At 71.1% G+C, this 226031-nt stretch carries 214 protein-coding genes, 3 tRNA genes and 2 pseudogenes (2 of these 219 cut by a window edge); 76 read left to right on the forward strand and 143 right to left on the reverse strand.

Annotation, left to right across the window (positions count from 1 at the left end; genetic code table 11):
* On the reverse strand, positions 1 to 547 hold the 5' portion of the coding sequence (upp, locus tag IF22_RS0105170; RefSeq protein ID WP_030328980.1) for a uracil phosphoribosyltransferase. It extends 86 nt beyond the left edge of the window; the window shows 547 of its 633 coding nt (coding positions 1–547); the start codon lies at positions 545 to 547; the stop codon falls past the left edge of the window.
* 133 nt (positions 548 to 680) lie between these two features.
* Between upp and deoC the strand changes: the two genes are divergently transcribed.
* From deoC to IF22_RS0105225, 10 genes are all read left to right on the forward strand, one after another.
* Complete coding sequence (deoC, locus tag IF22_RS0105175) at positions 681 to 1640, forward strand: deoxyribose-phosphate aldolase (protein WP_030328982.1); 960 nt, start codon at positions 681 to 683, stop codon at positions 1638 to 1640.
* 6 nt (positions 1641 to 1646) lie between these two features.
* Entirely contained in the window at positions 1647 to 3077 is a 1431-nt protein-coding gene (locus tag IF22_RS0105180) for an aldehyde dehydrogenase family protein (protein WP_030328990.1), read from the forward strand.
* Positions 3070 to 3894, forward strand: coding sequence for an aldehyde dehydrogenase family protein (locus IF22_RS0105185; RefSeq protein ID WP_030328992.1), 825 nt, complete (start codon positions 3070 to 3072; stop codon positions 3892 to 3894). The genes IF22_RS0105180 and IF22_RS0105185 overlap by 8 nt, the downstream gene beginning before the upstream one ends.
* 369 nt (positions 3895 to 4263) lie before the next feature.
* Positions 4264 to 4737, forward strand: a complete 474-nt coding sequence (locus tag IF22_RS0105195; protein ID WP_245233531.1) for a BlaI/MecI/CopY family transcriptional regulator — start codon at positions 4264 to 4266, stop codon at positions 4735 to 4737.
* Between the two features lie 10 nt (positions 4738 to 4747).
* Entirely contained in the window at positions 4748 to 5653 is a 906-nt protein-coding gene (locus IF22_RS0105200; RefSeq protein WP_030328996.1) for a M56 family metallopeptidase, read from the forward strand.
* Positions 5654 to 5981: 328 nt separating this feature from the next.
* A complete protein-coding gene (locus IF22_RS0105205) occupies positions 5982 to 7235 on the forward strand; it encodes a cytochrome ubiquinol oxidase subunit I (protein ID WP_030328999.1) in 1254 nt (417 codons plus the stop codon).
* A gap of 17 nt (positions 7236 to 7252) precedes the next feature.
* A complete protein-coding gene (locus IF22_RS0105210) occupies positions 7253 to 8260 on the forward strand; it encodes a cytochrome d ubiquinol oxidase subunit II (RefSeq protein WP_030329001.1) in 1008 nt (335 codons plus the stop codon).
* Positions 8257 to 9933, forward strand: a complete 1677-nt coding sequence (gene cydD / locus IF22_RS0105215) for a thiol reductant ABC exporter subunit CydD (protein WP_030329003.1) — start codon at positions 8257 to 8259, stop codon at positions 9931 to 9933. The genes IF22_RS0105210 and cydD overlap by 4 nt, the downstream gene beginning before the upstream one ends.
* On the forward strand, positions 9930 to 11720 hold the full coding sequence (gene cydC / locus IF22_RS0105220; protein WP_030329006.1) for a thiol reductant ABC exporter subunit CydC: 1791 nt from the start codon (positions 9930 to 9932) through the stop codon (positions 11718 to 11720). The genes cydD and cydC overlap by 4 nt, the downstream gene beginning before the upstream one ends.
* A gap of 68 nt (positions 11721 to 11788) precedes the next feature.
* A complete protein-coding gene (locus IF22_RS0105225; RefSeq protein ID WP_030329008.1) occupies positions 11789 to 12460 on the forward strand; it encodes a permease prefix domain 1-containing protein in 672 nt (223 codons plus the stop codon).
* Between the two features lie 22 nt (positions 12461 to 12482).
* Here IF22_RS0105225 and IF22_RS0105230 read toward each other — a convergent pair whose 3' ends face one another.
* Positions 12483 to 12821, reverse strand: a complete 339-nt coding sequence (locus IF22_RS0105230; RefSeq protein ID WP_030329010.1) for a PadR family transcriptional regulator — start codon at positions 12819 to 12821, stop codon at positions 12483 to 12485.
* A gap of 160 nt (positions 12822 to 12981) precedes the next feature.
* Here IF22_RS0105230 and IF22_RS0105235 point away from each other — a divergent pair, with 160 nt between their 5' ends.
* Together IF22_RS0105235 and IF22_RS0105240 are read left to right on the forward strand one after the other, a co-directional pair.
* Positions 12982 to 13953: a hypothetical protein gene (locus IF22_RS0105235; RefSeq protein WP_030329013.1), complete on the forward strand. Its 972-nt coding sequence runs from the start codon at positions 12982 to 12984 to the stop codon at positions 13951 to 13953.
* Between the two features lie 39 nt (positions 13954 to 13992).
* Entirely contained in the window at positions 13993 to 16437 is a 2445-nt protein-coding gene (locus IF22_RS0105240; RefSeq protein ID WP_030329016.1) for a hypothetical protein, read from the forward strand.
* Positions 16438 to 16677: 240 nt separating this feature from the next.
* On the opposite strand, the gene IF22_RS0105245 is transcribed toward IF22_RS0105240, so the two are convergent.
* The 4 genes from IF22_RS0105245 to IF22_RS0105260 all read right to left on the reverse strand — a co-directional run bounded on the left by IF22_RS0105245 (position 16678) and on the right by IF22_RS0105260 (position 21821).
* Positions 16678 to 17271, reverse strand: a complete 594-nt coding sequence (locus tag IF22_RS0105245; RefSeq protein WP_007455465.1) for a GTP-binding protein — start codon at positions 17269 to 17271, stop codon at positions 16678 to 16680.
* Between the two features lies 1 nt (position 17272).
* Positions 17273 to 17650, reverse strand: a complete 378-nt coding sequence (locus IF22_RS0105250) for a DUF742 domain-containing protein (RefSeq protein WP_030329021.1) — start codon at positions 17648 to 17650, stop codon at positions 17273 to 17275.
* 98 nt (positions 17651 to 17748) lie between these two features.
* Positions 17749 to 18153, reverse strand: coding sequence for a roadblock/LC7 domain-containing protein (locus IF22_RS0105255; protein WP_030329023.1), 405 nt, complete (start codon positions 18151 to 18153; stop codon positions 17749 to 17751).
* Positions 18150 to 21821, reverse strand: coding sequence for a sensor histidine kinase (locus IF22_RS0105260; protein WP_030329026.1), 3672 nt, complete (start codon positions 21819 to 21821; stop codon positions 18150 to 18152). The genes IF22_RS0105255 and IF22_RS0105260 overlap by 4 nt, the downstream gene beginning before the upstream one ends.
* Positions 21822 to 22323: 502 nt before the next feature.
* Between IF22_RS0105260 and IF22_RS35785 the strand changes: the two genes are divergently transcribed.
* On the forward strand, positions 22324 to 22617 hold the full coding sequence (locus IF22_RS35785) for a hypothetical protein (RefSeq protein ID WP_245233532.1): 294 nt from the start codon (positions 22324 to 22326) through the stop codon (positions 22615 to 22617).
* A gap of 2 nt (positions 22618 to 22619) precedes the next feature.
* Here the strand turns inward: IF22_RS35785 and IF22_RS0105270 are convergent, their stop codons facing one another.
* A complete protein-coding gene (locus IF22_RS0105270) occupies positions 22620 to 23693 on the reverse strand; it encodes an adenosine deaminase (protein ID WP_030329032.1) in 1074 nt (357 codons plus the stop codon).
* A gap of 270 nt (positions 23694 to 23963) precedes the next feature.
* Here IF22_RS0105270 and IF22_RS0105275 point away from each other — a divergent pair, with 270 nt between their 5' ends.
* Both IF22_RS0105275 and IF22_RS0105280 read left to right on the forward strand, forming a co-directional pair.
* Positions 23964 to 24212 (forward strand): MarR family winged helix-turn-helix transcriptional regulator, encoded by a 249-nt coding sequence (locus tag IF22_RS0105275; RefSeq protein WP_245233533.1) that lies wholly within the window; start codon positions 23964 to 23966, stop codon positions 24210 to 24212.
* A 1-nt stretch (position 24213) separates the two neighbouring features.
* Entirely contained in the window at positions 24214 to 25218 is a 1005-nt protein-coding gene (locus IF22_RS0105280) for a putative RNA methyltransferase (RefSeq protein WP_030329038.1), read from the forward strand.
* A gap of 2 nt (positions 25219 to 25220) precedes the next feature.
* On the opposite strand, the gene IF22_RS0105285 is transcribed toward IF22_RS0105280, so the two are convergent.
* From IF22_RS0105285 to IF22_RS0105350, 14 genes are all read right to left on the reverse strand, one after another.
* The gene (locus tag IF22_RS0105285) at positions 25221 to 25901 is read right to left on the reverse strand and encodes a DUF4272 domain-containing protein (protein WP_030329040.1); all 681 of its coding nucleotides are present in this window, start codon (positions 25899 to 25901) and stop codon (positions 25221 to 25223) included.
* Positions 25902 to 26011: 110 nt separating this feature from the next.
* Entirely contained in the window at positions 26012 to 27292 is a 1281-nt protein-coding gene (locus IF22_RS0105290) for a thymidine phosphorylase (RefSeq protein ID WP_030329042.1), read from the reverse strand.
* Between the two features lie 73 nt (positions 27293 to 27365).
* The gene (locus tag IF22_RS0105295) at positions 27366 to 28070 is read right to left on the reverse strand and encodes a cytidine deaminase (RefSeq protein WP_030329045.1); all 705 of its coding nucleotides are present in this window, start codon (positions 28068 to 28070) and stop codon (positions 27366 to 27368) included.
* A gap of 86 nt (positions 28071 to 28156) precedes the next feature.
* Entirely contained in the window at positions 28157 to 29437 is a 1281-nt protein-coding gene (locus IF22_RS0105300) for an ABC transporter permease (RefSeq protein ID WP_030329048.1), read from the reverse strand.
* Between the two features lie 3 nt (positions 29438 to 29440).
* The gene (locus tag IF22_RS0105305; RefSeq protein ID WP_030329050.1) at positions 29441 to 30811 is read right to left on the reverse strand and encodes an ABC transporter permease; all 1371 of its coding nucleotides are present in this window, start codon (positions 30809 to 30811) and stop codon (positions 29441 to 29443) included.
* A gap of 156 nt (positions 30812 to 30967) precedes the next feature.
* Positions 30968 to 32575, reverse strand: coding sequence for an ABC transporter ATP-binding protein (locus IF22_RS0105310; RefSeq protein ID WP_051708191.1), 1608 nt, complete (start codon positions 32573 to 32575; stop codon positions 30968 to 30970).
* A gap of 189 nt (positions 32576 to 32764) precedes the next feature.
* Positions 32765 to 33832, reverse strand: coding sequence for a BMP family lipoprotein (locus tag IF22_RS0105315; protein WP_030329054.1), 1068 nt, complete (start codon positions 33830 to 33832; stop codon positions 32765 to 32767).
* A gap of 277 nt (positions 33833 to 34109) precedes the next feature.
* Complete coding sequence (locus IF22_RS0105320; protein ID WP_030329055.1) at positions 34110 to 34451, reverse strand: hypothetical protein; 342 nt, start codon at positions 34449 to 34451, stop codon at positions 34110 to 34112.
* Between the two features lie 69 nt (positions 34452 to 34520).
* Positions 34521 to 35891, reverse strand: coding sequence for a hypothetical protein (locus IF22_RS0105325; protein ID WP_030329058.1), 1371 nt, complete (start codon positions 35889 to 35891; stop codon positions 34521 to 34523).
* A 4-nt stretch (positions 35892 to 35895) separates the two neighbouring features.
* Positions 35896 to 36306 (reverse strand): hypothetical protein, encoded by a 411-nt coding sequence (locus tag IF22_RS0105330; RefSeq protein WP_030329060.1) that lies wholly within the window; start codon positions 36304 to 36306, stop codon positions 35896 to 35898.
* Positions 36303 to 37025, reverse strand: a complete 723-nt coding sequence (locus IF22_RS0105335) for a glycosyltransferase family 2 protein (protein WP_030329062.1) — start codon at positions 37023 to 37025, stop codon at positions 36303 to 36305. Before IF22_RS0105335 ends, IF22_RS0105330 begins: the two co-directional genes overlap by 4 nt.
* Before the next feature lie 167 nt (positions 37026 to 37192).
* The gene (locus tag IF22_RS0105340) at positions 37193 to 38080 is read right to left on the reverse strand and encodes a sugar ABC transporter permease (protein WP_030329064.1); all 888 of its coding nucleotides are present in this window, start codon (positions 38078 to 38080) and stop codon (positions 37193 to 37195) included.
* Entirely contained in the window at positions 38077 to 39714 is a 1638-nt protein-coding gene (locus IF22_RS0105345; protein WP_030329066.1) for an ABC transporter permease subunit, read from the reverse strand. The genes IF22_RS0105340 and IF22_RS0105345 overlap by 4 nt, the downstream gene beginning before the upstream one ends.
* Complete coding sequence (locus IF22_RS0105350; protein ID WP_030329069.1) at positions 39714 to 40961, reverse strand: sugar ABC transporter substrate-binding protein; 1248 nt, start codon at positions 40959 to 40961, stop codon at positions 39714 to 39716. Before IF22_RS0105350 ends, IF22_RS0105345 begins: the two co-directional genes overlap by 1 nt.
* A 196-nt stretch (positions 40962 to 41157) precedes the next feature.
* On the opposite strand from IF22_RS0105350, the gene IF22_RS0105355 reads away from it, so the two are divergent.
* From IF22_RS0105355 to IF22_RS0105365, 3 genes are all read left to right on the forward strand, one after another.
* Positions 41158 to 42204: a LacI family DNA-binding transcriptional regulator gene (locus IF22_RS0105355; protein WP_030329071.1), complete on the forward strand. Its 1047-nt coding sequence runs from the start codon at positions 41158 to 41160 to the stop codon at positions 42202 to 42204.
* 32 nt (positions 42205 to 42236) lie between these two features.
* The gene (locus IF22_RS0105360; protein ID WP_030329073.1) at positions 42237 to 43868 is read left to right on the forward strand and encodes a glycoside hydrolase family 13 protein; all 1632 of its coding nucleotides are present in this window, start codon (positions 42237 to 42239) and stop codon (positions 43866 to 43868) included.
* Positions 43869 to 44074: 206 nt separating this feature from the next.
* Complete coding sequence (locus IF22_RS0105365; protein ID WP_030329075.1) at positions 44075 to 44446, forward strand: VOC family protein; 372 nt, start codon at positions 44075 to 44077, stop codon at positions 44444 to 44446.
* Between the two features lie 4 nt (positions 44447 to 44450).
* Here IF22_RS0105365 and IF22_RS0105370 read toward each other — a convergent pair whose 3' ends face one another.
* The 6 genes and pseudogenes from IF22_RS0105370 to IF22_RS0105395 all read right to left on the reverse strand — a co-directional run.
* Positions 44451 to 44888, reverse strand: coding sequence for a hypothetical protein (locus tag IF22_RS0105370; protein WP_030329078.1), 438 nt, complete (start codon positions 44886 to 44888; stop codon positions 44451 to 44453).
* Between the two features lie 172 nt (positions 44889 to 45060).
* On the reverse strand, positions 45061 to 45447 hold the full coding sequence (locus tag IF22_RS0105375; RefSeq protein ID WP_036410852.1) for a GntR family transcriptional regulator: 387 nt from the start codon (positions 45445 to 45447) through the stop codon (positions 45061 to 45063).
* On the reverse strand, positions 45447 to 46373 hold the full coding sequence (locus IF22_RS0105380) for a YihY/virulence factor BrkB family protein (protein ID WP_030329082.1): 927 nt from the start codon (positions 46371 to 46373) through the stop codon (positions 45447 to 45449). The genes IF22_RS0105375 and IF22_RS0105380 overlap by 1 nt, the downstream gene beginning before the upstream one ends.
* Before the next feature lie 120 nt (positions 46374 to 46493).
* Positions 46494 to 47063, reverse strand: coding sequence for a 2'-5' RNA ligase family protein (locus tag IF22_RS0105385; protein ID WP_209444494.1), 570 nt, complete (start codon positions 47061 to 47063; stop codon positions 46494 to 46496).
* A gap of 25 nt (positions 47064 to 47088) precedes the next feature.
* Positions 47089 to 48114 carry a tryptophan--tRNA ligase gene (gene trpS / locus IF22_RS0105390; RefSeq protein ID WP_030329086.1) on the reverse strand — a complete coding sequence of 342 codons (1026 nt, stop codon included), beginning with the start codon at positions 48112 to 48114 and terminating at the stop codon, positions 47089 to 47091.
* A 159-nt stretch (positions 48115 to 48273) separates the two neighbouring features.
* Positions 48274 to 49293, reverse strand: a pseudogene (locus IF22_RS0105395) (hemolysin family protein); the annotation flags it as partial.
* A gap of 248 nt (positions 49294 to 49541) precedes the next feature.
* Here IF22_RS0105395 and galE point away from each other — a divergent pair.
* Both galE and galK read left to right on the forward strand, forming a co-directional pair.
* Complete coding sequence (gene galE, locus IF22_RS0105400) at positions 49542 to 50471, forward strand: UDP-glucose 4-epimerase GalE (RefSeq protein WP_245233550.1); 930 nt, start codon at positions 49542 to 49544, stop codon at positions 50469 to 50471.
* 115 nt (positions 50472 to 50586) lie between these two features.
* Positions 50587 to 51756 carry a galactokinase gene (gene galK / locus IF22_RS0105405; protein ID WP_030329091.1) on the forward strand — a complete coding sequence of 390 codons (1170 nt, stop codon included), beginning with the start codon at positions 50587 to 50589 and terminating at the stop codon, positions 51754 to 51756.
* A 260-nt stretch (positions 51757 to 52016) separates the two neighbouring features.
* On the opposite strand, the gene IF22_RS0105410 is transcribed toward galK, so the two are convergent.
* From IF22_RS0105410 to IF22_RS0105445, 8 genes are all read right to left on the reverse strand, one after another.
* Entirely contained in the window at positions 52017 to 53345 is a 1329-nt protein-coding gene (locus IF22_RS0105410) for a sulfate adenylyltransferase subunit 1 (protein WP_030329093.1), read from the reverse strand.
* Positions 53345 to 54256: a sulfate adenylyltransferase subunit CysD gene (cysD, locus tag IF22_RS0105415; protein ID WP_030329095.1), complete on the reverse strand. Its 912-nt coding sequence runs from the start codon at positions 54254 to 54256 to the stop codon at positions 53345 to 53347. Before cysD (IF22_RS0105415) ends, IF22_RS0105410 begins: the two co-directional genes overlap by 1 nt.
* Positions 54257 to 54331: 75 nt before the next feature.
* Positions 54332 to 55162: an inositol monophosphatase family protein gene (locus IF22_RS0105420; RefSeq protein WP_030329098.1), complete on the reverse strand. Its 831-nt coding sequence runs from the start codon at positions 55160 to 55162 to the stop codon at positions 54332 to 54334.
* A gap of 131 nt (positions 55163 to 55293) precedes the next feature.
* Positions 55294 to 55884 (reverse strand): aminoacyl-tRNA hydrolase, encoded by a 591-nt coding sequence (pth, locus tag IF22_RS0105425; protein WP_030329100.1) that lies wholly within the window; start codon positions 55882 to 55884, stop codon positions 55294 to 55296.
* Between the two features lie 94 nt (positions 55885 to 55978).
* Positions 55979 to 56677: a 50S ribosomal protein L25/general stress protein Ctc gene (locus tag IF22_RS0105430; protein WP_030329103.1), complete on the reverse strand. Its 699-nt coding sequence runs from the start codon at positions 56675 to 56677 to the stop codon at positions 55979 to 55981.
* 332 nt (positions 56678 to 57009) lie between these two features.
* Complete coding sequence (locus IF22_RS0105435) at positions 57010 to 57990, reverse strand: ribose-phosphate diphosphokinase (RefSeq protein ID WP_030329105.1); 981 nt, start codon at positions 57988 to 57990, stop codon at positions 57010 to 57012.
* A 58-nt stretch (positions 57991 to 58048) separates the two neighbouring features.
* The gene (glmU, locus tag IF22_RS0105440) at positions 58049 to 59584 is read right to left on the reverse strand and encodes a bifunctional UDP-N-acetylglucosamine diphosphorylase/glucosamine-1-phosphate N-acetyltransferase GlmU (RefSeq protein ID WP_030329111.1); all 1536 of its coding nucleotides are present in this window, start codon (positions 59582 to 59584) and stop codon (positions 58049 to 58051) included.
* A gap of 110 nt (positions 59585 to 59694) precedes the next feature.
* A tRNA-Gln gene (locus IF22_RS0105445) sits at positions 59695 to 59766 on the reverse strand.
* Positions 59767 to 60080: 314 nt separating this feature from the next.
* Here IF22_RS0105445 and IF22_RS0105450 point away from each other — a divergent pair.
* Positions 60081 to 61046, forward strand: coding sequence for an acyl-CoA desaturase (locus IF22_RS0105450; RefSeq protein ID WP_030329112.1), 966 nt, complete (start codon positions 60081 to 60083; stop codon positions 61044 to 61046).
* Positions 61047 to 61271: 225 nt separating this feature from the next.
* The gene (locus IF22_RS0105455; protein WP_030329113.1) at positions 61272 to 61958 is read left to right on the forward strand and encodes a TetR/AcrR family transcriptional regulator; all 687 of its coding nucleotides are present in this window, start codon (positions 61272 to 61274) and stop codon (positions 61956 to 61958) included.
* A gap of 6 nt (positions 61959 to 61964) precedes the next feature.
* On the opposite strand, the gene IF22_RS0105460 is transcribed toward IF22_RS0105455, so the two are convergent.
* The 7 genes from IF22_RS0105460 to IF22_RS0105490 all read right to left on the reverse strand — a co-directional run bounded on the left by IF22_RS0105460 (position 61965) and on the right by IF22_RS0105490 (position 68520).
* Positions 61965 to 62441: a DUF4383 domain-containing protein gene (locus IF22_RS0105460; RefSeq protein WP_030329115.1), complete on the reverse strand. Its 477-nt coding sequence runs from the start codon at positions 62439 to 62441 to the stop codon at positions 61965 to 61967.
* A 221-nt stretch (positions 62442 to 62662) separates the two neighbouring features.
* Positions 62663 to 63118 carry a DUF4383 domain-containing protein gene (locus IF22_RS0105465; protein WP_030329117.1) on the reverse strand — a complete coding sequence of 152 codons (456 nt, stop codon included), beginning with the start codon at positions 63116 to 63118 and terminating at the stop codon, positions 62663 to 62665.
* Positions 63119 to 63219: 101 nt separating this feature from the next.
* Complete coding sequence (locus IF22_RS0105470) at positions 63220 to 65025, reverse strand: ABC-F family ATP-binding cassette domain-containing protein (protein WP_030329119.1); 1806 nt, start codon at positions 65023 to 65025, stop codon at positions 63220 to 63222.
* Positions 65026 to 65143: 118 nt separating this feature from the next.
* On the reverse strand, positions 65144 to 66094 hold the full coding sequence (locus IF22_RS0105475; protein WP_030329121.1) for a 4-(cytidine 5'-diphospho)-2-C-methyl-D-erythritol kinase: 951 nt from the start codon (positions 66092 to 66094) through the stop codon (positions 65144 to 65146).
* Entirely contained in the window at positions 66091 to 66675 is a 585-nt protein-coding gene (locus IF22_RS0105480; RefSeq protein ID WP_030329123.1) for a Uma2 family endonuclease, read from the reverse strand. The genes IF22_RS0105475 and IF22_RS0105480 overlap by 4 nt, the downstream gene beginning before the upstream one ends.
* Positions 66676 to 66707: 32 nt before the next feature.
* Complete coding sequence (gene rsmA / locus IF22_RS0105485; RefSeq protein ID WP_030329126.1) at positions 66708 to 67577, reverse strand: 16S rRNA (adenine(1518)-N(6)/adenine(1519)-N(6))-dimethyltransferase RsmA; 870 nt, start codon at positions 67575 to 67577, stop codon at positions 66708 to 66710.
* 46 nt (positions 67578 to 67623) lie between these two features.
* A complete protein-coding gene (locus IF22_RS0105490) occupies positions 67624 to 68520 on the reverse strand; it encodes a TatD family hydrolase (RefSeq protein WP_030329128.1) in 897 nt (298 codons plus the stop codon).
* Between the two features lie 129 nt (positions 68521 to 68649).
* Here IF22_RS0105490 and IF22_RS0105495 point away from each other — a divergent pair, with 129 nt between their 5' ends.
* On the forward strand, positions 68650 to 69897 hold the full coding sequence (locus IF22_RS0105495; protein ID WP_030329130.1) for a hypothetical protein: 1248 nt from the start codon (positions 68650 to 68652) through the stop codon (positions 69895 to 69897).
* Positions 69898 to 69940: 43 nt separating this feature from the next.
* On the opposite strand, the gene metG is transcribed toward IF22_RS0105495, so the two are convergent.
* Complete coding sequence (metG, locus tag IF22_RS0105500) at positions 69941 to 71743, reverse strand: methionine--tRNA ligase (protein ID WP_030329132.1); 1803 nt, start codon at positions 71741 to 71743, stop codon at positions 69941 to 69943.
* 149 nt (positions 71744 to 71892) lie between these two features.
* Between metG and IF22_RS0105505 the strand changes: the two genes are divergently transcribed.
* A complete protein-coding gene (locus tag IF22_RS0105505) occupies positions 71893 to 72954 on the forward strand; it encodes a hypothetical protein (RefSeq protein WP_387217229.1) in 1062 nt (353 codons plus the stop codon).
* Positions 72955 to 72985: 31 nt separating this feature from the next.
* On the opposite strand, the gene rsmI is transcribed toward IF22_RS0105505, so the two are convergent.
* Entirely contained in the window at positions 72986 to 73825 is an 840-nt protein-coding gene (rsmI, locus tag IF22_RS0105510; protein ID WP_030329134.1) for a 16S rRNA (cytidine(1402)-2'-O)-methyltransferase, read from the reverse strand.
* 140 nt (positions 73826 to 73965) lie between these two features.
* Between rsmI and IF22_RS0105515 the strand changes: the two genes are divergently transcribed.
* From IF22_RS0105515 to IF22_RS0105525, 3 genes are all read left to right on the forward strand, one after another.
* Positions 73966 to 75627 (forward strand): dolichyl-phosphate-mannose--protein mannosyltransferase, encoded by a 1662-nt coding sequence (locus IF22_RS0105515; RefSeq protein ID WP_051708192.1) that lies wholly within the window; start codon positions 73966 to 73968, stop codon positions 75625 to 75627.
* Between the two features lie 367 nt (positions 75628 to 75994).
* A complete protein-coding gene (locus IF22_RS0105520) occupies positions 75995 to 77278 on the forward strand; it encodes a VWA domain-containing protein (RefSeq protein WP_030329138.1) in 1284 nt (427 codons plus the stop codon).
* Positions 77278 to 78060, forward strand: a complete 783-nt coding sequence (locus IF22_RS0105525; RefSeq protein WP_030329139.1) for a hypothetical protein — start codon at positions 77278 to 77280, stop codon at positions 78058 to 78060. Before IF22_RS0105520 ends, IF22_RS0105525 begins: the two co-directional genes overlap by 1 nt.
* A gap of 44 nt (positions 78061 to 78104) precedes the next feature.
* On the opposite strand, the gene IF22_RS0105530 is transcribed toward IF22_RS0105525, so the two are convergent.
* Positions 78105 to 78374 carry a hypothetical protein gene (locus tag IF22_RS0105530; RefSeq protein ID WP_036410856.1) on the reverse strand — a complete coding sequence of 90 codons (270 nt, stop codon included), beginning with the start codon at positions 78372 to 78374 and terminating at the stop codon, positions 78105 to 78107.
* A 192-nt stretch (positions 78375 to 78566) separates the two neighbouring features.
* Between IF22_RS0105530 and IF22_RS0105535 the strand changes: the two genes are divergently transcribed.
* Positions 78567 to 79223: a 4'-phosphopantetheinyl transferase family protein gene (locus IF22_RS0105535; RefSeq protein WP_030329141.1), complete on the forward strand. Its 657-nt coding sequence runs from the start codon at positions 78567 to 78569 to the stop codon at positions 79221 to 79223.
* A gap of 42 nt (positions 79224 to 79265) precedes the next feature.
* Here the strand turns inward: IF22_RS0105535 and IF22_RS35600 are convergent, their stop codons facing one another.
* Together IF22_RS35600 and IF22_RS0105545 are read right to left on the reverse strand one after the other, a co-directional pair.
* Complete coding sequence (locus IF22_RS35600; protein WP_209444495.1) at positions 79266 to 80546, reverse strand: ferritin-like domain-containing protein; 1281 nt, start codon at positions 80544 to 80546, stop codon at positions 79266 to 79268.
* Between the two features lie 32 nt (positions 80547 to 80578).
* Complete coding sequence (locus IF22_RS0105545) at positions 80579 to 81664, reverse strand: Gfo/Idh/MocA family protein (RefSeq protein WP_030329143.1); 1086 nt, start codon at positions 81662 to 81664, stop codon at positions 80579 to 80581.
* 69 nt (positions 81665 to 81733) lie between these two features.
* Here IF22_RS0105545 and IF22_RS0105550 point away from each other — a divergent pair, with 69 nt between their 5' ends.
* Both IF22_RS0105550 and IF22_RS0105555 read left to right on the forward strand, forming a co-directional pair.
* Entirely contained in the window at positions 81734 to 82483 is a 750-nt protein-coding gene (locus tag IF22_RS0105550; RefSeq protein ID WP_051708193.1) for a hypothetical protein, read from the forward strand.
* Positions 82484 to 82627: 144 nt separating this feature from the next.
* The gene (locus tag IF22_RS0105555; RefSeq protein ID WP_156057339.1) at positions 82628 to 83224 is read left to right on the forward strand and encodes a hypothetical protein; all 597 of its coding nucleotides are present in this window, start codon (positions 82628 to 82630) and stop codon (positions 83222 to 83224) included.
* A 72-nt stretch (positions 83225 to 83296) separates the two neighbouring features.
* Here IF22_RS0105555 and IF22_RS0105560 read toward each other — a convergent pair.
* From IF22_RS0105560 to IF22_RS0105585, 6 genes are all read right to left on the reverse strand, one after another.
* Positions 83297 to 83370, reverse strand: a tRNA-Ala gene (locus tag IF22_RS0105560).
* A 311-nt stretch (positions 83371 to 83681) separates the two neighbouring features.
* Positions 83682 to 84458, reverse strand: coding sequence for a divisome protein SepX/GlpR (gene sepX, locus IF22_RS0105565; protein ID WP_036410858.1), 777 nt, complete (start codon positions 84456 to 84458; stop codon positions 83682 to 83684).
* A 206-nt stretch (positions 84459 to 84664) separates the two neighbouring features.
* Positions 84665 to 85315 carry a GNAT family N-acetyltransferase gene (locus IF22_RS0105570; protein WP_030329148.1) on the reverse strand — a complete coding sequence of 217 codons (651 nt, stop codon included), beginning with the start codon at positions 85313 to 85315 and terminating at the stop codon, positions 84665 to 84667.
* Positions 85316 to 85441: 126 nt separating this feature from the next.
* Positions 85442 to 86755 (reverse strand): molybdopterin molybdotransferase MoeA, encoded by a 1314-nt coding sequence (locus IF22_RS0105575; protein WP_030329151.1) that lies wholly within the window; start codon positions 86753 to 86755, stop codon positions 85442 to 85444.
* The gene (locus tag IF22_RS0105580; protein ID WP_030329153.1) at positions 86752 to 87714 is read right to left on the reverse strand and encodes a UTP--glucose-1-phosphate uridylyltransferase; all 963 of its coding nucleotides are present in this window, start codon (positions 87712 to 87714) and stop codon (positions 86752 to 86754) included. Before IF22_RS0105580 ends, IF22_RS0105575 begins: the two co-directional genes overlap by 4 nt.
* Before the next feature lie 9 nt (positions 87715 to 87723).
* Positions 87724 to 90159: a diguanylate cyclase gene (locus tag IF22_RS0105585; protein WP_036410859.1), complete on the reverse strand. Its 2436-nt coding sequence runs from the start codon at positions 90157 to 90159 to the stop codon at positions 87724 to 87726.
* 85 nt (positions 90160 to 90244) lie between these two features.
* Here IF22_RS0105585 and IF22_RS0105590 point away from each other — a divergent pair, with 85 nt between their 5' ends.
* A complete protein-coding gene (locus IF22_RS0105590; RefSeq protein ID WP_030329157.1) occupies positions 90245 to 90922 on the forward strand; it encodes a 5-formyltetrahydrofolate cyclo-ligase in 678 nt (225 codons plus the stop codon).
* A pseudogene (locus IF22_RS35790) lies at positions 90919 to 91125 on the forward strand (FmdB family zinc ribbon protein); the annotation flags it as partial. The gene IF22_RS0105590 and the pseudogene IF22_RS35790, both read left to right, overlap by 4 nt.
* Before the next feature lie 14 nt (positions 91126 to 91139).
* On the opposite strand, the gene IF22_RS35795 reads toward IF22_RS35790, so the two are convergent.
* Positions 91140 to 91355 carry a hypothetical protein gene (locus IF22_RS35795; protein WP_245233555.1) on the reverse strand — a complete coding sequence of 72 codons (216 nt, stop codon included), beginning with the start codon at positions 91353 to 91355 and terminating at the stop codon, positions 91140 to 91142.
* Between the two features lie 634 nt (positions 91356 to 91989).
* Here IF22_RS35795 and IF22_RS35800 point away from each other — a divergent pair.
* Complete coding sequence (locus IF22_RS35800) at positions 91990 to 92355, forward strand: hypothetical protein (RefSeq protein ID WP_245233535.1); 366 nt, start codon at positions 91990 to 91992, stop codon at positions 92353 to 92355.
* A 22-nt stretch (positions 92356 to 92377) separates the two neighbouring features.
* On the opposite strand, the gene IF22_RS0105600 is transcribed toward IF22_RS35800, so the two are convergent.
* Complete coding sequence (locus tag IF22_RS0105600) at positions 92378 to 92560, reverse strand: hypothetical protein (RefSeq protein WP_030329161.1); 183 nt, start codon at positions 92558 to 92560, stop codon at positions 92378 to 92380.
* A gap of 209 nt (positions 92561 to 92769) precedes the next feature.
* Between IF22_RS0105600 and IF22_RS36285 the strand changes: the two genes are divergently transcribed.
* Positions 92770 to 93405: a hypothetical protein gene (locus IF22_RS36285; RefSeq protein WP_342446899.1), complete on the forward strand. Its 636-nt coding sequence runs from the start codon at positions 92770 to 92772 to the stop codon at positions 93403 to 93405.
* 325 nt (positions 93406 to 93730) lie between these two features.
* Here IF22_RS36285 and IF22_RS0105610 read toward each other — a convergent pair whose 3' ends face one another.
* Positions 93731 to 94213, reverse strand: coding sequence for a DUF2231 domain-containing protein (locus tag IF22_RS0105610; protein WP_030329165.1), 483 nt, complete (start codon positions 94211 to 94213; stop codon positions 93731 to 93733).
* Positions 94214 to 94414: 201 nt separating this feature from the next.
* Between IF22_RS0105610 and IF22_RS0105615 the strand changes: the two genes are divergently transcribed.
* Both IF22_RS0105615 and IF22_RS0105620 read left to right on the forward strand, forming a co-directional pair.
* Positions 94415 to 94843: a Fur family transcriptional regulator gene (locus tag IF22_RS0105615; RefSeq protein WP_030329167.1), complete on the forward strand. Its 429-nt coding sequence runs from the start codon at positions 94415 to 94417 to the stop codon at positions 94841 to 94843.
* 70 nt (positions 94844 to 94913) lie between these two features.
* Entirely contained in the window at positions 94914 to 95777 is an 864-nt protein-coding gene (locus tag IF22_RS0105620) for an oxygenase MpaB family protein (RefSeq protein WP_030329170.1), read from the forward strand.
* Positions 95778 to 95792: 15 nt separating this feature from the next.
* Here IF22_RS0105620 and IF22_RS0105625 read toward each other — a convergent pair whose 3' ends face one another.
* From IF22_RS0105625 to IF22_RS0105675, 11 genes are all read right to left on the reverse strand, one after another.
* Positions 95793 to 96743, reverse strand: coding sequence for a RecB family exonuclease (locus IF22_RS0105625; RefSeq protein ID WP_247676313.1), 951 nt, complete (start codon positions 96741 to 96743; stop codon positions 95793 to 95795).
* 13 nt (positions 96744 to 96756) lie between these two features.
* Positions 96757 to 97371, reverse strand: a complete 615-nt coding sequence (locus tag IF22_RS0105630; RefSeq protein ID WP_030329175.1) for a MarC family protein — start codon at positions 97369 to 97371, stop codon at positions 96757 to 96759.
* A gap of 41 nt (positions 97372 to 97412) precedes the next feature.
* Positions 97413 to 98285, reverse strand: a complete 873-nt coding sequence (locus IF22_RS0105635; RefSeq protein ID WP_030329177.1) for a PHP domain-containing protein — start codon at positions 98283 to 98285, stop codon at positions 97413 to 97415.
* Between the two features lie 53 nt (positions 98286 to 98338).
* The gene (locus IF22_RS0105640; RefSeq protein ID WP_030329178.1) at positions 98339 to 99601 is read right to left on the reverse strand and encodes a hypothetical protein; all 1263 of its coding nucleotides are present in this window, start codon (positions 99599 to 99601) and stop codon (positions 98339 to 98341) included.
* Positions 99598 to 100395, reverse strand: a complete 798-nt coding sequence (locus IF22_RS0105645) for a SigE family RNA polymerase sigma factor (protein ID WP_030329179.1) — start codon at positions 100393 to 100395, stop codon at positions 99598 to 99600. The genes IF22_RS0105640 and IF22_RS0105645 overlap by 4 nt, the downstream gene beginning before the upstream one ends.
* Positions 100396 to 100498: 103 nt before the next feature.
* A complete protein-coding gene (locus IF22_RS0105650; RefSeq protein WP_030329180.1) occupies positions 100499 to 101374 on the reverse strand; it encodes a PH domain-containing protein in 876 nt (291 codons plus the stop codon).
* A 6-nt stretch (positions 101375 to 101380) separates the two neighbouring features.
* Positions 101381 to 101539 carry a hypothetical protein gene (locus tag IF22_RS35320; RefSeq protein WP_007455302.1) on the reverse strand — a complete coding sequence of 53 codons (159 nt, stop codon included), beginning with the start codon at positions 101537 to 101539 and terminating at the stop codon, positions 101381 to 101383.
* 116 nt (positions 101540 to 101655) lie between these two features.
* Positions 101656 to 102402 carry a DUF6758 family protein gene (locus IF22_RS0105660; RefSeq protein ID WP_342446900.1) on the reverse strand — a complete coding sequence of 249 codons (747 nt, stop codon included), beginning with the start codon at positions 102400 to 102402 and terminating at the stop codon, positions 101656 to 101658.
* Between the two features lie 10 nt (positions 102403 to 102412).
* The gene (locus IF22_RS0105665; RefSeq protein ID WP_030329184.1) at positions 102413 to 103036 is read right to left on the reverse strand and encodes a TrmH family RNA methyltransferase; all 624 of its coding nucleotides are present in this window, start codon (positions 103034 to 103036) and stop codon (positions 102413 to 102415) included.
* 51 nt (positions 103037 to 103087) lie between these two features.
* Complete coding sequence (locus IF22_RS0105670) at positions 103088 to 103624, reverse strand: hypothetical protein (RefSeq protein WP_209444496.1); 537 nt, start codon at positions 103622 to 103624, stop codon at positions 103088 to 103090.
* Positions 103625 to 103717: 93 nt separating this feature from the next.
* Complete coding sequence (locus tag IF22_RS0105675; protein WP_030329188.1) at positions 103718 to 104233, reverse strand: MaoC family dehydratase; 516 nt, start codon at positions 104231 to 104233, stop codon at positions 103718 to 103720.
* Positions 104234 to 104781: 548 nt separating this feature from the next.
* On the opposite strand from IF22_RS0105675, the gene trxA reads away from it, so the two are divergent.
* From trxA to IF22_RS32870, 3 genes are all read left to right on the forward strand, one after another.
* Positions 104782 to 105144: a thioredoxin gene (trxA, locus tag IF22_RS0105680; RefSeq protein WP_030329190.1), complete on the forward strand. Its 363-nt coding sequence runs from the start codon at positions 104782 to 104784 to the stop codon at positions 105142 to 105144.
* Positions 105145 to 105296: 152 nt separating this feature from the next.
* Positions 105297 to 105737, forward strand: a complete 441-nt coding sequence (locus IF22_RS0105685; protein WP_030329192.1) for a hypothetical protein — start codon at positions 105297 to 105299, stop codon at positions 105735 to 105737.
* Entirely contained in the window at positions 105734 to 106711 is a 978-nt protein-coding gene (locus tag IF22_RS32870) for an HTTM domain-containing protein (protein WP_036410861.1), read from the forward strand. The genes IF22_RS0105685 and IF22_RS32870 overlap by 4 nt, the downstream gene beginning before the upstream one ends.
* Here the strand turns inward: IF22_RS32870 and IF22_RS0105695 are convergent.
* A complete protein-coding gene (locus tag IF22_RS0105695; RefSeq protein ID WP_030329196.1) occupies positions 106675 to 107094 on the reverse strand; it encodes a thiol-disulfide oxidoreductase DCC family protein in 420 nt (139 codons plus the stop codon). The two genes, IF22_RS32870 and IF22_RS0105695, sit on opposite strands and share 37 nt — an antisense overlap.
* Positions 107095 to 107187: 93 nt before the next feature.
* Here IF22_RS0105695 and IF22_RS0105700 point away from each other — a divergent pair, with 93 nt between their 5' ends.
* Both IF22_RS0105700 and IF22_RS0105705 read left to right on the forward strand, forming a co-directional pair.
* On the forward strand, positions 107188 to 108234 hold the full coding sequence (locus IF22_RS0105700) for an Rv2578c family radical SAM protein (RefSeq protein ID WP_030329199.1): 1047 nt from the start codon (positions 107188 to 107190) through the stop codon (positions 108232 to 108234).
* 19 nt (positions 108235 to 108253) lie between these two features.
* Positions 108254 to 108661 carry a CoA-binding protein gene (locus tag IF22_RS0105705; protein ID WP_030329201.1) on the forward strand — a complete coding sequence of 136 codons (408 nt, stop codon included), beginning with the start codon at positions 108254 to 108256 and terminating at the stop codon, positions 108659 to 108661.
* Positions 108662 to 108759: 98 nt separating this feature from the next.
* On the opposite strand, the gene IF22_RS0105710 is transcribed toward IF22_RS0105705, so the two are convergent.
* Complete coding sequence (locus tag IF22_RS0105710) at positions 108760 to 109956, reverse strand: acyl-CoA dehydrogenase family protein (protein ID WP_030329203.1); 1197 nt, start codon at positions 109954 to 109956, stop codon at positions 108760 to 108762.
* 177 nt (positions 109957 to 110133) lie between these two features.
* On the opposite strand from IF22_RS0105710, the gene IF22_RS0105715 reads away from it, so the two are divergent.
* Entirely contained in the window at positions 110134 to 110670 is a 537-nt protein-coding gene (locus tag IF22_RS0105715; protein WP_030329206.1) for a DUF4190 domain-containing protein, read from the forward strand.
* Between the two features lie 27 nt (positions 110671 to 110697).
* On the opposite strand, the gene IF22_RS0105720 is transcribed toward IF22_RS0105715, so the two are convergent.
* On the reverse strand, positions 110698 to 111603 hold the full coding sequence (locus IF22_RS0105720) for an SDR family NAD(P)-dependent oxidoreductase (protein ID WP_030329208.1): 906 nt from the start codon (positions 111601 to 111603) through the stop codon (positions 110698 to 110700).
* A 118-nt stretch (positions 111604 to 111721) separates the two neighbouring features.
* Here IF22_RS0105720 and IF22_RS0105725 point away from each other — a divergent pair, with 118 nt between their 5' ends.
* Positions 111722 to 112291, forward strand: a complete 570-nt coding sequence (locus IF22_RS0105725; RefSeq protein WP_030329211.1) for a DUF4190 domain-containing protein — start codon at positions 111722 to 111724, stop codon at positions 112289 to 112291.
* 20 nt (positions 112292 to 112311) lie between these two features.
* Here IF22_RS0105725 and IF22_RS0105730 read toward each other — a convergent pair whose 3' ends face one another.
* Positions 112312 to 113268, reverse strand: coding sequence for an HpcH/HpaI aldolase/citrate lyase family protein (locus IF22_RS0105730; RefSeq protein WP_030329214.1), 957 nt, complete (start codon positions 113266 to 113268; stop codon positions 112312 to 112314).
* 128 nt (positions 113269 to 113396) lie between these two features.
* Here IF22_RS0105730 and IF22_RS0105735 point away from each other — a divergent pair, with 128 nt between their 5' ends.
* Entirely contained in the window at positions 113397 to 114221 is an 825-nt protein-coding gene (locus IF22_RS0105735; protein WP_030329216.1) for an SDR family NAD(P)-dependent oxidoreductase, read from the forward strand.
* A gap of 1 nt (position 114222) precedes the next feature.
* The gene (locus tag IF22_RS0105740; RefSeq protein WP_030329219.1) at positions 114223 to 114507 is read left to right on the forward strand and encodes a hypothetical protein; all 285 of its coding nucleotides are present in this window, start codon (positions 114223 to 114225) and stop codon (positions 114505 to 114507) included.
* Here the strand turns inward: IF22_RS0105740 and IF22_RS0105745 are convergent.
* Entirely contained in the window at positions 114485 to 115438 is a 954-nt protein-coding gene (locus IF22_RS0105745; protein WP_030329221.1) for a DMT family transporter, read from the reverse strand. The genes IF22_RS0105740 and IF22_RS0105745 overlap by 23 nt on opposite strands.
* Positions 115439 to 115544: 106 nt before the next feature.
* Between IF22_RS0105745 and IF22_RS0105750 the strand changes: the two genes are divergently transcribed.
* Positions 115545 to 116264, forward strand: coding sequence for an HAD family hydrolase (locus IF22_RS0105750; RefSeq protein WP_030329223.1), 720 nt, complete (start codon positions 115545 to 115547; stop codon positions 116262 to 116264).
* An 8-nt stretch (positions 116265 to 116272) separates the two neighbouring features.
* Here IF22_RS0105750 and IF22_RS0105755 read toward each other — a convergent pair whose 3' ends face one another.
* On the reverse strand, positions 116273 to 116803 hold the full coding sequence (locus tag IF22_RS0105755; protein ID WP_051708197.1) for a hypothetical protein: 531 nt from the start codon (positions 116801 to 116803) through the stop codon (positions 116273 to 116275).
* Between the two features lie 12 nt (positions 116804 to 116815).
* Positions 116816 to 117685 (reverse strand): PhzF family phenazine biosynthesis protein, encoded by an 870-nt coding sequence (locus tag IF22_RS0105760; protein ID WP_030329227.1) that lies wholly within the window; start codon positions 117683 to 117685, stop codon positions 116816 to 116818.
* Between the two features lie 33 nt (positions 117686 to 117718).
* On the opposite strand from IF22_RS0105760, the gene IF22_RS0105765 reads away from it, so the two are divergent.
* The 3 genes from IF22_RS0105765 (at position 117719) to IF22_RS0105775 (ending at position 120873) form a co-directional block, all read left to right on the forward strand.
* Complete coding sequence (locus IF22_RS0105765) at positions 117719 to 119005, forward strand: magnesium transporter MgtE N-terminal domain-containing protein (RefSeq protein ID WP_030329229.1); 1287 nt, start codon at positions 117719 to 117721, stop codon at positions 119003 to 119005.
* A complete protein-coding gene (locus IF22_RS0105770; protein WP_030329231.1) occupies positions 118998 to 119648 on the forward strand; it encodes a DUF1003 domain-containing protein in 651 nt (216 codons plus the stop codon). Before IF22_RS0105765 ends, IF22_RS0105770 begins: the two co-directional genes overlap by 8 nt.
* Before the next feature lie 76 nt (positions 119649 to 119724).
* Complete coding sequence (locus IF22_RS0105775; RefSeq protein ID WP_030329233.1) at positions 119725 to 120873, forward strand: Mrp/NBP35 family ATP-binding protein; 1149 nt, start codon at positions 119725 to 119727, stop codon at positions 120871 to 120873.
* A 257-nt stretch (positions 120874 to 121130) separates the two neighbouring features.
* Here the strand turns inward: IF22_RS0105775 and IF22_RS0105780 are convergent, their stop codons facing one another.
* Together IF22_RS0105780 and IF22_RS0105785 are read right to left on the reverse strand one after the other, a co-directional pair.
* Entirely contained in the window at positions 121131 to 121553 is a 423-nt protein-coding gene (locus tag IF22_RS0105780; protein ID WP_030329235.1) for a twin-arginine translocase TatA/TatE family subunit, read from the reverse strand.
* A 76-nt stretch (positions 121554 to 121629) separates the two neighbouring features.
* Entirely contained in the window at positions 121630 to 122901 is a 1272-nt protein-coding gene (locus IF22_RS0105785) for a S1C family serine protease (RefSeq protein ID WP_051708198.1), read from the reverse strand.
* 596 nt (positions 122902 to 123497) lie between these two features.
* Here IF22_RS0105785 and IF22_RS0105790 point away from each other — a divergent pair.
* Positions 123498 to 124067 (forward strand): O-methyltransferase, encoded by a 570-nt coding sequence (locus tag IF22_RS0105790; protein WP_030329239.1) that lies wholly within the window; start codon positions 123498 to 123500, stop codon positions 124065 to 124067.
* Between the two features lie 43 nt (positions 124068 to 124110).
* Here the strand turns inward: IF22_RS0105790 and IF22_RS0105795 are convergent, their stop codons facing one another.
* Both IF22_RS0105795 and IF22_RS34215 read right to left on the reverse strand, forming a co-directional pair.
* A complete protein-coding gene (locus tag IF22_RS0105795) occupies positions 124111 to 125586 on the reverse strand; it encodes a leucyl aminopeptidase family protein (RefSeq protein WP_030329241.1) in 1476 nt (491 codons plus the stop codon).
* A gap of 147 nt (positions 125587 to 125733) precedes the next feature.
* Positions 125734 to 125901: a DUF3117 domain-containing protein gene (locus tag IF22_RS34215; protein WP_007455245.1), complete on the reverse strand. Its 168-nt coding sequence runs from the start codon at positions 125899 to 125901 to the stop codon at positions 125734 to 125736.
* Positions 125902 to 126091: 190 nt separating this feature from the next.
* On the opposite strand from IF22_RS34215, the gene IF22_RS0105805 reads away from it, so the two are divergent.
* Both IF22_RS0105805 and IF22_RS0105810 read left to right on the forward strand, forming a co-directional pair.
* Positions 126092 to 126910: a PaaX family transcriptional regulator gene (locus IF22_RS0105805; RefSeq protein ID WP_030329243.1), complete on the forward strand. Its 819-nt coding sequence runs from the start codon at positions 126092 to 126094 to the stop codon at positions 126908 to 126910.
* A gap of 4 nt (positions 126911 to 126914) precedes the next feature.
* Entirely contained in the window at positions 126915 to 127706 is a 792-nt protein-coding gene (locus IF22_RS0105810) for an enoyl-CoA hydratase-related protein (protein ID WP_030329244.1), read from the forward strand.
* A gap of 9 nt (positions 127707 to 127715) precedes the next feature.
* Here the strand turns inward: IF22_RS0105810 and IF22_RS0105815 are convergent, their stop codons facing one another.
* Positions 127716 to 128339 carry a hypothetical protein gene (locus IF22_RS0105815; RefSeq protein ID WP_030329246.1) on the reverse strand — a complete coding sequence of 208 codons (624 nt, stop codon included), beginning with the start codon at positions 128337 to 128339 and terminating at the stop codon, positions 127716 to 127718.
* A 13-nt stretch (positions 128340 to 128352) separates the two neighbouring features.
* Positions 128353 to 128934 (reverse strand): DNA-3-methyladenine glycosylase I, encoded by a 582-nt coding sequence (locus IF22_RS0105820; RefSeq protein ID WP_030329248.1) that lies wholly within the window; start codon positions 128932 to 128934, stop codon positions 128353 to 128355.
* Between the two features lie 136 nt (positions 128935 to 129070).
* On the opposite strand from IF22_RS0105820, the gene IF22_RS0105825 reads away from it, so the two are divergent.
* Entirely contained in the window at positions 129071 to 129967 is an 897-nt protein-coding gene (locus IF22_RS0105825) for a sterol desaturase family protein (protein ID WP_036410865.1), read from the forward strand.
* Here the strand turns inward: IF22_RS0105825 and IF22_RS0105830 are convergent.
* The gene (locus IF22_RS0105830) at positions 129912 to 130409 is read right to left on the reverse strand and encodes an SRPBCC family protein (RefSeq protein ID WP_030329252.1); all 498 of its coding nucleotides are present in this window, start codon (positions 130407 to 130409) and stop codon (positions 129912 to 129914) included. The genes IF22_RS0105825 and IF22_RS0105830 overlap by 56 nt on opposite strands.
* Positions 130406 to 131041 (reverse strand): DivIVA domain-containing protein, encoded by a 636-nt coding sequence (locus IF22_RS0105835; protein ID WP_030329254.1) that lies wholly within the window; start codon positions 131039 to 131041, stop codon positions 130406 to 130408. The genes IF22_RS0105830 and IF22_RS0105835 overlap by 4 nt, the downstream gene beginning before the upstream one ends.
* 156 nt (positions 131042 to 131197) lie before the next feature.
* Between IF22_RS0105835 and folP the strand changes: the two genes are divergently transcribed.
* Positions 131198 to 132067 carry a dihydropteroate synthase gene (folP, locus tag IF22_RS0105840; protein WP_030329255.1) on the forward strand — a complete coding sequence of 290 codons (870 nt, stop codon included), beginning with the start codon at positions 131198 to 131200 and terminating at the stop codon, positions 132065 to 132067.
* Between the two features lie 67 nt (positions 132068 to 132134).
* Here folP and ndhC read toward each other — a convergent pair whose 3' ends face one another.
* Entirely contained in the window at positions 132135 to 132512 is a 378-nt protein-coding gene (gene ndhC / locus IF22_RS0105845) for an NADH-quinone oxidoreductase subunit A (protein WP_030329256.1), read from the reverse strand.
* A 131-nt stretch (positions 132513 to 132643) separates the two neighbouring features.
* Here ndhC and IF22_RS0105850 point away from each other — a divergent pair, with 131 nt between their 5' ends.
* The 3 genes from IF22_RS0105850 (at position 132644) to IF22_RS0105860 (ending at position 137282) form a co-directional block, all read left to right on the forward strand.
* On the forward strand, positions 132644 to 134128 hold the full coding sequence (locus tag IF22_RS0105850; protein WP_030329257.1) for a hypothetical protein: 1485 nt from the start codon (positions 132644 to 132646) through the stop codon (positions 134126 to 134128).
* 279 nt (positions 134129 to 134407) lie between these two features.
* The gene (locus IF22_RS0105855) at positions 134408 to 136255 is read left to right on the forward strand and encodes a 2-oxoacid:acceptor oxidoreductase subunit alpha (protein ID WP_030329258.1); all 1848 of its coding nucleotides are present in this window, start codon (positions 134408 to 134410) and stop codon (positions 136253 to 136255) included.
* Positions 136248 to 137282, forward strand: a complete 1035-nt coding sequence (locus tag IF22_RS0105860; RefSeq protein ID WP_030329260.1) for a 2-oxoacid:ferredoxin oxidoreductase subunit beta — start codon at positions 136248 to 136250, stop codon at positions 137280 to 137282. The genes IF22_RS0105855 and IF22_RS0105860 overlap by 8 nt, the downstream gene beginning before the upstream one ends.
* Before the next feature lie 75 nt (positions 137283 to 137357).
* On the opposite strand, the gene IF22_RS0105865 is transcribed toward IF22_RS0105860, so the two are convergent.
* Both IF22_RS0105865 and IF22_RS0105870 read right to left on the reverse strand, forming a co-directional pair.
* Positions 137358 to 139115 (reverse strand): trypsin-like serine protease, encoded by a 1758-nt coding sequence (locus IF22_RS0105865; RefSeq protein ID WP_051708199.1) that lies wholly within the window; start codon positions 139113 to 139115, stop codon positions 137358 to 137360.
* Positions 139116 to 139582: 467 nt separating this feature from the next.
* Complete coding sequence (locus IF22_RS0105870) at positions 139583 to 140227, reverse strand: FMN-dependent NADH-azoreductase (RefSeq protein WP_245233536.1); 645 nt, start codon at positions 140225 to 140227, stop codon at positions 139583 to 139585.
* Between the two features lie 82 nt (positions 140228 to 140309).
* On the opposite strand from IF22_RS0105870, the gene IF22_RS0105875 reads away from it, so the two are divergent.
* Entirely contained in the window at positions 140310 to 140786 is a 477-nt protein-coding gene (locus IF22_RS0105875) for a MarR family winged helix-turn-helix transcriptional regulator (protein WP_156057341.1), read from the forward strand.
* Between the two features lie 102 nt (positions 140787 to 140888).
* On the opposite strand, the gene IF22_RS0105880 is transcribed toward IF22_RS0105875, so the two are convergent.
* The gene (locus IF22_RS0105880; RefSeq protein ID WP_030329269.1) at positions 140889 to 141902 is read right to left on the reverse strand and encodes a potassium channel family protein; all 1014 of its coding nucleotides are present in this window, start codon (positions 141900 to 141902) and stop codon (positions 140889 to 140891) included.
* A gap of 166 nt (positions 141903 to 142068) precedes the next feature.
* On the opposite strand from IF22_RS0105880, the gene IF22_RS0105885 reads away from it, so the two are divergent.
* The 5 genes from IF22_RS0105885 to IF22_RS0105905 all read left to right on the forward strand — a co-directional run bounded on the left by IF22_RS0105885 (position 142069) and on the right by IF22_RS0105905 (position 145629).
* A complete protein-coding gene (locus IF22_RS0105885; protein ID WP_030329271.1) occupies positions 142069 to 142581 on the forward strand; it encodes a SigE family RNA polymerase sigma factor in 513 nt (170 codons plus the stop codon).
* 11 nt (positions 142582 to 142592) lie between these two features.
* Entirely contained in the window at positions 142593 to 143711 is a 1119-nt protein-coding gene (locus tag IF22_RS0105890; protein ID WP_030329273.1) for a hypothetical protein, read from the forward strand.
* Between the two features lie 111 nt (positions 143712 to 143822).
* Positions 143823 to 144320, forward strand: coding sequence for a helix-turn-helix domain-containing protein (locus tag IF22_RS36395; RefSeq protein WP_030329275.1), 498 nt, complete (start codon positions 143823 to 143825; stop codon positions 144318 to 144320).
* Positions 144321 to 144457: 137 nt separating this feature from the next.
* Positions 144458 to 145057 (forward strand): ClpP family protease, encoded by a 600-nt coding sequence (locus IF22_RS0105900; protein ID WP_030329277.1) that lies wholly within the window; start codon positions 144458 to 144460, stop codon positions 145055 to 145057.
* A 191-nt stretch (positions 145058 to 145248) separates the two neighbouring features.
* Entirely contained in the window at positions 145249 to 145629 is a 381-nt protein-coding gene (locus tag IF22_RS0105905) for a VOC family protein (RefSeq protein ID WP_030329280.1), read from the forward strand.
* A gap of 68 nt (positions 145630 to 145697) precedes the next feature.
* Here the strand turns inward: IF22_RS0105905 and IF22_RS0105910 are convergent.
* Positions 145698 to 145773: transfer RNA gene (locus tag IF22_RS0105910), tRNA-Arg, on the reverse strand.
* 337 nt (positions 145774 to 146110) lie between these two features.
* Between IF22_RS0105910 and IF22_RS0105915 the strand changes: the two genes are divergently transcribed.
* Positions 146111 to 146833: a YdcF family protein gene (locus tag IF22_RS0105915; RefSeq protein WP_051708200.1), complete on the forward strand. Its 723-nt coding sequence runs from the start codon at positions 146111 to 146113 to the stop codon at positions 146831 to 146833.
* A 36-nt stretch (positions 146834 to 146869) separates the two neighbouring features.
* Here the strand turns inward: IF22_RS0105915 and IF22_RS33635 are convergent, their stop codons facing one another.
* From IF22_RS33635 to IF22_RS0105970, 11 genes are all read right to left on the reverse strand, one after another.
* Positions 146870 to 147520 (reverse strand): CGNR zinc finger domain-containing protein, encoded by a 651-nt coding sequence (locus IF22_RS33635; protein WP_051708201.1) that lies wholly within the window; start codon positions 147518 to 147520, stop codon positions 146870 to 146872.
* Positions 147521 to 147688: 168 nt separating this feature from the next.
* Positions 147689 to 148729 (reverse strand): aldo/keto reductase, encoded by a 1041-nt coding sequence (locus IF22_RS0105925; RefSeq protein WP_245233537.1) that lies wholly within the window; start codon positions 148727 to 148729, stop codon positions 147689 to 147691.
* 255 nt (positions 148730 to 148984) lie between these two features.
* Positions 148985 to 150310, reverse strand: a complete 1326-nt coding sequence (locus IF22_RS0105930; protein ID WP_209444497.1) for a UDP-glucose dehydrogenase family protein — start codon at positions 150308 to 150310, stop codon at positions 148985 to 148987.
* Between the two features lie 8 nt (positions 150311 to 150318).
* Positions 150319 to 151278, reverse strand: a complete 960-nt coding sequence (locus IF22_RS0105935) for a GDP-mannose 4,6-dehydratase (protein WP_030329290.1) — start codon at positions 151276 to 151278, stop codon at positions 150319 to 150321.
* Between the two features lie 195 nt (positions 151279 to 151473).
* Entirely contained in the window at positions 151474 to 154416 is a 2943-nt protein-coding gene (locus tag IF22_RS0105940; RefSeq protein WP_051708202.1) for an AfsR/SARP family transcriptional regulator, read from the reverse strand.
* A 641-nt stretch (positions 154417 to 155057) separates the two neighbouring features.
* The gene (locus tag IF22_RS0105945) at positions 155058 to 155390 is read right to left on the reverse strand and encodes a hydroxyisourate hydrolase (RefSeq protein WP_167337272.1); all 333 of its coding nucleotides are present in this window, start codon (positions 155388 to 155390) and stop codon (positions 155058 to 155060) included.
* A 317-nt stretch (positions 155391 to 155707) separates the two neighbouring features.
* Positions 155708 to 156055: a type II toxin-antitoxin system RatA family toxin gene (locus IF22_RS33640; RefSeq protein WP_051708203.1), complete on the reverse strand. Its 348-nt coding sequence runs from the start codon at positions 156053 to 156055 to the stop codon at positions 155708 to 155710.
* Positions 156052 to 157605, reverse strand: a complete 1554-nt coding sequence (locus IF22_RS0105955; protein ID WP_030329299.1) for an aldehyde dehydrogenase family protein — start codon at positions 157603 to 157605, stop codon at positions 156052 to 156054. Before IF22_RS0105955 ends, IF22_RS33640 begins: the two co-directional genes overlap by 4 nt.
* Entirely contained in the window at positions 157602 to 158753 is a 1152-nt protein-coding gene (locus IF22_RS0105960) for an acyl-CoA dehydrogenase family protein (RefSeq protein WP_030329301.1), read from the reverse strand. The genes IF22_RS0105955 and IF22_RS0105960 overlap by 4 nt, the downstream gene beginning before the upstream one ends.
* Positions 158753 to 160393: an AMP-binding protein gene (locus tag IF22_RS0105965; protein WP_036410868.1), complete on the reverse strand. Its 1641-nt coding sequence runs from the start codon at positions 160391 to 160393 to the stop codon at positions 158753 to 158755. Before IF22_RS0105965 ends, IF22_RS0105960 begins: the two co-directional genes overlap by 1 nt.
* A gap of 15 nt (positions 160394 to 160408) precedes the next feature.
* A complete protein-coding gene (locus IF22_RS0105970) occupies positions 160409 to 161608 on the reverse strand; it encodes a glycosyltransferase (protein WP_030329305.1) in 1200 nt (399 codons plus the stop codon).
* Between the two features lie 255 nt (positions 161609 to 161863).
* Here IF22_RS0105970 and IF22_RS0105975 point away from each other — a divergent pair, with 255 nt between their 5' ends.
* Positions 161864 to 164482 (forward strand): LuxR family transcriptional regulator, encoded by a 2619-nt coding sequence (locus IF22_RS0105975; protein ID WP_156057343.1) that lies wholly within the window; start codon positions 161864 to 161866, stop codon positions 164480 to 164482.
* 111 nt (positions 164483 to 164593) lie between these two features.
* Here IF22_RS0105975 and IF22_RS0105980 read toward each other — a convergent pair whose 3' ends face one another.
* The 12 genes from IF22_RS0105980 to IF22_RS0106035 are packed head-to-tail and all read right to left on the reverse strand — an operon-like array spanning position 164594 to position 175606.
* Complete coding sequence (locus IF22_RS0105980) at positions 164594 to 165835, reverse strand: sulfate adenylyltransferase subunit 1 (protein WP_030329308.1); 1242 nt, start codon at positions 165833 to 165835, stop codon at positions 164594 to 164596.
* Positions 165836 to 165837: 2 nt separating this feature from the next.
* The gene (cysD, locus tag IF22_RS0105985) at positions 165838 to 166728 is read right to left on the reverse strand and encodes a sulfate adenylyltransferase subunit CysD (protein ID WP_030329310.1); all 891 of its coding nucleotides are present in this window, start codon (positions 166726 to 166728) and stop codon (positions 165838 to 165840) included.
* On the reverse strand, positions 166725 to 167507 hold the full coding sequence (locus IF22_RS0105990; protein WP_030329313.1) for an SDR family oxidoreductase: 783 nt from the start codon (positions 167505 to 167507) through the stop codon (positions 166725 to 166727). The genes cysD (IF22_RS0105985) and IF22_RS0105990 overlap by 4 nt, the downstream gene beginning before the upstream one ends.
* On the reverse strand, positions 167507 to 168409 hold the full coding sequence (locus IF22_RS0105995) for a sulfotransferase (RefSeq protein WP_036410870.1): 903 nt from the start codon (positions 168407 to 168409) through the stop codon (positions 167507 to 167509). Before IF22_RS0105995 ends, IF22_RS0105990 begins: the two co-directional genes overlap by 1 nt.
* Complete coding sequence (locus tag IF22_RS0106000) at positions 168406 to 169287, reverse strand: family 3 encapsulin nanocompartment shell protein (protein ID WP_030329317.1); 882 nt, start codon at positions 169285 to 169287, stop codon at positions 168406 to 168408. The genes IF22_RS0105995 and IF22_RS0106000 overlap by 4 nt, the downstream gene beginning before the upstream one ends.
* The gene (locus IF22_RS0106005) at positions 169287 to 170192 is read right to left on the reverse strand and encodes a transketolase family protein (protein WP_030329319.1); all 906 of its coding nucleotides are present in this window, start codon (positions 170190 to 170192) and stop codon (positions 169287 to 169289) included. Before IF22_RS0106005 ends, IF22_RS0106000 begins: the two co-directional genes overlap by 1 nt.
* Complete coding sequence (locus tag IF22_RS0106010) at positions 170192 to 170965, reverse strand: 1-deoxy-D-xylulose-5-phosphate synthase N-terminal domain-containing protein (protein ID WP_030329321.1); 774 nt, start codon at positions 170963 to 170965, stop codon at positions 170192 to 170194. Before IF22_RS0106010 ends, IF22_RS0106005 begins: the two co-directional genes overlap by 1 nt.
* Positions 170965 to 172812 carry a M20/M25/M40 family metallo-hydrolase gene (locus IF22_RS0106015; RefSeq protein ID WP_245233538.1) on the reverse strand — a complete coding sequence of 616 codons (1848 nt, stop codon included), beginning with the start codon at positions 172810 to 172812 and terminating at the stop codon, positions 170965 to 170967. Before IF22_RS0106015 ends, IF22_RS0106010 begins: the two co-directional genes overlap by 1 nt.
* Positions 172803 to 173831 carry an N-acetyl-gamma-glutamyl-phosphate reductase gene (gene argC / locus IF22_RS0106020; RefSeq protein WP_030329325.1) on the reverse strand — a complete coding sequence of 343 codons (1029 nt, stop codon included), beginning with the start codon at positions 173829 to 173831 and terminating at the stop codon, positions 172803 to 172805. Before argC ends, IF22_RS0106015 begins: the two co-directional genes overlap by 10 nt.
* Positions 173828 to 174706 carry an ATP-grasp domain-containing protein gene (locus IF22_RS0106025; protein ID WP_030329328.1) on the reverse strand — a complete coding sequence of 293 codons (879 nt, stop codon included), beginning with the start codon at positions 174704 to 174706 and terminating at the stop codon, positions 173828 to 173830. The genes argC and IF22_RS0106025 overlap by 4 nt, the downstream gene beginning before the upstream one ends.
* Positions 174699 to 174884 (reverse strand): hypothetical protein, encoded by a 186-nt coding sequence (locus IF22_RS0106030; RefSeq protein ID WP_030329330.1) that lies wholly within the window; start codon positions 174882 to 174884, stop codon positions 174699 to 174701. The genes IF22_RS0106025 and IF22_RS0106030 overlap by 8 nt, the downstream gene beginning before the upstream one ends.
* 17 nt (positions 174885 to 174901) lie before the next feature.
* Positions 174902 to 175606, reverse strand: a complete 705-nt coding sequence (locus IF22_RS0106035; protein WP_030329333.1) for a 2OG-Fe dioxygenase family protein — start codon at positions 175604 to 175606, stop codon at positions 174902 to 174904.
* A gap of 545 nt (positions 175607 to 176151) precedes the next feature.
* On the opposite strand from IF22_RS0106035, the gene IF22_RS0106040 reads away from it, so the two are divergent.
* From IF22_RS0106040 to IF22_RS0106060, 5 genes are all read left to right on the forward strand, one after another.
* Positions 176152 to 177372 carry an MFS transporter gene (locus IF22_RS0106040; protein ID WP_051708204.1) on the forward strand — a complete coding sequence of 407 codons (1221 nt, stop codon included), beginning with the start codon at positions 176152 to 176154 and terminating at the stop codon, positions 177370 to 177372.
* Positions 177311 to 178174, forward strand: coding sequence for a glycosyltransferase (locus IF22_RS0106045; protein WP_036410872.1), 864 nt, complete (start codon positions 177311 to 177313; stop codon positions 178172 to 178174). The genes IF22_RS0106040 and IF22_RS0106045 overlap by 62 nt, the downstream gene beginning before the upstream one ends.
* Before the next feature lie 678 nt (positions 178175 to 178852).
* Positions 178853 to 180112, forward strand: coding sequence for a nucleotide sugar dehydrogenase (locus IF22_RS0106050; protein ID WP_036410874.1), 1260 nt, complete (start codon positions 178853 to 178855; stop codon positions 180110 to 180112).
* 49 nt (positions 180113 to 180161) lie between these two features.
* A complete protein-coding gene (locus tag IF22_RS0106055; RefSeq protein WP_030329342.1) occupies positions 180162 to 180875 on the forward strand; it encodes a PIG-L deacetylase family protein in 714 nt (237 codons plus the stop codon).
* A 51-nt stretch (positions 180876 to 180926) separates the two neighbouring features.
* Entirely contained in the window at positions 180927 to 181919 is a 993-nt protein-coding gene (locus IF22_RS0106060) for an NAD-dependent epimerase/dehydratase family protein (protein ID WP_030329343.1), read from the forward strand.
* A gap of 86 nt (positions 181920 to 182005) precedes the next feature.
* Here IF22_RS0106060 and IF22_RS0106065 read toward each other — a convergent pair whose 3' ends face one another.
* Together IF22_RS0106065 and IF22_RS0106070 are read right to left on the reverse strand one after the other, a co-directional pair.
* Complete coding sequence (locus IF22_RS0106065) at positions 182006 to 183391, reverse strand: glycoside hydrolase family 6 protein (protein WP_030329344.1); 1386 nt, start codon at positions 183389 to 183391, stop codon at positions 182006 to 182008.
* A gap of 207 nt (positions 183392 to 183598) precedes the next feature.
* The gene (locus IF22_RS0106070; protein ID WP_030329345.1) at positions 183599 to 184993 is read right to left on the reverse strand and encodes an aminotransferase-like domain-containing protein; all 1395 of its coding nucleotides are present in this window, start codon (positions 184991 to 184993) and stop codon (positions 183599 to 183601) included.
* Here IF22_RS0106070 and IF22_RS0106075 point away from each other — a divergent pair.
* A complete protein-coding gene (locus IF22_RS0106075) occupies positions 184992 to 185945 on the forward strand; it encodes a DMT family transporter (RefSeq protein ID WP_051708205.1) in 954 nt (317 codons plus the stop codon). The two genes, IF22_RS0106070 and IF22_RS0106075, sit on opposite strands and share 2 nt — an antisense overlap.
* Before the next feature lie 58 nt (positions 185946 to 186003).
* Here the strand turns inward: IF22_RS0106075 and IF22_RS0106080 are convergent, their stop codons facing one another.
* The 17 genes from IF22_RS0106080 to IF22_RS0106160 form a co-directional block, all read right to left on the reverse strand.
* Positions 186004 to 186981 (reverse strand): carbohydrate kinase family protein, encoded by a 978-nt coding sequence (locus IF22_RS0106080; RefSeq protein WP_030329347.1) that lies wholly within the window; start codon positions 186979 to 186981, stop codon positions 186004 to 186006.
* A 14-nt stretch (positions 186982 to 186995) separates the two neighbouring features.
* On the reverse strand, positions 186996 to 188441 hold the full coding sequence (ahcY, locus tag IF22_RS0106085) for an adenosylhomocysteinase (RefSeq protein WP_051708206.1): 1446 nt from the start codon (positions 188439 to 188441) through the stop codon (positions 186996 to 186998).
* A gap of 105 nt (positions 188442 to 188546) precedes the next feature.
* Complete coding sequence (locus IF22_RS0106090) at positions 188547 to 190082, reverse strand: peroxidase family protein (protein WP_156057346.1); 1536 nt, start codon at positions 190080 to 190082, stop codon at positions 188547 to 188549.
* An 82-nt stretch (positions 190083 to 190164) separates the two neighbouring features.
* The gene (locus tag IF22_RS0106095) at positions 190165 to 191550 is read right to left on the reverse strand and encodes an acetyl-CoA carboxylase biotin carboxylase subunit (RefSeq protein WP_030329350.1); all 1386 of its coding nucleotides are present in this window, start codon (positions 191548 to 191550) and stop codon (positions 190165 to 190167) included.
* A gap of 2 nt (positions 191551 to 191552) precedes the next feature.
* A complete protein-coding gene (locus tag IF22_RS0106100) occupies positions 191553 to 191990 on the reverse strand; it encodes an acetyl-CoA carboxylase biotin carboxyl carrier protein (RefSeq protein WP_030329351.1) in 438 nt (145 codons plus the stop codon).
* Entirely contained in the window at positions 191977 to 193638 is a 1662-nt protein-coding gene (locus IF22_RS0106105) for an acetyl-CoA carboxylase carboxyl transferase subunit (RefSeq protein WP_030329352.1), read from the reverse strand. Before IF22_RS0106105 ends, IF22_RS0106100 begins: the two co-directional genes overlap by 14 nt.
* Complete coding sequence (locus IF22_RS0106110; protein WP_030329354.1) at positions 193635 to 194105, reverse strand: SRPBCC family protein; 471 nt, start codon at positions 194103 to 194105, stop codon at positions 193635 to 193637. Before IF22_RS0106110 ends, IF22_RS0106105 begins: the two co-directional genes overlap by 4 nt.
* Positions 194106 to 194109: 4 nt before the next feature.
* A complete protein-coding gene (locus IF22_RS0106115; protein WP_030329356.1) occupies positions 194110 to 194367 on the reverse strand; it encodes an acyl carrier protein in 258 nt (85 codons plus the stop codon).
* On the reverse strand, positions 194364 to 194825 hold the full coding sequence (locus tag IF22_RS0106120; RefSeq protein ID WP_081883721.1) for a cupin domain-containing protein: 462 nt from the start codon (positions 194823 to 194825) through the stop codon (positions 194364 to 194366). Before IF22_RS0106120 ends, IF22_RS0106115 begins: the two co-directional genes overlap by 4 nt.
* Before the next feature lie 2 nt (positions 194826 to 194827).
* Positions 194828 to 195835 carry a class I SAM-dependent methyltransferase gene (locus IF22_RS0106125; protein WP_030329359.1) on the reverse strand — a complete coding sequence of 336 codons (1008 nt, stop codon included), beginning with the start codon at positions 195833 to 195835 and terminating at the stop codon, positions 194828 to 194830.
* Positions 195832 to 196173: a TcmI family type II polyketide cyclase gene (locus IF22_RS0106130; protein ID WP_030329361.1), complete on the reverse strand. Its 342-nt coding sequence runs from the start codon at positions 196171 to 196173 to the stop codon at positions 195832 to 195834. The genes IF22_RS0106125 and IF22_RS0106130 overlap by 4 nt, the downstream gene beginning before the upstream one ends.
* 4 nt (positions 196174 to 196177) lie before the next feature.
* Complete coding sequence (locus IF22_RS0106135; protein ID WP_030329363.1) at positions 196178 to 197800, reverse strand: FAD-dependent oxidoreductase; 1623 nt, start codon at positions 197798 to 197800, stop codon at positions 196178 to 196180.
* Positions 197793 to 198119: an antibiotic biosynthesis monooxygenase family protein gene (locus IF22_RS0106140; RefSeq protein WP_030329365.1), complete on the reverse strand. Its 327-nt coding sequence runs from the start codon at positions 198117 to 198119 to the stop codon at positions 197793 to 197795. The genes IF22_RS0106135 and IF22_RS0106140 overlap by 8 nt, the downstream gene beginning before the upstream one ends.
* 15 nt (positions 198120 to 198134) lie before the next feature.
* Entirely contained in the window at positions 198135 to 199193 is a 1059-nt protein-coding gene (locus IF22_RS0106145; protein WP_081883722.1) for a methyltransferase, read from the reverse strand.
* The gene (locus IF22_RS0106150; RefSeq protein ID WP_030329368.1) at positions 199190 to 200410 is read right to left on the reverse strand and encodes a ketosynthase chain-length factor; all 1221 of its coding nucleotides are present in this window, start codon (positions 200408 to 200410) and stop codon (positions 199190 to 199192) included. Before IF22_RS0106150 ends, IF22_RS0106145 begins: the two co-directional genes overlap by 4 nt.
* A complete protein-coding gene (locus IF22_RS0106155; RefSeq protein ID WP_030329369.1) occupies positions 200407 to 201669 on the reverse strand; it encodes a beta-ketoacyl-[acyl-carrier-protein] synthase family protein in 1263 nt (420 codons plus the stop codon). Before IF22_RS0106155 ends, IF22_RS0106150 begins: the two co-directional genes overlap by 4 nt.
* 81 nt (positions 201670 to 201750) lie before the next feature.
* On the reverse strand, positions 201751 to 202539 hold the full coding sequence (locus IF22_RS0106160) for an AfsR/SARP family transcriptional regulator (protein WP_051708209.1): 789 nt from the start codon (positions 202537 to 202539) through the stop codon (positions 201751 to 201753).
* Between the two features lie 233 nt (positions 202540 to 202772).
* On the opposite strand from IF22_RS0106160, the gene metK reads away from it, so the two are divergent.
* Positions 202773 to 203960, forward strand: a complete 1188-nt coding sequence (gene metK / locus IF22_RS0106165) for a methionine adenosyltransferase (RefSeq protein WP_030329373.1) — start codon at positions 202773 to 202775, stop codon at positions 203958 to 203960.
* Positions 203961 to 203976: 16 nt separating this feature from the next.
* Here the strand turns inward: metK and IF22_RS0106170 are convergent, their stop codons facing one another.
* From IF22_RS0106170 to IF22_RS0106195, 6 genes are all read right to left on the reverse strand, one after another.
* A complete protein-coding gene (locus IF22_RS0106170) occupies positions 203977 to 204675 on the reverse strand; it encodes a response regulator (RefSeq protein WP_051708210.1) in 699 nt (232 codons plus the stop codon).
* Between the two features lie 130 nt (positions 204676 to 204805).
* The gene (locus tag IF22_RS0106175) at positions 204806 to 205927 is read right to left on the reverse strand and encodes a ScyD/ScyE family protein (protein WP_051708211.1); all 1122 of its coding nucleotides are present in this window, start codon (positions 205925 to 205927) and stop codon (positions 204806 to 204808) included.
* 88 nt (positions 205928 to 206015) lie between these two features.
* Positions 206016 to 208091, reverse strand: a complete 2076-nt coding sequence (locus tag IF22_RS0106180) for a multicopper oxidase family protein (RefSeq protein ID WP_051708212.1) — start codon at positions 208089 to 208091, stop codon at positions 206016 to 206018.
* Positions 208092 to 208200: 109 nt separating this feature from the next.
* On the reverse strand, positions 208201 to 208860 hold the full coding sequence (locus IF22_RS0106185) for a response regulator (RefSeq protein WP_030329380.1): 660 nt from the start codon (positions 208858 to 208860) through the stop codon (positions 208201 to 208203).
* Positions 208857 to 209975 carry a sensor histidine kinase gene (locus IF22_RS0106190; protein ID WP_030329382.1) on the reverse strand — a complete coding sequence of 373 codons (1119 nt, stop codon included), beginning with the start codon at positions 209973 to 209975 and terminating at the stop codon, positions 208857 to 208859. The genes IF22_RS0106185 and IF22_RS0106190 overlap by 4 nt, the downstream gene beginning before the upstream one ends.
* A gap of 84 nt (positions 209976 to 210059) precedes the next feature.
* Positions 210060 to 211085 (reverse strand): methyltransferase, encoded by a 1026-nt coding sequence (locus IF22_RS0106195; protein WP_030329384.1) that lies wholly within the window; start codon positions 211083 to 211085, stop codon positions 210060 to 210062.
* 127 nt (positions 211086 to 211212) lie between these two features.
* Between IF22_RS0106195 and IF22_RS0106200 the strand changes: the two genes are divergently transcribed.
* Together IF22_RS0106200 and IF22_RS32880 are read left to right on the forward strand one after the other, a co-directional pair.
* Positions 211213 to 212751, forward strand: coding sequence for an aminotransferase class III-fold pyridoxal phosphate-dependent enzyme (locus tag IF22_RS0106200; RefSeq protein ID WP_051708213.1), 1539 nt, complete (start codon positions 211213 to 211215; stop codon positions 212749 to 212751).
* Positions 212752 to 212914: 163 nt separating this feature from the next.
* Positions 212915 to 214612 (forward strand): MFS transporter, encoded by a 1698-nt coding sequence (locus tag IF22_RS32880; protein WP_051708214.1) that lies wholly within the window; start codon positions 212915 to 212917, stop codon positions 214610 to 214612.
* A gap of 52 nt (positions 214613 to 214664) precedes the next feature.
* On the opposite strand, the gene IF22_RS0106210 is transcribed toward IF22_RS32880, so the two are convergent.
* The 3 genes from IF22_RS0106210 to IF22_RS0106220 all read right to left on the reverse strand — a co-directional run bounded on the left by IF22_RS0106210 (position 214665) and on the right by IF22_RS0106220 (position 217050).
* Positions 214665 to 215231, reverse strand: coding sequence for a PadR family transcriptional regulator (locus tag IF22_RS0106210; RefSeq protein WP_030329391.1), 567 nt, complete (start codon positions 215229 to 215231; stop codon positions 214665 to 214667).
* Between the two features lie 65 nt (positions 215232 to 215296).
* The gene (locus tag IF22_RS0106215) at positions 215297 to 215977 is read right to left on the reverse strand and encodes a response regulator (protein WP_245233539.1); all 681 of its coding nucleotides are present in this window, start codon (positions 215975 to 215977) and stop codon (positions 215297 to 215299) included.
* The gene (locus tag IF22_RS0106220; RefSeq protein WP_030329395.1) at positions 215974 to 217050 is read right to left on the reverse strand and encodes a sensor histidine kinase; all 1077 of its coding nucleotides are present in this window, start codon (positions 217048 to 217050) and stop codon (positions 215974 to 215976) included. The genes IF22_RS0106215 and IF22_RS0106220 overlap by 4 nt, the downstream gene beginning before the upstream one ends.
* A gap of 336 nt (positions 217051 to 217386) precedes the next feature.
* On the opposite strand from IF22_RS0106220, the gene IF22_RS0106225 reads away from it, so the two are divergent.
* Together IF22_RS0106225 and IF22_RS0106230 are read left to right on the forward strand one after the other, a co-directional pair.
* Positions 217387 to 218850 (forward strand): multicopper oxidase family protein, encoded by a 1464-nt coding sequence (locus IF22_RS0106225; protein ID WP_030329397.1) that lies wholly within the window; start codon positions 217387 to 217389, stop codon positions 218848 to 218850.
* A gap of 18 nt (positions 218851 to 218868) precedes the next feature.
* Entirely contained in the window at positions 218869 to 219303 is a 435-nt protein-coding gene (locus IF22_RS0106230) for an SRPBCC family protein (protein WP_030329399.1), read from the forward strand.
* 78 nt (positions 219304 to 219381) lie between these two features.
* On the opposite strand, the gene IF22_RS0106235 is transcribed toward IF22_RS0106230, so the two are convergent.
* From IF22_RS0106235 to IF22_RS0106255, 5 genes are all read right to left on the reverse strand, one after another.
* Positions 219382 to 220671: a CE1 family esterase gene (locus tag IF22_RS0106235; RefSeq protein WP_030329401.1), complete on the reverse strand. Its 1290-nt coding sequence runs from the start codon at positions 220669 to 220671 to the stop codon at positions 219382 to 219384.
* Between the two features lie 325 nt (positions 220672 to 220996).
* Positions 220997 to 222142 (reverse strand): alanine racemase, encoded by a 1146-nt coding sequence (locus IF22_RS0106240; protein WP_030329403.1) that lies wholly within the window; start codon positions 222140 to 222142, stop codon positions 220997 to 220999.
* Positions 222139 to 223737 carry an IucA/IucC family protein gene (locus IF22_RS0106245; protein WP_030329405.1) on the reverse strand — a complete coding sequence of 533 codons (1599 nt, stop codon included), beginning with the start codon at positions 223735 to 223737 and terminating at the stop codon, positions 222139 to 222141. Before IF22_RS0106245 ends, IF22_RS0106240 begins: the two co-directional genes overlap by 4 nt.
* A complete protein-coding gene (locus tag IF22_RS0106250) occupies positions 223734 to 225362 on the reverse strand; it encodes an IucA/IucC family protein (RefSeq protein ID WP_030329407.1) in 1629 nt (542 codons plus the stop codon). The genes IF22_RS0106245 and IF22_RS0106250 overlap by 4 nt, the downstream gene beginning before the upstream one ends.
* On the reverse strand, positions 225359 to 226031 hold the 3' portion of the coding sequence (locus IF22_RS0106255; protein WP_030329408.1) for an ATP-grasp domain-containing protein. Its footprint extends 497 nt past the window's final position; the window shows 673 of its 1170 coding nt (coding positions 498–1170); the start codon falls outside the window, past its right edge; its stop codon occupies positions 225359 to 225361. The genes IF22_RS0106250 and IF22_RS0106255 overlap by 4 nt, the downstream gene beginning before the upstream one ends.

Consider the following 226031-nt stretch of genomic DNA (forward strand, 5'->3'; position numbering starts at 1 on the left):
CGATCGAGGCCGTGACCAGGCGCAACGGCAGGCCGGAGCGCTCCAGCCGCTCGATGCCGACCGGGGCGGCGAGCACGCAGAGCACTGTGATGTCGGTGCAGCCGCGCTCGGCCAACAGCCGACAGGAGTGCTCCAGCGAACCGCCGGTGGCCAGCATCGGGTCGAGCACCAGGACCGGCAGCCCGGTCAGGTCGCGCGGCAACGACTCCATGTACGCGCGCGGCTCGTAGGTCACCTCGTCGCGGGCCAGGCCCACGAAACCCATCGAGGACTCCGGGAGCAGGCCCAACGCGGCGTCCGCCATACCCAGGCCGGCGCGCAGCACCGGGACCAGCAGCGGCGGGTTGGCCAGCCGGGTGCCCTCGGTGCCGGTGACCGGCGTCTGCACCGGGTACCGCTCGACGGGGAAGGTGCGCGCCGCCTCGTACACCAGCATGGTGGTCAGTTCGTGCAGCGCGGCCCGGAACGTCGAGGAATCGGTGCGCGCGTCCCGCATGGCGGTCAACCTGGACTGGGCCAGCGGGTGGTCAATGACGTGTACGTCCACGATCGCTCAACCTACCGGTCCGTAGCGCGCGGCGGTGCCGGTGCGGTCGGACCAGGGACGCCGCTCACGTCGGGGCGTCACTCAGCGCTCGTGAGCAAGATCACTCGGCGCTTCGGTGCGTAGACTTCTCGGCATGACGGCGACAACGACGTCGGCCCGGTCGGAGCTCTCCGAGCTGGGACGATCCGAGACCGCTCTGCGGACCTTCCTGCACGGCCTGCCCGGCGTGGACCAGGTCGGCGCGGAGCAGCGGGCGGCACAGCTCGGCACCCGCTCCATCAAGACCACCGCCAAGGCCCAGGCGATCGACCTGGCGATCCGGATGGTCGACCTGACCACCCTGGAGGGGGCGGACACCCCGGGCAAGGTGCGTGCGCTCGCCGCGAAGGCGTTGCGCCCCGACCCGGCCGACCCGTCCTGCCCGCACGTCGGCGCCGTCTGCGTCTACCCGGCGATGGTCCCGTACGTCGCCGAGGTGCTGCGCGGATCAGGTGTGCACCTGGCCAGCGTGGCGACCGCCTTCCCGTCGGGCCAGGCGCCGTTGGAGATCAAGCTGGCCGACACCCGGGCCGCCGTCGCGGCCGGCGCCGACGAGATCGACATGGTGATCAACCGTGGCGCGTTCCTGGCCGGGCGGTACAAGGAGGTCTACGACGAGATCGTGGCCACCAAGGAAGCCTCCGGCGATGCCCACCTCAAGGTGATCCTGGAGACCGGCGAGCTGGCCACCTACGACAACGTGCGGCGGGCCTCCTGGCTGGCCATGCTGGCCGGCGGCGACTTCATCAAGACTTCCACCGGCAAGGTTCCGGTCGCGGCGACGATGCCGGTGACCCTGGTGATGCTGGAAGCGGTCCGCGACTTCCGCGCGGCGACCGGTCGGCAGGTGGGCGTGAAGCCGGCCGGTGGCATCAAGACCACCAAGGACGCGATCAAGTACCTGGTGATGGTCAACGAGACCGTCGGCCCGGACTGGCTCGACCCGGACTGGTTCCGCTTCGGCGCGTCCAGCCTGCTCAACGACCTGCTGATGCAGCGCACCAAGCTGACGACCGGCACCTACTCCGGTCCCGACTACTTCACCCTGGACTGATAGCCGATGTTCGAATACGCCCCCGCCCCCGAGTCCCGCTCGGTGGTGGACCTCAAGCCCTCGTACGGGCTGTTCATCGACGGTACGTTCGTCGACCCGACCGACGGTGGCAGCTTCAAGTCGATCAACCCCGCCTCCGAGGAGGTGCTGGCCGAGATCGCCGAGGCCGGCGCCCAGGACGTGGAGCGCGCGGTACGCGCCGCCCGCAAGGCGTACGACAAGGTCTGGGGCCCGATGCCGGGCCGGGACCGGGCGAAGTACCTGTACCGGATCGCCCGGCTCATCCAGGAGCGCTCCCGCGAGCTGGCCGTCCTGGAGTCACTGGACAACGGCAAGCCGATCCGGGAGAGCCGCGACGTCGACCTGCCGCTGGTCGCCGCGCACTTCTTCTACTACGCCGGCTGGGCCGACAAGCTGGGTCATGCCGGCTTCGGCGCGAACCCGCAGCCGATCGGGGTGGCCGCGCAGGTCATCCCGTGGAACTTCCCGCTGCTCATGCTGGCCTGGAAGATCGCCCCGGCGCTCGCCGCCGGCAACACGGTGGTGCTGAAGCCGGCCGAGACCACCCCGTTGACCGCGCTGCTCTTCGCCGAGATCTGCCAGCAGGCCGACCTGCCGGCCGGGGTGGTCAACATCCTCACCGGCGCCGGCGACACGGGTCGTGCGCTGGTGGAGCACGCCGACGTGGACAAGGTCGCCTTCACCGGCTCCACCGAGGTGGGTCGGGCCATCGCCCGGTCGGTCGCCGGCACCCGCAAGAAGCTCACCCTGGAACTGGGTGGCAAGGCCGCCAACATCGTCTTCGACGACGCCCCGATCGACCAGGCCGTCGAGGGCATCGTCAACGGCATCTTCTTCAACCAGGGGCACGTCTGCTGCGCCGGCTCCCGGCTGCTGGTGCAGGAGAACGTTGCCGACCGGGTGCTGGAGTCGCTGAAGCGGCGGATGGCCCAGCTCCGAGTCGGCGACCCGCTGGACAAGAACACCGACGTCGGCGCCATCAACTCGGCCGCCCAACTGGAGCGGATCCGCGAGCTGTCCGACGCCGGCTCCGCCGAGGGCGCCGAGCGCTGGTCGCCGCCGTGCGAGCTGCCCGACCGGGGCTTCTGGTTCGCGCCGACCATCTTCACCGGCGTCACCCAGGCACACCGGATCGCCCGCGAGGAGATCTTCGGCCCGGTGCTGTCGGTGCTCACCTTCCGCACCCCGGCCGAGGCCGTCGAAAAGGCCAACAACACGCCGTACGGGCTGTCGGCCGGGATCTGGACCGACAAGGGTTCCCGGATCCTGTGGATGGCCGACCGGCTGCGCGCCGGCGTGGTCTGGGCCAACACCTTCAACAAGTTCGACCCCACCTCGCCGTTCGGTGGGTACAAGGAGTCGGGCTACGGTCGCGAGGGCGGCCGGCACGGGCTGGAGGGTTACCTCAATGTCTGAGCGGGTCGCGGTACGCAAGACGTACAAGCTCTTCATCGGCGGGAAGTTCCCGCGCAGCGAGTCGGGACGGTCGTATCTCGTGCAGTCCTCGAATGTGTCACTGGCCTCCCGCAAGGACGCCCGGGACGCGGTGGTCGCCGCCCGCGCCGCCGTGAAGGGCTGGGCCGGCGCGACCGCGTACAACAGGGGTCAGATCCTCTACCGGGCCGCCGAGATGCTGGAGGGCCGCCGCGAGCAGTTCGTCGCCCTGGGCATTCCCGGCGACGAGGTGGACGCGGCAGTGGACCGCTGGGTCTGGTACGCCGGCTGGGCCGACAAGCTCGCCCAGGTGTACGGGGGCGCCAACCCGGTCGCCGGCCCGTACTTCAACATCTCCGCGCCCGAGCCGACCGGCGTGGTCGCCGTGGTCGCCCCGGAGCGGCCGGCGCTGCTCGGCCTGGTCAGTGTGATCGCCCCGGCGATCGTCACCGGCAACACGGTGGTGGTCGCGGCGTCGCCGTCCGAGCCCCTGGCGGCGGTGACGCTGGCCGAGGTGCTGGCCACCTCCGACCTGCCCGGCGGCGTGGTCAACATCCTCACCGGCGCGATCACCGAGACCGCGCCGACACTGGCGGCGCACATGGACGTCAACGCGATCGACCTGACCGGGGTCACCGACGCCTCGCTCGCCACCGACCTGGAGGTCAAGGCGGCGGAGAACCTCAAGCGGGTGCTCCGACCGGCGTCCGGTGCGGCGGACTGGTTCGCCGACCCGGGCCTGGCCCGGATGACCGCGCTGCTGGAGACGAAGACGGTCTGGCATCCCAAGGGGGTGTGAGCGCCGGGTTGACCTCTTGGTTTTCCGGGGAGCCCTGACGTGGGCCAGGTTCGTCGGGTGGGTCAGCTCAGGGGTTCTGCCTCGGGTTCGGTTGCCGCCCTCCGCCTCCCCTCCTCCCGCCTTGCCCTGCCCCGCCGCCGCCGGCAGCCCAAGATCTGCACAAGAACAGGGATGTTGCTGCCTCCGTCGCCCGGGAGGCAGCAACATCGCTGAAGTTGCGCGGATCTTCGGCCAGCCCGTCGGTCTTGGTTGGTGATCATGGGTTGGCGGGTGTTCGATCTCGCTCGGCCGGTCAACCTCATGATCACCCTCAGGTTGGGGGTGGGCGCGGGCGCGTGGGGGGTCTACTACCGGGGGTAGGATTGATTCGTGACTCGGTTGGGCGATCTTGAGCGTGCGGTGATGGATGTGCTGTGGGACGTGGTCCCGGGCACGTCGGACGGGGTGACCGTGCGCGAGGTGGCCGACGCGCTCGACGGCCGTGAGCTGGCGTACACCACTGTGATGACGGTGCTGGACCGGCTCGCCGGCAAGGGCATGGTGCAGCGGGAGCGGGAGGGACGGGCCTGGCGGTACCGGCCGGCCGCCAGCCGCGAGGCACACATCGCCCAGCTCATGCTCGACGCCCTCGACCTGGGTGGCAGCCGGGACGCCGCGCTGGTGCGGTTCGCCCGCTCGGTGACCGGCACCGAGGCCGAGGTGCTGCGGGCCGCCCTGGGCAGCGAGGCCGGCCTGACCGGGCCGGGTGCCACCGGTGGTGACAAGGGCGGCGCCGACGCGCTGACCGACCGCGTGGGCGGGCCGGCGGGCCGACGCCCCGCCGGCGAGGCAGCGGAGCGGTAGGGCGCACGCCATGGCGTACGCCGTGCACTTCGCCGCCACGATGCTGGCCTGCTATCTGACCGCCCAGGTGCTGTCCCGTTCGACCTGGACGTGGCGCAGCCCTCGGGTGGCGATCGTCTGCTGGCAGGCCGTCGGGCTGGCGCTGGGCCTCTCGGCGATGGGCCTGCCGATGGCGCTCGGGTTGAGCGCGTACGACCGACCGACCGGTTCCGCACTGCTCGCCCTGGCCGACGACCTCGCCCATGGCGCCCTACCGATCGGGATGGGCACCTTCGAGCTGGCCGGCGTCGGGGTGGGCTTCGGCATCGGGGCGGTGCTGGTCACGACGACGGTGCGCAGCATCCACGGCACCGTACGCGCCCAGCGCCGCCACCGGGACCTGCTCTCCCTTGTCGCCCGCAACGACCCGGCCGCGCCGGGCGCACTGGTGTTGGATCATCCGAGCGCTGCCGCGTACTGCCTGCCGGGGGTGAAGCCGCAGGTGGTGGTCAGCGCCGGCACGCTGAGCCTGTTGGACCGGGCCGAGTTGGCCGCGGTGCTCAGCCACGAGCGGGCGCACGCCAACGAGCGGCACGACCTGGTGCTGCTGCCGTTCACCGCGCTGTGCCGGGCGCTGCCGTGGTTCGGCTGGGTGCGCGACGCGCACGAGCGGGTCGCCCTGCTGGTCGAGATGCGCGCCGACGACAAGGCCCGCGAGCTGCACGCCGAGGCCCCGCTGGCGGGGGCGCTGCGCCAGTTCGCCGCCGCCGGGCACCGGATCACCCCGGCCGGCGCGCTGGGCGTCGGCGACCGGGATCTCGACGTACGGATGCAGCGTCTGCTGGTCAGTGACCGGCCGCCCCGGGTGCTCGGTGCCACCGCCCTCGCGGTCGCCACCATGCTGGTCGCCCTCCCGGTAACCCTCTTCCTGTCCTGAGCTGACCCCGGCGCCCTTCACCCGCCGTGCCCTCAGGCCCCCGCGCGCCGCGTCGGGCCCCCGCGCACCACGCACCGGAGCCGCCCGCGCCGCGCCCGTAGGCCCGCAGCCGCGCGCTGTCCGGTCAAGGTCGCGCTCGATCCAGGATCTGGTGGCATCCCACGGCTACGAGGCCACTACATCCAGGATCGAGCGCGACCTTCGCACCCCATCACTACTACGCCCTGTCGTAGACTTCTCTACGACAAGGCGTAGTAGGGCTTACATGTAGGCAGGCTACGTGTAGGGTGGCTATGACAAGGGAGCCAACAGCTATGGAGGGCTGGTCATGGACACCCTGCTCCTCGCCCGCCTGCAGTTCGCCACCACCACCTCGATCCACTTCCTGTTCGTCGTCGTCACGCTCGGGCTGGTCACCCTGCTGGTCGGCATGCAGACCGCCTGGGTGCTCACCGGCAACCCGAAGTGGGAGCGGCTGACGCGTTACTGGGGCCAGCTCTACGTGATCAACTACGTGCTCGGCATCGCCACCGGCCTCGTGATGGAGTTCCAGTTCGGGCTGAACTGGAGCGGTCTGTCGCGCTACGTCGGCAACGTCTTCGGCGCGCCCCTGGCCATCGAGACGCTGGTGGCGTTCTTCCTGGAGTCCACGTTCCTCGGGATGTGGATCTTCGGCTGGCACCGACTCGGCAAGGGCGTGCACCTCGCGTTGCTCTGGGGCGTGGCGATCACCGCGTACGCGTCCGCGTTTTGGATCATGGTGGCCAACTCCTGGCTGCAGAACCCGGTCGGGTACGAGGTCCGCGACGGGATCGCCCACCTCACCGACTTCGGTGCGCTGCTGACCAACCCCAGCCTCGGCATGGCCCTCGGGCACGTGGTCTCGGCGGCACTGCTGGTCGGCGGGATGCTGATGGCGGCGGTCAGCGCCGGGCACCTGATCCGGCGTACCCCCGACTTCGCGCTCTTCCGCACCTCGCTGCGGATCGGCCTGATCACCGCGGCGCTGGCCATCACGATGGTGCAGGGCTTCGGCTTCGCCCAGTTCGGCCCGGTCGGCTCGGTACAGCCGACCAAGTTCGGCGGCGACAACCCCGAGAGCCGGGCGCTGATCGCCGAGTGGACCACGCGGTTCGGCCCCGGTGACTACACGCCGCCCGCGCTCGCCAGCGTCGGGCTGGGCTTCATGATCTTGATCGGCTTCACACTGGGGTGCGTCTGGCTCCTGCTGCCCCTGCTCTACCGGGACTGGATCATCCGACTGCGCTTTCCGCTCTGGCTGATCCTGCTCGGCCTGCCACTGCCGTTCGTCGCGGTGATCCTCGGCTGGATCTCCCGCGAGGTCGGCCGGCAACCCTGGGTGGCGTACGGGCTGCTCCGAACCGAGCAGGCCGTCTCGCCGGTCAGCGCACCGCTGATGCTCACCTCGCTGATCGGGTTCAGCCTGCTGCTGGGCACTCTCGCCGTCACCAACTGGGTGCTGCTCGCCCGACACGCCAGACGCGGCGCGGCCGACCCGGCGCTCGGACGCCCACCGGCACCGCCCAGCGAGCCCGCCCACCCCGAACCCGCCCTCATCTGAGCACCGAGGAGTAGATCGTGGACCTCGCCTGGTACGCAGTGCTCGGCCTCTTTTTCGCCAGCTACCTGGTGCTCGCCGGCTACGACTACGGCGTCGGGCTGCTGCTCTCCCGCGGCGTCGGCCCGGCCGGGCGGCGCGAGACGCTCACCGCCCTCGGGCCGTTCTTCCTCGGCAACGAGGTCTGGCTGGTGGCCACCGCGGGCATCCTCTTCGGCGCGTTCCCCCTGCTGGAGGGCGAGTTGCTCGCCGGCTGCTATCCGGTCGTCGTCGGCGCCCTGGTCGGCGTCATCCTGGTCACCGTCGGGGTGCAGTTGCGCAGTCGGCCCAGCAGCGAGCGCAGTCGCGCCCGCTGGGACCGCGTCGTGATGATCGGCAGCGCCCTCGCCGCGCTGGGCTGGGGCGCGCTGCTCGCCGCGCTGTTGCAGGGCGTGCCACTGCGGACCGACGGGCACGTCGCCGGGGTGACCCACCTGGCCACCCCGTTCGCGGCCGCCGCCGGGATCGCCATGGTCACGGTGATCGCGGTGCACGGCGCGACCTTCCTCACACTGCGCCTGTCCGCCGGGGCCGCCGCCGAGGCCGGCCGCACGGCCCGCCGGCTGGTGCCGGTGGCGCTCACCGCGGTCGCCGTGGCCACCGTCGTGGGCCTGCTCTCCGCCCGGGTACGCGACGCCGTGCAGCGACCGGCGGTGGCCGTACTCCTGCCGGTGTTGCTCGTGGCGGCGCTGCTGGCGGCCCGCGCGGCGCTGGCCCGGCAGCGGCCCGGGTGGGCGGTGGTCGCCACCGGCGCGGCCCTGGCGCTGCCGGTGGTGCTGGTCGGAGCCGCTCTCTGGCCCTACGTGCTGGTCTCCACGACCGACCCGGACGCCTCGCTGCGGGTCGCCGACGCCGCCGCCAGCGCGCCGACCCTGCGGCTGCTGGGCTGGGTGGCGCTGCCGCTACTTCCGGCCCTACTAGGCTTCCAGGCGATGTGCTGGTGGGTTTTCCGAGGAAGAACCGACGGCAGGGCTCCGGTGTACTGGTGAGCCGCCGTCCGTTCGACCCGCGTCTGCTGCGCCGGGTCCCCGCGGCCCGGGGCGATCTCGCCGTGCTCGCGCTCCTGGGCGTGCTGGCCGCCGGGTTGATCGTGGCGCAGGCCACCGCGCTCGCGTCGGTGCTGGCCACCGCGATCGACGGCCGGCTGGATCGGCCGGCGCTGGCCGGCTTCGTGGTCACGGTCGCCGCCCGTTCCGCGCTGGTCTGGGCGCAGGGCACGATCTCCGCGCGGGTCGCCGCCACGGTCAAGGCCACGCTGCGGGCCGACCTGCTCGGCGCGGTGGGTCGGCACGGTCCCGGCTGGGTGGCCGGGCAGCGGGCCGGTGAGATCGCCACGCTGGCCGGGCGCGGGTTGGACGCCCTGGACGCGTACTTCACCGGCTACCTGCCGCAACTGGTGCTCAGCGTGACGGTGCCGCTGGCGGTGCTGGCCCGGGTCGTCTTCGCCGACTGGAGCTCGGCGGTGATCATCGCGCTGACGCTGCCGCTGATCCCGGTCTTCGGAGCGCTGCTCGGCTGGCAGGCGCAGGCCGCCACCGAACGGCAGTGGCGGCGGCTCGCGCTGCTCGGCGGGCACTTCCTGGACATGGTGGCCGGGCTGCCCACGCTGCGGGCGTTCGGACGGGCCAGGGCACAGACCGATGTGGTACGCCGGATGGCCGACGGTCACCGCGTCGCCACCATGAAGACGCTGCGGATCGCCTTCCTCTCCGCGCTGGTGCTGGAACTGGTCGCCACCCTCTCGGTGGCGCTGGTGGCGGTGCCGGTCGGCATCCGCCTGCTCGGCGGTGGGCTGGCCCTGCAGACCGCGCTGCTGGTGCTGCTGCTGACCCCGGAGGCGTACCTGCCGCTGCGGGCCGCCGGTAGCCGCTTCCACGCCAGCATGGAGGGGCTGACCGCGCTGGACGAGGCGTTGACGCTCTCCGCCGCACCCGCCACGCCTCGGGCCGCCGAAGGCGCCGCCACCCCGGACGCGCGGGCCGAGATCCGGTTCGAGGCGGTGACAGTGGCGTACGAGCGGACCACCGCGCTGCGCGACGTGACACTGACCATCCGGCCCGGCGAGCGGATCGCCATCATCGGGCCCAGCGGCGCCGGCAAGAGCACACTGCTCGGCCTGCTGCTCGGCTTCGTGGCACCGACCAGCGGCCGGATCACCGTGGACGGGGTCGATTTCGCCACCGTCGACACCGACGCCTGGCGCCGGCAACTCGCCTGGGTGCCGCAGCGGGCGCACCTCTTCGCCGCCTCGCTGGCCGACAACATCCGCCTCGGCGCGGCGGACACCCCGGCCGACGTACTCGCCGCCGCGGTGCACGACGCCGCCCTGGACGACGTGGTGGCCGGCCTGCCCGACGGCCTGGACACCGTGCTCGGTGAGCGCGGTCATGGGTTGTCCAGCGGGCAGCGGCAGCGGGTGGCACTGGCCCGGGCGTTCCTCCGGGCCGCCCCGGTGGTGCTGCTCGACGAACCCACCGCCCGGCTCGACACCGCGGCCGAGGCGGTGGTGCTCGACGCCACCCGTCGCCTGGTCGCCGGGCGGACCGCAGTGCTGGTCGCGCACCGACCGGCGTTGCTGGCCGACGCCGACCGGATCCTGCGCGTCGAGGACGGTCGGGTCACCGAGTTGACGCCCGAGCCGACCGGGAAGGTCACCCGATGAGCGGGCAACGCGAGCCGGCGGCAACAACCGGGCCGGCCTCGACCGGCCGGGTCGCCGCCGAGCGGGCCGTGCTGCGACTGGCCCGACCGTACTTGGGTCGGCTCGTCGGGGCCGGGCTGCTGGCAGCCGCCACCGAGTTCGTCGGGCTCGCCCTGATGGCCACCGCCACCTGGCTGCTGATGAGTGCCGCCGGTCAACCTCCGCTGGACCGGCTCACCGTGGCGATCGTCGCGGTCCGGGCGCTGGCCATCAGCCGGGGGGTGTTCCGCTACACCGAACGGCTCGCCGGCCACGACGCGGTGCTCCGCATGATCACCGACGTCCGGGCCCGGGTCTTCGCCACCCTGGCGGCCCGCCGAGGTGCCACGCATCGCTCGGGGGACGTGCTGAGCCGCCTGGTCTCCGACGTGGAGGCCGTCCAGGACCTGTTGCTGCGGGTGCTGGTCCCCGCCTCGGCGGCGGCGGTGGTCGGTGTGCTGGCGGTCGCCGTGGCGGCGCTGATCTCCGTACCGGCCGCCGGCGCGCTCACCGTCGGGCTGCTGGTCGCCGGGGTGGCGCTGCCCGCGCTGGCCACCGCTGTCACCCGCCGCAGCGCGGCCGAGGTGGCCCCGCTGCGGGGCGCACTGGCCACGGATGCGATCGACCTCACCCACGGTGCCGCCGACCTGGCCGCGTTCGGGGCGACCGAGGGCGCGCTGCGCGCGGCCGAACAACGCGCCCACCGGCTGGCCCGACTGGAACGTCGGCTGGCCGCCACCGGTTTCGCTGTGGACGCGGCCGGCGTGCTCACCGCCGGCGCGACCGCCGCGGCGGTGGTGCTTGCCGCGCTCGCCGCCGACGTGTCGGGGGTGCTGGTGGGTGTCCTGGCCGTCGGCGCGCTGGCCGCCGTCGAGGTGACGCTGGCGCTGGTCACGGCGGCCCGGCAGTGGACGCAGCTGCGGCCCGGCCTGACGCGGGTGGCCGACCTGCTCGACGCGGAGCCGCCGACCGCGCCGCCCGCGACCGGTCGTACCGACCTGGCCGGCCCGCACGAGTTGCGCTTCGTCGACGTGACGGTGCGGTACCGGGCCGGCGCGGCGCCCGCGTTGGACGGGGTCAGCCTGGACCTGCCGGCGGGACGCCGGATCGCGGTCGTCGGCCCGAGTGGCGCCGGCAAGAGCACACTGGCCGCAGTGCTGACCGGCACCGTCCGGCCCGCGTCCGGCCGGGTCACACTCGACGGTCACGACCTTTCGGCGTACGCCGAGGAGGCGCTTCCCCGCGCGGTCGGCGGGCTGCTGGCCGAGGCGTACGTCTTCCACGCCACGGTGCGGGAGAATCTGCTGCTCGGGCGGCCCGCAGCGGGCGAGGAGGAGCTGATCGCCGCCACCGCCGCCGCCGGTCTGCTGGACTGGGTCCAGGCCCAGCCGGCCGGCTGGGACACAGTGGTCGGCGAGGAGGGCGGGCAGCTCTCCGGTGGGCAGCGGCAGCGGCTGGCGCTCGCCCGGGCCCTGCTCGCCGCGCCGGCGGTGCTGGTGCTCGACGAGCCCACCGAGGGTCTGGACCCGACCGCCGCGGACGCGGTGCTCGCGTCCGCCCTCGCCTTCACCCCCGCCGGGCACTCGGTGCTGCTGATCACCCACCGGCTCAGCGGGCTGGCCGAGCTGGACGAGATCGTGGTTCTCGACGGCGGCCGGGTGATCCAGCGCGGTCGACACGCCGAACTGGTGGCCGCCCCGGGCTGGTACCGGGACCAGTGGCTGCTGCAGACCGCCGCCGAACGCGGATACCTGGCGCTCGCCCCCTGACCCGGCTCCGGGGCGGACCAGGGTTCTCCCGGACGTCGACGCGCCGGGCTCCGTGGCAGGGTGGTGCCATGGCGCGGGGTGAGGACGTGATGGTCGACGAGCACCTGCGGGAGCTTGCCGCCCGGTTGCAGGGGCCGGCGCGACTCAAGTCCGGCCTGCTGACCGAGGCCCGGCACGGGCTGCTGGACGCCGTCGAGGCGTACCGGGAGAGCGGGATGCCACCGACCGAGGCGCAGCGCCGGGCGGTGGTCGAGTTCGGCTCACCGGCGCAGCTGCTCCCCTCCTGGCAGGCCGAGCTGGCGGTGGGCGCCCTGCGCGGGCTCTCCCTGCGGATGCTGGCGATCGCCGGGGTGGGGGTCGTCGCCGGCGATCTGACCTGGCGCGGGTCGAGCTGGAGTGACGGGCCCCGCCCGCCGGCCGGGTATCTGCTGCTCGCCAGCTCGGTCGACTGGATCTGGATGAGCGCGTTGCTGCTCTCGGTGGCCGGTCTGCTGGCGGTCCGGGCGAGCGCGCGGCCGTCGCGGCCGGGCCTGGCCCTGGCGCAGCGTGCGGTGGGCACCGGCCTGACCGGCGTCCTGGTCCTCGGCATCGTGGCCGGCTCCGCGCTCTTCGCCTGGTCAATCGATCTCTTTGACGCGGCGCTGCACTGGCCCCCGATGATCATCGGGTTGGTGTTGGTGGGCGGCGGTTACTTCTCGCTGACCCGGGCGGCGCGCGGCTGGCTGCTGGCCACCCGCTGATCGGCGTCCGGACCGGAGCGGGTCAGGACGGGGTGGGCGGGCTTTCGGGGTCGAGGAACCGGCCGACTGTCAGTTGGAACTCGCGCCACCCGGCGCGCTCCCCGGCCAGCGCCCGCCGGCCCGAGTCGGTGAGCTGGTACGTCCGGCGTTCCCGGCCGCTGACCGTGCTCCAGGTGCTCGCCACGTGCCCGGCGCGTTCCAGCCGGCGCAGCGCCGGATAGATGGTGCCGGTGGGTAGGTCAAGGCTGCCGTCGCTGCGGGCCCGCAGCGCCTCGATGATCGCGTAGCCGTGCAGCGCGCCCTGTTCGAGCACGGCGAGCAGCAGAGCGTCGAGATGGCCGTGCAGCGCCTGGGCCTTCATGCGTAGCTACGCTACTTGTCGGACGGCCGCTTCGCCAGCGGTGACCACCAGCAGGTCGGACCCGTGCGCCGAGCGGCCACCGGGGTGCGGGCATCGGCCACCCAGGGCCGCCGACTAGGGTATGTGCCCAGAGTCACTCGCCGGTCGGAGACCCCGGTGGGTGGGCAACCCGAAGCACACGGAGGTCAGCGTGGCCCGCCAGTCGCCCCAACGGCCCGACGCCGACGAGCCCGAGCTCGACGACACCACCGGCGCGGCCCAGCCAGACGAGACCGAGGAGACCGACCGCCCGTCGGCGTCGATCGACCGTTCGCTCTGGGACGAGCTGCGCATCGACCCAGTGGAGATCGCGCTGCCCGCCGGCACCGGCTTCACGCTGCGGGCGTACCGGCCGGCCAGCTCGCTGACCCCGACCGACGTGACCGAGCGCGACCAGGACGACCCGTTCCTCGCCCGCCGCCAGGCGGTCGAAGAGGAGGAGGACGACGAGACCGTCGTCATCCTCGACGAGGAGCTGGCCCAGGAGTTCGCCGCCGAGGACGACGACGAGGACGCCACGCGCCGTCGGCGGGACGGCGCCGCCGCTGACACCGACACCGACACCGAAGAAGACTCGGACGAGGCCGTCGCGGACGAGGAGAACGACGAGGAGGTGCCGGTCTTCCTCAGCCACCAGGGCAAGCTGCTGCTGTTCAAGACCCCCGAGTCGCTGGTCAGTTTCATCCGATCCGGTGCGCCCAACGATCTGTCCCAACTGGACAGCTGGAATGAATTGTCCGAACGGGTGGAGCCGGCAGATATCGCGCCGCTCGACGAGGACACCTACGAACTCGACCTGGTCGTGGAGAACCTGCGCGGCGGGCACGACACGTGGGATTCGACCCTGCTGATCGAGGCCGGCGAGGTCGCGCGTGACCTCTCGTACGCATTGCGGCTGCCTGCGGTACTCGACATGCTCTCCGCCGGCTCCAGCCTCGACGACCTGGACGAGGCGCTGCGCGCCACGGCCAATGGTGGGATCGGCGCGTTCATGGGTCGCCGACGGCTGAAGAAGATCGGCGCGCAGACCGCGAGTTTGGGTTGGCGCACCATTGTCGGCAAGATCTCTGCGGTGGTGGACTGGCGCGACTGACCCGTACCGGGGAGCATCAGTTGCTGGCAGAGGAAAGACCTGTCCCGGGAGGAGGACGACGCCGTGGCGCTCGTGCGCGTTTACTGCGGTCTGGCCTCGGCGGATCCGGCTGACCGACCGGCCTCCGCCGGCTCGACGCTGACGTCCGCTGTGGTCGACGACGCAGGCCGTCTGCTGCATGTCTGCGAGATCAGCGATGACGCCGCTGGCTACGCCCAGCTCGTCGCGCTGCTCGTGGAGCGGTCGGGCGGGCCGAGCGGTGCGGCCATCGCCGCCGACAGCGACGACCACACGGTCACCTCGCTGCTGAGCGCGGCCGGGCGACCCCTGGCGATCGCCGACGACGACTCGGTGGACGACTTCGCCGAGCGGTTCGCCGATGACGACTCCCTGGAGGAGATGCAGTCGCCTCCGGCCGAACGACGGGCGGTCGGCCTGGCCCGCGCGTTGCAGGCGGGGGCGCTCTCCGCCGTCACCCTGCCGGCACCCCGGGACCTCGCCGGCTACAAGCAGGTGCTCTCGGCGCATGCCGCGCTGGCCAGTGGTCGGCACTCCGCCGCCGTGGCGCTGCGCGAGGTTCTGCGGGAGCTCTACCCGGCGGCCCTGCGCGCCTACCCGGACCCGGCCGAGCCGGTCTCGCTGGCCGTGCTGGACGCGCTGCCCGAGCCGGGCATGCTCGGCGGCACCGTCGCCCGGGGCCGCGAGGTGTCGGTCGCGGCGGATGCCATCGCGGCGCACCTGGCCGCCGACGGGGTCGCCGACGCCGATGAGATCAACGAAGCGGTCACCGCCCTACGGGTCGCCATCTCCGAGACCCCCCGACGCGCCGCGGTCAACCGGGCCCTCACGTCCGCGGTGGCCGAGACGGTCCGCCAGGCCGTCGCCTCCGTCCGGGCGTGCGACGCCGGGTGCGAGGCGTTGGTCAGCGCGCTCAGCTCACGGGTCAGCACTCCGGTTCAGGCACCCGGCCGCCGGGCCGCCGCCCGTCGTGGCGAGTCCGTCGGTGAGCTGACCGGCCTGGCGGGCACCAACGCCGCCTTGACCGGCCTCTCCGGCGCCAACGCCGGGCTGCGGTCGGTCCGACCCACCCCGGCAGCCGCCGATCCGGCACCCGCCGGGCGGCGCAGCCGCCCTGAGCCGATCCCCGGTAACGCGCCGCTGGCGTCGCCCCGCCCGCTCGGGCCACCACCAGTCGCCCCGGCACCGGTCACGCCCCCTCCGGTCGCCCCCGCGCCGATGGCTCCGGCGGCGATGGCTGGTTCGCCGTCACCCACGCTGCCCAGCCGCACCGAGTCGACCTCCAGCCGGATCGACGGCCCGACCAACCGACCGGTGTCCGCACCGCCGCCTCCGCCGCCCGGGATCACCCCGATCGCGCCGACACAGCGCGGCATGGTGCCTCCGGCCGAGGCCGGTGAGCCGTTCCGGCCGACGCTGACCACCGCCGCGATCAACAACGCGCGGGCCGAACGGCAGCGTACTGTCATTCCGCCCCGCCCCAAGACCAACGGCGAGCCCCGGCCGAGCCACCTGCAACGGCCGGTCGACGAGCCACCCACCGGCGGCTTCAGCGCCACCGACCTCAGCATTCCGGTGCCGACCCCCCGGCCTGGCCAGGAGCCCGCGGCACCGCCCGGCTCCCGCGCCAACTGGCCGCTGGTCAACAACCCGGAGGACCCGGCCGACAGCTCACCGAACAACCCGGTGGCCTACCCGTACGGCGGAAGCCGCGGGGTGGACGCCCCGACCGACCCGGGCCGGGCCGACGGTCGCGTCACCCCGCCCTGGCTGGCGGACGACCTGCCACCGGAGCCGCCGATGCTGCGGTTGGTGGAGCCGCCGCCGCTGGCCGACCGGGCCCTGCGCGAAGGGCTCAACCCTGCCTCGGATCAGCACCTGGAGACGCCGCCGCTGCGCCTGGTCGACCGCGAGCAGGCCGCCCGCAACGGCCGGGCGGGCGCCCGTACCGAGCGCGCCCCTGAGCACCGGCCGGCTCCCCCGGTCGAGCACCGGCCGCCTCCGATGGAGCACCGGCCGCCGCCGGTCGCCGACGAGGGCGACGGCGACCTGCTGATCTTCGCGCAGGCCAAGTCGGCCTGGTTCGTCGGGCACGCCGACGAGTCCGACCTGGACTGGTCGACCACCGCCGACACCGGCTGGCAGGCCGCGGAGCAGGCCGCCCGCCCGGCGGTGGGCGCCGAAACCAACGCCGGGCTACCGAAGCGTGTGCCTCAGGCCAACCTGGTGCCGGGTTCCCCGCTGCGCGAGGAGCGCCCATTGCGGATAGTGCGTGATGCGGCAAGCCTCGCCGAGAACACGACCGGCTACTTCCGGGGTTGGCGTCGTGGTCAGGAGATCGGCGGTTTCGCGGTGGGCGGTCGGCCCGGTCGTGAGGCGGCCGGCGGCTGGGACTTCAGCCGCGACCACGGGGACCGCGACGATGACCGCGAGTACGAGTACCGGTCGGCGGGCTACCAGTCCTGATCCTTGTCACCGTGCACAAGCGCCCTCAGTCAGCTGACTGAGGGCGCTTGTGTGTCTGCCGGAGAACCCCGGACACGACGACGCCGCCTCCTCGACCACCGAAGACCCACGCGCCCTCACAGGTGGGGGCGGAGAGCGTCCACGATCGTCAAGGAGGCGGCGGAGCGTACGGTGACGCGGCGGGCAGGGTGCTACGCCCGATGGCGGCCGGAGCCACCACCGGGGCGTGCAGCGCCGCGATCAGGCCGGGGCGACAGCGCGCGTACGGCGCATGGTCAGCACGTACTCGACCAGCGAGATCAGCACGTGCTTCGTCGACTCCCGGTTACGGGCGTCGCAGGCCACCACCGGCACGTCGCTCGAGATCGCCAAGGCGTCCCGGACGTCCTGCGGGTCGTGGTACTGCATCCCGTCGAAGCAGTTGATCGCCACCAGGTACGGCAGGCGTCGGTGCTCGAAGAAGTCGATCGCCGCGAAGCAGTCGGCCAGCCGGCGAGTGTCCACCAGCACGACCGCACCGATCGCACCCCGCACCAGTTCGTCCCACATGAACCAGAAACGGGTCTGACCCGGCGTACCGAACAGGTACAGGATCAGGTCACGGTCGATCGAGATCCGGCCGAAGTCCATGGCCACCGTGGTCGTCGTCTTGCCCGGCACCTGCCGGGTGTCGTCGACGCCCACGCCAGCGGAGGTCATGATGGCCTCGGTGGTCAGCGGCGTGATCTCCGAGACCGAGCCGACCAGCGTCGTCTTGCCGACGCCGAATCCACCGGCGATAACGATCTTCGCCGACGTCACGCGGCCGCTCGGGTTCGGCGGGCGGTGCGACATGTCAGAGCCTGCGAAGTCCACTCAGCACCCTCTCCAGCAGTTCAGTGCCCACCGCGTCGTCGGAGTCGTCCAAAATGGTCGGCTCGTGGACCGCGACCAGGCCGTCCGTCGCCATGTCGGCGATGAGCACCCGGGCCACACCGAGCGGGAGCTGCATCCGCGCCGCGATCTCCGCGAGCGACTGCACGCGTCCGTCACACAGCGCGGCGATGTACTGGTGTTCGCGGCCCTGGCCGCCGTTGCCATTGGCAGCGGCCCGGCCGCGCACCGTCGTCTCGACGAGCGCCTCCAGCGCGATGTCGAGCCGGGGACGGGTGCGACCACGGGTCACGGCGTATGGACGGACCAACGCTCCGGTCGGTTCGTCACGATCGGCCATCTCGCCGCTCACCTCCTTCGCACCCGTTACCGGCTCCCACCGGTGAAACCCGTCGTTGTCGTTGTTGCAGTCGTGCCGACCTCACGATCGGCGAAACGTCAGCCCAGCATGCCCGCAGCCGCACGCGGCTGCGGGGTCAACGCGTCGCCCACCCGGTCGACCAGCAGCGCCATCTCGTAGCCGACCTGGCCCACGTCGGAGCTGCGGGCTGCCAGCACGGCGAAGGACGAGCCGTCCGAGATGGACATCAGGAACAGGAAGCCATTGTCCATCTCCACGACGGTCTGCAACACCGCGCCTCCCTCGAAGCAGCGTGCTGCCCCCTGGGTCAGACTGACCAGACCCGACGAGATCGCGGCGAGCTGGTCTGCCCGGTCGCGCGGCAGATCCCGTGACGACGCGAGGAGTAGGCCGTCCGCCGACACGGCGACCGCATGCGCGACGCCGGGCACCCGGTCGGCGAAGTTGGCGAGCAGCCAACCAAGATCCTGCGTAGTTGTCATCCTTCTTGCTCCTTCTGCCCGCTCCCGGCCACCGGGCCTGAGCCAGACTGCGAGGATTGCCCTCCCGGAGTCGCCTCCGGGCTGGTCGGGTTGTCCGAGGTGCTACGCCCTCGCTGCACGCCCCGATGGTAGGCGGAGAGCAGGCCACGGACCGCCTCCGGGGAGCGCCGCTGGACCGAGGTGGTGGGCTTCTCCACCGCGCCGGGCACCAGCTGCGCCATCGGCTTGCGCTTCGGCAGACCGGTCGTGGTGGTCTCGCTCACCGGCGCCGCGCCGGCCGCCGCGGAGGCAGCACGCCAACCGTCGTCGGCAGCGGTCTGCCAGCCGTTGCTCTGCGGTTGGGGCCGGCGGTTCGGCAGGCTCTCGGCGAGGCTCGGGCGGGTGCCCTCGTTCGCTGTGGAGCCGTTGTCCCGCGGCGCTCCTCCGGCCGTCGGAGTGTCTGCCATCGGTGTGTTACCTGTCGTCCCGGGTGCTGTCTTGTGGCCTGCCCGACCGGTGGCCTCGACCGTGGCGAACTGCTGGGTCGCGGAGTCGCCGTTCGTCGCCGGCTGGGCGCCAGCCGCGGTCTCCTCGGAGCCCGGGCGACGGGTACGGAACCAGGCCGACTCGAGCTCCCGGAAGATCGGCAGCTCCATCGTCTCGTCCGCGTACCGCTGGCGGTTCTGTGCCGGTGGCTGCTGCGGCGCCGGCCGAGTCTGCGCAGCCGCGGCGGCCGGGGTCTGCGGAGCCTGGGCCTGCGGGGCCGAGGTCTGCGGAGCCGGCTGAGCCGGGGCCGGCTGCTCACCGGGCCGCGGCACCCGCGGCAGTTCCGTCGTCATGTCCAGCGCGGCGGCGAGCCGCTCGGGCACCGGCGGGGTGGCGGTGTCCCGGTCGCTACCCGGCACCGGCGGCCAGGCCGGCGGCGCCGGAGCACTGGCCGCCTGCGCGGGCGGCGCGGACCGGGGCTCGAACCCGCTGAACGACTGACCCGAGGCGGGCGGTGCCGAGTACGGCTGAGCCGAGGCGGGCGGCGCCGAGTACGGCTGACCCGAATACGGCTGGCCCGAGTACGGCTGACCGGACGCCGGCGAGGCCGAGACCGGCGACGCCGACACCGGCGGACCGGCGTACGGCTGACCGGAGGCCGGCGCGGCGGACACCGGGGCGCCACCGTACGGCGCACCCGAGTAGGGCTGCGCGGAGTAGGGCTGACCGGAGGCCGGCGAGGCGGAGACCGGCGCCCCCGAGTACGGCTGTGCGGAGACCGGCGGCGCCGAATACTGGTGCGTTTCGGGGCTGCTCGGCAGCTGACGCGGGATGGACGGCTGCTGGCCGGTCGAAGGCTCGTCCCCGGCCCGGCGCTGCGGCAGCGGGTCGGTCCCCTGGCCGTTGGCCGACCGGGGGGTGAACCCGTCGCCGCCGTTCGTCCCGGCCGCGCCGGTCAGATCGGACCAGGCGGGCATCGAGCGGTACGTACCACCGTTGGCGGGGGTGCCGGCGCCGTTGCGCGACGCGGGCTCGAACGGACGGCCGCCCAGGGTGACCTGGTTGCCGGACGACTCGCTGGGGCGAGGGCCGTTGCCCAGGGCGGGCAACGCGCCGAAGACCGGCGTGGGCCCACCTGACTGCGGACCACCGAACTGGGGTGCACCGCCAGCCGCCGGCAGCGCCGGAGGCTGCTGCACCCGGCCGGACAGCGCCCGGGGCACCAGGACTGAGGTGGGCAGGGTCACTTCGGCGACGGTGCCGCGGTCGTTGCCGGGGCGCAGCTCCACCCGGACCCCGTGCCGCGACGCCAGCCGGGCGACCACGACCAGGCCCATCATCCGGGACACCGCCACATCCACCTGGGGCGGCGTCGCGAGCCGCTCGTTCAGGTCGTGCAGCTGCTCGGCGCTGATGCCGATGCCGCGGTCCTCGACGTACAGCGAGGAACGGTCGCCGACCCGGCGGGCCTCGACCATGACCTGCGAGTCGGGCGGGGAGAACGCGGTGGCGTTGTCGAACAGCTCAGCGACGAGGTGCACCAGGTCGTTGACCGCGTGCGCGGCGACCTCGATGTCCCGGTCGATGACGCCGAACTCGATCCGGGTGTAGTGCTCGACCTCGGACTGCGCGGCGCGCAGCACGTCGATGAGAGCGGCCGGCTCACGCTGCACACGGGTGGAGTCGGCGCCGGCGAGCACCAGCAGGTTCTCGTCGTTGCGGCGCATCCGGGTGGCGAGGTGGTCCAGCTGGAACAGCTCGGCCAGCCGGTCCGGGTCTTCCTCGCCGCGCTCCAGCCGGTCGAGGTGCCCGATGAGGCGGTCGACCAGGATCTGTGAACGGCGGGCCAGGTTGACGAACATGGTCGCGACGGAGGCGCGCAGTGCGGCCTGCTCGGCGGCGGTACGGACGGCTTCCAGGTGGACGGCGTTGAACGCCTCGGTCACCTGGCCGAACTCGTCCTTGCTGCGCACCGGCAGCGGCTCGGCGATCTGGTTGGCCAGCTGCACCGGGGACAACTGCCCGACGACCTGCGGGTCGCGCAGGCGGGCCACCGCCTGTGGCAGGCCGTACTGGGCGACGGAGAGCGCGCCCTGCCGCAGCTCACGCAGTGAGCGGGCCATCGAGCGGGCCACCAGGTACGCGAAGAGGATGGCCAGCAGCAGCATGCTGAGCAGCAGGCCGGTCTCCAGGAAGACCTGGCGCTGGACGTCGGACCGGAGGTTGTCGGCCTGGTTGACCACTTCGCCGTCGAGTTTGCGCTCAACGGTGCGGATCAGCTTGGCGTTGGCCGTCATGGCGGCTTCCCACTGGTCCGGGCCGAACGGGGCGCCACGCATGTCGCCGGTGGTGTTGCCGTCGATCCAGCCGGTGTAGTTCTGCGCCTGCCGGCGGTCGCCGCCGGCGACCGTCTGGTCGTGGAACTTCGCGTCGTCCGGGGTGGCCACGGCCTTGAAGCTCTGCAGAGCCTGCTGCTGGCCGGTGTCACTGGCGACGTAGTCCCTGCGCAGTGCCGGGGTCAGGCGCTTTCCGCCCTTGACGCCCAGCGCGCGGTGCACCACGACCCGGCGGGCGGCGAGGAACTCCTTCTCCCGGGCGACCGCCGCGGCGGCGCGCATCCGGTCGCTCAGCTGGTTGTCACCGGCGAGCTGCGTGGACGAGTCACGGATGGCGAGCAGGTCACTGATCAGACCCTCGTACGCCTGCACGGTCTCGGTGAGCGCGAGCTTTCCGTTGAACACCTGGCTGCGGACGCCCGACAGGTCCTGCAGGTTCTGGTCGATGCTGTCGAGCAGACCCTCCAGGCTGCTCGGCAGGTCCTCGATCTCGGCCCGCTGCTGCCGGTAGGGGGCAGCTTCCTGGTCGACCCGGGAGTTCACCCGGTTGTAGGCCTCCTGGTACTGCGCCGTCGGCTGCGTCCCGTCTGCGCCCAGCAGCAGCACGGCGGCGGTCCGCTCGTCCTGCAGGGCGTCGACCAGGTCACCCGAGTAGCTCGACAGGTTGGCCAGGTCGCCAGCTCGGTTGGCATTGTTGAGCGTCTCCAGGTGGTCGACAAGACCACTGGTGCCCACCACGACCGTGGCGATGGTCGGCACGATCATGATGAGACCGAGCTTGGACCAGATCGGCATGTCCCGGAGCCGGCTGGCCGGCCGGCGCAGCCGCGACAGGAAGGAGCCCGCCGTCTTTGGCCGTTTGCTCACGTCACCGCCCTCGCGATTACAGCTTGAACGCGTTGCCCCGGGCAACGCCCAGCGACCGACCCGGCGGGTCGGACCCCCGAGATTCCATCACGCCGGTCGACAAGAAGAAAGCCCAGGTTGTCCCCAACCGAAGGTGTGATGAGATGTTGATGCGATTTGATAGCAGTCTGTCTGGCCGGAGTAACTGAAGGTAATGGAACATCCGCACCGCGTGGTCCTACTAGCCGGCCCTTCTGGGTCCGGAAAGTCGTACATAGCGCAGCAAACCGGCTTGCCGGTGCTCTGCTTGGACGACTTCTACAAAGACGGCGATGACCCTACGTTGCCGCTACGAAACGGCCAGGTGGATTGGGAATCGCCGCAGTCGTGGGACGCCCCCGGTGCGGTGGAAATCATTGCCCGACTTGCCCGTGAGGGTCGAGCCGATGTGCCGGTTTATGCGATCGGCGCCGATCGACGGGTGGCCACCCGGCCATTTGATGTCGCCGGTTCGCCAATTTTCGTGGCCGAAGGGATCTTCGCCGCCGAGATCGTCGAGGAGTGTCGTCGACTCGGCCTGCTCGCCGGGGCGTACGCGCTGCGCCGCCCACGTGGGGCGACCTTCCTGCGCCGACTCGCCCGCGACCTGTCCGAGCAGCGCAAGGCGCCCCGGGTGCTGATTCGGCGCGGGGTGGCGCTGCTGCGGGCCGAGCCCGCGGTGCTGCGTCGGCAGATGGGCCTGGGCGCGGAGGCGGCCCGTGCCCGGGAGGTGCTGAGCCGGGTGGCCAGCCTGCTCGCCGGCCACCCGCACGGCTGAGCTCAGGCCAGCAACTTCGCGTACGCCGGCTTGATCACCTCATCGATGATCCGCAGTCGCTCGTCGAACGGGATGAAGGCGCTCTTCATCGCGTTGATGGTGAACCACTGCAGTTCCTTCCACCCGTAGCCGAACGTCTCCACCAGCAGCGACATCTCCCGTGACATGGAGGTGCCGCTCATCAGCCGGTTGTCGGTGTTGACGGTCACCCGGAAGCGCAGGTCCCGCAGCAGGCCGATCGGGTGATCCGCGATCGAGTCCACCGCACCGGTCTGCACGTTCGACGAGGGGCACAACTCCAGCGGGATGCGCTTGTCCCGGACGTACGCGGCCAACCGGCCGAGCGAGCCGTCGGGCGCGATGTCGTCGACGATCCGCACCCCGTGGCCGAGCCGGTCCGCTCCGCACCACTGGATCGCCTGCCAGATCGACGGCAGACCGAACGCCTCGCCGGCGTGGATGGTGAAGTGGAAGTTCTCCCGTTGCAGGTATTCGAAGGCGTCCAGGTGTCGGGTGGGCGGGAAGCCCGCCTCGGCGCCGGCGATGTCGAAGCCGACCACCCCGGCGTCGCGGTGCCGCACGGCCAACTCGGCGATCTCCTGCGAGCGGGCGGCGTGCCGCATCGCGGTCAGCAGGGTGCCCACCCGGATGCTCAGGCCCGCCTCGACCGCCTGCGCGGTGCCCTCGGCGAACCCGGCCAGCACCGCCTCGACCACCTCGTCCAGGCTGAGGTCCCGCTCCAGGTGCTGCTCCGGGGCGAAGCGCACCTCGGCGTAGACCACCCCGTCGGCGGCCAGGTCGAGGGCACACTCACGAGCCACCCGACGCAGCGCGGGCGCGGTCTGCATGACCGCCACGGTGTGCGCGAACGTCTCCAGGTAACGCTCCAGGGAGCCGGAGTCCGCCGCGTCCGCGAACCAGCGTCCGAGCGCCTCCGGGTCGGTGGTGGGCAGTTCGTGGCCCACCTCGGCGGCCAGGTCGACGATCGTCGCCGGCCGCAGCCCACCGTCGAGGTGGTCGTGCAGCAACGCCTTGGGAACCTTGACGATGTCCTCGTACCGGATAGTTGCGACCATGCTCAGACCCTAGTCAGCGGCCCGGACGGACCGGGACGGGACCGGCCGGGCGTCACGGCCGCCAGCCGTAGACCCGGTCCACGGCGAGGCGGATCACCAGTCTCCCGTCGGCGACCATGACGGCCCGATGGCGGCGGGGCGCGACGCCGGGCGGCGAATCGATGACGTGTCAACCAACCGCTAGACTCGTCGGGTGGACGCAACCTGGTGGCTGGCTGCACGCGAGGATTGCTCTGGTCGCGCAGCCGGCTCTCCCACCACCTGACCCGCATGCAGCAGCGTGGCCTGGTCACCCGCGAGGAGTGCGCCGACGACGCCCGCGGCTCGGTCGTCGTCCTCACCCCCGCCGGTCGGCGGGCCATCGAGACCGCCGCACCCGGCCACGTGGCCGCCGTCCGCCGGCACCTGATCGACCTGCTCACGCCGACGGAGATCGACGCGCTCGGCGCGCTCACCCACCGGGTGGTCGACCACCTCGGCGGGCGGGCGCCGCAGCCACGGCACGCTTCGGAGGCCTGACGTGGACCCCCGCATCCTCCACCGACTGCGCTGCCCGGTCTGCGGCGAGCCGCTGGCCGAGACGACAGCCGGCACCGCCAGGGCACTGCGCTGCCCGCGCCGGCACAGCTTCGACATCGCTCGCCAGGGGTACGTCAACCTGCTCGCCGGACGCGCCCCGCACTCCGGCGACACCGCCGAGATGGTGGCCGCCCGCGCGGACTTCCTCGCCGCCGGGCACTACGACGTCATCTCAGCCGCCCTCGCCGCTGCCGCGACGGACGCCGTCGGCCGGCTGCTCGCCACGACCGCCACGCGTCCGCGACCCACCCCGCCCGCGCCTCACCCGCCAACCGACACGACGGTTTCCGGGCAGAGCCGGCGCACCGACGGCGGCGCAGCAGAGCAGACAACGGCAGCGGTACGCGCCGAACCCGCATCCGACGTCGACGCGTACCCCCTGGTGGTGGATGCCGGCGCCGGCACCGGCCGGTACCTCGGCGCGGTGCTGGCGGCGCTGCCCGACGCCGTGGGTCTGGCTCTGGACGTGTCCAAGCCGGCACTGCGCCGCGCGGCCCGTGCCCACCCTCGGGCCGCCGCCGCGCTCGCCGACACCTGGCAACGACTGCCGCTCGCGGACGCCTCGACCGCGGTGCTGCTGAACGTCTTCGCCCCGCGAAACGGTGCCGAGTTCCACCGGGTGCTCGACCCGGCCGGGACGCTGCTGGTGGTCACGCCCGACACCGACCATCTCGCCGAGTTGGTGGATGCCCTCGACCTGCTGCGGGTGGACCCGGACAAGGCCGACCGGGTGACCGGGAGCCTGGGCGGGCACTTCACGCCGGCCGGCTCGGCCGTGCACCGGGCGCAGCTGACACTGACCCGGCCGGAGGCCGCCAGCCTGGTCGGGATGGGCCCGAGCGCCTGGCACACCGACCCGGACGCGCTCGCCGCCCGGCTGGCCGCCCTGCCCGAACCGGTCCGGGTGACGGTGGCGGTGCGGGTGGACGCATACCGGCCCCACTGACCTCAGGTGGACAGGTCGACCTCTTCCCAACCGGGCGGCTCGTCGTGGTACGGCCCCCGCAGGATCACCGCCCACTCCAACGCCCAACGCCGCTGCCCGATCGCGTTCGCGTCGACCAGGCCCGGCGCGCGCCGGCCGCCGCGCTCGGTCTCCAGGTACGCCCAGTCCAGGCAGTAGTGCAGGTCGAGCAGGGCGGCCGCGTCGGCCGGGTGCTGTGGCGCCGTGAGGATCCGGGAGCGCCAGTGCGGGAAGGTCTCCCCCTCGGCGATGTGCGGCAGCCGCTCGATCAGCCGCTCGTCGACGGCCAGGGTGGGGTCGAGCTGCTTGCTCAGGCCGAGCACCCAGGCCAGCGCGAAGAGCGCGTCGTGGTGCAGCACGAACGACCGGTGGTCGCCCTTGCCGCCCATCACGAACTGCCACTCCGGCGGGGTGACCATGTCGACCAGGTGCGAGCCGAGCAGCCAGCTCATCGCCGCCTGCGGGGGCATCCCGAAGCAGCGGGCCAGGATCAGGTGCAGCACCGCGATCCTCGCCTCGATCTCCCCGGTCGGGCGCAGGTCGATCTGGTCACCCGGTTCCCAGACGAGGGGAAACTGGGCCGGCGGCAACGGCAGGCCCAGCCGGGACAGCTCGTCCAGGCTCGCCTCGCGCACCTCACGTGGGTCGGGGGCAGCAACGCTCACGGCGGATCTTCCTGTCTGCTCGCGCCGGCGCAAGGCCGGTTGTCCCCCCTTGGCCTGCGACAATAGCGCTCCCAGGTGACTGGCACCACGCCAGGGCGACAGCGAATCGATCAGCCGACGCGTTCGATGACCAACGACGTCGCGGCCGGGGCCGTCGACGCGATCCGCACCGCGTCGGCGGCCTCGGTCAGCGCGGCCGGAATCCGCGTCGCGTCCTCGGCACGCAGCTCGTAGAGCGGGTCACCGGCCCGCACCTCGTCACCCGGGCGCTTGTGCAGCACCACACCGGCCGGCACGCTCACCGGGTCCTCCTTGCGGGCCCGACCCGCGCCGAGCCGCCACGCGGCAACCCCCATGGCGTACGCGTCGACAGCCGCGACGTAGCCGTCCCGCTCGGCGCGGACGACCTCCACCTCGGCGGTCGTTGGCATCGGCGCGTCCGGGTCGCCGCCCTGGGCCCGGATCATCGCCCGCCAGGAGTCCATCGCCCGACCATCACGCAGCGCCGCCGCCGGGTCGGCGTCCGGCAGGCCGGCGGCGTCGAGCATCTCCCGGGCCAGGGCGAGGGTCAGCTCCACCACGTCGGCCGGTCCGCCGCCGGCCAGCACCTCGACCGACTCGGTCACCTCGACCGCGTTGCCGATCGCCAGGCCCAACGGGGTGGACATGTCGGTGAGCAGGGCGACGGTCCGCACACCGTGCGCCCCGCCCAGCTCGACCATGGTGCGCGCCAACTCACGGGCCTGGTCGACGGACTTCATGAAGGCGCCGGAGCCGACCTTGACGTCGAGGACCAGCGCGCCGGTCCCCTCGGCGATCTTCTTGCTCATGATCGAGCTGGCGATCAGCGGGATCGCCTCCACGGTGCCGGTCACGTCGCGCAGCGCGTACAGCTTGCGATCGGCGGGCGCGAGCCCGGCACCGGCCGCGCAGATCACCGCACCGACGTCGTCGAGCTGGGCGATGAACTCGTCGTTGCTCACCGTGGCCCGCCAGCCCGGGATGGACTCCAACTTGTCCAGCGTGCCGCCGGTGTGTCCGAGACCCCGGCCGCTGAGCTGCGGCACCGCCGCGCCACAGGCCGCCACCAGCGGGGTGAGCGGCAGAGTGATCTTGTCGCCGACGCCGCCGGTGGAGTGCTTGTCGACAGTCGGCCGGCGTACCGCCGACAGGTCCAGCCGCTCACCGCTGGCGATCATCGCGGCGGTCCACCGGGCGATCTCCGGCGCGGTCATGCCGTTGAGCAGGATCGCCATCGCCAGCGCGGACATCTGCTCGTCGGCGACAACCCCCCGGGTGTACGCGTCGACCACCCAGTCGATCTGCGCGTCCGACAGCACGCCCCCGTCCCGCTTGACCCGAATAACGTCCACAGCAGCAAAACCACTCATCAAATGATCTTTCCTAAGTCGTCGAATGGCGAGACCGACGTACGGCCGATGACCACGTCGGGGCGGGGGCCACTCAAGACCACCGCACCGGGATCTCCACAGGCGGCTCACCCTCACCAGCCCAGAAGATCGTGCCGGTCTCGTCGACCACCACCACCCGGGGCGTCCGGGCCAGACCCCAGGTGATCGCCTCGGCCGGCTGGTCCCAGCTCGGCGCTTCCTCCAGCACCCCGGTCTCGGCACCGGCGTCGTCTCCGGCCGACCGCTCCCAGTACGCCGTCCAGACCTGCTGACCAGCGGACATGTCCGGGTGCACGAAGACGGTGCCGCGCCCGCGCCAGGCAGCGAGCCGCTCCGGGACCACCGGCACCGGCGTCTCACCGGTGACGGCCTCCAGGTCCTCCACGCCGAAGGCGTGCGGCAGCAGCTCGGCCATCCGCAGTGGCCGGGTCTTGCTCTCGATCAGGCACTCCGGCCCGCCGTGCTCCCAGAGCAGCTGCCGGCACCGGCCGCACGGCATCAACGGCTCGCCGGTCGCGTCGACGCAGGAGAGCGCGACGAGCCGACCGCCACCGGTGGCGTGCAGGCTGGACACGACCCCGCACTCGGCGCAGAGCGTCACCCCGTACGCGGCGTTCTCCACGTTGCAGCCGACCACCACCCGGCCGTCGTCGACCAGCGCGGCGGCGCCGACCGGGAACGTCGAGTACGGCGCGTACGCGTGCCGCATCGCTTCGGTGGCGGCAGCGCGCAACTGCGCCCAGTCAATGTCGGTCATGTCATCATTCTGCCGAAGTAGCCCAGGTCAGAAGCGGGCAGGGCCGGGTCCCCGGCCCTGCCCGCAGCGGTCTGTGGTGATGGTGGTCAGCCCTTGATGTACGGCTTGCCGTCGGCGGCCGGTGCCCGGACCCGGCCAACCAGCCCGGCGACGGCCAGGATGGTCGCCAGGTAGGGCAGCATGGCCAGGAACTGGCTGGGGATCGAGCTGCTGATCGCGCCCAGGTAGGTGGCGAGCTGGTCGGCGAACCCGAAGAAGAGGGCGGCGAGCAGCGCGCCGGTCGGGTTCCACCGGCCGAAGATCAGCGCGGCCAGGGCGATGAAGCCCTTACCACCGATCATGTTCTTGGTGAACGAGTAGAGCGCCAGCGTGTAGGACGCGCCGCCGATGCCGGCGACCACACCGGCCAGCAGGACGTTGCGGTAGCGCACCCGCAGCACCTTGACGCCGAGCGTGTCGGCCGCGATCGGGTGCTCGCCGACGGACCGGGTACGCAGCCCCCACCGGGTGCGGAACAACGCGATGTGGATCACCAGGACCAGGAGCAGCCCGAGGTAGAGGAAGATGTTGCCGCGGAACAACGCTGGCCCGAGCACCGGGATGTCCTTCAGCAGCGGGATCTCCCAGTTGCTGAAGCGGGGCGCGCTGTTGTACCTCGCGGCGTCGGTCTGCATCAGCCGCTCGTAGAGGAAGCCGGTGACGCCGACCGCCAACAGGTTCAGCACGATGCCCATGACGACCTGGTCGACCAGGTAACGGATGGCGAAGACGGCGAGCAGCAGCGAGATGAACGCGCCGCCGATGGCGGCGGCGACCAGGCCCACCCAGACGCTGCCGGAGATGCTGCCGAAGAGGGCGCCGCTGAACGCGCCCATCAGCAGCTGACCCTCGATCGCCACGTTGACCACGCCGGAGCGTTCGCAGAGCACACCGGCGAGCGCGCCAAAGATCAACGGCAGGGCCAGGATGAAGGTGCCCCGGATGATGTTGACCAGCGGCATGAAGTTCTGCCCGGTCGGTGCGGCGGAGATCTGCCAGCAGAGGAACGACAGCACGAAACCGACCAGCCCGACGGCGAGCACGGGAAGGAACCACCGCTTCGGCACCCCGGCGAGGAGCGCCGCACCGGCGGCGATCGCGATGATCCCGAACAGGATCGCCCCGATCGTGCCGTTGATCTCCAACGCGGCGCCGGCCGCGTCGTCGCTGAGGGTGAACCGGGCCTGCTGGTCGGTGGCGAGCGCGCCGAAGAGCACCGCGGACAGCAGACCGAGCCCCAGCAGCGTGAGGCCGACCTTGCGGCTGCGGGTCCAGAAGCCCTCGTCTACCGGGGCGACGGCGATGTCGGGGACAGCCATGGTGGACATCAGTTACCAGCCCTTCGCCAGGCTCGTCTGCAACCGGGCGGCGCGGGCGGCCCGGAGCTGGAAGATCGCCTTCACCAGGGCCGGCGCGGCGATGAAGATGACGATCAGCGCCTGGAGCACCGTCACCAGCTCCAGCGAGATCCCGGAGTACGACTGCATCCGGTTACCACCGGCCTGCAGCGCCCCGAACAGCAGCGCGGCGAGCAACACCCCCCAGGGCTTCACCCGCCCGAGCAGCGCCACCAGGATGCCGTCGAAGCCGATCTGCGCGACCACCAGCGGGGTCAACGCGCTGGCGGTCGAGCCGAGCACCATGTTCGAGCCGCCGAGGCCGGCCAGGATGCCGGCAAAGACCATGATCAGGATGTACGTCCGGGTGACGCTGATGCCGGCGGTCCGGGCGGCGTCCGGGTTGGCACCGACCGCACGCAGCTCGAAGCCGAGCGTCGAGCGGTTGAGCAGCCAGGCGACCGCCCAGGTGGCCAGCACGGCGAGCAGGATGCCGGCGTGCACCCGCAGGTTGTCGCCGAGCAGTCGGGGCAGCTGGGCGGAGGTGTCCACCGCCTTGCTGATCGCGTCGGTACGGGTCGGGTCCTGCACGCCGTTCTGCACGATCAACCAGGTGAGGAAGTACGTGGCGACGTAGTTCAGCATGATCGTGTTGATCACCTCGTGCGCGCCGGCCCGGGCCTTGAGGATGCCGGGGATGAAACCCCAGATCGCTCCGCCCAGCGCGCCGGCCAGCACCGCCACCAGCAGGTGCAGGCCCGGCGGCAGCGGCAGCAAGAAGCCGGCCAGCGCCGCCATGATCACGCCGATGGTGGCCTGGCCCTGGGCGCCGATGTTGAACAGGCCGCCACGGAAGGCCAACGCCACCGACAGACCGGTGAAGACCAGCGGCGCCGCGTAGGTCAGCGTCTCCGAGATCGGCGCGAGCACCGCCTGCCAGCCGTTGGCGCCGTCCAGCCAGCCGGAGAACGCCTCGGGGTCGAAGATCGAGCCCTTGAACAGGTTCGCGTACGCCTCGCTGACGAGCGTCCAGCTGGAGTTGATCGCGTCGGACGGGCGGGAGGTGATGTACGAGTACGTGGAGAGCACGTCGGGATCAGAAATGATCATCAGCACCGCGCCGACCACGATCGCCAACACCAGCGACAGCAGGGTCACCGTGAAGGTGTTGGCCGCCCAGAGGTTGTCCAGGAACAGCCGACCCAGGCTCGGCTTCGACCCCGGCTCCGGCTTCGTCGCCGGGCGGTCCGGCTCGGTCGCCACCTCGGCCCGTTCGGTGTTGCCGAGCGCGTTCTGCGCCGCCTGCGCCTCGCTCGCCGGCTCCTTGTCCGGCGAGCCGGACTGCGGGTTGGGTGAGTCGCTCATGCCGTCACTCCGCTTCGCTGCGTGACGCCATGAGGCACCAACGCCCTGCAACACCGATTCACTCGCTGCCGCTCGCTCATGCCGTCACTCCGCTTCGCTGCGTGACGCCATGAGGCACCAACGCCCTGCAACACCGATTCACTCGCTGCCGCTCGCTCATGCCTCGTCCTCGCTCGCGGAGCCCGGGTCGCTCGCCGGGCTCCCGTCGGTGGCCGGCCCGTCGCCGGGCACGGCGTCCGTGTTGCGCTCGTTCGCCGCGTCCGGGGTGATGCCGGCCATCAGCAGGCCGATCTCCTCACGAGGGGTGTCCGGGCCGACGATGCCGATGATGCGACCGCGGTACATCACCGCGATCCGGTCGGCCAACCCGATCACCTCGTCGAGTTCGCTGGAGACCACCATGACGGCGGTGCCGACGTCCCGTTCGTGGATGATCTGGCTGTGGATGAACTCGATCGACCCGACGTCGACGCCACGGGTCGGCTGGGCGGCGATGAGGAGCTTCAGCGGCCGGGACAGCTCCCGGGCCACGATCACCTTCTGCTGGTTGCCGCCGGAGAGAGTGCCCACCGCCGCGTCGGCCGATGACGTGCGGACGTCGAACTGCTCGATCCGCTCCTTCGCCGAGGCGGCGATCGCGTCCGGCTTGAGCGCGAGCCCGGCACCGAACGGCGGCCGGTCGTAGATGTCCAGCACCAGGTTCTCCGCGACGCTGAACTCCTTGACCAGGCCGTCCACGCTGCGGTCCTCGGGCACGTAGCCGACGCCCGCCCGGAGCACCCGCTTGGGCTTCCAGCCGTTGATCCGGTCGCCGACCAGGCTGACCGTGCCGCCGAGCACCGGGCGTAGGCCCATGATCGCCTCGATCAGCTCGGTCTGACCGTTGCCCTGGACGCCCGCCACGCCGAGCACCTCACCCGCCCGCACGGTCAGGTCGATGCCGTCGACGGCGCGGATCTGCCGGTCGTCGTCGACGACGAGCCCGGACACCTCCAGCACCGGCTCGCCCGGAGTGGCCGGGGTCTTGTCGACGGTGAGCCGGACGTTGCGCCCGACCATCAGCGCGGCCAACTCGTCCCGGCTGGCCTCCGGCGAGGCGGTGCCCACCGTCTTTCCGCGTCGGATCACGGTGATCCGGTCGGCGATGGCCTTGACCTCGCCAAGTTTGTGGGTGATGAAGACGATCGACTTGCCGGCCGCCTTGAGCGACCGCATCACCGTCAGCAGTTCCTCGGTCTCCTGGGGGGTGAGCACCGCGGTCGGCTCGTCCAGGATGAGCAGGTCGACGTCGCGGGTGAGCGCCTTGACGATCTCGACGCGTTGCTGGATGCCGACCGGCAGGTCCTCGATCACCGCGTCCGGGTCGACCCGCAGGTTGTAGCGCTCGGACACCTCGGTGACCTCGCGCCGGGCCCGCCGCCGGTCCAGGAAACCGGCGATGCCGCCTCGGACCTGCTCGGCGCCGAGCATGATGTTCTCGGTGACGGTGAAGACCGGCACCAGCATGAAGTGCTGGTGCACCATGCCGATCCCGGCACCGATCGCGTCGGATGGGCCCTTCAGCTTCAACGGCTTGCCGTCGACCAGGATCTCGCCCTCGTCAGGCTGGTAGAGCCCGTAGAGCACGTTCATCAGGGTCGACTTGCCCGCGCCGTTCTCGCCGAGCAGGGCATGAATCTCTCCAGGCTCCACCGTCAGGTCGATGTGGTCGTTGGCGACCAGATCACCGAACCGCTTGGTGATGCCGCGCAGTTCGAGTCTCAGCGCAACCTCCTGGAGTGCGAGCGATGGTGCAGCCTAGCTGCCGTCAACCCGGCCGGAGCGGCCCGGCTGACGTGGTGCGCGATCGGCCGCTCCGACCCCACGGTCACCCGCAGGGCCGAAGCGGCCGATCGGTCGTACCTGTCCCCCGCCGACCTCCCCGATGATCTCACCGGGGGAGCCGTGCGGTTGTCACTTGGTCGGCTGAGCCTTCGAGGTGACGGTGATGGTGCCAGCGGCGATGTCCGCCTTGATCTTGTCGACCTCGGCCTTCAGCTCGGCCGGAACCTTGCTGTCGAAGTCGTGGTACGGGGCGATCGAGACACCGTTGTTGGCCAGGGTGCCGACGAAGCCCGGGTTGGCCGGAAGCTTGTCACCGGCGGCGGCCTTCACCACGGCCTCCTTGACGGCGTCCGGGATGTTCTTGACCACCGTGGTGATGATCGCCGAGCAGTCCGGGGTGCTCTCGCAGCCGTCGACGTCCACCCAGATGGTGCTGTACTTGCCACCCGAGGCCTTGGCGGCGGCGGTGGTGCCGAGGCCGGAGCCGCCGGCGACCGGCATGATGATGTCCGCACCCTGGGCGACCAGCGCGTCGGAGACCTTCTTGCCCTCGTCCTGCTTGTCGAAGGCGTTGGAGAAGGAGCCCTTCTGGGTCTCCTTGTTCCAGCCCAGCGCCTGGACGTTCTTGCCCTTGGTCTTGTTGTAGTGCGCGACGCCGTCGACGAAGCCGTCCATGAAGATCGTCACCGGCGGGATCGGCACCGCACCGTAGGTGGCCACCTTGCCGGACTTGGTCATTCCGGCGGCCAGGTAACCGGCCTGGAACGCGGCCTGCGCGGTGTCGAACTGCATCGGGTAGACGTTGGCGTCACCCGGGTTCGCGTCGACAATGCCGAACTCCTGGTTCGGGTTCGCCTTGGCGATCTTCGAGGTGGCGTTGGACATCAGGCCACCGACCGCCAGGATGAAGTCGCACTTCTGGTTGACGAACTGCGTCAGGTTCGGCTCGTAGTCGGCCTCCGCCTTCGACGCCACGTACTTGATGTCGATGTTGTCGTTGGCGGCCTTGGCCTCCTGCAGGCCCTTCCAGGCCGAAGCGTTGAACGACTTGTCGTCGATGCCGCCGACGTCGGTCACCATGCAGGCGCTGAACTTCTTGGCGCCACTGCCGGCGTTGTTGTCATCCTTGGGCGCCTCGCCACAAGCGGCGGCGGTGAGCGCGAGCCCACCCACCGCGAAGATCGAGGCGATCCGCATCCCACGCACCGAGCGCAAGACGTCTCCTTCCCATTGCTCACCGCGCCTTGTGCGGTGGCAGCCCATCAGCCGGCCTGCGGGTGTGCCGCCGGCTGTCCCACGTTACGGACGGGAGCGTACGCCCGCGTCCACCCACCGGCCGACAATCGTGCACGACTGTTGAGCGCCTGTTACCCGGGTGTAACCCTTGCGTGGGGCAAGTCACTCTTCGTGCTGGTAACCGAGCGCCAAGGTGTCCGCAACGTCCGTTTCCGGAGGCGCTCACCCTCCCCGGACGTTACCGCCAAAAGACCGCTACCGCCGCGTTGACCAGGGTCAGGCCGACGATTGCGAGGAAGTGACCACGGTTGACCGCGTCCCGCTTCCGGGAGAAGAAGACCATGACGAAGATCAGCAGCGCGATCACCAACTTCGTCACAAGTTTCGCCGGTGCCGGCTCGTCGCCGTCACGTAGCGGCGCGGACAGGCCCAGCCCGGTCAGCAACTGGATCACCGCGCCCCAGAGCATGGCCTGGTTGATCCGCAGCCGACCGCTGGCGTACTGGGCGATCGAGCCGCCGAGCAGCAGGGCGAACCCGATCAGATGGACGTAGAGGAGGATGAGTCTGAGAGCTTCCACGCTCGCCATACTCCCCTATGAACGACGGATCGTAGTAGCGGGATCCGCCGACAGGCGCGAATCAGTCGATCAACCGGTCGTTCCCGGGGTGGAACCGGACATGGCCGGCTCGCGCGGCTGGTCGAGCACCGTCTGCGACCCGGCTCGGCTGTCACCGCCGAACGCGACGGCGACCCATCCGGCAAGGCTCACCGCAGCCAGGAGCACCACCGGCAGCGTCACCCGGTTCACCGAGGTCGCCAGCCACCACTGGATCTCGTTCGGGCCGGACAGGTAGGTCCCGATCAGAACCGCCAGGTAGTAGCCGTTGGCCGCCCACACCCAGCCGTCCGCCGCCAGCCCGGCGGCATGACGCCGCCCCCGCAGGAAGAGGGTGCCGATCAACGCCACCACCGCGGCGCCCACCAGCAGCGGACCAACCACGTCCCACAACGCCGCGACGGTGAACTGGAAGCGTTCCACCACCCCCGCGTCCCGAGCATCCGAGGTGCCGCTGGTGATGTCCGACTGGGCGTCCAACAGGCGGGCCAGCACCGCCCAGGCACCCCCGGCCAGCACCGGCAGCCACACCAGCGCCGCCCGCCGCAGGTCGGCGCGGCCCCGCACGGTGACCAGCACGGCCAGGCCCGCGACGGCGATCAGCCCCTCGTTCTTACTGAGCGCCGCGACGGTCAACAGCACCAGCGGCACCGCGGGTCGGCGCAGCGGATCCGCACCGAGCAGCAGCGCCACCGCCGCACCGGCGAAGGCGGTGGACCAGAGCGCGTCGGCGAGACCACCGGTCACTGCGTACGGGACGTTCGCCCAGGTTGCCAGGCCCACCGCGATGGCCAGCGCCCAGGCCACCCGCGCGGACACCCGGTTCAGCGCGCGTCGGACCAGGTAGACCAGCATCGCGACCGCCGAGACGGTGACCAACGTGCCGACGAGCTGAGCGGTACGGAAGTCCGGCTCGACGACGCTCCACACGGCGGCGACGGGCGCGGAGGCGAACGGCGGGTAGTCGGTGTGCGAGAAGACGAAGGCGGGGCTGCCGATCGTCGCCCGCGCGTACTCGCTGCCGTTGGCGAAGTAGCCGGCGTGCAGCCACCAGATGGAGTGGGCGTCCCACTGGAAGGCCGGCTCGAAGATCATGAAGCACGGTGGGAGCAGTGGCAGCGCGATCAGCAGGGCGTGCGACCACCCCCCGTACGGTGCCGACTCGCCGGGGCGGCGCGACAGCCACCAGGCGCCGGCCGCCCCGGCGACCAGCACCAGCGCGAGCCAGAGCAACAGCGGACCGCCGACGACCAGCATCAGGACCACCGCGACAGTGCTCAGGAGCGCCGCCGTCACCGGCGCGAAGAGCACTGCGAGGAAGGGACTGCGCAGCACCGCGAAGGCCAGCGGAAAACCGGCGGCGAGGAGGGCGAGCACGGCGAGCATCGAGGTGAGAGCCATGTCGTCAGCCGACCTTCCGGACGACCAGCCGCACGCCCGGGCTGGTCGGCCGCTTCCGCTGCACCGTGGTCACGCCCACCGAGTAGTCCCGCGGACCCACCTGGACGACCACACATCCGCGCAGCACGGCAAGCTCACTCAACCGCTGTTGCCAGAGGTCCTTGTTCGCCCGGGCCGGGGTGAGCGAGATCCGGCTGCCGGCGGGCACCTGCTCGACGAACTGCTGCCAGAGCGTCTCCAGATCCACCTGATGCTGGAGGGCCGGAAGGTCGTGTTCCCGGTCGGTCATGAAGGCGACGCCACGACCGGTGGCCTGCACGGCGCCCTGGGCGGTCAGCAGGAGGCAGCCCACACCGACGAGCGCCACGACGACCCGGGCGACCGTGGTCGGGTCCCGACGCTTCGTGCTGGTCATCGGTCAGCGAGGGTCTTGGCGGGGATGCCGCCGGGACGACGCCGGGCTCGTTCCCGGCCCAGGATCCACAACGCCTCGATGCCGTCCCGCCAGGTGATCTTCTTGCCCTCCGCGCGGCCCCGCGCCCGGTAGGTGATCGGCACGTCGTAGGGGCGGATCTGCCGGCGCAGCAGCTTGCCGGTCACCTCGGCCTCCATGCCGAACCCACGCGACCGGATGTTCAACGACCGGAACAGCTCCACCGGCATCAGTTTGAAGCACGTCTCCACATCGCCGATGTAGGAATTGAAAAGAATGTTCGCCGCCGTGGTGACGCCGCGGTTGCCGACCACGTACCAGAAGCTGTAGGCGCTGTGGCTGCCGAAGGTGCGGTTGCCGTAGACGACTGTCGCCTGCCCCTCCAACACCGGCGCCAACAGCTGAGGGATGTCCTGGGGGTCGTACTCCAGGTCGGCGTCCAGGATCACCATGTACTCGCCCCGGGCGTTGTCCACAGCGGTCCTGATCGCCGCGCCCTTGCCCGCGTTGCGCGGGTGGGTCACGACCCGCAGCCGCGCGTCATCCATTCGACCGAGGATCTCGGCGGTCTCGTCAGTGCTGCCGTCGTCGACCACCACGATCTCGATCTCGCACGGGTACTGCACGGCGAGGGCCTGCTTCAGGGCCTCCCCGACGCGTTCCGCTTCGTTGTAGACCGGCATCAAGATCGACAGTTGCACGAGAGTCTCCCCGGGAACAGCACCGGACGGCGGATGAAGGGCGGCGGGCCACCAGCGGCCAGTGAAACAAAAGCGCCACACGTTCGCTGGCCCGCTCTCGCTGAGCAACGTCAGCACGGCGCCGGAGCACCCTACCGCGCCCCACCGGAGATCGACCGCCCCCGGTCTCACCCCTTGACGGCTCCCGAGGTCAGCCCGGAGACGATGTACCGCTGGAGAAACTGGAAGACCAGCACCGTCGGGATCGCGGTGAGCAGGGTGCCGGCCGCGAAAATGCCGAAGTTGTTGTTGCGCTCGTTGCCCTCCAACAGGCCGTACATCCCCACCGCCAGGGTCTTGGAGTCGCTACTGGTGAGGAAGACGTTGGCCATCAGGAACTCGTTGATGGTGCCGATGAAGGCCAACAGCCCGGCCACCGCCAGGATCGGCGCCACCAGCGGCAGCATGATCCGGAAGAAGACCTGGGCGTGCGACGCGCCGTCCATGGTCGCCGACTCGTCCAACTCCCGGGGCAACGTGTCGAAGAAACCCTTCATCAGCCAGGTGTTCACCCCGAGCGCGCCACCCAGGTAGAGCAGCAGCAGACCCCACGGGGTGTTGAAACCGATCGACGGCCACAGGTCGGTGATCGTGCCGAAGATCAGATAGATCGCCACGATCGCCAGGAACTGCGGAAACATCTGCACCAGGAGCAGCGACAGCAGCCCCACCCGCCGGCCGCGGAACCGCATCCGGGAGAAGGCGTACGCGGCGAGCGCCGAGAGGAACACCGACGCGAACGCCGCCAACCCGGCGATCAGCAACGAGTTGAGGAACCACCGCCCGAAAGCGGTCCGCTCGAACAACCCACCGACATTGTCCAGCGACACCCCGCCGGTCGGCACCAACTCGGTGGTGGACAACGTACCGAGCGGGTTGAGTGCCGCGGACACCACGAACACGATCGGGAACAGGCTGAACAACACGGCGAGCACGGCGACCAGGTGCCGCCAGCCGACCTGGGCGAACCAGCGGCCACGCCGCCGGCCGGCCTGGTTGAGGTTGAGGCTTGTCACGCGTACACCTCTTCCTGTTTGCGGGTCCGCCGGAAGCCGACCGCGGAGACCACCGCGACGATGGCGAAGATGAACACCGAGATGCCGGCGGCGAAGCCGAGCTGCGCCCCCTGGCCGCCGAAGGCGAGCCGATAGGTGTACGTGATCAGCAGGTCGGTGGCGCCGTTCGTCGGGTTGTCGGCGGGGAAGGGCGCACCGTCGGTGGTCAGGTAGATCGCGTTGAAGTTGTTGAAGTTGAACGCGAACGACGAGATCAGCAGCGGCGAGAGCGCTACCAGCAACAGCGGCAGGGTGACCGCGCGGAAGGACTGCCAGGGTGACGCCCCGTCGACCGAGGTGGCCTCGGTCAGCTCGCGCGGGATGGCCTGCAACGCACCGGTGGCCACCAGGAACATGTACGGGTACCCGAGCCAGAGCTGCACCAGGATGACCGCGAAGCGGGCCGTCCACGCCTGACCGAACCAGTCAACGTCCAGCCCGAACAGGTTGTTGATCAGCCCGAAGTCGGCGTTGAACATGTCCCGCCAGGCCAGCAGCATCGCGAACGACGGCATGGCGTACGGCAGGACCAGCAGCACCCGGTAGAGATTGGTGCCGCGCATCCGGGCCGAGTGCAGCGCGACCGCGATCAGCATGCCGAGCAGGAACGTCCCACCGGTGGAGCCGATGGCGAAGGCGAAGTTCCAGATCAGGGTGCTGAGGAAGGGGCCGGAGACGTTCTTGTCGGTGAGCACACGGGTGAAGTTGGTCAGCCCGGCGTTGACCTTCCAGCCCTGGGCCAGCCGCTCACCGTCGGCGGCGACGAAGGCACCCGCCTCGTCGTCGGCGGTCCAGGTCCGCCCGGTCTCGGCGTCGCGGACGCAGTCGCAGGCGGCGTCGTACGCCCGCACCGCCTTGCCCTCGTACGCGCGGGACAGGCCGCTGGAGCGCAGCGCGCCACCGGGGGTGGGCACCACCAGGTCGGTGATCTCCTTGCTGCGGGAGCTGGCCTGGCCGATGTTCAGCACTGTGTACCCGGCGGCGGCGGTGACCCTCCCGCCGGTGGCGACCGTGACGTCGGCACTGTCGAGTCGGCGCAGCCCGTCGCTGTCACCGACGGAGACCGCGCCGGTGCCCGGGTCGGTGACCAGGAAGACCAGCGCACCGGTGGCCGGGTCGCCGGTGGTGGCGATCGTCAGGGCGTACTCGGCGGATCCGGGTACCTGGGTGACCGACGAGGACTCGATGGCGACGATCGCGTCGTCCTTGCTGCCCCGGTGCCCGTCCCCGAAGTTGGTGAAGGCGGTGCTGGCGGTGTAGAGCACCGGGATGACCTGGAAGGCGATCAGGAACAGGGTTCCCGGGACCAGGTACTTGGCGGGGACGTGCCGACGGGTGAGGTACAGGTAGAACAGCCCGGCGGTGGACGCCACCAGCAGCGCCAGGCCGACCCACATCTCGGCGGCGACGAGCGGGAACGCCGCCCAGACGGCGACACCGGCGGTCAGGCCGAGCAGGAGCACCTTGCCGGCGAGCCCGGTGAGGGTGATCGGCGCGTGGTCACGTGTGGCACGGGAGCGCGGGGGTGGGGAGCCGGCGGGCTCCCGGCCCGGGGCCTGCGTGGCAGACCCCGGGCCGGACAGCGGCGTACTCATTACTTGATCTGGCCGGAGATCGTCTTGCCGGCGGCGGTGATGGTGCTGGTCGGGTCCGCCCCACCGATGACGGCGGCCTCGGCCTTGCCGAACGGGTCCCAGATCGCGGCCATCGCCGGAATGGCCGGGAGCACCTGCCCGTTCCTGCCCGCCTCCTGGAACTTGGCCAGGTCCGCGTCGGCGCCCTTGACCTGGTCGAGGGCGGCGGTCAACGCCGGCGGCCGGGGCTCGGCGTTGTACAACGCGACAGCCAGCTCGGGCGTGGTGGTGTAGTTGGCCACGAACTCCTGGGCCAGCGCCTTGTTGGTGCCCTTGGCCGCGACGTAGAACGCCTGCACGCCCACGAACGGCTGGGCTTCCCTGCCGCCGGCGAAGCCGGGGATCGCCGAGATGTCGTACGAGATGCCGGCCTTCTTGACGTCGGCCACGGCCCACGGTCCGGAGACCAGGTACGCGCACTTCTTGCCGGTGAAGGTGGCGATCGAGTTGGTGTCCGCGATGGAGCGCTTGAGCACACCCGCGCCCTTCTCGCCGAGCGCGCCGATCTTCTTGAAGGCCTCGATGGACTCGGGCTTGCCCACGCCCAGGTCCTTCGGGTCGTAGTCGCCGTTGGCGCCGGTGCCGAAGAGGTATCCGCCGGCCGAGCTGTAGAGCGGGTAGATGTGGTAGGCGTCGCCGTTCTGGCCGACCTGGAGGCAGAGCGTCTCGGTGACCTTCTTCGACGCCGTGAGCTGCTTGCCCTTGGCGACCAGGTCCTCAATGGTCTTCGGCGCCTCGGGGGCCAGTTCGGTGTTGCGGATCAGCGCCAGGTTCTCCTGCGCGTACGGCACGCCGTAGAGCTGGCCGTTGAAGGTGACCGCCTTGACGGCTGTCGCGTTGAAGGCGCTCTTCTGGTCGGCGGCGAGCTGCACCGGGTCGATGGCGCCGTTCTGCACCAGGTTGCCGATCCAGTCGTGTGCGCCGACCACGACGTCCGGCCCGCTGCCCTGTTGGGACGCGGTGACGAAGTTGGTCTGCAGGTCCTTGCTGACGGCCTGGACCTCGACGGTGACGCCGTTCTCCTGGCCGAACTTCTCGGCGAACGGCTTGAGGGCGGCGGTCCGCTTGTCGTCCGCCCAGATGACCATCTTGCCGCCGGCTGCCTTGGGGGTGTCCTTCGCGGCCGGCTCGTCGCTGTCGCCACCGCAGCCCGAGGCGGCGAGCGCCAGGGCGAAGAGGGCGACCACACCCGCGGTACGGATGCGCATCGGTGCTCCTGTCGTCATGGCGGGTCCGCCGGGGGAGGGCGGCCGGCCAGTGGAAAGTCTGGAAGTTCTTGCCAACCGACGCATGATGTTGCGCCGCTGCTCGCGCATGTTGCGGGGACGTTAGCAAGACGTTGCAGATTATGGAAGGGCTTGCAAAGCACTCCGCAAGAACTTGCCGGTGGGCTAAAGTGCCGCCATGCGCGCTCGACTGTCCGACATCGCCCAGCAGGCCGAAGTCAGCGAGGCCACGGTGTCGCGGGTGCTCAACGACCGCCCCGGCGTGGCAGCGGAGACCCGCCAGGCCGTCCTCACCGCCCTCGACGTGCTCGGATACGAGCGCCCGGCCCGACTGCGTAAGCGCAGCGCCGGCCTGGTCGGCCTGGTGGTACCGGAGCTGGACAACCCGATCTTCCCCGCCTTCGCCCAGGTCATCGAGTCCACCCTGGCGCAGAGCGGGTTCACCCCGGTGCTCTGCACCCAGACCGCCGGCGGGGTGACCGAGGACGAGTACGTGGAGATGCTGCTGGACCGGCAGGTCTCCGGGATCGTCTTCGTCTCCGGCCTGCACGCCGACACCGCCGCCAACCACGACCGCTACCGGGCGCTGCTCGCCCGGCCGTTGCCGGTCGTGATGATCAACGGGTACGTGCCCGGCATCGGCGCACCCTTCGTGTCCTGCGACGACCGGGAGGCGGCCGAACTCGCCGTCGCCCACCTGGTCGCGCTCGGACATCGGAGGATCGGCCTGATCACCGGCCCGGACCGGTTCGTCCCGGTGCAGCGCAAGGTCGCCGGCTGGCGATCCGCGATGACCCGACTGGCCGGCGTCGCCGAAGCCGACCTGGGCCCACTCGCCGAGCTGTCACTGTTCGGAGTGGAGGGTGGCGAGGCGGCGGCCGGGCGACTGCTGGACCGCGGCGTCACCGGTGTGGTCTGCGGCTCCGACCTGATGGCGCTCGGCGCGGTCCGGGCCGCCCGCCAACGCGGCCTCAACGTGCCCGACGGCCTCTCCGTGGTGGGTTACGACGACTCACCGCTGATGGCCTTCACCGACCCGCCGCTGACCACCATGCGGCAACCGGTCACCGCGATGGCGGTGGCCGCCGTCCGGGCACTGGTGGACGAGATCAACGGGCACGGCGCCCCGCATTCGGAGTACCTGTTCCGCCCGGAGCTGGTGGTTCGCGGCTCCACGGCTGTCGCACCGAGTTCCGCACGCCTTTCTTACGCAAGATCTGCTTGACTCTTGCAGCGGCCGGCCGGCATATTGCTCGAATGATCAGCGCCGCCACCCCACCGCCCGCCGCCGACGACTGGTGGCGTTCCGCGGTCGTCTACCAGGTGTACGTCCGCAGCTTCGCCGACAGCGACGGCGACGGCATCGGCGACCTCCAGGGCATCCGGCAGCGCCTGCCGTACCTGCGCGACCTCGGGGTGGACGCGCTCTGGCTGACCCCCTTCTACACCTCGCCCATGATCGACGGCGGGTACGACGTGGCCGACTACCGCGACGTCGACCCGATGTTCGGCACCCTCGACGACTTCGACGCGATGATCACCGACGCGCACGCCCACGGCCTGCGGATCATCGTCGACCTGGTGCCCAACCACACCTCCAGCGCGCACCAGTGGTTCACCGCCGCGCTCGCCGCCGGCCCCGGCTCACCGGAGCGGGCCCGCTACCTCTTCGCCGACGGCCGGGGCGCGCACGGCGAGCTGCCCCCGAACGACTGGGAGAGCATCTTCGGCGGCCCGGCCTGGACGCGGATCCCTGACGGTCAGTGGTACCTGCACCTGTTCGACCCGTCGCAGCCCGACCTGAACTGGCGCCACCCGGAGGTCCGCGCCGAGTTCGAGGACGTGCTGCGGTTCTGGCTGGACCGGGGCGTGGACGGATTCCGCATCGACGTGGCGCACGGCATGATCAAGGCGGAAGGGCTGCCGGACGTCGGCTTCAGCTCGATGACCACCGGCCAGCGTCAGGTCGAACTGCTCGGCAAGGGCCGGTTGCCGTACTTCGACCAGGACGAGGTGCACGAGATCTACCGCGCCTGGCGGCCCATCCTGGACAGCTACCCGGGCGGCCGGATGGCGGTCGCGGAGGCATGGGCCGAGACGCCGCAGCGGCTGGCCCGCTACATCGGCCCGGACGAGTTGCACCAGGCGTTCAGCTTCGACTTCCTCGACGCCACCTGGTCGGCCGACTCGTTCCGCAAGGTGATCGACACCGCGCTGGCCGAGGCGACAGTGGTCGGGGCGCCCACCACCTGGGTGTTGTCCAACCACGACAAGCAGCGGCACGTCACCCGATACGGCGACGGCCCCGAAGGACTGCGCCGAGCCCGCGCCGCCAGCCTGCTGATGCTCGCCCTGCCCGGCTGCGCCTACCTCTACCAGGGCGAGGAGTTGGGCCTGCCCGAGGTTCTCGACCTCCCCGACGAGCTACGCCAGGATCCGGCGTTCCTGCGCACCGGCGAGAGCCGGGACGGCTGCCGGGTGCCCATCCCGTGGAGCGGCGAGTTGACCCCGTACGGCTTCGGGCCGGCCGGCAGCGAGCTGAGCTGGCTACCCGCCCCGGCCCTCTGGCAGACGCTCTCCGTCGCCGCGCAGACCGGCGTGCCCGGCTCCACCCTGGAGCTGTACCGGGCGGCACTGCGGATCCGGCACGACCATCCCGCGCTCGCCCTCGACGCCGACGGGGTCACCTGGCGGGAGAGCGAACCGGGCGTGCTGGCCTTCTCCCGTACCGCCGGCACAACCGTGCTGACCTGCGTGGTCAACCTCAGCGGCGCACCGGTCCTGATCCACGGGTACGGCCAGCCGCTCGTCGCCAGCGACGAGCTCACCGAGCAGGGCACCGGTCATCTGCTGCCCATTGACGCGGCAGTCTGGTTGGAACAGCGCTGAACGGGTAACTCGTTCTCGACCTGGTCGTTCGTCGTGCCCCGCGCCGGCGGGCGACTGGGCTACCGACCCCTTGTGGTGGGGGGTGAGGTGCCACCGGCGCCGCGCGGAGTCCGCTCCGCGTGGCGCCGGTGTCCGTAGCCGGCCGGTGGTGTGGCCCGCAGGGGCCGCGGGTACGGAATCGGGCACCGTCGTTACGGAGGTGCCCCATGGTGGTACGGATCGCCCAGTGCACGCTCGACGTCGAGGACCTGGACGTGATGGTCGCGTTCTGGTCGACGGCCCTCGGCTACGAGGTCGAACGGGGTGACGACGGCAGCGCCAGGCTCCGTCCGCCCGGGCCGCCGTCCGCCACGGCGCCCACCGTGTGGTTGCAGGGCTCGGGCACCGCCAAGCGGGGCAAGAACCGGCTGCACCTCGACCTGGTCGCGGACGCGGACCCCCAGGCCGAGGTACGGCGGCTGCTGAGCCTCGGCGCGCGGCACGTCGACGTCGGGCAGACCGGGGCCGAACAGTTCACGGTGCTCGCCGACCCGGAGGGCAACGAGTTCTGCGTGCTGGACCGCGCGCCAACCCGCTGAGCCCTCACTTCGCTGTCAGCAACGCCGCGATCCGGGTGAAGCCGGCACGCACCTCGGCCTCGTCCGGCGGTTCGGCGGGCTCACCGTGACCCGCCTCGTCGGCTGCCGCGTCCAACTCCTCGTCGATCACGTCCTCGAAGTCCCCGTACAGGTCGGCCCCCTCCACCTGACGGGCCTCGTCCTCGGCGGCGACCTGCGCGGCGGCGATCTCGCTGCGGATCTCGTCGGGGGACAGCGCCGGCAGCAACGGCTCCACCACGGCCACCAACTGCTCCTCGGCCACCACCGCCTCGGCCAGGGCCAACGCGTGGGGGCGCTCGTACGGCCCGCAGACCACCGGCTCCCACTCGTCGAGGTCACCGAGCGGACCGAAGGTGATGATCCACGGCAGGCCGAGCAGCGGTGAGTCCGCCGGCAGGTCGAGTGTCATGAGTGCGCCCACCGGCTCATCATGGTCCGCGAACGCGAGCGCCGATGCGGTTCTCCGCTGTTGTCGCCCGTCCGGCGGTCCTCCGGCGCTCGTTCGGCGGTCCTCCGGCGCTCGTCCGGTGGCCCTCCCGCGCTCGTTCGGTGGTCGTTCGGCGGCTGTCTCGACGGCCGTGTTGGCCGGCCGGTCAGCCGGGACGGACAGCGTCCAGAGCGGCGCGGACCAGGGCGAGCGCCGTGGCCGGGGGCACACCGAGCCGAGCCGCCTCCGCCGCGTAGCCGGCCGCCGCCCGCTGGAGACGGTCGACGGCGTCGTCCCGCCCCGGAGCGACGAAGGTGCCATTGCGTCCCCGGGTCTCCAACAGCCCGGCCGTCTCCAACTCGCGGTAGGCGCGAGCCACCGTGTTCGCTGCCAACCGCAGGTCAGCGGCGAGCTGCCGGACGGTCGGCAGCCGAGTGCCGACCGGCAACCGGCCGTCGCCGATCAGCTCGGCCAGCTGCACCCGCACCTGCTCGTACGGGGGCACCGGCAAGTCCGCATCGACCGAGATCAGCACCTGCCCGCCTTCCGTCATCAGCCCGCCCCGCCCGGCGTACCGGGGTCGATGCCCTCGTCGACATCCTTCGGCGGCGCCGGGGTCTCCGCGAGATCCACGACCCGACCGGTGGTGCTGGTCGCGAGGAGCGCCGCGCCGAACAGCACCAACTGGTTGAGCAGGTAGAGGTAGAGCAGCAGACCGACGGCACCGGCCACCACGGTGTACGCCGGATTCCGCTCGGTCCGCACCACGTAGTATCGCCCGACCGTGTTCAGCAGGGTGATACCGATCGCCACCAGCAACACCACCGGGCGCAGCCGGGAGCGGCTCATCCGCAGCCGGGGCACGGCGAGCAGCAACGCGGTGGCGAGCACGGTGTTGACCAGCACGCTGAGCACCGCGCTGATCGTGGTCAGACCGACCGAGCCGGTGCTGCGGAGCAGGAAACGCAGCAGCGACTCCAACGCGTCGACCGCCGCGACCGACACGCCGAGCAGCACGAAGACGCCGATCATCACGCCCAGGTCGACGAGCCGCCGCACCACCAGGTTGCCCGGCTGCTGGTTGAGCCGGTACATCAGTCGCTGCGAGGATCGGATGGCCTCCACCCAGCCGATCCCGGTGAAAACCAGGATGACCAGGCCGACCACACCGACGGTGCCGCTGGAGTTGGCGATCTGCTCGGCGTCCAGGAACGGCAGATTCTCCTTGAGGAAGTCGGCCGCCGCCGCGCTGACCTCGTCGTTGTCCTCCAGGATCGCGCCGAAGACGGAGAACGCGACCAGGGCGAGGGCGAACACCGCGAAGAAGCCGTAGTAGGCGATGGCGGCGGCCAACCGGCCGGCCAGCACCTCGCCGTACAGCACGCCGGCCCGCCACACGTGGTCGAAGAGGCTCGACCGGTGGCGCGCGCCGCTCACCCAGCGGTCGATGCCCGCCTCGATCCGGCCGATCACGTTCACGCGATCATCCTCGCCGATCTCCCACCGCTGTAGTGGCAACCAGCTTCCCCTGCTCGCCGGCCGGCGCGTCGCCGCGCTTCAGTCGCCGCGCTTCAGTCGCCGCGCTTCAGTCGCCGCGCTTCAGTCGCCGAGGCAGAAGTCCCGGCGTGGCTGCCACCTGGTCTGCCCGCTGTGCGAGAAGAGGGTGAACGCGCCGACCTCGAACACCGCGGAGAAGTCGGCGAGATCCTCGTACACCTTGTCCAGGGCCTCCGGTGCCACGTCCTGAGCCACTGTGACGTGCGGATGGTACGGGAATCGGAGCTCCCGGTGCAGGCCGGGCGTCGCGGCGATGGCCGCGGCCAGCAACTCGCACTCGCTGATCCCGGCGGCCACCGCGACGAACACCACCTGGGTGACCGGACGGAACGTGCCGGTGCCCCGCAGGTGCAGCGTGAACGGCAGGTGCGCGGCGGCGACGGCGGCCAGGTGCCGCTCGACCGCAGGCAGGTTGGCCGTGCGGATCTCGGTGGGACCGAGCAACGTCACGTGCGCGGGCACCGCCAGCGGATCGCCGGCCTCGATCCGTCGCCGGGTGAGCTGGGCACCCCACGGCTCGGGGATGTCCACCGCGATGCCGATCTGGATGGTGTCGCCGGTCGGCGGCACCCCGCCACTGCGATCCACGCTTCGCGCCGCCCCTCCGACCACCGACCCGTCCACCTGTACCGCGGACCTACTCGCCGCGCACAGGCGGGAAGAACCCGACCCGCTCGTACGCGGACCGCAGGGTCGCCGCAGCCACCGCGCGGGCCTTCTCCGCGCCGGCCGCGAGCAGCTTGTCCAACTGCGCCGGATCGTCCAGGTAGGTGCGGGTGCGCTCCTGGATCGGCCGGACGAAGTCCGTCACGACCTCGGCCAGCTCCTTCTTCAGGTCGCCGTAGCCTCGGCCCGCGAACGCGGCCACCAACTCGTCGATGCTGCGGCCGCTGAGCGCCGAGTGGATGGTCAACAGGTTGGACACGCCCGGCTTGGTCTCGGCGTCGAAGACGATCTCCCGGCCGGTGTCGGTCACCGCCGAACGGATCTTCTTCGCGGACCGGGCCGGATCTTCGAGCAGGTCGATGATGCCGGCCGGCGAGGACGACGACTTCGACATCTTCGCGGTCGGGTCCTGCAGATCGGTGATCTTGGCAGTGTCCTTGACGATGTGTGGCGCGGGCACCGTGAACGTGGCGCCGAACAGCGAGTTGAACCGCTGGGCCAGATCCCGGGAGAGCTCCAGGTGCTGGCGCTGGTCCTCGCCGACCGGAACCGCGTTGGCCTGGTAGAGCAGGATGTCGGCGGCCTGGAGGACCGGATAGGTGAACAGCCCGACGCTGGCCCGCTCGTTACCCTGCTTCTGCGACTTGTCCTTGAACTGGGTCATCCGGCTGGCCTCGCCGAAGCCGGTGATGCAGCCGAGCACCCAGGCCAGCTGCGGGTGCTCGGGCACCTGCGACTGGACGAACAGGGTGCTGCGTTCCGGGTCCAGCCCGACCGCGAAGAGCTGGGCCGCGGCCACCCGGGTCCGCTGGCGCAGCAGCGCCGGGTCGTGCCCCGCGGTGATGGCGTGCAGGTCCACGACGCAGTAGAACGCGTCGTGGGTGTCCTGCAGGGCTACCCAGTGCCGCACCGCGCCCAGATAGTTGCCGAGGTGGAACGAGTCGGCTGTCGGCTGGATGCCGGAGAAGACGCGGGGCCGGGCGGGAACGTCGGACATGGCGATAATTCTGTCAGCAAGCAACCCGGTCCGTCATGACGGGCCGGCGGGTCGGCTCCGGCCCGCCGATGCCGGGGTGCTGACCTCGCGTGCTTCGCCCGCGCCAACCCGGTGCGTCGACCCGACCGTGACCCGCCGGTGCTGCCCGGCGACCGCCTCCCCGGCCGACTCCGAGCCGCCCGCCGAGGCCGGCACAGCGTCGTACTCGCGGCGCGGCTCGGTGCCGCGCGCGGCGGAGACGGCGAGTTGGGCCACCCGGCGGCCGTCCAGCGTGAGCACCCGCAGCAGCCAGCCGGCCGGCAACTCGGCCGGATCGGGAGCGCCGACGTCGGCGGGCTCAGCGGGCACCGGCACCTCGTCGCCGGTCACCGGAAGCCGACCCAGCGCGGCCATCACGAACCCACCCACCGTCTCGTACGGGCCGGCGGGTAGCGCCACCCCGGTCCGCTCGGCGAAGTCAGCGAGGTTGAGGCGACCGTCCACCACGGCGGGCAGGCCAGCGTGCACCGGGTCCGGGGCGGCGTCGTACTCGTCGTGGATCTCACCGACCAGCTCCTCGATGAGGTCCTCCAGGGTGACGATCCCGGCCGTGCCGCCGTACTCGTCCACCACCACCGCGAGGTGCTGGCCCTCCCGCCGCATCTCGGTCAGCGCGGCGAGCACCCGTTTGCTGCCGGGGAGCCGCTTCACCTCCCGGGCCAGCTCACCGACGGTGAGGCACGGGTCGGCGTCCGGGCGCAGCAGCACGTCCCGGAGGTGTACGAAGCCGATCACGTCGTCGTGGGTGGCGTCGGTGACCGGGTAGCGGGTGTGTGTTTCGGCGCGGACCAGTCGGGCGGCTTCGCCGATGGTCAGCCGCGCCGGCAGGAAGACCACCTCGGTGCGCGGCATCATCACCTCGCGGATCAGACTGGCACCGGCCACCAGGACCTCGTCGATGATCCGTCGCTCGTCCGGGTCGAGCACCGTGTTCGCCGCGACCAGGTCCCGCAGATCGGCCTCCGAGATGCGCTCCCGGCCGGCCGTCGGACCGGTCCCGAGCAGGTCGGTGACGAGTCGGGTGGCACCGTCCGCCGCGCGGACGAGCACCCGGGCGACGGCCCGGGCGAGCGGACCGGGGTCGCGGCGGGGGTGTGCCCGCGCGCGTCGCCGGAGCCCGGTACGGGCCACTTCCCGCATGACAGAGATGGTAGACACCGTGGGCCCGCCGCACCGGCCATCCGGCGGAGCGGCCACAGATGTTCGGCTCTGTTTAATCGTGAAAGATTATGATGGAATGGGTTGCCGGTGGTGTCGGCGAGGATGCCGGCCACCGCCCTAGTGTGATCACCCAAAGGGCCACGTCCCGGGCGGGCCAGGCAGGAGGCAACGACGTGAAACTGCTCGTCACCGGGGGCGCCGGCTTCATCGGGAGCGTGGTGACCCGGATGCTGCTCGACGCGGGCCACCAGGTGGTCATCCTGGACGACCTCCGCACCGGCCACCGCGAAGCCCTCGCCCCGGACGCCACCCACGTCGAGGCGTCCATCCACGACGCCGCCCGCGTCATCACCGCCGACGCCGGCTTCGACGGGGTGCTGCACTTCGCCGCCCTCATCGCCGCCGGCGAGTCGATGATCAAGCCAGAGTTGTACTGGCGGAACAACACCGTCGGCACGCTCGCCCTGATCGACGCCGTCCGGGCGGCCGGGGTGCCCCGGATGGTCTTCTCCTCCACCGCCGCCGTCTACGGCAACCCCACCGAGCTGCCCATCACCGAAAACGCGGTGAAGGCGCCCACCAACACGTACGGCGCCACCAAACTCGCCGTCGACATGGCACTCACCTCCGAGGCGATCGCGCACGGGCTGGCCGCCGTGTCACTGCGCTACTTCAACGTGGCCGGCGCCCACCTTGCCGGCGACATCGCGCTCGGCGAGCGGCACGACCCGGAGACGCACCTGATCCCGATCGCGCTGGACGTCGCCGCCGGCCGGCGGGAGAAACTCCAACTCTTCGGGGACGACTACCCCACCGTCGACGGCACCTGCGTCCGCGACTACATCCACGTCGCCGATCTGGCCCGCGCGCACCTGCTGGCGCTGGACGCGGCCACCAGCGGCCAACACCGGATCTACAACCTGGGCAACGGCAACGGCTTCACCAACCGGCAGGTCGTCGACGTGGTCCGCGAGGTCACCGGGCACCAACTGCCCGTCGAGGTCGCCCCGCGCCGCGAGGGCGACCCGGCCGAGTTGGTCGCGTCGTCCACGCTGGCCCGCGAGGAGCTGGGCTGGGTGCCGCAGAAGCCGACCCTGCACGACATGGTCGGGGATGCCTGGGCGTTCTACCGCACGCACATCCTGGGCCAACAGTGAGTGCGAGGAGTGAGCCGGGTTTGCGAGCCCCGCAGCCGCGAACAAGGAGACAACCGTGAGTGCGAGGAGTGAGCCGGGTCTGCGAGCCCCGCAGCCGCGAACGAAGGGAGACACCGTGACCCATCCGGCCGATGATGTCGCCGAGCGGGCCGCGGCCGGCTTCTCCGCACAGTTCGGCGGGCAGGCATCCGGGCGCTGGGCGGCCCCGGGCCGGGTCAACCTGATCGGCGAGCACACCGACTACAACGAAGGCTTCGTGCTGCCGTTCGCCCTGCCGATGCGTACCGTCGTCGCCGCGGATCAGCAGGACGGGGAGCACTGGACGGTCTGGTCCGAGCTCTCCGGCGAGACGATCACCTTCGGCGCGGACGACGTCGCCGAGCCGGGCCGGGTCACCGGCTGGGGCGCGTACGTCGCGGGTGTGGTCTGGTCGCTGCGCGAGGCGGGTCATCCCGTGCCGGGTGCCCGGCTGGCGATCGCTTCCGACGTGCCGCTGGGTTCCGGGCTCTCCTCCTCGGCCGCGCTGGAGTCAGCCGTACTGGCTGCCCTGCTCGACCTCGGCGGGCTGGAGCTGGCCCCGGAACTGCAACCCCGGCTGGCACAGCGGGCAGAGAACGTCTACGTGGGTGCGCCGACCGGCATCATGGACCAGTCGGCGGCGATCCGTTGCCGGGCCGGACACGCCCTCTTCCTCGACTGCCGCGACGAGTCGGTCGAGCACATCCCGTTCGACCTGGACGCTGCCGGCTTGGCCGTGCTGGTCATCGACAGCCGGGCACCGCACCGCCACGCCGACGGGGAGTACGCGGCCCGCCGCCGTTCCTGCGAGGCCGGCGCCAGCGCGCTCGGGGTTGCCGCGCTGCGGGATGTGGGCATCGACCAGCTCGACGCCGCGTTGGCTCAGCTCGACGACGAGGAGACCCGGCGTCGCGTCCGACACGTGGTCACCGAGGACCAGCGCGTACTCGACACGGTGGCGCTGCTGCGTGCCGCCCGGGTCCGCGACATCGGCCCGCTGCTGACGGCCTCCCACGTCTCGATGCGCGACGACTTCGAGATCACCGTGCCGGAGATCGACACCGCTGTCGAGGCGGCGTTGGCGGCAGGCGCGCTGGGCGCCCGGATGACCGGTGGCGGCTTCGGCGGATGCGTGCTCGCCCTGATCGAGGCCGACCGCGCCGACGAGGTCGCCGCCGCCGTGACCGACGCGTACGCGGCGCAGGGTTTCACCGCCCCCACCACCGTGACGGTCCTCCCCTCCCCCGGCGCCACCCGCCTCCCCTAACCCCCACACCCCACACCCCCAGGTTGATCAAGAAGTTTGCGTCACTTTCAGCCCGCATCCTGACGCAAACTTCTTGATCACCGGGCTGGGCTGGGCTGGGCTGGGCTGGGGGATGGAGATCGTGCTTGTTCAAGGAAGTAGTGGCCTCGCCCGGCGGGCGAGGCCACTACTTCATGGATCGAGCGCGATCTTGGGGCGGGCGCGCGGGCGCGACAGCGCGGGCGTTCGTGGGCCGTTGGTGGGGTGGGGGCCGAGAGGGGCTAGCTGGCTTCGACGATCATGGCGGCGCCTACCGTACGGTTGGTTGCCTCGTCGATGATGACGAAGCCGCCGGTGGTGCGGTTGCGGCGGTACTCGTCGGCCAGCAGCGGCACCGTCGTGCGCAGCCGCACCCGGCCGATCTCGTTGAGCCGCAGTTCGTCGGCCGACTCGTCGCGGTGCAGCGAGTTGATGTCCAGCCGGTAGTGCAGCCCGCGCACGATCGCCCGAGCCGACCGGGTGGTGTGCTTGATCGCGTACCGACCGCCAACCCGCAGGGGGGCCGTCTCGTCCATCCAGCAGACCATCGCCTCGATGTCCTGGGCCACCGCCGGCGCGTTGTTCGGCCGGCAGATCAGGTCCCCTCTTGAGATGTCGATCTCGTCGGCCAGTCGTACCGTGACCGACATCGGCGGGAACGCCTCCGCGACCGGCCCGTCGGCGGTCTCCACGGCGGCGATCCGGCTGGTGAAGCCGGAGGGCAGCACCATCACCTCGTCACCCGGCTTCAGCACCCCGGAGGCGACCTGACCGGCGTAGCCGCGGTAGTCGGTGACGGTGGTGGACTGCGGACGGATCACGTACTGCACCGGGAACCTGACGTCGACCAGGTTGCGGTCGCTCGCGATGTGCACCCGCTCCAGGTGGTGCAGCAGCGAGGGGCCTTCGTACCACTGCATGTTCTCCGACCGGGACACGATGTTGTCGCCACGCAGCGCGGAGACCGGCACCACGGTCAGGTCCGGTACGTCGAGCTTCGCCGCGAACGCGGTGAACTCGTCGGCGATCCGCTCGTAGACCTCCTGCGACCAGTCGACCAGGTCCATCTTGTTGACACAGAGGACCAGGTGCGGCACCCGCAGCAGGGAGCAGAGGAACGCGTGCCGGCGGGACTGCTCGACCAGGCCCTTGCGCGCGTCCACCAGGATCAACGCCAGGTCCGCCGTCGATGCTCCGGTGACCATGTTGCGGGTGTACTGGATGTGGCCGGGGGTGTCGGCGATGATGAACTTGCGCCGGGGGGTGGCGAAGTAGCGGTACGCCACGTCGATGGTGATGCCCTGCTCCCGCTCGGCACGCAGGCCGTCGGTGAGCAACGCCAGGTTGGTGTATTCGTCGCCGCGGGCCGCGCTGACCGCCTCCACGGCCGCCAACTGGTCGGTGAAGAGCGACTTGGTGTCGTAGAGCAGTCGCCCGATCAGGGTCGACTTCCCGTCGTCGACGCTGCCGGCGGTGGCGAACCGCAGCAGGTCCATGGCCCGGGCCTCCGGCCCGGCCCCGGCAACAGCCCGGCCATCCGCGTCCGCGGAGGCCATGATCTCGGTGCTCATCAGAAGTAGCCCTCCCGCTTGCGGTCCTCCATGGCGGCCTCACTGACCCGGTCGTCACCACGGGTGGCACCGCGCTCGGTGATCCGGGTGGCCGCCACCTCCTCGATGACCTTCTCCACGGTGTCCGCATCGGAGCGGACCGCGGCGGTGCAGGAGGCGTCGCCGACGGTGCGGTAGCGCACCTGGGCCTTGAACCGCTCCTCACCCGCGCGGGGGCGGAAGAACTCGTTGACGGCGTAGAACATGCCGTCCCGTTCGACCACCTCGCGCTCGTGCGCGTAGTAGATCGACGGCAGCGGGATGCGTTCCCGGGCGATGTAGTGCCAGACGTCCAGCTCGGTCCAGTTGGACAGTGGGAAGACCCGGATCGACTCGCCCGGGTGGTGCCGGCCGTTGTACAGCGACCACAGCTCCGGCCGCTGGTTCTTCGGGTCCCACTGACCGAACTCGTCGCGGAAGCTGAACACCCGTTCCTTCGCCCGGGCCTTCTCCTCGTCCCGGCGGGCGCCACCGAACAGCGCGTCGAAGCGGTGCTTCTCCACCGCGTCCAGCAGCACCGGCGTCTGGATCCGGTTGCGCATGCCGTCGGCGGACTCCCGGACCATGCCGCTGGCCAGGGCCTCCGGCACGCTCGCCACGACGAGTTGCAACCCCAGCTCGGCGACCCGCTGGTCGCGGTATTCCAGGACCTCGGGGAAGTTGTGCCCGGTGTCGACGTGCATGACCGGGAAGGGGACGTTGGCCGGGGCGAACGCCTTCTGCGCCAGCCGCAGCATGACGATCGAGTCCTTGCCACCGGAGAAGAGCAGCACCGGCCGTTCCATCTCGGCGACCACCTCGCGCATCACGAAGATGCTCTCCGCTTCGAGGGCGTCCAGGTGGGAGACCTGGTACGCCGCGGGGGTGGTCATGACACCGGCTCGATTCGCTCGCTCATCCGATTTCCAGACCTTTCCGGTCGGGCATGTCAAGAAAGTGCGCTCAGGCTACCCGGAATGTTTCTGCAGCGCTGCAAGCAACCGGGTGGCGAGATCCTTGCGACAGACCAGGAGGTCGGGCAGTCGCGGATCCGCCTCGTTGTATTTCAGCGCAGAACCGTCGATCCGGGAAGCGTGCAGTCCGGTGGCCGTCGCCACAGCGACCGGGGCCGCCGAGTCCCACTCGTACTGCCCACCTGCATGGATGTACGCGTCCACCTCGCCGGTGACCACGGCGGCGATTTTCGCTCCGGCCGAACCCATCGGCACCAGGTGCGCGCCGACGTCCTCGGCCAGGTCGGTCAGGAAGACCGGCGGCCGGCTCCGGCTCGCCGCGAGGCGGATCTTCCGCTCGCCGGCGGTCGCCGCCTCCACTGTCATCGGCGGGTACGCCGGCGGGTAGTCGGTGCCCAGCACCCGGTGCTGCGCCGGCAACCCCACCGCCCCGGCGACCAGCCCGTGCGGACTCGGCGCGTTGCGTGCCCAGAGTGCCACGTGCACCGCCCAGTCCGAGCGGCCCTCCTCGGAGAACTCCCGGGTGCCGTCCAACGGGTCGACGATCCACACCCGGTCCGCGGTCAACCGCGACACCGCCCCGGTGTTCACCTCCGCGGCCCAGGCCAACCGCGACCCCTCGTCCTCCTCGGAGAGCACCGCGTCACCCGGACGCCACTTCGCCAACTCCGTGCGGATCAGGTCGTGCGACACCTTGTCCCCGGCCGACTTCAGCGCGCCGGTGTCGGCGAAACCCATCTCGGTGCGCAGGTCGAGCAGCGCCTGCCCGGCCCGGGACGCCAACCATCGGGCGAACGCGCCATCGATCATCGGAGGACTGCTCATCTGCCCGCTCCCGTCGCCTCGCCGCGCTGCCCGCACGGGCCGATCCGCCGCGACTCGCGTCGCCGGTCGCGGCACGCCGAAAGGCGCAGACTACCGGGCCGTCGTTTCCGAGTCGGTACGCCCCGCCCGGCTCAGCTGCCGTGGTAGAGGTTCTGCGTCGGCTCCACGCCCTTGGTGATCACCGACTCCACCACGTCGGCGGCCCGGTCCACCAGGAAATCCAGCTCCTTGCGTTCTGCCGTGCCGAAATCCGACAGCACATAATCCGCCGGGTCCTGCCGCCCCGGCGGTCGACCGACGCCGAACCGCACCCGGGCGTAGTCCTTCGTCCCCAGGGACTTCGACATCGAGCGCAGGCCGTTGTGCCCGCCCTCACCGCCGCCGAACTTGACCCGCACCTGACCGAACCCGATGTCCAGCTCGTCGTGCACCGCGATCACCTGCGTCGTCGGCACCTTGTAGAACTGGGCCAGCGCCGCGACCGGCCCACCGGAAAGGTTCATGTACGTCAGTGGCTTGACCAGCACCAGCTTCGGCCCACCGAACCCGAGTCGCGCCTCGGCCACCTCGGCCACCGCCCGCTTGTGCCGGCCGAAGCGGGCACCCACCCGACCGGCCAGCAGGTCGGCCACCATGAACCCGACGTTGTGCCGGTTCCCGGCGTACTCCCGACCGGGGTTGCCCAGGCCGACCACCAGCCACGGCCCCGCCTCGTCCGTCACGACCCGTCCCTTCCGACGCCCATCCCAGCGACTCCCGATATGCCGACAGGCGCCCCCGAACATCCGGGGACGCCTGTCGCAGAGCTTGAACCGATCAGGCCTCGGTGCGCGCCTCGGCGTTCTCGTCGCCCTCGGCGGCCGGGGCGGCGTCCGCGCCCTCGGAGCCCTCGGTGGTCTCGCCGACCTCGGCCTCGGCCTCGTCGGTGGCAACCTCGACCTCGGGCAGCGTCGCCTCGAGCTGCTCGGCGGTCGGGGCGGCGGTCACCGAGGCGACGGTCATCTCCGAGTCGGCAGCCAGCTCGACGCCGGCCGGCAGCTGGACGTCGCTGGCGGTCACCTGGCTGCCCGCCTCCAGGCCCTCGATCGAGGCCTCGAGGTGGTCGGGGACCTTGGTGGCGTCCGCGGTCACCGAGAGGGTGTCGTGGTCGTGCACGATCAGGGTGTCCCGGGCGGCCTCACCGGTCAGCTGGACCGGGACCTCGACGGTGACCTTCTCGCCCCGGCGGACCAGGATCAGGTCGACGTGCTCGAAGGTGTCGCGGATCGGGTCACGCTGGATCGCCTTCGGCAGCGCCAGCACCTGGGTGCCGTCGGTGATGTCGATCGCGAAGAGCTGGTTGGCACCGCCCTTGCGGATCGCCGCGGCGAACTCCCGCGACGGCAGCGCGATGTGCTTGGGCTTCTCGCCGTGGCCGTACAGCACGGCGGGCACCTTGCCGGCCCGGCGGGTACGGCGGGCACCACCCTTGCCGAACTCGGTACGGGGCTCGGCGCTGATCTTTACCTCGGACACGGGGAAACTCCTGATGCTTTTCGCTGCGGCGGCTTGTCGTCTAACGGTGCTGGGGCGAGGGGCTCGCTGGGGCTCATGCGTCATGAACGACTGCCCGGAGCACCGCGTCGATGACGGTGCCTCCGTGCGGCGCTTTTCAGCGGCCCGCCGGGCACCCTCGCCGTGGCAACCGCACCAGTCTACCCGAGCTGTTTCCAGGGTTTCCGGCAGTCCCCGATCACGGCTCAAGACCGGCCCGCCGGTGGTGCTTCCACCAGCGCGCCGGCCCCGTTTCCGCCAGTTTGCCAGCCCCGCCCCGCCAGCGTGTCAGGTGGCGGAAACGGGGCTCGGGGTCAGCTCAGGCCACCGAAGAGGGTGGTCACCGAGCCGTCGTCGAAGACCTCCCGGATCGCCCGCGCCAGCAGCGGCGCGATCGACAGCACGGTGAGCTTGTCCAACTGCTTCTCCGGCGGGAGCGGCAGCGTGTTCGTCACCACGATCTCGCTGATCGAGCTGTTCTTCAGCCGCTCGGTGGCCGGGTCGGACAGCAGCGCGTGGGTGGACGCGACAACGATCTCCGCGGCACCCGACTCCTTGAGGATGTCGGCGGCCTTGGCGATCGTGCCCCCGGTGTCGATCATGTCGTCGACGATCAGGCAGACCCGACCCTCGACCTCACCGACCACCCGGTTCGCCACGACCTGGTTCGGCTTCATCGGGTCACGGGTCTTGTGGATGAACGCCAGCGGGCAGCCGCCCAGCCGGTCGGTCCACCGCTCGGCCACCCGCACCCGGCCGGAGTCCGGTGCCACCACTGTCATCGGCCGGCCAGCGTACTTGTGCTCCACGTACTCGGCCAGGATGTCCATCGCGAAGAGGTGGTCCACCGGGCCGTCGAAGAAGCCCTGGATCTGCGCGGTGTGCAGGTCGACGGTGAGGATGCGGTTGGCGCCGGCGGTCTTCAGCAGGTCCGCCACCAGGCGGGCCGAGATCGGCTCCCGGCCGCGGTGCTTCTTGTCCTGGCGGGCGTACGGGTAGAACGGCAGCACCACGGTGATCCGCTTGGCCGACCCCCGCTTCAGCGCGTCGACCATGATCAGGGTCTCCATGACCCAGGTGTTCACCCCGTGCGTGACGGACTGCACCACGAAGGCGTCCGAACCACGTACCGAGTCCTTGAAGCGTACGAAGATCTCGCCGTTGGCGAACTCGTAGGCGTCGGCCGGAGTCGGCGCGACGCCGAGCACCTCGCCGATCTCCTTGGCCAACTCCGGAAAGCCACGTCCGGAAAAGAGCATCAGGCTTTTGCGGTTTTCGGCGACGATGCTGCCCATGGGCCCGTCTGCTCCCGTTTTGTCGGCGGTACCCGACCCGGTGGTGGTGGGTCAGGGACTATTCGGTTGCAGTATCTCCCGGGCCGGATGTGCCGCCCACTCTCTTGGCTCCCCCGTGCATTGCCTCACTGTCGCTTGCGGCACCGGCCACACCCGACGCACCCTCGGCGGCGCGTTGCGCCCGCTCGGCAGCCGCCGCGGAGACCGTTCCGGGGCGCTTGCGCTGCACCCAGCCCTCGATGTTGCGCTGCGGTGCCCGGGTGACCCCGAGCGCGCCCGGTGGGACGTCCTGCGCGATCGCGCTGCCCGCCGCCACGTAGGCGCCGGCACCGACCTCGACCGGCGCGATCAGGCTCGTGTCGCAGCCGACGAAGGCACCCTCACCGACGATCGTGCGGTTCTTGTTCACCCCGTCGTAGTTCACGAAGATGGTCGCCGCGCCGATGTTGGCCTTCGCGCCGATCGTGGCGTCACCGACGTAGCTGAGGTGCGGAACCTTCGCACCCGGACCGATCTCGGTGTTCTTCACCTCGACGAACGTGCCGACCTTCGACTTCTCGGCCAGTCGGGCGGCCGGCCGCAGGTACGCGTACGGCCCGACGGTGGCGCCCGCGCCCACCTCGGCGCCGTCGGCGTGACTGCGGATCACCGACGCGCCCGGGCCGACGACCGTGTCGATCAGGGTGACGTCCGGGCCGATCACCGCGCTCGCGCCGACCACCGTGCTGCCGCGCAACTGGGTGTTCTGGTCGACCACGGCGTCGCGGTCCAGCGCCACGGTCACGTCGATCCAGGTGGTGACGGGGTCGAGCAGGCTCACCCCGGTGCGCATCCACGCCTCGTTGATCCGGTCGCGCAGCAGCCGGCGCAGCGACGCCAGCTCCACCCGGTCGTTGCAGCCCAACGTCTCGACGTGGTCCACGGCGACGTGCACCGCCACCGGCTCACCGGCCGAGCGCAGCAGGCCGAAGACGTCCGTGAGGTATTCCTCGCCCTGGTCGTTGTCGGTGGAGAGCTTGCCCAGCGCCTCGCGCAGCCGCACCGCGTCGAACGCGTAGATGCCGGCGTTGATCTCCCGGATCGCGCGCTGCGTCGCGTCGGCGTCACGTTCCTCGACGATCTGCTCCAGGCGGCCGTCGGCGTCCCGGACGATCCGGCCGAGGCCGGTGGGGTCGGGCACCTCGGCGGCCAGCACGGTGGCCGCCGCGGCGGCTTCCTCGTGCGCGGTCACCAGCGCGCCGACGGTCTCGGGTCGCAGCAGCGGCACGTCCCCGTTGATCACGACGACCGTGCCGGCGCCCTCCGGCACCGCGTCCAGCGCGATGCGGACGGCGTGCCCGGTCCCGAGCTGCTCGGCCTGGAGCACCGGCGTGGCGTCCGGGGCGACCTCGGACAGGTGCGCCCGGACCTGGTCGGCGCCGTGTCCCACCACGACGACGGTGCGGTCCGCGCCCAGCGGGGCGGCGGCGCTCAGCACGTGACCGAGCAGCGTGCGACCGAGCAGGGGGTGCAGCACCTTGGGCAGTGTCGACTTCATCCGCTTGCCCTCACCGGCGGCGAGCACGACGACGGTACGGAGGTGGGGCTGGGGCACGATGTGGCTCCCGTCGGGACGGCGGACACTCTTGCGGCCATGCTAGCCGCGCGGCCCGGCACCTTCCCCGCTTACCCCCACTGGGCCCCAAAACGGACCTAGGTGTGCAGCTCGGCCGCCAGGGTTCGAACCTGAAATACGGGTACCAAAGACCCGGGTGTTGCCAATTACACCACGGCCGATCAGCGACGCGAGCACGTCGCTTGAGGGATGGACATCCCGCCGCTACACCTTAGCGCCCCGGCCGCCGGGCGCCATCGCTCATCCCGCCGCACGGCTGGCGACCGACCCGCTCGGCACGTCGGGGCGGCCGACCCGCACCCCGGCCGCCTGCCTGCCGGAGTACCCACGTACCCCGCCACAATCCTCGGCTGACCTGCGTCTTTGATCAGTTTCGCGAGGGTGATTCGAAACTTCCCCGTGCGATCTACGGAGCCGTAAGTTACGGTGACGTAGGCGTAAGTTAGTGATCGTCATCTTCCCCCTGCGAGGTCCCATGTCCACCGCTCTGCTCGATCCCCACACCGCTGGCCCCGGCCCCAAACCACTCACCGACGGCAGCCAGTCCCCCGGCATCCTGGCCGCCCTCTGGGCTTTCGTGGTCATCCCCTTCGTCGCCCTGCTGGTCGCCGTGCCGGTGGCCTGGGGCGGCTGGCTGGGCTGGACCGACGTGATCATCGGCCTGGTCTGGTACGTCGTCTCCGGGCTCGGCATCACCGTCGGTTTCCACCGCTACTTCACCCACGGCTCGTTCAAGGCCAAGCGGTGGCTGCGGGTGACTCTGGCCGTCGCGGGTTCACTGGCGGTGCAGGGTGAGATCATTCAGTGGGTCGCCGACCACCGACGGCACCACGCCTTCTCCGACCTGGAGGGTGACCCGCACTCGCCGTGGCGCTTCGGCACCAGCTTCTGGGCGTTGACCCGCGGCCTGTTCCACGCCCACGTGGGCTGGCTGTTCCGCCGGGAGCTGTCCAACCGGGCCCGTTTCGCACCGGACCTCATCGCCGACCGGGACATCAGCCGGGTCGACCGGCTCTTCCCGATGCTCGTGGCCATCTCGCTGCTCGGCCCGGCGCTGATCGGCGGCCTGGTGACCTGGTCCTGGCAGGGTGCGCTGACCGCGTTCTTCTGGGCCGGGCTGGTCCGGATCGGCCTCCTGCACCACGTCACCTGGGCGATCAACTCGGTGTGCCACGTCTACGGCGAGCGTCCGTTCGCGATGCGCCAGGGCGACCGCGCCTCGAACTTCTGGCCGCTGGCGATCCTGTCCTTCGGCGAGAGCTGGCACAACCTGCACCACGCCGACCCGACCAGCGCCCGACACGGCGTGCTGCGCGGTCAGGTGGACATCTCCGCCCGCGTGATCTGGTTGTTCGAGAAGATCGGCGCGGCGACGCAGGTGCGCTGGCCAAAGCCGGAACGCATCGCCGCCAAGCTCGTGAAGCCGGTCGCACCCCACTGAAACCGGGCGGTGCTCGTGGACACCGCCTGGCAGGATGTTCGGATGACCGAGCGACGCGGGGGGACCGGACGACTCGGCAACCGGGCAGCCGGGCCCTGACCCGGGTTCGGTCGGACGGCGCGGCAGGGCGGTCGGACCGCCGGCCAGTGAGGCGACGACGTGAACGGGCACAGCGGAGACACCATCCCACGGCAGGGCGTCATCGAGCGCCAGCGAGGCGGCGATATGCCCGAGAACAAGGATGGTGCCGAGGGCCGGCGGGCGACGCCGGCCCCGGCACCAAAACCGAAGACCACTTCTCGGGTACGCATGTCGGCGGCCCAACGGCGGGAGCAGTTGATAGCGACCGGCCGGCAACTCTTCGCCGAGCGGGGTTTCGACGCCACCTCCATCGAGGAGGTGGCGTCCCGCGCCAAGGTCTCCAAGCCGGTGGTCTACGAGCACTTCGGCGGCAAGGAAGGGCTCTACGCGGTGGTGGTGGACCGGGAGGTCCGGGCCCTGCTGGACCGGATCACCACGGCGTTGACCGCCGGGCATCCACGGGAGTTGCTGGAACAGGCGGCGCTGGCCCTGCTGGGCTACATCGAGGAGGAGACCAGCGGCTTCCGGGTGCTGGTCCGTGAGTCGCCGCTGATGTCCGCGACGGGCACCTTCAGCAGCGTGATGAACGACGTGGCGCACCAGGTCGAGCACATCCTGGGCGCCGAGTTCAAGAGCCGGGGGTACGACCCCAAGCTCGCCGAGCTGTACTCGCAGGCCCTGGTGGGCATGGTCGCGCTGACCGGCAGTTGGTGGCTGGAGGTGCGCAAGCCGCGCAAGGAGACGGTGGCGGCGCACCTCGTCAACCTCGCCTGGAACGGGTTGTCGCACCTGGAGGCGAAGCCGACGTTGATCACCGCCCGGCGCGGCTGACCCCGGTCAGGGGCGGTGCACGTCGGCCACCGGGTGCTTGCGGTGCTCCAACTCCGCCTCGGCGGACTCCGGCGGGCCGACCTTGTCGTACAGGCCGGTGCCGAGCAGGATCAGCCCGAACAGCATCGACACGACCACCGTCGACATCGAGAAGTTGAGGAAGTTCGCCTCGGTCTGCAGCACCGACATCATCAGGATGCTGGTCACCAGGAACACCACACCGGCGGTGAGGTTCATGTAGTGGCCGAGGTTGGTGCGCCGCGAGGCCCCGATGATCAGGAAGACCCCGAAGATCAGCGAGGCGAGCGAGAAGGCCAGGTTGGTCCGGAGTCCGAGGGCCCAGGTGCTGTTGCGGGCGAAGAGCGGGTCGCCGATCGTCTCGGCGACGCCCCAGACGCCGAATACCAGGATGTAGACGCCGATCAGCCCGGAGAGGACCCGGTAGAGCGGCCGAGCCGGATGATTGACCGGAAAATGCGGCATGCCCAGACCCCCTGATGTGACCGTTTCAGGGGAATTGTCGCCCAGAGCAGCGCCGACTGTCCGCAGAACCACAATGCCGGCAGGGTCCGCCGAAAGGCCGGACCAGGTCAGGTTTTCGCCGGAGCCCGAGCTGCGCAGGGATCAAGCCTGACCGCCCGGAGCAGCTCGGGCTCCGGCGAAAACCCACGGCCGCAACCAAAGAGCAGCAACCACAGACAGGATCAGAGAACGAGCCGAGCCTTCTGGAACGCCTCCGCCTCGTCCTCCGTGCCGACCTTGCCGTACATGCCGACCATCAGCAGCACCAGTGCGGCAGTCATCACCACGATCACGGTGGTGATGCTGAAGTTGAAGATGTTGGCGTCGGTCCGGATGAACGCGAGACCGGCCAGGCTGATCACCATGAGGCCGTACGCCAGCCACTGGTTGATCGCCACGTCGATGTTGCGGCCGAGCACGGTGCCGATCAGCACGACGATCCCGAGCAGCACGCTGAGCAGCGAGAAGCCGAGGTTGGTGCCCTGACCGAGGACCCGGGTGTCGTCCTGGGCGAGGATCTCGTTGCCGGTGCTCGCGATGATGCCGAGCACCCCGAAGACGACCAGGTACAGACCGGTCAGCCCGCCGATCGCCCGGTAGATCGGCCGCGCGGGGTGGTTGACGGGGGTGTGGGCCATGTCTGTGTCTCCAACGCCGTGAGGTGAGGTGTCGCGGACGATTGTCTCGCATGTGGCGGTGTGACGCCGCACACGGGGGCCGCGCCGGTGTGCCCCGCCCGTCAGCTCTCGGGCAGGTCCTCGGCGAGCGTCATCCAGCTCTCCTCGATCCGCTCCCGCTCGGCGCGCAGATCCTTGAGCTGGGTGTCCAACTCGGCGACCCGGGCGTAGTCGGTGGCGTCCGCCGCGAGCTGGTCGAGCAGCGTGGTCTCCCGCTGGTCGAGCTTGCCGAGTTGCCGCTCCAACCGGGTCAGCTCCTTGCGGGCCTGCCGGACCTCGGCGGCGGACATGCCACTCGCGGTCGCCCCGGTGGCCGCGGCGGTCGGGGTGCCACCGGCGCGGCTGGTCCCGGCCCGCTCGGCGGTCCGGGCGAGATACTCGTCGACACCGCCCGGCAGGTGCACCAGCCGACCGTCACCGAACATCCCGTACGCCGTGTCGGTGACCCGCTCGATGAGGTACCGGTCGTGGCTGGCCACGATGATCGTGCCGGGCCACGAGTCGAGCAGGTCCTCCAGCGCGGCGAGGGTGTCCGTGTCCAGGTCGTTGGTGGGCTCGTCGAAGAGCAGCACGTTGGGCTCGCCAGCCAGCAGCCGCAGCATCTGCAACCGGCGGCGCTCCCCACCGGAGAGGTCACTGACCGGGGTCCAGAGCCGCCGGTCGTCGAAGCCGAACACCTCGGCGAGCTGGGAGGCGGAGACCTCCCGGTCGCCGAGCTGCACCCGGCGGGCGACCTCCTCCACCGCTTCCAGCACCCGCAGCTGCCCGGGCAGCTCGGCAAGCTCCTGGGAGAGGAACGCCGGCCGCACCGTGGAGCCGGTGTTGAGGCGGCCACCGTCGGGGCGGGTGATGCCGGCGAGCATCCGCAGCAGAGTGGTCTTGCCGGCGCCGTTGGCCCCGAGGATGGCGATCCGGTCGCCGGGGCCGACCAGCCAGCTGACGTCGCGCAGGATCTCCTTCGGCCCGGCGTGCAGCTCGACGTTGTCCAGCTCGTACACCTGCTTGCCGAGGCGCGACACCGCCATCCGCTGCAACGACATGGTGTCGCGGGCCGGCGGCACGTCGGCGATCAACGCGTTCGCGGCGTCGATGCGGAACTGCGGCTTGGAGGTACGGGCCGGTGGGCCACGGCGCAGCCAGGCGATCTCCTTGCGGAGCAGGTTCTGCCGGCGGGCCTCGGTCGCGGCGGCGACGCGTTCCCGCTCGGCGCGGGCGAGGGTCCAGGCGGCGAAGCCACCCTCGTACGCGCGGACCGTCTGGTCGGCGACCTCCCAGGTGGTGGTGCAGACCGCGTCCAGGAACCACCGGTCGTGGGTGACCACGACCAGGGCGCCCTTGCGGCCGGTGAGGTGCCGGGCCAGCCAGTCGACACCGCCGACGTCCAGGTGGTTGGTGGGCTCGTCGAGGATGAGCAGGTCGGAGTCGCGGACGAGCAGCGCGGCGAGCGCCACCCGCCGTCGCTCGCCGCCGGACATCGGGCCGACCGGCTGGTCGAGGCCGAGGTGCGGCATGCCGAGGCCGTCGAGGATGGCGCGCACCCCGGCGTCGCCGGCCCACTCGTGCTCGGCGCCCATCCCCTCGTCGAGCCAGGCGGTGCCGAGCACCACGTCCCGGACGGTGGCGTCGGGGGCGAGGGTGAGCTGCTGCGGCAGCCACAGCACCCGCAGGTCGCGGCGGTGCGTCACCCGGCCGTCGTCCGGGTCCTCCTGCTTGGTGAGCAGCCGCAGCAGGGTGGACTTGCCGGCGCCGTTGAGGCCGACCACGCCGATCCGGTCGGCGTCGTCCAGGCCGAGCGAGACGTCCGTGAGCAGCCGCCCGGCGGCGCCGTACCCCTTGGACACCCGGTCCAGATTGACGATGTTCGCCACGTTCCACCCTTCAATGTCAAGGCGTCCCGGTGCCGGCGGGCACCTGGACGCCTCTCCCCAGGGTACGCGGACGCCCCGAAGGCCCGCGCCGCGTGCCAGCCGCTCGCGGGACGCGTGGTCAGCTGATCCGGGCGCCGGCGACCGGACCGTGCGCGACCCGTGCCTGCCGGCAGACGCCAGCGGTGGTCAGCTCGGCGGCGATCCGCTCCGCGCTGGCCGCGTCGGCGGCGAGGAACACGCAGGTCGGGCCGGAGCCGGAGACGATGCCGGTGAGCGCACCGGCCGCCTCGCCGGCCTTGAGGGTGTCGGCCAGCGTCGGGCGCATGGCCAGTGCGGCGTCCTGCAGGTCGTTGCCGAGCGTCCGGGCGAGCACCCGTGGGTCCCGCTGACGCAACGCGCCCAGCAGGGCGTCGGTGCTGCCCAGCGGGGCCCCGGCGGCACCGGAGTCGCGCAGCCGGTCCAGTTCCCGGTACGCGGCCGGGGTGGACAGACCGCCGTCGGCGATCGCCACCACCCAGTGCCACGTGGTGGGGCGGACCAGCACCGGGCTGACCGCCTCGCCCCGGCCGGTGCCCAGCGCGGTGCCGCCGTAGATCAGGAACGGCACGTCGGAGCCGAGGTCGGCGGCGATGCCGGCCAGCTCGTCGCGGGACAACCCGGTGCCCCAGAGCGCGTCGCAGGCCACCAGCGCGGCGGCCGCGTCGGCGCTGCCACCGGCCAGGCCACCGGCGAGCGGGATCTGCTTGCGCAGGTGCAGGCGGGCGTGCGGCAGCACACCCGCGTACCCGGCGAGGGCGTGCGCGGCACGGATGATCAGGTTGGTGTCGTCCAGGGCCAGCTCGCCGGTGCCCTCGCCCTCCATGGTCAACGCCAACGTGTCGCCGCGCCGGGCGGTCAGCTCGTCGTAGATGGAGATGGCGTGGTAGACCGTGTTCAGCTCGTGGTAGCCGTCCCGGCGCAGCGGGCCCACCCCGAGGTGCAGGTTGACCTTCGCGGGCACCCGCACCCGCACCGGGCCGGCGGCCCCACGTCGCTCGTCCTCGTCGTCCGGTCGCCAGGCCTCGGTCACGGGGTGATGTCCCGCAGGTGCAGGCGGATGTCGAACGGCTTGGCCACGATCAGCTCCTCGGCGGAGTCGGCGGCCAGCTCGTACCGGCCGCCGACCAGTTCGTACGCGTACACGTGCAGCGGGTCCTGCTCGATCCGCCAGTAGTGCGGGATGCCGGCGTCCGCGTAGTCGGCCGGCTTCTCCAGCCGGTCCCGACGACGGGTCCCGGGCGAGACGACTTCGACGGCGAGCACAACTTGATCAGCCTCGAAGTAGTGGTAGTCGGCCGCCACCGGACGCCGCAGCAGGACGACGTCGGGTTCGAGAGTGTTCCGATAGTTGATCGCCACCCCGACGGCGGTGGCCGGCGTCAACTCGGCCGGAGCGTGCTGCCGCAGCCACATCCACAACAGGTTGCCGATGTGCTGCTGGCCAAAGGTCGGGGAAGGGACCACGACGAGGACGCCGTCACGTAGCTCGACACGGGGGGCGTCGTCGGGCAGGGCCAGCACGTCCTCGATGGTGTGGTTGGCCAGCCGTTGCCGGACGGGATCCGGACTCCACATCCCGTGGGCGGTGGGCGCGATCGGCTGCGCGGTCACTCGTACACCTCCTCGGCGGGCACGGCGTCAGCCTACTTCGCGGCCGGCGTACCGACCGGAGCCGACGCGGCGATGGCAGCGAACTGCTCGACGGTCAGCGACTCCCCACGGGCGCCGGGGTCGACGCCGGCCGCGGTGAGCGCCGCGGCGGCCCGGTCCGGGCCACCGGCCCAGCCGGCCAACGCGGCCCGCAGCGTCTTGCGGCGCTGCGCGAACGCCGCGTCCACCACGGCGAAGACCCGCTCGCGGGGTACGTCGGCGCGGGGCGGCTGGTGACAGGTGAAGGCGACCAGGCCGGAGTCGACGTTGGGCACCGGCCAGAACACGTTCGGCGGCACCTTGCCGGCACCGCGGGCCTGGGCGTACCAGGCGAGCTTCACCGACGGAATGCCGTACACCTTGGAGCCGGGACCGGCGACGAGCCGGTCGGCGACCTCCTTCTGCACCATCACCAGGCCGTGCCGCAGGGTGGGCAGCACGGCGAGCAGGTGCAGCACCACGGGCACCGCGACGTTGTAGGGCAGGTTCGCCACCAACGCGGTCGGCGGCGGGTCGGCCAGCTCGGCGGCGGTGATGCGCAGCGCGTCCGCGCGGTGCACGGTGAGCCGGGCGGCATCGGCCCCCGCGTGCCGCGCGACGGTCTCCGGCAGCGCCCCGGCGAGCACCGGGTCGATCTCCACGGCGTGCACGTGCCCGGCGATCGGCAGCAGCCCCAGGGTCAGCGAGCCGAGCCCGGGCCCGACCTCCAGTGCCACGTCGTCGGGGGTCAGGCCGGCGGCGGTAACGATCCGACGCACCGTGTTCGGGTCGTGCACGAAGTTCTGGCCGAGCTTCTTGGTGGGCGCGACGCCCAGCCGGGCGGCGAGTTCCCGGATCTCCGCCGGGCCGAGGAGACCGGTCATGGCTGGCAGCGTAGCGACGGGGTCGGTGCCGACCGTCGGGCCGGGCTCACCACGGGCCGAAGACCCGGTCGCCGGTGGCGGAGATGGCCGCGCACAGCTCGTCCAGGTCGCTGCCGGTGGTCGCGGCGAGCGCCCGGACGGTGAGCGGAATCAGGTACGACGCGTTCGGCCGGCCGCGGTACGGCATCGGGGTGAGGTACGGCGCGTCGGTCTCCACGAGCATCTGGTCCACCGGGGTGAGCGCGGCGGCCTCGCGCAGCGCCGTCGCGCTGCCGAAGGTGACGGTGCCGGCGAAGCTCAGCAGATAGCCGCGGCGGACACACTCGCGGGCGAAGTCGGCGTCGCCGGAGAAGCAGTGCAGCACCACCCGGTCCGGGGCGCCCTCGTCGTCGAGGATCCGCAGCACGTCGGCGTGCGCGTCCCGGTCGTGGATGACCAACGTCTTGTCGTACCGCTTGGCGATGGCGATGTGCGCCCGGAAACTCTCCTCCTGCGCGGCCCGCCCCTCGTCGCCGGTGCGGAAGAAGTCCATTCCGGTCTCGCCGATCCCCCGGACCCGATCGCGGGCGGCGAGTGACTCGATCTCCCGCAACGCCTCGTCGAGGTCACTGAGCCGGGGCGCCTCGTTGGGGTGCAGCGCCACGGTGGCCAGCACGGCGGGATACCGGTCGGCGGTGTCCGCGCCCCACCGGGAGGAGGCGACGTCCACGCCCACCTGGACCAGCCGGTCCACGCCGACCTTCGTGGCCACCGCGATGGCCACGGCTACCGGGTCGTCGGCCGGCCCGCCGGGCACCCCGGCCTCGCTGACGGTGATGTCCAGGTGGGTGTGGCTGTCCAGCACCGCCCGGGGCAACGACTCGGGGGCTGGCGGGAACTCTCCGGCCCGCCGGGCGGCACGGTCACGGCGGGATTCTCTGGGCTCGCTCATCAGCGACAGCATCACACACCGGGGCTGTCCATCTGCCCGCCACCCGACGTTCACCTCGGCTACGCCGCGCGACTCTACGGTCGCCAACGAGCGGACGCGACAGCGTGCGGACCCCATCCCAGCGAGCAGGGAGGCGACGGCATGAGCGTCACCCCCCAGGCCGGCGGCACGGCCAGCGAACGGACCGGACTGCACGTGGCGTTCGGCGGCGCCGTGTACCCGGCCGAGGAGATCGCCCGAGGTGCCGCGTACGAGTTGTTCAGCGCCGACGAGGTGGCCGGCTTCGAGTGGGCGCCCCGCCCGGGCAGCGCCCTGCCGTGGCGGCGTTTCGTGCACGTCACCGAGGTGACAGCGGTGCACGGGGCGACGGAACCGGCCGACGAGCCGGAGACGCCGCTGCTGATGCCCGCCCATCGCGAGCGGGGTTGGGCGTACCTGCACCAGCTCAGCCAGCAGCCGGCGGCGGCGGGCGACCCGGTGCTGGCGATGGCGCGCGCGTCGGCGGTGGTCCGGCGGGGCACCCGGATGGTGAAGGTGCTCTCGGCCCAGCAGGTCGCCGGTCACCTGCGGGGTTGGCTGCCGCACGGCTTCTGCTACCGCGAGCACGATGTGGCGCACCTGCGTACGCCGGTGACGACGAAGGTGCTGCGTACCGATGGTGACGCTGGCCGGGACGGCCCGGACGTGGCGTACGTGTTGCGCTGGCGCGCGTCCGACAGTGGTGACTACGACGTGCCGGCCGGGCCCGCGCACCGGGGCCTGACCGCGCTGGCCTCGCGGGACCGGGTCGGCGCTCCCGTGCTGGGCACCGGCTTCACGCCCAGCAACGGTCAGCTCATCCCGGAGTTCATCACCAGGGACTTCGCCGACCTGCCGATGCCGGCGAACGCCGCCCTCATCGCCTACCCGGCGGAGGGGGTGGAGGTGGTGCTGTACACCTACCAGGCCGAGCAGCGCGGGTGGCTGCGGATGGTGGGTCCGCAGTGGCGGCACCTGTTGGCCGCGGTGCCGGGTCTCTCCCCCGATCAGGAGTACGTGCCGAACGCCGACGTGCCCCGCTCCACCCAACTGGTCGGCACGTACGGCGACAACGAGTACGAGGCGGTCGCCGACCTGCCCGGCGGGTTCCGCGTGCTGGCGATGACCCGGGCGGCCCGTTACCCGGTGGACGCGGTGGCCCGCCGGGTCCGGTTCGCCCAGTGGCGGGGGGTGCCGTGTCTGGTGCTGCGGGAGGAGGCGGGCTGGCTGCGGATGCGGCTGCGCTACCCGAACCCGGACGCGGTGCTCGGCACCGGCGCCCAGTGCCAGGAACGCGGCGTCTACGAGGCCTGGGCGCCGGGCGCCGAGGTGACCGACGACCAGGTGATGGACACCCGGTACGCGATGTGACGGCGCGCGGCGGCAGGGCGACCCGCCGCCGCGCGTCGTGCGGTCAGTCGGCCAGTCGGGCCAGTTCCTCGTCGACGATCGACGGGTCGAGCTTGCGGAACACCGGCTTCGGCGCGGCCAGCGGACGGCCCGCCTCGATCGGCACCGACTCCCAGCGCGCGCCGACGGTGTAGTCCCCGGTGAGCACCGGGTACGCCGGGCCGCCGTCCAGGTCGTCGACCTGCTCGATCACCGGCATCGGCGCGTGCACGCCGGTGCCGCCGAGCAGCTCGTGCACCTGCTGCGCGGAGTGCGGCAGGAACGGGGTGAGCAGCGTGTTGGCGTCGCTGATCACCTGGAGGGCGACGTGCAGGATGGTGCCCATGCGGGGCTTGTCGGCCTCACCCTTGAGCTTCCACGGCGCCTGCTCGGAGAGGTACTTGTTGGCCTCGGCGACCACCTTCATGGCCTCGCCGATGGCCTGCTTCTGCCGGTGCCGGCCGATCAGGTCGCCAACCGTGGTGAACCCGGCGCGGGCGACGGCGAGCAGGGCCTCGTCGGCCTCGGTGAGCCCGGCCGGGTCGACAGCGGGGATCGCCCCGAAGTTCTTGGCGGCCATCGAGACGCACCGGTTGACCAGGTTGCCCCAGCCGGCGACCAACTCGTCGTTGTTGCGGCGGAGGAACTCGGCCCAGGTGAAGTCGGTGTCGTTGCTCTCCGGGCCGGCGGCGGCGATGAAGTAGCGCAGCGCGTCGGCGTCGTAGCGCTCCAGGAAGTCGCGGACGTAGATGACCACCTTGCGGGACGACGAGAACTTCCGCCCCTCCATGGTCAGGTACTCGCTGGAGACCACCTCGGTGGGCAGGTTGAGCCGACCCAGCTCGCCCGGCTCACCGTCGCGGGAGCCCTCGCCGGAGTATCCGGAGAGCAGCGCCGGCCAGATCACCGAGTGGAAGACGATGTTGTCCTTGCCCATGAAGTAGTAGGACTGCGCGTCCTTACCCTGACCGTCGGTGGACCACCACCGGCGCCACGCCTCCGGGTCGCCGGAGCGGCGGGCCCACTCGATCGAGGCGGACAGGTAGCCGATCACCGCGTCGAACCACACGTAGATCCGCTTGTCCGGCCGGTCCCGCCAGCCGTCCAGCGGGATCGGTACGCCCCACTCCAGGTCCCGAGTGATCGCCCGGGGCTGGAGGTCGTCGAGCAGGTTGCGGGAGAACCGCAGCACGTTGGGCCGCCACCCCTCGCGGGTGTCCAGCCACTGCCGCAGCACCTCGGCCAGCGCCGGCAGGTCCAGGAAGAAGTGCTCGGTCTCGACGAACTTCGGAGTCTCCCCGTTGATCCGCGACTTCGGGTCGATCAGGTCGATCGGGTCGAGCTGGTTGCCGCAGTTGTCGCACTGGTCACCGCGGGCGCTGTCGTACCCGCAGATCGGGCAGGTGCCCTCGATGTACCGGTCGGGCAGGGTGCGCCCGGTGGACGGGGAGATCGCGCCCATGGTGGTCTTGGGCACGATGTAACCGTTGCGATACATCCCCTCGAACAGCTCCTGCACCACCGCGTAGTGGTTGCGGGTGGTGGTGCGGGTGAACAGGTCGTAGGAGAGGCCGAGGCCGTGCAGGTCCTCGACGATCACCCTGTTGTACCGGTCGGCCAGCTCGCGCGGGGTCACCCCGTCAGCGTCGGCCTGCACCTGGATCGGGGTGCCGTGCTCGTCGGTGCCGGAGACCATGAGCACGTCGTGGCCGGCCATCCGCATGTACCGGGCGAAGACGTCGGAGGGAACGCCGAAACCGGAGACGTGGCCGATGTGGCGGGGGCCGTTGGCGTACGGCCAGGCCACTGCCGCGAGAACGTGACTCATGAGCAGTGAGCCTAGTGACCCGGTTGGGGCATCCGCGAACCAATGGGGGGTCCCCGACCGGCGGACCGGGCCGACCACCTCGCCCGTTGGTCCGATTTGTCGTCGACACGCGGCTCAGCTGCCCGTTTCGCCTCCTGGGGAGGTGTGCAATGAACGTCGTGACGGGCAGACGAGCGGCGCGGGACCACGAGGACCGTCCCACCGGACCGGCGGTCGGCGACGAGCCTGGGCGCGAGCCGGCCGTGCCCCGGGTCACCGGGGTCGCGCCCCAGCCCCGGCTGGTGCCCGGCGCCGACCCGGGTGGGCAGCGGCCCACCCCGGCGGGGCGGTCCGCCACCCCGGCCCGCCCCACGCCGGCGGCCTCGTCGCCCACTCCGGCCCGGCCGACCCCGGCGGCACCCGCACCCGGTCCGGCCCGGCCCGCCCTGTCCGGCCCGCTCGCCGCCTCGGTCCCGGCCGGTGGGGAGTTCGTCGAGGTGGAGCCGACCACCGGGGCGCCCGTGGACGCCGTGCCGCGTCGGGTGCCGGTGCGGCAGCAGACCCGCCGCCAGCGGGCCCGCCGGCCGGACGACACGCTGGACGACGACGGTGACGCCTTCTGGGCACCGATCGAACAGGTGCACTGGGACGGCACCCCGGTCCGCAAGGACCCGGCACCGGAGCGGTTTCGCGGCTTTCGGCTGCTGCTGCGGCGGCGGGCACCGAGCCGTACGCCCCCACCGCCGGATCCGCTGCCCGGGCTCGCCGCGCTGGTGGTGCTGAGCCTGGTCGTGGCCTTCTTCGCCTGGGTCAGCGCGGGCCCGTTCTGGCTCGCGGTCGGGCACGCCCGGTCGGGCACCGTGGTGATCGACGACTGCTCCGGCGGCGGGCTCACCCAGCGGTGCCGGGGGATCTTCACAGCCGACGACGGGCGGTTCATCGCCCATGGTGTGCGCGTCGGCGGTGTGCCCGCCGACGGGAGCGCGGCCGGCACCCGGCTGCCGGCGCGGATGACCGGCCCGGACAGCGGCACCGCGTACGCGGACGTCGGCGTAGGCCGGCACCTGCGATGGCTGCCCGGTCTGCTGGTGGTGCTGGGCTGCACCGCGGGCATCGTCCGGTGGACCGGTTCGGCCCGGCTGCCCGGCCGCCGGCACCGCCGCTGGGCGGTGGCCGCCGCCGTCGCCGGCCCCACGCTGATCACCGTCGGCTTCCTGGTCGCCGCGTGGTGATCCCGCCGTCAGGGGAGCCCGGTCCCCTCGGTCAGCTGTGCACGATCGTGTAGACGTCCCGGCGGCGCAGCGCGTACTCGGTGGCGACGTCGGTGATGGCGTCCCGGCGGGACCGGCCGGCGGCCTCCCGTTCGGCGACGGCGGCGCGCAGGGTGTCGTCGTCGGGGCGTTCGGGGGCGGTCACCGGCGCCCCGGCCACCACCAGCGTGATCTCTCCGCGCGGATCCCCCTCGGTGGCCCATCGGGCCAGCTCGCCGAGGGGGCGGCGGAGCACCTCCTCGTAGGTCTTGGTGAGTTCGCGGCAGAGCGCGGCCGGCCGGTCCGCCCCGAACGCGTCGGCCAGGTCGGTGAGGGTCGCCCCGATGCGGTGCGGCGCCTCGAAGAAGACCAGAGTGCGCTCCTCGGCGGCGAGTGCGCGCAGCCGCGATCGACGCCCGCTGGGGGTGCGGGGCAGGAATCCCTCGAAGCAGAACCGGTCGCAGGGCAGCCCGGAGACGGCCAGCGCGGTGGTGACCGCGCTGGGACCGGGGGCGACGGTGACCGGCGCCCCGACCTCCAGCGTGGCGCGGACCAGCCGGTAGCCGGGGTCGGAGACGCTCGGCATCCCGCCGTCGGTGACCAGCGCCACCACGTATCCGCCGAGAATGGCCTCGACCAGCTCGGGGGTACGCCGCTCCTCGTTGCCCTCGAAGTAGGAGACGATCCGACCACCGACGGTGAGGTCGAGATCGCGGGCCAGCCGGGTGAGCCGACGGGTGTCCTCGGCGGCGACCACGTCGGCGCTGATCAGCACCTCCCGGAGTCGGGCCGAGGCGTCGGCGGGGTTGCCGAGCGGAGCACCGAGCAGAATCAGGCGCCCAACTTCGGACATTTCACCCACGGATTCGTCTCCTTCATTGCTGGGAATACCGGTATCAGGGACGACGGACGCCACCGGACACCTTGGCAGCCTACGATCGCCGGGTGACGAGTGCGTCGACAGCGCAGAGCCCGAGCGCGGACCCGGACAAGATGATCCAGGTGTCGGGCGAGCCCGGTGCCACCCAGGAGCCGACGGCACCGAGCGCCGAGGGCGGCGGGGTGGCCGCCGCGGTCCGGCGACGGTTCGCCACCGTCGACACCCAGGCGGACCGGTTCTCCTGGCTGGCCACGGCAGTGGTGGTGGCCATCGCGGCGATCCTGCGCTTCGTCGGGCTGTCCAGCCCCAAGGGCAAGATCTTCGACGAGACGTACTACGCCAAGGACGCCTACGGGCTGATCTCCCGTGGCGTGGAGTGGAACTACAAGGACAACGTCCCGTCGTACGTGGTGCACCCGCCGCTGGGCAAGTGGTTGATCGGGCTCGGCGAGTGGGCCTTCGGCTACCAGGACGCCGACTCCAAGGTCTCCGTTCCCGGGCACCTGATGACCACCGCGCCGGAGTTCGGCTGGCGCTTCTCGGCCGCGGTGATCGGCACCCTGTCGGTGCTGCTGCTGGTTCGCATCGGTCGGCGGATGTTCCGCTCGACGGTGCTCGGCTGCGCGGCCGGCCTGCTGCTCGCGCTGGACGGCTTCCACCTGGTGCTGTCCCGTGCGGCCCTGCTCGACATCTTCCTGCTCTTCTTCGTGCTGGCCGCGTTCGGCGCGCTGGTGCTCGACCGGGACGCCCGCCGTCGACGCTGGGCACGGGCCCTGGACGACGGGCTCGATCCGAGTCAGCCGGGCCGCGCCGGCCGCCCGCCGACCGGTTGGCGCACCTGGCCCTGGTGGCGGCTGGCGGCCGGGGTGCTGATCGGCTGCGCGTGTGCGGTGAAGTGGAGCGCCCTGTACTTCGTGCCGGCCTTCGCGCTGCTGGTGCTCCTCTGGGAGGTCGGCGTCCGCCGCTCGGCGGGGGTCCGCCGGCCCTGGCGGGACGCAGTCGTCGACGAGCTGCCCTGGCTGGTGCTCGCCGGCGTGGTCATGGTCGGCACCTACCTGGCCACCTGGTCGGGCTGGCTGCTCACCGACGACGGTTACTACCGGCTCGCGTCCGCCTACCCGAGCGCCCCGCTCAGCGACCGCCCGGTGATCGGCCCGCTGATCAACCTGTACGAGTACCACCGCGCGGCGTACGGCTTCCATGCCCAGCTCGACGACGCGCACAAGTACCAGTCGTGGCCGTGGCAGTGGTTGCTGCTGGGCCGACCGGTGGCGTTCCACTACGCCAACAACGGCGTCTGCGGGGCGCCGACCTGCGCCTCGGAGATTCTGCTGCTCGGCACCCCGCTGCTCTGGTGGTCGTTCCTGCCCGCCCTGGTGGCGCTGGTCTGGCTGGGTGTGGCCCGTCGGGACTGGCGGGCCGGCGCGATCCTGCTGACCGTGGCCGCCGGGCTGCTGCCGTGGTTCTGGTTCGCCCTCGACGGCCGGACGATGTTCTCGTTCTACGCCGCGCCCGTGGTGCCGTTCCTGGTGCTGGCGGTGGTGTACGTGCTGGGTGCGCTGATCGCGCCCGCCGGGGGCGATGTGGGTGCGGTGGCACCGCTGGTGCCCGGTGACCCGAGTTATGAACGCCGGCTGGTGGGCAGCATCGCGGCGGGGGCGTACGTGTTGCTGGTCGGAGTCTGCTTCGCGTACTTCTATCCGATCTTCGTCGGCCGGGTGATCCCGTACTCGGACTGGCTGTCCCGGATGTGGCTCGACGGTCGGTGGATATAAGCATCGACAGGCGACGCGCCGCTCAGCGCGACGGGAGAAGGGCCCGCACGCCGAAGCGTGCGGGCCCTTCTGACAAAGACGCGCGCCCCGATCGCCTGCCACGGGGGAAGCGGGCGATTGGGGCGCGCAAGAAGAGCTTAACCACCGGGCACCACCGGCACAACGGGTCGACTTGGGTCAGATTTCCGACGGATGGTGGCCGGACCGCCACCTTTCCTTGAACAGTTGACCGAGGGTGACCCGGCGTGGACCCAGAGCGCGGACGATGCCGGCCCGCGGCGACGGGTGACCAGGCCGACGGCGTCGGGGCTCGGACCGTCCGCAACCCAAGTGATCATCCAAAGTGGATCTCACTACACTGCGGGCCGTGATCAACTTCAGACGATCGACGGCCGTCCTTCTCGGACTGCTGGCGACCACCGCACTGGCCGGGGCCGCCCCGGCGCAGGCCGACGAGGAGCCGGCGCCCGAGCCGCCCCGGGTCGAGCTGGTGCTCGACGTCAGCGGGTCGATGCGCGCCGCCGACATCGACGGACGCACCCGGATCGCGGTAGCCCAGCAGGCCTTCAACGAGGTCGTGGACGCGCTACCCGAACAGACACAGCTCGGCATCCGGGTACTCGGCGCCACCTACCGCGGCAAGGACAAGAAGGTCGGCTGCCAGGACACCCAACAGATCGTGCCGGTCGGCCCGGTGGACCGGTCCGCCGCCAAGGCGGCGGTGGCGACACTTCGCCCGACCGGGTTCACCCCGGTCGGCTTGGCGCTGCGCTCCGCCGCACAGGACCTGGGCAGCGGGAACACCACCCGGCGGATCGTGCTGATCACCGACGGCGAGGACACCTGCGCGCCGCCGGACCCGTGCGAGGTGGCCCGGGAACTGGCCGCACAGGGCACCAGCCTGGTCGTCGACACCCTCGGTCTGGCCCCGGACGAGAAGGTCCGCCGGCAGCTGCTCTGCATCGCCAGCGCGACCGGCGGGACCTACACCGCCGCGCAGAGCGCCGAGGAGCTGACCGACCGGATCAAACAGCTCGTGGAGCGGGCCGGCGACACGCACACCCGGGCCCCGACAGTGGTCGGCGGCACGAACGCGTGCGACTCGGCGCCACTGCTCGCACCGGGCGTGTACGCCGACCGGGAGTCGTTCTCCGAGCACCGCTACTACCGGGTGCCGATCCGCCCCGGCCAGGAGCTGCGGGCTTCGGTGAGCATGGCGTTGGACCGTGCCGTCAACCGGGACTACGGGGTGCTGCTGCGGGCCACCGCGGCCGACGGCCGGGAACTCGTCCGGGGTGCGGACGCCGGCAGCGGACGGGCCGACGTGCTCTCCGCCGGGCTGCGCTGGTCGGCCACCGCCGACGATGAGGATGCCGCGGACACCGAGGAGAGTTCGGCCCCGGTCGTCGAGCCCACCACCGTTTGCCTGGTGGTGAGCAACTCGTTCGCCCCGCGTCCCGGCACCGCGGCGACCCCGGGCATGCCGGTGGAGTTGACCGTCGACGTGGTCGCCGCCGCACCCGCACCGGACGGACCGGACCTCGGCCGGGGCTGGGTGCTGCTGGCCCTGCTCACCATCGCCGGGCTGATCACCGGTCTGCTCGCCGGCCTGCTCACCCGCTGGTGGGTCGCCACCTGGAGGGAGAACTGATGCGTAGCGCACTGTTCCGGTCGATGGCGGCGCTCCTCGCCGCCGGTGGGGCCGCCCTGCTCCCCGCCGCGGCCGTCGCCGCACCCACCCCCTCCCCGGGTGCCACGCCGGTCAACCGTGCCGGCACGTCGTTCCTCACCGCCACCCCGATCACCGCGGGACAGCCGGTACGGGTGGACGCCTCGATCGGCGACCACCTCTACTGGTCGTTCCCGGCAACGGCCGGTCAGGTGCACGAGATCACCGCCACCGTCACCTTCCCGAAGGGACGCGACGGGGCCTCCACCTGGACCGTCGACGTCTTCGACGGGCTCCGCCGCCGCCAGGCGTGCACGGCGGGGGCCCAGACTCCGACGGTGGACGCGAAGGCGTCGACGGTGGTGCTGGGCTGCACGTTGCGCGAGGTGCGGCCGTGGGCGGAGCCCTGGTCGGCCGACCCACTGCCCGGCACGTACGTCATCCGGCTCTCCGTGATCGACCTGCCGGAGCCGGATCTGGGTGCGCCGATCGACGTCGACCTGCTGGTCGGCACCGTCGCCGACCGGGGCACCTCGGCCGACGACGGCGAACTGGCCGCCCCGCTGGTGCCGAACACCAAGGCCGGCACGGTACTCACCGCCGTACCCCCGGTGGACGCGGAGGCCGACGACGAGGGTGACCCGCTGACGGACTGGTTGCCGGACCTCGGCTCGCGCTGGGTCTGGACCGGCATCGGTGGTGCGCTCGCCGCGGTGGCTGGCGTGTGCGGCTTCGCGATGACCCGGCGGCCTCGACGTCGCTGAACGCCCCTCTGGTGGCCCCGCCCAGCGGTGGGGCCACCGGAGGTTCAGCTACGCCGGGAGCCGCGCGGCAACCAGCCGATGAACCGGTCCTGGAGCGACATCACCGGGGCGGCGCGCAGATCTTCGGTGGCGGCGGCGAGGCAGGACCCCAGATAAACGCTGAGCATGGCGCGATCACCGCCGTACTCCGCCAGCAGCCGGCTGCGCTTCGTCGCGCACGGCCACTCGTCACCGCAGGAGCCGCAGCTCCAGCAGGGGGTCTTCGGGGCGTGATCGTCAGCCGGCACCCCCGGCCGTTGCGCACCATCGGTCATCGCACGTCCTTCCAGATGTCCACGGGGCTGGCCGCGCCGGCCAGCGTTGATGGTGGTCCCCCCGGAGCCATCAGGGAGGGCGCTGCGCGTCCCTCCGGTGTTACATCTTTGCGGTACTTTCAGCGGTCGTGGGAGTCGGAAATTTGACGGTTGACCTGATCTGCCATTCCTACCGACCAGTAGGCAATCGGAATGCGTGACCTGCTGCCACCGACGGTCGCGGTTGCCATCGCCGGGCCCGACGACTGGACGGGCGAGTTGCTCCCCGCTGAGCTGGCATGTCTCAGCGAGCGGGCCGCGCAGACCCGTCGGCGGGACTTTGCCGCCGGGAGGATGTGCGCCCGCCGCGCGTTGCGCGACCTCGGCCTGGCGATGACCGCGGTGCCGGCCGCCGCCGACCGCGCGCCGGTCTGGCCGGCCGGGGTGGTCGGCAGCATCACCCACACCGCCGGCTACTGCGCCGCGGCGGCGGCGCACACCACCGACGTCCGGTCCGTCGGAATGGACGCCGAGCAGCACCGCGAGATCAATCCGGGAGTACGCAGACTCGTGCTGCTGCCCGAGGAGGAGGCCGCCTGCGCGCGGCTACCCGGCGGCACCTGCTGGCCGGTCGTGCTGTTCAGCGCGAAGGAGACCATCTACAAGGTGTGGTACCCGATCGTCCGCGACTGGCTGGACTTCCACGACGCGCGAGTCGAACTTGATCCGGATGCCGGCACGTTCACCGCCCGGATCGCACCGACCCGGGTGGACGCGGCACAAGTCGCCGACCCGCCCTCGTCGATCACCGGCCGCTTCGTGATCGCCGACGGGCTGGTCCGCACCGCCGCCGTGCTCGGCCGGGGCTGACCCTGCTGGCTACCGCTCCAACCGGGCAGCCCCGCTCGGGCGTCAGTGGGCGTAGCGGCCGAGCAGGTACACACTGAGCCGCTTGCCGTCGCGCACCGCCACCACGTGCCCGGTCACCACGTCCCCCTGGCGCTGGTAGACCTGGTACGACGGCGCGTCGAAGCGCCACCCGACGGTGTCCGGGATCGCTTCGGCGGGAAGCGGGAACCCCGCATCGGTGGGCGCCATCGTCGGTGGCTGCGCCGGTGCGGCGGCCCAGCCGTCGAGGATCCGGTCCAGGCACCCTGGCGACGTGGTGAAGTGCAGGTACAGCTCGCCCATCGGTCCGGTCATGTCCTCGGCGTTGCTGTATCGCAGGCCATCAACGTCACACGGCAGACTGACCTGGTAGTGCGGCAGGATGTCGTCCTCGAAGTCGCCCCGGGTCACCCCGAAGATCCCGTCCGGGTGCCGGTAGGGCCGTGGACCCCAGAAGTGCGCCGGCGGGTAGAGCGCCACCGCCGACCCCACGACGACCAGCACAATCGCTCCCCAGCGCCAGAGCCGTTGTCGGGAGCCGCGCACCGTCGACCCCGTCGCGGGCCGCGCGGCCGCACTCGTGGAACTGGCGGGGTGAGCCTCCCGGCCCGCACCGGAGAGCACCTCCCGCACGACCGACCGGAACAGCGTCGCGGTGTCGGCGATGAACCGGAGCCGGCCGACACCGAGCAGACGCAACGCGGCGCCGTGCCCGAACGCGACCACGACGGCGGCGCCGAACAGCAACGCCCACCAACCCGCGGCCACCACCGCCCGTACCGGTCCAGCACTCTCGGCCCATCCCTGGCGCAACCGCTCGGTGTGGAACGGCACGTGCCTCTGCTCGTCGACCAGGATGCGGGCACCCACGTCCGAGAGCAGCGGATCATCAGTGCCGTCGCGGACGGCTCGGTAGTAGCGCAGGGCGACCACCTCGGCGACCATCAGCGTCATCAGTTCCAGTCGCAGCCCCAGGGCACGCCGGATCGTCACGAACACCCGGTCGGTCCAGTGACCGTCGATGACGTCGCCGCCCGCGCTGAGCAGCAGGTGCTTGAGGAGCCGGGCGTGGTTCTGCTCCTCGGCGACGAACAGTCGGACCGCCGCCAGATAGGTCGGGTCACCGGCCCGCTCGCTCTTGCTGATGAGATTCACGCCGTCGCCGTCTTCACCGGCCTGGAATCGTTGCAGGCTCCGGATCAGCGCCGGCGGCAGCGGACCCCCTGTACTCCACTGTGGATCGGGTCCGTCCCGGCGTCGCTCGGCGTTCTCGGTGAACTCACGTACCCAGGCCTCGAAACCCATGTCTCTTCCCCCGTTGTCTTGCAACCATTCGGCTACCGCGCCCACGCCTCGGCGTCGGTGACGACCGGCTGCCCGGTGCGTACCGATTCTTCGATGGCGAGGCTGATCAGGTGGTCCTGGCAGGCTTCGGCGAGGGAGTACGGAGCGGGGCCTTCCTTCCGCGCCCACGCCCCGGCGCGGGCGACGATGTCGGCCACCGCGATGTCGTCGTCGGACATCCCGCTACCGACGAAGGGATTGCGGTAGACCACCTCGCCGTCGAAGCTGATGTGCTTCAGGTCGAGCCCCTCCAGGTTGAGGTCGAGACCCGTCTGGCGTCGCACCAGTGACGACTCCACCGGCGTGGTCGGGTCGACCAGCCGGACAACCCGGTCGTCCACCAGCTCACCGCGCGAGCCGCGCACCACCAACCGGCGGGTACGCAGCGGGTTCCACCACTGGTTGTCGGTGAAGTCGTACAACCCCATCCGCCCGCCGAAGTCGATTGTCGCGAGTGTGGTGGAGAGCTGCTGCGGTGTGTCGTCACCGCTCCAGCCGGTCGGCGAGAGCGGGTTGGCCAGCGGCGCGACGAAGGCGCGCGCGTTGATCTCGGCGCTCTCGTGACCGACGCCGAGCAGACCCCGGATCAGCGACACCGCGTGGTACAGGTGGGTCGACGAGATCTGGACCGAGGTCGGTTCGCCGAGCACCCCGGCGCGGACCAGCGCCAGCCGGGCCGCGTGCCCGGGCATCAGCAGGTACTGCTCGGCGACCTGCACCAGACCGCTGCCCCCGACGTCGGCCCAGAGCGAGCGCAGACCCGCAAGGTCGGCGGCGGGCGGCGTCTCGGCGAGCACCGGTACGCCGGCCGCGACCAATTCCCGGGTCGCTTCCGGTGTCACGGACCACGGCACCGACACGATGACGAAGTCCGGCCGCTCGTGGGCGAGCAACTCGGCGGTCGTCCGGAAGGTCCGCACACCCCAGTCGGCGGTCACGGCAGCTCCCCGCGACTCGGTACGCGTCACCACCCCGGTCACCCGGAACCGCTCGGGAAGCAGCCTGGCCAGGCGAAGGAAGAACTCACCTCGCCAACCACTGCCGACAATGCCGAACCGGGTCTGCGCCACCGACGTCATCTGGGCTCCTCACCTAGAGGTCCGGATGCTAACCGTTGCCGGGCCGTGTTTTTCGCTACGGTTGCCCTGATGACCATCGACTCGTTACCGGCCGGACCCGCGTCGGCGGCCGTCGAAGTGACCGGCGCAGGTCCGCAGCTCGACTACTACCTGGTTGGCGCCTGCGACTCGACCACCACTGTGGAGGGCATCCTCGTCGAGGAGTTCACCCGGGACCGCGACCTCGTCACGACAGGGCTGGCCAGCGCGGGTTGGACCCCGCAGGCAGGCTGGTGGAGTTCCGCGTCGCTGAGCCGCGACATCCGCACGAACCCCGAGATGCTGGCCCGGGTGGTCCCCACCTCCCGCCGGCAGGCCGAGGACGCCCACCGCGCGCTCGGCGGTGGGCAGCTGCCGGACGAGACACTGCTCCGTACGCACTTTCTCGACCATCAACCGATCGCGAGCGCCCCGCCGCTGCGGCTCGGCCCCGCCCAGCCGCCGGCCGGCTTCCACGAACGGCGGGTGTACCGCGTCCTCTTCGCCAAGGACCTCCGCCCCGACCAGGTGGCCGCCCTCCGCACGGCCTGGCGGACACCGGCCGGCGGCACGAGCGCATCCGGCACGAACGCGTCCGTCGCGAGTGGTCGTCTCGATGGGCACGGCGACCAGTTCAGCTGGGACCTGCGCCGCGTCGGCCACACCCTCGCCTGGGGCCTCGACGTGACCGCACTGCTGGCGACCGATGCCACGGCGGCGCTCGGTTCGACACTGTCCGCGTTGACGGACGTCCTGCGGCAGCACGGTCTGATACCCGTGACGACAGAACGCTTCTCCTAGGGCCTGTTTCATAAGGGCGGTCGAGCCGAGGCGGAGTCCGGGCGGCGATCCGGCAAGGCGCGGTTTCGTCCGGATACCGGTGTCGTATCCGGACGACAGGCCCTGGACCGGGCACCGACCTAGCCGGCCAGACTGGAGGCGCGCGTGTCAGTCGACCTTGAGGCAACAGTGGCCCGGCCCATCTCCCTCGCCGAGGTGGTGACCGCCGCGCGAGCCACCCTGGCCGAACTGCTCGGCATGACCACGACGCCCGAGCTGATCATCGTCACCGACCGACGGTACGAACAGGGACGCCGCGTCGATTCCGGACGCCGCCTCGGGGCGGCGGAACTGCGGGCCACCACCATCGGCGACCGCATCGATCGCACGCCCGACGGCATGCCCGGTGCGATCCACCTTGAGGTCGATGTCGCGGGCTTCGAGGACAGTGTCTGGCTCCTGGTGATCGACCACGAACCGGAGACCGACGGTGGTCCGGAAGCCGTCTTCAGCCCGTACCGCACGTGCGTGAGTGTCGTCGTAGCGCTGGCCATGGCCCTTGCCGTCGCCGACCTCACCGGCGGACAGTTCACCGACGACCAGATCCGGCTGCTGCGGCCGGGCCACTCCGACCCGCGTCAGGTGGTCACCGCGACTCGACTGCCGCCGGAGCCGGGGGACTTCGCCGAAAGATGCGAGCGCTACCTTCGCCAGTTCGCGCATCTCCGCGGGTGGCCGCGCGACGTGTCCATGCGCCCCTGACGGCGTCGCCCCGCCACCCGAAAGATCGGAAAAGGCCGTCTCCGACTCGCGGAAACGGCCTTTGACCTGGGGTGGAGCTGAGGGGATTTGAACCCCTGACCCCCTCGATGCGAACGAGGTGCGCTACCAGTCTGCGCCACAGCCCCCCACCGGCGAACCGGCTTCGGTCCCACCCGGCTTACACCGGGCGGGCCGGCAGCAAGGCTAACAGGTTGCCGGCCCCCACCGCGAATCCGCCCCCTGCGTGGCGCTCCCGCAGACCCGAAGATCGACTCGGCTTCCTGAAAACCGGGGCATCCCGGACGCCACGACACCGCGACTTTCAAGAACCCGAGTCGATCAAGCCAGCCGGCACCGGGCAGGCAAGGGCTGGGGACCGACCCAGGCCGGAGACCAACCCAGGCCGGAGACCAGCCCAGGCCGGAGACCGACTGGGCCGGGGAGGCCAGCCCGGGGGTCAGGCGCCTCGGCCGGCCTCGTAGGGGCGGCCGCGGAGACCGCCCGACCGCCGGTACGAGACCGACCCGCCGTTGACCGCCGCCGGCAGGTCGCCCTGCCGGTCCAGGCCCATAGCCGCTCGGCGTACGCCCTCGCGCTGGGCTGCCAGGCGGCGTTGCGCCTCCCGGCGGGCCGCTGCCCGGCGGGCCTGCTCCCGGCGCACCTCGGCCTGCCGGGCGGCCAGCCACGCGGCCTCCCGGGCGCGGGCCCGGCGGCGGCGACGCCCGGCGAGGGCCTGACCCCGCAGGTGGACGACGTACAGGGCCAGAAGCAGGAAGGTGACCCCGAAGCCGACCCAGAAGCCGGGGCTGACGAACAGCACGCCGATCAGCTCGACGACGTTGAGGAGCAACAGGGCGGCGAGCACCCGGCGACGCCGGTACACGGCGGGGGTGTGCTGTCGGCGCGGCGGTGGCCGGCGTCGGGATCGCTTCGGCGCGGGCGGTACGGACCGCAGCCGCCCGGAGCGACGGGCGGCCGGCGGCGCGGAGACCGGCGCACCCAACGTGCCGGTAGTCGCATCCTCGCTGAGGGTGACGACCAGTGAGCGCGGCGGGTGGACGGGTCGCCGTCCCGGCACAGTGCGGCGCCGTCGGCGGCGCTGGAGCACCCGCGCCGTCGACTGCGCCCGCTCCGCCACCAGCCGCTCGGTGGCGTCGTACCGGCGAACCAGCGCCGGGGCCAGGGCGAGCAGACCGGCGGCGGCGAGGACGGCGAGGAGCACCGAGGTCGGCACCCTCACCCCTCCCGTCACCGAATTCGAAGCAACCGTCATCCGACCGCAGGATCTTCCACCAATCACGCGTGGGCGCGTGGATCGTCCGGCCGGGGAGCGCTTGCCGCAGCTTGCAGTTACTTGAGGTTACGGCGCGCCGACCGGGATGCCACCGCGCCGCGCCGATCCCGTCCGTGGGACGAGTGGGAGGATGTGGCGAAATCCTCCTACCCCGCGTTGGCGCGTACCCGGTGCCAGCGGGCCAGCAGGCCACCTTCGGCGGCGATCTCCTCACTCGTCATCGCGTACCCGATGTGGTCCCGCCACGCGCCGTCGATGTGCATGTAGCGCACGTGGTACGACTCCTCGCGGAAGCCCAACTTCTCCACCACCCGCCGGGACGGTTTGTTCTCCGGACGGATGTTGACCTCCACCCGGTGCAGCCCACCCGGGCCGAACGCGTGGTCCACGGCGAGCGCGAGCGCCGTCGGGATCACCCCCCGTCCGGCCACCCGCGCGTCCACCCAGTAGCCGACGTAGCCGGAGCAGAGTGCCCGCCGCACGATGCTGCCCACGTTGATGTGCCCGACCAGCCGATCCCGGTCGCCCTCGCGCAGGCAGACCGCGAACGGCATGCCCTCACCCTCGCGGGCCGAACGCCGCTGGTCACGGTGCACCCAACGGAACGCGGCCGGCGAGTTCATCTCGTCCCAACTGCCGGGCAGCGAGGACTCCCAGGGCGCCAACCAGGCCCGGTTGGCGCGCCGTACCTCCGACCACGCGGCCGCGTCGGAGCGCCGGTAGGGCCGCAGCAGCACCGGGCCGTCGGCCAACTCCACCGGCCAGCCCGGCGACCGCGCGGGTCCGAAGAGACTCACCCGCACAGTCTCCCGCGCGGGACCGTGTCCCGCGCAAGTGGCCCCGCCGGGCCGCGCACACCCACCGCTACGGCCCGACGGTCGCGCGCCCGGTGACCACCGGGTCGACGGACCCGCCGGGAGACCTCACCGGCGGCGGTCCAGTAGCAGGACGTCCACCGTGGAGCCGGCCGCGGCCGTGGTGACCCGCTCGCCGAGCACCAGCAGCCCGTTCGCCTCGGCCAACCCGGAGAGGGTGAACGGGCCGCCGCTGAGCGGCTGGACCGTGTACCCGCCACCGCGTCGCTCGGCGACGTGCGCCGGCCGGAACTCGCGCAGCCCCGCCGGCGACGACACGGTCTCCAGCAGGTGCGCCCGCACGCTGGGCCGGAACACCGGCTCGGCCCCGGCGAGCAGTTGGATGGCGGGACGGGCCAGCACCTCGAAGCCGATCAGCGCGGCACCGGGGTCACCGGGCAGGCAGACCACCGGCACCTCCTCGGCGCCGACAGTGCCGAACCCGAGCGCGGTGCCGGGGTAGAGCGCCACGTCGGTGAAGGTGACCGGCCCGGCCCGGCCGCCCTCGCGGCGGGACAGGATCCGGCGCACCATGTCCCCGGGGCCGGTGCCGGTGCCCCCGGTGGTGATGATCAGGTCGGCGCGCAGCGTCTGGTCCTCCAGCAGCCCGCGCAGCCCCTCCGGGTCGTCGTCGCAGATCCCCACCCGGTACGCCAGTGCGCCCACCTCGGCCGCCGCGGCGGTCAGCGCGTGCGAGTTCGCGTCCACCACCTGACCGGGCTGGCTGCCCCGGCCCACGTCGACGAGTTCGTCACCGGTGGCCACGATGACCACCCGTGGGCTGGGCCGGACCACCACGTGTCCGATGCCGGTCGCCGCGAAGACCGCGACCAGGGCCGGGGACACGTAGGTGCCGGCCCGGGCGAGCAGGGTGCCGGCGGGCAGTTCCTCACCGGCGCGGCGTACCCCGTACCCCCGTTTGGGGGTGCGGAAGATCTCCACCGCGGCCATGCCCTGGTCGGTCCACTCCACCGGGACCACGACGTCCGCGGCGACCGGCAGTGGCGCCCCGGCGGCCACCGAGAAGCACGAGCCGGGGGTGAGACGGACCGGCCGCCAGCTCGCCGCGCCGAGATCGCCGACCACGTTGAGCCGGATGGTGCGACCACCGGGCGTGCCGGAGGGGGCCGGGACGTAGCTCGGCCCCCGACCCCCTCCGGAAATGTCCTCCCAGCGCGCGGCGTAGCCGTCCACCGCCGCCTGGTCGAAGGCAGGGAAGGCGTGCGGCGCGACGACGTCCTCGGCGAGGACGTTGCCGTGCGCCTGGGTGAGGTCGAGGTCGAGTGGTGGCAGCGCGCGCAACCTGCGCAGCACGCTGCCCAGGTAGTCGGCGAGCGGCGTCAACTCGTTCGCGGCCGCCTCGGCGTCGGCCGTCGCGGTCATGTACCAGATCCGCCTGCCGCGTCGGCCTTGACGAACTCGGCCAGCCAGGACCGGAACTCGGTGCCCAGGTCGTCGCGCTCGGCGGCGATCTGCACCACCGTCTGGAGGTAGCCCAGCGGCATGCCGGTGTCGTAGCGGGTGCCCCGGTAGACGATCGCGTGCACCGGGGTGCCCTCGCTGCGCAGCAGCTCCATCGCGTCGGTCAGCTGGATCTCGCCGCCGCTGCCCGGCTTGGTCCGCCGGATCGCGTCGAAGATCGTGCCCGGCAACACGTAGCGGCCGAGCACCGCGAGGTTGCTCGGGGCGTCCTCCGGCTGTGGCTTCTCCACCATCCCGGTCACCTTGACGACCTCACCGATGTCGGTGAGCTCCGACTCTGCCGGCTCGACGGAGGCGATCCCGTACCGCTTGGTCTCGGCCGGGTCGACCTCGAAGAAGGCGAGCACCACACCGCCGGTGCGGGCCTGCAACTCGATCATCGCCGGCAGCAGCGGCTCCGACGGCTTCACGAACTCGTCGCCGAGCAGCACCGCGAAGGGCTGGTCACCGACGTGCGACTCGGCGTACCCGACGGCGTGGCCGAGCCCGAGCTGCTCGGGCTGCCGCACCGTGTAGATCTCGGCCAGCTCGCTGGGCCGACGCACGGCCGCCAGCCGCTCGGAGTCGCCCTTCTCCTCCAGCCTGGCCTCCAGGTCCGGACGACGGTCGAAGTGGTCCACCATCGACGTCTTACCCCGGCCGGTGATCAGCAACACGTCGTTGATGCCGGCCTGCGTGGCCTCCTCGACGATGTACTGCAACACCGGCCGGTCCACCACCGGAAGCAGTTCCTTGGGCACCGCCTTGGTGGCCGGCAGGAACCGGGTGGCCAGTCCGGCGGCCGGGATGACGGCCTTGACCGCCAGGGGACGGCCGGTTGCGGCGACCGTCGACGAGGGATTCGCTGAGTGCTCCGACATGCCGCGAGACTATCGGCCACGGCTCTGCCGCGGCGGGTGTGGCCCAGAAGACGCGCCGCCACCCGACCCCGGCCGCGTCGCGTCCGGGCCGGCCCGCGCCCCACCCGGGGCGCTGTCCGGCGTGTCGTCGGCCGCATCAGGTCGGGCGTGCGCCGGGCCCACCACCGATTCCGGTACGCCCAACGTCGGGTCGGACCGGGCGGACCCGCCCGGCTCCCGGGTGGCCTGCACCGGCTGGCCGGCGCGCGGCAGTCCGTCGGGTGGGCTCACTGCACCCGCGAGAACCGGGATCTCCCGGGTCGGCAGATCCGAGCGCACCTCGGCGACCCGGTACGTGTCGCGGCCCGCCGCCTTGGCCGCGTAGAGCGCGTCGTCGGCGGCCTCCAGCACCTCCCGCCCGGTGCTGCCGTTGTCCGGGAAGACGGCGATGCCCACCGACACGGTCACCAGGACCGGCCCGGCGTACGCCTCGACGGCGATGGGCGTGTCCCGCACCGCCGCACCGAGCCGTTCGGCCACTATCGCCGCGCCCCGCGCGTCGGTCTCCGGCAGCAGCAGCACGAACTCCTCACCACCCTGGCGGAATGCCAGGTCGACCTCGCGAATCTCCCCGCGCACCCGTCGGGCGAACTCGGCCAGCACGGTGTCCCCCGCAGCGTGCCCGTACGTGTCGTTGACGTCCTTGAACCGGTCCAGGTCCAACGCGAGGACGCTGAGCATCCGCCCGAAGCGGCTGGCCCGTTCCACCTCCCGCCGGATCGACTCACGCAGGTAGCGGTAGTTCCACAGCCCGGTGAGCGGGTCGGTGAGGGAAAGCCGCTGCGCCTCCTCGTGCACCCGGACGTTGTCCACCGCCACCGCCGCGTGACCGGCGAAGGTGCGCAGGGTGGCCAGGTCGTCGTCGTCGAACTCGTCGGCGCCCAGCCGGTCGTAGAGGGCCAGCACCCCGAGCGCGGTCGCCGCGCCAGCCTCATCGGCCGCCGCCGAGGGGCCACCGGGGGTGGCCGGGGCACCGCCGCCCGGGGCAGCGAACGGAACCGCGACGTACGTGCGGCAGCGTGGCTCACCCGTCGGTGCCTCGGTCGGCTCCGCCCTCCCCCGCTGCGGTTCGCCGGTGGCGGCGACCGCACCGACGATGCCGGCACCGACCGGCACCCGCAGCGTCTGCGGCCCATCGGTCTCCTCGTCCGGCCAGCGCCCGTCCAACCCCTCGGTGCACTGCGCGACGAGTACCCCGCCGGTCTCCACCAGCAGCACGGCACCGGCCCGCGCGCCGGTGGCCCCGATGGCGCTCCGCAGGATCACCCGCAGGATGCGTTGCAGGTCGTGCGTGCTGGCCAGGGTGTCGCCGAGCACCGCGAGATGCCCGCGCAGCTGATCCCGGTTGCTGGTCAGCGCCGCGACGTAGGAGCCGGTCTCCCGGGTCATCCGGTTGAACGCGGCGGCCAACCGCCCCAGCTCGTCGCGGCTGCGGACCGGCACCCGGGCGGTCAGGTCGCCCTGGGCCACCCGGTCGACCGCACCGGCCAACTCGGCGAGCGGCCGGGTGGTCACCCGGGCCAGTCGCCAGGCGGTCAGCACGGCGAGCAGCCCGGCCAGCACGACCACCCCGAGCAGCGTGGCGTTCAGCCCTGGTGGCCGTTCACCGGGCACGGAGAGCACCAGTGGCAGCGGCTGCGCGTCGGAGGGTCCGAGCCGGCGCACGTAGCGGCCGTCGTTGGTCTCGGTGACCTGCTCGCCCCGGACGGTGACGGCGGCGGCCAGCACCGCGTCGCGTACGTCGCCGGATTCGGTCGTGTGGGTGACCCGAGCGGCGCGCGCCCCACTGTCGAGCAGGGTGACCGCCACCCCGGTCACCGCGGCCAGCCGCGCCACGAAGGCCGGGTCGACACGTTGCGCGGCGGTCACCGTGCCCAGCCGGGCGCCGGCGCGGTCGTGCAGGTCGACCTGGGCGGCCAGCGCACGGACCGGGCCGGCCGAACCGTCGGTCGAAACTGTGCCGGAGCCCCCGTTCGGGCCCTCGGTCGCGCCTCCGTTCGGGCCCTCGGTCGCGCCTCCGTTCGGGCCCTCGGTCGCGCCTCCGTTCGGGCCTTCGGTCGAGCCGGCGCAGTCCCGCCACGGGGTCGACGGCGCACCGGGCGAGACGTAGGTGACCCGGCCGGACACGTCGGTGATCAACACTGCGGCGGCCAGGCCCCGGCCGACCAGTTGCGCGGCGGCCACAGCCGGCTCGGCGGTGAGCGCCACCGCGTCGGCGGTGGCCCGGAGCTGCTGGCAGAGCGCGTCGACCGAGGTCCGCACCGTGGACGCCGCCACCGCCAGGCGCTCGGTGGAGCGGCTGCGGTCGACCGCCGCGACGGTGGAGGCGACGAAGAGCGCGCCGAGCAGGACCGGCCCGAGCACCACCACGAGGAAGGCTGCCGTCAACCGCCCGCGTAGCGTCACTCGGTCCCCCCGGAAGTTCCGCCTCCGTTGCTTGCGATGCTGACACAGTGCAACCGTGGGAGAGGCGTTGCGTCAGGAGTGTTGCGTGCCGGAATTTTCTGATGAAGCGGAAGTGACCCGGGTGGCGAAGCGGAACAGCCGCGTCGAGCTGCTCGCCCGCCGCCGGTCGCTGCCCGCCGCGACGAGGGCGGCCGCCGCCGGGCGCGTGCAGGCCGAGCTGGTCGCTCTGGTACGCCGGCTGCGCCCGCACCGGATGACGGCGTACGTGCCGGTCGGCGCCGAACCGGGCGGCGCCGACCTGCCCGAGGTGCTGCGGGAGGCGCTGCCGGCGGACGCGGAGTTGCTGCTGCCGGTGCTCCTCGCCGACCTGGATCTGGACTGGGCGGCCTATACGGGGCCGGCTGCCTTGATCGCGGCGGGTCGGGGTATCCGAGAACCGACAGGCGCCCGTCTCGGGGTGGCCGCCGTGGCGGAGGCGGAGCTGGTGGTCGTACCGGCTCTCGCCGTCGACCACCACGGTCGGCGGCTCGGGCGCGGCGGCGGCTCGTACGACCGGGCACTCGCCCGGGTGCCCGAGGCAGCCCTGACGGTGGTGCCCCTGCACGACGGTGAACTCGTCGAGGCGCTGCCGGTGGAGCCACATGACCGTCGGGTGCGCGCGGTCGTCACCCCCGCCGACGGGGTGCGTACGCTTGACGGCGGCCCGGGTGCGGCGCACGGTGTCGCGCCCCACACGTCCGCTGGACGAACCCGGGGCGAATGACGCACCATTGGCACTCGAATACGTCGAGTGCCAACTGGCTGAGCCCAGATCCGGAGGAGAACGTGCCCACGTACCAGTACGCCTGCACCACGTGCGGTCACCAGCTCGAGGCGGTGCAGTCCTTCTCTGACGAGCCGCTGACCGAGTGCCCGGCGTGTGAGGGGCGGCTGCGCAAGGTCTTCAACTCGGTAGGCATCGTCTTCAAGGGTTCGGGCTTCTACCGCACCGACTCGCGGGCGTCCGGCTCCGAGACGACGGCCGGCGGCACGGCCAGTAAGCCGGCCAAGTCCGAGTCGTCCTCCGGTGACAGCTCGTCCTCCTCGTCCTCGTCCGGGTCGTCCTCGTCGTCTTCGGGCTCGCCGTCGACGTCCGGGTCGTCCTCGGGCTCGTCGTCCTCTTCGGGGTCGTCCTCGGGTGGATCGGGCGGCGGCAAGACGGCGGCGGCAAGCTCCGCATCCTGATCGCCAGAGGCCCGATCCCACCCGGGTCGGGCCTCCGCCCCACGCGTCAGGCCCCCAATCCCACGGGTCGGGGCTTCCGACCCCACCGGTCAGGCCCCAATCCCACGGGTCGGGGCTTCCGAGCCCACCGGTCAGGCCTCCATGCCCGCAGGTCGGGCTCCCGAGCCCACCGGCCGGCCTCCAAGCCCTCGGGTCGGGCTCCCGAGCCCACCGGCCGGCCTCCAAGCCCCCGGGTCGGGCTCCCAACCCCACGGGTCGGCCTCCAAGCCCCCGGGTCGGGCTCCCAACCCCACGGGTCGGCCTCCAAGCCCCCGGGTCGGGCTCCCAACCCCACGGGTCGGCCTCCAAGTCCCCGGGGTCGGGCCTTGATCGACTCGGTTTTCAGGAAGTCGGCCCATCCCGGTCGTCTCGATAGGCCGATTTTCTTGAAGACGAGTCGATCAAGGGTGGTGCCATAGCAAATCGACCCGGCGGATGGGCGTTTTCCACAGGCCGGGCGGTTGTCCACAGGCGTCGGCCGTGGGTCGGCCGAGGTGGACGGTAACTGCCTAGCCTGCCGTCCATGGGTGCCGCTGCGGCGCTCGGGGACGGGAGGCGGCAGAGGCGATGGTCGATCCGAATTCCGCGCGGGCGTTGCGCCCGCTGCGCCAGCTCGCCCTGCCCCGCTGGCGCACCCTGCTCCGAGCCGGTCTGGTCGCGGCGCTGCTCGGCCTGGCCGCCGCAGTCCTACAGACCCCGGCCGGATGCCCGCCGACAGTCGTGCCCGCTGACGCACCATCCGTGGCCGACAACCCACCCCGGCAACTGCCCGCTGACGCACCATCCGTGGCCGACAACCCACCCCGGCAACTGCCCTCCACCGCACCATCCGCGGCAGACGAGCCACCCCGGCAGGTCGACGAGGGCCGCTCGGCCGCCTCCGGCGGGGCACCCCCTCCCGACAGCACCGGAACGGCCGGACCGACCTCATGAGGGTCCGGCCGAGCCGCCGGGGTCAGTCCCAGTGCGGGGGGCGTTCGGCGAGCAGCCAGTCGTCGTTGTCGCCCGACCGCTCGCCCCAACCACGGTCGGTGTCGTCTGAGGTCTGCTCGGGCAGCACCACGAAGTCTTCGCTCAGGTCGACGGCGCGGTCGTCGTCTCCGCGTGCGCCGTGCGTGCCGGGGTCCTCGGTGCTCACGAGCGGCAAGACTAGCGCAGCTCACGCCAGCGGACCGGGCCGCGGACCGAAGCCACGCCGACCACAAACAACCAGACTGCCGGGCCCTGCCGACCAGAAACAACCATGCCGCCGATCGAGGGACTCCCCCAGAACCCGCCAGACCGACAACCGTGGCACGCCGGCCAGAAACGACCGGGCCGCCGGCGGCGTTGGTAGCGTCGGACGGCGTGACGACCCCCAGCGGTGGCAGCACCCCGGACGACTACTGGCGACGGCCTGACACCGGTGACGACGCGCTGGCGGACCAACCGCCCACCGCATCCGGTGCCACACCACCGACCGGGTCCATGACCCAACCGCCGGCCGAGCCCACCAACCCACCTACGAGCGGGCCCACCAGCCCATCGCCGACGGGACGCACTCCTGCCGGGCCCACCGGCGCACCGCAGGTCGGGCAGACCGGCCCCACGTTGCCGGACGGCGGCACTCCCAGCGGCCACGCCGGACCACCACCAGTCGGCCAGGCCGGCCCACCACCGGCCGGACAAACCGGACCACCAGCCGGGCAGACCGGCCCCACCTTGCCGGACAGCAGCACTCCCAGCGGACACGCCGGACCACCACCGGCCGGGCACGCTCCAGGTGGGTACTCCGGCCCGCCGCCGAGTGTGCCGCCGCCGGCGGGTTGGCGTCCGCCCGTACATCTGCAGCCGGCGCCGCCGCGGCAACTGCCCCCGCAGGACATGGTCGACCTGGACGCGGCCGAGCAGCGTTCGCAGCGGGTCACCTACGGCTTTGGCGCGGCGGCCGGCGTGGTGCTGCTGGTTCTGCTCTGCCTGCTCTGCTCGCGAGTCATTTTCTGATGCCCGCCCTCCGGCAGCAGCCCGGCAGCCGCAGACCAGCAGCCGCAGACCAGGAGCCGCGGGCCAGAGGGACGCAGCTCAGCGGCGGCAGCCCCAGCGGGCCGCGAGTCAGCCGCCGCAGATCTGGAGGCGCACACCAGAGGGCCAGCAGCTCGTGTCCCGTTGGAGGTTCCCTGCAAGCTGGACCGCGGTGAAGTCGCCGGTCCTGGGTGTTGTACCGCCGCACAGCCACGGCCACCAACCCCGCAGAATCCATCTCGCAGCTATCCCTCACCAGATCCTGGACAGTTTCCGTCAGCACCGAACGGAAACTGTCCAAGATCTCTTAAAGGGTGGTGCCCCACACCGTCTCAGCGCCGGAGTGGCCGGTCAGGTAGACGTAGACCAGGGCGGCGATGGCAAGGGCCACGGCCGCTACCGCCAGTACCGGGGTGACCAGCGCGGGCAGTCGCGGCACCCGGGGATGCCCACTTGTCGCCACGAGCAGCAGGATGGCCACGATCCCGAGCGGCAGCACGATGCGGAACAGGATGTCTCCGTAGCGGGAGTGCTCGAAGATCTGGTCGAGGATCGGTCCCTGGAAGCCGCGGGCCACCAGCGCGTCGGTGAGCGCCTCACCCGACTTGACCGCCACGTAGGCGGTCACCGGAGCGGCCACGGCGAGGAGGCCCAGGGCCCAGTCCAGCCGGCTGCGCCACCGCGGCAGCCCCACGTACGCGACGGCGAGCACCGCCAGCAGCGGCACGAACACGACGACCGCGTGGACCACCAGGACGTGTACCGGTAGACCCAGGATCTCCTCGAACATCGAACCCTCCAGGTGGATCATGGTCAGGGGCGGTCAGCCTATGGTCCGCCGATCGTCCCCCGGCTCTCGATCGGACACACGCGCGCCGGGTCGATCGGGTTCATCCTTCGGGCCGTACTTCCGATCTTGCCTGGCTGTGTCGGTGGCCACCCGCAGCATGCGACGGTTGTCGATGCAGGCCGGGCGTGCTGTCATTGGCGAGTGTCCGGTACCGAGGAGCTGCTGCGGTCGAGGGGCCTGCGGGTGACGCGGCCACGGCTCGCGGTGCTCGACGTGCTGGCCGGCGGCGGCCACCTGGAGGTCGACGAGATCACCCGCCGGGTCCGTGAACGGCTCGACTCGGTCTCCACCCAGGCGGTCTACGACGTGCTGGGCGCGCTGTCCCGGGCCGGGCTGGCGCGCCGGATCGAGCCGGCCGGCAGTCCCGCCCGCTACGAGGCGCGCGTGGGCGACAACCACCACCACGTGGTCTGCCGGGGCTGCGGTGAGATCGCCGACATCGACTGCGCGGTGGGCAGCGCCCCGTGCCTGGAGCCCAACATCGCGCACGGCTTCGAGGTGGACGAGGCTGAAGTGACCTTCTGGGGCCTCTGCCCGGACTGCCGGGCCCGCCGCTCCGCCGACGTCTGATCGGTGCTCCGAGCGCGGCACCGACGGCACGTGCGCGGCGGGGTCGATCCGAGCGTGGCAGTCTTGAGCGGTGGACACCGATGACCTCGGCCTCTTCGGTCCGGGTTCGGTCACGTGGAAGGTGCACGAGGAGCCGATCCTGATCGTTGCCGGCCTGCGCTCGCTCTACCTGCAGGCGTTGCACCCACTGGCCATGGCCGGGGTCGCACAGAACAGCAACTACCGCACCGACGCGTGGGGTCGACTGGTCCGCACCGCCACCTACGTGGCGACCACCGTCTACGGCACCACCGCCGAGGCGCAGGCTGCCGGGGCCCGGCTGCGCCGCGTTCACGACCGGCTGCGGGCCACCGACCCGCGCACCGGTGAGGAGTTCCGGATCGACGACCCGGACCTGCTGCGCTGGGTGCACGTGACAGAGGTCGAGTCGTTCCTGAGCACGGCCCGGCGGGCCGGGCTGCCGCTGAGCGACGACGAGGTGGACGGCTACTACACCGAGCAGCGGCGCGCCGCCGCCCTGGTCGGTCTGGACCCGGCCACCGTCCCGGGCACCGCCGCCGAGGTCGCTGACTACTACGAGGCGGTACGGCCACAGTTGCGGATGACCCGGGAGGCCGCCGAGACGGCGGTGTTCCTCACCGCCCCGCCACTGCCGTGGAAGCTCAGCCTGCCGGTCCGGTTGGGGCTCACGCTGGGCCCGCCGCGCTGGGCGTACCTGGGTATCGCCGGCACGGCGTTCGCGCTGCTGCCGACGTGGGCACGCCGGATGTACGGGGGACTCGGCCTACCGACCACAGCAATGTCGGCGGACCTGACAGTGCGCGCGCTGCGGCTGGCGTTCGCCGCCGTCCCCCGCCGCTACCTGGAGGGGCCGTTGATGCAGGCGGCCAAGGAGCGGGCCACGCGGCACGCCGCCGCCTCGCTGGCCGGCTGACCCGACCGGCGGAGATCAACCGTCGGCCGGCCGGTCCATGGCCGCCCACGGCTCCTTGCCCGGGGCCTGCGCGCCCGCCGGGCAGTGCCGCCGGAAGTCGCACCAGCCACAGCGTGGGCTGGGCGCCACCGGGAACGCCTCGTCCGCGTCGGCGCCGTCGGCGACCGCCCGTTCGGCGGCCATGATGTCGCGGGCTGTGTCTTCCGCACGGGTCAGCTGTCGGGCCAGCGATTCGACGGTGTGGTCGTGGCCGGCGACCGTGCCGGTCGGTAGGTGGTGCAGCTCCACCCGGCGGCACGGTCGGCGGAACACCCGCTCGGCGGCGTACGCGTAGAGCGCCAGCGCCTGCGAGCCCCGGGCGTCGTCCGCGTCCAGCCCGCTGCGACCGGTCTTGTAGTCGACGATGACCAGCTCCGGCCCTTCCGGCCCGGGCCGCGAGTCGATCCGGTCGGCGCGACCGTTGAACGCCAACACGGCGGTCTTGACCGCCACCACCCGTTCCACACCGAGCGGGTCGGAATCCGGTTCCAGCGTCTCGACGTACGCCTCCAGCCACCCCAACGCCCGCCGGTAGGCGGCCCGCTCCTGCTCGTCGTCGCGGTAGCCCTCGCGGACCCAGGTGCCCTTGAGTAGCGTGGCCAACGCCTCGGGGCGCCGCCGGTCGGCGGGCAGCGCGTACCAGTTCTTCAGGGCGGTGTGCACGCTGGCGCCCAGTGAGTTGTGCGCCCACGGCGGGCCCTTGGGCGGGGCGGGCCGGTCGACGTAGGAGTAGCGGTAGCGACGCGGGCAGTCCGCGTACGCGCCGAGTTTGCTCGGGGTGCAGACGAACAGCCGCTCCGGCATGCCCTCGAAGCCGAGCTGTTCGGCGTCGCCGGCCCGCTGCCGAGGGGCCCGGCCGCCGGCCGCCGGCCGCCCTGCTGATGAGGATCGTCGCACGCCTGCGATCCTGCCATCCGCCCCCGACATCGCGCGCGTGCCGTCAGGTCATGTTTACGTACTGCGTCACGAAGGCGGCCACCGCGTCGGCGATGAGCTGCACGGCGATCGCGGCCAGCAGCAGGCCGGCGATCCGGGTCAGCACCTCGATCCCGCCCGGTCGGAGGATCTTCACGATGCCGCCGGAGAAGCGCAGGACGATCCAGACGGCGACCATCACGGCGAGGATCGCGACGGCGATGGCGCTGAACTCCCCCAGCCCGTCGGCCTGTTGGACGAAGAGCATGGTGGCCACGATGGCACCCGGACCGGCCAGCAGCGGCGTGCCCAGCGGCACCAGCGCGATGTTGGAGGTCACCTGCTGGCTCGGGTCGTCGGCCTTGCCGGTCAGCAGCTCCAGGGCGACGAGCACCAGCAGCAACCCACCGGCCGCCTGTAGGGCCGGCAGGTCCACGTGCAGGTAGTCGAGCAGGGTCTGCCCCGCCACCGCGAAGATCACGATGACGCCGAGCGCCAACGCGACGGCCTGCCAGGCGGCCCGGTTGCGGTCGCGGGCGGGCAGCGGGCCGGTCAACGCCAGGAAGATCGGCATCATGCCCGGCGGGTCGGTGATCACCAGCAGGGTCACGAAAACCTCGCCGAACAGCTTCAGATCCACGTGATCAAACTAGCCGCGCCGCGATGGGCGAAATACCCGGATCAGCCCGAAGCGACCTCGGTCACCCCGTCGGCGACGATCCGCTCGTACGCCTCGACGCCGGTGCTGAACGCGCCGAGCTGAACGGTCTTGTGGGTGCCGTGAAAATCCGAGGAACCGGTGACGAACAGCCCCAACTCGGCGGCGAGCGCCCGCACGTGTTCCCGCTCGGCCGGGCTGTGGTCCTCGTGGTCGGCCTCGAGCCCGGCGAGCCCGGCGGCAGCCAGTTCGGCGATCAGCTCGTCGGGCACCACCCGGCCACGTCGGGTGGCGCGCGGGTGGGCGAAGACCGGCACCCCGCCGGCCGCCCGGACCAGTCGGACGGCCCGGAACACGTCGATGTCCTCCTTGGGCAGCCGGTACCGCTCGCCCAGCCAGTTCGGGCCGAACGCCTCCCGGACACTGCCGACCAGGCCGGCGCGGATGAGCGCCTGCGCGAGGTGCGGACGCCCCACCGTGCCGCCACCCGCGCCGGCCAGGATGTCCGGCCAGCTCACGTCGATGCCGTCGGCCCGCAACAGGGCGACCATCCGTTCGCCGCGCTCTTCCCGGGCGGCCCGGACCCGGGCCAGCTCGGCCACCAGCTCCGGATGCTCCGGATCGAACAGGTACGCGAGCAGGTGCAGCGGCACCTCCGGCTGCGCGCCGGACCAGCGGCACGACAACTCCGCGCCGCGAACCAGACGCAGCCCCGGCGGCAGTGCGTCGACTGCCGGCGCCCAGCCGGCGGTGGTGTCGTGGTCGGTGATCGCCAGCACGTCCAGCCCGGCGTCGAAGGCCGCGCCGACCAGCTCGGCCGGGGTCAGCGTGCCGTCGCTGGCCGTCGAGTGGGCGTGCAGGTCGATCCGGGGGGCGGAGCCGGTACGCGAGGTCACCGCCCGACGCTACCGAGGAAACAGCGAGCCCGGCTCACATGGGGTCGCCCGGGTCAGAAGCCCTTCACCAGGATCGGCTGGTCACCGGTTGACACGCCGGGCACCGCGGCGGGGCCGGCGGGCTTTCCCGCCCGCACCTGGCCGACGTCGAGCTGGACCAGCTGACCGGTGCCGTCGAGGTAGGAGGCGTTGGTCCCGTCGGTCCAGATGACCACCCCGGTCATCGGCGGCCCGGCCGCCACTGCGGTCGCCGCCGGCCCGAGCCGGTGCAGGTCGACCAGCAGGGACCGGTCGGTGCCGCCGATCCGTCCGTTCACCAGCAGCCACCGCCCGTCCGGCGAGACGCCGCCGACGCCGTCCTGACTCAGGTCGGGACCGCAACCGGTGCGTACCTGCTCCAGGCGCCGTGTCGGGGCGAGCACGGCGAGGCAGGTCCGGCTGGGATCGGTGGTGGCGACCTGGCCGACGAGCCGCCCGTCGGGTAGCTCCCCGTAGACGTTGAGGCTCTTGCGGTCGAGGAAGTCGGGCAGCGGCCCCGCACCGGGCCGCCAGAGGGTGTGACCGGCGCCGGTCGGGTCGAGGCGGACCAGCACGCTGTCGGCGACGAATCGGACGGGCTCCGCCCCCGCTGGCACCGCGGTGCGCACCGCCCCGATGAGTTGGGTGCCGACCACGCCCGCCACCAGCAGGTCGCCGCCGTCGCGCCAGGCGACCTGGAGGCTGTCCGGGGCCAGCACGATCCCGCCCGCTCCGGCCAGCAGCACCTGCACCAGGCCGTCGTCCTGCACCACCCACAGGGAGCGCCCCGCGGTGGTCGGCGCGCCGACCACCAGCCAACCGTTGCCGCTGGGCAGTGGCTGGGCGCGTTCGGCCAGCCCGACGTCGGGCAGCACGAGTCGCCGCCCGGCGGCGCTGACCAGCGTCTCGCCGGCCGGCGGAGCGGCCGATGTCTCGGGCGAGGGGACGGAGCCGGGAATGCTGGCCTTCGGGAGCGGCCGGTTGGTCGGGCCCGGGTCACCGATCACCACGATGGGGGGCCCGTCCCGGCTGGTCTCGGCGCCGAGCTGGGCGATGCCGGCGCTGAGCAGCACGGTGGTGACCGCGGCGAGGGCGACGCCGGCTGCGGCGCGTCGACGCCGGATCCGGTTCGCGCGGCGGATGGCCTGACCCGCCGGATCGACGCTCAGTGGGCGGGTACGCGCGACCTGGTGCGAGAGGCTCTCCCGCACCGCACCTTCCAACTCGTCAGGCCGCACCTGGTATGAACGCGGCGGGACGTCCGTCAGGTTGTCGGGCCGGCCGGGGAGTTCAATCACTGCTGCTCCCCGGAGCCCGTGCCGACGGGCACGGCCGCCGGGGCGGTGGGCAGCACGACCTGCGGGGTGATCGCACGGGGCGCGGCGGGGCGCGGAGCGGCCGGGCGGGGTGCGGGTCGGCCAGTCGACCGCCCCGGCCTGGGTGCGGCGGTGGCATCGGTGACCGAGGGCTGCCCGGTCCGGGTGTCCGGGCCTGTCGTCCGGCCAGCGGCACGTGTGGCGCCCGATCGACTCCCGGCAGCAGGAGATGGGCCGGCGGCAGCAGACCGGCCGGCGAAGCCGGCGGCGGCGAGTTCTGGCGCGTCCGCGCCGAGTCGTCGCCGCAGCGTGGCCAGCGCCCGGGAGGTCTGGCTCTTCACCGTGCCCGGTGAGATGTCGAGCAGCGCGGCGGTCTGCGCCTCCGTCATGTCCTCGTAGTAGCGCAGCACCAGCACTGCCCGCTGCCGGTTGGGTAGCTGCCGGAGGTGCCGCCAGAGCAGGTCGCGGTCAAGTTGCTGCTCGATCTCGTCGACACCGGCCCGCTCGGGTAGCACCTCGGTCGGGCGTTCGCCGTGCCAGCGCCGCCGCCACCAACTGGTCGAGGTGTTGACCATCACACGCCGGGCGTACGGCTCGACGGCCTCGATCCCGCCGAGCCGCTTCCACGCCAGGTAGGTCTTGGTCAGCGCCGTCTGGAGCAGGTCTTCGGCGGTGGCCCAGTCCCCGGTGAGCAGGTAGGCGGTGCGTAGGAGCGCGGCGGAGCGGGCCGCGACGAACTCGCGGAACTGCTCCTCCAACGAGTCCTTGCTCGCCACCGCTCACCTCCGCACCCCTGCTGTCCTGGCAGAGTGCCACGTCAGAGGCGCTTCGGTCCATGACGAAAGGTGCGCACTTGCTCCGATGTTCGGTCAAAAACCTTCACGCACCGTCGTCGGCCTTGGCCTCGTCGGCTTCCTTGCCGAGCCGCGCCTCGACCGCCTGCGGCTCGTACATCTCCTCGACGACGCGCAGGTAGAGCTCGTTCGGGTTGGGTAGGTTCTTGATCTCGCGGAGCGCCTGCTCCTGACCGGCGGACTCCAGCACGAAGGTGCCGTAGTTGAGCGCCCGGCCGGTCGGGGTCTGCTCGTACTTCATGTCGGTGACCCGGACCAGCGGCATCATCGCCACCTTGCGCGTGACGATGCCGTTGACCACCATGACCCGCTTGTTGGTCAGGATGAAACGGTCATACCACCAGTCCGCGACCTTCCACGCCACCCACCCCATCACCGCGAACCAGAGCAGCACGGCGATGGTGGTCAGCGCACCGACGTCCTGGCCGGCGAGGAAGCCGGAGAGGTAGCCGAGCACGAAGGTCGCCGCGATGCCGATCAACAGCGGGTTGGTGAGGTGGATCCAGTGCCGCTTCCACTCGCCGCGGTAGCGCTCGGTGGGGAAGAGGTAGCGCGCCACCAACGAGCTGGGCTCGTCTTCCAGTGGCAGCACCCGCCGAGGGGTCGAGCCGGTCGCGTCGGCGCGCAACCCGGCCAGCTCGTCCTCGGAGATCTGCGGCGGCTGGTAACCGGCCTCCGGATCCCGGATCCATCCCCGACCGGAACGACCCTGACCGGCATAGCCGGGCCCGTCGCCGTAGCCGACGTCGTCCGAAAGGGACGGACCGTCGGACAGGCCGGGACCGGCCCCGTAATCCGGGCCGTCATCTGGCCCGATCCGCGGGATCGGCTCGGTGTCGCGCTCGCGGCGCTCCCGGTCGGGGTCGTCCGGGTCGAAGGGTGGACCGGAGGGGCTGCCCATCGGCGGCTAGGCGACGAGGCTGGTGAAGAAGTCGCCAAAGCCCTGGGCGATATCCATGATCCCGCCGCCGAGCGACTTGAACACGTCCGCCGCAGAGTTTGGCCGGTAGGCGACGAAGAAGATCAAGAATGCGATTCCGGCCCAGGTGAGGACCTTCTTGACCATGGCGGGCCATCCTCTCGCGCGGCGCCGGGTCCCATTACCGCAGCGGCACCCAGAGTATCAGTGTGGTGTCGTACAGTGAATATCTGCGTCCGTTCTCCGTCAATCCGGGAGAGTTGTCAAGCTCTCCCGGGTAGATACGGGGACGGTGCGCCGTACACGAGCTCGGGCGGAGTCCACTCGGTCAGGTCGTGTAGCACGACATCTTCCGCGAGCAGGTGACCCGCACTCGCCGGCCAGGCTATCGCATGGAGCCACATTCCCCGAGCCTCGCCGGCGTACGCGCTTCGATCCGTTGGCGAATTCACCAACCACAGTGGAGTGGGGTGCCCGCCGACCTTGATTTTCGCCTGTCCGACGTGGTCAGGATGGCCCGATCCGGGGTCGGTCAGCGCGTCGACCAACTCCGGTCCCGGATCCGGGCCGGTCAGACCGGCGAGCCGGGTGCCCAGACCCACACCGGGTTCCTCGGCCACAAAGACCAGATCGGCCGGACCACCGCCGAGTGGCGCCGGGCCCGCGCAGGCCAACGCTGTCGCCCGCACTCCCGTCCGGTCGTCCCCGGCGTACGCCACGCCGGTGAGTGTCCAACCGGGCGGCAGCGGCCACGGGCACCACAACGGCGTCATCGGCGGGTCGGCGGTCGCGGTGATCCGTTCCACCACGCTCGCCACGATCTCCGCTCCGATGTGCTCGGGCACGTGCAGCGGCGGCACCGGGCCGCAGTGCACACACCTTGAGTCGGTGTTCATCAGATCCGGCGCCCGTACCGGGCCCCCGCATCTCGGACAACTCACCGCGACACTCACATCCCCACCGTCTCCCCGGACCGCTGGCACGTCAAGCCGGAACGTCCGATTCGGCACCGTACGTGGGTCAGTCCGGTGGCGTGCCGGCGTGCGCGCGGATCCAGGCGTGCATCGCGATTCCGCTGGCCACGCCGGCGTTGATCGACCTCGTCGAGCCGTACTGGGCGATGGAGTAGAGCTGGTCGCACGCGGCGCGGGCCGGCGCGGAGAGGCCGGGGCCCTCCTGGCCGAACAGCAACACGCAGTCGCGTGGCAGGGTGCCGGTCTCCAGCGGACGCGACCCGGGCAGGTTGTCGATGCCGAACACCGGCAGGTGCCGCCCGGCCGCCCAGGCGACGAACTCCTCGATCGTCTCGTGGTGCCGTACGTGCTGGTACCGATCGGTCACCATCGCACCGCGCCGGTTCCACCGTCGTCGTCCGACAATGTGCACCTCGGCGGCGTTGAACGCGTTGGCGTTGCGCACCACAGTGCCGATGTTGAAGTCGTGCTGCCAGTTCTCGATCGCGACGTGGAAGCCGTGCCGGTGCCGGTCCAGGTCGGCGACGATCGCCTCATGCCGCCAGTAGCGGTAGCGGTCGACGACATTGCGCCGGTCCCCCTCAGCCAGTAGCTGCGGGTCGTAACGGGGGTCGTCCGGTGGGTCCCCCGGCCAGGGGCCCACGCCCACCTCAAGCTGGTCGTCGGTCACGGTCATCAGAGGGTACGGACCGCGTCGGCGCCGGCCGCGACGACCTGCCGGTCAGCCCAGGTCGAGCGCGGCACCGAGCCGGTCCAGGAAGCGCCGGTCCGCCGGGCTGGCCGGTGGGTCCACCCGACGCCCGCCGGTGCCGGGCACCGCGCGACAGACCCGGGCCGCGACCGACTGCACCCACTGGCGGTACGCGGCCGAGTCGGCCGGGTCGGCCCGCCGACGGAGGACCCGGCCCGCCGCCCGACAGGCGGCCAGCAGGTCCACCAGGTCGGTCAGCCGCTCGGCGGGTTGCGGGGTGCCGTCGTGACGGGCGTAGATCGCGGCGACCACCGCGCGGACCAGATCACTGTCGGAGGCCCGGCCGGCGGCCACGGCGTCCAGGCCGGCCAGGCCCGCCGCGACCCCACGCTCGATCCGGCCGGGACCGGGCGCCGCCGCGGCCACGAGAACCCGGCCGGGCAGGCCGGTGAGCAGATCCCACTCGGCGGCGGAGTAGACAGCGGTGGTCAAGGGCGTGGCTCGGCGGCCGGCAGAGGACGGCTCTCCCGCTACGGAGTGGCTCATCGGAACCTCCGGCGTCAGCATATGCCCCGAGACGGGCGCCGGGCCCCTTCCCCAGCAGACCCGTGGTCGGGGAAGGAGCCCGGTGTCCGGCGACGGTCGAGCCCGCCGCGACGCTCAGCGCGGCTCGGGGAAGCTGGGTCGCTCGGGGTCCACGCCGTCGGGCACCGCAGCTTCCGCGTACTCCCGCTTGGGGACCATGACCTTGCGCCGGAAGACGCAGACCATCGTGCCGTCCTGGTTGTAGCCGCGCGTCTCCACGGACACCACGCCACGGTCGGGTTTCGAGCCGGACTCACGCTTGTCCAGCACCGTGGTCTCGCCGTAGATGGTGTCGCCGTGGAAGGTCGGCGCGACATGCCGTAGCGACTCGACCTCCAGGTTGGCGATCGCCTTGCCACTCACGTCCGGCACCGACATGCCGAGCAGCAGCGAGTAGATGTAGTTGCCGACCACGACGTTGCGCTTGAACTGGCTGGCCGTCGCGGCGTAGTGCGCGTCCATGTGCAGCGGGTGGTGGTTCATGGTGAGCAGGCAGAAGAGGTGGTCGTCGTACTCGGTCACGGTCTTGCCCGGCCAGTGCCGGTAGACCGCGCCGACCTCGAACTCCTCGTAGTAGCGACCGAACTGCATGCTGGTCCCTTCGACGGGCGGCGATGGAGTTCGGCACAGCATGCCTTACCGATGGTTAAGGCGACCGGCGGGGCGCGGTGGCGGCGGAAATGTCACACCTGTCACACGCCCGGGGGGAGACGCAATGAGCGGCGGGGCCCTCCCCGGCACCCGCCGCCCACGCTCTGATGTGAGGAATTCTGCCCTACGCCTGCGTAGGTTCAACAGAGATCGCGGTCACATTTATCTTTTTGTAACATTACTCTCCGTCACCAATGGGAGGTTGATCAGCGATCTCTGCAGGCCGGATACCTCCTTGTCAATGCCCAAGTTACCGATTCGTAGTGCTCAATCGGGTGGATCTCCCTGGAAACGCTCCCATTACCGCAGGTCACGCAAGTGCGTCGTGCACTTGCGATCCGCAGCTCGGGTGTGAACAGACGTACGTCGATGACCCGCAGCGCCCCCCGGCAGCCCCGAGCACGTTTCGTGCCCCACTGCCCGGGAATTCGATACGGTCAGCCCTGGTTCTACGGGACGTAGATAAACCGCGGTGATCGGAGAGTGCAATGGCAACCGTTGAGCTGACCTCGGCGAACTTCGACGAGGTGACCGGCAACGACGGCATCGTCCTGGTCGACTTCTGGGCCGACTGGTGTGGTCCGTGCAAGCGGTTCGCCCCGGTCTACGAGCGCTCCTCGGAGAAGCACCAGAACATCGTCTTCGGGAAGGTCGACACCGAGGCTCAGCAGGAGCTGGGCGCCAAGTTCGACATCCGCTCGATCCCGACGATCATGGCGATCCGGGACGGCGTCATCGTCTTCGCCCAGCCGGGCGCCCTGCCCGAGTCCGCACTGGAGAACCTGATCGAGCAGGTCGAGGCGCTGGACATGGACGACGTCCGCAAGCAGCTGGCCGAGCACAACCACTGAGTCGTCCCGCTGACGACACGCGAGGCCGGGCCCGACACGGGCCCGGCCTTCGTCGTACCCCCACCCGCGCGCATGATCACCTGCCTGGTCAGGCCGAACTGGCCGTCGGAGGGACCCGAAGCAGTCGGTACATCCCGTATCGTCACGACCCGATGGAGAACCTGACCACCCGCGGGCGCGTGACCCGGCTGGGCGCGACCGCACTGGGTCTCGTCCTGCTCGTCCTCGGCACCTTCTGGGGCAGCGACGACGACTTCCCCTTCGGCCCGTTCCGGATGTACTCCACCTCGAACCCGCCGAACGCACCCGCGCCCGACACCCGCGTCGAGGGGGTGAACACCTCCGGGGCGGTGATCGACCTCGACCAGAACGCGACCGGCATCCGCCGCGCCGAGATCGAGGGTCAGCAGGCCCGATACGCGGCAGACCCGACGCTGCTCACCGAGGTCGCCGACGCGTACGCCGAACGCCACCCGGACGCCCCCGCGCTGGTCGAGGTCCGCATCGTCATCCGCTGGCACGGCATTCGCGCCGGCCGACCGACCGGTCAACACACCGATGAGACGGTCGTCCGCTGGCAGGCCGCCCGATGAGCCGCTGGTTGACCGAGGCGGTGCCCCGGGGCCGGGTGGCCGCGTTCCGCACCCTGATCTACCTGTTCGTCGCCGCCGACCTGGTGATCTTCACCCCCTGGGTACGCACCCGGGTCAGCGTGCCCGGCGACCTGTACCAACCGCTCCTGATCGGCCGTCTGCTCCCACTGCCGACGCCGACCGAGACGCTGGTGACGGTGATCTTCTGGGCGTTGCTGCTGCTCGCCCTCCTCGCCGCCACCGGACGGGCGCCCCGACTGCTCGGCTGGGCGGTGTGCGCGCTGTACCTGGAGTGGATGATCATCGCGATGAGCTACGGGAAGGTCGACCACGACCGGTTCGGGCTGCTCGTCGCGCTGGCCGTGCTGCCCACCGCCGGTCGCGCCCGCCACGGCGACACCACCCGCACCGAGGCCGGCGGCTGGGCCCTGCGCGTCACCCAGATCGCGGTGATCTGCACGTACTTCCTGGCCGCCTTCGCCAAGCTGCGCTTCGGCGGTCTGGACTGGCTGACCGGCTCGGTCCTGGCCCGCGCGATCATCCGGCGCGGCACCGACCTGGCGGACCTGATCGCCCAGGTGCCGTACCTGCTCATCGTCGCTCAGTTCGGCATCGTGGCGTTCGAGCTGCTGAGCCCGGTGGTCTTCCTGCTGCCACCCCGTTGGCGACTCGCCATGGTCGGCTTCTTCTACTCGTTCCACGCGGTCACCATCGCGACCATCACGATCTCGTTCGCACCGCACCTGGCCGCGATGACCAGCTTCCTACCGCTGGAACGGGTACGCCCGCTGGTCTGGGCCCGTCGGCTCGTCGGCCGCGACACGTCCGGTTCGGCACCGACGGACGCGCCGGAGACGAGCCCGGCGGACACCGACACCGGGCCGGTGCCACCCGACCGGGGTCCGGTGGGAGCCGGCGCGGAGCGGGCGTTCGACGATCAGGCTCCGGTGCTCGGGCGACCGGCCGGGCCGTAGAGCCGCTCCCGCGCCTCCTGCGGCAGGGAACAGGCCGCAGTGCCGCCCGGCAGGCGGTGCCGGTTACGCGCCACCCAGCGGTACACCGGCCAGGCCGCAGCCCGTACCGGAGGGATCCGCAGGCCGGCACCGGCGACCCGCCAGAGCGGACCACTCGCGGCGAGCAGCTTCGCGATGGCGTCCGGGCCGGCGGCACGCGCGCCGTCCGCGCCGACCCACTGCACGGCCTCCTCGCACTCGGCCACGGTGAGGCCGAGCGCGTCCAGGTCGGCGAACTGCCACGGCACCACCCGCGCGGTGGTGGGGATGCGGCGCTCGATGAACTGCGCGCAGCTCGTGCAGAACGCGCAGTCCCCGTCGTAGACGAAGGTCGACGTCTCCATGGCGTCCATCCTCCCCTCTCCGACCGCCCGGACGCCCACCGGTGTACGGCGGGTCACTTGCGCTCGCCTCGTACACGTGTTCGAATAGTGCCCATGCGCTGGGACAACCTCACCGCTCCCCCGGTCGAGGGAGACCCCGAGCGGGCAGCGCCAGCGACGCCACCCCTGCCGCTGGCGCTGCCCGGCGCCGTCGCCCGCACCTTCGACACCCCCGAGTTCGCCGGGATGACCTTCTACGAGGTGCAGGCCAAGTCCATCCTCAACCGGGTGCCCGGGCAGTCCCGCGTCCCGTTCGAGTGGACGATCAACCCGTACCGGGGCTGTTCTCATGCATGCCGTTACTGCTTCGCGAGAAACACTCACACTTACCTCGATCTCGACGCCGGCGCGGACTTCGACCGGAAGGTGATCGTCAAGGTCAACGCCGGCGAGCTGGTCCGGCGGGAGCTGGCCGCGCCGAAATGGCGGGGTGCGCACGTGGCGATGGGCACCAACGTGGACTGCTACCAGCGCGCCGAGGGCCGCTACCGGCTGATGCCGCAGATCATCGCCGCGTTGCGGGACTTCGCCAACCCGTTCTCGATCCTCACCAAGGGCACGCTGATCCTGCGCGACCTGCCGCTGCTGCGTCAGGCCGCCGAGGTGACAACGGTGGGCATCTCGTTCTCGGTGGGGTTCGTCGACGAGCACCTCTGGCGCACCGTCGAGCCGGGCACACCGCACCCCCGCCGCCGGTTGGACGCCGTCCGGGCGCTCACCGACGCGGGTCTCTCCGTCGGCGTGCTGATGGCCCCGATCCTGCCCGGCCTCAGCGACAGCGACGAGTCGATCGAGGCCACCGTGTCGGCGATCGCCGCCGCCGGTGCGACCAGCGTGACCGCCCTGCCCCTGCACCTGCGTCCGGGCGCCCGGGAGTGGTACGCGCACTGGCTCGCCCGCGAGCACCCGCACCTCGTGCCCCGCTACCGCGAGCTCTACCGGGCCGGCGCGTACGCCCCGCAGGCGTACCAGCGGGAGTTGACCGCGCGGGTGCGGATCGCCTCCCGCCGGCACGGGCTGCACCGCGGGGAGCGGGGCGACAACCGCACCCTGCCCGAGCCGCCGCCACCGTCGGCAGCCGAGCAGCTGACACTGCTGTAGTCGGAGCTACAGTCGGCGGGTGCGTACCGCTCAGCAGATCCTCGCCGACTCCGCCGTGATCGCCGTCGTGGGCGCGTCCCGCGACCCCAACAAGGCCGCACATGGCGTGCCATTGCAGATGCAGCGACACGGCTGGCGGATCATCCCGGTCAACCCGTCGGTCGATGAACTCTTCGGGGAGCGGGCGTACAAGACTCTCGCGGACATCCCGCACCCGGTCGACCTGGTGAACGTGTTCCGGCCGGCGGCCGACGCCGTGCAGGTCGTCCGCGACGCGGCGACGATCGGTGCCCCGGCGGTCTGGCTGCAGTTGGGCATCGTCTCGGCCGAGGCGCGGCGGATCGCCGAAGAGGCTGGCATGGACTACGTGGAAGACCGCTGCCTGGCCGTGGAACGCGCCGTGAACGCGCTAACCCGCCTGACCTGACCCCCCACCCCCGCGATCTTGCACTTTCGGTCGCCGTTTCGCCCCGTTAAGCGGGTTATGTGACGACAGGAAGTGCAAGATCGCGGAGGTAAAGGGGATCAGATCTTGTACTCCTTGAGGAGGCCTCGGCTGATGATGGTCTTCTGGATCTCCGAGGTGCCCTCGCCGATGAGCAGGAACGGGGCCTCGCGCATCAGCCGCTCGATCTCGTACTCCTTGGAGTAGCCGTAGCCGCCGTGGATGCGGAACGCCTCCTGGACGACCTCGGCGCAGTATTCCGAGGCGAGCAGCTTGGCCATGCCGGCCTCGACGTCGTTGCGCTGACCGGCGTCCTTGAGCCGGGCGGCGTTGACCATGAGGGCGTGCGCGGCCTCGATCTTCGTGCCCATCTCGGCGAGCTTGAACGCGATCGCCTGGTGCCTGGCGAGCGGCTGGCCGAAGGTCTTGCGCTGCTGGGCGTACTGCACTGCCAGCTCGAAGGCGCGGATGGAGATGCCGCAGGCGCGGGCGGCCACGTTGACCCGGCCCACCTCGATGCCGTCCATCATCTGGTAGAAGCCACGGCCCACCTGGTCAGCGCCGCCGAGGATCGCGGAGTCGGGCACCGTCACCCCGTCGAGCACCATCTCGGTGGTCTCGACGCCCTTGTAACCCATCTTCTCGATCTTGCCGGGGATGGTCAGGCCGGGAGCGGTCTCGCCGAAGCCCGGCTCCTTCTCGAGCAGGAAGGTGCTCATGTTGCCGTAGACGGACTCCGCGCCGGTGTCGGTCTTGACCAGGGTGGCCACCACCGAGGAGTACGCCCCGTTGGTGAGCCACATCTTCTGCCCGTTGAGCAGGTAGCTGTCGCCGTCACGGACGGCCCGGGACTTGATCGCCGAGACGTCGGAGCCGGTCTCGGGCTCGGACATGGAGAACGCTCCGCGCACCTCGCCGGTGGCCATCTTCGGCAGGAGGCGGGCCTTCTGCTCGGCGGAACCGTGCTGGGAGATCAGGTACGCCACGATGAAGTGGGTGTTGACGATGCCGGAGATCGACATCCAGCCTCGGGACAGCTGCTCCACCACGAGCGCGTAGGTGAGCAGCGATTCGCCGAGCCCGCCGTACTCCTCGTCGATGGTGAGGCCAAAGAGCCCCATCTCGCGCATGCCGTCGAGAATGTCGGTGGGGTACTCGTCGGCGTGCTCCAGCCGCTGCGCGTGCGGGATGATCTCCTTGTCGGCGAAGTCCCGAACGGTCTCCAGGATCGACTGTTGCACATCGGTCAGGCCGGGCGTCTGGGCGAGTCGAGCCATCACAGCCTCCGGGGATCCGCGCACTACTCGTGGGTAACTGAACGCTGGGTCAGTATCGGTCTCTCGGGTCGGCGAGGCCAAGGTGACCAGTCCACACAACCGCTGTGAAAAGGTTCACCGCTGCGGGTAGCGTCCGGCAAGAGGGACTTTTCCGGCACCGGCAGGAGGAGGACAGCTGTGAGCCACCCGCCGCCGTCGGGACCACCCGGCGACGAGCCGCCGCCGTCGCCCTACGAACCACCAGCTGACCAGTCGCCGTACGCGCCACCGCCGGCCGGCCAACAGCCGTACGCGCCGCAGCCGGACCAGCCGGCGTACGAGCTACCAGCGGAACGTTCACCGTACGGGCCACCCGGCGACCAGCCGTCGTACGGTGACCAGCGGCCGCAGCAGTCGGCGCACTGGAGCCAGCAGCCGCCGTACCCCCCGCAGGGCCCCTACGGTCAGTACGGCCCACCGCCGTCCGGGCCGGGGCAGCGCACCAACGTGCTGGCGATCCTGTCGCTGGTGTTCGCCTTCGTGTTCCCGCCGGCCGGCGCGGTCCTCGGCCACGTGGCCAAACGGCAGATCCGCACCAGCGGCGAGGACGGCGACCAGCTCGCCACCTGGGGGCTGATCCTGGGCTACGTCTTCACCGGGCTCACCGTGCTGGCCTGCTGTGGCTGGCTGGCGCTGGTGGCCTTCGCCAACAACGGCGACAGCGGCGGCTACTGACCGGCGCGCGGGTGCGGAGCGTTCCGGTCAGCGGAAGCGGGCCTCGCGGACGCTGTTGCCACCGTCCACCACCAGCATCTGCCCGGTGATGTACGAGGCGGCCGGCGAGCAGAGGAAGCTGATCGCCGCGGCGACCTCGTCCGGCGTGCCCGGTCGCCCCACCGGCGTGCCCAGCCCCTGCTTGATCTCGGCCATGGTGGACGCCGCTGTGTAGATGGTGCCGGGCGCCACCGCGTTCACCGTCACGCCGTCGGCGATCATCTCCATGGCCAGGGCCCGGGTCAGCCCGACCACCCCGGCCTTCGCCGCGGCGTACGCGGCTTCGGTGGGCAGGGCGTTGACCGGGCCGGCAGTGGCCGCCAGGTTGACGATCCGACCCCAGCCCCGCTCGGCCATTCCCCCGATGAACGCCCTGCTGCACAGGAACGCGGTGGAGAGGTTGCGGTCGATCTCGCCACGCCACTCGTCGTAGCTCAGCTGGGCCACCGGTCGCAGCACGCCCTGGCTGGCCCGACTGGCCAGGCCGGCGTTGTTGACCAGCACCTCGACGTCGCCCAACTGCTCGGCGACCGCGTCGGCCAGTGCGCCGACCTCGGACTCGTCGGTCAGGTCCGCGACGAAACCGGTCACCCCCAGCTCGGTCGCCCGCTCGTGAATGCGTCGGGTGGTCGACACGATGGCCACCCGGGCACCGAGGTCGGCGAGTCGCCGGGCGGTCGCGTACCCGATGCCGTCCGGGCTGCCCGCCCCGGTGACCAGGGCGACCCGCCCGTCGAGACGCATGGTCACCGGGTCGGCGAGCGCGACCGGTTCGTCGCTGCCGGAGCTGCCCGCCGGGGCGGCCGTCCGGGCCCGCCGGGCCGCGCCCGGACGGCTGACGTCCCGTCGGGGTCGACTGCCGGAGCGGTCCGCGGCGCGCGCGTCGAATGCCATGCCAGGGATCCTGCCCGTTACGACCGGCCCGGGCAACGCGGCACCCGGAAGCAGGGGCATCGGGTTTGGGTGGCTGTGGCTACCCTGTCTCCGCACCCCGACCTGACGGAGAGTTCGCATGACAAATCCCCCGCCGCCCGGCAACTGGAGCGATCCCACCTGGTCGGCCCCGCCATCGAGCCCCACACCCGACCCGACCCTGGTGGCCGGTCAGCCGGTGCCCCCGCAGCCTGGCCCGGTCGACCCGTACGGTCCGACAAACCCGTACGCCCCGGTGAACCCGTACGCCCCGGTCGACCCGTACGCCGGCGCGCAGCCGCCCGCCACCCAGCCGATGGCCGAGTACGCCCCGCCCGGGTACGCCCCGGCCGGCTACCCGCAGCAGTACCCCGGCTACGGCTACCCGCAGCCGCCGAAGACCAACGGACTGGCCATCGCCGCGTTCGTGCTGGCCATGATCGGTTTCACGTCCTGCATCACCGCGCCGATCGGCGCGATCCTCGGGCACGTCGCGCAGAAGCAGATCCGCATCAGCGGCGAGGGCGGCGCGGGGATGGCGAAGGCCGCCATCATCATCGGCTGGATCCTCACCGGGTTCCTGGTGCTGGTGCTCGCCATCTACGCCGCCGCGATCATCTACGCGATCGCGACGAGCAACGACAGCGGCAGCGGCAGCGGCAGCTACTGACCGGCGGGCGGGACGGCCCGTCACTGCGCCGGCGGGGTGAACGACGAGGTACGGCTCATCCCGGCGGCCCGGCCCTTCGCGGCGACCACCAGCGCCATCTTGCGGGACGCCTCGTCGATCATCTCGTCGCCGAGCATCACCGCGCCGAGCTTGCCGCCGGCCTCCGAGGTGTAGTGCTCGTACGCGTCGAGGATCAGCTCGGCGTGGTCGTAGTCGGCCTGCGCCGGCTGGTAGACCTCGTTGGCGGCGTCGATCTGGCCGGGGTGCAGCACCCACTTGCCGTCGAAGCCCAGCGCGGCCGAACGCTTGGCCACCTCACGGAACCCGTCCACGTCGCGGATCTGCAGGAACGGGCCGTCGATGGCCTGCTTGTCGTGCATCCGGGCGGCCATCAGGATCCGCATCAGGATGTAGTGGTACGGGTCGCCCGGGTAGTCCGGGATCAGCGCACCGACCACAAGCGACTTCATGTTGATCGACGCCATGAAGTCGGCCGGGCCGAAGATGATGGTCTCCACCCGGGGCGAGGCGCCCGCGATCGCGTCCACGTTGACCAGGCCGGCGGCGTTCTCGATCTGCGCCTCGATGCCGATCCGGCCGACCTCCAGGCCGAGGGTCTTCTCGATCTGGGTGAGCAGCAGGTCCAGCCAGTGCACCTGCTCGGCGGTCTGCACCTTCGGCAGCATGATGCAGTCCAGGTTGGCGCCGGCACCCTCGACGACCTCGATGACGTCCCGGTAGGTCCACGGGGTGGTCAGGTCGTTGACCCGGACCACCCGGGTCTTTCCGGCCCAGTCACCCTCGTTGAGCGCGGCCACGATGTTCTTGCGCGCGTCCGGCTTGGCCAGCGGGGCGACGGCGTCCTCCAGGTCGAGGAAGACCTGGTCGGCCGGGAGCCCCTGGGCCTTGCCGAGCATCTTCACGCTGGAACCCGGTACGGCGAGGCAGGACCTGCGGGGGCGACCGACTGCGGCCATGGATGCGCTCCTTCCAGCGTCCGGCGGGCACGCCGACGCCACCTGACGACAGATCCGAAACCTTAACGATCCCAAAGGTCGTTGTGACGCCACGGTAACCTCGCGCCATGACCGGGGTGAATGGACCTGTGGAAGATCTCACTGGGCGTCGACTGGTGGTGGTGACCGGGGCCAGCTCCGGCATCGGGTTGGCCGCCGCCGTGCACCTCGCCTGCCGTGGCGACCAGGTGGTGCTGGTCGGGCGGGACCCGGCCCGGCTGCAGGCGGCGGCCGAACGGGTCCGGGAGACCTCCGGCGAGCGGCCTGAGCTGTTCCGGGCCGACTTCGCGGTCCTCGACGACGTACGCCGACTGGCCGCCCAGCTCCGGGCCGCGTACGACCGGATCGACGTGCTCGCCAACAACGCCGGCGCGATCGCGCTGCAACCACTGAGCACCGTCGACGGCTTCGAGATGTCGATCCAGGCCAACCACCTGGCCCCGTTCCTGCTGACCAGTCTGCTCGCCGACCGGGTGGGCCGGGTGGTGGTGACCGCCTCCGGCGCGCACCGCTTCGGCGCACTGGACCCGGACGACCTCAACAGGCCGCTGCGTGACTACCGGCCGATGGGCGCGTACGGCACCAGCAAGCAGGCGAACATCCTGTTCACCGCCGAGGCCGCCCGGCGCTGGCCGGACATCTCCGCGTACTGCTTCCACCCCGGGGTGGTTCGCACCCGGTTCGCCAACGACAGCAGGCTGGTCGCGTTCGGCATGCGTTTCATGCCCTTCCGCAGCCCGGAGAAGGGCGCCGAGACGCTGGTGTGGCTGGCCAACCAGGACCGCTCCCGGCTCATCAACGGGGGTTACTACGTCGACCGCCGGCCGCGTCGGCCCCTGCGGAAGGCGGCCGATCCGCAGCTCGCCTCCCGGCTGTGGGCGGCGAGCGCCAAGGCCGTCGGTCTGGACACCTGAGGTGGGCGGCCGGCTGACACTCGTCGCGGTCGTCGAGTTCACCGTCGGGGCGGAGGCCGCCGGGCGGCGTTACGAGGATGCCGTGCTGGCCCTGCTGGGGCGGCACGGCGGTTGGTTGGAGCGGCGACTGCGCGGCATCGACGGCCAGACCGAGGTGCACGTGATCCGGTTCGACTCCCGGGCCGGGTACGAGTCGTTCCTCGTCGACCCGGACCGGGCGGCCCTGCGCGGCGAGCTGGGTGAGGCCGCCCCGACGACCCGGGTCATTGAGGTGCGGGAGGGCTAGCCAACCGCGCGGGAGACGCGCCCCGGCGCGCGGCCCGACCGCCGCCCAGCACCACCACCGCCACACCGGCCAGCAGCAACGCCATCCCGAGCAGCGCGTACGGGCGGGGCACCTGACCCAACCAGGCCCAGCCGAGCAGTGCGGCGCCGGGCGCTTCCAGCAGGATCAGCACGCTCACCGTGGTCGCCGGGATCTTCCGCAGGGCGTAGTTGAACATCGAGTGCCCGAGCAGTTGGGCACCGGCCACCAGAGCCAGGATGGCCAGCCAGGTACGCCCGTCGAACCCGGTCAGTCGTACGCCACCGACCAGGCACAGGGCCAGCAGGATCAGCGCGCAGATCCCGTAGCAGATGGTGGTGTAGGTGGTGGTGCTGATGCTGGTCCGGGCCCGTTCGCCGAAGGCGGTGTAGACGGCGGCGAACATGGCGCCGGTCAGCGCCAGCACGTCGCCGAGGACGGCCCGGCCGGAGACACCCACGTCCACACCGGTGGCGATCGCCGCGCCGCCGACCGCCACCGCGATGCCGACCCACACCACCCGGGGCAGCGGTCGCCCCTGAGCGCGGGCGATCAGCCCCTGCCAGACCGGCTGGGTGGCGACCAGCGCGGTGGACGTGGCGACCGTGGTGAGCTGGGCGCTCGGCACCCAGGTCGCGAAGTGCCCGGCCAACGCGACCCCGGACAGGACGCAGAACAGTCCCTCCCGTCGGCCCGCGCCCACCGTCAACCGACGGAACTCGGCACGACGCCGGGCCAGCGCGACAGGGCTCAGTACGGCCACCGCGAGCAGGTTGCGCCAGAACGCGATGGCCAGGGCGGGGGCAGCGGCGTACGCGATCAGCGGCGCTGACGACGACACGGCGACCACTGCCAGTCCGACCGCGCCGGTGGTCAACGGATCCACTGTCGGTCGAGGTGAAGGTGGGGGCACGGGACGTAATCCTCACACGTATGACGGTCGACACGGAGGGTCATCACTCCGTTACGATCACGCGGGTCCGCGCCGGCGACCCTCGACCGCCCGGAGGCGTTCCCCCATGTCCAGCTACCAGGCGGTGCTGTTCGACTTCTTCGGCACCCTGACCCGTTCGGTGCAACGCGGTGCCGCGCACGCCGGCACCGCCGAGCTGCTCGGGTGCCCCACCGACGCGTTGTCCGAGGTGCTGAACCGCACCTACTACGAGCGGGCCAGTGGCCGGTTCGGCAACGCGGAGGCGACCCTGCGCTGGGTGTGCGCCCAGGTCGGCGTACACCCCAGTGACCAGGCGGTGCGGGCGGCCGTGGCGTCCCGGCACCTGGCGGTCCGCGCGGACACCTGGCTGCGGGCCGACGCGGTGCCGGTGCTGGCGGCCCTGCGCCAGCGCGGCCTGCGCACCGGCGTGATCAGCGACTGTACGCACGAACTGCCGGCCTTCCTGCCGCAGCTGGCGGTCGCCCCGCTGCTCGACGTGCAGGTCTTCTCGGTGCAGGTCGGGCGGTGCAAGCCGGACCCGACGCTCTACCTGACCGCCTGCCAGCGGCTCGGGCTCACCCCGGGCGACTGTCTCTACGTCGGCGACGGTGGCAGCCAGGAGTTGACCGGCGCCGAGCGGGCCGGGATGACAGCCGTCCGGCTCGCCGCACCGGATCTGGCCACTCACATGGTGTTCAACGCCGACCGGGACTGGCGCGGCCCGACGCTCGGGACCCTGGGTGAGGTGCTCGCCCTGGTCGACCACGACGCGGCGGTGGCGGGCGTCGGCGGTCGGGCGGACTGATCCGTTGATCAGCGGCGGCGGACCCGGTGCAGCCGGAACGGCTTACGGGTGGCCCGCACCGCCGGAGTCGCCCGGGGCGGCTCGGCCTGCGCGTCGGCCGGCAACTCCGCGCCAGCCAGCGGTGTACCGGCCGGGACGAGGCGGTTCACCGCGCAACCGTCGGCGGCCCAGCGGGCCACCAGGTCGGCGGTCGGTCCGGGCGCGTTGAGACGCTTCGCCGCCACCAGCGGGGCGGTGGTGTCCCACGCCTCGGTGCCCGGCTGCAACCGGCTCACCCGGGCCGGCCAGGTGACGATCCGACCGCCGTGGTCGCCGCGCAGGGTGACCTGGGCCTCGGTCGCGTCGGCCAGACCCGGCGCGGCCTGCTCACCCGGCCCGCTGACCACCAGGAGCGCGCCCTCCAGCGGGGCGCACCAGAGCGCGAGCGCCGGCCCACCGGCAACGCTGACCCAGGCCACGGCGGCCTTCTTCATCGCCTCGTCGACCAGTGGGGTGCCCCCGGGGGCGTCCTTGTCCGTCACACCCGCATCCTCCCGCATCGGCGCCTTCGCTCAGCCCACGAACGGCGGCACGGCGATCTCGCCGCGGGCCACCGGCATCACCTGACCGGTGACCGTCGCACCGACCGCCGCGCCGTCCGCCGCGGTGACCGTGCAGGCCAACGCGGACGGGCGGTTCATCTCCACGCCCTGGCGGACCGCGTACTCCGACCGCCCCTCGCCGGGCAGCAGACCACTCGCCACCAGCCAGACACCCAGGCCGAGCGCCGCCGAACCGGTCGCCGGGTCCTCCGGAACGCCCATCCCCGGCACGAAGACCCGGGCGTGCGCGGTTTGCGCTGCCGCGTCCCAGGAGAAGACGCTGACGTGCGACACCCCGTACCGTTCCGCCGCCGCCGGGTTCACCCGGGCGCGGGCCACCGACTCCGGCCGCACCGGCAGGTACGGAAACTCCAGCCCGCAGCCGGCGACCCGGGGCGCGGGGCCGACGTGGTCGTCGGCGGCCAGCCCGGCGATCTCCAGCAACGGCTCCGGATCCAGCTCCGGCCCGAGGGTCGGGGTGCCACCGGTCAACGTCGCCCCGGACGCGGTCACCTCGATCGGCAGCACACCGGCCCCGCATTCCTGGGTGACCTGCCCCACACCGAACATCCCCCGCCGGCACGCGGTGACCGCCGCGCCGACGCTGGGGTGCCCGGCGAACGGCAACTCCTCCACCGGGGTGAAGATCCTGGCGCGGTAGGTGGCGCCGACCTGGGTCGGCGGCAGCACGAACACCGTCTCGGAAAGGTTGAACTCCAGCGCGAGCGCCTGCATCTGCTCGGTGGCCAGCGCCTCCGCGCCGAACACCACCGCCAGCGGGTTGCCGGCGAAGGGGCGATCGGTGAAGACGTCCACGATCTCGTAGGCCAAGGTCGACATGTTGATAAACAGTAGGCGCTTAGGCTGGTGCGCGTGAGCACGCCGACCCGGGTCTACATCGCCCGTCTCGCCGGAGTCGCCGTCTTCGACCCGAACGGTGACCAGGTGGGACGGGTCCGTGACGCCGTGGCACGGCTCCGGGCGACCAAGCGTCCCCCGGAGGTGGTGGGGCTGGTCGCCGAGATGCCGATGCGTCGTCGGATCTTCCTGTCCATCAACCGGATCACCTCCATCGACGCGGACGCCGTCGTGCTCGGCTCCGGCACCCTCAACCTGCGCCGGTTCGAGAAGCGACCGAACGAGCTGCTGGTGCTCCAGGAACTGCTCGACCGGCGGGTGCAACTGGACCCGGGCGGCCAGCCGGGCGCGGTCGTGGACGTCGCCATGGAGTGCACCAGGGGTGGCGAATGGTCACTGACCCGCGTCGCCGTCCGCGAGCAGACCGGGCGGCTCAGCCGCCGCGGCCACCTGCACCAGGTCGAGTGGGACCGGGTGCGCGGGCTCAGCGGCATCGCCGACAACCGGGGTACGGCGAACCTGCTCGCCGTACTGGAGGACATGCGCCCCGCCGACCTGGCCAACGCGTTGCAGGACCTGCCCGACGCGCGGCGCAACGAGGTCGCGGCCGCGTTGAACGACGAGCGACTGGCCGACGTGCTCAGCGAACTGCCCGAACACGACCAGGTGGAGATCCTCGCCGCCCTCGACCGGGAGCGGGCCGCCGACGTCCTGGAGGAGATGGACCCGGACGACGCCGCGGACCTGCTCAACGAACTGCCCCCACCCGAGCAGGACGTGCTGCTGGACCTGATGGAGCCGGACGAGGCCGACCCGGTACGTCAGCTGCTGAAGTACACCCCCGGCACGGCGGGCAGTGTGATGACCTCGGAGCCGGTCATCCTGCCGCCGGACGCCACCGTCGCCGAGGCACTGGCCCGGATCCGGGAGCCCCAGCTCTCCCCCGCCGTCGCCGCGCAGGTCTTCGTGACCCGGGCGCCGCAGAACACCCCGACCGGCCGCTACCTGGGCATGGTGCACTTCCAGGCGCTGCTGCGCGAACCGCCGGCCGACCTGCTGGGCAAGGTGGTGGTCAACGACATCGACCCACTTCGTCCCACCACCCCGCTGCCGGAGATCACCCGTCGGATGGCCACCTACGACCTGGTCGCCATGCCGGTGATCGACCGCAACAACCGGCTGGTCGGCGCCGTGACTGTCGACGACGTGCTGGACCACTCGCTACCCCGCGACTGGCGAGACCGTGACGCGCTGACCGCCTCGGGCAGCACCGACACCGCGCTGGACGGCACGGATGGCTGACCAGCGGCGGACGGAGCGTCTCGACCAGCCACGCGAGCCCCGGGGTGTCAAGCTGCCCCGGTTCGACGCGGAGGCGTTCGGCCGGTGGTCCGAGGGCATCGCCCGGGGCATGGGCACGGCGAACTTCATCGTCGTGATGACCGTGGTGATCACGATCTGGTTCGTCTGGAACACCCTCGCCCCGGCGGACCTGCGCTTCGACCCGTACACCTTCACCTTCCTGACCCTGGTGCTGTCGTTGCAGGCCAGTTACGCGGCCCCGCTGATCCTGCTGGCCCAGAACCGGCAGGCCGACCGGGACCGGGTGGCCCTGGAGGAGGACCGGCGGCGGGCCACCGCGCAGAAGGCGGACACCGAGTACCTGGCCCGGGAGATCGCGGCCCTGCGGATCGCCCTGGGTGAGGTCGCCACCCGCGACTTCCTCCGCTCCGAGCTGGCCCGGCTGGCCGAGGAGCTGGACGAGATGGGCCAACGCCGGCAGCGACTGGAGCGCCGCCAACAGGAGAAGGACAACCGGCAGGAGCGGCGTGCGCACCGCCCGAACGACGGTGTCGGCCTGGACGAACCCCGCGACGACCTGGACGGCGACCTCACCCGGGACGCCCGGCCGGACGGCACCGCCCCGCGCCGGTCGGAGGGTTGACCAACGGGTCATCGATTGGCTCACACCGCCCCGGGCAGCGGCGGCAACGGATGCCCCTCGACGTAGCATTGCGGGCATGTCAGCACCCGTGAGCACCGTCGAGGACGCGATCCAGGCCGCCCTGGCCACCGTCAACGACCCGGAGATCCGCCGGCCCATCACCGAGCTGGGCATGGTCCGCTCCGCCACGATCGGCGCCAGCGGTGTCGTACGCGTCGAACTGCTGCTCACCGTCGCCGGCTGCCCGCTGAAGGACAAGCTGCGGACCGACATCACCGCCGCCGTCGCCGCGGTGCCCGGCGTCACCGGCGTGGAGATCGACTTCGGTGTGATGACCCCGGAGCAGCGGCAGTCGTTGCAGTCGCAGCTGCGTGGCGGCGGCGCCACCGAGGAGCCCGTCATCCCGTTCGCCCAGCCCGGCTCGCGCACCCGCGTGTACGCGGTGGCCAGCGGCAAGGGTGGCGTCGGCAAGTCCAGCGTGACTGTCAACCTGGCGGCGGCGCTCGCCGCCCGGGGGCTCTCCGTCGGGGTGGTCGACGCGGACATCTACGGCCACTCGGTGCCCCGGATGCTCGGTGCGGACGGCCGACCCACCCGGGTCGAAGACATGATCATGCCGCCGCAGTCGCACGGCGTGAAGGTCATCTCCATCGGCATGTTCACCTCCGGCAACGCCGCCGTCGTGTGGCGCGGCCCGATGCTGCACCGGGCGCTGCAGCAGTTCCTGGCCGACGTCTACTGGGGCGACCTGGACGTGCTCCTGCTCGACCTGCCGCCGGGCACCGGTGACGTGGCCATCTCGTTGGCCCAGCTGCTGCCCAACTCGGAGATCCTGATCGTCACCACCCCGCAGACCGCCGCCGCCGAGGTGGCGGAACGAGCCGGGGCGATCGCCCTGCAGACCCACCAGCGGGTGGTCGGCGTCATCGAGAACATGTCCTGGCTGGAGCTGCCGGACGGTTCCCGGATGGAGATCTTCGGCGCCGGCGGTGGTGCGGCGGTGTCCGAGTCGCTGAGCCGGACCATCGGCGCGCAGGTGCCGCTGCTCGGTCAGATTCCGCTGGACACCCGGGTCCGCGAGGCCGGCGACGCCGGCAACCCGGTCGTGCTGGCCGAGCCGGAGTCCCCGGCCGCGCAGGCACTCGGCGCGATCGCCGACCGGCTCGCCGTGCGCCGCGAGTCGCTGCTCGGCAAGCCCCTCGGCCTCAAGCCCGCCGGTCGCTGACCAACAACGACCACCGCCAGCCCGTCGGCCGCTGTTGGCCGGCGGGCTGAGCCGTCTCCACGGACATGGCCAGCGGGGCAGCCGGCGGCGGGCGGCCGGCGGGCCGGGGGCGGGCATGATCGACTCGGGTTTCCGGAAGTCGCGGTATCCGGCGCCGGTTGACGGGCCGACTTCCGGAAAACCGAGTTGATCAGAGCAGCTGTCCGGCCCGGGCGGACATCAGCCGGCCGAGCCCTGGCAGCGCGGGTACCAGCCGGTCAGGTGGCGTCGTCGTAGCTGACGCGGGGGGCCGGCGCGGAGGGGCTGCTGGTGGCCGTGCCGGAGCGGGCCCCGTCGGACCGCAGGTCGGCGGCGTTGGCCACGTCCTTCAGGTCGTCGTGTACGCCGCTGACGTCCGCGCGCAGGTTGTCGTAAACGCCCTGCAGCGGCTTGCGGATGGCCGCCTCGTCCTCCTCGCTGAGGAGGTGCTTGCGGATGAACGCCTTCGGGTGCAGGTCTTCCAGCTGGATGTCGGTGCCCAGCTCACGGCTCAGGTCGCCGGTGGCGTTGCGGGCCATGTTGCGCAGGTTGCGCACCAACCGCAGGCCGTCGGTGATCACGGCGGGGAGCCGGTCGCCGAAGATCAACAGCGCCAGGAGCAGCAGCGCACCGATCTCCCACCAGTTCAGGTTGTCGAGCATCCCGCGGGCCTCCTCACGGCGTCAGCAGCAAGACTACGCACGCCAGACGGCTTTCGGGCAAGGGGTACACCGCTGTTCACTTCGCATCCGCGGCGAGAGTTACCGAGGTGTTCTGCCGGGCGGAGCCCCGCCGATACTCGACCGTCACGACCGATCCCGGCGCGTACTTGCGGACCAACGCGGTCAGGTCCGTCGGCTCGGTCATCGGCCGTCCGTTGATCTTGAGGATCACGTCGCCGACCTTCAAGCCGGCACCGTCCGCTGGCCCGGACGGCTCCACCTCGGCCAGCCGCAGGCCACCCCCGACGACCCCGGTCGGGCCGTCCGCCCGGGCGCCGATCACCGTACGGCGGGCCTTGCCGGTGCCGATGATGTCCTGGGTCACCCGCTTGGCCTGGTTGATCGGGATGGCGAAGGCGAGCCCGATGTTGCCCGCCTCCTGCCCCTCGGCGACGAGCGACTTGATGGTGGAGTTCACCCCGACCACTCGGCCCGCGCCGTCGACGAGTGGGCCGCCCGAGTTGCCGTGGTTGACGGCGGCGTCGGTCTGGATGGCGGCGTAGTAACGCACCGGCCCGCCCGGCTCGCCGGCCTGCATCGTCCGGTCCAGGGCGCTCACGATGCCGGCGGTCACCGTGTTGGCCAGCGACAACGGCGAACCGATGGCGAGCACGGGGTCGCCGACCGCCAGCGCGTCGGAGTCGCCGAACTCGACGGGCCGCAACCCGGGACGACTCACCTTGATCACGGCGATGTCCGACTCCGCGTCCTGCCCCACGATGGTCGCCGGCGCGGTGCTGCCGTCGTTGAAGACCACCGAGGCCTTGCCGGTGCCGCCGGCCACCACGTGGTCGTTCGTGATCACATGGCCGTCGGCGGTGGCGATGAATCCGGAGCCCTCACTGGTCCCGCCGAGGCTGCTCACCCGTACGGTCACGACGCTGGGCAGGACCCGTTCGGCGACCCCGGCCAGCGACTCCGGTTTGCGCTGCGCCAGTGCCGGCGCCTCGGCGGGCGCAGCACCGAGAACCGCGGCACCGGCGCCGCCGCGCACCGCGAACGCGTAGCCCAGCGCACCGCCGAGGGTGCCGGCCAGGAGCGCGGTGATCACGGGAATGAGCAGCAGCTGGCGCACCGTCGGCCGGCCCGGCGCATCGGGGTCGGTGACCGGCTCGGGCTCGGTGCCGGGGGCGACCATTCCGGGCACCACCACAGCTGTCGGTGCCGCCGGGTCGCGCCACGGGTCGGCGAGGGCGTCGGACCACCAGGGCGACGCGTCGGCCGGGTTGGGCCCGCCCGCAGCCGGTGCCGGCCAGCCCGGTGCCGGTCCGACCGAGGCCGCCGGCACCGCAGAAGACGCCGGCCAACCCGCAGCCGGTCCAGCCGAGGACGCCGGCCCCACGGGAGCGGGTGACCAGCCCGGTGCCGGCCCCACGGGAGCCGCCGGCCAGCCCGGTGCCGGCCCCACGGGAGCCCCCGGCCAGCCCGGTGCCGGCCCACCTCCGGGCGAGGCGAGGGGCGCGCGGTCAGCCCCCGGCATGGTCGGCCCCACCGGCGGGGCTCCTGCCCCGGGCGGTCGCGCCGGATCCGGAGTCTCACCGCCCCGGCGCCAGTCCCAGCCGTCGGTCACGTCGGTGCCTCCCAGTCCGTCCCCGGATCCCGCGCCGCGTCGCCCGGCCACGGGCCGGTCTGGTCGCGGCTGACGGGATACCGCCTCCAGGATTGCACGAATGGGCGCGGTGCAGTCAGCGGTTGCCCCGGTGATCGCTTCCGGCGGAGGCGCGGCTGCGCCCCACGACGGTCGCCTCTACGCTCACAGTGCCAACCCGCCCCCGCACCACGCACCGCCCCCGGAGGTGCCCCATCGCCACGGTCGCCGGTTCCGGCAGTTCGACGACGCACGCTCAGCAGTTCGCGGAGTCGTACGTCACCGAGGATCTCGTCCTGCGTACCGCCCGCAGCCTGGCCCGGGAAGTGGGCCTCGACGCGGTCACCCCCGGCGCGGGAGCGGCGTTGCGGCTGCTGGCTGCCGCCGGCAATGCCCGTGCGGTGGTGGAGATCGGCACCGGTACCGGGGTGAGCGGCGTCTGGTTGCTACGCGGCATGCGTGCCGACGGCGTGCTCACCACGATCGACGTCGAGGTGGAGCACCAGCGGATCGCCCGGCGCATCTTCGCCGAGGCGGGCTTCGCGGCCGGGCGTACGCGGATCATCACCGGTCGCGCGCTGGACGTGCTGCCCCGACTCGCCGACGGCGCGTACGACCTGGTCTTCGTGGACGCGGAGGCGACCGGCTTCCACGCCTGCGTGGAGGCGGCGCTGCGGCTGTTGCGGCCGGGGGGCGTGCTGGCGCTCAACGGCGTGCTGGCGAGCGACCGGATCGGCGACCCGGCCGCCCGGGACGCGGAGACGGTGACGGTTCGCGAGACGATCAAGGCGGTCCGGGAGTCGGAGCACTGGATCCCCGCGTTGCTTCCGGTCGGGCACGGGCTGCTCGCCGCGGTGAAGTGCTGACCCAGGCCCGTGCCGGATCGAGCCGGGTCTCCGACCTCACGCCCTAGTTGACGTCGGCGAGCCAGCGCAGCAGCGACCGGACGCCCCAGCCGGTGGCGCCGCGGCTGACCTCGGCCTGGTCCCCGTCGGCCCAGGACGGGGCCGACATGTCCAGGTGCAGCCAGCGGTCGCGGAGCTCGCCGGTGAACTCGCGCAGGTAGAGCGCGGCCAGCACCGAGCCGGCACCCTGTGCCGGTGCGCTGTACAGGTCGGCGATCTCGCTGCCGAGGTACTCGACGTAGTCGGTGTGCAGCGGCATCCGCCACGCCGATTCGCCGGCCGCCTCGGCCGCCGCCAGCACGCCGGCAGCCAGCTCGTCGTTCTCGCTGTACAGGGCGGCGGTGCGTTTGCCCAGCGCCACCGAGTTAGCGCCGGTGAGCGTGGCCAGGTCGAGCAGCAGGTCCGGTTTGAGCTGCTGCACCGCGTACGCCAGCGCGTCGGCGAGGACCAGTCGACCCTCGGCGTCGGAGTTGGTCGTCTCGCTGGTCGTGCCGCCGTAGTGCCGGATGACGTCCCCCGGGCGGAACGCCGAGCCGCTGACCATGTTCTCGGCGAGCGGGGCCAACGTGGTGACCCGAACCGGCAGTCGCAGCGCGGCGGCACCCAGGGTAGCGGCGACGACAGCGGCCGCGCCGGCCATGTCCTTGCGCATCAGCTTCATCGACGCGACCGGCTTGATCGAGATGCCGCCGGTGTCGAAGGTGATGCCCTTGCCGATCAGCACCACGTGCGTACGCGCGTTGGCGGGGTGCCAGTCCAGTTCGACGAGCCGGGGTCCGCTGGCGGAGCCACCGCCGACGGCGAGGATCCCGCCGAAGCCCTCGGTGGTCAGCTCGGCCGGGCCACGGACCCGCAACCGCAGATCCGGAAGATCGGCCGCGGCGGAGGCCACCTGGTCGGCGAACCACTGCGGGGTCTTCACCGAGGAGGGGGTGTTGGTCAGGTCCCGGGCGAGATGGGTCATCGCGGCGGTGGTCCGGGCCGTGGCGACGCTGTCCTCGTACCGGGTCGGATCGCTGAGCAGCAGGTCGACGCCGGTGAGCGCCGGTCGGTCGCCGGCCTCGGTGAGCCGGAACCGGTACGCGGCGAGCAGCAGACCCTCGGCCAGTCCGCGCACGGCGGCCTGGGTCACCTCGGCCGGCAGCGCGATGGTGAGATGCGTCTCAGCCGAGGCAGCGCGGGCCACTGTCGCGCCGGCCGTCCGCCAGGCCGCCTCGTCCCCGCCACCGATGCCGAGCAGCACCAGCCGGCCGGGGGTACGCCCGGGGCGCAGCTGGGTGTGAATCTCGCCGGCTCGGCCCGTCAGTCGGGCCGCTGGCGCCAGCGCGGCGGCCTCCTCGGCAGTGCCGTCCGGGGGTGCCACGGCGGTCGACAGAGGCGCGGCCGAGGTGTCACCGCCCGCCGTCGAGTCGGCGGGCCGGACAGGCAGGACGAGAGCGTCGAGCCGGTCCGGCTCGGCGATCAGACGGATGGCGAGCACGCGGAACCGAACCTCCAGGAAAATGTCGCGGACCGGAAGCGAACCCACCTGCCCGCAGCGTTGAAGACCCTGAGCCACCGGCGATTCCGGTGGCTCAGGGTCCGAAGAACGGTCCGGGCGGCTCACGCCGCCCGGAGCACTCCTTACTCAGCCGGCCGCTGCCTTCAGTGCGTCACCGAGCGCGTTGGCCTCGTCGGGAGTCATCTCGACGACGAGCCGGCCACCGCCCTCCAGCGGGACCCGCATGACGATGCCCCGCCCCTCCTTGGTGACTTCCAGCGGACCGTCGCCCGTCCGCGGCTTCATCGCCGCCATGTTGTCTCCCCTCAGACCTACACCAGGGTCGGTGGGTTGCCCCACAGCCACTTCGTCACGACCACCCGCAACGGTCACGGGGGTGTCGACAAACGATTTTCCCTGATGAACACCGCCGGACCCAAACCGGAGCAGCATTGATGTAACAGCATCTAGCTTATCTTGAGAAGGCCTGTCACAATGTGCGGTCATGCAGGCACGGTCGGCACTCTTCGACCTGTACGGCGACCACCTCCGTCCCAGGGGTGGCCGGGCACCGGTTGCTGCCCTGGTCAAGCTGCTGGCGCCGCTGGGAATCGCGCCGCCGGCAGTTCGCACCGCCGTGTCCCGGATGGTGCGCCAGGGTTGGCTCGAGCCACTCCGGTTGGTCTCCGGTCCGGGATATTCGATCACACCGAAAGCCGCCCGGCGACTCGACGAGGCAGCCGCCCGGATCTACCGGACCGGCCGGGTCACCTGGGACGGCCGGTTCGATCTGCTGGTGTTGGAGGCCCCGGGCTCCCGACGTGACCGCCAGCGGCTCGCCGCCAACCTGAGCTTCCTCGGCTACGGGACGCTCGACGAGCAGACCTGGGTCGCCACCCGCCCCGGCGAGGATGTCGACCTGCTCCTCGCCGAGACGGGCATCCGGTTCGAGCGGTTCACCGCCTCGCACTTCTCCGGCACCCCCGGCGCGATGGGCGTGGTCCGACGAGCGTGGAACCTGACCGAGATCGGCCACGCGTACGAACGGTTCGTCGCGGACCAGCGCCCGCTGCTCGCCCAGATCACCGTGCGCAGCACCGACGAGGAGGCGTACGCGGCGCGGTTCCGCCTCGTGCACGCGTGGCGTACGTTCCTCTTCCAGGATCCGCAGCTGCCCCCGGCGCTGCTGCCCGAGCGGTGGCCTGGCACCGCCGCGGCCAGTTTCTTCGACCGGCACGCGGCCCGCCTGCGGCCGGCCGCCGACCGGTACGTCGAGCAGTGCCTCGACGCCGGCAACCGCATCGTCCGACAGAAGGGTCGTTAGACACGTGACCGAGCCGCTGCTGGTCGACCGGACCGACTCCGTCGTCACCCTCACGCTGAACCGGCCGAACGCGATGAACGCGCTCGACGTGGCGCTCAAGGAGGCGCTGCGGGACACGCTGGCGCAGTTGGAGACCGACAGGTCCTGCCGGGCGGTCGTCCTGGCCGGGGCGGGCGGGTCGTTCAGCGCCGGCCAGGACCTGCGCGAGCACGTGTCGACGCTGGAGAACAGCTCCGCCGACCCGCTGGGCACCGTTCGGGCGCACTACAACCCGATCGCCGCCCGGCTCGCCAACCTGCCCAAGCCGGTGATCGCCGCGGTCCGTGGGATGGCCGCCGGAGCGGGCGCGTCGCTGGCGTTCCTGGCCGACATCCGCATCGGTGGTCCGACCACCAGTTTCCTGATGGCCTTCGCCAAGGTCGGTCTGGCCGCCGACACCGGCGCGTCCTGGACGTTGCCCCGGCTGGTCGGGCACGCCAAGGCGGTGGAGCTGCTGATGCTGGCCGAACCGGTCCGCGCCGAGGAGGCCTGCCGGTTGGGTCTGCTCAACCGGTTGACCGACGACGACGAGCAGGTGCTGCCCGTCGCCCAGGAACTCGCCGCCCGCCTCGCCGCCGGCCCGACCGTCGCGTACGGGGCGATCAAGCGGCAACTCTCCATCGCCGATGCCGGCACTCTCGCCGACGCCCTCGCCGCCGAGGCGCAGGCCCAGTCGATCTGCGGTGCCACGGCCGACCACCGAGCGGCCACGCTCGCGTTCGTCGCCAAGCAGAACCCGGTCTTCGAGGGACGCTGACCCGCCCCGCTAGTCGTCCTCCTCCGGGTCCTGGTTGGCCTGCTCGCCCAGCACGAACGCCTGCATGGCCAGCTCGTCACCGGCCGGCGAGACGAAGGCGGGCAGCTCACGCGGCCCCAGCTCCTGCACGTAGGACCAGAACAGTCGGACCGCCTCGGCGGGCGTGTCGGCCTCGATCGGCAGGTCGAGGCTGACCAGCCAGGTGCGCCGCGCCGGGGGCGGGCCGAGCTGGTCGGTCAGCGCCCGGAAGGCCGCCGGCTCCAGTGCGGTGACCGGCCCGTCGAGGGTCAGCAGGTCGGCCGGCACCGGCTCGTCGAAGGCCCGTCGGGTGTACGCGACGACGAGCGTCCCCGGCTCGCTCGGCGACTGCGGGTCGTCCGGGTCCTCGCGGTGGCGTTGACCCGGCGCGGTGACCCGACCGAGGGCCACCAGCCGGGGCGGCGCGTCGACAAGCACCGCCACCTGGTCTCCCGGCCCCGGCCGGACGGCGTCGGTCAGCCCGGTCAACTCCAGCGTGTCGTGGTGCACGAGCCGCTCGGCGTCGTACCGCTCGGCGGGCAGCAGCACGGCCCAGGTGCCCACCCCGTCGGCGTTGCCGGCCGCACCGGCCCGGTACGCGGTCTCGGTCGTCATGTCTGCCATCTCATCACGCCGTCGGTGCGACGGTGACGTGACAGCCGACGATGTGATCGTCGACCATTCCGGTGGCCTGCATCAGTGCGTACGCGGTGGTGGGGCCGACGAACCGGAAGCCGCGCTTCTTGAGCGCCTTGGCCATCGCCGTCGACTCCGGGGTGATCGGTGCGAGCTCGGCGAACGAGGCCGGGCGGGCCGGGCGGGGCTCCGGCGCGAAGGACCAGAGCAGCGCGGACAAGCCCTCGGGCAGCTCCAGGGCGGCGCGGGCGTTGGCGATCGCCGCCTCGATCTTGGCTCGGTTGCGGACGATGCCGGCGTCGGCGAGCAGCCGGGTCACGTCGGCGTCGCCGTAGCCGGCGACGCTCGGGAGGTGGAACTCGTCGAAGGCCAGCCGGAACGCCGGACGCTTGCGCAGGATGGTCAGCCAGGACAACCCGGACTGGAACGCCTCCAGCGTCATCCGCTCGTAGAGCGCGTCGTCGCCGTGCAGCGGTCGCCCCCACTCGGTGTCGTGGTAGACGGCGTAGTCGGGGGTGCTCGACCCCCAGGCGCAGCGGGCCAGCCCATCAGCGCCGATCACCAGGTCAGTCACCTCGTACACGCTAGGGCATCGGTCCGACACCCCATTGCCACCGGCCGTCCGGCTGCCTATCGTGCTTGTTACCGACCGGTAGGTCGAGGTCACCCGACGGTGCGCCCCCGACCGGTGACGGCGAGCGGAGGCCACGGTGAAGGAATTCCCGGACATCATCGCCTGGTCGATCCCGGCCTTCGTGCTGCTCATCGTGCTGGAACGGGTCTCCTACCTGCTGCACCGCGACGACGACGAGGTCGGCTACGGCGGCGCCGACACCGCCACCAGCCTGACCATGGGGCTGGGCAGCCTCGTCGCCGACCTGCTCTGGAAGGTGCCGATCGCCGCCGCGTACGCGCTGCTCTACGCCCTCACCCCGCTGCGGGTCGCCGAACTCTGGTGGACCTGGCCGCTGGTTCTGCTCGCGCAGGACTTCTGCTACTACTGGTCGCACCGCAGCCACCACGTGATCCGCATCCTCTGGGCCTCCCACGTGGTGCACCACTCGTCGCAGCGGTTCAACCTCTCCACCGCACTGCGCCAGCCGTGGACCGGCCTCACCAGCTGGGTGTTCTACCTGCCGCTGATCGTGGTCGGCGTCCACCCGGCCGTTGTCGCGTTCTGCGGCTCGGTCAACCTGCTCTACCAGTTCTGGATCCACACCGAACGGATCGACAAGATGCCGCGCTGGTACGAGGCGGTGTTCAACACCCCGTCGCACCACCGGGTGCACCACGCGTCACAGGGCAGCTACCTGGACCGCAACTTCGGCGGCATCCTCATCGTCTGGGACCGGCTCTTCGGGTCGTTCGCCCCGGAACGGGAGCGCTGCGTGTACGGCCTGACCAAGAACGTCGGCAGCTACAACCCGGTCCGGGTGGCCTTCCACGAGTACGCCTCGATCGCCCGCGACCTGCGCGCCGCGGCGAGCTGGCGGCAGCGCGCCGGGTATCTCTTCCGGGCACCGGGCTGGCAACCGGCACCGGGCCGCACAGTCAGGGCAGCCGGCCCTGCTCGACCAGACGGGCAAACCTCTTCAGTGCCTGGGTGAGGCCGAGCTTGGAGCCGGGCCAGAGCACCGGCCAGGCCAGTCGACCGGCCCGCCCGCCCGGCAGGTGGAACCACTCGTGCCAGACGACCTGGGTGCGGTCCCGGCCCAGCTGGGTGCAGCGCAGCACCCCCGGGCCACGCAGCAGCTGGCCGTGGTGCACCACGCCGATCTCGTACGGCTCGTCGACCCGGACCACCCGCATCTCGTCGCGCAACGTCGCCCGGCCGAGCGCGGTCACCGCCTCGATCCGGCTGCCCTCACGCCCGTCGCCCTCGACCACCCGGACCCGGGTGAACGGGATCCAGTCCGACTGCCGTTCCCAGGCGAGCAACGCGGCGAAGACCCGCTCCGCCGGGGCGTCCACGATCACCGTGGCGGTCACCTCGCCGGCACCCGGCTGGGCCGCCTCCCGAAGATCGTCAGCGCCCGCCGGGTCGGTCACGCCGACTCCGACCGAACCACCGCGTCGCGCTGCTCGGTGCCGTCGGCGGACGCGGCGGCGGTCTGCCCACGATCGGCCGACTCGTCGACGGCGGGCGCCACCCCGTCGGAGTCCGCCGCGGACGAGGTGGCGGCGGGCACCGGACCGGGGGCCGTCGAGCCGACCGGGGCCGAGCCGGCCTCGGCGGTCAGCGGCGCGTCCTTACCCGGCTCGGCGGTCTCACCGGGCTCGGCAGCCTCGGTCGGCTCTGCCGCGTCGGCGGTCGCCACCTTGCTGGTGGACTGTTCGCGGGCCTGGCGCAGCGCGTCCGCGTCGTCGGTGCGTCCCTCACGCAACGCGATGACCTCCGACTCCAGTACGCCGATCAGCTCGGACTTGTAACCGATGTCGTAGGCGGCACGGCGCATCGCCTGATCGACCTGGTCCATCCGGTACCCGCGCAGCCCGGTGTCGAAACGGACCGCCCCCACGTCGGATTCGCGTAACGGGCGAGTGCCGGGCAGCGCCACGGCCTGCGAATCCGGCTCGGCCGGCACCAGGCCGGGATCACGGCCGCTGACCAGCACCGTCACGCCGAAAATCACCGCCGCGACGGTCAACGCCACGACCAGGAGGAGCAGAAGCTGACCCATGTACTGATCGTGGCATGGCAGCCGGCCCGGAGCGACCCCGCCACCCGCCTCGATCACGATCGACGCCGCCGCCCGCCCGGAATCGCGCACGGGCGACCGACTAGCGTCGGGACCGGCCGACGCGGCGGCGACGGCGCGAACTTCCAGGAGGCGGACATGGCCGGGGCGCTTCGGCTCGGTGGGCACACGTTCGCCCCCGGCGAGCTGGTGGTGATGGCGATCATCAACCGCACGCCGGACTCGTTCTTCGATCGAGGGGCCACCTACGCCGCCGACAGCGCGCTCCGCGCCGTGGAGCGGGCGGTGGACGAGGGCGCGGCCATCATCGACATCGGCGGGGTCAAGGCCGGCCCCGGCGCGGAGGTGGGCGTCGCCGAGGAGATCCGGCGCACGGTGGACACCATCGCCGCCGTCCGGGCCGCGTTTCCGCAGGTGGTCATCTCCATCGACACCTGGCGTGCCGAGGTGGCGACGGAGGCCGTGGCGGCCGGCGCCGACCTGCTCAACGACACCTGGTCGGGCGCCGACCCGGCCCTGGTGCGGGTGGCCGCGCGGACCGGCGCCGGCCTGGTCTGTTCGCACGCCGGCGGCCTGACGCCGCGGACCAGGCCGCACCGGGCCGCCTTCACCGACGTGGTCGCCGACGTGGTCGCGACGGTGACCGGGCTCGCCGAGCGCGCGGTGGCGGCAGGGGTACGCCCCGACGGCATTCTCATCGACCCGGCGCACGACTTCGGCAAGAACACCCGGCACTCGTTGGAGATCACCCGTCGGCTGGACGAGCTGACCGGGACCGACTGGCCGGTGCTGGTGGCGCTCTCCAACAAGGACTTCATCGGCGAGACGTTGGGTCTGCCGGTGGCCGAACGGCTGGAGGGGACGCTCGCCGCGACGGCGGTCTCGGCCTGGCTGGGCGCCCGGGTCTTCCGGGCCCACCAGGTCGGCCCGACCCGCCGGGTGCTGGACATGGTGGCCTCGATCCGGGGCGACCGCCCGCCCACCGCGACCCGCCGAGGGCTCGCCTGACCGGTTGTCGCCGTAACCGACCTCGTTCGGGCGGACGGGCCGACACGATCGCCGGAGGCCGGTGCGCTCAGGTCCAGCGGAGGATGTTCCTACGCCAGGCGTAGAGGATGCCCAGCGCGAGCACCGCCACGAACACCGCCATCTCGACCACCGTCACCAGGCCGAAGCCCGGCCGGTCGAAGACCACCGCCCAGGGGAAGAGGAACACCGCCTCGACCGCGAACAGCACGTACAGGTAGGCGTACACGTAGTAGCGGATCTGCATCTGCGCCCAGTCGGCGCCGACCGGATCGAGCCCGCACTCGTAGCTGGCCCGCTTGCCCGGCGGGTCGGCCGGACGCGTCGGGCGTAACACCCGGTTGGCGGAGAACGCCGTAACGAAGAAGAGGACGCTGGCGAGCAACAGCAGCCCGAGCGTCGCGTACGAGCCCAGGTATCCGGTCACAGTCGGCAGCCTACCGCCCGCCCCGGACGCGCTGTCCCCAACACGTTACGGATTTGTTTCCGGATGGGACTAGTGCACTGTGGCAACTGTTACCGAATATTGGACACCCCACCCACGGCACCGGAGGACAGATGGCCCGCGTGAAGGCACCGCCCGGCAACCGGGCGGAGGGGCGGCGCCGCACGCCAGTGCTGGCGCTCGCGCTCGGCCTGTTCGCGGCGCTCGCCCTGGGACCTGCCGGCGCCAGTGCGGCCACACCGGATACGGAACCGGTCCTCAGCTCGGCCGGCCCGGTCAACGAGCCGGGAGACGGGCCCCCGACCACGCCGGCGCAGGAGCCCACCCCGACCGAGGATCCGGGCGGTGAACCGGGGCCGACCGAGCCGGCCCCGGAGACCACCGCGCCACCACCGGAGACGACGCCACCAGCACCGGTGACCACCGCACCGGAGGTCCCGCCGGTGCCGACCACCGTCGCGCCCGCGCCGGGCGGCACCACCCGACCGCCCAGCCCGGCTCCCCCGGTGCCGCCGACACCTGTGGCCCCGCCAACGCCGCCGGCTCCCGCGACACCCCCGGCTCCGCCGGTCCACCCGTCCGCGCCGGGTTCGGCGGCACCACCGCGGAGCCCGCTGGGCGTGCAGGTCACCACCGGTGACGTCACCCTCGGCGAGGCGTACTGGAACGCGGCGCGCACGGCGGCCACCCTGCAGGTCACCGTGCGGAACACGGGTACCACCACGCAACGGATCCGGCTCTCGTACACGCTGCCCGTCGGGCTGAGCGACGCCGGCACCAAGGGCTGCGTCGCCGCCGGTGGTGGCGCGTACCGCTGCGGGGCCTGGACGGCGGAGGCGGGCGTCCGGTTCAGCACGGTGCTGCGCCTGCGGGTCGCCGGCACGGCGTGGAAGCAGATGCCGCTCAGCGGCTCCGTCCGGGTCATCGCGGACGCACCGGGAGTCGCCGGCGAGGCGACCGACGACCAGGGCTTCGCGGTGCTCTTCCCACCCGGTCCGCCGGTGCCCGGGATCGCGCTCGCCGCCGACGAGGTGGCCTTCGACATCAGCGGCAGCCCCGGCACCCTCACGCTCCGGCTGGGCAACACCGGCACGGTGGACGCCGCCGGACGGGTCGAGGTCGTCCTGCCGGCCGGGGTGACGGTGCCGACCCCGCCGTCCGGTTGTGTGGCGGTCGACCCGTCGCGTACCCGCTGTGACGCCGGGATGGTGCTGGCCGGCACGACCGCCGAGGTGCGGCTGCCGGTGGAGGCGACACCGCAGGCCCAGCGGGAGGCTCCGCTGTCCGGTGCCGTGATCGGTCAACTCGATCCTCGCAGCGGCCCGACCCGTCGGGTGCAGATGAGCTTCCGGATCACCGCGGCGGCCGCCCTGGCCACGCCGGTGGTCTCCCCTCCCGCACCGACCGGCTCGCAGGGCGTCCTGCCGGCCGGCGCCGCGAGCGGAGACGGCGGGTTGACCTCGGTGCAGCGCACCGCTGTCATCCTGATCGTGGTCTCCACGCTGTTGGTGGTGCTGGCCCTCACGCTGGCCATGACCTCGCTGCGCCGCCGGTTCGGCGGCCCGCCGCCCGAGCCCGCCACCAACCCCGCCGACTGATCGACGGACGACCCCGGCCCCGCCCGGCCGGGGTCATCGACGCGTCCGGGGGTGATCTGAATTACGGCGGGCGGGACGTAATACCGCAAAGGCGGGCATTTTTCACCACCGTCTGGTCCCAGTCGGCGGACCTCCGGCGATAGTTAGGGCTCCCTTAGACGTAGGCTCTCAGGTGAGGAACGACAGCGGCCGGACCAGCCTGGGGCGGTGCGGTGAAGCGTTGCGTCAAGGAGGTTCCGTGGCCGGGCAAGCCCCGCAGTCGCGAACGAAGGTGGCACAGTGACCAAGCAGATCCGTCAACTCGACCGGGTCGTCATCCGGTTCGCCGGCGACTCCGGCGACGGCATGCAGCTGACCGGCGACCGGTTCACCTCGGAGACGGCGCAGCTCGGCAACGACATCTCCACGCTGCCAAACTTCCCCGCCGAGATCCGGGCTCCCGCCGGGACCCTGCCGGGTGTGTCGAGCTTCCAGGTGCACTTCGCCGACTACGACATCCTCACGCCGGGTGACGCGCCCAACGTGCTGGTGGCGATGAACCCGGCGGCGCTCAAGGCCAACCTGGCCGACCTGCCGCGCGGCGCGGACATCATCGTCAACACCGACGAGTTCACCAAGCGCAACCTCGCCAAGGTCGGCTACCAGACCAGCCCGCTGGACGACGACTCGCTGGCCGGCTACGTCGTGCACCCGGTGGCGCTGACCTCGATGACTGTCGGCGCGCTCGCCGCCCACCAGGTGTCCAAGAAGGACGCCGAGCGGTCGAAGAACATGTTCGCGCTCGGCCTGCTCTCGTGGATGTACTCCCGGCCCTTCGAGTCGACCCTGCGCTTCCTGGAGCGCAAGTTCGCGGCCCGTCCGGAGCTGGTCGCCGCGAACGTCGCCGCCTTCAAGGCCGGCTGGAACTTCGGCGAGACCACCGAGGACTTCGCGGTCCGCTACGAGGTCAAGCCGGCGAAGATGCAGCCGGGCACGTACCGCAACATCACCGGCAACGCGGCACTCTCGCTGGGGCTGGTCGCCGCCGGGGTCCGCTCCGGGCTGCCGGTCTTCCTGGGCGCGTACCCGATCACGCCCGCGTCGGACATCCTGCACGAGCTGAGCAAGCACAAGCGCTTCGGTGTCCTCACCATGCAGGCCGAGGACGAGATCGCCGCGGTCGGCGCCGCACTGGGCGCCTCCTACGGCGGGTCGCTCGGCGTGACCACCACCAGCGGCCCCGGTGTGGCGCTCAAGAGCGAGACGATCTCGCTCGCGGTGGCGCTGGAGCTGCCGCTGGTGATCGTCGACGTGCAGCGCGCCGGCCCGTCGACAGGCATGCCGACCAAGACCGAGCAGGCCGACCTCAACATGGCGCTCTACGGTCGGCACGGTGAGGCGCCGATCGCGGTGATCGCGCCCCGCTCACCGTCGGACTGCTTCTTCGCGGCGCTGGAAGCGGCCCGGATCGCGCTCACCTACCGCACCCCGGTGATCCTGCTGTCCGACAACTACGTCGCCAACGGCTCCGAGCCCTGGCTGCTGCCCGACGTGGAGTCGCTGCCCGACCTGCGGGTCGAGTTCGCCACCAAGCCCAACGGCGAGGACGGCACCACCTTCCTGCCCTACCTGCGTGACCCGGAGACCCTGGCCCGGCCGTGGGCGATCCCCGGCACGGCGGGCCTGGAGCACCGGATCGGCGGTCTGGAGAAGGCCGACAAGACCGGGGACATCTCCTACGACCCGGCCAACCACGACTTCATGGTGCGCACCCGGGCCGCCCGGATCGAGACGATCCCGGTGCCGGACATCGAGGTGGAGGACCCGGACGGCGACGCCCGGGTGCTGGTCCTCGGCTGGGGCTCGACGTACGGGCCGATCGGCGCGGCGTGCCGCGGCGTGCGCCAGCGCGGTCTCTCCATCGCCCAGGCGCACCTGCGGCACCTGGCACCGATGCCGGCCAACCTCGGCGAGGTGCTGCGCTCGTACGACAAGGTGGTCATCCCGGAGATGAACCTGGGCCAGCTCGCCCACGTCATCCGGGCCCGCTACCTGGTCGACGCGATCAGCTACAACCAGGTCCGCGGCCTTCCGTTCACGGCCGCCGAGCTGGAGACGACGCTGGAAGAGGTGCTGAAGAATGTCTGAGCCCGTCGCCGTCAAGCTCACCGCGAAGGACTTCAAGTCCGACCAGGAGGTGCGCTGGTGCCCCGGCTGCGGTGACTACGCGATCCTGGCGGCCATCCAGCAGTTCATGCCGGAGCTGAACATCCCCCGGGAACGCACCGTCTTCGTCTCCGGGATCGGCTGCTCGTCGCGCTTCCCGTACTACATGAACACGTACGGGATGCACTCGATCCACGGTCGGGCCCCGGCGATCGCGACCGGCCTGTCGGTGTCCCGGCCGGACCTGTCGGTCTGGGTGGTCACCGGCGACGGCGACGCGCTCTCCATCGGCGGCAACCACCTGATCCACGCGCTACGGCGCAACGTCAACCTCAAGATCCTGCTGTTCAACAACCGGATCTACGGTCTGACCAAGGGTCAGTATTCTCCGACGTCCGAGGTCGGCAAGATCACCAAGTCCACGCCGGCCGGCTCGGCGGACGCCCCGTTCAACCCGCTCTCGCTCGCCCTCGGCGCGGAGGCCAGCTTCGTCGGCCGGACCATCGACTCCGACCGCAAGCACCTGCAGTCGGTGCTGCGGGCCGCCGCGGAACACGAGGGCTCGGCCTTCGTGGAGATCTACCAGAACTGCAACATCTTCAACGATGGGGCGTTCGACCAGCTGAAGGACCCGTCCACCCGGGACGACTACCTGATCCGCCTGGAGCACGGGCAGCCGATCACCTTCGGTGCCGACGGGCGGTTCTGCGTGGTGCACCCGCCGGGCGGTTTCGGCCTCGAGGTTCGGGACACCAGCTCGGTGCGCCCGGAGGAGATCGTCGTGCACGACGCGACGGTGACCGACCCGGCGTACGCCTTCGCGCTGTCCCGGCTGCCCGGCCTGGACCTGCGCAACACCCCGATCGGGGTGTTCCGCTCGGTGGACCGGCCGTCCTACGACAGCGTGGTGCAGGGTCAGCTGGCGGCCGCCAAGGCGACTGTCACCGAGACCCCCGAGCAGCAGCTCGCCGGTCTGCTGGGCAGCGGTGACACCTGGACGATCGTCTGATCGTGCGACAACGGGAAGGGCCCGCAACCGGTTGGTTGCGGGCCCTTCCGTTTCGTTACCGCTGGAACAACCGGATCAGAAGACCAGGTTGAAGGCGCCCCAGCCGGTGCCGACGACCTTGCCGCTCGAGTCGATCCACTGGCCGTAGCCGTTGGTCGTGTAGAGCCGCATGTCGCCCTTGCTGTTGACGCCCAGCATGTCCATCATGTTGTCGCCGCTCCAGTCGCCCGGAACCATGATGTTCTTGAAGCCCTGCCAACCGCTGCCGATCTTGGTGCCGAGCGGGTTGGTCCAGCCGCCCTTGCTGTCGGACTGGTACATCTTCAGGTCACCGGTCGAGGTGCGACCGATCAGCACCTCACGCCCGTCGCCCTTCCAGGCCCCGGGGGTGAGGAACAGGTTGAAGCCGTTCCAACCGTTGCCGATCTTGGTGCCGAGCGGGTTCTCCCAACCGCCCGCACCATTGCTGGTGTAGCGGATCAGGTCACCGTTGGACTTGCGCACCAGCAGGCTCGGCCGGTTGTTGCCCAGCCAGTTGTTCGTCACCATGAGCGCGGTGAAGCCCTGCCAACCGGTGCCGACCTTCTTGGCGCCTCCGACGAAGTTGCCCTTGCCATCGGTGTTGTAGAGGAACAGCTCACCGTTGGGCTTCATCGCCATGATGGAGGGCTTCTTGTCGCCGTTCCAGTTGTAGACCCGGAAGACGCGGCTGTAGATGTTCCAGCCCGTGCCGATCTGGCGAGCCATGTAGAAGCCGCCGTACCCGTTGTTGGAGAAGCCACTGCCGTAGTACAACCCCAGGTTGCCGGCGGAGTCGCGGGCGAGCAGGTCGGTGTGACCGTCGCCGGACCAGTCCGCGTTGACCAGCGCCGGACGGGTCAGGTCCGCCTTGATCGAGTTGTTGTAGTAGCTCAACCGCTCGTAGTAGCCGGGCGAGGAACCACACGGCTCGAAGCCCCAGTCGGTGATGCCGACCTGGACCCCGTTGACGAGCAGCGGACCGCCCGAGTCGCCAGCGCAGGTGTCGCTGCTGGGGGCGGCCTTGGTGCCCGAGCCGGCGCAGATCATCCGGTTGGCAAAGTAGAGCCCGTCGGCGTTGCAGTCCGCATCGGACCGCATCGCAACGGTCGCCTTGCGCAGCCGACTGTCCGGCTGCTGCTCACCCGACGTGGTGATGCCGTAGCCCGCGATCTGGGCCGAGGTGCCGGCCGCGTACGGCTTCTGGTCGCCCTGGGCGCTCAGCGACACCGCGGTATACGCGCTGGGCAGGTTCTGCTTCAGCGTGAGGACCGAGACGTCGTCGACGATCGGCGCGTTGGGGTCGTTGTACTGCTGGGCGATGTTCCAGCCCGGGTGGGTCCAGGTTGAACTGACCTCGGCGACGTACCCGCTGCCACCGACGATCTGGCCATTGCTGTCGACCAGCCGGTCGTTGCCGGCGATGACCCGAGTGGTGCCGGGACCGTCGGCGGTGCAGTGCGCGGCGGTCAGCACCTTGTTACGGGCGATGATCGTGCCGGTGCACCAGTACCAGTAGAAGTCCGGGCCGTCCTGGAGGGTGGTGACGATACCCACGATGTACGGAAACTCGGAGGCACTGGCCAGGGTCCCCTGGAAGACCTTGGGAGAGGCACCCGTGCCGGACTGGAAGGCCCGGCCCTGGGCGCCCGGCTTGGGAAGCGTGAGCTTCCCCTTGTGCAGGTTCGGCAGCTTGCTCAACCGGTCCGGTCGCGAGCTGCTCGCCGCGTCGTAGACGCCGCCGCCGGTGGGGGCGGCCTGAGCACTGGTCGTGGGTGCCACGGCCGCCACGCCCGTGAGGGCGAGGCCCGCCACGACACCGGCGTACCACCGCCGTCGGGCTCCTGCGGATGTTGCCACTTCAGCCACTGATTGCTTCCCGTCGTTCGATTAACGAGGCACTCGGAGCTGCCCGGGATGACCTGCGGGGGACGCGACGGGTGAACGACGAAACACACATGGGCGAATCCGCCCGAACTGAAGATTTTCCCCGTCGTGCCTGCGCCAACGACGCTGCGCCGACACGTCCCGGCAGCGACACCCATTGACAGCTCTAAGCCGGGACACCGTAGCAAGGGTTCGGTCAGGAAGCTGCCCGGTAAGGGGTTTTCTCCATGATCCGAAACCGGACCGCGACGAAACCGATGGGGTCAGGGCAGCCACGACTCATCCGGACGGGTTGCGGCCCTCAGCCACCCGGTGCACAGAACTGGATGTCCCGGGCCGGAGGGTGGCCGTCCGGTGTGGACCGCCACCCTCCGCTGCGACGAGGCAACCGACAGTCAGCGGGCGGCACCGGCCGGTGGCCAGAGATTGTCGATCTCCTTCTCGGCCTGCGCGAGGCTCGCCTCGTGCAGCGGGATCAGCTCGGCCATCGCCGGCACCGACGGCGCCAGGGTCAGCTCGGCACTGATGAAGCGCGGCCGCAGGCCGGTCAGCGACAGGCCGTGCGGGAGCCACGGCTCCGCGTGGTCCCAGCCGTTGCGCGGGGCTCCCTCGCCGTATCCGCCACCTCGGCTGGCGAGCACCACGAACTCGCGGTCACCGAGCAGACCCTCCTGTGTCGTCGGGTCGTACGCCAGCCCAGGAACGATCAGGTGGTCGACCCAGGACTTGACGCTGCTGGGCGCGCCGTAGTTGTAGAGCGGCAGCCCGAGCAGCACCACGTCGGCCTGCTTCACCTCGTCGACCAACCGCTCGCTGAGCTCCCAGGACTCGCGCTGGGCCGGCGTGTGCTGATCCGGCGGCGTCATCCGGGCCAGCCCGCCGGCCGCGTCCAGGTGCGGGAGCGGGTCGGCGCCCAGATCCCGGTAGGCCACGGTGCCGCCCGGGTGGGCCGCACGCCATGCGTCGACCGCGCGGGCGGTGAGCCGCCGACTGACGGACCAGTCACCTCGGATGCTCGAATCAATATGCAGCAGGTGCATTATTCCTCCTCCAGGAATCGTCTGCGAAGCACCAACTATTTATAGCAAGCCGATGTTCCGTCAGCTCGGTAGACTGGGTCACATGTCCGCCCAGCCGCTCGACTCCTCGGAGCACCGCTCGGGCGCCCTCCTGGACCACCTGGCCCGGCGGATACGACTGCGGTCGGAGTCGGTGCTGGCGCCGCTGGGGCTACGCCCCCGGCACCTGGTCGCGCTCACCGTGCTGCGGGCCGGCGGCGGCACCGGTCAACAGGCGCTCGCCGCCACCCTCGAGATGGACAGCACCAACATCGTCGGGCTGCTCAACGACCTCGAAGCGAAGCAGCTGATCGAGCGCCGACGCTCCCCCGAGGACCGCCGCCGACACGTCGTCGAACTCACCGAAGATGGGGCAAAACGCCTCAGCGAGGCCGAATGCGCCCTGGCCGGCGCCGAGGACGAGGTGCTGGGCGCGCTGAATCCCGTCGAGCGGGAGACGCTCTACGAGTTGCTCAACCGGGCCGCCACCGGCACGGTCAACTGCGCCGAGGTGATCTGCGGCACCGACGACCCCCGCTGACGCTGCGCCCCTGCTGACGGTGCCGCACCTCAGCGGCGCGGCTGTCCAGCAGCGGTCACGCCGACGGCGGGGCGGTCACACCGGCCAACAGCGGTGCCAGGATCAGGCGGTAGTGGCCGACTGCGGGCGGTCGTCGCGTACGTGCACCAGCATGTCGCCGGTCTCGATCACCGCTCCGGCCCGGTCGGCCAGGGTGACCACCTTGCCCCGCCGCACCAGGGCGATCACCAGCGATTCCAGCTCACGCGGTGAACGGCCCACCTCGTCCCGCTCGGCGGAACGCATCGCCAGCGCCATGCCCTGGCCGGGGGTGAGCAGGTCCTCCACCACGTCGATCAGCGGCGGCGCCGAGGTGGACAGGCCGAGCAGCCGGCCCGCCGTGGCCGAGGAGACGATCACGTGGTGCGCACCGCTCTGCTTGAGCAGCGGGGCGTTCTCCGCCTCCCGGGCCGCCGCGATGATCCGGACCTGCCCGGCGGTGAGCTGCCGTACCGTCAGCGCGACCAGCACCGACGCGTCGTCGCTGTCGGTCGCGATGATCACGGCCTTGGCGCTCTTGACATGTGCCTCGTTCAGCACCGACGACCGGGTCGCCGAGCCCTCGATCGCCACCAGCCCGGCGGAGGTGGCCTGCCGCAGGGCGGCGGCGCTGCGCTCCACCACCACGATCCGCGAGCGGTCCAGACCGTTCTCCATCAGCGCGGAGACCGCGCTGCGCCCCTTGGTGCCGTAGCCGCAGATGATGACGTGGTCCTTCACGGCTCTCCTCCACCGCGACAGGCGACGGCCGGTCCGGTACTGCTCGGTCAGAACTTCCAGGGTGGTACCGACCAGGATGATAAGGAAGATCACTCGGGCCGGGGTGATGAAGAGGACGTTGACCAGCCGGGCCGACGGCGCAGCCGGGGTGATGTCCCCGTAGCCGGTGGTCGAGAGCGACACCACCGCGTAGTAGAAGCAGTCCAGGAGGGTGAGGCCGTCCTCATTGACATCGCGGTAGCCGTCCCGGCCGAGGTAGACCGCGGCGACCACGGCGAAGACCAGGCCCAGGGCGGCGGCGAGCCGGAGGCTCAGCGCGCTCAGCGGGCCCCGACGCTGCGCGGGAAAATGGATCACCGTCGAACCTGCTCCCCCGCCGTCGCCTGCACGCCCACAACATAGCGGGTACACCGGCGACCGCACGTCGGGGTCGCAGCGGACAACCTGCGGCCCGCCCGCACCCGACTACCGGACGACAACGACGACCCGGTGCAGGCCGGCAGACGGAGGGGGCGCGACCCTCGTGACGACGAGCGGCGGACGGCGAACCGAGGCCGACGACGAATACACCGAGTACGTCCGGTCCCGGATGGCGCAGTGGCGACGCACCGCCTACCTGATGTGCGGGGACTGGGACCGGGGCGACGACATCCTGCAACGGGTGCTCACCGAGCTGTACCGAAACTGGCCCAAGGCCCGCCAGGCCGACCACCTGGACGCGTTGGTGCGCACCATGCTGCTGCGGCGGCTGATCGACGAACGGCGGTTGCGGTGGGCGCGGGTCCGCCTCGGCGGCGCGCTGCCCGACGCGTCCACCGCTTTTCCCGACCCGAGCGACCGGATCACGGTGGTGGGCGCGCTGCGCCAGGTACCGCCACGGCAACGCGCGGTGCTGGTGCTGCGGTACTTCCAGGACCTCAGCGTCGAGGAGACCGCCCAAGCCATGGGCTGCTCGACGGGGACGGTGAAGAGCCAGACCGCCAAGGGCCTGGCCACCCTGCGCACTCTGCTCACCCCCACCCTGACCGGCAACTGAGAGGAGCGACGATGCTCGACGAACGCCACATTGGCGACCTGATGCTGACCGAGATCGAATCGGCCGAGCGGCCCTCGGAGGTGCTGGACGTGCGGCGGGCGATGCGCACCGCACGGCGGCAACGCCGCCTCGCCCACGGAGCCGGCGCCGCGCTGCTGGCGGTGGCGCTGACCGTCGGCGGGCTCACCGTCCCCGACCTGCTGACCCCGGACCGGTCGCCGGCCCCCGCACCGGTGGGCACCGCGGCCGGCAAGGGTCGGACCGGGCTACCGGCCGCGCTCACCACGGTCGACCCCCAGCGGGCGTACGTCCGGTTCGGCTGGCTGCCGGACGGGCTGCGGAATCTCCAGTACCAGGCCGGACTGCTGCTCTCCGGTCCGGGCGTGTACCTCAGCGCGTCCAACGCCCCCGGCAGTGGCCAGTGGAAGGGCGTCGCTGTCACTCTCTATCCGAAGGGGGTGCAACCCCCGGCCCCACAGCGGGACAGCGGCGAACCGGCACAGCCCGGTAAGACCACGCCCGGCCCGGAACTGAACGGTGGCACCAGCACCTTCGCCTCCTACAGCGGGGCCGAGCAGCCGGAGGCGATCCTGCGCTGGCGGTACGCCCCGGACGGCTGGGCACAGCTCAAGGTGGTGGGCGTGGGAGCCGACGTCCAGAGCACCGCGGCCCAGGTGGCCAGGGCGCTGCGGTTCGGCGACGAGCCGACCCCGATGCCGGCCTCGGTGGCGGGTGTACCGGCATCGCTACAGGTGATCACGGTCGACGTGCAGGAGTCGCTGGACGAGCCGAACGACTGGTACGCGTCGACCACCTGGGCACCGCGGTCGAGCACCGGCGATCCTGGCCAGCAGCGGGCTCGCACGATGACGGTGAGCGTCTCCCGCTACCGCAACATCACCGATCCCACCGACAACAGGTACGTCGAACCGAACACCACGGTCGCCGGACACCCGGCACGGTTCGGCGGACAGAACGGCAACGAGTCGCTGACCGTCTACGACGTGAACGGGGCGAACGTGACGATCGACGACAGTGCCCTGCTGCCCACCGGCGGCACCAGGGCACTGTTCCCGACGGTCACGCTGGTGCCCGAGCCGGCCAGCTGGCGCACCCACCTGGGTCGGTGACGTGTCGGGCCCGCGCCGTGCGGCGGCGCGGGCCCGCACGGGCAACCGTCGGGTCCGGCAGCGGGCATGATGGGGGTGTTCCCGGACGACGACCGCGAGAGTGAGGCCCGCATGTCGTTACTGCGACGAGTGATCGGTGGGGTGTTGCGCCGCCACCGCCAGCGTCAGGGCCGCACGCTGCGCGAGGTGGCCGCGTCGGCCGACGTCTCAGTGCCCTACCTCTCAGAGGTCGAGCGGGGCCGCAAAGAGGCCTCGTCGGAGGTGCTGGCGGCGATCTGCCGAGCGCTCGGCATCAGCCTCGCCGACCTGCTCGGCGAGGCCCGCGACGACATGCGCCGAGTCGAGCCCCGCCTCCCGGCCGCGCCGCGCGCCGCGCTCACCCACCTGGAACGGGTCGATGCGACCCGGCGGGAGATCGGCAACGCCACCCTGCTGGTGGGTCCCCGTGTCAGTGGGTTCGTCCTGCACCGCGAGCCGATGGCGAGCGATCCGACCCTCAGCGTTCCCGAAAAAGCGTCCGCTGGTGGCTTCCGCCCCGGTCCGCGTACCCCCGCCCTGGCCGACGACGCGCGGACCCGGCTGGGCCTGCGGCAGCTGACCGCCGCGTAGGCCGCGCGGGTTCTGCCGTCGGCGGATCTGCCGCCGGCAGAATGACTGGGTCAGCCACCGCCGTCGTGCGCACGCTGAAGGGGCCGGTCCACCGGGCGGTCACCACCGCCCGCCGGCACCGTGGGAGGCGACGGCACATGATGAGGTACGGCGTACAGATGCTGGATGGTGGGCAACCGACCTTTGGTGATCACGTGTTCGAGCGGCTGCTGCGGGAGCGGATCGTCTTCCTCGGCACCGAGGTGACGGAGGAGTCGGCCAACCAGATCTGCGCGCAGATCCTGCTGCTCGCCGCCGAGGACGCCGACCGGGACATCTACCTCTACATCAACTCGCCGGGCGGTTCGGTGAGCGCGGGAATGGCGGTCTACGACACGATGCGCTACGTCCGCAACGACGTGGCGACGCTGGCGCTCGGGTTCGCCGGGTCGATGGGGCAGTTCCTGCTCTGTGCGGGCGCGGCCGGCAAGCGGTACGCGCTGCCGCACTCGCGGATCATGATGCACCAGCCGTCCGGCGGGATGGGCGGAACCGCCTCGGACATCACCATCCAGGCGGAGAACATGCTGCACGTGAAGCGGACGATGCAGGAGCTGATCTCCCAGCACAGTGGACGCACGCTCGACGAGATCCAGCGCGACTGGGACCGGGACCGTTGGTTCACCGCCCAGCAGGCCCGGGAGTACGGCCTCATCGACCACGTGATCACCCGAGCCGAACAACTGCCGACGCTCTGATCGAGAGGACCTGCCCCGGCAGGATTCGACCTGGGCCCGCGCCTGGCCACCCGGCCAGGCGAAGCCCCGGAACCAGTTCGAGCCCGCCCACCTCAGCCGGTACGATCGCGATCTTGTTCGTACTGCAGGGAGCCCGTGAGATCCTCGTGCGGCCGCCCCGGCAACTCCCATGCTGAGAGTAGGTGTCGTCAATGGCATGCCGTATCGGTGAGATCGTGCTCAAGTGCCGCGACCTCGACGTGCTGGCGCGGTTCTGGTCCGAGGTCCTGGACTTCGTCGAACTCGATCGCGAAGAGGGCGTCTACATCGAGATAGGCCCGCGCGAAGGGTTCGGCGGCCCGCAGCCGACGATCTTCCTCATCCGCAACGACGATCCGAAGAGCGGGCACGCCCGGCTGCACATCGACGTCAACCCCACCGACCGGGACCAGGCCGCCGAGCTTGAGCGCCTCCTGGCCGTCGGGGCCGTACCCGTCGACATCGGTCAGCCGGCCGATGCGTCGTGGCACGTGCTCGCCGATCCGGAGGGCAACGAGTTCTGCCTGCTCCGTAGCCGCCTCGACCCACTCTGACGGCGCTCGCCCACGCTGCGCCACCCGGCGAGCGCCGACAAGCTCACCAAGAGGATCTACGTTTCGCCTGGTGCCCCCGGCAGGATTCGAACCTGCGACACACGGTTTAGGAAACCGATGCTCTATCCCCTGAGCTACGGGGGCGCGAGGGCCAAGTCTAGCGACCTGGGGGGTCACCTGGGGTGGCAGGGAGTGGCAGACGTTCACCCACCTCGCCCGGGCCCCTGTTTGCCCAGCCCAGCACCACATCCTGAGCACGCGAACCCTGACCTCGCCACCGGGGGCGGTCGGCTGCGGTGCCCGCCTGTGGCGGTGCCGACGATGACCGTTCCCCGCCCCGTGTCCGCTCACCCCGCTGGGTGCGGGTTCGACGCGGCCAGTGCGGATGTCGGCGGCCAGCACCACCTACGTGTTGAAATGGATCTACTCAATACCGAGTAGAGTCCATGGTTCGAACTACAGGATGAGGCCGAGGGATTTGATGAGCCCGAGCAGCACGACTCCTCGGATCGCAAGGGAAGACGACCTCGCGGGCTTCACGGCCGGCCAGTTCCTGGCCGTGACGAAAGCCCTCACGATGATTCTGGCTCTCCCGCCGTCAGCCGCCGATCACGTCGATGCGCTCGTCATCGCCAGTGGCCAGGGCGAGGAATGGCGCTTCACCCACGCGATCCGCAGCTGGGAGACGAACCTCGATCTCCGCTACCTCCTGGTGGCCAACGGCAACCCGACCGAGAAGACCTACGTCGACATCACACTCGGTTACCTGCGCAGCCTCGGCCTCCGTCGCGTCGGTGGAGTTCACGTCCAGGCCGAGCCGGCTCCCAACACCGCCCTCCAGGCCGCGTGGATCGTCAACCAGGTCAAGGCCCACGGCATCACGAGCCTGGCGCTCGCCGTCTCTCCCTACCACCTGCCCCGCGCCTACCTCACGCTCCTCAAAGCGTTCACCGAGTCAGGCGTTCGCCTTCCCATCATTCCGGTGCCGGTGGCGGTGCCCCCGGACCGGCTGGTCCCGGAAACCGGAGCCACCGCCTACGACCTCGTGCCCGGGGAGGTGAAGCGCATGCTGACGTACGCGGACCAGGGGTGGATCGCGACGCTTGAGGAGCTGCAGCAGTATCTGCAGTGGCTGTGGAGTCATCACGAGCCGCTTCTCCGTGGGGGCTCGCGACGGTCTGTCGAGGATGGCGTGTCGGCCTGACATCCACCGGGGCGCCCGGTGCAGCAGGCCGCCAGCCTACGAGCGTGGGGGTCGGGCGGCGCGGCGACGCTCGGTGAGCCGTCGCGCCTTCACCGCGTTGCCGCAGTCGGCCATCCGGCACCAGCGGCGGGAACCGTTGCGGCTCTGATCGAGGAACAGCCAGCCACAGCCACCTTCGAGCACCGGGCAGCGGCGCACCCGGGTCAGGTCGGCTGTCAGCATGACGTCGAAGGCGGCCTCGGCGATCCGGTCGGGCACCAACATGGCCGGCACCGTGCCGTACGCCAGCCGCACCCGTGACGGTTCGAGCACGAATCGCGCTCGGGCGGCCGCGCCGGACCAGCGCTGGTGCAGGGCGACGAGTGCGGCACCGGCCGCGATGGGGTCACCCGGCGTACCACCGTCCGGGTCGATGATCGCCGCAAGCAGCACGAGGTGCAGCCCTTCGCGGATGTCTCGCACGGCGGTCAACCCGGCGTGCGCCGCCGCGGGCTCGTCGCGCCACGCCTGAGCAACCTGGTCAGCCTCCGCGTCGCTGATCAGGCCCACCCGACCCGACCAGCGCAGCAAGGCGGAGCTGTCGGACAGGAAGTCGTGCGGCGACTCGCCCCCTCGCTCGAGTGTGTTGACCAGATCGAGCACAGGGTGCCCGCCGACCAACGGCAGCTGACACACGTCGAGTGGCATGCCGACAAGGCTACCACCTAAACCGTCGAAGGAGGTTATGCTGCGGCTCGGCCCGGGGCCGGTGACGGCGGCGAGACCCCCGCCGTCATCCGGTCGGACCGCAGCGGGCGGCGCAGGCGATCGGCACATGACCAGTGCGGTGAGCGGACGCCTACGCCACTGCCCCGATCACGCGGCATGGGCGCCGGCGGTGTCGAGCCGCTCGACGTGTGCCGCGTCGAGCTTGACGTCGATCGCCGACATGGCAGCCGCGTACTGGTCGAGGGTGCGCGGCCCGATCAGCGGCACGATGCTCGGCGACGTCTGGTGCATCAGCCACGCGAGCACCAACTGGTTGGGCTTGACCCCCAGCTCGGCGGCGAGCGCGGTGAGAGCCGTGAGGCGCGCCTCGGCATCCGGGCCCTGGTACGGATCCATGATGTCGTGGTTTCGCCGCTTCGCCGGATCGTCGTAGACCCCCTTGAGGATCGGCGAGTACGCGACCAACGTCAGGTCGTCGTGCGTCCGCAGGTAGTCGAGCTGCTCGTCGTCGACGATGGACTTGTGGTCGAGCCCGGCGCGGCGACGGAGGTAGCTGTGTTGTTGCTGCACCGCTACCGGCGCGGGCCAACCATGGCGGTCACAGAGCTGCCGGATGCGTTCCAGTCGCCAGGTGCGCACGTTGCTCCAGCCGATGTACCGCGCCTTGCCGGCGCTGACGATCTCCGCCAGGGCGGCCAGCGTCTCCTCCAGCGGCGTCGACCGGTCGTCGACGTGCACGTAGAACAGGTCGACGTGGTCGGTGCCGAGCCGCCGCAGGCTGTCGTCGATGCCCCGGCGTACGGTGTCGGCGCCGGCACCCTCGAAACGGGCCTGGACCTCTTCCCACGTCTTGCCACGCGCCTCTTCCGGATCGGCCAACCGCGCACCGCACTTGGTGGCGAGAAAGACCTTGTCGCGTCGACCGCCGCGGGCGAGCCAGCGGCCTATCAACTCCTCACTCTCGCCACCGGTGTTGCCCGGTGACGGCCACCACGCATAGCAGTTGGCGGTGTCGACGAAATTGCCCCCGGCATCGAGATAACGGTCCAGCATCTCCACCGACGACGCCTCGTCGGTGAGCGTTCCCATCAGCATGCACCCGAGAGCAATCTGACTGACCTGCTCACCCGTACGCCCCAATTCCACAGTCCTCATGGCGGGAAAGCTATATGTTCGGGCGTCCTCCACGTCAACCCGTTGCGCTACTCGAAAAGCGCGCCGGTCATACGCCTCCGCGGAACGGAAAAAGGGCGAGCTGCACCGCTGCCGGAGCCTGAGATTGGCCGATGCTCGCATACTGACGCATCGTGGTAGCCACCGGCGGCTACCACGATGACTCGGAACAACGGCGTCCGCGCCAATGGCGCGGTGGGACATGCCGACGGCGACGGGTTCCTGGTTCAGCAACTCGACGCCGTCAGGCACGTCCGTGACGCGGCACCGTCAGTTCTGCAGTGCGGGGCGGCCAGGCGCGACGTACTGCCACCCGGCCTGCTGCCACTCCTCGGCGTTGAGCAGGTGCCGCCCGTCCACGATGTTGCGGCTCTTGACCTCCTTGCCCAGCACCCGTGGGTCGAGGGTGGCGAACTCCTGCCAGTCGGTCAACAGGGCCACCGCGTCGGCGCCGCGGGCCGCGTCGAGCGGGCTGGTGGTGTAGGTCAGGTGGGGGAAGGCACGCCGCGCGTTCCCCATCGCCCGCGGGTCGTAGACAGCGGCGACACCGCCCTCACGGCTGATCAGCTCAGCCACGTACAGCGCGGGCGAGTCGCGGATGTCGTCGGTGTTGGGCTTGAAGGCGGCGCCGAGCACCGCCACCCGCCGTCCGCTGAACCCGCCGCCGCACTGCTTGCGGAGCAACTCCACCACCCGGTCGCGGCACCGCAGGTTCACCGCGTCGACCTCGGCCAGGAAGGCCAGGGCGTGGCCGACGCCGAGGTCGTGGGCGCGGGCCCGGAAGGCCCGGATGTCCTTCGAGATGCAGCCGCCGCCGAAGCCGAGGCCGGCCTTGAGGAACTGCTCGCCGATACGCGGGTCGCGTCCGAGCGCTTCGGCGACGACTGTGACGTCGGCGCCGCTCGCGTCGCAGAACTCGGCGATCGCGTTGATGAAGGAGATCTTCGTGGCCATGAAGGAGTTGGCGGCGGTCTTGATGACTTCGGCGGTGGGCAGATCGGCCACCACCACCGGGACGCCCGCCTCGATCAGCGGCGCGTAGACCTCGCGGAGCACCGCCTCGGCGGACGTGTCGGCCACGCCGAGCACGAGGCGGTCCGGGCGCAGGGTGTCGGCCACCGCCGTACCCTCGCGCAGGAACTCCGGGTTCCAGGCGACCGCCACCTTCTCGCGGTCGGGCGCCAGAACGCGGAGCATCTCGGCCAGGTGAGCCGCGGTGCCGACCGGCACTGTGGACTTGCCGACGACCAGGCACCCGTCCGCCAGCGACGGTGCCAGACCCTCGATGGCCGCGTGCAGGTGGCTGAGGTCGGCTGCGCTGGTGTCACTGCGCTGCGGCGTGCCCACGCAGATGAAGTGCACGTCGGCGCTCGCGGCGTCCTCGTACGCGGTGCTGAACCGCAGACGCCCCTCGGCGAGATTGCGGGTGATCAGCTCGTCCAGCCCAGGCTCGAAGAACGGCACTCGGCCGTCCGCCAGCGCGGCGATCTTTTCCGGGTCGATGTCAATCCCGATGACCTGGTGCCCCAACTCGGCCATACCGGCGGCGTGTGTGACACCGAGATACCCGCAGCCCAGCACGGAGATCGTAAGCACTGTGCCTCCTAATTCCAGTCCGCTGATGGTTTGCTGGCGGCCGCTGCCGTCCGCCGTAGGCCTTCTTTGAGGGCGACCTGTGGCCGCCAGCCCAGTTCCCGCTCGGCTCGAGTGATGTCGGGGCAGCGCTGCCGAGGGTCGTCCTCGTCGGCCTCGATGAACTTCAGCGGTGACCGGCTGCCCGTCACCTCGAGGATCATCTGAGCCAGGTCACGGATGGTGACCTCGTGGACGTTGCCGATGTTCACCGGTTGCCCGTAGTCGCTCTCCGCGATCGCCAACAGGCCTCGCGCGGTGTCCTCGGCGTAGCAGGGCGAACGCGTCTGGTTGCCGTCGCCGTGGATCGTCAGGGGGACGCCGTCGAGGGCCTGGGCGATGAAGCCGGAGATCACCCGACCGTCCGGGCGCATCCGCGGGCCGTAGCTGTTGAAGATGCGCGCGATACCCACGCTCACGTCGTGCTTCTTGCCGTAGGCAGTGGTGAATGCCTCGGCGAACCGCTTCGCCTCGTCGTAGACGGATCGCGCGCCGATCGGGTTGACGTTGCCCCAGTACTCTTCGTCCTGCGGATGCTTCAGCGGGTCGCCGTACACCTCCGAGGTGGAGGCCAGCACGAAGCGGGCTCCGCATCGGTGGGCGATGCGCAGCGCGTTGTGGGTGCCGTAGCTACCGACGAGCATGGTCTCGATCGGCAGCCGATAGAATTCGGGAATCGACGCCGGTGACGCCAGGTGCATCACCAGGTCGACCGATCCCGGCGTGTCGAATTCCTCGGAGACATCCGCCTCCACGAGCGTGAAACCCGGTCGGCTCATCAGGTGCTCGATATAGCTACGGTGCCCGGTGGAGAAATTGTCGACGCCAATCACCTCCACGCCGGCGGAGAGGAGCTGCTCGCAGACGTACGAGCCGAGAAATCCTCCACCGCCGGTCACCAAGGCTCGTCGGAATCTGCTGGATTGCGACACGGGAACCTCCAATCCCTGTCGAAAGTGGGTTGGACCTCGGCTACGCGGAGCCTTATCGCACCGCCGCGTCAATGCTGCGACGGCTGAGCCCACTCTCCGGTGGGATGAACGTACTGTCGGCCGGGTACTCTGCACGCGGCTCGACCAGCACTCAACGGGCCCGCACGCCTACCGTTGCGACGGACTGGCGCTACCTCAGACAGCGGGCGGAAGAACAGCTTGTTCGCGCACGTCGTGCCGGCCGGCCGCCTCGTCGCGAATCTGCCCGAGTAGCTCGTCGGCCTCCAGGCGACCCAGCAGTGCGTGGAACTGGTCGAAGATCCCGAGCGCCTGGGAGGCCCACTCCAGTGCGGAGGAGTAGTCCCGTCGAGCCCGGTGCACCCGCGCGAGCGCCAGGCAGAATCGCGCGGTGGCGAGCCGGTCGCCGTTTCGGCGGGCGATCGCGTACCCGTGGTTCAGTGTCACCGCCGCCTGGTGATGCTGGTGTTGCCGCAGTTTCACGAGACCGAGCCCGTGCAGCACGTGCGCCTCGCCTGCCCGGTCGTGGCCGCCGCGTACCAGCTTCAGGGCCTTGGTCAGCTCTTCCTCGGCCCGGGTCAGGTCGCCGTCCTCGAAGTGCAGTTCACCCAGCCGATGCAGCACCATCGCCTGGACACGGGTGCTGTTGACCTCGGTCACCTTCCGCAGCGCCTCAGCCAGCAGCTCGGCGGCGGAGCCGCGCTCGCTCCATTCCAGCTTGATGCGCGCCATGCCGCTGAGGATGTGCGCGGTGCCCGCCGCGTCCCCGAGCGGATGCAACGCGGCAAGTGCCTCGCTGTAGCGCGCCCACGCTTGATCGAGGTCACCGTGCACCCGGTCGAGGAAGGCCAGGTGCCGCAGGGCGAGGGCGCGGCCGCGCGCCTCGCCGATCTCGTCAAACACCTCAAGCGCCTGGGTCAGCCGGGCGCGCGCGTCGTCGAAGCGCTGCTCGACGATGTCCACCGCGCCCAGCGAGTACAGCATCGCGGCAGTGCCGAGTCGGTCGTCAGCCTGCCGCGCGGTGAGCAGGGCGATTTCGTGCGTCGCTCGCCAGTCGTCGAGGTAGCTGCCGGTCTCGAAGAGCGCCACCATGGTGATCGCCAGGTCCCAGCAGTAGTCGGGAGCACCGGCCTGGGATGCCTGACCCACCGCGGCCACCGCGGCGGCTCGTTCGTTCTCGAACCACATCAGCGGATCGCGCAGGAGGTCGTGGACGAGGTGTCGTGGCAGACTCCAACGCTCCGCCCTGCTGTGGATCACGGTGTAGTCGCCGCCGTAGAGGATGCGGTGCGCCTCGTCGGCGAGGAACAGCCACGCACCGAGGAGACGCCGAGCGGCCTCCAGCCGGACCGGTGCGGTCTCCTCGGCCGCGAGCCGCTCACGGGCGTAGACCCGAACCAGGTCGTGCAGCCGGTAGCGGGTGTCGACGCCGAATCCACCCACGACCTCCAGCAGCTGCGCGTCCACCAGCGCGTCGAGCGTGTCGGACGCGGTGGCCACGTCGATGTCGAGCAACGGCGCCGCGGTCCAGCTCGGGAAGTCGTGGGTCTCGAGCAGGCCGAGCCGCCGTAACAGCCGTTGCGCCTGCTCGTCGAGGCCCTCGTAGCTGATAGCGATGTTGGTTCGCACATCCAGGCCGCCGTGCGCCAGCTCGTCCAGACGCCGGCCCTCGTCCTCAAGCCGCTCGGTCAGCTGCGCCATCCGCCAGTGTGGACGGGCGATCAGCCTCGCGGCCGCGATCCGCAGCGCCAGCGGCAACCGACCGCACAGCTCGACCAGGCGCAGGGCCTCGCGCGGTTCGGCGGAGGCCCGTTCGGAGCCGACCATCCGGGTCAGCAGTTCGACGGCGTCGCGCTGTTCGAGTGCACTCACCTCGACGAGCCGGGAGCCGGGGATGCCAGCCAGGCGGCGCCGGCTGGTCACGATCACACCGCAGCTGGGGCTGCCCGGAAGGAGGGGGTAGACCTGTCGCTCGTCGACGACGTCGTCCAGGACGATCAGCACCCGGGACGCGGCGATCTGGCTTCGAAAGGTCGCCGCGCGCGCCTCCAGCCCCTCCGGTATCGAGGACCCGGGCATGCCGAGCGCGCGGAGAAAACCGTCGAGGATCTGGGAAACACCGCCGCTGTGTGACCGCTCCGGGCCCAACCGGGTGAACAGCAGCCCGTCCGAGAATTCGCCGGCCAACTCGTGGGCCAGGTGCACGGCGAGGGTCGTCTTTCCCGCGCCGCCGCGGCCGGTGATGGTCAGGACCGGCACGGAGTCGTGGTCGGAATGGCCGCTGCCATAGCGCAAGAAGTCGCCCAACTCGGTCACGAGCTCCCCGTACCCGGTGAAGTCAGGTATGTCGGCCGGAGCCATTCGGGGCACCGGGGGCGCCGGCTCGATCGGATTCGGCCATTCCTGCTCCACTGCCGGGCCGGGCTCGAGGTCTCCGTTGAGGATGGCCCGCTCCAACAGCCGGAGCGGCTCACTCGGCTCCAACCCGAGGTCGTCGATCGAGGCCTGCCGCGCCGACCGGTATGCCGCCAGCGCCTCCGCCTGCCGGCCGGCCCGGTAGAGCGCGGTGATCAGCTGTTGCCACAGCCGTTCCCGCAGCGGGTGCTCGGTGACGAGCGCCATCAGTTCGTCAATGGTCTCGCGATGCCGGCCGAGGTGCAGCTCCAGTTCGAGGCAGTCCTCGACGACGGCGAGCCGTCGCTCGGCGATCCGGGTGGCCGCCGCCTCGACCAGCCGGCTGTCCACGCCGCTGAGCGGAGCCCCGCGGTACAGCGCCAGGGCCTGCCGAAAACCCGACGCGGCATCTTCAAGCCGTTGCTCCCGCAGCGCCGTGCGGGCTTCGCTCAGAAGGTCGTTGAAGATGTGCAGGTCCAGCTCACCCTCGGCGATTCTGATCTGGTAGCCGGCCGGGTTGGTGACGATCCGATCGTCGAGACCGGTGCCTCGGAGCGCACGTCGTACCGCCGATATACAGATCTGGATCTGACTTTTGGCTGTCGATGGCGGCGATTCCTCCCATACCGCCTCGATAAGCCGGCCGAGCGGGACCACATTATTGGCCTCCAGTAGCAGCATGGCGAGCACTGTCTGCTGCCGGGAGGCGGTGATGCTGGCGTTCACAACGTGCAAAGGTCCAAGTATGCGGAAAACCTGCAAATTTCCTCCCCGTCGACAAGCTTCCTCCCCGTCGACAACGACACATCGCCAGCCCAACGGCACCCCCCGGAGCCGGCCGGATGATCGTTTGACGCCCCGCATAGGAGAACGTTTTACATGGTAGCGAAGCATGCAGGCGGGCACCAGGCGAGATTCGGGATCGCCGATGTTTCAGAGCGTCTATGAGATGACGTGTTGGCCAGGCGCAGGTGAACGTACGATACGGTGATTCGACGGGTCATGCGGGCCGTACCAGCCCGACGGGCGTGGCGTCAACGTGCACCCGATGGCGCGCGCAGTTCCGAGCGAGCAGACGACGGTGGGCGCGTCACGCCGGGGCTCGCTCGGCGATCGTGAGTGGGGCGGCGAAGTCCCGCGAGGCCGAGGGCTCGCGGCCGCCAAGCTTTTCTCGGGGTCGCCGCCGCCGCTCTCCCTCGCAACCGGGACGGCGGGTCAGCGCGCGGAAAACGCCCCGGTCGACGCTGATCCAGCACCGTCGGGCCCAGGGGCAACCATGCGGCGCAGACACCGCGCCATCCCGCCGGCGGCGCCAGACCACGCACACCATCCACTGATGACCCACTCAGCCCGCTCCCGCCGGCGCGTTATGCACGTTCTCCGTAGACGGCGAAACCCGCAGCGTTGAGGTATACGGCCATCCGCAGGTCGAGCTCGATCTCGCGTACCTGGATGGACACCGAGAAGTCGCGGTATTCCGCGACAGTCCCGAGGCCGGCGAAGTAACTGGAGGGATCGAACGTGAGCTGATGGGCGCCGCGCTTCACCTGAAGCTCCTCCAGCGCCGGCAGTCGGCCGTCATTTGCCGTGAACCCGGACATCAATGGTGCCCAGCCTCGATCATCGCGGCTGTGCAGCCGCACCAGCACGCCCGGGACAGGTCTGCCCGACGCGCCATCAATAATGCGAACACCAATCATTTGACATCCAAGTCCCTCCATTTATGGCAGCGGCTCGCGTGAGCTTACAGCTGACCGCTTTCATCCCGCTATCAAGTCGGCAAGCGCTTTCGCCATCTTGCGCTAAGCGCATCGAGGACGGATCGACAGCCATCAGATATCAGGTCGACAGCGGACGCTGGTGGACTCGGTCCGTAGCCGAGATCGAAGGGGGAGCGAGATTATGAGCCGTGATACCAACTGGGGCTGACGACTTGGGCCGGGCGCCCACAACGAGAGGTGGTCCCTCGAGTCGGAAACCGATTCGAGGGACCACCTTCATGCTGCGCGGGACACGCCTAGAGGTCAGAGACCGCCCTCCGGACAGCCCTCGACAGCACCCGTTCGATCAGCGGGTCGAGGATCCGGTCATATATCGGCACCCCGACGTCGTACGTCAGCTCGAAGAGCACCTCACAGCCCTCCGCCGCGGGGATTGTCCGCCACACGCCGGACAGGCTGCGGAAATCGCCATCGGTCTGGGTGAACGAGATACGGCGCTCGCTCGGTGCCGGCTCGGACCGCTGCCGCCAGTGAATCGCCCCACCGCGGAACGGCACCGTCCACTCATCGTCGAACTGCCTGATCCGATCGAACGCGGCATCCGCCGACACCGCGCTTCCGGCTGTCACCCGAATCGTCCTCATGAGCCGCTCCTCAGTGAGACCGCCTGCAGATGCGTCGTCCGGATCATCATGTAGCTGGCTTCGCCGAAGACGCCGCCGGTGAGGCCGGTTCCGCCGTGCGAGGGCAGGTACGGGAAGAAGCCGGAGTGCGATTCGTCGTTCACCTTGATGACGCCGCCGTTGGTCACGCCACCCACGAAGCGCTCCACCACCGCTTCGTCAGCCGACCAGAACGAGTTGCGCAGGCCGTACGCGTTGGTGTTGACGAAGTCGAGCACATCCTCGAGCAGCGCGTCGTCACTGCGGCCCGGCTCGGGAACCACCACCGGTAGCAGCGGGAAGAACGTCTCGGCGCGGACCACCGACAGCTCACGGCTGCGCGCCAGGCCGTCGACGCGCACCACAGTCGGTTCCAGGAAGTAGCCGGTGTCGGACGGCGACCCGTCCACCTCCAGCTGGCGTCCGCCGCACACCAGCTGGGCTCCACCGGCCAGTGCTTCCTCGAGCACCGCGAAGAAGCTCCGCTGGGCCAGAACCGGGGTGAGCTCCACGCCCTCGTCGTCGGGGTAGCCGGGTCGGATCTGCCCGGCGGCGACCCGGAGCCGGTCAAGCAGCTCGTCGGCGATCGCCGGATGCGCCACAACCTGGTTGGGCACGTTGCAGATCTGCCCCGAGGCGTTGAACGCCTCGGTCAGCGCGCGGACCGCCACGTCGAGATCAGCATCCCGCCAGACCACTGCGCAGTCGTTGCCGGCCAGCTCCAGGATGGGCTTCTTGCCGGCGGCGATGCAGTCGTTCTGGAAGGCCAGCCCCTTCTCGCTGCCGCCGAAGTAGATGATGTCGTTGACGTGCGGGCTGGCCAGCCAGTCGTCGAGCATCGGCGGTCCGCACACGACGTTGACGGTGCCCGGTGGCGCACCCACCTCGTCGAGGGCCGGGGCGATGATCTCCCGGATCGCGTACATCACGCCCAGCGGCAGACTGCGCGGCGCCCGGATCACCACGGTGTTGCCGGAGAGCAGGGCGGCAGCGCCGTAGATGGCGTTCGAGTGCGGCGCGTTCTGCGGCGGCGCCACGCAGACGACCCCGTCCGGACGGCGGCGCACCACGATCCGCCTGCCGTCGTGTGAGAACTCGCGGTGCAGCAGCTCGGCGCACCACGAGAGGGTCTGCTCGCTGAAGATGTGCAGCAACCCGTCGATCTCGGCGTACGACGGGGTGCGCGGCCGCCCCTCGGCGACCATCAGCTCCACGAACTCCTCGCGGGTCGCGACGAGCCGCCGGCGGATCGCCTCGCCCAGACGCAGCCGGGTACGCAGCGGCGTCCTGCCCCACTCCGGCTGGGCGGCGGCCGCCGCGGCCAACGCCTGCTGGACGGTCTGCGGGTCGGCCAACGCGCATCGTCCGACAACGCGCGGGTCGTCCTCGGCACCGGACTCACCGGCCTCCAGCCGCCGCTTCAGGCTCAACGCACCGAAGGTGTCCTCCAGCGCCGCGCGCGCCGAGATGCCGTAGACGTGCCGGTCCGACTCGACGTCCTTGCCGGCCACATAGGACGGGAAGGTTCTCATGGCGCGTACTCCCGCCCGAGCAGTTCCCGTGCGACCACCAGCTTGGTGGCGTTGGCGGTGCCGTCGGCGAGCTGCGTGCCGATCAGGTCCCGGAGCCGCTGGGCGATCGGCTGCTCCTCGCTGTAACCGAAGTGACCGAGCGTCAGCAACGCCTGGTGCGTCGCCTCGACGGCCACCTTCGGCGCCCACCACTTGGCCATGTTCGCCGCCAGACGGTGCTCCAGCCCGGCGTCGTTGCGCCACAGCGCCTCGTACGCGACGAGCCGGGCCGCGTGCAGATAGGTGGCGCACTCCGCGAGCGGGAAGGCGATGCCCTGGAACTGGCCGAGCGGCTTCTCGAACGCCCGCCGGTGCTGAGCGTGCGAGATGGCGTCGTCCAGCGCGGCCTGTGCCACGCTGACCGCCATGAGCGCGATGAGCGCCCGCGAGTAGTCGAAGCCGCGCATGCCCTGGGCGAAGCCGAGTCCGGTTTCGCCGACCACGTCCGACACCTGGACCGGCAGGCCGTCGAAGACCAGAGTTGATCGGCCGCCGGACCGGCTGCCCAGGTCACGCAGGGTTGACCGCACGACGTGCTGGTCGTCCAACCGGGCGTAGAAGGCGGTGACCCCACGGGCACGTGGCGCGTCGCTGGTACGCGCAAAGATCATCCCGTGGGTGGCGTACGCCCCCAGCATGATCGAGGTCTTCTCGCCGACGAGCCGCCAGTCGTGCGGACCGTTCGGCTCGGCTCGCAGCTTGACGGCGGCCGCGTCGGTCCCGTGGCTGGGCTCGGTCATGCAGAACGCCACCACGGCGTCCCCGCGAGCGATCGCCGGCAGCCAGCGCGCGCGTTGCTCCGGGGTCCCGTTGGCGGTGATGATGCCGGCCACCAGGGCGGCGTTCAGCACCGGGTAGCACGCGGTGAGGTCGCCGCGGGCCAGCTCCTCCAGGGCGACGCCGGTGCTGACCGCGTCCAACCCCAGCCCGCCGTACTCGACCGGGACGCGCAGGGCGAACAGGCCCTCGGCGGCCAACTCGGGCAGCAGATCGGGGCGGAACTGTCCCTGCCGGTCGCTGTCCTGATAGAACGGCGTTATTCGCTTCTCGGTGAAGGTGCGCACCCGTTCGGCCAGCGCGCGCTGATCAGCAGTAAGAGAGAAATCCATCACGTCGCCTTCAATCGTTCCCGCAGAACGAACTTCTGGACCTTTCCCGACGGCGTCTTCGGCAGTTCGTCAACCGCACTGATCCGCTCCGGCCAATACGGCTTGGCCATGCCCAGCTCGGTGAGATGGGCACGCAATTCGTCGAGGGAGGGCGCCTCGCCGTCCGGCACGATGACCGCGCACGCCCGTTCCCCGAGCCGTGGGTCCGGATAACCGACGACGGCCGCCTCCCGGATCGCCGGGTGGCGCAGCAGCGCTGCCTCCACCTCGACCACTGGCACCTTCTCGGCTCCCCGGACGATGACGTCCTTCAGGCGGCCGACCATGCGGATGCCGCCGTGTCCGTCGTCGCGCGCCAGGTCGCCGGTGTCGAACCACCCGTCGGGTGTCAGCGACTGGCGGTACAGGTTCGGACGGCGGTAGTAGCCCAGGCACTGGTTGTCGCCCCGTACCTGGAGCCGCCCGACCTCACCCTTCTCGACAGGTCTGCCGGTCTTCTCGTCGACGATGCGGATCTCCATGCCGGGCACCGGTGTGCCGTCGCTCTCCGCGGCCCGCATCGGTGGGTCCTCCGGGCGGGTGACAGTGACGCAGCCGTTCTCCGTCATGCCCCAGACGGCGTAGACGCGGCAGCCGAGGACCTCCCGCGCCTCCTCCACGAGGACCGGCGGCACCGGCGCGCTGCCGGTGCCGAACGCCTTGAGGGCGCCGACGTCCCGCCCACTGCGTCGCTGCTCGTGGATCAGGTCGCTGAGGAACGTCGGCGCGCCGTAGAAGAACGTCACCCGCTCCGCCTCGAAGATCCGCAGCATCAGCGCCGGATCCCAGGTGTCCAGTTGCACCGCGCTCGCGCCCAGCAGCAGCGGCATGACGAAGTTCCAGGTGTATCCACCCTGCAGGGTGGTGGGCGAGCCCATCGCCGTCACCTCGTCGCTGGTCAGCCCCAGCACCTCGATCTGCCGTTGGTTGATCGCGTAGAGCGTCCGGTGACTGTGCATGACGCCCTTCGGCTCACCGGTGGTGCCGGAGGTGAACATGACCTGGGCCAGGTCGTCGGGGCCGGCTTCGCGGCCGTCCAGCTCACCGGGCGGCACCTCGTCTTCCCAGGCCCGGTTGAGCAGGTCGGCGTCGAAGTCGAGGGCACCCGGAGTGCTCGGCTCACCGATGAGGACGCGATGGCGGAGGGAGGGCACCGCCGCCGCCACCTCCGCGCTCATCTCGTCGTACGAGAAGCCACGGTAGGAGGCCGCCCCCACGTACACCGGGCTCTCGGTGAGCCGGGTCATGAATTCCAGCTCACGCCGGCGCATGATCGGCGCCACCGGACCGGCGACGGCGCCGATCCGCGCGCAGGCGAGGGCGAGGGCGACGAGTTGCCACGAGTTGGGCAGTTGCAGCGTCACCACCTCGCCGCGGCGGACGCCGAGCCTCGCCAGCCCGGCCGCCAACCGCTCGACCGTCGCACCCAACTGTGCGTAGGTCAGCCGTTCGGTCGCCCGGCCATCGGCGTGCCAGCAGATCACCGCCGACCGCTGCGGATGCCGGGCCACGGCCTCCCGGAGATGGTCGAGCATGGTCCTGTCGTCGTGCGGTCCGGCGGGTTGGAGTAGCCGGACCGCCGTACTTGTCTCTGTGGTCACGCCGTCCTCCGAACGTTAGACGCTGGCCGGGGCGAACTGGTCGAGCTGACCGATCGGCCGGGTCGGCTGCCAGCTGCCCGGCACGAGGTGCGCGTTGATCAACTTGCCGTCACCGCGAAGCTCGGAGTAGGACGGGTGCCGCATGTGCAGCAGCGGCTCGTCGAAGGCGTCGTACGCCGCGTCGAAACCGAAGCGGTAGTTGAACTCGATGTCCTCGCCGCCCCAGCCCTGGAAGCGCTCGTCCATGCCGCCGGTCCGGTAGTACAGCTCGGCACGGGCGAAGAAGCACAGCCCCGGGCCACGGCGCAGCGTGAAGGCGCGCAGCCGCCGCGGGTCGGGCGCCGCCGCGCCGCCGTGCAGCCGCTCGCGGATCGCCCGCCAGGTGGCGGGGTAGTCCATCGCCACCATGTCCCGGTACGGCAGGTGCCCCATCGTGCCGGGTTCGCGCATGCGGTCGACGTTGCGCGCCAGGAAGTCACGGTCGGCCAGCACGTCGGCGTCCATGTGGCAGATGATCTCGGTGTCTCCGGGCGTGTTCGCGACGCCGACGTTCATCGCCCAGGACTTGTTGAACACCCCACTCTTGGGGGCGAAGATGTAGTTGTCGGCGAAGCGGCTGATCACGTCACGCCAGCGGGACTGCTCGTCACTCTCCACGACCGTCACCTGATACTGCTCGCGCGGCAACGACTGGTCACGCAGCGACCGCAGGCACGCCAGGAGGTTGCGCAGCCGCTCGCCGCCGCCCTCCAGCCGGCTGTGGAACGGGATCACCACGAGGACCTCCGGCGCGGCGCCGTCGGGCAGCCGCGGCCCCGGGTCGAACGCGGCCATCTCCTCCACCGTCACCGGGACGGCGTCGCTCGTGTAGTCCTCGTTCAGCACGTGGCCCAGGCGCGAGTTGCACTCCGCACGCCAGCCCAGGTGCATGATGTTGTCGATGGCGGAGTCGCGGCCGTGCCGCTCCGCCAGCGCCGCGTGCAGCGCCCAGTACCGTCGGTGGTCCGTCGGGTCGGCCAGCAGGCTCTCACCCAGCGTGCGGATCGCGTCGGCCCCACACGTCCGGACCGCGTCGACGACCTTGTCCCGCCAGGGCCGGGAGATCTCCCAGTAGTAGAGGCCCGAGGCGGGTGCGTCGGGGTCGGCCGCGACGACGAGGTTGTCAGCGACGGCCTTCGCCAGTACGGCAGGATCGGTCGGCTTCAGATACGACATTATCGCCCCAATTCACGAGAGCTGATTCTGGTCGGGCTTGCCGGCAGTGGCGACGATACTGGGAAACCTCTGCGGGAAAGGCTTCCTCATCGCTACCGGGTTATCGCGACGAAGTACTCAACCGGTCCGGCTGCTCGATACACAGGGGCCGCATTCGGTACTCAGGAGCGCGCTGGCCTCGCGGTTCGTCGATAGGCCGCCCGGGTGATGGTTTGACGAAAGCCGATCGATAGCGACCAATAAGACAGTGGCGTGGTGGATTCCACCGAGGTAACGATCAGGGACCGCCTCCGAGATGTTTTCGCTGGCCGGCACTCAGAGCTGCGGCGCATCTGCGCAGCGACCGACCGGCGCGGATCCGCCGGCATCGCGTTGATCGGCCCGGAAGGCGTGGGCAAGAGCCGGCTGCAGACCGAGGCCGCCCACCGGGCGGACCCGGCGCGACACCACGTCATCCGGGCCGTCACCACCGTGGCGACCGCCAACGTCCCGTTCGGCGCGCTCGCCGAACACCTACCGTCCGGGCTGCTCCGCTCACCGTTCACGGGCGACGCGCTCCGGGTCGCGGCCGAGGCGCTGCTCAAGCCGGCCGGCAAGCGCCGTCTGACGCTTCTCGTGGACGACGCTCCCCTGCTGGACGAGGCATCCGCCGCGCTGGCGGTGCAGCTCGCCCGGCGCGGCGAACTCTTCCTCCTCGCCGCGGTGCGTCCCGACCGGCGGCTGCCGCGCCCGATCGCGGACCTGTGGACCGACGGGCTGGCCGAGTGGATCGAGGTTGGCCCGCTCAGCCGCGACGACGTCCACCAGATCCTCGGTGAGGCGCTGTCCGGCCAGGTGGAAGGTGCTCTGGTTCAGCGGTTCTGGGAGGCCACCGCGGGCAACGCGTTGCTGGTACGCGAGCTGCTGACCGCTCAGTTGGAGGCGAACCGGCTGGTGACCGAGAACGGCATGTGGATGCTTCGTGGCCCGTTCGCCATCCCGTCCTGGCTCACCGGGCTGATCGACGAGCGGCTCGCGGCGGTGTCGCCGGAATGCCGTTCCGCCATGGAGCTGCTCGCCGTCACCGAGCCGATCGGCCCGAACGTGCTCGGCGAGCTGGTCTCCGCTGACGTGCTCGAAGCAGCGGAAGCGCACGGTCTCATCACTATCGAGCGAAGCGGTGGCCAGGACCTCGCCCGCCTGACGTACCCGATCTATGGAGATGTCCTGCGTGCCGTCACGCCGCGTCTGCGCGCGCGACGGTGGCTCGGTCAGTGCGCCAGCCTGATGGAGGCGAGCAGCCACGATCCGGTCGACCTCGCGCGGACCGTACGGTGGCAGCTGGCCTGTGGCCAGCGGCCGTCCCCGGAGAACACTGCGGTCGCCGCCAGGGCCGCACGGTCGGCACTGGATTTCGAGCTCGCCGGGCAGCTGGCCCAGCGCGAGCTGGCCGCCGGTCGGGGGACGGCGGTGATCGAACCGCTCGGCTACGGCCTGCTGTTCGCCGGCCGCCCGGCGGAAGCCGAGTCCGCGCTGTCCGGTCTCGGTCGGCTGGACTGCGACTTCGACCGGGCCCGGGTCGCCATGGTGCGCGCGTTCAACCTCTACTTCGGACTCGACCGGCAGGGGCCCGCCGAGGCGCTGCTGGCGGCGGCGGTCGACGAGGTCGTCGACCCGGTCGCCCGTCGGCGGCTGGTCGCCCGGCAGGCGCTGCTGCGTGCTCTCTCGGACGCCCCGAAGGATGCCCTGGAGTTCGCCGCCGGGGCGCCGGACGAGCCGGAAGCCCAGGTGGCCGCCGGCCTGGCCATGGTCTTCTCCGGCCGCCCGCACGAGGGACTCGACCTGCTGGCCGGCGAGTGGCCGGACGAGGCACCGTGGCTCTCCGTTCTCGCCGACCTGGGCACCGTCCACGGCATGCTGTGGACCGCGCAGTTCGCCGATGCGGAGGAGCGGGCCCGCATCAGCTACGAACGGGCGCTCGCCAACCGGTGGCAGTTCGCGACCCTGGTGTCGTGCCTGCTGCGCGGCCTGGTCGCCCGGATGCGGGGGCAGCTGCGGGACCAGGCGTCCTGGTGCCGTGAGGGCATCTCGATCGCCCGTGAGCAGAGGTCGAACAACATGCTGGCGGTGTTGCTGGGGCTGCTCGCGCACAGCTACGCGCTGACCGGCGAACCCGACGCCGCGGCCAGCACGTTGGCCGAGGCCGACCGCTTGGACGGGGTGTCCCTGCGGCTGCTGAGCCCCTGGACGGAACTCAACCGCGCCTGGGTCATCGGCGCCCGGCACGGCGACGCCGCCGCGCACGCGCAGTGGACCGCGCGACTGGCCCGGGACCGGGGTTCGGCAGGTTTCGAGACGCTGGCCCTGCACGACGCGGCGCGCCTGGGCGCTCCGCGACCAGCCGCCGACCGGCTGCGGACGCTCGCGGGCCAGTCCGGGCGACTCCTCGGGAAGTCCTACGCCCTGCACGCCCGGGCGATGGCGGAGGGCGACGCGGCGGCGCTCGCGAAGGCCTCCGCCGACTTCGCCGAAATGGGTAGCCCGCTGCTGGCCGCGGAGGCCGCCGCCGAGGAGTCCGAGCGGCACCGGTCCGATGGCCGTCTGGCCATGGCGTCCACCGCCGCCGCCCGCGCCCTCATGTTCATGCGCCACTGCGACGAGATCCCCCGCTCGCCCGCGTTGTCAGCGCTGGCGCCGCCACGCCTCACGCCCCGCGAGGGTGAGATCGCCGAGCTCGCCGCCGGAGGGCTGTCCAGCCGCGAGATCGCCCGAACCCTCGTGCTGTCGGTGCGGACGGTGGAGAACCACCTGCACCGGGTCTACCGCAAGCTCGGCATCACCAACCGGGGGGAGCTCGGCGCGCTGAGCGTGCTGCTCACCCGGCCGCAGACCTGAGACTGAGCCGCCGCTCAGGTGACCGGAGCCGGTCGCGGTCCGAGCCCGCGGCCGTCCCCACCAGAGCTTTCCTGGTGGGGACGGCCGCGGGCTCGGACGATGTGTCGGGCGTCAGTTGATGACGCCGGCGCCCACCGTGTGATTCGTCTCCTCGTCGATGAGGATGAAGGAGCCGGTGAGCCGATTGCGGGAGTACGGGTCACACAACAGCGGCTGGGTCACCCGCAGCTGGAGCCGGCTGATCTCGTTGCACCGCAACTCGGTGGGATCGGGATCGCGCCGCAGTGTGTTGACGTCGAGCCGGTACTGCAGATCCCGGATGACCGCGCGCACGGTCCGGGTGGTGTGCTTGAGCAGCAGCCGAGCCGGCGGCCGGAGCGCCCGTTCGTTCATCCAGACCACCATGGCGTCGATGTCCTGGACCACGGCCGGCGCGTTGTGCGGCCGGCAGATCATGTCCCCACGGGACACGTCCAGGTCGTCGGCGAGCCGCAGCACCACCGACATCGGCGGCGTGGCCTCATCGACCGGCCCGTCCGGACCGTCGATGGCGGCGACCCGGGTGGTCAGCCCGGAGGGCAGGTGCATGACCTCGTCACCGGGGCGCAGCACCCCGCCGGCGACCTGACCGGCGTAACCGCGGTAGTCGGGGCAGGCACTGGACTGCGGGCGGATCACGTACTGCACCGGGAAGCGGACGTCGACCAGGTTGCGGTCCGAGGCGATGTGCACGTTCTCCAGGTGATGCAGCAGCGAGGTGCCTTCGTACCAGGGCATCTCGGTCGAGCGACTCACCACGTTGTCCCCGTGCAGCGCGCTGATCGGCACGAAGGTGACGTCCCGCGTGGCCATCCTCGTGGTGAACGCCGAGAACTCCGCCCGAATACTGTCGAAAACGCCCTGGTCATACCCGACCAGATCCATCTTGTTGACGCAGACCACCAGGTGCGGCACGCCGAGCAGGCCGAGCAGGAACGTGTGCCGCCGGCTCTGCTCGACCATGCCCTTCGTGGCGTCCACCAGGACGATGGCCAGGTCCGCCGTGGAGGCGCCGGTCACCATGTTCCGGGTGTACTGGGCGTGGCCGGGGGTGTCGGCGAGGATGAACTTGCGCTTGGGCGTGGCGAAGTAGCCGTACGCCACGTCGATGGTGATGCCCTGCTCACGTTCCGCCCGCAGGCCGTCCATCAGCAGTGCGAGGTTGGTGTACTCGTCGCCACGCCGACGGCTGACGTCCTCGACCGCGGCGAGCCGGTCGGTGAAGGTGGACTTGGAGTCGTAGAGCAGCCGTCCGATGAGTGTGCTCTTGCCGTCGTCCACCGAGCCGGCGGTGGCGAACCGGAGGATGTCCATGATCAGAAGTACCCTTCCCGCTTGCGGTCCTCCATGGCGGCCTCGCTGGTCCGGTCGTCCGCCCGGGTCGCGCCGCGTTCGGTGATCCTGGTGGTCGCCACCTCCTGGATGATGTCGGCGACCGTCCGCGCGCCGGAGAGGACCGCCCCCGTGCAGGTCATGTCACCGACCGTCCGGTACCGCACGGTCTCCTCGGACACCACCTCAGTGGGGTCCGGCGCTTGGTACGGGTTCTCCGCCAGCAGCATGCCGTCCCGCTCGAACACCCGCCGCCGGTGCGCGAAATAGATCGGCGGCACGTCGAGCTCGTCGCGGGCGATGTAGCGCCAGACGTCGAGTTCCGTCCAGTTGGACAGCGGGAAGACCCGGATGTGCTCGCCCGGCCGGATGCGGGTGTTGAACAGGTTCCACAGCTCCGGGCGCTGGTTTCTCGGGTCCCACTGGCCGATCTCGTCGCGGAAGGAGAAGATGCGCTCCTTGGCCCGGGCCTTCTCCTCGTCGCGTCGGGCTCCGCCGAACGCCACGTCGAAGCGGTGCTCGGCGATGATGTCCAGCAGCGTGGTGGTCTGCAACCGGTTGCGGCTGGCCCGGCGTCCGGTCGGCTCGACCACCCGCCCGGAGTCGATCGAGTCCTGCACCGAGGCCACGATCAGCCGCACGCCCAGCTCGGCGACGCGCTTGTCGCGGTAGTCGAGGACCTCCGGGAAGTTGTGCCCGGTGTCGACGTGGACCAACGCGAACGGCATCGGCGCCGGCCGGAACGCCTTCTCCGCCAGGCGGAGCATGACGATCGAGTCCTTGCCGCCGGAGAAGAGCAGCGCCGGCCGCTCGAACTCGGAGGCCACCTCGCGGATGATGTGGATCGACTCTGCTTCCAGCATTTCCAGACTCATGTGACACCTCGCGTGTTTCCGCCATCGACCAGCAGCACCGTGCCGGTCACGAAGCCCGCCTGCTCGCTGGCGAGGAAGGCGGCGAGCGCACCGAAGTCCGCTGGCTGCCCGACCCGGCCGAGCGGCACCTCGGCGATGATCTCCTTGAGCGCGGCCTCGCCGTCGATGGCGGACCGCGCCGCCACGAACCCGTCGAAGGCCGGCGTCTGGTGCACGCCGGGGGCCAGCACGTTCACCGTGATGCCGCTGGCGCCGACCGCGTGGACCACACCCTTGGCGAAGCCGAGCACGCCCAACCGGGCGGTCGCGGACATCGCGGTGCCGGGCAGCGGTTGACGTACGGCCTCCGAGGTGATCAGCAGGATCCGTCCCCAACCGGCCCGGCGCAGGTGCGGCAGGGCCGCCAACGTGATCGAGATGTGGGGCAGCAACGACCCCTCGACGCCCTGCCGATAGTCGTCCACTGTGAACGTGTCGGCCTGGCCGTGCGGCACGCCGGGCGAGTTGGTGACCACGACGTGCAGCGCGCCGAACTCCTCGGCCGTCTGGTTCACCCAGCGCGTCACGTCCGCGTCGTCACGGACGTCCACCTCGACGGAGAGCACCCGCCCAGGACCGGCCTCGTCGACCAGCTTGTGCGCCGCCGCCAGTCGCTGTGGGTCGCGGGCCGCGATGGACACGTTCGCGCCCTCGGCCGCCAACGCGCGAGCGACCGCCAGCCCGAGGCCGCTGCTGGCGGCGGCCACCAACGCCGTCCGCCCGGACAGTCCGAGATCCATCACGCCACCTTTCGCGCCAGCGTCGGATACCCGTAGCGGCGTAGCAGGGGCAGGGCGAGCGCCGTGGTCGTGGCGGTGGGCAGCGCCGGCAGCTCCGTACGCCAACGGTCGTCCGGCCGGATCAACACGGTGCCCTGACCGAGCCGATCCGGGTTGCCGGTGACCGTGTGGTTGGTGCCGAGGGTCACCTTGCCCTCCTCGGTCACCGGTGGCTCGTCGTCGAGCCCCGCGAAACGCAGCACATCGGCCAGCACCTCACGGGGCTGCCGGGTCAGGTCCTCGTGTCGGATTCGGAGATAGCGGCCCGCCGCGGCCCGGCCGACGTACTCGGAGGCCACGTTGAAGCCCACCCAGTTCGCCGTGCTCTGGGCCGGGCTCATCGGCTCGATGTACCGCTTGCCGCGCTGGTACGAGTAGGTGGTTGCCCGCGGGTCACGGACGATGTGCAGCACCCGCACGTCCACATCGGAGCGTCGCAGCAGGGCGGCCGCCTCGGCCGGGTACTTGGAGCTGTCCACCACCGCCCGCTCCGCGCCCCGCCGCGCCAGCTCCCGGTAGACGGCGACGGTGCGGTCCAGGACCTGGGTGACGTGCGGGGGCGTGCTGGCCAGCCGGGCGCGGGTGTGCCGGGTCCGCAGGCCGGCCTGCTGCGACGACATCATCTGGCGGGCGAGCTTGGTGGGCTCGGCGTCGCCGAACGTGGCGATCACCGACGACCACAGCGTGCACTGCCGGATCTGCTCGCCGCACCCGCACAGCGAGTTCGTGCCGCTGTCCAGCAGGCCGTTCTTCCACAGGTAGTGCAGTTCGCCGGCGTGCAGCACGCCGGGCAGCTCGTTGAGGACGTTGCCGAGGATGGTGCTGCCGCTGCGCAGCCAGCCGGTGATGTAGATGACCTTCATCGCTGACCGTCCGTCAACAGGAGGAAGTGCTGGGGCAGGTGCACGGCCAGGCCCACGGAGGTGCGGGCCTCCACGACGTCGCCGTGCAGCGTCAGCGACGACCGGCTGGGGTCGAGCAGCGTCACGGCGGCCCGGAAATCCCCGAGCAGCGCCTGACCGCGCGGCATCATCCGGGTACGTGAGACCTTGATTCCGGCCTCGGCGAGTCGGCCGAGCAGCCCGTCGCGGACCAGGTCCCAGTAGTGGGCGGGGTGCACGACGATGCCGTCGCAGGAACCACCGGTCTCCTCGACCGCCCCCGCCGCGGCGGTCAACGCCGCACCGAGGTCGCCGCCAATGGTCGACCTGCGCATCTCGGGCAGCTTGAGCAGCCCCGCGATCCGACCGTCGGCGGTGCCGTGCAGCAGGGCCTGGTTCTCCACCACGCCCATCCGGACCAGCACCCGGTAGTCGATGAACGCGGCGAGCAACGCGGGCTCGTGCCGCAGGTCGGCGGGCAGGGGCACGGACACGCTCAGCTCGGTCAGCTCGGCGTACTCGACGGTGGGCTCGAAGGTCGCCTCCGGCGTGCTGGCGTACGCCGTGCCCGCGTTCGCGTACTCGCTCTTCGGAGCCTCGCGTACGTAGGCGAGCGTCTGATCGGAGACCGAGGCCACCTTCAACAGGTGCCGCACGGTGTAGCGCGGGCGGCTCTTGAACAGCGGGAACGAGGCGGTCAGGTGTGCCCGGATCGGCACCACCACGTCGTCGCCGTTCTGCACCCGGGCAACCGACATGGCGAATTCCTCACCCGGGCTGCGTCGGGCGAGCGTGGGGTCCGCAAGCGTCTGTCGGGTCACTTCCAGCGCGCTGGCGCTGGGTTGCATCGTGGTGGTCATCATTTCCCCTTCAGGACAGCGCTGAGAACCGCGGATGTCGTGAGCCCCAACGCGGCGAGTGTCTCGTCGTGGTTGCCGCCCTCGGCCGGCCAGTCGGCGCCGGCGTTCACACTCAGCACCTCGCGGTCGGGCAGCAGCAGCGCGAGGGTGGAGGCCACGCTGCCGGCAGCGCGGTGCTCCTCGACGACGACCAGCCGTCGCGCGTCGGCCAGCTGCGGCAGGGCGAGCGTCAGGCTTTCCTCGTCCACCCAGCACAGGTGCGCGTGGCCGAGGTCCGGCTGCTGCTCGGTGGCGGCCTGGCACAGTGCCGTCGGCTTCTCCCCGATGGATACGACGCAGGTGTCACCACCCATCGGGTTCAACCAGGTGACAGCGCCCCGACCGGCCGGGGCGAACGACGCGTCGAACACCTCGTTGCGGCCCAGCCGCACGTAGCACGGCCAGTCGCCGTCGGCGGCGGCCCGGATCGCCTCGCGGGTCTCGGCCTCACCGGCGGGTACGGCGATCCGCACACCCGGCAGGCTCTGCATCACCGCGAGGTCCTCCAGGCAGTGGTGGGTCGGCCCGAACCACGCGCCGGACACCCCGCCGTACGGGCTGACCAGGACCACGGGGGCACCGAGGTACCCGAGGCCGAGCTTGACACTCTCCCCCGCGCGGAACGCCGCGAACGTGGCGAACGTGCTGACGAACGGCCGCAGCCCGGCGGAGGCGAGGCCCACCGCGATGTCCACCGCGGACGCTTCGGCGATACCGAGGTTCAGGAACCGGTCGGGAAACCGGTCCTGGAAACAGTGCTTGGGGCCGCCGAGATCCGCCTCCAGGCACACAATGCGCGGGTCGTCCGCGGCCAGCTCGGTCAGCTCGAGCCGGTACGCCTCCCGCGCGGACACCGTGGCCGTCATCACCGGATCGCCGCCTTCCACTGCCGCGCCCGCGCGGGACTGATCTTCACGTAGTGCGAGCCGGCCTTGCCCTCGGTGGCCGGCACGCCCTTGCCCTTCACCGTGGTGGCCAGCACCGCGAGCGGCCGGTCGGTCGGCGCCATCGTCCGCACCAACTTCTCGATGTCGTGCCCGTCGACCTCGGCCACCTCGAACCCGAACGCGGCCAGCCGGGCCGGCAGGTCGGTCAGCGGCGAGATGTCGGAGACGTACCCGTCGTTCTGGCCACCGTTGAGGTCCACCACCACGGTGAGCCCGCCGACCCGCTTGGCCTGGGCCACCTGTAGCGCCTCCCAGACCAGGCCCTCCTGCAACTCGCCGTCACCGACCACCGCGATGGCCCCGCCCGGCCGGTTCAGCAACCGTCGGGAGAGGGCCCAGCCGACCGCGTACGCGAGCCCGTGGCCGAGACTGCCGGTGGGGAACCGGACGCCGGGCACCTTCGGGCCGGGATGTCCGGTGTAGGGCGACCCGGCGCGGCCGTACCGGGGTGCCGGGTTCTCCTCGATGACGCCGACCTCGTGCAGCACCGCGTAGAGGGCGGCCGCCGCGTGGCCCTTGCTGAGGACGACCTCCGTGCCCGGCTCGGACCGGGCGACGGCATACGCGGCGACCAGGATGTCCACCACCGAAAGGCTGCCGCCGAGGTGACACCCGACCCCGCTGGCCGCCATGTCGACCACCAGCCGGCGAGCCCGGCTGGCCTGCTCCCGAAGCAGATCGATCTCGTCCATCACCGCACACACCAATCCCGTACGGCGGCGGACAACACCGTCCGCGCCCGCCGGTACTCGTCGGCTGACAGCCGCTCGTCGGGCGTGTGGTCCAGGTGAGCATCTCCCGGCCCGTACGCCACCATCGGAACGCCGCGCCACCTGGTGGCGAGCGTGTTCATGTCGCTGCTCCCCTTCTTCGCGAGCAGCCGTGGAGCGTCACCGGTCGCCGCGCGCAGCGCCCGGGTGAACGCCCGTACCAGCGGATCGGTCCGGGGTGTGCTCACCGGCGGCGTGGCGAGCAGCAGCTCACCGTCCTCGAAGACGGACAGCATGCTGTCCAGTTCGGTTCCCGGCGGGACCCGGACATCCAGCACCGCCGAGGCGGTCTGCGTGCCACCGGAGCCGCCCGAGGCCAGATCGAGCACCGCGAACAACGCTTCCGGACTGCACTTGCCGACCTCGGCCTCGACCTCGCCGATGAGGTCGACGAGGGAACTGGCGGCGGTCCGCCGTTCCTTGCCCGCCGTGTGACCGGTGGTCCGGGCGACATCCATCCGCACCTTGCAGACGCCGTGGTAGCCGATGGTCACCGCACCGGCGCCGCTGGGCTCGCCGATGATGACCGCGTCCGCCGGGTAGTGGTCACGCGCGTAGAGCGAACCGGACGCCGTCCGCTCCTCCTCCACGGTGCCGACCACCCGCACCGTGACACCCTCGGGTGGTTCGAACTCCACGAGCGTCTGCAGGAACACGGCCAGGCTGGCCTTGGCGTCCACGCAGCCCCGGCCGGTCAGCGCGGCACCGTCCCAGGCCACCGGCCAGCGGTAGGGGACGGTGTCCAGGTGGCCGAGCATCAGCAGCCGGCGTGGCCCGCTGCCGCGCGTGGCGACCAGGTTGCCGGCTGGGTCGATGACCGCGTGCACGCCCTTCTCGGTCAGCCACTTCAGCAGGTACAGCGCCAGTTCCCGTTCGCCGCCGGAGACCGAGGAGATCTCCACCATGCGGGTCAGCAGGTCCAGGTCCGGCTCCGGTGCGGCGGCCCGCCAGAACCGGGTACCGCCGTGGGTGTTTGCGGTGTGCGGGCCGGTTATGGCGACGTCAGCGGTCCCCTTCAGGGCCAGCTCCGCCGCCCGGACCTTCTGCCGCATCCGTCCGCTCGCGTACGTCATTCCCTCACCACTGCACAGGTGCGGCAGGGTGCTGGTGCGGTCGGACGGGTCGGCGAGCAGGCCCGGGGTGCCGGTCACCAGGCGCAGGTGATCGGCGTCGAGCGCGTTCGCCACCTCGGCGGCGAGCACGTCGGCATCGACGTTGATCGGCGCGCCGCCGTCGCTCGCGGTCACCGGCGGTGACACGCAGACCACGTCGAAGGTGTCCAGGAGGGACAGCAGCCGCGCCACGTCCACCGCGGAGACCGCGCCGGCGCGGTGGTCGCGGACCAGCCGCTGCCGGTCGCCCTCGACCACCCGCAGCGGCCGGTTCGGGGTGCCCGTGACCAGCCCCTCCGGTGTGGCCGTCGCGGCGAACACCGTCAACTCACGCTGGCCCAGGTTCTCCCGGATCCGGGGGAGGGTCAGCTGTTCGTACGCGGCGACGATGTGCGGCATCTCGTCGGGCGGGCAGTACCGCACCTCGTCGCCGGAGGCCAGTCGCAGCATCCGCATCGGGCGCTCGATACCGGCGTAGTAGTCAGCGATGTCGGCCGCGCCGCCGGCGACCAGCAACAGTCGGGCACCGCCCGCGCTCAGCGCGGCCAGGTCGTCGTAGACGGAGGCGTGCCGCAGGCTCGAACTGCCCACCTTGACCACGTACAGCGGCCGGTAGGGGAAGATCCCCGCCAACGCCTCGTTATTCATCACGGCCATCCGCCGGCCTCCGGGAGTCCTAGCCGTTCGTCCATTCCGTGGATTCGGTTCATCGCCTGCACCGCCTGGCCGGCGCCGCCCTTGATGAGGTTGTCCAGGGCGGACACCACCACCCAGCGGTCACCGGACACCACCGCCGCGACCTCGGCGACGTTGGCGCCCACGACCGTCTTGAGCATCGGCATCCCCATCGGGGACCGCCCGGCCGCCACCCGCACGAAGGGCGCGTCGGCGTACGCCCGGGCGAACGCCCGGCGCACGTCGCTCTCCCCCGCACCGGGCTTCAGCCGCCCGTACGCCGAGACCATGACGCCGCGCGCGACCGGCAGGCTGAAGGTGGAGAACTGCAGGTCCGGAGCCCGACCGGTCAGGTCGGTGAGGGCCTGGCGTACCTCGGGGGAGTGCCGGTGACCGTGCAGCTTGTGCACCCGGACGTTCCCGTCGCGTACGGCCGGATGCTCCACACTGCCGGTGCCGCTGCCGCTCGACCCCGACTTGGCGTCCACCACCACGTCCTCCGCCGCCAGGTCCGCCTTGAACAGCGGGTAGAGCGCGTAGATGGTGGCCGCCGCCATGCAGCCCGGCAGGTTGAGCACCGGTTCTGTCGGGGTAGGCGCGAACTCCGGGATGTAGTAGGGGATGGGCTGGCGCCAGCCGCCAGCCGACGCGGGATAGTGGCGCTCGACCTGGTCCGTCTGGCGCAGCCGGTAATCGCCGGCCAGGTTGATCACGACCTTGGCGCGGTTGGCCACGTCGTCGAGCACTGACGGCAGTACGCCGTTGGGCAGGCAGGCGAACGCGACGTCCACGTCCGGCATCTCGTCGAGCTTGCGCATGTGGTGCCCGCCGATCGACATGTTGCGCAACCCCGGCACGACCTGCCCGACGCGCTGACCGGCGTGCCGGGCCGAGGACACGAACGTCGGCACCACCTGGGGGTGGGCGGCCAGCAGCCGGATCAGCTCGGCTCCGATGAACCCGCTGCCGCCGAGGACGGCGGCGCTGATGTGCTCGCTCACGCCGCCACCCCCGCCCGTGCGAACACCGCGTCCCGCACGTACGCGGCGACGTGGCCGGCGATGTCGACGCCGTGGACCTTCGAGGACTGGGCGAAGTCCGGGTTGGTGTTGACCTCCAGCACGTACATCTCGCCGGTCTCCCTGGACTCGGCCAGGTCGACGCCGTAGAACCCGGGGCCGAAGCACGCCACGACCCGGGCGCACAGTTCGCGGGCGCGGTCCGAGATCGGGATGGGCTCCACGGCGCCGCCCTGGTGGGTGTTGGTGCGCAGACCGGCGCCCACCTGGCGGTACGCCACGATCGGACGGTCCCCCACCACGTGCACCCGCTCGTTGAAGCCGGGCTTGGGCACGTACTGCTGCACCACGACGGGGAACTCCTTGCCGGCCGGGTCCAACGCCTCCCGGCCGCCGGCCCAGGCGTCGAACTGCGCCTCGTCGGTGATGCGGACGATCCCGCGTCCCCACGAGCCGCTGATCGGCTTGACGACAGCGTCCCCGCCGAGCTCGTCGACGTAGCCACGAACCTGCTCGACGGTGAACGCGACGTGCGTCGTCGGGTGCGGGACGTCGTGGTTGGCGAAGGCGATCGCCTGGAGATCCTTGGCGAGACACAGCCGCACCGCGTGCGGCGTGTTCAGCGTCTCGATGTCGGCGTGCTCGAACCGGGCCGCCATCGAGGCCAGTTCCCGGTGGGACACGTTGCGCAGCAGCACCATCCGGGGCCGCGGCGCGGCGTTGTTGAGTATGGCGGCGGTATGGCGGGGCAGCGCCGACTGCGCGGTCAGCCCGGTCGCCCGGAGCGCCCCCAGGAGCAGCCGCTCCTCCGGGCGCACCATGGTCACGGAGACCAGCACATCGGCCGTCTCACTCACCCCAGTCCTCCTCGATCTCCGGTGCGCGGTCGAGCCGGATCGCGGGCGTGACCTCGACTACCTCGTGTTCCTGGCCGCAGCCGCGGCACGACAGGATGTCGCCCAGCTCCGCCTCGGTCGACACGACGACCTCGGTGTCGCACTCCAGGCAGACCGGTGCGGTGGTCAGATTGGACATGGGATCCCTCCGGAAGACTAGGCTCGCTCGAAATCGATGATCATCATGTCGCGGGTCGCGACTGTCGCACCCTCGGGTCCGATCGGGGTTACTTCGTGTTCCATTGCGCGATCGTCGAGCAGAATGGTTTCCATAGGATTCACCATCGCGTGCTCGAACAACGGCTCGCTCTCACCCTTGCGGAAGACACGGCTGATGCCACCGGCGCAATTCTGCCGGCCGACCAGATGGATGGCCACATAGTCGTGGCCGTCGCTGTGCCGCCCCTCCGGGGCGGGCGCCGAAGTGCCTTCACTGCCGGCCGTCACACGGATCATGTGGACGGTTATCAACCAGTCGCTGTCAATTCCGCTGGCACGGCTGACAAAGCCCAGGTCGTGTGTGATGACGGCTTGGAAGTTTGCGTTCTCGTACGCCTCCGGCGTGATCGGCGCGAACTGCCTGGCCTGCCCACCGTAGACCCGGTTCACGTCCGTCGCCTGGTAGAACGGCTGGGCGGGCAGCGTTTCCAGGGCACCTCCGGCGCGTCCCAGCAGCCGCCCCAACCGGCGGTATCGGCGTGTCCGGTGGCTCGGTTGGACGTACGGGTCGATTGGAAGGTCCTCCCATAATTTCGCGAATTCATACCACCCGTCACTGACGGAAACGGGTAGTTGCTCGTGGGCCCACCCGTTCTTCACGATGTCCTGCGCGCGGAGCAGGGCGAAATTGTTGATAGGCATTGCGTGCCTCCCTTCTTATCCAGGAATGAACGTACTCGCGGGGCGGTACTCTGCACCCGACTGAGCTCCACTCAAGACCTCGGTAAATGGCACCCAGAACCCGTTTGAGCCGCCACCCACGCCGTTGTGCGTCGAGCTGCCGCTGGCGGAGTCGCGAGCCGGCGGGCGGCACAACGACAGTTGTGCTGGCCGACCTCGCCCGCACTGTTCACTGACGCCCGCCCGCGAGGCCCCCGTCGCCGCACCCTGCGCTCGGACCCGGTCAGACCCGCGAAGCTTCCTGTCAATCGCCTAGCGGTAGTAGCTCGGCCGGCTCGCCCGCATCGCCCGCGCCACTCCGACACGCGACTGACGTGCGCAAACATCTCTAGTGTGGACATGGCGAGGGATGACGGCCCGGATATGCTACCTTCAAAACCCGGTTAGCCGGTATCACGCAAGCGGACCTGCGGTTGAGTAGCGCCGTCGAGACGAACGAGTGTCTGTTGTGTACCGCTTGCGTGGCGACTTCTTGCTACACCTTGTCCAGGAATTGGGAGGTAGCCATGGTGCACCAACGACGCGCGGTCTATGCCCTCACCGCGTTGTCCGCCGCCACTTTCTGTTACGTCACCACCGAAGTGCTTCCGATCGGTCTGCTCACGCTGATCGCGCCGGACCTGGGACGCTCCAGGTCGGAGACCGGTCTGCTGGTGACCGGGTACGCGGTGGTGGTCATGATCGTGGCGCTTCCGCTGACCCGGGTCACTCGACGAGTACCCCGACGGCCGCTGCTCGCCGGCGCCCTCGGCGTGTTCGCCGCGGCGACGGCGGTGTCAGCCCTCGCCACCTCGTACGAGGTGCTGCTCGCCGCCCGGCTGGTGTCCGCCATCACCAACGGCGTCTTCTGGGCGGTGGTGTTCCCCGTGGCGATCTCGATGTTCCCCGAGAACATCCGAGGCCGCATCGTGGCGCGGCTGTCGATAGGCAACGCTCTCGGCCCGGTCCTCGGCGTACCGCTGGGCACCTGGTTGGGCGGACAGGCCGGCTGGCGGGCCGCCTTCGTCGCGATGGCCGCCCTCGGCTTCGTCACCTGCATCGCGGTCGCCCTGCTCCTGCCGAGCGTCGCACCGCAACAGAGCGCGAGCGACGTGGGGCCGATGCCGGATCGGCAGCGTTTCGTGGTGCTCCTCGTCGCCACCATCCTCGCGGTCACCGGGGCCATGGGCGCGTTCACCTACATGACCGTGTTCCTCCTCGACGTGAGCGGGTTCGCCGCGGCATCTCTCGGCCTGCTGCTCTTCGTCCAGGGCTCGTTCGGCGTCGCCGGCACGTGGGCGGTCGGTCGGGTCCTGGACCGGTTCCCACTCGGTGTCGTGCTGGGGCTGCTCGGGCTCATCACCGCGGCGATGCTCGGCCTCTACGGGGTTGGTTCGAGCAAGATATTGACGATCCCTCTGCTCGCCGTGGCGGGCATGTCGTTCAGTTCGCTGATCGCGGGAATCCAGCACCGAATCATGCAGGTGGCCCCGTCGACCACCGACATGGCGTCCGCCAGCCTCAGCGTCGCGTTCAACTTCGGCCTCGCGGCCGGCTCGTTCATCGGCGCGGGCCTGCTGGCGACGGCCGGGGTCCGCGTCATCCCGTTGTTCGGTGGCCTGCTGACGGCCGCCGCGTTCGCGCTGCTCGCCTTCCACGAAATGTCCCGCAAGAAGAGGAGAGGCCATGAAACTGTCCGTCGTAATCCCGACCTACAACCGGTCGGACATTCTGCAGCTCACCCTTGAGTCCCTGGTCCGCCAGGACCTGGATCACGACGACTACGAGGTGCTGGTGGTCGACGACGGATCGTCGGACGACACCGCGGACGTCGTGAAGAAGTACATGGACCAGATGAACCTGCGCTACTTCTTCCAGGAGGACGAGGGTTACCGGGCCGCCGGGGCCCGCAACCTCGGCATCAGCCACGCCGAGGGCGAGATCACCGTCTTCATGGACGCGGGTGTGATGGCGCACTCCAGCCTCCTGCGCGTGCACCTCGCCACCCACGAGGCCTACAGCGAACCGATCGCCCTGTGCGGGTACGTCTTCGGCTACAGCCTGAACAACGAGAACGCCGACGAGGTCCTGGCCGACCTCGACGTCAACGATGTGGACGGCACGATCGAGCAGTGGCGTGAGAAGGGCCTGCACCCCGACATCAGGGAGGACTTCTTCATCCGGGAGGGCGACGACTTCTCCGACGCGCCGGCACCCTGGCTCATGTACTGGACGTTCAACTCCTCGGTGCGCACGGAACAGCTACGGCGGGTCGGCATGTTCGACGACGCGTTCCGCGCCTGGGGCGGCGAGGACGTCGACCTCGGCTACCGACTGCACCGCGACGGGGCCCGCATGTTCCTCAACCGCGACGCGGTGTCGCTGCACTGGCCGCACGCGCGGGACGGCGAAGGCGCCGACGCGGTCGCCAACTACCAGTACATGGCCCGCAAGTACGACACCCCCATCACGCGACTGCTGGACATCGTCCCGACCATCAACTTCTTCGTCATCAACGACGTCATCCGGGGCAGGAAGCTGACCCACTGACCTGATCGCAGCTGGTATGCGGCCCGCACGGGCCACCTACCTTCGCGGCGCCCTCTGCGCGCCGGCCACCGTCAATGCGACACCGGCCGGCGCGCTGCGCTGTTCGGCGACTTCCGCGGCCCGGATCCGATGGCACTTCTGCCGCCTCTCGGGGAAATCTCCTCAGTAGTAAATCCCCGTTCTGATGAGCAGTTCCACAGAATCTATTGAGTAATCGGGAGAACGCTAGTGCGGTACCGCCGCCGGAGTACGTTGCTGCTACGAATATAAAGGAACTGCGGAAGGGCGGGATCGCGTTCAGCCTATCGGGAGAGCGGACACGAATTGTGCGCTCTCCCGTCACTGGTTCCAACGAGTCGAGCAGCAAGCGCGTACGAGATGGTCCGAGGTCCACCAGGGGCTGGCACCCGGCAATCGACCAGGAAGGTCGACCCTTTGGCCGCCGGACTCTCAATAGGCAGGTCCGGCGCACCGAAAGGAGCTCGGGCGCAGCCGGAACGCGGCCCGGTCGCGGGCACGCGGACCGGCGGACGGTAGAAGTCTGGTCGAAATGAGGCGGTCATGGGACAAGAGTCGGTTACCTCCATGATATTGGACGATGCCCGGTCGCATCGGTCGTTCGAGCAGGACTACTCACCAACCTCTATAGCCGAGGAACCAACAGGTGAGAGTTCTCGCGTGTCGTACGATCTGGCAGTTGTTGGTCTTGGCTATGTGGGTCTGCCTCTGCTGAAAGAGGCGGCCGCTGCCGGACTGCGCGTCATCGGAGTGGATATCGACGCCAATCGCGTCGATATGCTGAACAGCGGGAAATCCTACATCGACGACATCTCCAAGGACGATCTCGGCGAGATGCTCGACGCCGGCTTCCGGGCGACGACGGACCCGGCGTCGTTCGCCGAGAGCGCGGTCATCATCGTCTGCGTGCCGACGCCACTCAGCGACGATCACGGGCCGGACCTGTCGGCGGTGCGCAGCGCGGCACACATGGTCGCCGCCTGCCTGACGCCGGGCACCCTGGTCGTGCTCGAGTCCACCACGTACCCCGGCACGACCGAGGAGGTCGTCCGGCCGATCCTGGAGAAGTCAGGCCTCACGGCGGGACGCGACTTCAGCCTGGCGTACTCACCCGAGCGCATCGATCCGGGCAACGGGCAGTTCGGACTGCGGAACACGCCAAAGGTCGTCGGCGGCCTCACCGAGAGCTGCCGTGACCAGGCGGCCACCTTCTACGGCAAGCTCGTGTCCCGGGTGGTGCCCACCTCCGGCCTGCGCGAAGCCGAGATGGCGAAGCTGCTGGAGAACACCTATCGCAACGTGAACATCGCCCTGGTCAACGAGATGGCGATCTTCTGCGAGGAACTGGGCATCGACCTGTGGGAGACCATCGAGGCCGCTGCCACCAAGCCTTTCGGCTTCCACAAGTTCCTTCCCGGGCCGGGAGTCGGCGGCCACTGCATCCCGGTCGACCCCTCCTACCTGTCGCACACCGTCCGCAAGCTCGGCTACACCTTCCGGCTGGCCGAGACGGCTGACGAGATCAACGGGCGGATGCCGAAGTACGTCGCCAGCCGCCTGCAGCGGGCGCTCAACCGGGAGCGGAAGTCGGTCAACGGCGCGCGCGTGATGCTGCTGGGTGTGACGTACAAGCCGGACATCGCCGACGACCGCGAGACCCCGGCCCTGCCACTGGCCCGTGAGCTGCTCAGCCTCGGCGCCGAGTTGTGTTTCGCCGATCCCTACGTACGGAACTGGACCGTCGACGGCGTGAGCATCACTCCGGTCGAGGCACCCCTGTACGCGGTCCACGACTGCGACGCCGTCGTGCTGCTGCAGCCGCACTCGGCGTTCGACCTCGCGGCCATTGCCCGGCGCTCCCGGCTGGTGCTCGACACGAGCGGCCGCATGGGGCGCTACGACAACGTCGAACGACTCTGAGCCGCGCTCCAGAAGACCTTCGGATGACTCACGGAAACGGACACCCACGATGACGTTCAGCTGGTCGCAGCAGCGCATTCTCATCCTTTCGCCGCACCCCGACGACGAGGTTCTCGGCTGTGGCGGATTAATCCACAAGGCGAAGTCCGCAGGCGCCGAGGTCTTCGTCCAGTTCCTCACGGTCGGCAACACCACCGACCAGTCCTCGTCGGTCTCTACCAGCCCGGAGGACCGCAACGACGAGATCAAGCGGGTCGCCGACCACCAACAGTGGGACGGCTGGCACATGGCCTTTCCGGGCGACGAGTACCACCTCCGGCTCGACCAGCTTCCCCGACTCGAACTCGCCAACATGGTGGAGCAGGAGAGCCCGCTCGCCATCGCCAGGCTGCGGCCCACGATGTTGATCGCTCCGCACCGTTCGAGCTACAACCAGGACCACCAGGCCGTGGCTGAGGCGGCCCACACCGCGACGCGGCCGTCCAACAACCGGCTACGCCATCACCCCGACTTCGTGCTGGCCTACGAGGAGGCGGCGGATCAGTGGCGAACCGATTCGGTTCCCATGCCCAACCTCCTGGTCGAGCTCACCGAGGAAGACCTCGGCAGCAAGCTCGAAGCGATGCGGCAGTACGCCACCCAGATTCACGAGCATCCACATACACGGTCCGAAGAAACCCTCCGCAGCCTCGCGGTCCTGCGCGGCATGCAGGCCGGCGTACCGCTGGCCGAGGCGTACCACATCATGCGGTGCCTGGCCTGACCGTCCGCGCCCGACACCCGCACCCCACCTGCTGCCGAAAGGAAGCGAGCAATGCGAATTCTTGTCACCGGGGGCGCCGGATTCATCGGCTCCCACCTCTGTGAATTCCTGGTTGAGCAAGAACACGACGTCACAGTGCTCGACGAGCTGTCCACTGGTTCGGTGGCAAACCTCGCCAGTTGCCTGGACGCCGGCACCGTACGCCTGGTCGAGGGGTCGATCCTCGACCGGGACCTGGTGAACGAGTGCGTCCGCGGCAAGGATCTGGTCTTCCATCTCGCCGCCGCCGTCGGCGTGCGAACCATCGTCGACAGTCCCCTGCACTCACTGCGGGTCAACCTGTACGGCACGGAGAACGTCGTCGAGGCGGCGGTCACGCACGGCGTGCCGTTCGGCGTCACGTCGACCAGCGAGGTGTACGGCAAGAACGACGCCGACGGGCTCCGCGAGGACGCCGACCGGATCCTGGGGTCCCCGCTGCTCAGCCGGTGGTCGTACGCGGCGGCCAAGGGTCTCGACGAGTTGGTGGCGCACATCCGCGCGTCCGAGACGGGCACCCCCTGCGTGAGTTACCGACTGTTCAACGTCGTCGGGCCGCGGCAGACCGGTCGGTACGGCATGGTCCTGCCGCGGTTCGTCACGCAGGCGCTCAACCACGAACCGATCACCGTGTACGGCGACGGCACGCAGCGCCGGTGCTTCGGGTCGGTCTACGACGTGGTGCCCGCGATCGTCAAGCTGCTGCAGACCCCGGCAGCGCACGGTAGGGCGGTGAACCTCGGCGGGCGTGAGGAGGTCTCCATCCGCGGACTGGCCGAGAAGATCAAGGACTTCACCGGCTCGACCAGCGACATCCAGACGGTGCCGTACGAGGTCGCCTACGGTAGCGGCTTCGAGGACATGGCCCGCCGCATGCCGGATCTGTCACTGGCCCACGAACTCATCGGCTACACCGCCCGCTACGACCTCGACGACATCGTGCGGTCAGTCGTCACCGACATGCAGCGCGCAGGCGAACGCGAGTCGCTGCTGGCCGCCCCGTAACTCCGGACTCCCGGTCGCGTCGCCACGGCAGGGACCGGCCCGGCGCGGAGAGTGTCCTCCGCGCCGGGCCGTGACATCGGATCGGGTCAGGCGGTCACACACTCCGCCAGCACACCCGGGCCGGTGCCGGTGCCCTGGAAGCCGAAGTTGGTCGACTGCCGGCCGGCGACCCGGCCGTTGTAGCTCACGTTGGTGAACTCGACAGTGCCGCTGGAGCCGCTGGCCTGGGCGTTCCAGGTGCCGGTGACTCCGGCGCCGCCGGGCAGCACGATGGTCACGGTCCAGCCGTTGATGTCCGACTTGCCGGCGGTGACCGTCACGCTCGCGGTGAAGCCCTCGGCCCACTGGTTGATCGCCACCGACGCGTAGCAGCCGTCACCGGCCGGCGGCGTCGTGTTCGGCGGGGTGACCGGCGGCGTGGTCGGCGGGGTCGTGGTCGGCGGCGTGGTGGTCGGCGGCGTCGTGGTGGGCGGGGTGGTGGTCGGCGGGTTCGGCGCGCCGTTGGCCAGGCTGAAGGCCAGATCGGGCTGGAACGAACCGGCAGTGAAGCGGCAGCCGTCCGCCTCACCCGGCGGCTTCACCCAGAGGTACGCGTCGATGTTGTTGTCGCCGGTGTTGGTCGTCGGGTACTGACCGATGCGCCGGTCGGTGTTGTCGTCGCCGCACCAGTCCCCGCTGGCGCCCCCGTTACGGCTGGTGTCGATGACCTGGCGCTTGCCCGAGATCCCCATGCCGTTGAGGGAGGAGATGACCGCCCGGCCGAAGTTCGCCTCGTTGGAGGTGGAGTTGTAGTTCGACACGTTGGTGAAGAAGCCGTCGGCGTACTGCACGCCGGCCGCCCGGAGCCGGTTGGCCGTCTCACCGGCGCTGTTCCAGGTGGAGTGGCCGCCGTCGAGGTACACCTTGGCGTTGGGGTTGCCCGACTTGATGGTGCGGGTGGCCGTCGAGATCGCCTGGTTGCGCGCGTTGATCTCACTGGTGTTCAGGCAGGTCAGCAGGGCGAGCGAGTCGGTTTCCAGGATGATGATGACGGTCTGGTTGCCGAGTCCCCTGGCGAAGTTGGACACCCACGTCTGGTACTGGTTGAGGTCCGGCGCCCCACCGGCGCTGGCCCCGCCGCAGTCCCGGTTGGTGATCTCGTAGACCGCCAGCACCGGGATCTGCTGCGCCGCGTTGGCGGCGCCGATGAAACCGGAGACCTCGGACTGCACCGTCGAGGGGTTGAAGTTGGCGAACCAGCGCGCCTGCGGCTGACTCGCGATCTTGTCGCGGATGACGGCGGCACGCGAGTCACCGGGGTTGGCGGCGACCCAGCGGACGACGGCCGAGCTCGGGTCGCGGTAGAGCGACCCGGACAGTGTGCCAGCGGATGCGCTGCTGACGGCGAGGCAGACGCCGACAGCGGTGGCGCCCGCGACGGCCGCCACACCGATGGCCGCCGATCTGCGGCGGAGCGAGGAGAGGATGGCCACGTCGTGTTGCCTCCAGATCACATAGATGTGTCCAAGTTCATGGGAGCGTTCCCAGGACGGTAGCGGAGGCGCGCGCCGCTGCCAAGACGTGGACGCCCGTCGATGGGGCAATTGCCCGCGTTTGTAGGTCAAAGGCTCATGCGGCTCAACGCGACGCGGCTGTCGCCGGACATCCAGGCAGTGGTCAGTGCGAGGTCGGGGCGAGCGCTATGACCGGCCGAGTGCGACAGCGAGTCGGCGGACCGCTTCGTCCATCAACTCCGCCGGGGCAGCCGCGTACGTGAGGCGCAGGTGGGGCGCTGGAGCCTCGGCTGCGTACCAGGGCCGGCCGGGGAAGACGATGACGCCCGCGGCGGCAGCGGCGGCGGACAACGCCACGTCGTCAGTGCCGTCGGGAAGCCGGACCCACAGGTGCAGCCCACCGCGCGGAACGCCCTGCGGGGTCAGCGACGGCACGTGCCGCGCCAGCGCGGACAGCAGCGCCTCGCGCCGGGAGCGCAGCTCGTTTCGCAGGTTACGACGATGCCGGGCCCAGGCAGGTGCGGTGACGAACTCCAACGTGGCCTGTTGCAGCGGCCCGGCGACGAAGAAGTCGTCGAGCAGCCGGGCAGCCCGCAGTCGGGTGCCAGCCGGACCGCGCGCACCGATCGCGGCGACCCGGAGGCCGGGTGCGGCGGATTTGGTCAGCGAGCGTAGGTAGATGACGTGCCCGTCCGGGTCGTCGGCGGCCAGTGGCGGCGGCGGGTCGCCGTCGATGGCCAGGTCGCGGGCGTAGTCGTCCTCGATCAGGAACGCCCCGGCGGCGCGAACCTCGGCCGCGACCGCCGCTCGGCGCTGGACGGCGAGCGTCGCGCCGTGCGGGTTGGCGTAGAGCGGCTGGCAGTAGAACAGCCGGGCGCCGGTACGGGCGAACGCGACGGCGAGCTGGTCGGGCCGTACGCCATCGACGTCGGCGGGCACGGGCACCAGTCGCAGGCCCGCTGCGCGGGCGGCGGCCAGCGCGCCCAGGTAGGTCGGGGACTCCACGAGCAGGGTGTCGCCGGGCGTGGTCAGCGCGCGCAGCGTCGACGACAGTGCGGCCTGCCCGCCGGGGCAGATCACCATGTCGTCGGGGCGCAGCCCCGTGCCGGCCTCGCGGGTGAACCAGGCGCGCAGATCCCCGCGCCCCTCGGCCGGTCCGCGCTCCCAGGAGGACGGCTGCCGGGCCGCGCGGGCCAACGCCGCGCCGAGCGGGCCGGCGGGCTGAAGATTCGGCTCCAGATAACCACCGGACAGCGGAATCGCACCTGCGGGCGGTAACGCGAGTAACGCCTGCATCTCCTCCTCGCCCGGCCGGCGGGGGCCGAGCGCCACCGTCTGCCACGACAGGTCGGGCGCGCTCCGCTGGGCTGGCCGACCGGCCACAAAGGTGCCCCGGCCCGATCGGGTCTCGATCAGGCCCTCCGCAACAAGCTGCCGGATCGCCGCTGCCACCGTCACCGGGGAGGCGTGGTGGCGGGCGGTCAGCTCGCGTACCGAGGGCAGGCGCGTGCCTGCTGCCGCCGCGTCCACCAGGCTCCGCAGATCTTGAACAACAGAATCAACAGCGTTACCGTTGCCCATGACGGTACAGAGTAGCGCTACTGCCCCGGTGACGATAACAGCGGGACGCGGCGCCGGCCTCGCCCTCGGCGCACTGGGGGTGCTCGCCTTCAGCATGTCGCTGCCGGCCACCCGCCTCGCGGTGCAGGATCTCGACCCGTGGTTCGTCGCCTTCGGCCGGGCGGTCGGCGCGGCGCTGCTGGCGTACGCGTACCTGCGGTTCACCAGAGCGCCGCGACCCACCCGGGGCCAGTGGCAGCGGCTCTCGATCGTCGCGCTCGGTGTCGTCGTCGGCTTTCCACTGTTCACGTCGCTCGCGCTCACCACGCAGACCTCCGCGCACGGCGCGGTGGTCATCACGGTGCTGCCCGCCATGACGGCCGTCTTCGCGGTGCTGCGGTCGAACGAGCGCCCGCCCCCGTTGTTCTGGATCGCCACTGTCGCTGGACTGCTGTCGGTGCTCACGTTCCTCGCCGCCAGCGGCGCGGTGCACGGCGCCCTCTCCCTCGCCGACCTGTTCCTGCTGGCAGCGGTCGTGCTCTGCGGCCTCGGGTACGCCGAGGGCGGCGCGCTCGCCCGCGAGCTCGGCGGGGCCCGGACGATCTGCTGGGCGTTGCTGCTCTCCCTGCCTGCCACGGTGCCCATCACGGCCGTGGCGGCCGTCGCCCGTCCCCCACAGGCGGACGCCGTCGTCTGGTCGGCGTTCGGTTACCTCACCGTCGTCTCGATGTTCCTCGGCTTCTTCGCCTGGTACGCGGGTCTCGCCCGGGGTGGCATCGCCAAGGTCGGCCAGATTCAGCTGGCCCAGCCCGTACTGACCCTGATCTGGTCGGCGCTGCTGCTCGGCGAGACCGTCACACCCGCCTCGATCGGGGCGGCGGTGGTGGTGCTGGCCTGCGTCGTGCTGATCCAGCGAACCCGGGCCAGTGCCCAGGTGACCATGCCCGCGTCGGCGACACAACCCGGTCGCTGACCGTCACGACGGCGGATCCGTGCTCCTCGCCGCAGGTCAGCGCCGCCGGCCGGCCCGGTCAGACCGGCGCCAGGCCCAACGCGCGCACGTCGACCGCGACCTCACTGCCGTACGACTCGACGATGCGGCGCTCGAAAACGTCGGCGTCGACGGTGTATTCCTGCGGGCCCTCGACCTCCAGCACGTGCGCCGCCAGCACGCAGCCCACCTGTGCCGCCCGTTCGATGGGCAGGTCCGCGGCGAGCGCGGCGAAGAAGCCGGCCCGGAAGCCGTCGCCGACGCCGGTCGGGTCGACGATGGCGCCCACCCGCGCCGCCGGGACCAGGAACTCGCCGTCGCGCCCGGTGATCCGTACCCCGTTGGCGCCCAGGGTCACGACCCGCACGCCCACCCGGCGCAGGATGTCGTCCTCGCTCAGGCCGGTCTTCGACTCCAGCAGCGCCGCCTCGTACTCGTTCGTCAACAGATAGCGCGCACCGGTGATCATCGCCTCGATGTCGGCCGACGGCATCCGGGCCAGCTGCTGCGACGGGTCGGCGGCGAAGGGCAGGCCCAGTCGGCGGCAGGCGGCGGCACGGGCGAGCATGGTGTCCGGATTCTCCGCGGCGACGATGACGAGCCGGAGGCCGCCGGCCCGGGTGGCGACACCGTCGAGGCTGATCCGGTCGGGCTCGCCCATCGCACCCGGATAGAACGACGCGATCTGGCAGAGGTCGGTGTCGGTGGTGCAGATGAACCGCGCGGTGTGTGCGATGGAGCTGACCTGCACCTCCGAGCAGTCGACCCCGTTGCGCTCCAGCCAGCTGCGGTAGTCGCCGAAGTCGCCACCGACCGCGCCGAGCAGCACCGGCCGGTGCCCGAGTTGAGCCAGCCCGAAGGCGATGTTGGCAGCGACACCGCCGCGACGGACGACGAGGTCGTCGACGAGGAACGAGAGCGAGACGGTGTCGAGGCTGCCGGCGACGAGTTGCTCGGCGAACCGCCCCGGGAAGCGCATCAGATGGTCGGTCGCGATCGAACCGGATACGGCGATCATGCGGACGGGCCCTCTCAGTAGCGGTAGTGGTCGGGCTTGTAGGGCCCCTCGACCGGGACACCGAGGTAGTTGGCTTGTTCCTTGGTCAGCTCGGTGAGGCGCACACCCAACGCGGCGAGGTGGAGTCGGGCGACCTTCTCGTCCAGGTGCTTGGGGAGGGTGTGGACACCGACCGGGTACTGGTCGGTGCGGGTGAACAGCTCGATCTGCGCGATGGTCTGGTTGGCGAAGCTGTTCGACATCACGAAGCTCGGATGTCCGGTGGCGTTGCCGAGGTTCAACAGCCGCCCCTCGGACAACACAATGATCGAGTGGCCGTCCGCGAACCGCCACTCGTCCACCTGCGGCTTCACCGTGATCCGCTCGACGTCCCCGCGTTTCGCGAGACCGGCCATGTCGATCTCGTTGTCGAAGTGACCGATGTTCCCCACTATCGCCTGGTGCTTCATGCGGGCCATGTGCTCGTTGGTGATCACACTGAAGCAGCCCGTCGCGGTCACGAAGATGTCAGCGGTCTCGACAACGTCATCGATGGTCGCGACCTGGTAGCCGTCCATCGCCGCCTGCAGGGCGCAGATCGGGTCCACCTCGGTCACGATGACCCGCGCGCCCTGACCGCGCAGACTCTCGGCGCAGCCCTTGCCAACGTCGCCGTAACCGAACACGACGGCGACCTTCCCGCCGATCAGCACATCGGTGGCCCGGTTGATGCCGTCGATGAGCGAGTGCCGGCAGCCGTACTTGTTGTCGAACTTGCTCTTGGTCACCGAGTCGTTGACGTTGATCGCCGGGAACAGCAGGTTCCCCGCCTGCTGCATCTCGTACAGCCGGTGCACACCGGTGGTGGTCTCCTCGGTCACGCCCCTGATCCCGGCGGCGACCCGCGTCCAGCGACGGTTGTCCTCCCGCAGCGACCGGGTCAACACACCGAGGATGACCTCGTACTCCTCGGAGTCCGCGCTCTCCGGCGACGGCACCGCCCCGATCGCCTCGAACTCGGCACCCTTGTGCACCAGCAACGTGGCGTCACCACCGTCGTCGAGGATCATGTTCGGGCCCTGCCCGTCCGGCCAGAGCAGCACCTGCTGGGTGCACCACCAGTACTCGTCGAGGGTCTCGCCCTTCCACGCGTAGACCGGGACGCCCGCCGGGGCGTCCGGGGTGCCGGCCGGACCGACCACGATCGCTGCCGCCGCGTGGTCCTGGGTCGAGAAGATGTTGCAGGAAGCCCACCTGACCTGCGCGCCGAGCGCCACCAGCGTCTCGATCAGCACCGCCGTCTGAATCGTCATGTGCAGCGAGCCGGTGATCCGCGCACCCTTCAGCGGCCGCCGCGAGGCGAACTCCCTCCGGATCGACATCAACCCCGGCATCTCGTGCTCGGCCAGCTCGATCTCCTTACGCCCGAAGGCCGCCAACGACAGGTCCGCCACCTTGAAATCGCTGAAGTTGCCAGTCATGCCCGCACCCTCCCCCAGCGGCGTCGAGGACCGTTGGAGTCCGGTTCAACGGTGCTCATGCGCCGCACCCGGGCCGCCTGGAGCCTGGGTGCGGCGCAGGAGCTGTCAGGAGTTGCGGCTGGCCGGGTCGACCCGGGCGTACGTGAGCAGGTCCGCCATCGTGAACTGGCCGGAGAAGCGGGCGGGCAGGGTCGGGCGCCAGCTGGGCTGCACGGTCAGGTAGCTCGCCGGGTCGAGTTGGGCGACGCCGATGAGCACCTCCGCCACGATCCGCCCACCCACCGCGCCCAACGAACCGCCGCCGGCCTGGAGCTGCGCCTCCTTGAGGATGTAGTAGAAGAGCGGGGTGTTGGCGTCCAGGCCGAGGCCGTACCCACTGAGCTCGGGGAAGTTGAAGCTGCCGAGCGCGGGCGCCCCGATGTGCGCGGCGATCCGCTGGCCCGACGGGATGCCGAAGGTCAACTGCCGGAGCAGGTCGCGGCCGAGCAGGTTGGCAGACGGCGAGCCGGACGGCGGCGGTGGCAGCGGGAAACCGAACAGCGGTGTCGAGTTGCGCACGTCGATCCACTTGCTCCAGCGCACCTGGCCGTCGAAGAACTGGAACCAGAACTGGTAGTCGAGGTAGCGGCGGGCGGCCCGCTTCCCGCCGCGCAGGTCGGCCGGGTCGGCGCCGCCCAGCGCCGAGTCGAAGAGCATGGCGTAGAACTCGTCGCCGCCGTTGCCGGTGCGGTTGACCAGGTAGGCCGGTCGTGGCTGGCTGTGGCCGAAGCGGAACGCCGCCGCGGTGAACTCGACCGGGATGAATGTCGCGTTCGGCTCCGGCCGGTAGAAGCGCCGGCCTCCGCTGAGCACCGTGGAGACGGTGCCCGGGCCGGCGATCAGCGGGAGGAACTCGTTGAGCACGATCCACTGGTAGTGCCAGGTGACGAGCCTGCGGGCGGCGGCGAAGACCTGCGACTCCGCTGTGCCCTGGGCGCGCACCAGGTCGACCACCCGGTTGTGGAAGAGGATGAACGCGGCAGTGATCTGCGCGATCGGCAGGTTCTCGTCGTTGCGGGGGTCGAAGACGATCGCCTTACCGCTGGAGTTGCGCGGCAGGTCCTCGAAGCGCCCGCCCGACTCGATCCTGAGTTTGGCGGGGTCGGATGAGGTGTACAGCTCCGGGTTCCCGGTCGGTCCGGCACCGTAGAGCGAGTCGAGGTCGAGGGCCGGCGTCCGGGGATTGGGCACCGTGGTCGGGTCGACCGGCGTGCCCAGCGGCGCCGTCGTCTCGAAGGCCAGGTCGTGGTCGACGAACTGCCCGAAGTACGTCATGCCCTGCGGGACCGAGAAGTTGTCGGGGTTGTTGATGCTGTGTTGCTGCAGGTCGGAGAGGGCCTCGGCGCCGACACCGAGCGGGTCGCGGGCGTCCATCGGGCCACCGACGCGGGACAGGTCGATCAGCGCGTTCCGCATCTGGGTCGTCGCCGACCCGAACGCCGGTAACGACGGGAACATCCGACCGAACCGGTTGGAGAACGCGGCCGCCGCCGGCGCCGCGTCGAGCAGGACTCCCCCGGTGCCGGCGAGGAGCGCGCCCGCGCCGACTCCGGCCAATAGTCGCCGTCGGCTGACACCTGGAGAAGCGTTGCCAATTGCCATGTCGGCCACCTTCCGTCCGCGGGCGCCCGCGTGGACGCACGGGCGGTAAACCCGCGAACCGGCAGCAGTGTGAACCCTCCCCTTAGTGGCGCTCTGGAGCTTCGGTGGTGTCCGGCTGGAGACCGGTGAGCATGGTGTCGACAAGCGAGGTGTCGTGTTTGGCGGCGCGGAACAGCGGATGGTCGAGCGTCGATCGGAGGAAGTCGCGGGTGGTGGCCACACCTGGCCCTTCGACGGCGCACTCGTCGAGGGCGCGGGCCATCCGGGCCAGGGCCTGGGTGCGGTCGGGCGCCCAGACGACCACCTTCGCGAGGAGCGAGTCGTAGTCGGCCGGAACCCGGTAGCCGGCGTACCCGTGCGTGTCGACCCGGACGAACGGGCCGGCGGGCAGGTCGAAGCGGGTCAGCTCACCCGGTGTCGGTACGAAGCCGCGCGCCGGGTCCTCGACGTTGAGGCGACACTCGATCGCGGTACCGCGCGGCGTCACGTCAGCCTGGGTCAGTGCGAGCCGTTCGCCGCCCGCGACGAGGATCTGTTGCCGCACCAGGTCGACGCCGGTCACCAACTCGGAGACCGGGTGTTCGACCTGCAGGCGGCAGTTGACCTCCATGAGGTGGAAGTCGTCCCCGCCGCCGACCAGGAACTCGAAGGTGCCCGCGCCCACGTAGCCGACGCCGAGCGCGCCGGTGACCGCGGCGGCGGTCATCCGGTCGACAAGGTGTTGCGGCAACCCGGGCGCGGGTGACTCCTCGATCAGTTTCTGGTGACGCCGCTGCACCGAGCAGTCGCGCTCGCCGAGGTGGACGCCGTTGCCGTAACGGTCGGTGAGCACCTGCACCTCGACGTGGCGCGCCGATTCGAGGTAACGCTCGATGTAGACCCGGTTGTCGCCGAAGAGCAGCTGCGCCTCGGCCCGCGCGGTGGCGAACTCGCCCAGGAACGAGGCCGGGTCGCGGACCACCCGAACGCCCCGGCCGCCACCACCGGCGACCGCCTTGATGATCAGCGGAAAGCCGATCTCCTCCGCCACCGCGCGGGCGTGGGCCGCCGACTCGACGGCGTCGGTGGTGCCGGGAAGCACCGGCAGGCCGAGGCCCGCCATGATGCCCCGCGTCCGGGCCTTGTCGCCCAGCGCGGCCATCACGGCGGGCGGCGGCCCGATGAACGTGATCCCGTCGGCCGCACAGATCTCGGCGAAGTCCGGGTCCTCGGAGAGGAAGCCGTAACCCGGGTGGATCGCGTCGGCCCCCGTGCGACGGGCCGCCTCGATGATGGCCGGGGCGCTCAGGTAGCTGCGCCGGCTCGGGCCCGGCCCGATCTGGACGGCCTCGTCCGCCAACCGCACCACCGCCGAGTCGCGGTCGACTGTCGAGTAGACAGCAACTGTCCGCAGCCCCATCTCCCGGCAGGTCCGCGCGATGCGGACCGCGATCTCGCCCCGGTTGGCGATCAGCACCGACTCGAACACCGTCAGTCCTCCGACACAGCTAAGGCGATCAGCCGCTCGCCGTACTCGACCGGAGTCGCGTTGGGCACCAGTACCTTCACGACCTCGCCCGCACGGTCGGCCTCAACCGGGATCATCATCTTCATCGCTTCCAGGATCGCGACCTGCTGGCCGGCCACGACCTGGTCGCCCTCCCGAACGAACGGGTCGGCGCCGGGCGACGGCGCGAGGTAGAGCGTCGCGACCATCGGCGCGCACACGTAGTGCAGCCCGGCGTCGGCCTCCACCGGCGGGGCCGCCGGGGCTGCCGCCACCACAGCCGCGCCGTCTGGCCACTCCACCTCGACCACCAGGTCGCCGTGCTGGAGTCGGGCGCGACGGACCGGGCCTGGCGTCGATCCGATCAGCCGCGCGAGGCTGCGGACCGCGGCGTCCAGCGGGTCGGCGTTACCCTCCGGCATTCGTCACACCTCCGATCTGTCGGAAGCGGGCCCGGCGATGGACCCGCACCTCCTCGCGGTGCAGACCGGCCAGCTCCGCCAACGCGTCGACGACCGCCCGGTGTACGGCCAACGCGGTCGCACCGGGATCGGCCGGCGCCCCGCCGGGCGGTTCGGGAACCACCCCGTCGACGATGCCGAGCGAGAGCAGGTCGCCGGCCTGGAGTTTGAGCTGTGCGGCGGCCTCGTCGGCCCGGCCGGAGTCGTTCCAGAGGATCGCGGCGCAACCCTCCGGGCTGATCACCGAGTACGTCGCGTTCTCGAGCATCAGCACCCGGTTGCCGACGCCGAGGGCGAGCGCACCCCCGCTGCCGCCCTCGCCGGTCACCACCGCGACGACCGGCACCGTCAGCCCGGCCATCAGTCGGATGTTGTCGGCGATGGCGAGGGCCTGCCCGTTCTCCTCCGCCGAGATGCCGTGGTAGGCACCGGGTGTGTCGATCAGCGTCACGATCGGCGCGCCGAGCTTCTCGGCCAGACGCATCAGCCGGGCCGCCTTGCGGTAGCCGGCCGGTGTCGCCATGCCGAAGTTGCGGCTGGCCACCTCGGCGACCGTGTGGCCCTTCTGGTGGCCGATCACCACGACCGGCCGCCCGTCGATCAGGCCGACGCCGCCGACGATCGCCGGGCAGTCACTCGCGAGCCGGTCGCCGTGCAGCTCCACGAAGCCGTCCACGAAGTGGCCGATGTAGTCGAGCGTGGAGGGGCGACCGAGAGCACGGGACCGTGCCACGACCGTCCACGGGTCCGCCGGGTCGGCGGGCGCGGTCGCCCGTACCCGGGAGTGCTCCGGGGTGAACGGCCCGGCCGCCGCGAAGGCCAGCAGCCGGGCGATGGTCGGCCGCAGGTTCGACCGGGGTACCAGGTCGTCGAGCATGCCGCGGGCAAAGAGGTACTCGGCGGTCTGGAAGCCGGCCGGCAGTGGCTGGCGCAGCGTCTGCTGGATCACCCTCGGCCCGGCGAAGCCGAGGCGGGCCCCCGGCTCGGCGAGGATGACGTCGCAGAGGGTCGCGAACGATGCCGCGACGCCACCGTAGGTCGGGTCGCTGACCAGGGAGATCGTCAGGACCCCCGCCTCGTCGAGAGCACCGAGCGCCGCGCTGGTCTTGGCCATCTGCATGAGCGACAGGGCGCCCTCCTGCATCCGGGCACCGCCGGACGCGCTGACGATCAGCAGCGGCGTACGGGTCTCCAGTGCCAACTCGGCGGCCCGGGTGATCCGCTCACCGACACCCGCGCCGAGGCTGCCGCCGAGGAACCGGAAGTCCATCACCGCGGCGATCAGCGGCTGCCCCTCGACAGTGCCCCGGGCACAGACGACTGCCTCGTCCAGCCCGGTACGCCGACGGGCGGCTTCGAGCCGCTGCGGGTAGGGCTTGGTGTCGACGAACCCGAGCGGATCACCGAACGCGCCGACCGGGGGCAGCTCCTCGACCGAGTCGAGGTCGAAGAGCTGCTCGATCCGCTGGTGCGCGGTGACCTGGTCGTGGTGGTCGCACTCCGGGCAGACGCCCAGGTTGCGCTCGACACGGCGCTGGTAGAGCAGCGCCCGGCAACCCGGGCAGACCAGCCAGCTCTTACCGACGGGCGTGTTGACGGTGGCGGTCATGACTGCCCGCGTTCGGCCGCGGCCTTCTCCACGATCTCCCGGATGCGTGCCTGCTGCTCACGTGTGGTCCGGTTGAGGTGGGCGGTCATGCCCTCGTCGTCGGCGTGCCCGCCCGGGCGCATCTCGAAGTCCTGCACCCACCGCATCCGCACGCCGCCGTCCGGGATCTCGGTGTACTCCCAGAACAGGTTCATGTACTTGAACGCGCCGGTCTCCAGCCGTCGGGCCCGCACCACCCGGTCGACGCGGTCGGGCACCCGCTCGGAGACCCAGCTCCAGACCCGACCGGCCGGGTCGGGGTGCATCGTCAGGCGGAAGACGACGGCCCCGTCGGCGGACGTCGAGAGCACTTCCGTGCTGGCGTACTCGCTGAACACGGAGGGCCAGTTGGGGATGTCGTTGGTCAGGTCCCAGACGAGGTCGAACGGTGCGTTGATGACGACCGCGTTGTCAGTGTGTCCGGCCATGGGTTCACCGATCCGCGAGTCGTTGGTTGACGTAGTCGACGGCGAGCCGGGGCGTCTGCATGATCGACACGGCGTCGTCGGGGATGCGCACCTCGTACTCCTGCTGCACCCGCGCCGCCAGCTCCAGCAGCGCGAGCGAGTCGTAGCCGAGGTCTTCGAACGGCGCGTCGAGCGTCGCCGGGTCGGCCCAGTCGGTCTGCTCGACCACGCCGGAGCTGCTCTCCAGGATCCGGCGCAGGTCGTCGAGGGTCAGCTGGCTCATGAGTTTCCTCCCGTCGGTCGCTGCCACCCGTCGCGGACGCCGCCGACCTGCGGCACCGGCGACTCGGGGTGCGGGACCTCCTCGGTGTCGACGTGGCCCAGTTCGGGGCGGGGTGCGAGCGGACTGATCTGGAACACGATCAGCGCGGTCTCACCACCGGCATTGACGATGCGGTGCCGCTGGCCGCGACGGACCATGAGAGCTTCGTCGGCCGCGAGCTTGACCTCCGTGCCGTCGACACGGATCACGACCTCGCCGCGCACCAGATAACAGAACTTGTCCGAGTACGGGTTGTACTGCTCCGCCAGGAACTCGCCCGGCTCCAGCCGGACCGTGCCCATGAAGCCCTCCGTCGCGTCGACGGTCTTCGGGCTGAGCAGGATCCGCACCTCGCCGCCGATCCGGTTGATGCCGGGCACGTCGGTGGCGGCGACCTTCACTACCGGTTGCCGATGCATGGTCATCCCTTCTCTGCGACGAGCACGCGGAACGGCAGGTCCGTCGGGTGGACGGTGGCCGGGCCGAAGCCCGCCGCGGCGAGGGCCCGGTTGTAGGCGGCGACGGAGTGCGACTCCCCCTCGAAGGTCCAGACCAACATCAGCACCGAGAAGAGGTACGGCGCCGGGTCCAGCGCCGGCGACTCGTCGCCGGTGGTGAAGCCGACGATGACCAGCCGGCCACCCTGCTTGACCACGGAACCGAGCCGTTTCACCAGCTCGTGCACCCGCTCCTCGGAGAAGTGGTGGGTGACGTTGGTGAGCAGCGCGACGTCGTAGGGGCCACCGAGATCGGTGGTGAACATGTCACCGGGCAGGAACGACGCCCGGTCGCGTACGCCGAGCCGCTCGGCGTGCTTCTCGGTCACGGCGAGCACGTTGGGCCAGTCCAACGAGGTCACCGTCGCCTGCGGGTTGTGCTGCGCGAGCGTGTAACCGTAGACGCCGTGGCCGCAGGCGACGTCGAGGATGTCGAGCTCGGCGCGCTCCTTCGCCCACGGCGCGAGCGCCTCGGCCATCACCTCGGCGGTCGGCTGGGCGACCTTCGTCGCATACGCGGCGAAGTCCTCCCAGTAGCTGTACTCCGGGGTTTCGGCGTGCACGTCCAGGACGGTGCCGCCCTCCCGTACGGCGGCGCTGAGGTCGCGCAGCGCGTCCCACTCCCAGTCGCTCGACATCACCTTGACCATCCCGCCCAGGTAGTCGGGACGGGTGCTGACCAGGTGGTCGGCGGCCGCCGGGGTGAGCGAGAAGTGCTCGCCGGTCCGGTCGGTGAGGCGGATCGCGGTGAGCGCGTCGAGCAGGATGCGCGCGCCGCGCGGGTGGATGCCGAGCTTCGGGGCGAGCCCACCGGCCGTCGCCGGGCCCGCGGCCAGGGCGTCGAAGACGCCCAGCTCGACGCCGGTACGCAGCAGGCTCGTCTTCTTGTATGCCTGCATCATGTCGTTGATGTCGCGGCGGGTCAGCGTCACGTGATGCTCCCTGTCTCGAGGCTCCAGGTGTAGAAGGGCGTGGCCAACGAGTCCTGCAGCTCGGTCATGCTGTCCGGCGCGTAGCGCTGCAGGTAGGCCGAGAGGCGGCGGTTGACCTCCTGGAAGTCCGCGCGGGCGCGGGCCGCGAGGAGCTTGTCGAAGACGTCGGTGTCCGCCTCGAGCAGGTGCATGTAGAGGTCCTGGTAGCGGAAGAGGGTGCGCCGCGAGATGCCGACGACGTGGGGCATGTCGCCCTTGTCGTGTTCGGCGAAGAGCTCGGCGACGGCGTCGGCGTGACCGGGGGCCATCCGCATGACCATGAGGGCGCGGTAGGACATCTGCTCACGCTCCCTGCAGGATCGTGGCCAGGGCGGCGGCCAGGGTCTGCGCCGCGTTGTCCACCGGGCCGGCGCTGCGCCAGGCGACGATGCCGTCGGGGCGTACCAGCAGCGCGCCGCCGGTGCCGACGCCACAGCTGGCGAGCCACGAGCTGTCGTCGGCGAGGTCGCCGTCGGGGCCGGCGGTCAGTGCCCGGATCGGGACGCCGGTCTGCGAGGCGACGCTCTCGGCCGCCGCGAGCCACGTGTCGTCGCCGGGTGCGGTGGCCAGCGTCCAGCCCTCGGTCAGCACGTCGATCGTGGAGATTCGGCTGCCGTGGTGGTCGACCCAGCCGTGCGGCGCGCGCGATCCGGGTTGGCCGGTGAAGCTCAGCTCGCGGGGAAGCAGCTCGGTGTCGGCGGGCGCGCCGACGATCGCGTTCGAGGTGTAGCGGTAGCCCATCGTCACGATGACGAAGTCACGATAGGCGGCCTTGTCCTCGTCGGCGAGCTGCCCCCGGGTGCGGAACAGCATCCACGCCTGGTCGGCGGTGGCCGCGCCGACCGGACGACGCTCGGCCTCGTAGGAGTCGAGCAGGCTCTCGTCGGCGTGCCCCTGGAGCACCTCGGCGAGCTTCCACGCCAGGTTGTGCGCGTCCTGGATGCCGGCGTTGACGCCGAAGCCACCGGCCGGGGGATGCGCGTGACAGGCGTCGCCGGCGAGGAAGACCCGCCCCGACCGGTACGCGTCGGCGACCATGTGCCGCGCGTCCCAGGGCTGGGCCGACTCGACCTCCACCTCCAGCTCGGGGTCGCCGGCGGCGATCCGGGCCAGCTCGACGCAGCGCTCCGGCGTGAAGTCGGCCGGCGACTGCCCCCGCTCGGGGTAGTAGTTGACGCCGAACATCCACCGCCCCGGCTCGATGAAGAGCAGCAGGCCCTGGGCCAGCTGGTTCATCAGGTAGATCAGGGTGAACCGTGGTGCGGTGTCGGGCAGGTCGACCTTGGCGCGGAAGATGATGCTGACGAAGTTCCCGGCGACACCGTTGCTGCGGTTTCCGATCTGGAGCATGTCGCGGACGGGGCTCTTCACGCCGTCGGCCGCGACGACGTAACGCGCCCGGATCGTGCGGGTGGTGCCGTTGTCGTTGACTGTCGCTGTCACGCCGTCGGAGTCCTGGACCAGCCCGACCAGCTCGTTCTGGAAGCGGATCTCCGCGCCCGCTTCGACGGCGGCGTCGAAGAGCAGCGGCTCGTAGTGGTCCTGGCCGCACCAGATCGGCCAGCTCGGGGTGAACGCGTCGTAGTCGACGTCGTGGGCCTCCATGACGAACGACTTGTGGAGGTCGGCCAGCGACTGGGCGCCGAGCATGACCAGTGGCGTGGCGCGGCCGGCGCGGACGAGGTCGAGTTCGGCGCCCGGCCCGACGATCTTCATGCCGGCCTCCTGCACGGCCGGCTCCAGGCCGACGGTGCGGAAGATCTCCACCGTGCGGGCGTGCAGACCGGTCGCGCGGGGGATCGTCGACAGCCGGGGCCGACGTTCGACCAGGATCGGCCGGATCCCCTTACGGGCCAGGAAGAGCGCGGTCGACAGGCCGACCGGGCCACCGCCGACGATCAGGACGTCGGTGCTTCCGTCAGACATGAGCGTCCTCCGTGTAGACGACTTTGTAGAGGTGGCGTTCCGGCGTGGCGATCGCGCGTACCTCGCCGAAGTGCGGATGGACCTCGGGGTTCTGCAGCATCGCGGTGAAGTGCTCCTCGCTCTTCCACTGCGCGTAGTTGACGACCCGGGTGCCGTCGAGGCTGGCGTGGATGTTCGCCGACACGAACCCGTCCACCTTGGACATCACCGTGTCGGTCGCTTCGATCAGGATGTCGACGAGCTTCTGCTGGTTGGCCGGCTCGACGGTGAAGACGTTGACCATCGTCACGACCGGCTGGTCGATGCCGATGTGTGCCATTGCGGGCTTCCTTTCCTAGATCGGACGCGCTTCGAGCAGGGCCCAGCCGCGGGACGCGGGGGTGTTGACCAGCTCGAAACCGGACGCGGTGAACAGCGCCTGCCACTCGCGGAGGTCGCGCTCCTTGCCGCCGAAGAGCACCAGCATGTCGATGTCGATGATCTTGGCGTGGTCCCACTGGTTGCGGGGCGGCACGATCTGGTCGATCGCGATCAGGCGGGAGTCGGCGTCGCCGATCGCCGCCCGGATCCGACGCAGCAGCGTGACGCAGCTGTCGTCCGGCCAGTTGTGGACGATCGACTTCAGGATGTACGCGTCGGCGCCGGCCGGCAGCTCGTCGGTGAAGAAGTCGCCGCCGCGCACCTCGACCCGCTCGGTGACACCGTGCTCCTTGAGCAGCGGTTCGGCGTCGGCCACCACCTCGGGCAGGTCGAAGAGGACGCCGGTGCCCTCGGGGTGGCGCTGGAGCATCTTGGCCAGAAAGTAACCGTTGCTGCCGCCGATGTCGGCGATCCGGCCGAATCGCTCGGGCGCCAACTCCGCCGCGAACCGGTCGGCGAGCCGCCGGCTCCAGTGCGCCATGAAGCCCTCGAAGAACCGGTTGGCCTCCGGGTGGGCCTGCAGGTAGTCGTAGAAGCCCATCCCGAAGACCTTGTTGAAGGCAGGCTCGCCGGTCCGGACACTGTGCAGGATCTCCGCGTACGGGAGGCGGTTGAAGTCGGCGCCGCTGAACTGCACCATCGGCCGCAGCCCGCCGATCCGGGCCGACGTCAGCCCCTCGCCGAGCGGCGTCAGCGCGAACGACCCGTCCTCCTGCTCGTCGAAGATGCCGACCGCCGCGGCGGCGCGGAGGATGCGGCGCAGCGCGTCCTCGTGTGACTCGGTCGCCGCCGCCAGTTGGGCGACCGGCACCGGCCCGTTCACGAGCAGGTCGGCGACGCCCAGCTCGGTGACCACGTAGATCACGTTGGCGATCTGTTTGGCGCTTCCCAGCACCGCGATCTGCCGTTCACGCAGGTCAAGTGCCTGCTGCTCGTCGAAGTTCGCGACGGCGGCGAGGCTGGCGTCGGTCATCGTCCATTCCTTTCGTCGGTCACGACCATGGCCGCGTTGAACCCGCCGTAGCCCCTGGCGAGCACGAGCGCCGCGCGTACGGGTGTCTCCCGCGCGACGTCGCGTACCAGGTCGAGTCGCAGGCCCTCGGCCGGCTGGCGGATGTTGGTGGTGGGCGGGATGACGCCGTGTCGGATCGACATCAGCGCGGAGACCAGGTCGAGCGCCGCCCCGCCCGAGTAGAGCCGGCCGGTCATCGTCTTGGGCGCGGTCACCGGCACCCCTCGGGGGCCGAAGACGGCGCTGATCGCCTCGGCCTCGACACGGTCGAGCTCCGCGACCCCGGCGCCGTCGGCGAAGACGACGTCGATGTCGGCTGGCGTGAGACCGGCGTCGGACACTGCCATCTCGGCCGCCCGACGCAGACCCGACGGGCGGCCGGAGCCGGGCCGGGGGTCGAACGTCGCGCCGTACCCGGCGATCACCCCGTAGACGGCGGCTCCGCGCCGGGCCGCCGCGTCCGCGTCCTCCAGCACGAGGATCGCCCCGCCCTCGCCGGGCACGTAACCCGACGCGTTGGCATCGAACGGCAGGAACGCCGTGGCCGGATCCCGCCCGGTGCTGAGCAGGCCGTTGGCGAGCTGGGCCGTCCAACCCCACGGGCAGAGCGACGCGTCGACCCCACCGGTCATCACGAGCTGCACGCCCTTGCGCACCTGTCGCCGGGCCTGCGCCACCGCGTCGAGCCCACCCGCCTGCTCGGTGACGAGCACCCCGGTCGGCCCCCGCATCCCGTGACGGATCGAGATCTGACCGGTGTTGACGGCGTAGAACCAGGCGAACGACTGGTAGGCGCTGACGTGCTCGGAGCCCTTGCTCCAGAGCTTCTCCAGCTCACGGTGGCCGAACTCGAAACCACCCGACGCGCTGGCCGTGACCACACCCATGCCGAACTCGGGCAGCGCCGACGGGTCGACGGACGCGTCGGCCAGGGCCCACTGCGCCGCCGTCAGCGACAACCGGGTCATGTGATCGGTCTGCGCCATCAACCGGCTCGGGATGTGCTCGGCCGCCTCGTATCCGGGAACCTCGCCGGCCAGCTGCGCCGGGTAACCCGAGGGGTCGAAACGGCTGATCGGCCCGATGCCACCCACCCCGGCGACGGTGGCCGCCCAGAAGGCGTCGCGTCCCAACCCGTTGGGCGCGGCCACCCCGACTCCGGTGACGACAGTGGTCATGCCACACGCGCCAGGAGCATCGCGCTCTGGAAGCCGCCGAACCCGCTGCCCACGCTCAACACCACGTCGGTCTGCTGCTCGCGCGCGGTCAGCGGCACGTAGTCGAGGTCGCACTCCGGGTCGCGTTCGTGCAGGTTGGCTGTCGGCGGCACCACGCCGTGCTTGATCGCCAGGGCCGACGCCGCGATCTCGATGGAGCCGATCGCACCGAGCGAGTGGCCGATCATCGACTTGATCGAGCTGACCGGCGTGCGGTACGCGTGGTCGCCGAGGCTCCGTTTGAACGCCGCCGTCTCGTGCCGGTCGTTCTGCTTCGTACCCGAGCCGTGCGCGTTGATGTAGTCGACGGCGTCGCCGGACAGCCGGGCGTCGGCGAGCGCGACCCGGATCGCCTCGGCCATCTCCCGTCCGTCGGGTCGCAGGCCGGTCATGTGGAACGCGTTGGAGCGCGAGGCGAACCCGACCAGCTCGGCGTAGACCTGCGCACCCCGTCGGCGGGCGTGCTCCAGCTCTTCGAGGACGAACATCGCCGAACCCTCACCGAGCACGAAGCCGTCGCGGCTGTTGTCGAAGGGCCGCGACGCGTGCGTCGGGTCGTCGTTGCGGGCCGTGGTCGCCTTGATGGCGTCGAAACAGGCCACAGTGATCGGCGAGATCGGGGCGTCGGTCGCGCCGGCGATCATCACGTCGGCCGAGCCCTCGCGGATCAACTCCCGGGCGTGACCGACGGAGTCGAGACCGGACGTGCAGCCGGTGGAGATCACCGTCGCCGGACCTTCCGCGCCGACCGACCACGCCACCTCCCGGGCGAACGAGCTCGGCACCAGGTAGTCGTAGAGGTGCGGAGTGGCGTACCGGTGGTCGGTCAGCCATTTCCGGCCGCCGTCGCTGACCACGACGTACTCCTCTTCGAGGCTCATCGTGGCCCCGACCGCCGTGCCGACGCTGACCCCGACCCGGGTCGGGTCGGCGGCCTCGAAGCCGCTGTCGGCGAGCGCCTCCCGGGTGCAGACCACTGCCATCTGGGCGGCCCGGTCCATCCGGCGGACCTCCTGCGGCGACAGGCCCTCGGCGACCGGGTCGAAGTCGGCCTCCGCGGCCACCCGCGACCGGAACGGGGTCGCATCGAAGAACGACAGGGTACGGGTGGCCGTACGGCCAGCGGTCAACAGTTCCCAGAACGCCTTGGTGCCCAGTCCGCCGGGGGCGATGACGCCTATCCCGGTGATGACCACCCGACGGTCGGATGTGCTCGTCATGGAAGACCTCCTGGCCGCGATGTCCGTGTGAAAGCTAGGGACGGCCGGTCGAACGGCGCTGGAGCGTCGGTCGAGGGCCTGTCACGAGGCCCTGGCGAGCCCCGGGCGCAGTGGCCCGCCGGCGGCCAACACCTCCCGCTGGAGCCGCTGGAGGTCAGGCGAAGGGTCCAGGCCCAACTCCTCACTGAGCACCCGGCGCAGGTGGTGGTACGCCTGCAACGCCTCGCCACGGCGTCCGGACCGGCTGAGCGCCACGATGAGCTGGCGGTGGAACCACTCGTTGAGCGGGTACGTGCCCACCAGATAGCGCAGCTCGCCGATCAGCTCGCGGTGCCGGCCGAGCGTGATGTCGGCCTGGATGCGCAGCTCCAACGCCCGGATCCACTGCTCCTGCAGGTGGATCGCGTGCGCCTCAAGCGCCGGCCCGAACGTCACGTTGGCGCCCACCGGCCCCGTCCACATGGCCAGCGCCCGCCGCAGCACCTCGGCGCCCTCCTCGGGGCGGTCCGACTCGATGTGCGTACGGCCCTGGTCGAGCAACGTCTCGAACACCTCGGCGTCGAGTTGACCCGGCTCCACCCGCAACAGGTAGCCGCGGGCGCGGCTCTCCAGCACGGTCCGGTCCGGGGTCTCTATGCCCTCTTTCGCGAAGAGCTTGCGCAGGTGGTAGATGTAGGTCTGCACAGTGGTGACAGCGCTCCGCGCCGGATCGTCACCCCACAGCTCCCGGATGATCGAGTCGACCAGCACGACCCGGTTGGCCCGCATCACCAGTAGCGCCAACACGGTCCGCACCTTCGGCGGCGTCGGCGTGCAGATCCGGCCCTCGTGGATCACTTCCAGCGACCCGAGGATCTCGTACCTGACCACAGTGGTTCCCCCATTTCGCAGAGCACTCGTCGAGACGCTCTCAAGCTATGGAGGTGGCGGAGTGGGTCGGAACGACCGCGCGTAGCGACATCGCGGGTTCTTCCGAGGATCGATGCGTGTCGAAAGTTGTACGGCGGATACCCCTTTGATCGCTCGATGCTTCCTCCAGGCAACCTCCACCGCAGGAGGGAAGACTCGCCGGGCCCGCACGCTCCCTGGGTTAGGAGTCACACATGTCGCGCCGCCTCTTCACCTCCGAGTCGGTCACCGAAGGTCACCCCGACAAGATCGCCGATCAGATCAGCGACGGCATCCTCGACGCGCTACTGGCGCAGGACCCGCACAGCCGGGTCGCCGTCGAGAGCCTGATCACCACCGGTCAGGTCCACGTCGCGGGCGAGGTCACCACGCAGGCCTACGCCGACATCCCGCGCATCGTGCGGGAAACCGTCCTGGGTATCGGCTACGACTCGTCGAAGAAGGGCTTCGACGGCGGCTCCTGCGGCGTCAGCATCTCGATCGGCGCCCAGTCCCCCGACATCGCGCAGGGCGTCGACACGGCGATCGAGCTGCGCGACGGCTCGTCCGGCGGCGGGCTCGACGCCCAGGGCGCCGGCGACCAGGGCATGATGTTCGGCTTCGCCTGCTCGGAGACGCCGGAGCTGATGCCGCTGCCGATCGCGCTGGCCCACCGGCTGGCCCGTCGCCTGGCCGCCGTCCGCAAGGACGGGACGGTGCCCTACCTGCGGCCCGACGGCAAGACCCAGGTCACCGTCGAGTACGACGGCCTACGCCCGGTACGGCTCGACACCATCGTCGTCTCCACGCAGCACGCGGCCCACATCTCCCTCGACGAACTGCTCACCCCCGACATCCGCGACCACGTGATCACGCCGGAGTTGGAGGCGCTCGACCTCGACACCGAGGGCTACCGGCTGCTCGTCAACCCCACCGGCCGGTTCGAGATCGGTGGCCCGATGGGCGACGCGGGCCTGACCGGACGAAAGATCATCGTCGACACCTACGGCGGGTACGCCCGCCACGGTGGCGGCGCGTTCTCGGGGAAGGACCCGTCGAAGGTCGACCGGTCGGCGGCGTACGCGATGCGGTGGGTGGCGAAGAACGTGGTCGCCGCGGGCCTGGCGGAACGGTGTGAGGCGCAGGTCGCCTACGCGATCGGCAAGGCCCACCCGGTGAGCCTGTTCGTGGAGACGTTCGGTACGGAGACGGTGCCGCTCGACCGGATCGAGAAGGCGATCGGTGAGGTCTTCGACCTGCGCCCGGCGGCGATCATCCGGGACCTGGACCTGCTCCGCCCGATCTACCAGCAGACGGCGGCCTACGGTCACTTCGGCCGGGAACTCCCGGACCTGACCTGGGAACGCACGGACCGCGCCGCGGACCTCAAGGCCGCCTGCTGAGGGATTTCCCCGGTCACTAGCGCGACGGCCGACGAGGGCGTGGCACCAACCGGTCGTGTGGCAGCGTCACCAGTGACGCTGCCACCGCCTTGTTGACCGCGTCGATGCGGGAGACCGCGCCCAGCTTGGCGAAGATGCGACGCAGGTGGCTCTTCACAGTGGCCTCGGTCAGGTCGAGCCGGCGCGCGATCTGGGCGTTGGTCATCGCCTCGGCCGCGAGTTGGAGGATCTCCAACTCGACGGCGGACAGCATGGCGGACTCCGCGCTCTGCACCTGCACCAGGCTCTGGCCGGAGACCGAGAGCAGCACCGAGCCGCTGCGGTCCCGCGCCTTGTGGATCGCCGCCACCAGCTCCTCACGACCCACGCTCTTGAGCAGGTAGGCGCGCACCCCGGCGGCGATCAGACGGCGCAGCAGGTCGGGGCTGTCGTACATGCTGAGGATGACGACGGCGCTGTCGGGCGACACCTCCCGGATGCGGCGCACCGTGACCACCGGGTCGTCACCGGGGATCTCCACGTCGAGCAACACCACGTCGGGGCGCTCGGACGCCGCCTTGGCGACCGCGGTGGCGGAGTCGCCCGCCTCGTCGACCACGTCGAGGTCGGCGTGGACCTCGAGCACCCAGCGCAACCCCTCGCGGACGAGAGCATGGTCGTCGACTATCAGGATGGTGGTGGCGCCGGTGGGAGACCCGTCGTCGGACCGCGTCAACCTAACCCCCAGACCCCGTCCCCCGCCGCCAACGTGCCCATGATGTCGCACCGTATCGCGGGCGTGTGACGCCGCAGCTATCGTGGCGCCCTCCCGACACGAAGAACGCCACGATCGCCGCGCGACTCTGTCAGTCTCGGATGGACAGACGGACCAACTCACCGATGCCGAGGCCCTTGTTGGCGATGTAGAAGCTGCCGTCGCCGGCGATGGCGAACGACATCGGGGAGTCGAGACCGGTGCTCGCCAACTCCCGGTGGCTACCGTCGCGCTCCACCCGGATCAACGCACCGGTGGAGTCTCCCGAGCTGAGCCCGTTCTTCGCGATCTCCAGCACGACCAGCCGGCCCCGCTTGTCGAACGCGAGATCGATGATGTTGGTGAAGCCGGTCGCGTAGATCGTCGGCTCCTGCCCCGGCACCAGACGCCACACCCGCGCGCCGCCGTTCGGGAACGGGTGCCCGGTCAACTGTCCGATGTAGAGCGCGCCGTCCGGCCCCTTGGCGATGGTCACCGGCACGAACTGGATCGGCGTCGTCGAGCCGGGCGGCAGACCCCACTCCGGCGGCGCCGGAACCTGCTCCTGCGGCCAGACGTGTTCGGTGGTGACCACGCCGCGCCTGTCGATCCGGAGCACGTCGTTGGCGGCCGCGTCGAGCGCGTAGATGTCACGCCCGTCGGCGACGACGGCGTAGGGCTGGCTCTCCGGGATGACGCCGTCGGGGTTGTGCTGCCCCTCGTAGGCGGAGAGGTCGCCGAGGACCGACCAGCGGTGCTTCCCCTCCACCCGCAGGATCGTTCCCATCGCGGCTCCGGCCGCACCGAGCAGGTCGCGCGAGACCGGGTCGGTGCTGTAGCCCATCGCCACCAGCAGTTTGCCCTGCCGATCGAAGGCCAGGTCGTGCGCCCCGTAGACGGAGAAGCCGGCGCCGGTGCTGCGCAGCGACGGCAGGCCCGTCACGACCCGCTTCTGCCAGCCGTGACGGACCGCCGTGATCGCACCGGTCGAGCCGTAGCAGAGGTTGGTGCCGAACGTGCCGGGGATGCAGACGTCGTCGCCGCCGAGGCCGGCCTCGGCGACGAGGACGGTGCCGGCGCGGTCGATGGCGACACCGCGGGGGTTGTCGAGGTTGCGGGCGACAACTGTCAGTCGCCCGGTGGTCGAGGTGGCCGCTGTGGCGGGCGCGGCAATGCCGGCCACCAGTACCAGCGGCACGGCCAGCGACAGCGTTCGTCGCATCGCGTCGAGCATGGGTTCTCCTCAGCAAGAGGGGTTCGGATGCGTTCGACGCTGCCGGCGTTGCCTCGAGGCCCGGTGGAGGGAGGCTCGACAGGCCCGCCTACTCCGGCTGATTCGGGGTGCCACGCCCCAGCTCGTAGGGGGAGTTCACGCCCTCGTAGGCGAGGTGCATGACCATGCCGTTGGCCGCGTGGTCGAGGTTGTGGCAGTGGTCCATCCAGAGCCCCGGATTGTCCGCCTTGAAGCCGATCTCGTAGATCTCACCGGGGATGATGTCGAGACTGTCAATCCACCACGGCGACCCGGTCGCGGCGACCCCGTTGCGGGACAACACCAACGCGTGATGTCCGTGCAGGTGCATCGGATGGTTCTGGTGGCTGCGGTTGACGATCCGCACCTTGACCACGTCGCCCATCCGGACCATCAGCGTCGGCGTGTGCGGGAAGCTGTGCCCGTTGATGATCGGCACCAGGTGGAGGCCGCCGTTGTAGAAGGACAACCGGTCGTCGAGGAGCTGGGTGAACGAGCGGTCGTACGACGAGCCCGTGTCGAAGGGCCGCGAGCCGCCGGAGCCGTACGAGAGCGGGTCGACCGGGTCGCCGTCGTCGACGATCTTCGGCGTCGAGGTGTCACCGGGAGGCGCCAGGACCAGCCCGGCGTCGCGGTTGGCGAGGTCGGTCAGCCGCACCGCGCCCGCCGGCATCGTGAAGGTCACGTCGTAGCGTCCACCGGTCGCCAACCCGAATCTCGGGTTGGTCAGCGGGGTCGGACCGTTGACGTCGACGCCGTCGATCGCGGCGACCCGCACCGGCGTGCCGTTGACCGTCAACGACCGTGGGCGGCTGTCGGTCGACGGGTTGTTGTCGGTGTTGATCAGGCGCAGTCGCACCGGTGTGCCCGGCGCGATCTCCTGCCGTTGCACTGTGTCGCTGGTGCCGAACGAGACGATGTTGTCGTCCGGCGTACGCCACTCGTGTGCCATCACCACGACGTCGCGCTCGCCCGGCGGTGGGCCGTCGCGCGGCTCGACGATCAGCGCGCCGAACAGTCCCCTCCGGATCGCCTCAAGGGGGTTCTGGTGGGTGTGGTACCAGAACGTGCCGACCTGCTCGGCGAGGAACCGGTAGGTGAAGGTGCCGCCCGGCTCCACCGCGTTCTGCGTCGCGCCGGCGACGCCGTCCTCACCGTTGGGCACGTCGAGCCCGTGCCAGTGGATGGTCACGTTCTCGTCGGGAATCTCGTTGTGCAGCGTCACCTCGACCAGGTCGCCCTCACGGACCCGCAGCTCCGGCCCGGGCGACTGCCCGTTGTACGTCAGGGCGTCGATCTCGGTGCCCGACGACAGCCGTACCGTGGCGTTCTTCGCGGTCAGGGTGAAGGCCTTGTTGGGCTTGCCGGTCCGCGGCCCCCGCAGGTCGTCGACGGAGACCCCGCCGTGACCGCCGTGACCGAACGACGGGCCACCGCCGTAGTCGACGTTGTCGTGGGACATCATGCTCATGCGGTCGGGCAGCCTGCTGCTCTGCGCCACGTAGGTGATGCCGGCGGCCACGACGAGCACCACGACGGCGGCCTGCGCGGTGGCACGCAGGGCGCCGGCCCGCCGGCCACGGCGCGCGAAGTCGGTGGCGGTGACAACCCGCAGACGGTGCCCCTGCCAGAGCCACAGCACCACCACCGACAACAGGATCGGCGCCGCGTGGGTCGCGATGTCGTCGAGGTAGGAGGGGACCGGACGGGACACGTACGCGAAGTAGACGCCAACGACAGTCGCCACAGCCGTCAGCTGGACCGGCACCACGAATCTGGGGTTGGCGACGGCGGCGCGCGTCTCGACGTCGATCGGTGCGTCGTCGCGGTTGGCCAGGGCGCGCAGGCCCGGCACGGTCCACACGGCGACGGCAAGCATCGGCAGCAGCAGGAGCGGCATCTGCACGATCACCCGGTTGTCCGCGAAGATCCAGTCCACGGCGAGCATCAGCCCGATCGCGACGCACTTGAGGACCAGCACCACCAGCGCGGCGACGAGCAGGCGCAGCAGCCGACGGGCGCTGGTCCGCAGCGCCGCGGGCGTCGGCCGCCAGGCCAGCCGCGTGGCGAGGATCGCCGCGGGCAGCCAGATCAGGAACAGGACCCCGGCCAGGATCCCGTCGGCGTTCTCTCCGACCTCAAACATGACGCCAACATACGGAGCGGGCGCACCACCCGACATCCGTTGACGAACGGCCGGGGGGTACGGCGATCACCGTAGCCGCAAGCCGCTGCGAAACAGCTGCCGTAGTCAGCTAGCTGCCCGGCGCGACGAGCCCGGTCTGGTAGGCGAGCACGACGAGTTGCGCCCGGTCGCGGACGCGGAGCTTCACCATGGCCCGGTGCACATGGGTACGGGCCGTGGCGGGGCTCATCGACAGCCGGCGCCCGATCTCCTCGTTCGTCAGCCCACTGGCCACCAGGCTCATCACCTCGCGCTCGCGGTCGGTCAACACCGCCAGCCGGCCACCGTCGACCGGCGCCGGGGCGACCTTGCTGACGAACGCGCTCACCAGCCGGCTCGTCACCCGCGGCGAGATCAGCATGTCGCCGCCAGCCACCACCCGGACCGCCTGACGCAGCTCGTCGGGCTCGATGTCCTTGAGCAGGAACCCGCTCGCGCCGGCCCGCAGCGCCTCGAAGACGTACTCGTCGAGCTCGAAGGTGGTCAGGACGATGACCCGCACGGCCGGAAACCGCTCGACGATCGCGGCCGTGGCCTTCACCCCGTCGAGCACGGGCATCCGCACGTCCATCAGCACGATGTCGGGCCGGGTCGCGGCGACCATCTCGACGGCCTGGGCGCCGTTGGACGCCTCACCGACCACCTCCAGGTCGTCGCTGTGGTCGAGCAGGCCCCGGAAGCCGGCCCGCACGAGCGTCTGGTCGTCCGCCAGCACCATCCGGATCGTCACGCTGTCTCCTCCACCTCGACCGGCAGCCGCGCTGCCACTCGGAACCCCCCGCCCTCCGGCCGGGGGCCGGCATCGAGGGATCCGCCCGCGGCCGTGGCCCGTTCCCGCATGCCGGCCACCCCGTGCCCCCGCCGGCTCGCCGCGGCCCCGACCCCGTCGTCGACGACCTCGACCGTGACGGCGTCACCGGCGTAGGTGATGGTGACGTCGACAGTGGTCGCCTCGGCGTGCTTGACCGTGTTGGTGATCGACTCCTGCACGATCCGGTAGACCGAGAGCGCCACCTCCGGCGGGATGGGGCGCGGGATGCCGGCGACCCCCGAGCGCACCTTCACGCCGGCCTGCTCGGCGACCGCGAAGACGCGGGCCAGATCGGGCACCTCCCCGGCGTCGCGGAGCATGCCGATCGCCGAGCGGACCTCGTGCATCGCGTCGCGCGCCGCGCCCCGGATGCTCCGCAGCGCGGCCCGCGCCTCGGCCGGCTTGCTGTCGAAGATGTCGTCGGCGAGGCTCGCCTGCACGCTGATCGCGGCGATCGTGTGGCCGAGCACGTCGTGGACCTCGCGGGCGATGCGGAGCCGCTCCTGGGCCACCTCGTGCTGACGCTCCTGGCGCATCACGGCGAGGCGCTGCTGTGCCTCGGCCAGCCGGATCCGGCGGGTGCGGATCGTCTCGGCGAGCAGCACCACGGCCGCGAGCAGTGAGCCCTCTTCGAGGGTCGCCGACAGGGCGGGGAAGAAGCCCTCGCCGAGCAGCGTGTAACGCATGATCAGCTCAAGGACGACGAAGAACCCGGCGACGACGAGCGCCCAGGTGAACCGGCCGGCGGCCGCGACGGAGAAGAGGGCGGCGGCCAGCGGGAGGGCGGGCGGGATGCCCGGGTACTCGAGCGCGTAGTAGATCATCAGTGCGGTGACCGAGCCGACGAGCACCAGCAGCGGCCAGCGGCGCCGGAAGACCAGCAGCAGCCCGATCACCGCGCCGATCGCGTAGGCGCGGGCGTCCGGCGGCCGGGCGCCGGGCTCGTCGGCGACGCGGATCGCCACCGCCACGACGGCCGCGACGACGACCGCGATGAGGGCATCGATCGCGATCCGTCGGATGGCCGGGGTCATGTCCGCAACGGTACGACGCGTGCACGGTCCGTTAACGCGGGCCCCTTCCCAACCGGAATCCGTCAGCAAGGGGCCCGTGCCCCTTCAGCCGCGACGGAGGGTCAACAGGGTCTGCCCGGTGGGGATCACCGTGCTGCCGTCCACCCGGAGCCCGGCCTTCTCGCCCAGTTCGGCGTACTCGCGCCAGGTCCTCGCCTTGCCGGCCATCAGCGAGAGCAGGCGCAGGTCCATCTGGGTGATGAACATCAGCCGGGCCGGGTCCTCGGGGAAGTTGTCGTTCTCGTCCTTCACCAGGATCTGCACGATCAGCACCTTCCCGGTCGTGCCGATCGCGTCCGCCGCCCGCTGGAGGATCTTCTCGGCGGCGCTGTCGTTCCAGTCGTGCAGCACGTTCGACAGGATGTAGATGTCGGCGCCGGCCGGGAGCGGGTCGAAGATGCTCCCGCTGACCACCTCGGCGCGGTCGGCGATGCCCGCCGCCTCGAACCGGGCCCGGCCCTGCTCGACGACGCCCGGCAGGTCGACCACGGTGCCGCGCAGGTGCGGTTGGGCCTTGAGGATCTCGGTGAGCAGGGCGCCGGTGCCGCCGCCGACGTCGACGACGTGGTTGACGGTGCTCCAGTCGTAGCCCTGGACGACCTGGTCGAAGTAGCTCGCGTGGGTGGCCATCAGCGCGCCGAACGACGTGGCCCGGTCGGGGTTGGTGGCCAGGTCGTCCCAGAACTCGATGCCGTAACGCACCGGGTACGCCGCGTCGCCGGTGCGGATCGAGTGGGTCAGCGAGCTGAACGTGCCCTCGATCCGGCCGGCCATCGAGTCGACGTCGAGCCAGGGGCGCTGGGCGGCGGGGTGGTCGGTCTTGAGGAACTCGGCCGCTTCCGTCAGGGCGTACACCCGGGGTTCGGTCTCCTTGAAGACGCCGCGCACGGAGAGGTAGCGCAGCAGCCGGTGCAGCGCGTCGGGGTTGGCCTTCGTCGCCGCGGCGAGCTCGTCGAGCGTGGTGGTGCCCGCGGCGATCAGGTCGGCGAGGCCGAGCGTCGCCGCGGCCCGCACTGCCCACGGCGTGATCGTGTCGGTCAGCGAGTAGAGATTGACCCGATTTTCCGTCATGGCGGCGAGCTTCGACGACGGCGCTCGAGACCGGCTCGAAACCACGTCGATCGACCCGTTCTCCAGTCAGGTTCGAGTGGGCGGGCGCAGGCTGCGCCTGTCACGGCCGCCATGCGAAGGGGACACGATGGGCGCCAGCCACCAGGAGCGCGGAGCGATCGAGGTCATTCAGGACCTCATGCAGCAGAAGTGGGTCTACGAGCTGTTCGGCGAGATCGGCGCGCGCCAGGGTGCCTCGGCCGCGCACGTCGAGCAACTGAGGGCGGTCGACGCCGCCGCGCACGTGTTCTGGCCGTTCCAGGCGCCGCCCTTTCCGATCATCGCGGCCACCGCGAGCGGTTCGACGTTGACCGACATCGACGGCAACGACTACCTCGACTGCCACATGGGGTACGGGGCTCAGGCGCTGCACGGTCACAACCCGGCCCCGGTCGTCGACTTCGTCCGCGAGCGCCTCGGCAAGGGCACCGGCAACGGCTACACCAACGCGCTGGAGCTGGAGCTCGCGACGCTGCTGCGGGAGATCCTCCCGCACAACGAGAAGTTCGCCTTCCAACACTCGGGTACGGGCGCCACCCAGTCGGCGATCCGGCTCTGCCGTGCGTTCACCGGGCGGCGGATGGTCGCCAAGTTCGAGGGCACCCTGCACGGGTCCCACGACCTGGCCGTCCACAACACCGCACCCTGGTATCACGGGCATCCGGCGGTGCCGTTCCCGGAGATCGGCAAGGACGGCATCCCGCTGGTCTCGGCGTTCGCCGGTGTCACCCCGGCGGAGCCGCGCGACCTGCTGATCCTGCCCAACGACACCGCGCTCGCCGTGGAGTTGATCGAGCGCCACGCGGGCGAGTTGGCCTGCATCCTCGCCGAGCCGGCCGCTTCGTCGTTCCCGTTCGAGGAGACGACGATCCCGATGATCCGTGAGGTGGCGGTGGCCGCCCGGCGGCTCGGGGTGCCGTTCATCCTGGACGAGGTGCTGACGGGTTTCCGGTCAGGGATCGGCGGCGCCGCGCAGAAGTTCGACATTCCGACCGACCTCGTCACCTACGGCAAGGTGATCAGCGGGCTCGGGCTGCCGCTGTCGGCGATCGGCGGTCGGGCCGACATCCTCGACATCTCGCAGACCAGCGGGCAGTCGTGGACCGACTTCGGCCAGAAGACCGGTCTGCAGGGCAGCCACACCGGCAACTACCTGTCGGTAGCGGCGTCGCTGGCCACGCTCCAGTTGCTCCGGGACAAGGGACCCGCCTACTACACGGACCTCAGCGCCAGGATCGACCGGGTCCAGGCGCGGCTGGCCGCGTTCCGGGCGGCCGAGGGGATCCCGCTGCGGATGGTGGGGTTCGGCGACTACATCGGGTGTTTCCAGTTCCTCCCGGAGGACTCCTACACCGACTACCGGGTCTACTCGCGGGCGCTCAACCCCGCGACGTTCATCCTCACGCTGCTGTTGCGCAAGCGCGGCATCTACACGCTCGGCATGCCGATGTTCTTCGCCGGCGGCGCCCACAGCGACGCCGACGTCGACCGGCTGACCGACGCCGTGCTGGAGAGCACGCTGGAGCTCCGCGCCAACGACTTCCCCTTCGACCTGGCGTGGCCGGCGACGTCCCAGTGGGGTTCGGGTTCCACCGAGTGGGGCTCGGGTTCCTCCGACTGGTCGTAACCGCACCCTGCGTCACCGGGCCCGGGTCAGTTTCTGACCCGGGCCCTCCTCATGTGCCGTACAGGTCATACGCAAATAGCCGTACTTGACTAATCGTACGCGACGGCGTGTAGTCGGAAGGTGGGTCCGCTGTCGACCCCCGTCCGACTTCAGGAGGAACGCGATGACGGAGAGCTGGACCGACGAACACAGCGCCGCGCCACCCAATCCGCGCCGATGGCTGATCCTGGCCGTCGTTCTGGCCGGGGCGTTCATGATCCTGCTGGCCACGACGATCGTCAATGTCGCGGTCGCCCCGATCCAGCGCGACCTCCGCTCGACCTACACGGCGATGGAGTGGGTCATCGCCGGCTACGCGCTCGGATACGGCCTGCTGCTCATCCCCGCCGGCCGGATCGGCGACCGCTTCGGCCACCGCAAGCTGTTCCTCATCGGCGTCGCGGGGTTCACGCTCGCGTCGGCGGCGTCAGCGCTCGCGGCCACACCCAACCAGCTGATCGCCTTCCAGGTGGTGCAGGGCATGATGGCCGGCATCCTCAACCCGCCGGTGCTGGCGCTCATCCAGACCACGTTTCCGGCGAAGGAGACGGGTAAGGCCTACGGGATCTACGGCGCGATCGGCGGCATCGCGACCGCCAGCGGCCCACTCCTCGGTGGCCTGCTGATCGCGTGGGACCTCGGCGGCTGGGACTGGCGGCCGGTGTTCCTGCTCAACGTGCCGATCGGCCTGGCCACGTTCGTCGCCGCGCTGATCCTGGTGCCCGAGTCGCGAGGCCGCCGCGGCGGGCTCGACGTGATCGGCATGCTGCTCGTCTCGGCCGCCGTCCTGCTGCTGGCCGTTCCGCTGGTCGAGGGCCAGCGCCTGGGTTGGCCGGCATGGACGTTCGTCTCGATGGCAGCAGCGCTGCCCGCGCTGGCCGCCTTCGCGGCATGGGAGTTGCGCCGCGCCCGGCGCGCCCAGGTTCCGCTGGTGAGCATGCGCCTGTTCGCCCACCGCTCGTTCTCCGCCGGCGTCGGCATCAGCCTCTGCTACTTCGCGGGATTCATCGGCCTGCTCTTCGCACTCTCGCTGCACCTGCAGATCGGCCTGGAGAAGTCCGCCCTGACGACCGGCCTGATCCTGCTGCCGTTCTCGTTCGGCACACTCGTCGGCGCGGCCATCTCCGACAACGTCGCCCGTGCCCTCGGCCGGGGCGTCCTGATGCTCGGTGCGGGCATCGTGATCGTGGGCATGGTGGGCATCATCGCCACGATCCACTGGTGGGGATCCGGCCTCGAGCTGCTGCCGGCCCTGCTCCTCGCCGGCTTCGGCTCGGGCCTGGTGATCGCGCCGAGCGTCGAGATCGTGCTGGCCGGCGTGCCCTGGCAGGACGCGGGAGCGGCCAGTGGCGTGCTCGGCACCGCCCAGCGTCTCGGCCAGGCCGTCGGCGTCGCGGTGGCGGGCGTGGTCCTCTTCGGAACGCTCGGCTCCTACTCGGCCACGGCCGCGGAGAAGGCCAGCCCGGAGCTTCAGGCATCGCTTGTCGCCGCAGGGCTGCCACCGGCGGAGGCGAGCGCGGCGACGACCGCCTTCGCCGACTGCTTCATCCGCCAGTCCCGCGCGTCGGATCCGACGGCCACGCCGCCCGGCTGTGCGGACTCGGCGCCGGGTCCGGTCGGCGCGGCCTTCGACAGCGCTGCCTCATCGGCGCTGGAGACCAACTTCAACCGGGCGGTCCAGTTCACGGTGGGCGCCGTCCTGGTCGGCGTGATCCTCACGTTCCTTCTCGTCTACCTGCTGCCGCGCCGGCCCGAAGAGCCCTGGGCCGAGGCGAGCAAGCCCGACTGGAACGTGACCACCACCCGGCAGCCCGCTCGGTGACGTGCCGCCAGCCCCGGCCCCGCAGATGCCCCCGGGGCCGGGGCTGGCACCGTCACGACGTGGTCATCGACGTCGGTTGGTTGGCCATCAGCTCGGGCAGTTGGGCGAGCAGCTCGTCGTGCCAGGCGAGTTCGGTACGGAGTCGGAGCTCGGTATGACGGAAGGTCGTCCACTCCAGACCACGGATGTGTGGCGCCGCGATCTCCCGGAGCGCCAGCCACGAGTCGAGCTGCGCGGCGAGGGCCTGCCGCCGCGCCACGATGATGGCCCGGAGCGCGTCTTCGCCGAGGTCGATCACATTTTGCAGGGCCAGGTCGACCGGGTCGTGGCGGAGCTTGGTGTCACGCAACGCCTCGTCGCGGTGGTCGATCAGCTCCGCCGCGCCGGCCGCGGTGAGCGCGTAGATCGTGCGGGCGGGCCGGTTGCCCTCCTGCTCGGTCCGGACCGCCTCGATGACGCCCTCGACCTGCATCCGGTGCAGCGCGCCGTAGAGCGACCCCGGTTTGACGTCGCTCCACAGCTCGGTACGGTCGACCTGGGCCGCCCGGCGGATCTGGTGCCCATGCATGGGGCCGCCACGCGCGAGCGCTCCGAGCACGAACAGGCGAGTGCTATTCACGGCATTAGTCCAACACGAGTGCCCGTTTGCGGGCAAGTTGCGCAGAGCAATCCTTGAGTAACCCGCTATCCGCCGTGAAACGTCGGGTCGACGCACAGCCTCGGCAGGACGATCAGCGAAGCCGCGATGGCCCGGTTGACCGCGTCGATGCGCGACACCGCACCGAGTTTGGCGAAGATGTTGCGCAGGTGGCGCTTGACCGTCGCCTCCGACAGGCAGAGCCGCCCGGCGATCTGGGCGTTGCTCATCGCCTGACCGACCAACTGCAGCACCTCGCGCTCACGGTCCGACAGTGTGCTGTGCACCGGCCCCTGCACCTGGGTCAGGCTCTCGCGCGACACCGCCAGCATCACCGGAGCGTCATCGGCGCGGGCGCGGCGGATCGCCGCCACCAACTCCTGGCGCGTCGAGTTCTTCAGCAGGTAGCCGCAGATGCCAAGGGTCAACAACTCACGCAGCAGCGTCGGGCCGTCGAACATGCTGAGGATGATGACCCGGCTCGCCGGGGCGACATCACGGATCCGGCGCACCGTCGTGGTCACCCCGTCGCCGGGGATCTGCACGTCGAGCAGCACGATGTCGGGCTGGCGGACGCGGATCTCGTTGACCGCCGCACAGCTGTCGCCGGCCTCGCCGACGACAACGAGATCGCGCTGGGCGTCGAGGATCTCCCGGAGGCCGTCGCGAACCACGACGTGATCGTCGACGAGCACGATGCGGGTCGGCTCGACCATCGTCGCGGTCACCGGCCGGCCCCCGCCCCGACGGCGAGCAGCGGCACGACGAGTTCGACGGACACGCCCTGGCGGCCCGCCGCTCGCACCGCGAGGCGACCGCCCACGGCGGCCGCGCGCTCAGCCATCGCGCGCAGGCCGGAACCGTCGCGCTCCGCGGCGAGGTCGAAGCCCACCCCGTCGTCGACGACAGTCGCCCGCAGCTCGTGCGGGGTGATGTCGACGACCGCATGGATCACTCGGGCACCGGCGTGGGCGACCGCGTTGCGCAACGCTTCGCGGACGACCAGGAACACCTCGTCGAGCACCTCGGGCGGCACCCACGACTCGTCGCCGTTGATCTCGGTGTGCAGACGCGTCTCGCCCGTCTCGACCGTCGACAGGAAGTTGGCGAGCGCCTCGTCGAGGGACCCGAGCGGCTGGGAGAGGCGAAGATCGGCGATGAGCACCCGCAGGTAGCCGACCGCGTCGTGGAGCGACTCCCGGGCGATGACCACCCGGCGGTCGACGTCGCCTCCGTGTCGTTCCTGGGCGAGCTCGTGCGCCTCCAGGTTGCGGTACGCCGCGCTGAGGCTGTGGCCCAGTCGGTCGTGCAACTCGCGCGCGATCAGCGAGCGTTCCGCGATCTGCGCCTGGTGGACCTCGTTCATCAGGCCGGCGGCGTAGCGCGAACTCGCGTCGAGCAGCCGGGTCAGTGTCGTGCGGGTGAGCGCGTCGGCGACCAGGGCCAGGATCGCGCCCTGGTCGGGCCGGCCACACAACTGCTCCAGCGCGTCGGCCAGCAGGATGTCGGCCAGCGCGACGACAGCGCGGAAGCACTCGCGTGGGTGAAGGTCGACGCCCTCGGCGGGCGCCGTCGGCGGCGGTGCCGACAGCGGGTCGGTCGTCTCGCGACCAATCTCGACGACCGTCTCCCGGACCAGGACGTCGGCCTGCGTCGTGTAACTGTCGACCAGGTCAGCGACCCCGCCGAGATCGTCAGTCGCAGCGGCGAGACGCTGACGGTAGGCGGCGAGAATCGGTTGACGCCTGCGTTCGAGAACCTCGGCAGCGGTCCTCCGCAGCGCATCGTTTCCATACACCATCGCGGATCCCCCGGTGTGTGCCCTTGTTGCTCCCCAGGTGCGGGCACGAACGGCTCTCCCCAGCGCCGGCTGCCCGCCGTGTCGCCCGGCTCCCCCGTGCGCGGACGACAAAGCACTCAGATCGGATCGGCCTTCTACGAGTTGTCACGGCCGACTACTCGCACGAGTCTACGGTCTCACCGCACACCGTTGGAAGGATCGAAGCTTAGCTTTTGGTAGTCACACCAAAACTTAAGGTGAAATCCACGCTTCGCCGCTATCAGCTTTCGACGCCGCGTTGAGGGACCTCCGCGACAGTTCCCCCGAGACCTCGACCCATCAGGAGCGGAGCGACCAATGGTGAGCAGACGCAACGTCATGAAGGCCGGCGCCACCGCGGGCGCAGCCGCGCTGGTCACGACCACCGCGGCGGCAGCGGCGCGCGGATCCACCCCGCCCGCGACGCCGGCCCACGGCGCCCACACCGGTCACGGGGGGACGGCGCACGTCGCGGCCGCCGCCGCCCCGTTCACTGTCCGGATGCCGACACCGCCCGTGCAGCAGCCGATCGCCTCGGTAGGCAACACCGACTTCTACGTCGTTTCCACCCGTAAGGCTCAGGCCGAGATCCTGCCCGGGACGCGTACCGAGGTGTTGACCTATGACGGGCTGTTCCCCGGCCCGACGTTCCGGGTCAAGACGGGCCGGCTCGCGGTCATCGCCCACAGCAACCACCTCGACATGCCGACCGCGGTACACGTGCACGGAGGCCAGACCCCGTCGAGCAGCGACGGGTTCCCGACCGACGTGCTCGACCCGGGCAGGAGCCGGATCTACAGCTATCCCAACAAGCAGCGGGCCGCCACGCTCTGGTACCACGACCACGCCCATCACATGGAGGCGGAGCACGTGTTCCGCGGGCTCGCCGGCTTCTTCCTGATCGACGACCCGGCCCAGGCCGACCTCCGGCTGCCGTCCGGCAACTACGACGTCCCGATCATGTTGCGCGACGCGCGGTTCGCCGACGACGCGAGCCTGGTCTTCGAGCACGACGACTTTCAGTTCCGCAACACGATCCTCGCCAACGGCAAGCCGCAGCCCTACTTCCAGGTGGCCGCCCGCAAGTACCGGCTGCGCTTCGTCAACGCGTCCAACCTCCGCACGTTCACCCTGCGGCTCGGCAACGACGCCGAGGTCACCCAGATCGCGAGCGACGGCGGGCTGCTCGCCGGGCCGACGCCGATCCGCTCGTGGAGCCTGACGCCCGGCGAGCGGATCGAGATCGTCGTCGACTTCGGCGCGTTCCCGGTCGGCAGCCAGGTCTTCCTCGACGACGCGGTGGCCGGGCCGGTGCTGCGCTTCGACGTCAACCGAACCGCCACCGACACCAGCCGGGTGCCCGACCGGCTGAGCACCATTCCCGCGCTGCCGGCGGCCACGAAGGAACGGGCGTTCACGCTCAACCTCAACCCGGCGACCGGCCAGTTCCTCATCAACGGGCAGCAGTTCGACGCAGACCGGGTCGACACCGAGATCAAACGCAACACCACCGAGGTGTGGACGGTGACCAACGGCGACACGCTCTTCGGCATCCCCCACAACTTCCACCCGCACCTGGTCCAGTTCCGGGTGCTCAGCCGCAACGGTCAGCCGCCCGCCCCGGGCGAGGCCGGGCTGAAGGACACCATCTCGGTGGGGCCGGGTGAGACTGTCCGGCTCCAGGCGACATTCGGGCCGTACCTTGGCCGGTATGTCTACCATTGCCACATGATCGACCATTCCGCGAGTGGGATGATGGCACAGATGAAGATCGTTCCCTGACCCTGAGAAAGGTTTCTTGTGCCCTCTGCAGAGAAGACTGTGCAGATCGGACGGACTCCCGAGGTCGTCTTCGCCTTCCTCGCCCGGGGCGAGAACGACGCACGCTGGCGTCCCAACGTGCTCGACGTCGCTCGAGTCTCGGGCGAAGGGGTCGGCGCTCGCTACCGACAGGGGCTCAAGGGCCCCGGCGGGAGTCGCATCCCGGCCGACTACGAGGTGACCGGGTTCGAGCCGGGACGGCGACTGGCCTTCCAGGCCACCGGCAGTGTGGTACGCACCCAGGGCGAGTACACGCTCACACCGGCCGACGGCGGCGGGACGAAACTCACGCTGAAGTTGGCGTGGCAGCCGAGCGGGCTGTCGCGCTTCCTCGGGCCGGTCGTCGGCAAGACCTTCGAGGAGGAGATCGCCGCCCTCGACGCCCTGCGCGACCTGCTGGAGAGCGAAGCGTGAGCCGGTAGTCCTGGCGGCAGCCGCCAACGGATGTCGGGCCCGGAGCCGGATGGCTCCGGGCCCTCATCCTGCCCTTGGTCAGGGGCTGGTGCAGGTGACGCTGCTGGGTGCGGTGGCCCCGTTACCGGTGGCGGTGAAGCCGAAGTTGGTCGAGGCGTTCGGACCCACAGTGCCGTTGTAGGGGGCGTTCCGGACGGTGACACTGCCGGTGGTGCCCGTGTTGACGCCGCTCCACAGGCTGCTGATGGCCTGACCACTGGCCAGGGTCAGGCCCACGGTCCACCCGGTCAGGGCAGCCGTGGAGTTGTTGGCCACTGTCACCTCGGCCTGGTAGCCGCCGGGCCAGGTGTTCAACGTCCGGTAGGTGGCAGTGCAGGTGCCCGGCTCGCCGGTGGGCGGCGGAGTCGTCGGCGGCGGGTCGGTGGGCGGCGGGTCGGTCGGCGGCGGGGTGGTCGGCGGCGTGGTCGACTCGAACTGGCTGAAGAACCTCCAGATCTCACCCGAGGTCCAGGTCCGCGAGTCGTTGGGGCTGCCCGACCCGTCGACCGGGCTGGGGGTGTGATCCCCGTCGAACGCCGCCCACTGCACCGGGTAGCCGGCCCGGCAACCCGAGTAGGCGGTGGTGATGTGGGTGAGGCTGCCCCGACTCGGCTCGCGCGGACTCTGCGCGGTGCACCCGTTGTTCCGGACGAACGTGTCGCGCAGTTGTCGCCCCTGCGAGATGTTCAGCACGCTGTCGTAGATGCCGTGGATGCCGAAGTAGGCGACGGGTTGGGTGCCGCCGTTGCAACCGCTGAGGTTGGCACCGGAGATCACGGTGACCGCGCGGATGACGGTGGGCCGGGCGCAGGCCACCGCGTAACTCATCGCCCCGCCGTAGCTCCAGCCCAGGGCGAAGCGCTGGGTGGTGTCCACGCAGAGGTCGTTCTCGATCTGCCGGGAGATGTCGTCGAAGAGGGTCAGGTCCCGACCGTTGGTGTTGGCCCAGCCGGCGTTGATGCCCTGCGGGGCGACGAAGATCGCGCTGTTGTTCGACAACGGCTGGAGGCCGTAGTAGCCGGCCGAGGTGACGTTGTTCGCCGAGCCGTTCAACCAGTGGAAGCCGAAGATCAGACGGTACGGGCGGTTCCGGTCGTACCCGTCCGGGATCCGCAGGTTGTACGTACGGCTCTGTCCGCTGCTCTGGATCGTCCGGGTCCCGCTGGCGAGTGTGGGGGCCTTGCCGCAGCCGGCGGTCGCCGCGAGGGTGCCGTTGGTGGCGGCAACTGCCGTCGCACCGAGGCCGCCGCTCAACACGCCGCCGGTGGTGGCCGCGAGGAGAAGCGCCGCGGCCGCGATGGATGGGAGGAAGAACCTACGTCTCAGCATTGTCTGGGCTCCTTGCCGTTCGGCGTCTCGTGCTCGTGGCTCGGCGGCGGCACCGGGGGTGTGCGGCCGCCACCCGTCGAGGCCGGGGCTGCCTACGGTGGAGCGTCGGAAGCTGGGCATGCGGCCGGCGCGACATCGTCCGACGACCAACAGTGGTCGCCTGGCATCGACGGGGCCCGGACTGGTCACCGACCGGGAGGCGGGAGGGGAGTGCCCTCGGCGCGTCTTCGCCGGCTGGCTCGGGTGACCGGGAGCGTGCCCTTCACTCCCGGATGAAAGATAGCATGTTATCGATAACACACCGAGCGGTTCGTGGCGCTCGGGCTCACGTCCCGAACGGCCGGGACGCCCACTCGGCGGCCACTTCCCGCAGGTCACCGGTGCGGAAGAGCGGCGGCTCGTGCAGCAGGAAGTCACGGTGGCTGATGTTCCAGGCGTACGCGCCGGCCATGGCGAAGGCCAGCACGTCGCCCACGCCGATCGGCCCGGCGGTGCTGGAGAAGGACAGCACGTCCTTCGGGGTGCAGAGCTGCCCGACCACGGTGACCGGCCCGCCATCGGTACGGGGACCGGCGGCACCGAGCCGCGGGTGCACGGTGAACGGCTGCGCGTGCCCCTTCGCGGCCGGTGTCCGCAGGTGGTGCGTCCCGCCGGCCACCACCACGAACCACTCGCCGTAGGAGCGCTTCACGTCGATGACCTCGGTCAGGTACGCCCCGCAGTGGGCGGTGACCGACCGGCCCGGCTCGATGCGCAAGCGCACTCCCGGATAGCTGTCCAGGACGTCCGCCAGGGCCCGGCCGTAGCCCTCCCAGTCGAACCGCGCGTCGGGGTCGGTGTAGTCGACTGTCATGCCGCCGCCGACGTCGACCTCGGCGGCGTCGACCTCGGCCACCGCCCAGTCGACCACCGCGGCGGCAACCGTCGCGGCGAGCGGTGCGTCCAACCCACTGGCCAGGTGGGCGTGGATTCCGCGGACGTCGATGCCGGCGGGCGGGCGGCGGGCACACCCGACGGCGTCGGCCGGGTCCATGCCGAACGGGCTGGGCCCACCGCCCATGACCAGGCTCGCGCCCGGCGCGTCGACCGGCAGGTTCACCCGCAGCAGCACCTGAGCCGACCGGCCCGTGGCGGTGGCGAGCGCGCCGAGCCGGGCCAGCTCGGTGGGCGACTCGACGTGGATGCGGTGCACCCCGGCGTCGAGCGCGGCGGCGACGTCGGCGTCGGTCTTGCCCGGCCCGGCGTACGCGGCCGGCGCCCGTCCCGGCAGCACCTCGGCCAGCCTGCGCAGCTCGCCCCGGCTCGCGGCCTCGAACCCGTCGACGATCGGGGCGAGGGTTCGCAGCACACCGGGGTCCGGGTTGGCCTTGACCGCGTAGAGCAGCTCGACCGGCGGGGGCAGCGCCGCCCGGACGGCTCGGGCCTGCCCGGCCAGCGCGTCGAGGTCGTGGACGTAGACCGGTCGGGTCATCGTGGCCCACCCATCGGGTTCGGCACCGGCACGAACGGCGCGGCCCGGTCGGCGTCGCGCCGCCAGCGGACCAGCAGGTTCGCCTTGGCCAAGAACGGCTCCCCGTCGAGCAGAACGCGCAGCTCGGCGGGATCACCGAGGTCGGCGGCGACCGCCTCGACGACGCCCCGCAGCTCCTGCCACAGCCGCTTCTCGATTCCCGGCCGCGCGTCGGCGAGAGCCCCGCTGATCCCACCGAGATGGTTGACGAACAGGCAGTAGACGATCCGGCGGTGGGCGGCGCGGGGACCGTAACGGACCTGCGCCGGGACGCCGTCCGGCCAGGTGGCCCACCGGTCGGCGTCCAGCTTCACCCCCTCCAGGTCGCGCAGCAGCATGCGTACCGGGCGACGGTCCCGGTCGAGCACCACGACCACGTTCTGCAGGTGCGCCTCGTGCACGACGCCGTGGCTGAGCCAGCTGCGCAGCACCGCCGGCACCAGCAGGCCGACGTACGCCCGCCACCAGGCGACCGGATCCGCTGTCACCAGCGGTGCGCCGGCGAGTGCCGCCGCCAGCACCGGGGTGTCGCCGGGACGCAGGTGCGGGCGCAGACCGCTGCGCAGGATCGTCCCGTACGCCTCGTCGGGGCCGGCGACGTCGACGGTGCGGTACGCGGGCTCGGCGAGCAGCCCCACCCCGTCCGGCAGCGGCACCCGGGCCAGCAGGTCGGTCAGCGCCACCGCCCCGGTGAGTTCGTAGCGGGCGTTCTTGCGCAGGCAGTTGGTGATCCGTACGTGCAGGCTGGTCTTCACGAACAGGTCGGCCCCGGGGGCGTAGAGGGTTCGGACGCTCGCCGTCGGCCGGACCGGCACACCGGCCGCCCCCAGGTCGCGCAGCAGTGGGTGGGCGGGCGGGACCAGCGACAGCTGCCAGGGGTGCACCGGCAGGGCGCGGTGCCCGCGCGGGGGCCGGGGCGGGTCGAGCGCGGCCACGAGCGCATCGAACGGTCCGGCGTCGGCGGTCAGGTCGTCCGGTACGGCGAGCCAGTGCAGCCGGAACGCCGTGCGCAGCTCCGGCGCGTACGCCCGCCAGCTGTCCGGGTCGCCGCTGCGCCACTTGGGGGTGGGGTGGTGCGGGTGGCCGAGGACCAGCGACTGCTCGGAGTCGACGTACGCGTCGATGGCGGGCTCACCGGTAGGGGTGGGGTCCGCGGCGGGTCGGTCGGCCAGCAGTCGGGCCACGGTGTCCCGACTGGCCCGGACCTGTTCGACGAACTCGTCATTCGCCAGCCCGGTACGGATGGTCAGCTCCGCCGCGACGAGGGCGGCCAGCCCGTCCGCGTCCAGGTCCGCCCACCGTCCGCCGCCGATGTCCCGCTGCACCGGGCCGGTGTAGCGGTGCGCGCCGATCGCCGAGGCTCGGGCCACCGCGCAGCGCACTGTGACGTCGAGGTGGCGCAGCAGCAGCCGGACGACACCGTCGACCACTGTCGGGGTGTCACCCGGCGGGGCCAGCTCGCGCAGCAGGCAACCGAAGACGGTGTGCGCGGCGGCCAGGTCGGCGAGCCGACCGGTGTCGGTGGCCGGCCGGGAGCGCAACTGGGCGCTCGTCATCGTGTCTCCCGCAGGTAGTTCGGGCCGGTACGCAGGTAGTACTTGTTGATGTCGGTGCAGCCCAGCCGTTGTTTGGGCAGCAGGGTGCCGGCGGTGAGCATCGCCTTGACGGGCAGGTGGGTGGCGTTCAGGACCCGCTCGGTGAAGGTCCGCCCCGCCGGGCCGTCGCCCCACCGGTCGCGGGCGGCGGCGAGCCGGGGCACCAGCGCCTCGGCCGGTGTCGGCACGGACAGCCCTCGGGCGGCCAGGGCGAGCAGGGGCGCGGCAGCGGCCAGGTGCAGGGTGATGGTGATGAACACGTCGGCCAACTCGTGCGGGTCGCGCGCCCACATCCGGTCGTCGTGCAGGGTGAGACCGTTCGTGCCGTCGTGCCGCGCGTCCAGCCGGGCGCCGTCGTTGTCCTTGTACAGCAGGCCGACGGCGCCGTCCGGGTGTACCAGCAGGTGGATGTTCTGCGGGTGGGCCTCCAGCGCGATCCCGTGCCGGAGCCAGAGGAAGACGTGCCAGTCGAGCAGCAGGTCCAGATAGGACTCCAGCAGTGCGACGGGCCGCTGCGGGCTGATCCGGTCGAGGACCGTGCCGGCCACCGGGTCAGCGGCGGCGAGGGCCGCGACCGGCACCACCTGAACGCCGGCCAGGTCGCGCGGAAACCGGCGGAGCAGGAAACCGCGTCGCTCATCGCCGTCGACGTGCGCCCAGGTGCTCTCGTCGGCGTGCCGGATCCGGCCGACGAAGCGGGGTTCGGTGCTGGCGATCCGGTCGAGCAGTGCCGCGACAGCCCCGCCGTCGGCGAGCGAGCCCGGTTGCAGGGTGCGTCGGTTGCGCGCGCCGAGACTCGCTGTCGGCAGCGGCAGTTTGAGATGCAGGTACGGGTCGTGGTCGAGTGCCACCGTCCGCATGGAGAGGGTGGGTCGCACCGGGGTCACCGGCAGGTCGACCACCGGGAGCGCGTCGCGTGTCACGGTGAGCGGATGCGCCGGCAGCAGCAGCTGATCCGGTCGCGGCGCGGGCGGCCACCAGGGCGGGAGTTGGCCGGTGAGCCGGACGTCCGTGGCGGGGGCGGCGTACCAGCGCAGCGCGAAGCGTGGGGCGTGCTCCGGGGCGTACCGGAGCAGTTCGTCGTCGCGCAGACCGTGCCGGCACCGGTCGGTGGGGTAGACGGGGTGGCCCTGGTGGGCGGCGAGCACGTCGTCCAGGAGCGCCGTCGGCAGGCCGGTCGGGGTGCTCGCCCGTTCGGCGGCCACCTCGGTGAACACCCGCTCCCGGTTCCGGGCGGCGAGCCGCCGGGCTCGCAGGTCGGCGCGGCACTCGACGGCGAAGTCCCGCCAGCCGGCCTCGGCCTCGGCGTTGCCGTGCGGGGCGAGCAGCGTCAACAACCCCTCCAGGGTCTCCGTACGCCGCGCGTCGCCACTGCCGTCCACCAGCAGGACCGTCGGCGCGGAGCTGCGCAGGGCCTGCTGGAACCCGTCCGCCCGGACCGGTATGCGCAGCCGGCCGGCGGGGTGCGACACCTGCCACCAGTCGGGCCCGTCCGGGCGGCCGGCGGTGAGCAGACCGAGGTGATCCTCGCGCAGCAGGGCGTCGAGCACCCGGGTGAAGACCTCGCGCTCGCAGTCGTCGCTCACTCGACGATGGTCCACTGCAGGTCGCCGCGGAGGGCGGCCAGTGACTGCCGGACGGCGTTCTCGTCGGGGCCGATGCCGTGCAGCACGGCGAGGTAGTCGCGGTTGGTGCCGGTGTGCGCGGCGGTGCGGCCCACCTCGCGCAACGGGTGGCAGCCCAACCGGACGTCGCCGTGGACGGTGTCCAGCCGGCCCGGCGCGGCGACGAGACGGCCGGACCGGTCCGCGCAGACGTACTCGACCCGGGCGTGTCGGTCGACGGTGTCGGGCAGGCGCAGGGCGGCCAGCGGCTCGCCCAGGTGCAGCCGGATGACGTACTCGAACAGCGGCACACCGAGCAGTTCGGCGAGGATCAGGTCCATCCGGTCACCGATGAGGCGGTAGTTCACCTCGATGAGCCGGACCCGGCCGTCGGAGATGACGTACTCGGTGTGGCAGGCGCCGAAGCCGACCCCGAGCGCGTCGAGTCGGGCCCGGAGCTGGGTGCGCGCCGGCTCTGCCGGGGGCGACCAGGCGAGGCTCTCCTCGGTGAAGGTCGGTGGCGAGCCGAGGGCGGTGCGCCACCCGCCGAGGGAGGCCAGCTCGGTGCCGTCGCCGAGGGTCTCGAAGGTCCGCAGTTCACCGTCGAGGTACTCCTCGACCACCAGCGCCACGTCGGGCCGCCGGTTGCGG

Origin of the sequence: Micromonospora parva (assembly GCF_000718515.1) — a bacterium.
Lineage (GTDB): Bacteria > Actinomycetota > Actinomycetes > Mycobacteriales > Micromonosporaceae > Micromonospora > Micromonospora parva.

Excerpts from the sequence above, each read along its gene's own strand:
- IF22_RS0105350 (WP_030329069.1), bottom strand. The coding sequence starts at position 40,961 with ATGCGCATCCGTACCGCGGGTGTGGTCGCCCTCTTCGCCCTGGCGCTC.
- deoC (WP_030328982.1), top strand. The coding sequence starts at position 681 with ATGACGGCGACAACGACGTCGGCCCGGTCGGAGCTCTCCGAGCTGGGA.
- IF22_RS0105710 (WP_030329203.1), bottom strand. The coding sequence starts at position 109,956 with ATGGCTCGACTCGCCCAGACGCCCGGCCTGACCGATGTGCAACAGTCG.
- IF22_RS0105490 (WP_030329128.1), bottom strand. The coding sequence starts at position 68,520 with ATGCTGTCGCTGATGAGCGAGCCCAGAGAATCCCGCCGTGACCGTGCC.
- IF22_RS0105315 (WP_030329054.1), bottom strand. The coding sequence starts at position 33,832 with ATGCGGATCGCCTCGATCTTCGCGGTGGGTGGGCTCGCGCTCACCGCC.
- IF22_RS0105230 (WP_030329010.1), bottom strand. The coding sequence starts at position 12,821 with ATGAAGGCCCAGGCGCTGCACGGCCATCTCGACGCTCTGCTGCTCGCC.
- IF22_RS0106015 (WP_245233538.1), bottom strand. The coding sequence starts at position 172,812 with ATGGCCGTGATGAATAACGAGGCGTTGGCGGGGATCTTCCCCTACCGG.
- IF22_RS0106070 (WP_030329345.1), bottom strand. The coding sequence starts at position 184,993 with ATGGGCAACGGTAACGCTGTTGATTCTGTTGTTCAAGATCTGCGGAGC.
- IF22_RS0105870 (WP_245233536.1), bottom strand. The coding sequence starts at position 140,227 with ATGCACCTGCTGCATATTGATTCGAGCATCCGAGGTGACTGGTCCGTC.
- IF22_RS0105460 (WP_030329115.1), bottom strand. The coding sequence starts at position 62,441 with ATGCCGCATTTTCCGGTCAATCATCCGGCTCGGCCGCTCTACCGGGTC.
- IF22_RS33635 (WP_051708201.1), bottom strand. The coding sequence starts at position 147,520 with ATGCCACTCGACGTGTGTCAGCTGCCGTTGGTCGGCGGGCACCCTGTG.
- IF22_RS0105955 (WP_030329299.1), bottom strand. The coding sequence starts at position 157,605 with ATGAGAACCTTCCCGTCCTATGTGGCCGGCAAGGACGTCGAGTCGGAC.
- IF22_RS0105295 (WP_030329045.1), bottom strand. The coding sequence starts at position 28,070 with ATGACCGACATTGACTGGGCGCAGTTGCGCGCTGCCGCCACCGAAGCG.
- IF22_RS0105670 (WP_209444496.1), bottom strand. The coding sequence starts at position 103,624 with ATGCTGACGCCGGAGGTTCCGATGAGCCACTCCGTAGCGGGAGAGCCG.
- IF22_RS0105410 (WP_030329093.1), bottom strand. The coding sequence starts at position 53,345 with ATGAGCACCGAGATCATGGCCTCCGCGGACGCGGATGGCCGGGCTGTT.
- IF22_RS0105275 (WP_245233533.1), top strand. The coding sequence starts at position 23,964 with ATGCAGCAGCGTGGCCTGGTCACCCGCGAGGAGTGCGCCGACGACGCC.
- IF22_RS0106220 (WP_030329395.1), bottom strand. The coding sequence starts at position 217,050 with ATGGTGTATGGAAACGATGCGCTGCGGAGGACCGCTGCCGAGGTTCTC.
- IF22_RS0105675 (WP_030329188.1), bottom strand. The coding sequence starts at position 104,233 with ATGCAGTTCGGTCGCTACTACGAGGAGTTCGAGGTCGGCGCGGTCTAC.
- IF22_RS0106145 (WP_081883722.1), bottom strand. The coding sequence starts at position 199,193 with ATGACCGACGCCAGCCTCGCCGCCGTCGCGAACTTCGACGAGCAGCAG.
- IF22_RS0106225 (WP_030329397.1), top strand. The coding sequence starts at position 217,387 with ATGGTGAGCAGACGCAACGTCATGAAGGCCGGCGCCACCGCGGGCGCA.
- IF22_RS0106055 (WP_030329342.1), top strand. The coding sequence starts at position 180,162 with ATGACGTTCAGCTGGTCGCAGCAGCGCATTCTCATCCTTTCGCCGCAC.
- IF22_RS0105685 (WP_030329192.1), top strand. The coding sequence starts at position 105,297 with ATGGAGAACCTGACCACCCGCGGGCGCGTGACCCGGCTGGGCGCGACC.
- IF22_RS0105495 (WP_030329130.1), top strand. The coding sequence starts at position 68,650 with ATGAGCGTCACCCCCCAGGCCGGCGGCACGGCCAGCGAACGGACCGGA.
- cydC (WP_030329006.1), top strand. The coding sequence starts at position 9,930 with ATGAGCGGGCAACGCGAGCCGGCGGCAACAACCGGGCCGGCCTCGACC.
- IF22_RS0105325 (WP_030329058.1), bottom strand. The coding sequence starts at position 35,891 with ATGGCTCTCACCTCGATGCTCGCCGTGCTCGCCCTCCTCGCCGCCGGT.
- IF22_RS0105185 (WP_030328992.1), top strand. The coding sequence starts at position 3,070 with ATGTCTGAGCGGGTCGCGGTACGCAAGACGTACAAGCTCTTCATCGGC.
- IF22_RS0106105 (WP_030329352.1), bottom strand. The coding sequence starts at position 193,638 with ATGACCGCCACCGTCAACACGCCCGTCGGTAAGAGCTGGCTGGTCTGC.
- IF22_RS0105525 (WP_030329139.1), top strand. The coding sequence starts at position 77,278 with ATGCGTAGCGCACTGTTCCGGTCGATGGCGGCGCTCCTCGCCGCCGGT.
- IF22_RS0105860 (WP_030329260.1), top strand. The coding sequence starts at position 136,248 with ATGTCTGAGCCCGTCGCCGTCAAGCTCACCGCGAAGGACTTCAAGTCC.
- IF22_RS0105545 (WP_030329143.1), bottom strand. The coding sequence starts at position 81,664 with ATGACGTCGGTGGCGCAGACCCGGTTCGGCATTGTCGGCAGTGGTTGG.
- IF22_RS0106180 (WP_051708212.1), bottom strand. The coding sequence starts at position 208,091 with ATGTTTGAGGTCGGAGAGAACGCCGACGGGATCCTGGCCGGGGTCCTG.
- ahcY (WP_051708206.1), bottom strand. The coding sequence starts at position 188,441 with ATGACTGGCAACTTCAGCGATTTCAAGGTGGCGGACCTGTCGTTGGCG.
- IF22_RS0106030 (WP_030329330.1), bottom strand. The coding sequence starts at position 174,884 with ATGTCCAATCTGACCACCGCACCGGTCTGCCTGGAGTGCGACACCGAG.
- IF22_RS0105535 (WP_030329141.1), top strand. The coding sequence starts at position 78,567 with ATGCGTGACCTGCTGCCACCGACGGTCGCGGTTGCCATCGCCGGGCCC.
- cysD (WP_030329310.1), bottom strand. The coding sequence starts at position 166,728 with ATGAGTCTGGAAATGCTGGAAGCAGAGTCGATCCACATCATCCGCGAG.
- IF22_RS0105700 (WP_030329199.1), top strand. The coding sequence starts at position 107,188 with ATGCGCTGGGACAACCTCACCGCTCCCCCGGTCGAGGGAGACCCCGAG.
- IF22_RS0105575 (WP_030329151.1), bottom strand. The coding sequence starts at position 86,755 with ATGACCGCGACGGCCGACGCCGAGGCGGCCGCGAACGAGTTGACGCCG.
- trxA (WP_030329190.1), top strand. The coding sequence starts at position 104,782 with ATGGCAACCGTTGAGCTGACCTCGGCGAACTTCGACGAGGTGACCGGC.
- IF22_RS0106005 (WP_030329319.1), bottom strand. The coding sequence starts at position 170,192 with ATGACGGCCACGGTGTCCGCGCGGGAGGCGTACCGGCTCGAGCTGACC.
- IF22_RS0105815 (WP_030329246.1), bottom strand. The coding sequence starts at position 128,339 with ATGACGACCGAGACCGCGTACCGGGCCGGTGCGGCCGGCAACGCCGAC.
- IF22_RS0106100 (WP_030329351.1), bottom strand. The coding sequence starts at position 191,990 with ATGCCGGAGGGTAACGCCGACCCGCTGGACGCCGCGGTCCGCAGCCTC.
- IF22_RS0105250 (WP_030329021.1), bottom strand. The coding sequence starts at position 17,650 with ATGGCCGATCGTGACGAACCGACCGGAGCGTTGGTCCGTCCATACGCC.
- IF22_RS0105360 (WP_030329073.1), top strand. The coding sequence starts at position 42,237 with ATGATCAGCGCCGCCACCCCACCGCCCGCCGCCGACGACTGGTGGCGT.
- IF22_RS0105695 (WP_030329196.1), bottom strand. The coding sequence starts at position 107,094 with ATGGAGACGTCGACCTTCGTCTACGACGGGGACTGCGCGTTCTGCACG.
- IF22_RS0106090 (WP_156057346.1), bottom strand. The coding sequence starts at position 190,082 with ATGGCAATTGGCAACGCTTCTCCAGGTGTCAGCCGACGGCGACTATTG.
- IF22_RS0105755 (WP_051708197.1), bottom strand. The coding sequence starts at position 116,803 with ATGCGGGAGGATGCGGGTGTGACGGACAAGGACGCCCCCGGGGGCACC.
- IF22_RS0105915 (WP_051708200.1), top strand. The coding sequence starts at position 146,111 with ATGAGCCCGAGCAGCACGACTCCTCGGATCGCAAGGGAAGACGACCTC.
- IF22_RS0105225 (WP_030329008.1), top strand. The coding sequence starts at position 11,789 with ATGGCGCGGGGTGAGGACGTGATGGTCGACGAGCACCTGCGGGAGCTT.
- IF22_RS0105760 (WP_030329227.1), bottom strand. The coding sequence starts at position 117,685 with ATGTCGACCTTGGCCTACGAGATCGTGGACGTCTTCACCGATCGCCCC.
- IF22_RS35320 (WP_007455302.1), bottom strand. The coding sequence starts at position 101,539 with ATGGTCAAGAAGGTCCTCACCTGGGCCGGAATCGCATTCTTGATCTTC.
- IF22_RS0105305 (WP_030329050.1), bottom strand. The coding sequence starts at position 30,811 with ATGAGCGACTCACCCAACCCGCAGTCCGGCTCGCCGGACAAGGAGCCG.
- IF22_RS0105515 (WP_051708192.1), top strand. The coding sequence starts at position 73,966 with ATGATCCAGGTGTCGGGCGAGCCCGGTGCCACCCAGGAGCCGACGGCA.
- cysD (WP_030329095.1), bottom strand. The coding sequence starts at position 54,256 with ATGACCACCCCCGCGGCGTACCAGGTCTCCCACCTGGACGCCCTCGAA.
- IF22_RS0106000 (WP_030329317.1), bottom strand. The coding sequence starts at position 169,287 with ATGACCACCACGATGCAACCCAGCGCCAGCGCGCTGGAAGTGACCCGA.
- IF22_RS0105205 (WP_030328999.1), top strand. The coding sequence starts at position 5,982 with ATGGACACCCTGCTCCTCGCCCGCCTGCAGTTCGCCACCACCACCTCG.
- IF22_RS0105750 (WP_030329223.1), top strand. The coding sequence starts at position 115,545 with ATGTCCAGCTACCAGGCGGTGCTGTTCGACTTCTTCGGCACCCTGACC.
- IF22_RS0105550 (WP_051708193.1), top strand. The coding sequence starts at position 81,734 with ATGACCATCGACTCGTTACCGGCCGGACCCGCGTCGGCGGCCGTCGAA.
- IF22_RS0105450 (WP_030329112.1), top strand. The coding sequence starts at position 60,081 with ATGTCCACCGCTCTGCTCGATCCCCACACCGCTGGCCCCGGCCCCAAA.
- IF22_RS0105725 (WP_030329211.1), top strand. The coding sequence starts at position 111,722 with ATGACAAATCCCCCGCCGCCCGGCAACTGGAGCGATCCCACCTGGTCG.
- IF22_RS0105435 (WP_030329105.1), bottom strand. The coding sequence starts at position 57,990 with ATGGGCAGCATCGTCGCCGAAAACCGCAAAAGCCTGATGCTCTTTTCC.
- IF22_RS0105850 (WP_030329257.1), top strand. The coding sequence starts at position 132,644 with ATGGCCCGCGTGAAGGCACCGCCCGGCAACCGGGCGGAGGGGCGGCGC.
- IF22_RS0105300 (WP_030329048.1), bottom strand. The coding sequence starts at position 29,437 with ATGTCCACCATGGCTGTCCCCGACATCGCCGTCGCCCCGGTAGACGAG.
- IF22_RS0105245 (WP_007455465.1), bottom strand. The coding sequence starts at position 17,271 with ATGTCGCACCGCCCGCCGAACCCGAGCGGCCGCGTGACGTCGGCGAAG.
- IF22_RS0105970 (WP_030329305.1), bottom strand. The coding sequence starts at position 161,608 with ATGTCGTATCTGAAGCCGACCGATCCTGCCGTACTGGCGAAGGCCGTC.
- IF22_RS0105345 (WP_030329066.1), bottom strand. The coding sequence starts at position 39,714 with ATGAGTACGCCGCTGTCCGGCCCGGGGTCTGCCACGCAGGCCCCGGGC.
- IF22_RS0105890 (WP_030329273.1), top strand. The coding sequence starts at position 142,593 with ATGCTCGACGAACGCCACATTGGCGACCTGATGCTGACCGAGATCGAA.
- IF22_RS0105580 (WP_030329153.1), bottom strand. The coding sequence starts at position 87,714 with ATGTCGGAGCACTCAGCGAATCCCTCGTCGACGGTCGCCGCAACCGGC.
- IF22_RS0105990 (WP_030329313.1), bottom strand. The coding sequence starts at position 167,507 with ATGGATCTCGGACTGTCCGGGCGGACGGCGTTGGTGGCCGCCGCCAGC.
- IF22_RS0105770 (WP_030329231.1), top strand. The coding sequence starts at position 118,998 with ATGGCTGACCAGCGGCGGACGGAGCGTCTCGACCAGCCACGCGAGCCC.
- IF22_RS32870 (WP_036410861.1), top strand. The coding sequence starts at position 105,734 with ATGAGCCGCTGGTTGACCGAGGCGGTGCCCCGGGGCCGGGTGGCCGCG.
- IF22_RS0105530 (WP_036410856.1), bottom strand. The coding sequence starts at position 78,374 with ATGACCGATGGTGCGCAACGGCCGGGGGTGCCGGCTGACGATCACGCC.
- metG (WP_030329132.1), bottom strand. The coding sequence starts at position 71,743 with ATGAGTCACGTTCTCGCGGCAGTGGCCTGGCCGTACGCCAACGGCCCC.
- IF22_RS0106120 (WP_081883721.1), bottom strand. The coding sequence starts at position 194,825 with ATGCATCGGCAACCGGTAGTGAAGGTCGCCGCCACCGACGTGCCCGGC.
- IF22_RS0106200 (WP_051708213.1), top strand. The coding sequence starts at position 211,213 with ATGGGCGCCAGCCACCAGGAGCGCGGAGCGATCGAGGTCATTCAGGAC.
- IF22_RS0106190 (WP_030329382.1), bottom strand. The coding sequence starts at position 209,975 with ATGACCCCGGCCATCCGACGGATCGCGATCGATGCCCTCATCGCGGTC.
- IF22_RS0105805 (WP_030329243.1), top strand. The coding sequence starts at position 126,092 with ATGCAGGCACGGTCGGCACTCTTCGACCTGTACGGCGACCACCTCCGT.
- IF22_RS0106140 (WP_030329365.1), bottom strand. The coding sequence starts at position 198,119 with ATGGCACACATCGGCATCGACCAGCCGGTCGTGACGATGGTCAACGTC.
- IF22_RS0105455 (WP_030329113.1), top strand. The coding sequence starts at position 61,272 with ATGCCCGAGAACAAGGATGGTGCCGAGGGCCGGCGGGCGACGCCGGCC.
- IF22_RS0105780 (WP_030329235.1), bottom strand. The coding sequence starts at position 121,553 with ATGCTCGACAACCTGAACTGGTGGGAGATCGGTGCGCTGCTGCTCCTG.
- IF22_RS0106045 (WP_036410872.1), top strand. The coding sequence starts at position 177,311 with ATGAAACTGTCCGTCGTAATCCCGACCTACAACCGGTCGGACATTCTG.
- metK (WP_030329373.1), top strand. The coding sequence starts at position 202,773 with ATGTCGCGCCGCCTCTTCACCTCCGAGTCGGTCACCGAAGGTCACCCC.
- IF22_RS0105875 (WP_156057341.1), top strand. The coding sequence starts at position 140,310 with ATGTCCGCCCAGCCGCTCGACTCCTCGGAGCACCGCTCGGGCGCCCTC.
- IF22_RS0106040 (WP_051708204.1), top strand. The coding sequence starts at position 176,152 with ATGGTGCACCAACGACGCGCGGTCTATGCCCTCACCGCGTTGTCCGCC.
- IF22_RS0105255 (WP_030329023.1), bottom strand. The coding sequence starts at position 18,153 with ATGACAACTACGCAGGATCTTGGTTGGCTGCTCGCCAACTTCGCCGAC.
- IF22_RS0105270 (WP_030329032.1), bottom strand. The coding sequence starts at position 23,693 with ATGGTCGCAACTATCCGGTACGAGGACATCGTCAAGGTTCCCAAGGCG.
- IF22_RS0105980 (WP_030329308.1), bottom strand. The coding sequence starts at position 165,835 with ATGGACATCCTCCGGTTCGCCACCGCCGGCTCGGTGGACGACGGCAAG.
- IF22_RS0105375 (WP_036410852.1), bottom strand. The coding sequence starts at position 45,447 with ATGACGGAAGGCGGGCAGGTGCTGATCTCGGTCGATGCGGACTTGCCG.
- rsmA (WP_030329126.1), bottom strand. The coding sequence starts at position 67,577 with ATGACCGGTCTCCTCGGCCCGGCGGAGATCCGGGAACTCGCCGCCCGG.
- IF22_RS0106080 (WP_030329347.1), bottom strand. The coding sequence starts at position 186,981 with ATGATCGCCGTATCCGGTTCGATCGCGACCGACCATCTGATGCGCTTC.
- IF22_RS34215 (WP_007455245.1), bottom strand. The coding sequence starts at position 125,901 with ATGGCGGCGATGAAGCCGCGGACGGGCGACGGTCCGCTGGAAGTCACC.
- IF22_RS0105960 (WP_030329301.1), bottom strand. The coding sequence starts at position 158,753 with ATGGATTTCTCTCTTACTGCTGATCAGCGCGCGCTGGCCGAACGGGTG.
- IF22_RS0105900 (WP_030329277.1), top strand. The coding sequence starts at position 144,458 with ATGATGAGGTACGGCGTACAGATGCTGGATGGTGGGCAACCGACCTTT.
- IF22_RS0106115 (WP_030329356.1), bottom strand. The coding sequence starts at position 194,367 with ATGAGCCAGCTGACCCTCGACGACCTGCGCCGGATCCTGGAGAGCAGC.
- IF22_RS0106130 (WP_030329361.1), bottom strand. The coding sequence starts at position 196,173 with ATGTCCTACCGCGCCCTCATGGTCATGCGGATGGCCCCCGGTCACGCC.
- folP (WP_030329255.1), top strand. The coding sequence starts at position 131,198 with ATGGCCGGGGCGCTTCGGCTCGGTGGGCACACGTTCGCCCCCGGCGAG.
- IF22_RS0105180 (WP_030328990.1), top strand. The coding sequence starts at position 1,647 with ATGTTCGAATACGCCCCCGCCCCCGAGTCCCGCTCGGTGGTGGACCTC.
- rsmI (WP_030329134.1), bottom strand. The coding sequence starts at position 73,825 with ATGTCCGAAGTTGGGCGCCTGATTCTGCTCGGTGCTCCGCTCGGCAAC.
- IF22_RS0105465 (WP_030329117.1), bottom strand. The coding sequence starts at position 63,118 with ATGGCCCACACCCCCGTCAACCACCCCGCGCGGCCGATCTACCGGGCG.
- IF22_RS0105995 (WP_036410870.1), bottom strand. The coding sequence starts at position 168,409 with ATGAAGGTCATCTACATCACCGGCTGGCTGCGCAGCGGCAGCACCATC.
- IF22_RS0106010 (WP_030329321.1), bottom strand. The coding sequence starts at position 170,965 with ATGGACGAGATCGATCTGCTTCGGGAGCAGGCCAGCCGGGCTCGCCGG.
- IF22_RS33640 (WP_051708203.1), bottom strand. The coding sequence starts at position 156,055 with ATGAGGACGATTCGGGTGACAGCCGGAAGCGCGGTGTCGGCGGATGCC.
- IF22_RS0106155 (WP_030329369.1), bottom strand. The coding sequence starts at position 201,669 with ATGACGAGCACATCCGACCGTCGGGTGGTCATCACCGGGATAGGCGTC.
- IF22_RS0105200 (WP_030328996.1), top strand. The coding sequence starts at position 4,748 with ATGGCGTACGCCGTGCACTTCGCCGCCACGATGCTGGCCTGCTATCTG.
- IF22_RS0105330 (WP_030329060.1), bottom strand. The coding sequence starts at position 36,306 with ATGACCAGCACGAAGCGTCGGGACCCGACCACGGTCGCCCGGGTCGTC.
- IF22_RS0105625 (WP_247676313.1), bottom strand. The coding sequence starts at position 96,743 with ATGTCGGGGGCGGATGGCAGGATCGCAGGCGTGCGACGATCCTCATCA.
- IF22_RS35600 (WP_209444495.1), bottom strand. The coding sequence starts at position 80,546 with ATGGGTTTCGAGGCCTGGGTACGTGAGTTCACCGAGAACGCCGAGCGA.
- IF22_RS0106245 (WP_030329405.1), bottom strand. The coding sequence starts at position 223,737 with ATGACGAGCGCCCAGTTGCGCTCCCGGCCGGCCACCGACACCGGTCGG.
- IF22_RS0106110 (WP_030329354.1), bottom strand. The coding sequence starts at position 194,105 with ATGGCCGGACACACTGACAACGCGGTCGTCATCAACGCACCGTTCGAC.
- IF22_RS0105730 (WP_030329214.1), bottom strand. The coding sequence starts at position 113,268 with ATGGCCGCAGTCGGTCGCCCCCGCAGGTCCTGCCTCGCCGTACCGGGT.
- IF22_RS0105905 (WP_030329280.1), top strand. The coding sequence starts at position 145,249 with ATGGCATGCCGTATCGGTGAGATCGTGCTCAAGTGCCGCGACCTCGAC.
- IF22_RS0106075 (WP_051708205.1), top strand. The coding sequence starts at position 184,992 with ATGACGGTACAGAGTAGCGCTACTGCCCCGGTGACGATAACAGCGGGA.
- trpS (WP_030329086.1), bottom strand. The coding sequence starts at position 48,114 with ATGTCCGACGTTCCCGCCCGGCCCCGCGTCTTCTCCGGCATCCAGCCG.
- IF22_RS35800 (WP_245233535.1), top strand. The coding sequence starts at position 91,990 with ATGGTCGATCCGAATTCCGCGCGGGCGTTGCGCCCGCTGCGCCAGCTC.
- IF22_RS0106135 (WP_030329363.1), bottom strand. The coding sequence starts at position 197,800 with ATGTCTGACGGAAGCACCGACGTCCTGATCGTCGGCGGTGGCCCGGTC.
- galE (WP_245233550.1), top strand. The coding sequence starts at position 49,542 with ATGCTGCTCGACGCGGGCCACCAGGTGGTCATCCTGGACGACCTCCGC.
- IF22_RS36395 (WP_030329275.1), top strand. The coding sequence starts at position 143,823 with ATGTCGTTACTGCGACGAGTGATCGGTGGGGTGTTGCGCCGCCACCGC.
- IF22_RS0106060 (WP_030329343.1), top strand. The coding sequence starts at position 180,927 with ATGCGAATTCTTGTCACCGGGGGCGCCGGATTCATCGGCTCCCACCTC.
- IF22_RS0105775 (WP_030329233.1), top strand. The coding sequence starts at position 119,725 with ATGTCAGCACCCGTGAGCACCGTCGAGGACGCGATCCAGGCCGCCCTG.
- IF22_RS0106150 (WP_030329368.1), bottom strand. The coding sequence starts at position 200,410 with ATGACCACTGTCGTCACCGGAGTCGGGGTGGCCGCGCCCAACGGGTTG.
- IF22_RS0105610 (WP_030329165.1), bottom strand. The coding sequence starts at position 94,213 with ATGTTCGAGGAGATCCTGGGTCTACCGGTACACGTCCTGGTGGTCCAC.
- IF22_RS0105720 (WP_030329208.1), bottom strand. The coding sequence starts at position 111,603 with ATGGCATTCGACGCGCGCGCCGCGGACCGCTCCGGCAGTCGACCCCGA.
- IF22_RS0106235 (WP_030329401.1), bottom strand. The coding sequence starts at position 220,671 with ATGCTGAGACGTAGGTTCTTCCTCCCATCCATCGCGGCCGCGGCGCTT.
- IF22_RS0105365 (WP_030329075.1), top strand. The coding sequence starts at position 44,075 with ATGGTGGTACGGATCGCCCAGTGCACGCTCGACGTCGAGGACCTGGAC.
- IF22_RS0105420 (WP_030329098.1), bottom strand. The coding sequence starts at position 55,162 with ATGAGCAGTCCTCCGATGATCGATGGCGCGTTCGCCCGATGGTTGGCG.
- IF22_RS32880 (WP_051708214.1), top strand. The coding sequence starts at position 212,915 with ATGACGGAGAGCTGGACCGACGAACACAGCGCCGCGCCACCCAATCCG.
- IF22_RS0105355 (WP_030329071.1), top strand. The coding sequence starts at position 41,158 with ATGCGCGCTCGACTGTCCGACATCGCCCAGCAGGCCGAAGTCAGCGAG.
- IF22_RS0105945 (WP_167337272.1), bottom strand. The coding sequence starts at position 155,390 with ATGATTGGTGTTCGCATTATTGATGGCGCGTCGGGCAGACCTGTCCCG.
- IF22_RS0105290 (WP_030329042.1), bottom strand. The coding sequence starts at position 27,292 with ATGAGTGGTTTTGCTGCTGTGGACGTTATTCGGGTCAAGCGGGACGGG.
- IF22_RS0106195 (WP_030329384.1), bottom strand. The coding sequence starts at position 211,085 with ATGACGGAAAATCGGGTCAATCTCTACTCGCTGACCGACACGATCACG.
- IF22_RS0106035 (WP_030329333.1), bottom strand. The coding sequence starts at position 175,606 with ATGCCTATCAACAATTTCGCCCTGCTCCGCGCGCAGGACATCGTGAAG.
- IF22_RS0105505 (WP_387217229.1), top strand. The coding sequence starts at position 71,893 with ATGAACGTCGTGACGGGCAGACGAGCGGCGCGGGACCACGAGGACCGT.
- IF22_RS0105650 (WP_030329180.1), bottom strand. The coding sequence starts at position 101,374 with ATGGGCAGCCCCTCCGGTCCACCCTTCGACCCGGACGACCCCGACCGG.
- IF22_RS0105835 (WP_030329254.1), bottom strand. The coding sequence starts at position 131,041 with ATGGGTCAGCTTCTGCTCCTCCTGGTCGTGGCGTTGACCGTCGCGGCG.
- IF22_RS0106175 (WP_051708211.1), bottom strand. The coding sequence starts at position 205,927 with ATGCTCGACGCGATGCGACGAACGCTGTCGCTGGCCGTGCCGCTGGTA.
- IF22_RS0106240 (WP_030329403.1), bottom strand. The coding sequence starts at position 222,142 with ATGACCCGACCGGTCTACGTCCACGACCTCGACGCGCTGGCCGGGCAG.